Source organism: Marinomonas dokdonensis (assembly GCF_052747885.1).
Map to the genome: position 1 here is coordinate 1 of NZ_JBRAND010000002.1, position 230,686 is coordinate 230,686.

211 protein-coding genes, 1 rRNA gene and 3 riboswitches (1 of these 215 cut by a window edge) are annotated in these 230,686 nt (G+C 44.8%); of the genes, 145 read left to right on the plus strand and 67 right to left on the minus strand.

The genetic code is table 11. From position 1 onward, the window contains the following. Positions 1 to 75 (plus strand): 5S ribosomal RNA (gene rrf / locus ACUM5Y_RS04520); the annotation flags it as partial. 238 nt (positions 76 to 313) lie between these two features. Here rrf and ACUM5Y_RS04525 read toward each other — a convergent pair. The 4 genes from ACUM5Y_RS04525 to ACUM5Y_RS04540 all read right to left on the minus strand — a co-directional run bounded on the left by ACUM5Y_RS04525 (position 314) and on the right by ACUM5Y_RS04540 (position 4,049). After that, positions 314 to 526 carry a hypothetical protein gene (locus ACUM5Y_RS04525; protein WP_445975672.1) on the minus strand — a complete coding sequence of 71 codons (213 nt, stop codon included), beginning with the start codon at positions 524 to 526 and terminating at the stop codon, positions 314 to 316. 461 nt (positions 527 to 987) lie between these two features. After that, positions 988 to 2,310: a TRAP transporter large permease gene (locus tag ACUM5Y_RS04530; RefSeq protein ID WP_445975673.1), complete on the minus strand. Its 1,323-nt coding sequence runs from the start codon at positions 2,308 to 2,310 to the stop codon at positions 988 to 990. Between the two features lie 44 nt (positions 2,311 to 2,354). Next, positions 2,355 to 2,930, minus strand: a complete 576-nt coding sequence (locus ACUM5Y_RS04535; RefSeq protein ID WP_445975674.1) for a TRAP transporter small permease subunit — start codon at positions 2,928 to 2,930, stop codon at positions 2,355 to 2,357. A 60-nt stretch (positions 2,931 to 2,990) separates the two neighbouring features. Next, positions 2,991 to 4,049 carry a TRAP transporter substrate-binding protein gene (locus tag ACUM5Y_RS04540; RefSeq protein WP_445975675.1) on the minus strand — a complete coding sequence of 353 codons (1,059 nt, stop codon included), beginning with the start codon at positions 4,047 to 4,049 and terminating at the stop codon, positions 2,991 to 2,993. Between the two features lie 338 nt (positions 4,050 to 4,387). On the opposite strand from ACUM5Y_RS04540, the gene ACUM5Y_RS04545 reads away from it, so the two are divergent. Then, positions 4,388 to 5,278, plus strand: a complete 891-nt coding sequence (locus ACUM5Y_RS04545) for a LysR family transcriptional regulator (RefSeq protein WP_445975676.1) — start codon at positions 4,388 to 4,390, stop codon at positions 5,276 to 5,278. A gap of 71 nt (positions 5,279 to 5,349) precedes the next feature. On the opposite strand, the gene ACUM5Y_RS04550 is transcribed toward ACUM5Y_RS04545, so the two are convergent. Continuing rightward, positions 5,350 to 6,285 carry a LysR substrate-binding domain-containing protein gene (locus ACUM5Y_RS04550; RefSeq protein WP_445975677.1) on the minus strand — a complete coding sequence of 312 codons (936 nt, stop codon included), beginning with the start codon at positions 6,283 to 6,285 and terminating at the stop codon, positions 5,350 to 5,352. Between the two features lie 106 nt (positions 6,286 to 6,391). On the opposite strand from ACUM5Y_RS04550, the gene ACUM5Y_RS04555 reads away from it, so the two are divergent. Further along, entirely contained in the window at positions 6,392 to 7,288 is an 897-nt protein-coding gene (locus ACUM5Y_RS04555) for a DMT family transporter (RefSeq protein WP_445975678.1), read from the plus strand. A gap of 4 nt (positions 7,289 to 7,292) precedes the next feature. Here the strand turns inward: ACUM5Y_RS04555 and ACUM5Y_RS04560 are convergent, their stop codons facing one another. Continuing rightward, complete coding sequence (locus ACUM5Y_RS04560) at positions 7,293 to 7,892, minus strand: TetR/AcrR family transcriptional regulator (RefSeq protein ID WP_445975679.1); 600 nt, start codon at positions 7,890 to 7,892, stop codon at positions 7,293 to 7,295. A gap of 122 nt (positions 7,893 to 8,014) precedes the next feature. Here ACUM5Y_RS04560 and ACUM5Y_RS04565 point away from each other — a divergent pair, with 122 nt between their 5' ends. Beyond that, positions 8,015 to 10,036 carry an oxidoreductase gene (locus ACUM5Y_RS04565; protein ID WP_445975680.1) on the plus strand — a complete coding sequence of 674 codons (2,022 nt, stop codon included), beginning with the start codon at positions 8,015 to 8,017 and terminating at the stop codon, positions 10,034 to 10,036. A gap of 7 nt (positions 10,037 to 10,043) precedes the next feature. Here ACUM5Y_RS04565 and ACUM5Y_RS04570 read toward each other — a convergent pair whose 3' ends face one another. After that, positions 10,044 to 10,565, minus strand: a complete 522-nt coding sequence (locus ACUM5Y_RS04570; RefSeq protein ID WP_445975681.1) for a hypothetical protein — start codon at positions 10,563 to 10,565, stop codon at positions 10,044 to 10,046. A 228-nt stretch (positions 10,566 to 10,793) separates the two neighbouring features. Here ACUM5Y_RS04570 and iscR point away from each other — a divergent pair, with 228 nt between their 5' ends. The 21 genes from iscR to ACUM5Y_RS04675 all read left to right on the plus strand — a co-directional run bounded on the left by iscR (position 10,794) and on the right by ACUM5Y_RS04675 (position 30,903). Next, positions 10,794 to 11,282, plus strand: coding sequence for a Fe-S cluster assembly transcriptional regulator IscR (gene iscR, locus ACUM5Y_RS04575; protein WP_445975682.1), 489 nt, complete (start codon positions 10,794 to 10,796; stop codon positions 11,280 to 11,282). Positions 11,283 to 11,381: 99 nt separating this feature from the next. Next, on the plus strand, positions 11,382 to 12,818 hold the full coding sequence (gene sufB / locus ACUM5Y_RS04580) for a Fe-S cluster assembly protein SufB (RefSeq protein ID WP_445975683.1): 1,437 nt from the start codon (positions 11,382 to 11,384) through the stop codon (positions 12,816 to 12,818). Between the two features lie 13 nt (positions 12,819 to 12,831). Then, complete coding sequence (gene sufC / locus ACUM5Y_RS04585) at positions 12,832 to 13,617, plus strand: Fe-S cluster assembly ATPase SufC (RefSeq protein ID WP_445975684.1); 786 nt, start codon at positions 12,832 to 12,834, stop codon at positions 13,615 to 13,617. Between the two features lie 3 nt (positions 13,618 to 13,620). Further along, positions 13,621 to 14,880 carry a Fe-S cluster assembly protein SufD gene (gene sufD / locus ACUM5Y_RS04590; RefSeq protein ID WP_445975685.1) on the plus strand — a complete coding sequence of 420 codons (1,260 nt, stop codon included), beginning with the start codon at positions 13,621 to 13,623 and terminating at the stop codon, positions 14,878 to 14,880. 11 nt (positions 14,881 to 14,891) lie between these two features. Next, entirely contained in the window at positions 14,892 to 16,109 is a 1,218-nt protein-coding gene (locus ACUM5Y_RS04595; protein ID WP_445975686.1) for an aminotransferase class V-fold PLP-dependent enzyme, read from the plus strand. A 9-nt stretch (positions 16,110 to 16,118) separates the two neighbouring features. After that, a complete protein-coding gene (locus tag ACUM5Y_RS04600) occupies positions 16,119 to 16,472 on the plus strand; it encodes a HesB/IscA family protein (protein ID WP_445975687.1) in 354 nt (117 codons plus the stop codon). Positions 16,473 to 16,475: 3 nt separating this feature from the next. After that, on the plus strand, positions 16,476 to 17,006 hold the full coding sequence (gene sufT / locus ACUM5Y_RS04605) for a putative Fe-S cluster assembly protein SufT (protein ID WP_445975688.1): 531 nt from the start codon (positions 16,476 to 16,478) through the stop codon (positions 17,004 to 17,006). Positions 17,007 to 17,122: 116 nt separating this feature from the next. Continuing rightward, on the plus strand, positions 17,123 to 17,548 hold the full coding sequence (locus ACUM5Y_RS04610) for a SufE family protein (RefSeq protein WP_445975689.1): 426 nt from the start codon (positions 17,123 to 17,125) through the stop codon (positions 17,546 to 17,548). A 28-nt stretch (positions 17,549 to 17,576) separates the two neighbouring features. Continuing rightward, positions 17,577 to 18,731, plus strand: coding sequence for an IscS subfamily cysteine desulfurase (locus ACUM5Y_RS04615; RefSeq protein ID WP_445975690.1), 1,155 nt, complete (start codon positions 17,577 to 17,579; stop codon positions 18,729 to 18,731). Positions 18,732 to 18,885: 154 nt separating this feature from the next. Then, positions 18,886 to 19,293 (plus strand): nucleoside-diphosphate kinase, encoded by a 408-nt coding sequence (gene ndk, locus ACUM5Y_RS04620; protein WP_445975691.1) that lies wholly within the window; start codon positions 18,886 to 18,888, stop codon positions 19,291 to 19,293. A 143-nt stretch (positions 19,294 to 19,436) separates the two neighbouring features. After that, complete coding sequence (rlmN, locus tag ACUM5Y_RS04625; protein ID WP_445975692.1) at positions 19,437 to 20,552, plus strand: dual-specificity RNA methyltransferase RlmN; 1,116 nt, start codon at positions 19,437 to 19,439, stop codon at positions 20,550 to 20,552. 47 nt (positions 20,553 to 20,599) lie between these two features. Then, positions 20,600 to 21,328 (plus strand): hypothetical protein, encoded by a 729-nt coding sequence (locus tag ACUM5Y_RS04630; RefSeq protein ID WP_445975693.1) that lies wholly within the window; start codon positions 20,600 to 20,602, stop codon positions 21,326 to 21,328. Between the two features lies 1 nt (position 21,329). Continuing rightward, entirely contained in the window at positions 21,330 to 22,304 is a 975-nt protein-coding gene (locus ACUM5Y_RS04635) for a RodZ domain-containing protein (RefSeq protein WP_445975694.1), read from the plus strand. Positions 22,305 to 22,312: 8 nt separating this feature from the next. Then, a complete protein-coding gene (gene ispG / locus ACUM5Y_RS04640; protein ID WP_445975695.1) occupies positions 22,313 to 23,425 on the plus strand; it encodes a flavodoxin-dependent (E)-4-hydroxy-3-methylbut-2-enyl-diphosphate synthase in 1,113 nt (370 codons plus the stop codon). Between the two features lie 9 nt (positions 23,426 to 23,434). Continuing rightward, the gene (gene hisS, locus ACUM5Y_RS04645) at positions 23,435 to 24,712 is read left to right on the plus strand and encodes a histidine--tRNA ligase (RefSeq protein WP_445975696.1); all 1,278 of its coding nucleotides are present in this window, start codon (positions 23,435 to 23,437) and stop codon (positions 24,710 to 24,712) included. Between the two features lie 52 nt (positions 24,713 to 24,764). Further along, the gene (locus tag ACUM5Y_RS04650; RefSeq protein WP_445975697.1) at positions 24,765 to 25,406 is read left to right on the plus strand and encodes a YfgM family protein; all 642 of its coding nucleotides are present in this window, start codon (positions 24,765 to 24,767) and stop codon (positions 25,404 to 25,406) included. A gap of 2 nt (positions 25,407 to 25,408) precedes the next feature. Continuing rightward, complete coding sequence (gene bamB / locus ACUM5Y_RS04655) at positions 25,409 to 26,542, plus strand: outer membrane protein assembly factor BamB (protein WP_445975698.1); 1,134 nt, start codon at positions 25,409 to 25,411, stop codon at positions 26,540 to 26,542. 82 nt (positions 26,543 to 26,624) lie between these two features. Then, the gene (gene der / locus ACUM5Y_RS04660) at positions 26,625 to 27,962 is read left to right on the plus strand and encodes a ribosome biogenesis GTPase Der (RefSeq protein ID WP_445975699.1); all 1,338 of its coding nucleotides are present in this window, start codon (positions 26,625 to 26,627) and stop codon (positions 27,960 to 27,962) included. Positions 27,963 to 28,145: 183 nt separating this feature from the next. Continuing rightward, complete coding sequence (rimK, locus tag ACUM5Y_RS04665) at positions 28,146 to 29,051, plus strand: 30S ribosomal protein S6--L-glutamate ligase (RefSeq protein WP_445975700.1); 906 nt, start codon at positions 28,146 to 28,148, stop codon at positions 29,049 to 29,051. Continuing rightward, complete coding sequence (locus ACUM5Y_RS04670; RefSeq protein ID WP_445975701.1) at positions 29,051 to 30,097, plus strand: succinylglutamate desuccinylase/aspartoacylase family protein; 1,047 nt, start codon at positions 29,051 to 29,053, stop codon at positions 30,095 to 30,097. The genes rimK and ACUM5Y_RS04670 overlap by 1 nt, the downstream gene beginning before the upstream one ends. Positions 30,098 to 30,252: 155 nt before the next feature. Then, a complete protein-coding gene (locus tag ACUM5Y_RS04675) occupies positions 30,253 to 30,903 on the plus strand; it encodes a hypothetical protein (protein ID WP_445975702.1) in 651 nt (216 codons plus the stop codon). A gap of 83 nt (positions 30,904 to 30,986) precedes the next feature. Here ACUM5Y_RS04675 and ACUM5Y_RS04680 read toward each other — a convergent pair whose 3' ends face one another. Beyond that, complete coding sequence (locus ACUM5Y_RS04680) at positions 30,987 to 33,257, minus strand: YgiQ family radical SAM protein (RefSeq protein ID WP_445975703.1); 2,271 nt, start codon at positions 33,255 to 33,257, stop codon at positions 30,987 to 30,989. Between the two features lie 132 nt (positions 33,258 to 33,389). Then, positions 33,390 to 34,040, minus strand: a complete 651-nt coding sequence (locus ACUM5Y_RS04685) for a class I SAM-dependent methyltransferase (protein WP_445975704.1) — start codon at positions 34,038 to 34,040, stop codon at positions 33,390 to 33,392. 172 nt (positions 34,041 to 34,212) lie between these two features. On the opposite strand from ACUM5Y_RS04685, the gene ACUM5Y_RS04690 reads away from it, so the two are divergent. After that, positions 34,213 to 34,368, plus strand: a complete 156-nt coding sequence (locus tag ACUM5Y_RS04690; protein ID WP_445975705.1) for a YbaM family protein — start codon at positions 34,213 to 34,215, stop codon at positions 34,366 to 34,368. Between the two features lie 40 nt (positions 34,369 to 34,408). Here the strand turns inward: ACUM5Y_RS04690 and ACUM5Y_RS04695 are convergent, their stop codons facing one another. Further along, positions 34,409 to 35,905, minus strand: coding sequence for a methyl-accepting chemotaxis protein (locus ACUM5Y_RS04695; RefSeq protein WP_445975706.1), 1,497 nt, complete (start codon positions 35,903 to 35,905; stop codon positions 34,409 to 34,411). A 268-nt stretch (positions 35,906 to 36,173) separates the two neighbouring features. On the opposite strand from ACUM5Y_RS04695, the gene ACUM5Y_RS04700 reads away from it, so the two are divergent. Continuing rightward, a complete protein-coding gene (locus ACUM5Y_RS04700; protein WP_445975707.1) occupies positions 36,174 to 37,415 on the plus strand; it encodes a leucine-rich repeat domain-containing protein in 1,242 nt (413 codons plus the stop codon). Between the two features lie 70 nt (positions 37,416 to 37,485). Here ACUM5Y_RS04700 and ACUM5Y_RS04705 read toward each other — a convergent pair whose 3' ends face one another. Next, the gene (locus tag ACUM5Y_RS04705) at positions 37,486 to 37,965 is read right to left on the minus strand and encodes a 6,7-dimethyl-8-ribityllumazine synthase (protein WP_445975708.1); all 480 of its coding nucleotides are present in this window, start codon (positions 37,963 to 37,965) and stop codon (positions 37,486 to 37,488) included. A 122-nt stretch (positions 37,966 to 38,087) separates the two neighbouring features. Further along, a riboswitch (FMN riboswitch) is annotated at positions 38,088 to 38,240 on the minus strand. Positions 38,241 to 38,473: 233 nt separating this feature from the next. Between ACUM5Y_RS04705 and cobJ the strand changes: the two genes are divergently transcribed. The 5 genes from cobJ to ACUM5Y_RS04730 all read left to right on the plus strand — a co-directional run bounded on the left by cobJ (position 38,474) and on the right by ACUM5Y_RS04730 (position 46,300). Beyond that, positions 38,474 to 39,250, plus strand: coding sequence for a precorrin-3B C(17)-methyltransferase (gene cobJ, locus ACUM5Y_RS04710; RefSeq protein WP_445975709.1), 777 nt, complete (start codon positions 38,474 to 38,476; stop codon positions 39,248 to 39,250). Positions 39,251 to 39,258: 8 nt separating this feature from the next. Beyond that, a complete protein-coding gene (cobM, locus tag ACUM5Y_RS04715; RefSeq protein WP_445975710.1) occupies positions 39,259 to 40,044 on the plus strand; it encodes a precorrin-4 C(11)-methyltransferase in 786 nt (261 codons plus the stop codon). Further along, complete coding sequence (gene cobW / locus ACUM5Y_RS04720; RefSeq protein WP_445975711.1) at positions 40,035 to 41,114, plus strand: cobalamin biosynthesis protein CobW; 1,080 nt, start codon at positions 40,035 to 40,037, stop codon at positions 41,112 to 41,114. Before cobM ends, cobW begins: the two co-directional genes overlap by 10 nt. A 24-nt stretch (positions 41,115 to 41,138) precedes the next feature. Beyond that, positions 41,139 to 45,005 carry a cobaltochelatase subunit CobN gene (gene cobN, locus ACUM5Y_RS04725; protein ID WP_445975712.1) on the plus strand — a complete coding sequence of 1,289 codons (3,867 nt, stop codon included), beginning with the start codon at positions 41,139 to 41,141 and terminating at the stop codon, positions 45,003 to 45,005. Positions 45,006 to 45,085: 80 nt separating this feature from the next. After that, positions 45,086 to 46,300: a sirohydrochlorin chelatase gene (locus ACUM5Y_RS04730; RefSeq protein WP_445975713.1), complete on the plus strand. Its 1,215-nt coding sequence runs from the start codon at positions 45,086 to 45,088 to the stop codon at positions 46,298 to 46,300. Between the two features lie 541 nt (positions 46,301 to 46,841). Here the strand turns inward: ACUM5Y_RS04730 and ACUM5Y_RS04735 are convergent. Genes ACUM5Y_RS04735 through ACUM5Y_RS04760 form a run of 6 tightly spaced genes read right to left on the minus strand, consistent with a single transcriptional unit; the run spans position 46,842 to position 54,040 of the window. After that, the gene (locus tag ACUM5Y_RS04735; protein WP_445975714.1) at positions 46,842 to 48,467 is read right to left on the minus strand and encodes a gamma-glutamyltransferase family protein; all 1,626 of its coding nucleotides are present in this window, start codon (positions 48,465 to 48,467) and stop codon (positions 46,842 to 46,844) included. 13 nt (positions 48,468 to 48,480) lie between these two features. Continuing rightward, a complete protein-coding gene (locus ACUM5Y_RS04740; RefSeq protein WP_445975715.1) occupies positions 48,481 to 49,359 on the minus strand; it encodes an ABC transporter permease in 879 nt (292 codons plus the stop codon). Continuing rightward, the gene (locus ACUM5Y_RS04745) at positions 49,359 to 50,312 is read right to left on the minus strand and encodes an ABC transporter permease (RefSeq protein ID WP_445975716.1); all 954 of its coding nucleotides are present in this window, start codon (positions 50,310 to 50,312) and stop codon (positions 49,359 to 49,361) included. Before ACUM5Y_RS04745 ends, ACUM5Y_RS04740 begins: the two co-directional genes overlap by 1 nt. Before the next feature lie 49 nt (positions 50,313 to 50,361). Continuing rightward, positions 50,362 to 51,861 (minus strand): ABC transporter substrate-binding protein, encoded by a 1,500-nt coding sequence (locus tag ACUM5Y_RS04750; RefSeq protein ID WP_445975717.1) that lies wholly within the window; start codon positions 51,859 to 51,861, stop codon positions 50,362 to 50,364. Between the two features lie 39 nt (positions 51,862 to 51,900). Further along, entirely contained in the window at positions 51,901 to 52,986 is a 1,086-nt protein-coding gene (locus tag ACUM5Y_RS04755; protein WP_445975718.1) for an ABC transporter ATP-binding protein, read from the minus strand. Then, the gene (locus ACUM5Y_RS04760; protein WP_445975719.1) at positions 52,976 to 54,040 is read right to left on the minus strand and encodes an ABC transporter ATP-binding protein; all 1,065 of its coding nucleotides are present in this window, start codon (positions 54,038 to 54,040) and stop codon (positions 52,976 to 52,978) included. Before ACUM5Y_RS04760 ends, ACUM5Y_RS04755 begins: the two co-directional genes overlap by 11 nt. 209 nt (positions 54,041 to 54,249) lie before the next feature. Here ACUM5Y_RS04760 and ACUM5Y_RS04765 point away from each other — a divergent pair, with 209 nt between their 5' ends. The 3 genes from ACUM5Y_RS04765 to ACUM5Y_RS04775 are packed head-to-tail and all read left to right on the plus strand — an operon-like array spanning position 54,250 to position 56,001. Then, positions 54,250 to 54,912, plus strand: coding sequence for a GntR family transcriptional regulator (locus tag ACUM5Y_RS04765; RefSeq protein WP_445975720.1), 663 nt, complete (start codon positions 54,250 to 54,252; stop codon positions 54,910 to 54,912). Positions 54,913 to 54,929: 17 nt separating this feature from the next. Further along, positions 54,930 to 55,472, plus strand: a complete 543-nt coding sequence (locus ACUM5Y_RS04770; RefSeq protein WP_445975721.1) for a chromate transporter — start codon at positions 54,930 to 54,932, stop codon at positions 55,470 to 55,472. Between the two features lies 1 nt (position 55,473). Further along, positions 55,474 to 56,001 (plus strand): chromate transporter, encoded by a 528-nt coding sequence (locus tag ACUM5Y_RS04775; protein WP_445975722.1) that lies wholly within the window; start codon positions 55,474 to 55,476, stop codon positions 55,999 to 56,001. Positions 56,002 to 56,093: 92 nt separating this feature from the next. Here the strand turns inward: ACUM5Y_RS04775 and ACUM5Y_RS04780 are convergent, their stop codons facing one another. Then, on the minus strand, positions 56,094 to 57,980 hold the full coding sequence (locus ACUM5Y_RS04780; protein WP_445975723.1) for a methyl-accepting chemotaxis protein: 1,887 nt from the start codon (positions 57,978 to 57,980) through the stop codon (positions 56,094 to 56,096). Between the two features lie 168 nt (positions 57,981 to 58,148). Between ACUM5Y_RS04780 and ACUM5Y_RS04785 the strand changes: the two genes are divergently transcribed. Beyond that, positions 58,149 to 58,691, plus strand: coding sequence for a hypothetical protein (locus tag ACUM5Y_RS04785; protein WP_445975724.1), 543 nt, complete (start codon positions 58,149 to 58,151; stop codon positions 58,689 to 58,691). Between the two features lie 222 nt (positions 58,692 to 58,913). Here ACUM5Y_RS04785 and ACUM5Y_RS04790 read toward each other — a convergent pair whose 3' ends face one another. Both ACUM5Y_RS04790 and ACUM5Y_RS04795 read right to left on the minus strand, forming a co-directional pair. Then, positions 58,914 to 60,347, minus strand: a complete 1,434-nt coding sequence (locus ACUM5Y_RS04790; protein ID WP_445975725.1) for a sulfatase family protein — start codon at positions 60,345 to 60,347, stop codon at positions 58,914 to 58,916. 64 nt (positions 60,348 to 60,411) lie between these two features. Next, positions 60,412 to 61,242, minus strand: a complete 831-nt coding sequence (locus tag ACUM5Y_RS04795; protein WP_445975726.1) for a helix-turn-helix domain-containing protein — start codon at positions 61,240 to 61,242, stop codon at positions 60,412 to 60,414. Positions 61,243 to 61,725: 483 nt separating this feature from the next. Between ACUM5Y_RS04795 and ACUM5Y_RS04800 the strand changes: the two genes are divergently transcribed. From ACUM5Y_RS04800 to ACUM5Y_RS04855, 12 genes are all read left to right on the plus strand, one after another. After that, positions 61,726 to 62,184, plus strand: coding sequence for a tripartite tricarboxylate transporter TctB family protein (locus ACUM5Y_RS04800; RefSeq protein ID WP_445975727.1), 459 nt, complete (start codon positions 61,726 to 61,728; stop codon positions 62,182 to 62,184). A 12-nt stretch (positions 62,185 to 62,196) separates the two neighbouring features. Then, the gene (locus tag ACUM5Y_RS04805) at positions 62,197 to 63,675 is read left to right on the plus strand and encodes a tripartite tricarboxylate transporter permease (RefSeq protein ID WP_445975728.1); all 1,479 of its coding nucleotides are present in this window, start codon (positions 62,197 to 62,199) and stop codon (positions 63,673 to 63,675) included. Positions 63,676 to 63,736: 61 nt separating this feature from the next. Then, positions 63,737 to 64,714: a Bug family tripartite tricarboxylate transporter substrate binding protein gene (locus ACUM5Y_RS04810; protein WP_445975729.1), complete on the plus strand. Its 978-nt coding sequence runs from the start codon at positions 63,737 to 63,739 to the stop codon at positions 64,712 to 64,714. A 68-nt stretch (positions 64,715 to 64,782) separates the two neighbouring features. After that, on the plus strand, positions 64,783 to 66,201 hold the full coding sequence (locus ACUM5Y_RS04815; protein WP_445975730.1) for a sulfatase family protein: 1,419 nt from the start codon (positions 64,783 to 64,785) through the stop codon (positions 66,199 to 66,201). Positions 66,202 to 66,340: 139 nt separating this feature from the next. Further along, a complete protein-coding gene (locus ACUM5Y_RS04820; RefSeq protein ID WP_445975731.1) occupies positions 66,341 to 68,011 on the plus strand; it encodes a SulP family inorganic anion transporter in 1,671 nt (556 codons plus the stop codon). Positions 68,012 to 68,560: 549 nt separating this feature from the next. Then, the gene (locus ACUM5Y_RS04825) at positions 68,561 to 69,400 is read left to right on the plus strand and encodes a DUF3100 domain-containing protein (RefSeq protein ID WP_445975732.1); all 840 of its coding nucleotides are present in this window, start codon (positions 68,561 to 68,563) and stop codon (positions 69,398 to 69,400) included. A 1-nt stretch (position 69,401) separates the two neighbouring features. Beyond that, positions 69,402 to 69,884 carry a hypothetical protein gene (locus ACUM5Y_RS04830; RefSeq protein ID WP_445975733.1) on the plus strand — a complete coding sequence of 161 codons (483 nt, stop codon included), beginning with the start codon at positions 69,402 to 69,404 and terminating at the stop codon, positions 69,882 to 69,884. Positions 69,885 to 69,914: 30 nt separating this feature from the next. After that, positions 69,915 to 70,850 (plus strand): NAD(P)-dependent oxidoreductase, encoded by a 936-nt coding sequence (locus ACUM5Y_RS04835; protein WP_445976298.1) that lies wholly within the window; start codon positions 69,915 to 69,917, stop codon positions 70,848 to 70,850. Positions 70,851 to 70,862: 12 nt separating this feature from the next. Next, complete coding sequence (locus ACUM5Y_RS04840; RefSeq protein WP_445975734.1) at positions 70,863 to 72,377, plus strand: aldehyde dehydrogenase family protein; 1,515 nt, start codon at positions 70,863 to 70,865, stop codon at positions 72,375 to 72,377. A 2-nt stretch (positions 72,378 to 72,379) separates the two neighbouring features. After that, entirely contained in the window at positions 72,380 to 73,531 is a 1,152-nt protein-coding gene (locus tag ACUM5Y_RS04845; RefSeq protein WP_445975735.1) for a M20 aminoacylase family protein, read from the plus strand. An 89-nt stretch (positions 73,532 to 73,620) separates the two neighbouring features. Further along, a complete protein-coding gene (locus ACUM5Y_RS04850; RefSeq protein ID WP_445975736.1) occupies positions 73,621 to 74,541 on the plus strand; it encodes a LysR family transcriptional regulator in 921 nt (306 codons plus the stop codon). Positions 74,542 to 74,561: 20 nt separating this feature from the next. Continuing rightward, positions 74,562 to 75,944 (plus strand): L-serine ammonia-lyase, encoded by a 1,383-nt coding sequence (locus ACUM5Y_RS04855; RefSeq protein WP_445975737.1) that lies wholly within the window; start codon positions 74,562 to 74,564, stop codon positions 75,942 to 75,944. Between the two features lie 89 nt (positions 75,945 to 76,033). Here the strand turns inward: ACUM5Y_RS04855 and ACUM5Y_RS04860 are convergent, their stop codons facing one another. The 3 genes from ACUM5Y_RS04860 to ACUM5Y_RS04870 are packed head-to-tail and all read right to left on the minus strand — an operon-like array spanning position 76,034 to position 76,993. Continuing rightward, positions 76,034 to 76,315 (minus strand): hypothetical protein, encoded by a 282-nt coding sequence (locus tag ACUM5Y_RS04860; RefSeq protein WP_445975738.1) that lies wholly within the window; start codon positions 76,313 to 76,315, stop codon positions 76,034 to 76,036. 57 nt (positions 76,316 to 76,372) lie between these two features. Further along, complete coding sequence (locus ACUM5Y_RS04865) at positions 76,373 to 76,654, minus strand: hypothetical protein (RefSeq protein WP_445975739.1); 282 nt, start codon at positions 76,652 to 76,654, stop codon at positions 76,373 to 76,375. Positions 76,655 to 76,711: 57 nt separating this feature from the next. Continuing rightward, positions 76,712 to 76,993 carry a hypothetical protein gene (locus tag ACUM5Y_RS04870; protein WP_445975739.1) on the minus strand — a complete coding sequence of 94 codons (282 nt, stop codon included), beginning with the start codon at positions 76,991 to 76,993 and terminating at the stop codon, positions 76,712 to 76,714. A 460-nt stretch (positions 76,994 to 77,453) separates the two neighbouring features. Here ACUM5Y_RS04870 and ACUM5Y_RS04875 point away from each other — a divergent pair, with 460 nt between their 5' ends. Then, on the plus strand, positions 77,454 to 77,975 hold the full coding sequence (locus ACUM5Y_RS04875) for a DUF2867 domain-containing protein (protein WP_445975740.1): 522 nt from the start codon (positions 77,454 to 77,456) through the stop codon (positions 77,973 to 77,975). Between the two features lie 120 nt (positions 77,976 to 78,095). Here ACUM5Y_RS04875 and ACUM5Y_RS04880 read toward each other — a convergent pair whose 3' ends face one another. The 7 genes from ACUM5Y_RS04880 to nspC form a co-directional block, all read right to left on the minus strand. Next, complete coding sequence (locus tag ACUM5Y_RS04880) at positions 78,096 to 78,377, minus strand: hypothetical protein (RefSeq protein ID WP_445975741.1); 282 nt, start codon at positions 78,375 to 78,377, stop codon at positions 78,096 to 78,098. A gap of 57 nt (positions 78,378 to 78,434) precedes the next feature. Then, positions 78,435 to 78,716, minus strand: coding sequence for a hypothetical protein (locus tag ACUM5Y_RS04885; protein WP_445975742.1), 282 nt, complete (start codon positions 78,714 to 78,716; stop codon positions 78,435 to 78,437). A gap of 520 nt (positions 78,717 to 79,236) precedes the next feature. After that, on the minus strand, positions 79,237 to 80,019 hold the full coding sequence (locus tag ACUM5Y_RS04890; RefSeq protein WP_445975743.1) for an SHOCT domain-containing protein: 783 nt from the start codon (positions 80,017 to 80,019) through the stop codon (positions 79,237 to 79,239). Between the two features lie 234 nt (positions 80,020 to 80,253). Next, complete coding sequence (mdoH, locus tag ACUM5Y_RS04895; RefSeq protein ID WP_445975744.1) at positions 80,254 to 82,371, minus strand: glucans biosynthesis glucosyltransferase MdoH; 2,118 nt, start codon at positions 82,369 to 82,371, stop codon at positions 80,254 to 80,256. Then, positions 82,371 to 83,909, minus strand: coding sequence for a glucan biosynthesis protein G (locus ACUM5Y_RS04900; RefSeq protein WP_445975745.1), 1,539 nt, complete (start codon positions 83,907 to 83,909; stop codon positions 82,371 to 82,373). The genes mdoH and ACUM5Y_RS04900 overlap by 1 nt, the downstream gene beginning before the upstream one ends. A gap of 418 nt (positions 83,910 to 84,327) precedes the next feature. Continuing rightward, positions 84,328 to 85,566, minus strand: a complete 1,239-nt coding sequence (locus ACUM5Y_RS04905) for a saccharopine dehydrogenase family protein (protein ID WP_445975746.1) — start codon at positions 85,564 to 85,566, stop codon at positions 84,328 to 84,330. Positions 85,567 to 85,620: 54 nt separating this feature from the next. Further along, positions 85,621 to 86,718 (minus strand): carboxynorspermidine decarboxylase, encoded by a 1,098-nt coding sequence (gene nspC / locus ACUM5Y_RS04910; protein WP_445975747.1) that lies wholly within the window; start codon positions 86,716 to 86,718, stop codon positions 85,621 to 85,623. A 213-nt stretch (positions 86,719 to 86,931) separates the two neighbouring features. Between nspC and ACUM5Y_RS04915 the strand changes: the two genes are divergently transcribed. The 12 genes from ACUM5Y_RS04915 (at position 86,932) to ACUM5Y_RS04970 (ending at position 100,212) form a co-directional block, all read left to right on the plus strand. After that, complete coding sequence (locus ACUM5Y_RS04915; RefSeq protein WP_445975748.1) at positions 86,932 to 87,516, plus strand: NnrU family protein; 585 nt, start codon at positions 86,932 to 86,934, stop codon at positions 87,514 to 87,516. A 186-nt stretch (positions 87,517 to 87,702) separates the two neighbouring features. Continuing rightward, on the plus strand, positions 87,703 to 89,082 hold the full coding sequence (gene yegD / locus ACUM5Y_RS04920) for a molecular chaperone (RefSeq protein ID WP_445975749.1): 1,380 nt from the start codon (positions 87,703 to 87,705) through the stop codon (positions 89,080 to 89,082). 286 nt (positions 89,083 to 89,368) lie between these two features. Continuing rightward, positions 89,369 to 90,160, plus strand: coding sequence for a transporter substrate-binding domain-containing protein (locus tag ACUM5Y_RS04925; protein ID WP_445975750.1), 792 nt, complete (start codon positions 89,369 to 89,371; stop codon positions 90,158 to 90,160). Between the two features lie 32 nt (positions 90,161 to 90,192). Continuing rightward, positions 90,193 to 90,861 (plus strand): amino acid ABC transporter permease, encoded by a 669-nt coding sequence (locus ACUM5Y_RS04930; protein WP_445975751.1) that lies wholly within the window; start codon positions 90,193 to 90,195, stop codon positions 90,859 to 90,861. Between the two features lie 10 nt (positions 90,862 to 90,871). Further along, positions 90,872 to 91,522, plus strand: a complete 651-nt coding sequence (locus ACUM5Y_RS04935; RefSeq protein ID WP_445975752.1) for an amino acid ABC transporter permease — start codon at positions 90,872 to 90,874, stop codon at positions 91,520 to 91,522. Next, on the plus strand, positions 91,509 to 92,237 hold the full coding sequence (locus tag ACUM5Y_RS04940; RefSeq protein WP_445975753.1) for an amino acid ABC transporter ATP-binding protein: 729 nt from the start codon (positions 91,509 to 91,511) through the stop codon (positions 92,235 to 92,237). The genes ACUM5Y_RS04935 and ACUM5Y_RS04940 overlap by 14 nt, the downstream gene beginning before the upstream one ends. A gap of 42 nt (positions 92,238 to 92,279) precedes the next feature. Further along, entirely contained in the window at positions 92,280 to 93,098 is an 819-nt protein-coding gene (locus tag ACUM5Y_RS04945; RefSeq protein ID WP_445975754.1) for a MurR/RpiR family transcriptional regulator, read from the plus strand. Between the two features lie 20 nt (positions 93,099 to 93,118). Then, the gene (locus ACUM5Y_RS04950; protein WP_445975755.1) at positions 93,119 to 94,102 is read left to right on the plus strand and encodes a bile acid:sodium symporter family protein; all 984 of its coding nucleotides are present in this window, start codon (positions 93,119 to 93,121) and stop codon (positions 94,100 to 94,102) included. 17 nt (positions 94,103 to 94,119) lie between these two features. Continuing rightward, on the plus strand, positions 94,120 to 95,322 hold the full coding sequence (locus ACUM5Y_RS04955) for an amidase (protein WP_445975756.1): 1,203 nt from the start codon (positions 94,120 to 94,122) through the stop codon (positions 95,320 to 95,322). Next, the gene (locus ACUM5Y_RS04960) at positions 95,319 to 96,893 is read left to right on the plus strand and encodes a gamma-glutamyltransferase family protein (RefSeq protein WP_445975757.1); all 1,575 of its coding nucleotides are present in this window, start codon (positions 95,319 to 95,321) and stop codon (positions 96,891 to 96,893) included. The genes ACUM5Y_RS04955 and ACUM5Y_RS04960 overlap by 4 nt, the downstream gene beginning before the upstream one ends. Continuing rightward, positions 96,890 to 98,122 carry a (S)-ureidoglycine--glyoxylate transaminase gene (gene pucG, locus ACUM5Y_RS04965; RefSeq protein ID WP_445975758.1) on the plus strand — a complete coding sequence of 411 codons (1,233 nt, stop codon included), beginning with the start codon at positions 96,890 to 96,892 and terminating at the stop codon, positions 98,120 to 98,122. The genes ACUM5Y_RS04960 and pucG overlap by 4 nt, the downstream gene beginning before the upstream one ends. Before the next feature lie 14 nt (positions 98,123 to 98,136). Further along, positions 98,137 to 100,212 (plus strand): allantoate amidohydrolase, encoded by a 2,076-nt coding sequence (locus tag ACUM5Y_RS04970; RefSeq protein WP_445975759.1) that lies wholly within the window; start codon positions 98,137 to 98,139, stop codon positions 100,210 to 100,212. Positions 100,213 to 100,936: 724 nt separating this feature from the next. Here the strand turns inward: ACUM5Y_RS04970 and ACUM5Y_RS04975 are convergent. Continuing rightward, positions 100,937 to 102,193 (minus strand): hypothetical protein, encoded by a 1,257-nt coding sequence (locus ACUM5Y_RS04975; protein WP_445975760.1) that lies wholly within the window; start codon positions 102,191 to 102,193, stop codon positions 100,937 to 100,939. A gap of 211 nt (positions 102,194 to 102,404) precedes the next feature. Further along, positions 102,405 to 102,553, plus strand: a riboswitch (cobalamin riboswitch). A gap of 61 nt (positions 102,554 to 102,614) precedes the next feature. Between ACUM5Y_RS04975 and ACUM5Y_RS04980 the strand changes: the two genes are divergently transcribed. Beyond that, positions 102,615 to 103,286: an energy-coupling factor ABC transporter permease gene (locus tag ACUM5Y_RS04980; protein ID WP_445975761.1), complete on the plus strand. Its 672-nt coding sequence runs from the start codon at positions 102,615 to 102,617 to the stop codon at positions 103,284 to 103,286. Between the two features lie 79 nt (positions 103,287 to 103,365). Here ACUM5Y_RS04980 and ACUM5Y_RS04985 read toward each other — a convergent pair whose 3' ends face one another. After that, positions 103,366 to 104,241, minus strand: coding sequence for a LysR family transcriptional regulator (locus tag ACUM5Y_RS04985; protein ID WP_445975762.1), 876 nt, complete (start codon positions 104,239 to 104,241; stop codon positions 103,366 to 103,368). A 107-nt stretch (positions 104,242 to 104,348) separates the two neighbouring features. Here ACUM5Y_RS04985 and ACUM5Y_RS04990 point away from each other — a divergent pair, with 107 nt between their 5' ends. The 7 genes from ACUM5Y_RS04990 to ACUM5Y_RS05020 all read left to right on the plus strand — a co-directional run bounded on the left by ACUM5Y_RS04990 (position 104,349) and on the right by ACUM5Y_RS05020 (position 110,297). Further along, positions 104,349 to 105,551 (plus strand): MFS transporter, encoded by a 1,203-nt coding sequence (locus tag ACUM5Y_RS04990; protein WP_445975763.1) that lies wholly within the window; start codon positions 104,349 to 104,351, stop codon positions 105,549 to 105,551. Between the two features lie 76 nt (positions 105,552 to 105,627). Next, positions 105,628 to 105,810, plus strand: coding sequence for a DUF6435 family protein (locus ACUM5Y_RS04995; protein WP_445975764.1), 183 nt, complete (start codon positions 105,628 to 105,630; stop codon positions 105,808 to 105,810). Positions 105,811 to 105,856: 46 nt separating this feature from the next. Next, a riboswitch (TPP riboswitch) is annotated at positions 105,857 to 105,958 on the plus strand. Between the two features lie 72 nt (positions 105,959 to 106,030). Next, the gene (gene thiD / locus ACUM5Y_RS05000) at positions 106,031 to 106,879 is read left to right on the plus strand and encodes a bifunctional hydroxymethylpyrimidine kinase/phosphomethylpyrimidine kinase (RefSeq protein ID WP_445975765.1); all 849 of its coding nucleotides are present in this window, start codon (positions 106,031 to 106,033) and stop codon (positions 106,877 to 106,879) included. 2 nt (positions 106,880 to 106,881) lie between these two features. After that, a complete protein-coding gene (locus ACUM5Y_RS05005; RefSeq protein ID WP_445975766.1) occupies positions 106,882 to 107,682 on the plus strand; it encodes an ABC transporter ATP-binding protein in 801 nt (266 codons plus the stop codon). After that, positions 107,679 to 108,482 carry an ABC transporter permease gene (locus tag ACUM5Y_RS05010; protein WP_445975767.1) on the plus strand — a complete coding sequence of 268 codons (804 nt, stop codon included), beginning with the start codon at positions 107,679 to 107,681 and terminating at the stop codon, positions 108,480 to 108,482. The genes ACUM5Y_RS05005 and ACUM5Y_RS05010 overlap by 4 nt, the downstream gene beginning before the upstream one ends. A 55-nt stretch (positions 108,483 to 108,537) precedes the next feature. Beyond that, positions 108,538 to 109,491: an ABC transporter substrate-binding protein gene (locus tag ACUM5Y_RS05015; RefSeq protein ID WP_445975768.1), complete on the plus strand. Its 954-nt coding sequence runs from the start codon at positions 108,538 to 108,540 to the stop codon at positions 109,489 to 109,491. A gap of 158 nt (positions 109,492 to 109,649) precedes the next feature. Further along, positions 109,650 to 110,297 carry a peroxiredoxin-like family protein gene (locus ACUM5Y_RS05020; protein WP_445975769.1) on the plus strand — a complete coding sequence of 216 codons (648 nt, stop codon included), beginning with the start codon at positions 109,650 to 109,652 and terminating at the stop codon, positions 110,295 to 110,297. Positions 110,298 to 110,342: 45 nt separating this feature from the next. On the opposite strand, the gene ACUM5Y_RS05025 is transcribed toward ACUM5Y_RS05020, so the two are convergent. Continuing rightward, on the minus strand, positions 110,343 to 110,915 hold the full coding sequence (locus ACUM5Y_RS05025) for a TetR/AcrR family transcriptional regulator (protein ID WP_445975770.1): 573 nt from the start codon (positions 110,913 to 110,915) through the stop codon (positions 110,343 to 110,345). A 172-nt stretch (positions 110,916 to 111,087) separates the two neighbouring features. Between ACUM5Y_RS05025 and ACUM5Y_RS05030 the strand changes: the two genes are divergently transcribed. Next, positions 111,088 to 111,732 carry a peroxiredoxin-like family protein gene (locus ACUM5Y_RS05030; protein WP_445975771.1) on the plus strand — a complete coding sequence of 215 codons (645 nt, stop codon included), beginning with the start codon at positions 111,088 to 111,090 and terminating at the stop codon, positions 111,730 to 111,732. Between the two features lie 177 nt (positions 111,733 to 111,909). Next, the gene (locus tag ACUM5Y_RS05035) at positions 111,910 to 112,329 is read left to right on the plus strand and encodes a tetratricopeptide repeat protein (RefSeq protein WP_445975772.1); all 420 of its coding nucleotides are present in this window, start codon (positions 111,910 to 111,912) and stop codon (positions 112,327 to 112,329) included. Here the strand turns inward: ACUM5Y_RS05035 and ACUM5Y_RS05040 are convergent. After that, positions 112,326 to 113,237: a LysR family transcriptional regulator gene (locus tag ACUM5Y_RS05040; RefSeq protein WP_445975773.1), complete on the minus strand. Its 912-nt coding sequence runs from the start codon at positions 113,235 to 113,237 to the stop codon at positions 112,326 to 112,328. The genes ACUM5Y_RS05035 and ACUM5Y_RS05040 overlap by 4 nt on opposite strands. A gap of 125 nt (positions 113,238 to 113,362) precedes the next feature. On the opposite strand from ACUM5Y_RS05040, the gene ACUM5Y_RS05045 reads away from it, so the two are divergent. After that, positions 113,363 to 114,253: a DMT family transporter gene (locus tag ACUM5Y_RS05045; protein ID WP_445975774.1), complete on the plus strand. Its 891-nt coding sequence runs from the start codon at positions 113,363 to 113,365 to the stop codon at positions 114,251 to 114,253. 116 nt (positions 114,254 to 114,369) lie between these two features. Further along, positions 114,370 to 114,951, plus strand: coding sequence for a 3'-5' exonuclease (locus tag ACUM5Y_RS05050; RefSeq protein WP_445975775.1), 582 nt, complete (start codon positions 114,370 to 114,372; stop codon positions 114,949 to 114,951). A 213-nt stretch (positions 114,952 to 115,164) separates the two neighbouring features. On the opposite strand, the gene ppsA is transcribed toward ACUM5Y_RS05050, so the two are convergent. Beyond that, complete coding sequence (gene ppsA / locus ACUM5Y_RS05055) at positions 115,165 to 117,564, minus strand: phosphoenolpyruvate synthase (protein ID WP_445975776.1); 2,400 nt, start codon at positions 117,562 to 117,564, stop codon at positions 115,165 to 115,167. 261 nt (positions 117,565 to 117,825) lie between these two features. Here ppsA and ACUM5Y_RS05060 point away from each other — a divergent pair, with 261 nt between their 5' ends. From ACUM5Y_RS05060 to ACUM5Y_RS05145, 18 genes are all read left to right on the plus strand, one after another. Continuing rightward, complete coding sequence (locus tag ACUM5Y_RS05060) at positions 117,826 to 118,629, plus strand: pyruvate, water dikinase regulatory protein (RefSeq protein ID WP_445975777.1); 804 nt, start codon at positions 117,826 to 117,828, stop codon at positions 118,627 to 118,629. A 467-nt stretch (positions 118,630 to 119,096) separates the two neighbouring features. Continuing rightward, on the plus strand, positions 119,097 to 121,676 hold the full coding sequence (gene rnr, locus ACUM5Y_RS05065) for a ribonuclease R (protein WP_445975778.1): 2,580 nt from the start codon (positions 119,097 to 119,099) through the stop codon (positions 121,674 to 121,676). A 68-nt stretch (positions 121,677 to 121,744) separates the two neighbouring features. Then, on the plus strand, positions 121,745 to 122,506 hold the full coding sequence (gene rlmB, locus ACUM5Y_RS05070) for a 23S rRNA (guanosine(2251)-2'-O)-methyltransferase RlmB (RefSeq protein ID WP_445975779.1): 762 nt from the start codon (positions 121,745 to 121,747) through the stop codon (positions 122,504 to 122,506). Positions 122,507 to 122,519: 13 nt separating this feature from the next. Further along, on the plus strand, positions 122,520 to 123,581 hold the full coding sequence (gene cobT / locus ACUM5Y_RS05075) for a nicotinate-nucleotide--dimethylbenzimidazole phosphoribosyltransferase (protein WP_445975780.1): 1,062 nt from the start codon (positions 122,520 to 122,522) through the stop codon (positions 123,579 to 123,581). A 2-nt stretch (positions 123,582 to 123,583) separates the two neighbouring features. Further along, positions 123,584 to 124,375, plus strand: coding sequence for an adenosylcobinamide-GDP ribazoletransferase (locus ACUM5Y_RS05080; protein WP_445975781.1), 792 nt, complete (start codon positions 123,584 to 123,586; stop codon positions 124,373 to 124,375). Then, positions 124,372 to 124,977, plus strand: coding sequence for a histidine phosphatase family protein (locus ACUM5Y_RS05085; RefSeq protein ID WP_445975782.1), 606 nt, complete (start codon positions 124,372 to 124,374; stop codon positions 124,975 to 124,977). The genes ACUM5Y_RS05080 and ACUM5Y_RS05085 overlap by 4 nt, the downstream gene beginning before the upstream one ends. A 60-nt stretch (positions 124,978 to 125,037) precedes the next feature. Beyond that, complete coding sequence (locus tag ACUM5Y_RS05090; RefSeq protein ID WP_445975783.1) at positions 125,038 to 125,652, plus strand: trimeric intracellular cation channel family protein; 615 nt, start codon at positions 125,038 to 125,040, stop codon at positions 125,650 to 125,652. A 3-nt stretch (positions 125,653 to 125,655) separates the two neighbouring features. Then, entirely contained in the window at positions 125,656 to 126,285 is a 630-nt protein-coding gene (cobO, locus tag ACUM5Y_RS05095; protein WP_445975784.1) for a cob(I)yrinic acid a,c-diamide adenosyltransferase, read from the plus strand. Continuing rightward, positions 126,279 to 127,301: an endonuclease/exonuclease/phosphatase family protein gene (locus ACUM5Y_RS05100; RefSeq protein ID WP_445975785.1), complete on the plus strand. Its 1,023-nt coding sequence runs from the start codon at positions 126,279 to 126,281 to the stop codon at positions 127,299 to 127,301. The genes cobO and ACUM5Y_RS05100 overlap by 7 nt, the downstream gene beginning before the upstream one ends. 41 nt (positions 127,302 to 127,342) lie before the next feature. Further along, entirely contained in the window at positions 127,343 to 128,248 is a 906-nt protein-coding gene (locus tag ACUM5Y_RS05105; protein ID WP_445975786.1) for a LysR substrate-binding domain-containing protein, read from the plus strand. Positions 128,249 to 128,649: 401 nt separating this feature from the next. Next, entirely contained in the window at positions 128,650 to 129,441 is a 792-nt protein-coding gene (locus tag ACUM5Y_RS05110) for a class II aldolase/adducin family protein (RefSeq protein ID WP_445975787.1), read from the plus strand. Between the two features lie 67 nt (positions 129,442 to 129,508). Further along, the gene (locus tag ACUM5Y_RS05115) at positions 129,509 to 131,059 is read left to right on the plus strand and encodes an ABC transporter substrate-binding protein (RefSeq protein ID WP_445975788.1); all 1,551 of its coding nucleotides are present in this window, start codon (positions 129,509 to 129,511) and stop codon (positions 131,057 to 131,059) included. Between the two features lie 53 nt (positions 131,060 to 131,112). Next, complete coding sequence (locus ACUM5Y_RS05120; protein WP_445975789.1) at positions 131,113 to 132,096, plus strand: ABC transporter permease; 984 nt, start codon at positions 131,113 to 131,115, stop codon at positions 132,094 to 132,096. Further along, positions 132,093 to 132,932: an ABC transporter permease gene (locus tag ACUM5Y_RS05125; protein ID WP_445975790.1), complete on the plus strand. Its 840-nt coding sequence runs from the start codon at positions 132,093 to 132,095 to the stop codon at positions 132,930 to 132,932. Before ACUM5Y_RS05120 ends, ACUM5Y_RS05125 begins: the two co-directional genes overlap by 4 nt. Before the next feature lies 1 nt (position 132,933). Continuing rightward, positions 132,934 to 134,586, plus strand: coding sequence for an ABC transporter ATP-binding protein (locus ACUM5Y_RS05130; protein WP_445975791.1), 1,653 nt, complete (start codon positions 132,934 to 132,936; stop codon positions 134,584 to 134,586). Beyond that, a complete protein-coding gene (locus ACUM5Y_RS05135; protein WP_445975792.1) occupies positions 134,586 to 135,524 on the plus strand; it encodes a 2-hydroxyacid dehydrogenase in 939 nt (312 codons plus the stop codon). The genes ACUM5Y_RS05130 and ACUM5Y_RS05135 overlap by 1 nt, the downstream gene beginning before the upstream one ends. Before the next feature lie 13 nt (positions 135,525 to 135,537). Beyond that, positions 135,538 to 136,794 (plus strand): M20 family metallo-hydrolase, encoded by a 1,257-nt coding sequence (locus ACUM5Y_RS05140; protein WP_445975793.1) that lies wholly within the window; start codon positions 135,538 to 135,540, stop codon positions 136,792 to 136,794. Positions 136,795 to 136,826: 32 nt separating this feature from the next. Next, positions 136,827 to 137,846, plus strand: a complete 1,020-nt coding sequence (locus ACUM5Y_RS05145) for a histone deacetylase family protein (RefSeq protein WP_445975794.1) — start codon at positions 136,827 to 136,829, stop codon at positions 137,844 to 137,846. A 59-nt stretch (positions 137,847 to 137,905) separates the two neighbouring features. Here ACUM5Y_RS05145 and ACUM5Y_RS05150 read toward each other — a convergent pair whose 3' ends face one another. Then, a complete protein-coding gene (locus ACUM5Y_RS05150) occupies positions 137,906 to 138,493 on the minus strand; it encodes a hypothetical protein (protein WP_445975795.1) in 588 nt (195 codons plus the stop codon). A 633-nt stretch (positions 138,494 to 139,126) separates the two neighbouring features. Here ACUM5Y_RS05150 and ACUM5Y_RS05155 point away from each other — a divergent pair. From ACUM5Y_RS05155 to ACUM5Y_RS05195, 9 genes are all read left to right on the plus strand, one after another. Then, positions 139,127 to 139,570, plus strand: coding sequence for a DUF2753 family protein (locus tag ACUM5Y_RS05155; protein ID WP_445975796.1), 444 nt, complete (start codon positions 139,127 to 139,129; stop codon positions 139,568 to 139,570). A 38-nt stretch (positions 139,571 to 139,608) separates the two neighbouring features. Continuing rightward, positions 139,609 to 139,812 carry a hypothetical protein gene (locus tag ACUM5Y_RS05160; protein WP_445975797.1) on the plus strand — a complete coding sequence of 68 codons (204 nt, stop codon included), beginning with the start codon at positions 139,609 to 139,611 and terminating at the stop codon, positions 139,810 to 139,812. 3 nt (positions 139,813 to 139,815) lie between these two features. Further along, positions 139,816 to 140,319: a superoxide dismutase, Ni gene (sodN, locus tag ACUM5Y_RS05165; RefSeq protein ID WP_445975798.1), complete on the plus strand. Its 504-nt coding sequence runs from the start codon at positions 139,816 to 139,818 to the stop codon at positions 140,317 to 140,319. 25 nt (positions 140,320 to 140,344) lie between these two features. Then, the gene (locus ACUM5Y_RS05170) at positions 140,345 to 140,653 is read left to right on the plus strand and encodes a S24/S26 family peptidase (RefSeq protein WP_445975799.1); all 309 of its coding nucleotides are present in this window, start codon (positions 140,345 to 140,347) and stop codon (positions 140,651 to 140,653) included. Between the two features lie 158 nt (positions 140,654 to 140,811). Further along, positions 140,812 to 141,432, plus strand: coding sequence for a YitT family protein (locus ACUM5Y_RS05175; protein WP_445975800.1), 621 nt, complete (start codon positions 140,812 to 140,814; stop codon positions 141,430 to 141,432). A gap of 154 nt (positions 141,433 to 141,586) precedes the next feature. After that, positions 141,587 to 142,117, plus strand: coding sequence for a GNAT family N-acetyltransferase (locus ACUM5Y_RS05180; RefSeq protein ID WP_445975801.1), 531 nt, complete (start codon positions 141,587 to 141,589; stop codon positions 142,115 to 142,117). Between the two features lie 24 nt (positions 142,118 to 142,141). Beyond that, on the plus strand, positions 142,142 to 142,831 hold the full coding sequence (locus ACUM5Y_RS05185; RefSeq protein WP_445975802.1) for a 16S rRNA pseudouridine(516) synthase: 690 nt from the start codon (positions 142,142 to 142,144) through the stop codon (positions 142,829 to 142,831). A gap of 41 nt (positions 142,832 to 142,872) precedes the next feature. Further along, entirely contained in the window at positions 142,873 to 143,241 is a 369-nt protein-coding gene (locus ACUM5Y_RS05190) for a DUF2750 domain-containing protein (RefSeq protein ID WP_445975803.1), read from the plus strand. Between the two features lie 70 nt (positions 143,242 to 143,311). Beyond that, entirely contained in the window at positions 143,312 to 143,935 is a 624-nt protein-coding gene (locus ACUM5Y_RS05195; protein WP_445975804.1) for a TetR/AcrR family transcriptional regulator, read from the plus strand. 70 nt (positions 143,936 to 144,005) lie between these two features. On the opposite strand, the gene ACUM5Y_RS05200 is transcribed toward ACUM5Y_RS05195, so the two are convergent. Then, positions 144,006 to 144,866, minus strand: a complete 861-nt coding sequence (locus ACUM5Y_RS05200) for an inositol monophosphatase family protein (RefSeq protein WP_445975805.1) — start codon at positions 144,864 to 144,866, stop codon at positions 144,006 to 144,008. A 136-nt stretch (positions 144,867 to 145,002) separates the two neighbouring features. Here ACUM5Y_RS05200 and ACUM5Y_RS05205 point away from each other — a divergent pair, with 136 nt between their 5' ends. Genes ACUM5Y_RS05205 through ACUM5Y_RS05230 form a run of 6 tightly spaced genes read left to right on the plus strand, consistent with a single transcriptional unit; the run spans position 145,003 to position 150,967 of the window. Continuing rightward, positions 145,003 to 146,640, plus strand: a complete 1,638-nt coding sequence (locus ACUM5Y_RS05205; RefSeq protein WP_445975806.1) for a phosphotransferase — start codon at positions 145,003 to 145,005, stop codon at positions 146,638 to 146,640. Beyond that, complete coding sequence (locus ACUM5Y_RS05210) at positions 146,633 to 147,565, plus strand: GAK system ATP-grasp enzyme (RefSeq protein ID WP_445975807.1); 933 nt, start codon at positions 146,633 to 146,635, stop codon at positions 147,563 to 147,565. The genes ACUM5Y_RS05205 and ACUM5Y_RS05210 overlap by 8 nt, the downstream gene beginning before the upstream one ends. Position 147,566: 1 nt before the next feature. Next, a complete protein-coding gene (locus ACUM5Y_RS05215) occupies positions 147,567 to 148,661 on the plus strand; it encodes an HprK-related kinase B (RefSeq protein ID WP_445975808.1) in 1,095 nt (364 codons plus the stop codon). Continuing rightward, a complete protein-coding gene (locus ACUM5Y_RS05220) occupies positions 148,658 to 149,344 on the plus strand; it encodes a histidine phosphatase family protein (protein ID WP_445975809.1) in 687 nt (228 codons plus the stop codon). Before ACUM5Y_RS05215 ends, ACUM5Y_RS05220 begins: the two co-directional genes overlap by 4 nt. A 25-nt stretch (positions 149,345 to 149,369) precedes the next feature. Beyond that, positions 149,370 to 150,695 (plus strand): metallophosphoesterase, encoded by a 1,326-nt coding sequence (locus ACUM5Y_RS05225; protein ID WP_445975810.1) that lies wholly within the window; start codon positions 149,370 to 149,372, stop codon positions 150,693 to 150,695. 5 nt (positions 150,696 to 150,700) lie between these two features. Then, the gene (locus tag ACUM5Y_RS05230; protein WP_445975811.1) at positions 150,701 to 150,967 is read left to right on the plus strand and encodes an amphi-Trp domain-containing protein; all 267 of its coding nucleotides are present in this window, start codon (positions 150,701 to 150,703) and stop codon (positions 150,965 to 150,967) included. Between the two features lie 41 nt (positions 150,968 to 151,008). On the opposite strand, the gene ACUM5Y_RS05235 is transcribed toward ACUM5Y_RS05230, so the two are convergent. Beyond that, entirely contained in the window at positions 151,009 to 152,001 is a 993-nt protein-coding gene (locus ACUM5Y_RS05235) for a 2-hydroxyacid dehydrogenase (RefSeq protein ID WP_445975812.1), read from the minus strand. A 429-nt stretch (positions 152,002 to 152,430) separates the two neighbouring features. Between ACUM5Y_RS05235 and ACUM5Y_RS05240 the strand changes: the two genes are divergently transcribed. Continuing rightward, the gene (locus tag ACUM5Y_RS05240; protein WP_445975813.1) at positions 152,431 to 153,750 is read left to right on the plus strand and encodes a methyl-accepting chemotaxis protein; all 1,320 of its coding nucleotides are present in this window, start codon (positions 152,431 to 152,433) and stop codon (positions 153,748 to 153,750) included. 49 nt (positions 153,751 to 153,799) lie between these two features. Here the strand turns inward: ACUM5Y_RS05240 and ACUM5Y_RS05245 are convergent, their stop codons facing one another. Both ACUM5Y_RS05245 and ACUM5Y_RS05250 read right to left on the minus strand, forming a co-directional pair. Further along, positions 153,800 to 154,114, minus strand: a complete 315-nt coding sequence (locus tag ACUM5Y_RS05245) for a hypothetical protein (RefSeq protein WP_445975814.1) — start codon at positions 154,112 to 154,114, stop codon at positions 153,800 to 153,802. 37 nt (positions 154,115 to 154,151) lie between these two features. Beyond that, positions 154,152 to 155,435, minus strand: coding sequence for an NAD(P)/FAD-dependent oxidoreductase (locus tag ACUM5Y_RS05250; protein WP_445975815.1), 1,284 nt, complete (start codon positions 155,433 to 155,435; stop codon positions 154,152 to 154,154). 221 nt (positions 155,436 to 155,656) lie between these two features. Here ACUM5Y_RS05250 and ACUM5Y_RS05255 point away from each other — a divergent pair, with 221 nt between their 5' ends. Then, on the plus strand, positions 155,657 to 156,997 hold the full coding sequence (locus tag ACUM5Y_RS05255; protein WP_445975816.1) for a glutamine synthetase family protein: 1,341 nt from the start codon (positions 155,657 to 155,659) through the stop codon (positions 156,995 to 156,997). A 63-nt stretch (positions 156,998 to 157,060) separates the two neighbouring features. Further along, a complete protein-coding gene (locus ACUM5Y_RS05260) occupies positions 157,061 to 158,182 on the plus strand; it encodes an extracellular solute-binding protein (RefSeq protein ID WP_445975817.1) in 1,122 nt (373 codons plus the stop codon). A 58-nt stretch (positions 158,183 to 158,240) separates the two neighbouring features. Here ACUM5Y_RS05260 and ACUM5Y_RS05265 read toward each other — a convergent pair whose 3' ends face one another. Beyond that, a complete protein-coding gene (locus ACUM5Y_RS05265) occupies positions 158,241 to 160,568 on the minus strand; it encodes an FdhF/YdeP family oxidoreductase (RefSeq protein WP_445975818.1) in 2,328 nt (775 codons plus the stop codon). Next, positions 160,565 to 161,398 carry a formate dehydrogenase accessory sulfurtransferase FdhD gene (fdhD, locus tag ACUM5Y_RS05270; protein WP_445975819.1) on the minus strand — a complete coding sequence of 278 codons (834 nt, stop codon included), beginning with the start codon at positions 161,396 to 161,398 and terminating at the stop codon, positions 160,565 to 160,567. The genes ACUM5Y_RS05265 and fdhD overlap by 4 nt, the downstream gene beginning before the upstream one ends. 302 nt (positions 161,399 to 161,700) lie before the next feature. Between fdhD and ACUM5Y_RS05275 the strand changes: the two genes are divergently transcribed. Further along, positions 161,701 to 163,074, plus strand: coding sequence for a peptidoglycan DD-metalloendopeptidase family protein (locus ACUM5Y_RS05275; RefSeq protein WP_445975820.1), 1,374 nt, complete (start codon positions 161,701 to 161,703; stop codon positions 163,072 to 163,074). Positions 163,075 to 163,147: 73 nt separating this feature from the next. Here ACUM5Y_RS05275 and ACUM5Y_RS05280 read toward each other — a convergent pair whose 3' ends face one another. Both ACUM5Y_RS05280 and ACUM5Y_RS05285 read right to left on the minus strand, forming a co-directional pair. Then, positions 163,148 to 165,283: a TRAP transporter permease gene (locus ACUM5Y_RS05280; protein ID WP_445975821.1), complete on the minus strand. Its 2,136-nt coding sequence runs from the start codon at positions 165,281 to 165,283 to the stop codon at positions 163,148 to 163,150. Between the two features lie 107 nt (positions 165,284 to 165,390). Beyond that, positions 165,391 to 166,419 carry a TAXI family TRAP transporter solute-binding subunit gene (locus ACUM5Y_RS05285; RefSeq protein ID WP_445975822.1) on the minus strand — a complete coding sequence of 343 codons (1,029 nt, stop codon included), beginning with the start codon at positions 166,417 to 166,419 and terminating at the stop codon, positions 165,391 to 165,393. 290 nt (positions 166,420 to 166,709) lie between these two features. On the opposite strand from ACUM5Y_RS05285, the gene ACUM5Y_RS05290 reads away from it, so the two are divergent. After that, positions 166,710 to 167,336: an HAD family hydrolase gene (locus tag ACUM5Y_RS05290; protein ID WP_445975823.1), complete on the plus strand. Its 627-nt coding sequence runs from the start codon at positions 166,710 to 166,712 to the stop codon at positions 167,334 to 167,336. 4 nt (positions 167,337 to 167,340) lie between these two features. Here the strand turns inward: ACUM5Y_RS05290 and ACUM5Y_RS05295 are convergent, their stop codons facing one another. From ACUM5Y_RS05295 to aguB, 5 genes are all read right to left on the minus strand, one after another. Next, a complete protein-coding gene (locus tag ACUM5Y_RS05295; protein WP_445975824.1) occupies positions 167,341 to 168,138 on the minus strand; it encodes a M48 family metallopeptidase in 798 nt (265 codons plus the stop codon). Between the two features lie 95 nt (positions 168,139 to 168,233). Next, on the minus strand, positions 168,234 to 169,112 hold the full coding sequence (locus ACUM5Y_RS05300; RefSeq protein ID WP_445975825.1) for an alpha/beta fold hydrolase: 879 nt from the start codon (positions 169,110 to 169,112) through the stop codon (positions 168,234 to 168,236). 74 nt (positions 169,113 to 169,186) lie between these two features. Beyond that, the gene (gene hemG, locus ACUM5Y_RS05305) at positions 169,187 to 169,717 is read right to left on the minus strand and encodes a menaquinone-dependent protoporphyrinogen IX dehydrogenase (protein ID WP_445975826.1); all 531 of its coding nucleotides are present in this window, start codon (positions 169,715 to 169,717) and stop codon (positions 169,187 to 169,189) included. Between the two features lie 132 nt (positions 169,718 to 169,849). Then, entirely contained in the window at positions 169,850 to 170,953 is a 1,104-nt protein-coding gene (gene aguA / locus ACUM5Y_RS05310) for an agmatine deiminase (protein ID WP_445975827.1), read from the minus strand. A 64-nt stretch (positions 170,954 to 171,017) separates the two neighbouring features. Then, positions 171,018 to 171,905, minus strand: a complete 888-nt coding sequence (aguB, locus tag ACUM5Y_RS05315) for an N-carbamoylputrescine amidase (protein WP_445975828.1) — start codon at positions 171,903 to 171,905, stop codon at positions 171,018 to 171,020. 111 nt (positions 171,906 to 172,016) lie between these two features. Between aguB and ACUM5Y_RS05320 the strand changes: the two genes are divergently transcribed. The 3 genes from ACUM5Y_RS05320 to ACUM5Y_RS05330 all read left to right on the plus strand — a co-directional run bounded on the left by ACUM5Y_RS05320 (position 172,017) and on the right by ACUM5Y_RS05330 (position 176,003). Next, positions 172,017 to 172,928: a LysR family transcriptional regulator gene (locus ACUM5Y_RS05320; protein ID WP_445975829.1), complete on the plus strand. Its 912-nt coding sequence runs from the start codon at positions 172,017 to 172,019 to the stop codon at positions 172,926 to 172,928. A gap of 101 nt (positions 172,929 to 173,029) precedes the next feature. Next, positions 173,030 to 174,517 (plus strand): aldehyde dehydrogenase, encoded by a 1,488-nt coding sequence (locus ACUM5Y_RS05325; RefSeq protein ID WP_445975830.1) that lies wholly within the window; start codon positions 173,030 to 173,032, stop codon positions 174,515 to 174,517. Between the two features lie 190 nt (positions 174,518 to 174,707). Continuing rightward, positions 174,708 to 176,003, plus strand: a complete 1,296-nt coding sequence (locus tag ACUM5Y_RS05330; protein ID WP_445975831.1) for an NAD(P)/FAD-dependent oxidoreductase — start codon at positions 174,708 to 174,710, stop codon at positions 176,001 to 176,003. A 67-nt stretch (positions 176,004 to 176,070) separates the two neighbouring features. On the opposite strand, the gene ACUM5Y_RS05335 is transcribed toward ACUM5Y_RS05330, so the two are convergent. Both ACUM5Y_RS05335 and ACUM5Y_RS05340 read right to left on the minus strand, forming a co-directional pair. Continuing rightward, a complete protein-coding gene (locus ACUM5Y_RS05335) occupies positions 176,071 to 176,889 on the minus strand; it encodes a LuxR C-terminal-related transcriptional regulator (RefSeq protein ID WP_445975832.1) in 819 nt (272 codons plus the stop codon). Positions 176,890 to 177,018: 129 nt separating this feature from the next. Further along, a complete protein-coding gene (locus tag ACUM5Y_RS05340; RefSeq protein WP_445975833.1) occupies positions 177,019 to 177,729 on the minus strand; it encodes a GntR family transcriptional regulator in 711 nt (236 codons plus the stop codon). Between the two features lie 211 nt (positions 177,730 to 177,940). On the opposite strand from ACUM5Y_RS05340, the gene ACUM5Y_RS05345 reads away from it, so the two are divergent. From ACUM5Y_RS05345 to ACUM5Y_RS05370, 6 genes are all read left to right on the plus strand, one after another. Next, on the plus strand, positions 177,941 to 179,275 hold the full coding sequence (locus ACUM5Y_RS05345) for a glutamine synthetase family protein (RefSeq protein WP_445975834.1): 1,335 nt from the start codon (positions 177,941 to 177,943) through the stop codon (positions 179,273 to 179,275). 44 nt (positions 179,276 to 179,319) lie between these two features. Continuing rightward, positions 179,320 to 180,411 carry a polyamine ABC transporter substrate-binding protein gene (locus ACUM5Y_RS05350; protein ID WP_445975835.1) on the plus strand — a complete coding sequence of 364 codons (1,092 nt, stop codon included), beginning with the start codon at positions 179,320 to 179,322 and terminating at the stop codon, positions 180,409 to 180,411. A 116-nt stretch (positions 180,412 to 180,527) separates the two neighbouring features. Then, complete coding sequence (locus ACUM5Y_RS05355; RefSeq protein WP_445975836.1) at positions 180,528 to 181,682, plus strand: ABC transporter ATP-binding protein; 1,155 nt, start codon at positions 180,528 to 180,530, stop codon at positions 181,680 to 181,682. Continuing rightward, positions 181,679 to 182,626 carry an ABC transporter permease subunit gene (locus ACUM5Y_RS05360; protein WP_445975837.1) on the plus strand — a complete coding sequence of 316 codons (948 nt, stop codon included), beginning with the start codon at positions 181,679 to 181,681 and terminating at the stop codon, positions 182,624 to 182,626. The genes ACUM5Y_RS05355 and ACUM5Y_RS05360 overlap by 4 nt, the downstream gene beginning before the upstream one ends. Next, on the plus strand, positions 182,626 to 183,435 hold the full coding sequence (locus ACUM5Y_RS05365) for an ABC transporter permease subunit (protein ID WP_445975838.1): 810 nt from the start codon (positions 182,626 to 182,628) through the stop codon (positions 183,433 to 183,435). Before ACUM5Y_RS05360 ends, ACUM5Y_RS05365 begins: the two co-directional genes overlap by 1 nt. An 80-nt stretch (positions 183,436 to 183,515) precedes the next feature. After that, positions 183,516 to 184,253 (plus strand): glutamine amidotransferase-related protein, encoded by a 738-nt coding sequence (locus ACUM5Y_RS05370; RefSeq protein ID WP_445975839.1) that lies wholly within the window; start codon positions 183,516 to 183,518, stop codon positions 184,251 to 184,253. A gap of 84 nt (positions 184,254 to 184,337) precedes the next feature. Here ACUM5Y_RS05370 and ACUM5Y_RS05375 read toward each other — a convergent pair whose 3' ends face one another. Continuing rightward, positions 184,338 to 185,147 (minus strand): hypothetical protein, encoded by an 810-nt coding sequence (locus ACUM5Y_RS05375; protein ID WP_445975840.1) that lies wholly within the window; start codon positions 185,145 to 185,147, stop codon positions 184,338 to 184,340. 131 nt (positions 185,148 to 185,278) lie between these two features. Continuing rightward, on the minus strand, positions 185,279 to 186,043 hold the full coding sequence (gene hisA, locus ACUM5Y_RS05380) for a phosphoribosylformimino-5-aminoimidazole carboxamide ribotide isomerase (RefSeq protein ID WP_445975841.1): 765 nt from the start codon (positions 186,041 to 186,043) through the stop codon (positions 185,279 to 185,281). Between the two features lie 161 nt (positions 186,044 to 186,204). Here hisA and ACUM5Y_RS05385 point away from each other — a divergent pair, with 161 nt between their 5' ends. The 12 genes from ACUM5Y_RS05385 (at position 186,205) to ACUM5Y_RS05440 (ending at position 198,729) form a co-directional block, all read left to right on the plus strand. Beyond that, the gene (locus ACUM5Y_RS05385; RefSeq protein ID WP_445975842.1) at positions 186,205 to 187,245 is read left to right on the plus strand and encodes a hypothetical protein; all 1,041 of its coding nucleotides are present in this window, start codon (positions 186,205 to 186,207) and stop codon (positions 187,243 to 187,245) included. Positions 187,246 to 187,311: 66 nt separating this feature from the next. Beyond that, on the plus strand, positions 187,312 to 187,725 hold the full coding sequence (arfB, locus tag ACUM5Y_RS05390; protein ID WP_445975843.1) for an alternative ribosome rescue aminoacyl-tRNA hydrolase ArfB: 414 nt from the start codon (positions 187,312 to 187,314) through the stop codon (positions 187,723 to 187,725). A 120-nt stretch (positions 187,726 to 187,845) separates the two neighbouring features. Then, entirely contained in the window at positions 187,846 to 188,817 is a 972-nt protein-coding gene (locus tag ACUM5Y_RS05395) for a transposase (RefSeq protein ID WP_445975844.1), read from the plus strand. Between the two features lie 585 nt (positions 188,818 to 189,402). Then, the gene (locus tag ACUM5Y_RS05400; protein ID WP_445976299.1) at positions 189,403 to 190,983 is read left to right on the plus strand and encodes a cytochrome ubiquinol oxidase subunit I; all 1,581 of its coding nucleotides are present in this window, start codon (positions 189,403 to 189,405) and stop codon (positions 190,981 to 190,983) included. A 1-nt stretch (position 190,984) separates the two neighbouring features. After that, complete coding sequence (gene cydB, locus ACUM5Y_RS05405) at positions 190,985 to 192,112, plus strand: cytochrome d ubiquinol oxidase subunit II (RefSeq protein WP_445975845.1); 1,128 nt, start codon at positions 190,985 to 190,987, stop codon at positions 192,110 to 192,112. Positions 192,113 to 192,165: 53 nt separating this feature from the next. Continuing rightward, on the plus strand, positions 192,166 to 192,276 hold the full coding sequence (gene cydX, locus ACUM5Y_RS05410) for a cytochrome bd-I oxidase subunit CydX (RefSeq protein WP_445975846.1): 111 nt from the start codon (positions 192,166 to 192,168) through the stop codon (positions 192,274 to 192,276). A gap of 24 nt (positions 192,277 to 192,300) precedes the next feature. After that, on the plus strand, positions 192,301 to 194,067 hold the full coding sequence (gene cydD, locus ACUM5Y_RS05415; protein WP_445975847.1) for a thiol reductant ABC exporter subunit CydD: 1,767 nt from the start codon (positions 192,301 to 192,303) through the stop codon (positions 194,065 to 194,067). Next, positions 194,039 to 195,688: an amino acid ABC transporter ATP-binding/permease protein gene (locus tag ACUM5Y_RS05420; protein ID WP_445975848.1), complete on the plus strand. Its 1,650-nt coding sequence runs from the start codon at positions 194,039 to 194,041 to the stop codon at positions 195,686 to 195,688. The genes cydD and ACUM5Y_RS05420 overlap by 29 nt, the downstream gene beginning before the upstream one ends. Positions 195,689 to 195,802: 114 nt before the next feature. Continuing rightward, a complete protein-coding gene (locus tag ACUM5Y_RS05425; RefSeq protein WP_445975849.1) occupies positions 195,803 to 196,096 on the plus strand; it encodes a hypothetical protein in 294 nt (97 codons plus the stop codon). A 16-nt stretch (positions 196,097 to 196,112) separates the two neighbouring features. Next, positions 196,113 to 196,772 (plus strand): NADPH-dependent FMN reductase, encoded by a 660-nt coding sequence (locus tag ACUM5Y_RS05430; protein WP_445975850.1) that lies wholly within the window; start codon positions 196,113 to 196,115, stop codon positions 196,770 to 196,772. A gap of 123 nt (positions 196,773 to 196,895) precedes the next feature. Beyond that, positions 196,896 to 197,777: an NAD(P)-dependent oxidoreductase gene (locus tag ACUM5Y_RS05435; protein WP_445975851.1), complete on the plus strand. Its 882-nt coding sequence runs from the start codon at positions 196,896 to 196,898 to the stop codon at positions 197,775 to 197,777. A gap of 451 nt (positions 197,778 to 198,228) precedes the next feature. Then, positions 198,229 to 198,729 (plus strand): dihydrofolate reductase, encoded by a 501-nt coding sequence (locus tag ACUM5Y_RS05440; RefSeq protein WP_445975852.1) that lies wholly within the window; start codon positions 198,229 to 198,231, stop codon positions 198,727 to 198,729. Positions 198,730 to 198,814: 85 nt separating this feature from the next. On the opposite strand, the gene ACUM5Y_RS05445 is transcribed toward ACUM5Y_RS05440, so the two are convergent. From ACUM5Y_RS05445 to rnt, 4 genes are all read right to left on the minus strand, one after another. Further along, the gene (locus ACUM5Y_RS05445) at positions 198,815 to 200,938 is read right to left on the minus strand and encodes a TonB-dependent siderophore receptor (protein ID WP_445975853.1); all 2,124 of its coding nucleotides are present in this window, start codon (positions 200,936 to 200,938) and stop codon (positions 198,815 to 198,817) included. Between the two features lie 133 nt (positions 200,939 to 201,071). After that, a complete protein-coding gene (locus tag ACUM5Y_RS05450) occupies positions 201,072 to 204,530 on the minus strand; it encodes a DUF748 domain-containing protein (RefSeq protein WP_445975854.1) in 3,459 nt (1,152 codons plus the stop codon). A gap of 42 nt (positions 204,531 to 204,572) precedes the next feature. Beyond that, positions 204,573 to 204,959 carry a YbaN family protein gene (locus ACUM5Y_RS05455; RefSeq protein ID WP_445975855.1) on the minus strand — a complete coding sequence of 129 codons (387 nt, stop codon included), beginning with the start codon at positions 204,957 to 204,959 and terminating at the stop codon, positions 204,573 to 204,575. 126 nt (positions 204,960 to 205,085) lie between these two features. Then, entirely contained in the window at positions 205,086 to 205,760 is a 675-nt protein-coding gene (rnt, locus tag ACUM5Y_RS05460; RefSeq protein WP_445975856.1) for a ribonuclease T, read from the minus strand. Positions 205,761 to 205,854: 94 nt separating this feature from the next. Between rnt and ACUM5Y_RS05465 the strand changes: the two genes are divergently transcribed. The 7 genes from ACUM5Y_RS05465 (at position 205,855) to ACUM5Y_RS05495 (ending at position 214,206) form a co-directional block, all read left to right on the plus strand. After that, the gene (locus ACUM5Y_RS05465; protein ID WP_445975857.1) at positions 205,855 to 206,730 is read left to right on the plus strand and encodes a flagellar protein MotY; all 876 of its coding nucleotides are present in this window, start codon (positions 205,855 to 205,857) and stop codon (positions 206,728 to 206,730) included. A gap of 216 nt (positions 206,731 to 206,946) precedes the next feature. Then, positions 206,947 to 208,179, plus strand: a complete 1,233-nt coding sequence (locus ACUM5Y_RS05470) for an argininosuccinate synthase (RefSeq protein ID WP_445975858.1) — start codon at positions 206,947 to 206,949, stop codon at positions 208,177 to 208,179. 780 nt (positions 208,180 to 208,959) lie between these two features. Then, positions 208,960 to 211,203, plus strand: a complete 2,244-nt coding sequence (locus ACUM5Y_RS05475) for an ankyrin repeat domain-containing protein (RefSeq protein ID WP_445975859.1) — start codon at positions 208,960 to 208,962, stop codon at positions 211,201 to 211,203. A gap of 500 nt (positions 211,204 to 211,703) precedes the next feature. Beyond that, entirely contained in the window at positions 211,704 to 212,594 is an 891-nt protein-coding gene (locus ACUM5Y_RS05480) for a ribokinase (RefSeq protein ID WP_445975860.1), read from the plus strand. 21 nt (positions 212,595 to 212,615) lie between these two features. Then, complete coding sequence (locus tag ACUM5Y_RS05485; protein ID WP_445975861.1) at positions 212,616 to 213,557, plus strand: nucleoside hydrolase; 942 nt, start codon at positions 212,616 to 212,618, stop codon at positions 213,555 to 213,557. A gap of 142 nt (positions 213,558 to 213,699) precedes the next feature. Continuing rightward, entirely contained in the window at positions 213,700 to 213,960 is a 261-nt protein-coding gene (locus tag ACUM5Y_RS05490) for an RNA recognition motif domain-containing protein (RefSeq protein ID WP_445975862.1), read from the plus strand. Positions 213,961 to 213,981: 21 nt separating this feature from the next. Beyond that, a complete protein-coding gene (locus tag ACUM5Y_RS05495) occupies positions 213,982 to 214,206 on the plus strand; it encodes a hypothetical protein (RefSeq protein WP_445975863.1) in 225 nt (74 codons plus the stop codon). On the opposite strand, the gene ACUM5Y_RS05500 is transcribed toward ACUM5Y_RS05495, so the two are convergent. The 10 genes from ACUM5Y_RS05500 to metG all read right to left on the minus strand — a co-directional run bounded on the left by ACUM5Y_RS05500 (position 214,203) and on the right by metG (position 225,916). Further along, a complete protein-coding gene (locus ACUM5Y_RS05500) occupies positions 214,203 to 214,529 on the minus strand; it encodes a hypothetical protein (protein ID WP_445975864.1) in 327 nt (108 codons plus the stop codon). The two genes, ACUM5Y_RS05495 and ACUM5Y_RS05500, sit on opposite strands and share 4 nt — an antisense overlap. A gap of 129 nt (positions 214,530 to 214,658) precedes the next feature. After that, positions 214,659 to 215,996 (minus strand): omega-aminotransferase AptA, encoded by a 1,338-nt coding sequence (gene aptA, locus ACUM5Y_RS05505; RefSeq protein WP_445975865.1) that lies wholly within the window; start codon positions 215,994 to 215,996, stop codon positions 214,659 to 214,661. 177 nt (positions 215,997 to 216,173) lie between these two features. Then, the gene (gene nth / locus ACUM5Y_RS05510) at positions 216,174 to 216,809 is read right to left on the minus strand and encodes an endonuclease III (RefSeq protein WP_445975866.1); all 636 of its coding nucleotides are present in this window, start codon (positions 216,807 to 216,809) and stop codon (positions 216,174 to 216,176) included. Positions 216,810 to 216,844: 35 nt separating this feature from the next. Then, positions 216,845 to 217,606, minus strand: coding sequence for an electron transport complex subunit E (locus ACUM5Y_RS05515; protein ID WP_445975867.1), 762 nt, complete (start codon positions 217,604 to 217,606; stop codon positions 216,845 to 216,847). Positions 217,607 to 217,615: 9 nt separating this feature from the next. Beyond that, positions 217,616 to 218,233, minus strand: a complete 618-nt coding sequence (gene rsxG / locus ACUM5Y_RS05520; RefSeq protein WP_445975868.1) for an electron transport complex subunit RsxG — start codon at positions 218,231 to 218,233, stop codon at positions 217,616 to 217,618. Beyond that, a complete protein-coding gene (gene rsxD / locus ACUM5Y_RS05525) occupies positions 218,233 to 219,291 on the minus strand; it encodes an electron transport complex subunit RsxD (protein ID WP_445975869.1) in 1,059 nt (352 codons plus the stop codon). The genes rsxG and rsxD overlap by 1 nt, the downstream gene beginning before the upstream one ends. After that, on the minus strand, positions 219,292 to 222,441 hold the full coding sequence (gene rsxC, locus ACUM5Y_RS05530; RefSeq protein ID WP_445975870.1) for an electron transport complex subunit RsxC: 3,150 nt from the start codon (positions 222,439 to 222,441) through the stop codon (positions 219,292 to 219,294). Next, complete coding sequence (rsxB, locus tag ACUM5Y_RS05535; protein ID WP_445975871.1) at positions 222,441 to 223,037, minus strand: electron transport complex subunit RsxB; 597 nt, start codon at positions 223,035 to 223,037, stop codon at positions 222,441 to 222,443. Before rsxB ends, rsxC begins: the two co-directional genes overlap by 1 nt. Before the next feature lie 8 nt (positions 223,038 to 223,045). Further along, a complete protein-coding gene (rsxA, locus tag ACUM5Y_RS05540) occupies positions 223,046 to 223,627 on the minus strand; it encodes an electron transport complex subunit RsxA (RefSeq protein ID WP_445975872.1) in 582 nt (193 codons plus the stop codon). Positions 223,628 to 223,864: 237 nt separating this feature from the next. Beyond that, positions 223,865 to 225,916, minus strand: coding sequence for a methionine--tRNA ligase (gene metG / locus ACUM5Y_RS05545; protein ID WP_445975873.1), 2,052 nt, complete (start codon positions 225,914 to 225,916; stop codon positions 223,865 to 223,867). A gap of 273 nt (positions 225,917 to 226,189) precedes the next feature. On the opposite strand from metG, the gene apbC reads away from it, so the two are divergent. The 6 genes from apbC to rluF form a co-directional block, all read left to right on the plus strand. Beyond that, on the plus strand, positions 226,190 to 227,260 hold the full coding sequence (gene apbC / locus ACUM5Y_RS05550) for an iron-sulfur cluster carrier protein ApbC (RefSeq protein ID WP_445975874.1): 1,071 nt from the start codon (positions 226,190 to 226,192) through the stop codon (positions 227,258 to 227,260). Between the two features lie 9 nt (positions 227,261 to 227,269). Further along, the gene (gene dcd / locus ACUM5Y_RS05555; protein WP_445975875.1) at positions 227,270 to 227,860 is read left to right on the plus strand and encodes a dCTP deaminase; all 591 of its coding nucleotides are present in this window, start codon (positions 227,270 to 227,272) and stop codon (positions 227,858 to 227,860) included. A gap of 222 nt (positions 227,861 to 228,082) precedes the next feature. Further along, positions 228,083 to 228,652, plus strand: coding sequence for a DJ-1/PfpI family protein (locus ACUM5Y_RS05560; protein WP_445975876.1), 570 nt, complete (start codon positions 228,083 to 228,085; stop codon positions 228,650 to 228,652). A gap of 166 nt (positions 228,653 to 228,818) precedes the next feature. Beyond that, positions 228,819 to 229,178 (plus strand): ribbon-helix-helix domain-containing protein, encoded by a 360-nt coding sequence (locus ACUM5Y_RS05565; RefSeq protein ID WP_445975877.1) that lies wholly within the window; start codon positions 228,819 to 228,821, stop codon positions 229,176 to 229,178. 113 nt (positions 229,179 to 229,291) lie between these two features. Further along, positions 229,292 to 229,669 (plus strand): MmcQ/YjbR family DNA-binding protein, encoded by a 378-nt coding sequence (locus tag ACUM5Y_RS05570; RefSeq protein ID WP_445975878.1) that lies wholly within the window; start codon positions 229,292 to 229,294, stop codon positions 229,667 to 229,669. Positions 229,670 to 229,726: 57 nt separating this feature from the next. Continuing rightward, positions 229,727 to 230,686, plus strand: partial view of a 23S rRNA pseudouridine(2604) synthase RluF gene (gene rluF / locus ACUM5Y_RS05575; protein ID WP_445975879.1) — the 5' portion only. Its footprint extends 78 nt past the window's final position; only the first 960 of its 1,038 coding nucleotides appear in the window; the start codon lies at positions 229,727 to 229,729; the stop codon falls past the right edge of the window.

Below are 230,686 nucleotides of genomic sequence, written 5' to 3' on the forward strand. Positions count from 1 at the left end.
CGAACTCAGAAGTGAAAAGCGCCATCGCCGATGGTAGTGTGGGAGATCCCATGTGAGAGTAGGTCGTCGTCAAGCTTTATAATCCAAGAAGCCCCACATAGCCAACGCTGTGTGGGGTTTTTTATTGTAGACACGCATGTGAGAGCAGGTGGTCTAGCTTATAATTAAGAGAAGCCCGTTCTGCTAATGCAGAGCGGGTTTTTTCGTTTCAGCCATACATAAGTAGGTACCGCTTTAGCGGGACGCGGAAAATCTCTTGAAGATAAATTGTGTTTTCCTGCGGGTTTTCGTTCCGAGCTGTAGTCAACGCAGGTTATGGCCTTCCATTTACTTGCGCCTGTCTCGTACCTCGACGCGTCAGCGTAAATGAAAACCCACAACCTTCCTTTAATTCACTCAATAAATCCTGATGACCTATCGTGGGTCGCGCTTCAGCAGGACGCGGAAAAGCTCTTGAAGATAAAGTGCGTTTTTCAGCGAGTTTTCGTTCCGAGCCGAGGTCAACGCAGGTTATGGTTTTTTCCATTTAATTGCGCCTGTCTCGTACCTCGACGCGTCAGCGTAAATGAAAATCCACAACCTTCCCTTTTAAACAACATCCCCAATAAATCCTGATGTCCAATCGTGGGTCGCGCTTCAGCGGGACGCGGAAAATCTCTTGAAAATAAAGTGAGTTTTCAGCGAGTTTTCGTTCCGAGTCGTGGTACTGCGTAGGTTATGGTCTTCCATTTACTTGCGCCTGTCTCGTACCTCGACGCGTCAGTGTAAATGCAAACCCACAACCTTCCTTTAATTCAAACAATACATCTAATTATTGCTGATGGCCAACTGCAGATAGTATCGTCAGCTATTCGCGATGATAATATGCTCTATCTCTAGTTTAAGCCTGTCTTGGTATGCTGATTTTAAGTAATTAGTGAAGTGGGGAATTATATCCATCCGAGGTTTAGCTCCTGCAGGGTAGGCAGGAGCTAAACTTCTAGTAAACTACCATAGCCGTGGAGCTTCTGGACTGATTCCATATAGCTCTGGGTAAAGTAACAAGGACACAACAACGGCAATTTGAATCAAGATAAATGGAATGACGCCTCTGTATATATCAAATGTATTAACCCCTGGTGGGGCAACACCTTTCAAATAAAACAGGGCGAAGCCAAAAGGCGGTGTTAAGAACGAAGTTTGTAGGTTCATCGCCACTAAAATTGCAAACCAGATGGGGTTAATATTTAGAGCTTCAACAACAACGTACACAAGAGGCAAGACAATATATGAGATTTCTATGTAGTCTAAGAAAAATCCTAACGCCATAATGAGTAACATGGTAAACACTAAGAATCCCCACTTCTCACCCGGTATATTCAGCAATAGATGTTCGACTTCCTCTTCTCCGCCTGTGTAGGCAAAGCCCATAGAGAAGATGGATGCACCAATAATTACCGCAAACACCATAGCGGTTATTTTTACTGTTTCATTTGCACTTTCAAGCAACATTGAAAGAGAAAATTTCCGATAGACAATAGCCAAAACAACAGCACCAATACAGCCTAAAGCAGACGATTCTGTGGCGGTTGCCACGCCATAAAAAATAGAGCCTAAAACAACTAGGATTAGTAGTAAGGGAGGAATAACAGCCATCAATGCGTCTAGAATAGCTTTTTTTCTTGATGTGTCATCGTCTTCTAGAGGAATAACAGGAGCTGAGTCTGGTTTAATAAGACAGAAGATGACGATGTATGCAATGTAGCAACCGACTAACACTAGCCCTGGTTTCACCGCAGCACGGAATAAATCACCTACAGGAATACTGAGCACATCCCCTAGAATGATAAGTACGATAGAAGGTGGGATTAATTGTCCTAATGTTCCGGCAGCACATATAGTGCCTGCAGATAATGCTTTGTTGTAGCCATAGCGCATCATAATTGGCATTGAGATCAAGCCCATTGCGACAACACTGGCACCAACCACACCTGTGGAAGCTGCTAATAATGTTCCCACTAGAACCGTTGAAATTGCTAAGCCACCCCTTACAGAGCCAAATAAACGCCCCATTGAAACGAGCAGTTGCTCTGCCAGTTTGGTGCGTTGCAAAATGAGTCCCATAAAGATGAAAAGTGGAATGGCCATTAAAACTGTGCCCCCACCGTTTTCGCCCATATTGGCATAGATACGATAAGGGATTTGTGCCAATTGACTTGGATCTGCAAACAAAACCACAAATAAAATACCAACACCAGCAAATGTAAAGGCAACAGGAAAGCCAAACAAAAGTAGGATTAGCGCTAAAATAAAAATGGAAATTCCGATCATATTAATACCTTGGATACTTAAAAATAGAGCCGGTAGAGCGTGTTTTAATTGGCTGCTTCATTTTGTCTGTTGAGTAAGGTTGAAACATTTTTTATAAGGAATGCGACGCTACTTAATATTAAGAAAAGAAAGGATAAAGGAATCATCCCTTTGATTAGAAACCTATTGAGCAAGCCACCTGGATCGGAGCTTTTTTCACCGATTCCTGTCGTGAATAGCTGTGTGATCCACTCTATTAAATTGTCTGGATGTTCACCCCATTGGTAAGCCTCTATCATAAATTGCCAACCGTAATAAACTGTGATCAAGCAAAGTGGAAATAGGAATACTAAGGACCCAATAGTATTGATGATCGCTTGTGTACGAGAAGATAAGCGTTCAAATACAATGTCGACCCTCACATGAGACTCGGTTTTTAGAGCGTAAGAAACACCCAGTAAGAAGAGAGAAGAATAGATATGCCAAGACAGTTCATCTAGGGCGATGGAAGAACGATTAAAAGCATAACGACCAATAACGTTATAGGAAATGATTAAGGTAAGAGCGATGAGTAAAAAACTCGATACATACCCTATCATATCCATAATTTTATTAATGATTTTTTCAATTTTTAGCAGCATGAAGGGATCCATTATTACAATAGAAAAAAGCCCTAATAAAGATTAGGGCTTTTTCTTAACTTAGTTATTCAAATAAGCTTTATCAGAGATACTTGTCCAGTTTCTTACTTTGCGTAGATACTCCCTTTGGGACTGAATAATTTCAGCAGTTAACCCTCCACGAGCTTCTAGGTCAGCAATCAACTCTTGATTTGCTGCTTTTAAAGCGTCCATGACCACAGGTGGGAAAGTTTTAATTTCAATATTAGGATACTCTTTTTTGATTTTCTCCCAGTTCTCAGAATGCTCATGAGTCATACGGGTCGAAATGGTGAACGCGGATTCTTTCATTGCTGTTTGTAAGATGTTTTGAAGGTCTTTAGGTAACTCGTTAAATGCTTTGTCGTTGACCATGTACTGCAAACCAGAACCTGGCTCATGCCAGCTTGTATAGTAGTAAGGTGCAATCTTATGGAAGCCCATGCGTAGATCCATAGCAGGTCCAACCCACTCTAATGAATCAATCGTGTTACGCTCTAGGGCCGTGTAAAGCTCCCCTGGTGGGATGTTGACGACCGTTGCTCCTACCTTGGCCATGACTTCGCCGGCAAAGCCAGGAATACGCATTTTGAGACTCTTTATGTCTTCTAAGTCATTGATCTCTTTCTTGAACCAGCCACCCATTTGGTTACCACCATTACCCCCAGGGTATTGAGTGATACCATATTGTCCGTAAACTTTTTTCGCTAATTCCGCGCCGCCACCGTAGTAATACCAAGCAAAGCGCTCAGCGGTAATCATGCCGAAAGGCATAGTTGTAAAGAATAAAGTGTTTACGTCTTTGCCCTTCCAGTAATAGGACGCTGAATGCCCCATTTCATATTGACCTGACTTTACGAAATCAAAAATGCCCAGGGGAGCTTTATGTTTGTTAGCTGAATCAATCGTGATAATCAGGCGACCGTCGGAAAGATCTTTTACTCTTTCTGCGAATTCGTGTGTACCTTCACTGTAGATTGGCAAGCCGGCAGGCCAAGTTTCAGCCATTTTCCATCTAATAGGTTTGTCTGCAGAAAAAGCAGGAAGTGACGCAGAGCCTAGTGTTATTGCGGAAAGAATGTAGACCAGTTTTTTCTTCATAATTACACCTTTTGGATTGATTCATTACTCACGTTGTTTGTAGGATGAATTAATTTTCAATTGCATTTTTTAGCGCCTTTATGAAGTTAATATTTCATTTTTACTTTAGCAAACGGTAAATTATGATCAAAGGTGATCAGTTTTTACGATGTTGATTTTGTGTTAAGGACGTGAAATAAAGGTAATATTTAATGGAGTTGGTAAGATTTTTGCTTTTTAAATGAATTGTAAATACGAGTAACCCACAATTAGCAATTGATGTGAATTTATATTGGGCGAAAAGACGGGCTTTTGACATACCGAGTTAATGGGGTATTTTCTTTTTACTGAGGCAAAAAATGAATATTAGGTTTGTTGAAGCGTTTGTTTGGGTAGCCCGATTGAAAAGCTTCCGGGCGGCAGCGCAAAAACTAAATGTCTCTCAGGCAACTATTTCAGGGCGGATATCCTCGATTGAGGCAGAGTTTGATTGCCGATTATTTGATCGAGCAAAGCATGATGTCGTACTGACTAATAAGGGTTTTTTGCTGTTAGACAAAGCCGAGAGGTTATTAAACTCCGAGCAGGATCTTTTAGAGTCTCTTAAGCACCATAACAGTATTGCAAGGAATATTCGTATTGGTGTTATTGAGTCCATTGTTCATACTTGGCTAGGCGATTTTTTAACACAATTGAAAACCCTCTATCCAAACATAGAATTTGAATTAACTGTAGAAACCACCACGCATCTGCAAACCCTTTTTGCAAAAGGTGCTTTAGATATCATCATTCAAACCGACCCTGTATTAGATAGCACAGTTGTTAACACTGTCCTAAGTCCATTAGAAATTTGTTGGGTATGCCGTAAAGAAAGCGAGTTAGCTCATAAGGAGGTGAGTTTTGATGATATTTCGAATCTAGAAATCATTACTTTTGCTAGGGATTCTCAGCCTCACTTGGCCGTATCATCAATGTTCGAGCAGAAAAATGTCAAACCAAGGCAAGTTCATTGCGTTGCCTCTATTTCGATAATTTGTCACCTAGTACAGCGGGGATTAGGTATAGCGACGCTCCCTCGCGATGCTATCATTAATGAAATTGAAAGGGGGGACTTTGTTGTGTTGGATGGGCTAGATGCTCCACCACTTTTAAGCCTTCATGCAAGTTGGCAAAAACACACAGATGGCAAAATGAAATGTGTCATTGTCGAGTTGGCAAAATCTGTTTCTGATAACTTTAAAAACGGATAATCAAAAAACCATTCACATTCTTCCCTTTCCTAAAAGCATACCTTGTAACAGGCTCCGAGATATCCAAGAAGCTAAATATTTAAGCCTCGGGCTTCCTCTATCAGCCATTTCTTTAAGTGTTGAATAGCCGTTTCGTTACGACGGCTTTCTTTGTAGGCAAGGTAAAATAAATCGCCTGTCTTATAGCCTGGGCAAGGCAGTCTAGCTAGGTTAGCTTCGTCTAGGTTGTCGTTCATCATATAGTCATTCACCAGAGCAATACCCAAGGAGTGTTTGGCAGCGCCGTAGGCCAGTGTTAAATGGCTGAAACGATGGAATTGTGTCTGTTCTGGCAACGTGGCTTTGCGACTTTTAAACCAGTGATTCCAATCTTCGATATGTTTTTCATGAGTGCTGGATGACGTGATAAGGGGGAATTGCCCTAAGAGCTCAGGTTGAGTGTTTAGTTTATCTGCCAACTCCTTTTGCGAAGAGACATTTAGCTGGCCTTTTAAAGTGTCTAAAAAGGCGTGGCTGCATACTGGGAATAACACTTCTTCATAGAAAAGCTCATAAACGAAGCCTCTTTTTTGCTTTTCTACCGTGATAAAGAAATCCGCCGTACGGTCTGATAGCTCTGGCGAGCCATGGCTCATTTCAATGCTGAGTTCTAAACTTGGGTGCAATCGCTTTAAATTAGGCAGTTTAGGAATCAGCCAATGTACGGCGAAAGAGCTGTAAACCGCCAAGCGAATTTGAGTTTTTTGCCTACCTTTAATTTGCTCCGTCGCTTGAGCGATTTGCTGTAAAGATTGGCTGATGACTTCTAAATAATGTCTGCCTTCTTTTGTTAATTCTAAGTGCCGTCCTTGTCGGTTAAAAAGTGTTTCGCCTAGGTGGTTTTCTAGTAATCGAATTTGATGAGAAATGGCACTTTGGCTCACGTTAAGTTCTTGAGCTGCAAGGGAGAAACTGTTCAGTCTGGCAACGGTTTCAAAAACAGGGAGAGCTTTTAAAGGCGGCAGCATTTTATTATCCAAAAAACTAATAGTTGTTCAAAATATATCATTTTATTAGTTGTTTTAAACCCTTTATCCTTCACTCGTTTTCTGTCCACATGGTAAGGAGTTTGAGATGTCAGGACGTACAGTTGGTAACGCAATTTCCATTTTAGTATTAGGTAGCTTATTCGCCACCTTGTGCGATGTCGTCATTAAAATGGCTGGCGCAGAAGTGGCGATCTTTCAGTTCACTTTTTTTCGTGCATTATTTATGTGTTTACTGTTGTTACCTGTGGTCACTTATATATACATTAAAAACCCAAAAGTACCATTGTTAACAGGTCTAAAGGTGCATGTGCTACGAGGACATTTGTGGGTGTTAGCGGCCATATTTTTGGTAGTGTCCTTGGCTGAACTTCCTTTAGCCACGGCTAATGCGGTGTTTTATACTGCGCCGATCTTTATCGTGCTTTTTGCTGGGCTGTTTTACCGCGAGCGTTTAGGGTTTGAGGCAATTGGTGCTGCGATTCTTGGCTTTGCTGGTGTGTTGCTAATTTTGCGTCCTACAGAAATCAGCTTAGGTATGGTGAGTGCCATCTTTTTTGCGATGGTTCTGGCCGCAAACAGTCTGCTAATTAAGAAAATTCCGAAGCAGCAAGGCATGTTTTATGGCTTGTTTATCACACAATTGTGCGCGCTGCCGCTTGCTGCGGGGTTAGCCATTTGGGAAGCCGCAGAGCTACAGGAAGAGGTGTGGCTGTATGCTGTTTTGTCTTCAATCTGTTCAATTATCTACAGTGTTGCCTGCTTAATCGGTTATCGACATGTAGATTCCAGTAAGGTGGCCAGCGCTGAATATTCTGGGCTTATTTTTGCGGTATTATTTGGTTGGTGGGTCTTTGGTGAAACACCAGATTTAGGACTGTTAATTGGCTCCTTGCTGATTATCCTACCGTTATTGTATATGAGCCGTCGTGAAGGCCGAAAACGCAGACAAGAGTCTGTCGTGAGCCCTTTAAATAACGTCTAAGTTTCTATTGGTGGGAGCAGAGATTATGGATCATCTGCTCTACCATTTCTGATTGACCAGTCTGGTCAGGATATACGCCATCTATCATCAATCTCGCCAAGCCATGCAAACTCGCCCAAGTAGTTTGCCCAATTCGCAATGACGTATTGTTTTGTGTGAGAACACCAGATTCTTGCCATAGACCAATCCAGTAAACCCAGGTTTTAAAGGTACTCTTCGCTGAATTTTGTAGCTCGGCGGTAGGTTCACCAGCTTTCCAAATCGTTCTCCCAAACATCAAATCGTATATTTCACTGTGATTTTGAGCATACGCCAAGTAGCGGTAAACATATTCGCTAAAAGCTTCTCGGGTAGCTCCCGAGTTATCCGCTAAGGCTTGCAGGTCCGCTTGTTGCTGTTTGAATCCAGCTTCGGCCAAACTACAGAGTAGGGCATTTTTATCTTTAAAATGATGATATGGAGCGGTGCGAGATACGCCCACTTGGTCGGCTAGCTTGCGCATGCTTAGGCCTTCTACGCCCTCATTGCGTAGAATTAAGCTTGCCGCATCTAATAGGGACTGGTTTAAGTCGCCGTGGTGATAGTGCTTCTTTGATGTCTTCATGGAGGAAGATTAAACACTTGAATCTTGACAGTGTCAAAATTAATGCTTATCTTGACGGTGTCAACATTGTTCGCGGGCAGCGGCGATGCTTATAAAAATAATAATCACAGAGAGTCAAACTCATGGCACATACCAACTATCCGCACTTATTTGAACCACTAGACTTAGGCTTCACTCAGCTTAAAAATCGTATATTAATGGGCTCCATGCATCTTGGCCTAGAAGAAATGAAAGGCGGATTTGAGCGTATGGCGGCCTTTTATGCCGAGCGGGCTAAAGGTGGTGTGGCACTGATCGTAACTGGTGGTATTGCTCCTAACAGTGAAGGGGCGGTACATGCGGGCGCAGCTACTATGACGACGGAAAAAGATGCCAACCATCATCGACTTATTACTGACGCCGTTCACGCTGAAGGCGGTAAAATTTGTATGCAAATTCTGCATACGGGACGATACGCTTACAATCCTAAAGCCATAGCTCCTTCTGCTATACAAGCCCCTATAAATCCCATTAAGCCAAGAGCCCTAGAAGCGACAGAGATTGAACCTCAGATTGCTGATTTTGTAAACGCGGCGAAACTAGCCCAATTGGCTGGGTATGACGGGGTGGAGATTATGGCCTCTGAAGGCTATTTCCTAAACCAGTTTATTGTTACCCGCACCAACCAGCGAGAAGATGAATGGGGCGGTGAATACGCTAATCGAATCCGATTGCCTGTTGAGGTTGTTCGAAGAGTTCGCGAAGCCGTGGGGGATGAATTTATTATTATCTATCGCCTTTCCATGTTGGACCTTGTGGAAGGGGGAAGCGCTTTAGAGGAGGTTGTTGAGCTTGGTCAGGCGATTGAAAAAGCGGGAGCCAGTATTATTAACACCGGCATTGGGTGGCATGAAGCACGTATTCCGACCATCGCTACCAAGGTACCAAGAGCCGCTTTTACTTGGGTCACTGCTAAGTTACGCAAGTCGTTACAAGTGCCGCTGATCACTTCAAATCGTATAAATATGCCGGAAACGGCGGAACAGGTATTGGCTAGAGGCGATGCGGATATGGTCTCCATGGCACGCCCCTTCTTAGCGGACCCTGATTTTGTGCAAAAAGCTCTGCAAAATCGCAGCGATGAAATCAATACCTGTATTGCTTGTAATCAAGCCTGCTTGGATCATGTGTTTGCCGGCAAGTTGACGTCTTGTTTGGTAAACCCTAGAGCATGTCACGAGACGGAATTGTTAATAACACCCGCGGAGCAGAAGAAGAAAATAGCAGTTATCGGCGCGGGACCAGCGGGCTTGGCGTTTGCCACGACAGCGGCAAAGCGAGGTCATGCAGTGATCTTATTTGATGGCGCGGCCGAAGTCGGTGGACAATTTAATATTGCCAAGCGTATTCCAGGAAAAGGTGAGTTCTATGAGACTCTGCGTTATTTCCAGCGCCAGATCGAATTAACCGGTGTGACCTTAAAGCTAAATACCTTTGTTGATGCATCCATGATAGAGCAGGGGCAGTTTGATGAAGTCGTGTTAGCCACAGGCATTGCACCCCGTACCCCAGCGATTGACGGTATCGAACATAGTAAAGTTTTAAGTTATCTAGACGTCATGAATGGTGCTCCAGTCGGGCAAAGTGTCGCGGTGATTGGTGCCGGAGGCATAGGTTTTGATATAAGCGAATACTTAATTCACAAGACTCATCAAGACGAGCCAAGCATTAATAGTTTTATGTCTCAATGGGGAGTGGACATGAGCTTGGCAAGCCGAGGCGGGGTGGAAGGTATGCAGGCGAATTTTGCCAAGGCGGAGCGTCAAATTTTCTTAATGCAGCGCAAGAAAAGTAAAGTGGGTGCTAAGCTTGGTAAAACCACCGGCTGGATTCATCGAACTGAACTGCAGAAAAAAGGGGTGGACTTTGTGGCGGACTGTGAGTATGTAAAAATTGATGATGAAGGTTTGCATGCGCTAGTAGCGGGTGTCGCTCAGTGCTTTGCTGTTGACAATGTAGTCATCTGTGCGGGACAGGAGCCGAATCGAAGTCTCGCTGAGCAGCTTAAGCAAGGCGTTCATTTGATTGGTGGTGCTGATGTCGCCTCTGAGCTGGATGCCAAGCGTGCGATCAAGCAGGGCACTGAGTTAGCTTGTCAGCTGTGAGTTAATCTTAAGGGGAGTTAGCTTTAGCTGGGTCCCCTGTTTTTAATAGCTTTAATAAATCCTCCCTTTCTAAACTGCCCTTAAGAGCCAGGTCTAGTTGGATTTGATATTCCTCGTTCCACTTTCGCGCTCTCGGCGTGATCTTGGCAAGGTCATCAATGGCTGATTTCATGACTTTCAAATAAGCCTGAATATTGACTTCTTGATCAATCATGATGTTCTTTAAAGACGTTGCACTGCTGTGTCTCAGGTAGGTCGACAACACCTTTCCTTGTTGCTCAAGGGCACTTAATTGCTGCTGCATCTGAGCCAAGTTCTGTTCGAGTTGTGAGATGAGTACATCTTGTTGCTCATCATTTTTATTTACCAGAGGCACTTTGTCTGGCTCAGGAATGAGCACCAAGTAGGTAATGGCTGAAGATGCAGACACACTCAGGACGAGGCAAAGGAAAAAAGCAATGGGGATCGCCCAGCTACGCTTTTTGGGTTGCGTTTCTGTTGTTTCGGCGGCGGCTTGCGGATTCGCCATAGATTCTCTCCCTGTCCATCTTCTTGTTTAAATTTCCCCTATTTATTTGCAAAGGGCAAGGAATAATCTTCTTGCACGGTTTAGTTTTTGTGCGACTCCACGTAAAATACGCGCACCAAATTTGGTTATATTAAATAACCTACTAAAATAGTCGGGTAAATACTTGATCAAAACACTAGGTTTTGTGTACTATTTGAGGCTAAAGAACCAGTCTTAATTGGATGGCTTATGCGTCTGACTACAAAAGGTCGATATGCAGTAACGGCAATGCTTGACCTGGCATTACATTCTGATCACGGCCCTGTGTCGTTGTCTGATATTTCTAATCGACAAGGAATCTCTTTATCGTATCTAGAGCAATTGTTCTCTAAGTTGCGTAAGCAAGCTTTGGTGAGCAGTGTTCGAGGTCCTGGTGGTGGTTATCGGCTTAGCCGCGCTAACGACGAAATCTTTGTCGCCCAAATTGTTGATGCGGTAAATGAGTCGGTAGATGCGACCGGATGTAAAGGTCGCAGCGACTGTCAGAGTGGCACAACCTGCCTAACCCATCATTTGTGGTGTGATTTGAGTGATCAAATACACGACTTTTTGAGCCAGATTAGCTTGGAGCAGTTAGTGCGTCGGGAAGATGTGCGTCAAGTTGCGATGCGACAAGACAGAGAGAGCCGTTCAGGGCATTTAGATTCTGACAAGATTAGCGCAGCCATCGTAGGTTAGTCCCGATTGGTTGAAACCTTGTTGGCTAAGTTAAAAGTAAATGAAAATGGTTGCATTGAATCAACAGTGCAGCGGTTTCGAAAATGAGTGAGTGTTATTATGACTGAGCAGATAGATAAGGCGCTGGCACGGGAATACGAAGCCGGTTTTGTCTCTGATGTGGAATCAGAAACATTTGAGCCTGGCTTAGATGAAAGTGTGATCCGACGTATTTCAGCAATGAAACACGAGCCAGAGTGGATGCTAGAATGGCGTTTAAATGCCTTTCGTGTCTGGTCTGAAATGGAAGAGCCTGATTGGGCCCACGTTCAGTATCCGAAAATCGACTTCCAAGCGATCTCTTATTACTCAGCACCAAAGAGTATGAAAGATAAGCCAAAGTCTTTGGATGAAGTGGATCCAGAGCTACTTCGTACCTACGAAAAACTGGGTATTCCTCTTATCGAACAGCAGATGTTGGCGGGTATCGCCGTTGATGCTGTGTTTGACTCTGTCTCCGTTGTAACCACCTTCCGCGACAAGCTTGAAGAAGCTGGGGTTATTTTTTGCCCGATTTCAGAGGCGATTCAAAAATACCCAGATCTTGTTAAAAAATATCTTGGTAGCGTCGTACCGACAAAAGATAACTATTACTCCGCACTTAACTGTGCAGTGTTCACTGACGGATCGTTTGTTTACATTCCAAAAGGCACTCGTTGCCCTATGGAGCTTTCAACCTATTTCCGTATCAACGAGCAGAATACGGGCCAGTTTGAACGCACGCTAATTATCGCCGACGAAGGCAGCCATGTCAGTTACCTTGAAGGTTGCACCGCGCCACAGCGTGATGAAAACCAACTGCATGCTGCGGTAGTTGAACTGGTTGCGCTGGATGAAGCGGAAATTAAATATTCGACCGTGCAAAACTGGTACCCAGGGGATGAAGAAGGTAAGGGCGGTATTTATAACTTCGTGACCAAGCGTGGTATTTGTCACACCAGTGCCAAAATTTCTTGGACTCAAGTTGAAACAGGCTCATCGGTTACTTGGAAATACCCAAGCTGTATCCTGAAAGGCGATAACAGTATTGGTGAATTTTATTCAGTTGCCCTAACGCGTGGTCGTCAGCAGGCGGACACGGGTACTAAGATGATTCACCTTGGTAAAAACACCAAGTCCACCATCATTTCTAAAGGTATTTCTGCAGGTAAGAGTAATAACAGCTACCGCGGCCTCGTTCGTATGAATCCAGGTGCGCAAGGTGCTCGTAACTTTACTCAGTGTGACTCTTTGTTGATCGGCGATCAATGTGGTGCCCATACTTTCCCTTATGTGGAAAGCCGTAACCCGTCTGCCATTATCGAGCATGAAGCGACCACTTCGAAAGTAAGTGATGAACAAATGTTTCTTTGCCAACAACGTGGTCTAGACCCTGAAAAAGCTGTTTCCATGATAGTAAATGGCTTCTGTAAGGAAGTGTTTAAAGAATTACCGATGGAATTTGCCGTAGAAGCGGGCAAGTTACTAGAAATTAGCCTTGAAGGCTCTGTAGGTTAAGGAATTAGAGAAAATGTCGAACACCAATAGTCTGTTGACGATAAAAGATTTGCACGCCAGCGTTGAAGAAAAAAACATTATTAAAGGCTTAAATCTAGACATTAAGCCTGGCGAAGTACATGCCATTATGGGCCCTAACGGTGCGGGTAAAAGTACCATGGGTTATGTTTTGTCAGGTCGTGACGGTTACTCAGTAGAGAGTGGTAGCGTTACCTTAGCAGGGGAAGACCTATTAGAAATGGAAACTGAAGAGCGTGCTCGCGCAGGCTTATTTTTGGCTTTCCAATACCCTGTTGAAATCCCTGGTGTTAGTAACCTTGAGTTTTTGAAAGCCGCGGTTGATGCTCAGCGTGAAGCTCGTGGTGAAGAAGCTGTTACTTCAGCGGACTTTTTGAAAGAAGCTAAGGCGGCTTGTAAACAAGTTAATTTGCCTATTTCTTTCCTAAAACGTGGCGTGAACGAAGGCTTCTCTGGCGGTGAGAAAAAGCGTAACGAATTGATGCAAATGCTGCTGTTGAAACCCAAGCTATGTATTCTGGATGAGACAGACTCAGGCCTAGATATTGACGCTATGCAAGTGGTTGCCGCAGGTGTGAATAGCCAGCGCACAGCGGATCGTAGCTTTATCGTTGTGACCCATTACCAGCGTTTGCTTGACTACATTAAACCTGATTTTGTTCACGTATTAGCAGATGGCAAGATTGTTAAAAGTGGCGATGCGTCTCTAGCGAAAGAATTGGAAGCACAGGGTTATGCTTGGTTACAAAGCGAGCCTGCTGAAGATGAGCTTGAGGGGTAAGGCATGAGCGAATGGTTATCGAATGCCATTGCTCGTGGGCAAGGGATCAGTGATTGGCTGACACCTAAACGAGCCGAAGCCGTTGCACAACTGGCGCAAACTCCTTGGCCAACGCGCAAGACAGAAGCTTGGCGTTATACTCCGCTAAGAAGCGTCGAGCGTTCAGCTGCTAAAGTGATGGCGCCAGACAGTGCTTTAACGCCTGTTAGTATTAATGATTTAAACGCAATTGAGTTGGTGTTTGTTAATGGTCAGTTTGATCGTCAACAATCGACTGCTCAACTACCTGCGGGCTTGTCTATTCATTTGGGTAGTGAACTCGCGCAAGCGGATCAAGGCCAAGCTTTAGTGCAGTTTTCAGCAATTAAACCTGCTCGTCACTTGTTTGGTTTAGTGAACGACGCTCTAGTAGAAGACGTTATTCTTATCCGGGTTGAGGCTGGTGCTAATATTGCTCAGCCAATCCGTATCAGCTCTTTGTTAAGTGCTGGGGCCGAGTCCCATACTCGTGTACTAGTGAGACTAGAGAATGAAGCGCGTGCGACCATAATCGAAGATGTACAGGCCCAAGGTGATAGCCTGAGCACAGCCTTTGTTGAATACGATATTGCCGATGAAGCTCACCTAGAGCATTACCGTTTTGCTTTGCAAACGGATACTAATGTGAGCCTGGGTGGTAGTCACTTTAAGCTGAATAACAAGTCGACCATGCACAGCACTATTGTCGGCTTTGGTTGTGATCTATCTCGCTTGGATACAGATATTATTCATGCGGGAGAACACGCAGACGCTAAGCTAAATGCCATGTACCTATTGGATGGTAAAGAGCTGTTTGATTTGCATGCCACAGTTGAGCATGCCATGCCCAACGGTACTACTGAAGAAAATGTGCGCGGCATAGTAGCTGACCGTGCACGTGCGGTTTTCAATGGACGCATTCATATTCACCGAGATGCACAAAAAACCTTGGCAGAGCTGAATAACCGCAATCTATTGATGTCCGACAAGGCTGAAATTAACACCAAGCCTGAATTGGAAATTTACGCTGATGATGTGCGCTGTGCCCATGGTGCAACCGTCGCTGAAATCGACAAACAGGCTTTGTATTACCTACAAACTCGTGGCGTCAGCCGTTCAAGAGCTCAGGTGATGCTGAACTTTGGTTTTATCAATGAGTTAATCGACCTAATGCCGAATGAAGCATTAGCCGAGTGGATTCGTCCTATTATCCGTGAGCGCTTTGCGCAAATGGAAGTGAAATAAGCGAGTAATTGATGAGTTTTGATGTAGCGGCAATACGCAAAGAGTTTCCCATCCTACAGCGTGAAATTGATGGGCATCCGTTGGTATATCTAGACAATGCGGCCACCACGCAGAAACCTCAATGTGTGATCGATGCCTTGGTTGAGTATTACACTACCAACAACTCCAATGTTCACCGAGGAGCTCACCGTCTTGCGGATGAAGCTACGCGAAACTTTGAAGCAGCTCGCGATATTGTAAAAGACTTTATTAATGCCCCTGCCAGAGAAGAAGTGATCTGGACAACCGGTACTACCGAAGGTATTAACCTAATCGCCAATGGTTTGGGGCAATTGCTCTCAACAGGCGACGAAGTGATAACGACTGGTATGGAGCATCATGCCAATATCGTGACTTGGCAACAGGCTTGTAAGCGCGCGGGTGCGACATTAAAAATCGTACCTGTAACGGATCAAGGAGATTTGGACCTTGAAATATACGCTGAGCTGTTAAATGAGCGTACGCGATTTGTCGCTTTTCCCCATGTGTCTAATGCTTTGGGTACGGTTAACCCTATTAAAGAAATGACGACAATGGCCAAGGCTGTTGATGCTTGGGTGTTGGTGGATGGTGCTCAAGGTGCGGCTCACGCTAAGGTTGACGTGCAAGATATTGGCTGTGATTTTTATGCTTTTTCGGGGCACAAAATTTATGCGCCAATGGGCATAGGTGTTTTGTGGGGACGTGCTGAGTTACTGGAAAATTGGCCTGTATGGCGAACCGGTGGCGAGATGATCTCTACGGTAACCTTGCACGATGCCACTTGGAATGTGCTACCTCATCGTTTTGAAGCGGGTACTCCTAATGTGGCGGATGCGATCGCCATGGGTGAAGCCATTCGTTGGTTGCAAAGTCTTGACCATGAAGCGGTTGTGGCCCATGAAAAAGCCTTATTAGACCATGCGACTAATCTGGCACAAGCTTTTGAAGGCTTAACCATTATTGGTCAAGCGAAACATAAAATTGGTGTCTTGAGCTTTGTGATGGACCAAGGGCACCCAGCCGATATTGGTTTTTTACTAGACCGACAAGGTATCGCTATTCGCACCGGTGATCACTGTGCTCAGCCTTTGATGGCGCGCTTTGGTGTACCGGGAACTGCTCGAGCTTCTTTCTCTATTTATAATACGTTGGAAGAAGTAGACGCTCTATTTGCTGCACTGAAAAAAGTGCGTAGCATGTTGGCTTAGGAGGTCGTGATGACAGCAACAACTTTTGATCCTATCTCAAGCGTGTCTTTGACCGCGGCGGCGGAGAAATATTTTGCCTCGAAGTTGGTGAAGCAACCAGGCAAGCTTATTCGCTTAAGCACCAAAGAGAGTGGTTGTACTGGGTTTGCTTATGTTTTGGATATTGTTGAGCAAGCCGAGCAAGAAGATACCGTATTAGCTTTTGGTGATGTCACGTTAGCGGTTGCGAAAGATTCTGCAACCATGTTAAAGGGCACAGAAATTGATTTGGTTCGCGAAGGAGTGAATCAGGTCGTGAAATTTAATAATCCTAACGTTGTGGCTGAGTGTGGCTGTGGCGAAAGCTTTAGTGTGAGCCAATAGTCCATGCAAAAAATGGTTGTAACCCAGCAAGCTTGCCCGGCACGAAGAGTGCCCAGTGGTGAGCCTGTGATGATTCCTGAAGGTCAATTTATTACCATTAATCAAAGTCTAGGCGGCAACTACACCGTTACTTGGCAAGGTAATATGTTGCGCATTGATGGTATGGACGCTCAAGCTATTGGTCAGCAAGCAGAAGTGTTGAGTTTTGATGACCTAGGCGGCGAGCAAATTCACGAAGAGCAAGTTTGGCAAGCGTTAGACAGTGTGTTTGATCCTGAGATTCCGATTAGCTTGGTATCATTAGGTTTGATTTACGGTGTGCAATTGGACCAAGACCAAAAGGCTGTTGCCATTCAGATGACACTTACTGCACCGGGTTGTGGTATGGGGCCTGTACTGGTTGGCGATGTGGAATACCGAGTGGCGAAAGTGCCAAATGTTCAGTCAGTAAAGGTTGAGTTGGTATTTGACCCGCCATGGTCACGAGAAATGATGAGTGAAGAAGCTCAGCTAGAGGCTGGATTGTTTTTCTAAGCGCTATAGAAGTTTATAATAGTGTCCCGTGACGACCTTAATGACGACTCTTAAGGTCGTTTTTGTTTATAACTGCCTAGCACTGGTTGGGCTGAATAATTGATTGAAGAGGGCTTATGTCTCTACCAAGCACTGAAGATATTGTTGAAGACATGGAGTTTTTTGATGACTGGGAAGACAAGTACAAGTACATCATAGACCTAGGTAAATCTTTGCCCGCATTTGATGAAGAGTGGCGCACGGCTGAGCGTTTAGTGAAAGGTTGTCAGAGCAATGTCTGGATTCAACCCGACAGTTATCAAGATGATGTGGCTGGAGAAGTGCTTAGCTTTGCTGTAGACAGTGATGCCATCATAGTGCGTGGTTTGTTGGGCTTGGTCATGGCCGCTTATGATAAGAAAACTCCAGAGCAGGTTCTAGCTTTTGACATCAACCAGTACTTCTCTGATTTAGATTTAGAACGTCACCTTAGCCCGACCCGTGGCAATGGTCTGCGTTCAATTGTTGCACGCATCCAATCTATCGCCCAAGCTGCCGCTTAAATCAATATAACCCGCTTTCGGAGTGAGAATGAACAACCCAGTATATCTTGATAACTCTGCCACCACGCCTGTTGACCCAAGGGTTGCTGAAAAAATGATGGCTTGCCTAACTCAAGACGGCAACTTCGGTAACCCTGCCTCACGCTCGCACCTTTTTGGTTGGCAAGCAGAAGAGGCGGTGGAAGAGGCCCGTATGCAAGTGGCGCAGCTTATCGGTGCAGATACAAGAGAGATTGTTTGGACATCCGGTGCGACGGAAGCGAATAACCTCGCTTTGAAAGGAGTTGCGCAAGCCTATCGTCAGAAAGGCCGTCATATCATCACTTCTATGATTGAGCACAAAGCCGTGCTGGACCCTTGTAAACAGTTGGAACTAGAAGGCTTTGAAGTTACCTATCTACAGCCTGATGAGCATGGCATGATATCGCCAGCTCAAGTGTCAGCAGCCTTAAGAGAAGACACAATTCTTGTATCTTTAATGCATGGCAATAATGAACTGGGCACATTGACAGATATTAGTGCTGTGGGAGAAATAACACGCAAAAACAATATTTTCCTTCATGTGGATGCCGCACAAACGACAGGCAAGGTTGCGATTGATGTTAAAGCGATGAAGGTGGATTTAATGTCACTTACCGCGCACAAGACTTATGGGCCGAAAGGGATTGGAGCCTTGTATGTCAGTCGTTCTCCCAAAGTGAAGCTGCTTGCGCAAATGCACGGTGGTGGTCATGAGCGAGGCATGCGCTCTGGTACCTTGCCAACTCACCAAATTGTTGGCATGGGGGCCGCCTTTAAGCTGGCTGGTGAAGATATGCAGGATGATTGCAGCAGAATTCAAGCACTGCGTGAGCGCTTGTGGTTGTCATTGAATGAAATTCCTGGCGTGCACTTAAACGGTGATTCTGTTTCTCGCGTCGCGGGCGTTATTAATGTGGGTTTTGATGATGTAGATGGTGAAGTCTTACTGATGTCCTTAGCGGATGTGGCTGTTTCATCTGGTTCCGCTTGTACTTCAGCAAGTTTAGAGCCGTCGTATGTGCTACGAGCTATCGGTTTATCTGAACAGTTAGCACACAGTTCGTTGCGTTTATCTGTTGGGCGCTTTACCCGTGCCGAAGACATAGATTTTGCAGCTCAGACCATTAAACACGCTGTGATCAGCCTAAGAGGTCAAGGTTAATTTTATAAAAAGCTATTTTAATCAAAAATTGCTTAATTTATGTTCATTTGAGCATACAATTTTAACCAATTGATGCGTATAATCCACGCCCTAATCTTTTATGTCCTGGGTGTTGATAATCAGCATCCATAAATTGTTAATTTGGAGTTATATCATGGCGTTAGAACGCACTCTATCTATCATCAAGCCTGATGCTGTTGCGAAAAACGTAATTGGCGAAATCTACACTCGTTTCGAGCGTGCTGGTTTTAAAATTGTTGAAGCAAAAATGATTCAACTAGACGACGAGTTGGCGGGTGGTTTCTACGCTGAGCATAAAGAGCGTCCTTTCTACAAAGATTTGGTTGCTTTCATGACTTCAGGTCCTGTTGTTGTTTCTGTTCTTGAAGGTGAAGGTGCTGTTCTACGTCACCGTGAGCTTATGGGCGCAACGAACCCTAAAGAAGCAGCAGCTGGCACTTTGCGTGCAGACTACGCAGCATCTATCGATGCCAATGCAGTACACGGTTCTGACTCTGCAGAATCTGCTGCTCGCGAAATCGCTTACTTCTTCGGTAAGTAATTATATTAAGAGCCAAGTTGCTCTTAATATTGTGAGAAACGGGCCTCGGCCCGTTTTTTTACAGAGGCTTCTGAAAAGACAAATCTTTTCAGAAGCTTTTTTCGTTTATAATTTATGCTAATTACAGCAAGTGATACAAGACTATGACTGACATCAAAAAAGTAAACCTATTGGGTTTATCCCCTGAGAAACTGATCGAGTTTTTCGAATCAATCGGTGAGAAAAAATTCCGTGCTACCCAGGTGTTGAAATGGATACACCAAAAAGGCGCGGAAAGTTTCGATGAAATGACCGATGTTAGTAAAGCATTGCGCGCTAAGCTGGAAACCATTTGTGAGATTCGTGCTCCTGAAGTAGTGTCGCAAAACATTTCTCAAGATGGCACGCGAAAGTGGATCATTCGCACGGAAGGTGGCAAAAATGACTGCGTAGAAACCGTGCTGATTCCTGATGGCGATCGCGCCACCTTGTGTGTTTCGTCGCAAGTAGGTTGTTCTCTTGATTGCAGTTTTTGTTCGACGGGTAAACAGGGCTTTAACCGCAACTTAACACCGGCTGAAATCATTGGTCAGGTTTGGATAGCGATTAAATCCTTTGGTCCTATGGATCCAAATGGTCCGCGCCGAGTGACTAACGTGGTGATGATGGGCATGGGTGAGCCCTTGATGAATTTTGAGCCTGTGGTGGATGCCATGATTCTTATGATGCATGACCATGCCTACGGTCTATCTAAGCGCCGTGTGACTTTGAGTACGTCTGGCGTTGTGCCAAAAATCTATGAATTGGTAAAGCGCACGGATGTGTCGTTAGCCATTTCATTGCATGCGCCTAATGATCCGCTGCGTAATGAGTTGGTGCCGATTAACAAAAAGTACCCAATTGCTGAATTGCTCGAAGCTTGTCAGCATTATTTAGAGAACTTGCCTGATAAACGTCATATCACCATAGAGTACACTCTGATGTCTGGAGTGAATGATAACGAAGAGCAAGCCGTTGAGCTGGCAGACTTATTGAAGGATTTAGAGTGTAAGATTAACTTGATTCCTTTTAACCCGTTCCCGCACTCTGGTTATGAGAAGCCTTCTAATAATCGCACTCGTCGTTTCCAGAAAATTCTAGCGGATGCTGGCTATACTGTTACCGTGCGAACCACAAGAGGAGATGATATCGATGCCGCTTGTGGTCAGCTGGTTGGCGATTTTCACGATAAAACTCGACGCAGCCAAAAGTATATCGAGTTACGCGAAGTGAAAAGCTAATCTAACAAAAAGTTAAACGTAAACAACGCTTTAGAGACAAGGATGTCATGATGCGCCATTTACCTTTGATGCTGAGCTGCAGTGTCTTACTTTGCTCCGCTTGTAGCTATCAACCCGTACCCACAGATCGACAGGCATTTAATCATGCTGAACGCCTAGCCTTAATTCAAACCCACCTTTTACTGGGTCAGTGGCCACAAGCCAAGAAACAATTGGAACTAATTCCCGAATCTGGGCGTCTACTTGAGTATTGGCGATTAAAAAGTCTTTACGTTTTGAGTGTGGAGGATTCAACCAGAGCGATGGCGATACACGAAGAGGGCTTATCGCACTTTTCTGAAGATGACTTTCTTCTAAATAATTATGGGGTGCTGCTTGGCCAAGTAGGAGCGTGGCAAGAAGCCTGTGAAGCGTTTCGAAAAGCCAGTAACGGTGGACTCTCGATACGTCAATCTGTGTGGATTAACCTCGCTCGATGTGGAATACGTCAATATGATGTAAACTTAGCGACTGTAGCTATAAAAGAAGCAAAAGAAATTGCGGATTTACCCCTGTTAGGTTTGATGACAGAGCTTAATCTTGTTTTAATACAAGACAATATAACAACTGCTCGCCTTATTTTAAAAAACATTCAGGCGGATAAAAAAATTGCCCGACATTCGGTGCATTTTGAAGAATACAACTGTCTGTCGCGGCAAGTAAACGCACGCGAGACTGACCTTACACTGTATTCATCTGCGAGCGCTTTTTCGTGCCTGAATAGCTCAAGGTATTAACATGACAACTGAACCACAAATAGATGCAGCTATCGATACGGCGGCGTCAACTGACATTAATATTGGCGCAACATTAACATCACAACGTATCGCTTTAGAATTAGACGAACGCCAAGTGGCAACAGCCCTTAAAATATCTATTGAGCAGGTTCGCGCTCTAGAGGCGAACCAGTTTGAGAAATTCCGCTCCACCACTTTTGCTCGTGGTTTCTTAAAAAGCTACTGCCGTTTAGTTAAACTGAATGAAGTGGCTATGATTGCCGCATTTGATAGCCTAAAAGCCTCACCTGAACCAAACATAAAGCCTGTTGATAAAGTCAATAAACAGACCCATTTGGGCGACCCCATTATTGTGCTGATCTCTGTCTTGATTGCGGCGGTTATTATCTTTCTAGCCTTTTGGTGGCCGACCTTATCTCAAGACAGTGGCGGGGTTGGCACTGCTCTGTCTGATGCACCGCAAGAATCCTTCACTGAACAACCGACTGCCCAGCCTAATTTGAGCGACGATGTTGTGACTGAAGAATTAGCCACCCTTCCAGAACAAACTAATGTAATTGATCCCATTGTTGATTTGTCTGCTGATGAGGAGGTTGTAACAGGTCTTTCAGCAGAGAAGCTTGCTTTACTTGAAGAGGCTGGGGTGAGTGAGGAAGTGGTTGTTGAAGCGACCAAACAAGCGACGGTTAAAGCGCCTATAACGACCACACCAGAACCAGAACCTGTAGCAAGTTATAAAGATGAGATAGTCATAGATTTTTCAGCTGATTGTTGGACCGAAGTACGCGATAATAGCGGCAGAATTTTGTATTCCGGTGTGAAATCTGCGGGCAGTCAGCTGACTTTGAACGGCCAAGGGCCTTACCGTGTGGTTTTAGGTTATGCACCGGGCGTTTCGTCTTTGGTATACAAGGGTGAACAATTCGACTTTTCATCATTTGTAGGGAAAGATTTGGCTCGCTTTGAGCTCAAGTAGAGAATTTTATGCATTTTGAATCTCCGATAAAACGTCGCCACTCTCGCCAAATTATGGTGGGAAATGTTCCTGTAGGCGGCGGAGCACCAATCAGCGTGCAAAGTATGACGAACACTGAAACCTGTGACGTGGAGGCAACGGTCGCACAGATTCGTGCTATTACTGAAGCTGGAGCAGATATTGTTCGTGTCTCTGTGCCTTCAATGGATGCTGCAGAAGCGTTTAAACTCATTCGCCAGCAAGTAGATGTGCCGTTAGTCGCTGATATCCATTTCGATTACAAAATCGCCTTAAAAGTTGCCGAATACGGTGTAGATTGTTTGCGTATCAACCCCGGTAATATCGGTAACAAAGACCGTGTTCGTGCCGTTGTTGATTGTGCCAGAGATAAAAACATACCGATTCGGATTGGTGTTAATGCAGGCTCTCTCGAAAAAGACTTACAGAAAAAATACGGTGAACCGACACCTGATGCACTAGTCGAATCAGCTTTTCGACAAATCCAGTATTTTGATGAACTTGATTTTCATGAATACAAATTAAGTTTGAAAGCTTCTGATGTCTTTATGACAGTCGAGGCGTATCGCAAAATTGCCAGCCAGATTGATAATCCTTTACACCTTGGTATTACTGAAGCTGGTGGCTTACGTTCAGGTACAGTGAAATCTTCCATTGGCTTAGGGTTGTTGCTAATGGATGGTATAGGTGACACGTTACGAGTGTCGTTAGCCGCTGACCCAGTGCAAGAAATCAAAGTGGGTTGGGATATGCTGCGCAGTTTGAAACTGCGTAATCGTGGTATCAACTTTATTGCTTGCCCAAGCTGTTCCCGTCAGAATTTCGATGTCATCAAAACCATGAACCAATTAGAAGAGCGCCTCGAAGATATCGTTGTGCCAATGGATGTGGCGGTGATTGGTTGTGTGGTGAATGGCCCAGGTGAAGCGAAAGAAGCGGATATTGGTCTTGCTGGTGGTTCTCCAAATAACTTGGTGTATCAAGACGGTAAGCCTAGCAGCAAAACTAAGAATGAAACTCTAGTAGACGATTTAGAAAAAATGATTCGCGAGAAGGCTGCTGTGAAAGAGCGCGAAAACGCGAATATTATTGCAAAAGATTAAGGAATGGGTGTGGCACGTAAAATTCAAGCGATTCGAGGAATGAATGACATTCTCCCTGGTCAATCCTCTGTATGGCAGTATCTAGAAAAGACAGTCGCTGATGTCGTGAAGTCTTATGGTTATCAGCAAATTCGTTTTCCGGTGGTTGAAAATACGGATTTGTTTAAGCGCGGTGTAGGGGAAGCGACCGACATCGTTGAAAAAGAAATGTACACCTTTGATGACCGCAACGGCGAATCGCTAACCCTTCGTCCTGAAGGTACTGCTAGCTGTGTTCGTGCTGCGGATCAAGCAGGCTTACTTTATAACCAAGTGCAAAGACTTTGGTACATAGGGCCAATGTTCCGTTACGAGCGCCCTCAGAAGGGTCGCTACCGTCAGTTCCACCAAATTGGTGTGGAATCCTTTGGTATGCCAAGTGCAGATGCAGATGCGGAGCTGATTATTTTGACTGCCCGTCTTTGGCAGCAACTAGGGCTAATTGAGCAGGTTGAATTACAGCTAAACACAATCGGTTTAGCCAGTGAGCGTGAAACCTACAAAGCCGCCTTAGTGGAATATTTAACCACGTATAAAGACGATTTGGATGAAGACAGCCAACGCCGCCTGACGACTAACCCTCTAAGAATTCTTGATTCAAAAGACACCAAAACCCAGCAAGTTCTAGAAGGTGCGCCAAATTTAGAAGACTTTATTGGTGAAGAGTCTCAAGCCCATTTTGATCGTTTGCAGGCCATGCTAACGGCAAATGGTATTGCATTTGTAATTAACCGTCGTCTAGTACGAGGTTTGGATTACTATGGAAAAACTGTATTTGAATGGGTAACCAGTCACCTAGGCTCACAAGCAACAATTTGTGCCGGTGGCCGTTATGATGGACTGGTTGAACAGTTGGGTGGCAAGTCCACGCCTGGGGTTGGCTTTGCCATGGGTGTTGAGCGTCTAGTGTTGCTGTTAGAAACACTAGATTTGATCCCTGGGGCAGCAAAAGAAAGAACAGATATTTTTATTGCCAGTTTCGGTGACGACGCTGAACTTACTTCCAGTGTATTGGCTGAAACCCTACGAAGTCATCAGCAAGATTGGGTTGTGCTACGCCATTGTGGTGGTGGTAATTTTAAGAATCAAATGAAGAAGGCCGACAAATCAGGGGCGCAATTTACGCTGATTCTTGGTCAAGAAGAAGTAGATAAAGGCCTTTGCCAAGTGAAAAATATGCTGACGGGCGAGCAGCAGAGCTGTGAATTGGCAGATGTCGCTGAATATTTAGAATCACAATTTAATTAATCCCAGTTGTCATACTCTTAATAGAGTCTTGAACCGGTATAAGGAATTAGAAATGTCTGAATTAAAGACAGAAGAAGAACAAATTGAAGCGTTTAAAACCTGGTGGAAGAAGAACGGCACGGCATTAGTGTTGGCGGTCGCTGTCGGTGTTGGTGGCTACTTTGGCTTCCAAGCTTGGCAAACCAGCAAGCTAAACCATACCAGTGAAGCGTCAGAGTTGTATCAAAATTTAGTGCAGGCTTCAGCCGATCTATCTGTTGAGGCTAACCAAAAAACGGTTACTTTTATCGCACAACAATTAAATGATGATTACAGTGATACAGGCTATGCCATGTTTGCCAAGCTTTTCAGTGCGCGAGTGAGTGCTGAAAACGGTGAGTATGATCAAGCTATATCGACCTTGGAAACAGCTCTTGCTAACACAGAAGATGCCTCCTTCATTGCGATTACGAACTTGCGTATTGCTCAATTACGTCTACAAACGAAAGATTTCGATGGTGCTTTGGCGCAATTGAATCAAGTCACGGCGGCAGAATTTATGGCGCAAAAGCATGAATTAAAAGGTGATGCTTTAATTATGCAAGGTAAGCGTGATGAAGCGCGTGTTGCCTATGAAGAAGCTGAAGCCTCTTTAGCAACTGGTGTTACCCACCCATTATTAGACATTAAACTTAAAGACTTAGTAAAAGGCTAACTATGAGTAAGTCACTTTTGGTCGGCATACTATCGGCATTCTTGGTATTGCAAGGGTGCTCTTCGGCACTCCCGAAGCCGCCACCGATAGATAGCGAGGTAGAACTGCAAACTGCTTGGCAAATCGGTGTTGATGCTAGGTATGGAAAGCCTGGAGCTAGATTAAATTTATTGGCGGACGAAGGTGACTTATTTTTCGTAACCGATAGAGGCACTGTATATCAGGTGGTACAGGATGATGGCCGCAAGAAAGTCTTTATTTACACAGACTATGAGCCAAGCACAGGGGTGACTCGCAACGGAGACACTCTCTATTACGGCACTTTTGATGCGAAGTTAGTTGCGGTTTCCATCAGCGAAGAAAAAGTTTTATGGGAAAAACCGCTAAGTTCAGAAATTTTATCTGAATCAGCTTATGCAGCTGGCAAACTTGCCGTGCAAACCGCTGACGGTTGGTTAAGTGTTCTGGATGCCAGCAACGGTGAAATATTGTGGCGAGTGAAGGAAGACTTACCCGCATTAACGATCCGCGGTACCAGTGTTCCAGTGATCTCTGAAGGCAAGCTTATTGTCGGTTTGGCGAATGGTGAGCTCAAAACGTATGACTTAAACTCAGGCGATTTACTTTGGTCTTACGAGGTTGGAAAACCAGAAGGCCGTTATGAAATTGAGCGCTTAAGCGATGTCGACGGAAGACTTGCGGTAAAAGATGGTATTGTGTACGCAGCGGCTTATAATGGCACGCTTGTGGCATTGTCCATATCGACTGGCCGCCCAGTTTGGCAACGTAGTGTGTCAAGCTCTGTAGGTGTCGCTATCTCAGGAGATGTCCTCTCTGTTGTCGACGTTGACAGTAAAGTTTTGGCTTTTAACGCCAAGAATGGCTCAGAGTTGTGGAGTAATGAAAGCCTAGCGGATCGTGACTTATTAGCCCCTGTATTCCTGAAGGACTATGTGGCTGTGCTCGATCGTGGTAGTTATGTCCACTTGCTCGATCTCGTAACGGGCGAAGTGAAAGGACGAAGAATAGTAGAAGCAGATGTTCCTTATGGTGGGCGTATGGTTTCAAATGGCGATAAGCTCTTTGTCATCACCGCGAAAGCCGGTATCACTGCATTCAGCTACAGAAATTATTAAGATTTCTTTATTAGCGATTTTTTAAGAGGCTGTCACTTCTTTGCGGAGTGACAGCCACTTTTGTATTTTTATAGGTAAAAAAATGATTCCAGTAATTGCATTGGTAGGTAGACCCAATGTTGGCAAATCGACTCTCTTCAACCGCTTAACACGATCCCGTGATGCCTTGGTTGCAGATTATCCAGGCTTAACTCGTGACCGTAAATACGGTGACGGAAAAGTCGGAGAGCATGAATTTATTGTTATTGATACTGGTGGTATCAGTGGTGATGAGCAGGGCATTGACGAGAAAATGGCTCGCCAATCCTTGTTGGCCATTGAAGAGGCTGATGCGGTTTTATTCTTAGTAGATGGTCGTCATGGGCTTAATCCTGCGGATGAAATGATTGCGAATCATTTGCGTCGTTCTAATAAGCCTGTCTCCCTTGTAGTCAACAAGACCGACGGTATTAATGAAGATATCGCATTGGCTGACTTTTACTCTCTGGGTCTTGGTGAGTTGCATCCTATCGCTGCGGCCCATGGTAAAGGGGTACATATCTTACTTGATAAGGTTATGTTGCCATTTGCTAAACAGGTTGAAGAAGCCAAGAGTCAAATCAGCTTGTCTTCTAAAGGCATTCGTATTGGTGTGGTTGGGCGTCCAAACGTTGGTAAGTCAACGCTCGTCAACCGTATGCTGGGTGAAGATCGAGTGGTGGTGTATGACATGCCGGGTACAACCCGTGATAGTGTTTATATTCCCTATGTGCGCCACGATAAAGAATACACTCTGATTGATACTGCCGGTGTGCGTCGTCGTAAGCATGTTAAAGAAGCGGTTGAAAAGTTCTCGATTGTGAAAACTCTACAAGCGATTCAAGACGCAAACGTAGTGATCGTGGTGATTGACGGTCACGAAGACTTAGTTGAGCAAGATCTACACATGATTGGCTATGTACTCGATGCTGGCCGTGGTGTAGTTATCGCGATCAACAAGTGGGATGGCTTGGCGAAAGATGAGCGTGAGCACATTAAGAAAGAGGTTGAGCGACGCTTAGGCTTCGTACCTTACGCTAAGGTTCACTATATATCAGCCTTGCATGGTACGGCGGTGGGGGATTTATACGATACCATCGAAAGTACTTATGAATCCTGTTATGCGAAATGGTCAACTAACCGCCTGACGCGTATTTTGGAAGATGCGGTCAGTGAGCACCAACCACCTATGGTGAATGGACGCCGCATTAAATTGCGTTATGCTCACCAAGGGGGCTCTAACCCCCCACGTATCGTGGTGCATGGTAATCAGACAAACTCTTTACCGGGGAGCTACAAACGCTACTTAGAGAATAAATTTAGGACCGTGCTGAATATCACTGGCACACCGATTTCCTTTGAATTTAACTCTTCAGAGAACCCATTCGCTCCGAAAAAGTAAGCGACTGTCCTTCTGATAAACTAATGCCCTTCTTTGCTTGCAAAGAGGGGCATTTTTTTAGCAAAAACACATAAAATTTCTTTCTAAAACCCACGTTATTGACTATTCTCGCGACATCGGATTCCTTCCTTTTTATAGCGCTTTATTTCGAAGTGCTGGCTATTTCTGTTCGAGGAAATATTTATGAAAATTGCCATTTTATCGCGTAACCCTAGGCTTTATTCCACCCGTCGTTTAGTCGAAGCGGGGGAGCAACTTGGTCACGAAGTTGATGTGATTGATACCATGCACTGCTACATGGACATCACCAGTAGCAACCCTTCGGTACGATATGATGGTAAGCCTTTACCTAAATACGATGCGGTGATTCCTCGTATTGGCGCATCGGTTACTTTCTACGGTACCGCGGTGGTGAGACAGTTTGAAATGATGGGAACCTACAGCATCAACGAGTCTGTCGCCATTAGCCGTTCTCGGGACAAACTGCGCTCTTTACAACTTATGTCTCGAAAAGGCCTAGGTTTACCGAAAACAGGTTTTGCTAACCACCCAGATAAAATCAGTGACTTATTGAAAAATGTCGGTGGTGCGCCAGTGGTGATCAAGCTACTTGAAGGGACCCAAGGTATAGGTGTGGTGTTGGCAGAGTCTAATAAAACCGCAGAATCGATAATCGAAGCTTTTATGGGCTTAAAAGCCAACATTTTGGTGCAAGAGTACATTAAAGAAGCGGGTGGTGCGGACATTCGTTGCTTGGTAGTGGGCGGTAAAGTTATTGCGGCCATGAAACGCCAAGGTGCTGAAGGGGAGTTTCGTTCTAATCTACACCGTGGTGGCACGGCTTCCTTGGTTAAGTTATCCCCAGAAGAGCGCCGTACCGCTGTAGAAGCCGCAAAAGCTATGGGCCTTAATATGTGTGGTGTGGATATCTTACGCTCTAATAATGGTCCTTTAATCATGGAGGTGAACTCTTCTCCTGGCCTAGAAGGCATTGAGACGGCAACCGGCAAAGATGTGGCAGCGATGATTATTCAGCACATTGAGAAAACCGCAGAGACAGGCACGACCAAAACCAAAGGTAAAGGCTAATGGCGAAAGACATTTTAACAATTGGTGGAACGGATGTTCCGTTAGGTGGTACGGCTCGTATTGAGTTGCCTATGGTGAAGCTTTACACCGATACCAATATGTCGATGCCTGTTTATGTGAAGCGGGGTAAACGCAGTGGCCCTACTTTGTTTATCAGTGCAGCCGTGCACGGTGATGAGCTCAATGGTATTGAGATCATTAGTCGTATTATTCAAAGCAAATATCTCGATAGTCTAAAAGGCACCTTGATTGCTGTGCCTTTTGTGAACGGCTATGGGGTATTGAGCCAAAGTCGTTATTTACCAGATAGACGGGATTTAAACCGCTCGTTTCCTGGTTCTAAGCGTGGTTCACTCGCTGGGCGTGTGGCGGATCGTTTCTTAAGCGAAATCGTGGCGAAAGCGGATTATGGTATCGATTTGCATACGGGGAGTTTGCATCGAAGTAACTTGCCGCAAGTACGTGCCAACTTAGACGACCCGGAAATTATGACTATCGCAAAAGCCTTTGGCGTGCCTGTGGTGTTGAACTCTAACTTACGGGACGGATCATTACGTGAATGTGCGGATGATGTGGGCACCAAAGTCATTTTGTACGAAGCGGGTGAGGCGCTACGCTTTGATGAACTGTCTATACGCGCTGGTGTGAAGGGCATTGTTGGGGTGATGCGACATTTAGGCATGCTCGCTAAATCGCGCAGTAAAAAGTCCTTGTCGGAGCCAAGGATTGCCCGCAGCAGTAGTTGGATTCGTGCCACAGACAGTGGTTTTACCACTCATATTAAAGAGCTGGGTGACCTAGTGGAAAGCGGTGATGTACTGGCTGAGATTAAAAGCCCTTACGGGGACGTTTTGGATCAAGTGCTGTGCAAAAATGGTGGCATAATCATTGGCAAGCAAAACATTCCTTTGGTGCAAGAAGGGGATGCCATGTATCACATTGCCCACTTTACCTCACCTGATGAAGTGGCAGGTCACGTGGAAAGTATGCAGGACGAGTTGATGGACAGTGACCGTATACCGCCAAGCTTTGTCGCCCAGTTGTAAGTGGATTTGATAAAAATGACACCTATTATGTCTAAATTTTCATAATAAACATGAATAAAGTAACAAAGATGTAATCATGGTGTCATTTAACTCTGGCCTATCGTAGCGGGTCGAGCTTTTCATTAGAATCGCAACTAAATCAAGTTGAGGTTCTTATGTTTATTATTCGCGCGTTTCTTTATCTTATTTTTGTGGCTGTGGTCGCTCAAATGGTCACCTTTGAAGGTTTCCAGCAACTTACTTTAGCGGAATACAGTGAACGTTCAATGGTCGAATATTTGCAAAGTGCATTATTGATCATCGCTTGTGGGATGTTTTATTTCTCATCTCGTTTGCATCAAGGTCTTAACATAGCGGCAAGATTAACCGCCGCTTTGCTGGCGATGATGTTCGTACGAGAGTCCGATGCTTTCCTAGATGCTTATGTGTTTGATGGCGCTTGGCAAATGCTGGTGTTGTCTATTATTGTGCTGACTTTATACTCCTTACGTGGTCACTTTCGTGACATTTATGCTTCGCTAAAAAGTTACTCAGAGCATCCAAGCTTTGGTATTTTCCTTGCTGGTTTTGTCACAGTGTTAGCTTTTTCACGATTAATGGGACGCGGAGTTTTCTGGCAGTCTTTGATGGGTGAAAGCTATATGCGCGTAGTCAAGAATGTGGTGGAAGAGGGGATTGAAACCCTTGGCTATGCATTAATTGTTATTGCCGCCTCTGAGCTATTAGTATTCTGCTGGTCATATCAGAAGAAGCATCAGCAGCAAGCATTAAAAAGACATGGCGTGCTAAAAGAGGCGTCGGTTTAAGGAGCAATACAGCACTAAGTTCATTTAAAAAATCCCAACTTTGAGTAATCAGAGTTGGGATTTTTTTATGGCTAAGTCATGGATTATTGGGCACGAGATTTAACTTTTCTGCGCTTTTTGACTGGGCTATGTGCGCTTGTTGGTGCCGCGCCATTGGGACGAACTGCTTGGCCAGTTTTGTGCTTCTTGCGAGCTTTTTCCGTTGCAATGTTTTTGGCATTGGTTGGACGGTTACTGGTATGAGAAGCGCCTGTCTGTTGACCCGGCTTGGCATTTTTAGGGCGTCTTGAAACTTGTCTGTCTTTATCTTCAGGGGGCACAAGCTTATTCGTGCCATGGCCAATCAGATCCGCCCGACCCATTTGTATTAGGGTGTTTCTTAAGTCTTTCCAATTGCTGGCATCGTGATAGCGTAAAAAGCCTTTTTGTACGGTACGCTGTTTGTAGTCTTTCGGGGTATAAACCTCTTCACTCTTATAGGTGACAGGTTTTAATGGGTTTTTACCTGAGTGGTACATGGCGGTCGCCAAAGACATAGGCGATGGGTAAAAGGTTTGTACCTGATCGGGTTTAAAGTCATTGGTTTTTAACCACAGTGCCAGATTCATCATGTCTTCATCTGAGCTACCTGGGTGGGCGGCAATGAAATAAGGAATCAAATGCTGCTTTTTGCCCGCTTCTTTAGAGTATTTATCGAACATGCGCTTGAAGCGTTCATAAGTTCCCATTCCAGGTTTCATCATCTTGGATAGGGTGTCTTTTTCAGAATGCTCTGGGGCAATCTTTAATAAGCCGCCAACGTGATGAGTCACCAGTTCTCGAACATATTCTGGGTCTTCTACTGCTAGGTCATAACGAAGACCAGAGGCGATAGAAACAGTGTGGATGCCTTCGACCGCTCGAGTCTTACGGTACAGCTGAGTGGTAGGGCTGTGATCTGTGTTTAGGTTTGAACAAATGGTCGGGTAGACACAGGACAGTTTACGACAAGAGGCCTGCACTTCATCGTCATTACAGTTCAAGGTGTACATGTTCGAGGTTGGGCCACCGAGATCGGAAATATGCCCAGTAAAGCCCGGTACTTTTGCCTTAATATCCTCGATCTCGCTTAAGATAGATTCGTGGGATCGGGACTGTATGACTCGGCCTTCATGTTCGGTGATGGAGCAAAAAGTACAACCACCAAAGCAGCCACGCATGATGTTGATCGATGTTTTTATCATGTCATAGGCTGGGATACGGGCCTTTTTGTATTTAGGGTGCGGCACACGAGCATAAGGTAAATCAAATACGCCATCCATTTCAGGTGTTTCTAATGGAATTGGTGGTGGATTTACCCAGATTTCTTTTTTACCGTGCTTCTGAATCAGCGCACGAGCGTTATGAGGGTTAGACTCAAGGTGCAAAATACGTGACGTATGAGCGTATAGCACAGGGTCTTTTGACACCTTTTCAAAAGAAGGTAGCCGAATGTAGGTTTTTTCCGGGTCGAGTTTCTCTCCACGCCGTAATGGCGCAGGAATGACTCGAATAGGCATGACGTCCGATTCTTCTTCGTTGTCTTTGGTTTGGCATTTGCCTTCAGGAATATACTCGTAAGGGCTGTAAATTTTATCAACCTTGCCAGGCCAGTCGACTCGTGTGGAATCTATTTCTGTATAGCCACCAGGCGGTGCATCGCGAACTATGGTGGTACCACGAATATCGGTTAGCTCATTCAAGGTTTTTCCCATAGCGAGCTGGTGAGTTACTTCAATCATCGCGCGCTCAGCATTCCCGTATAAAAGAATATCGGCGGTTGAATCAATGAGTACTGAGCGACGCACCTCGTCACTCCAGTAATCATACTGGGCAATACGACGCAGGCTGGCCTCGATACCACCTACCATGACAGGCACATCTTGGAAGGCTTCTTTACAACGCTGAGAGTAAACAATTACCGCGCGGTCTGGGCGTTTTCCGCCAATTCCATAAGGCGTGTAGGCATCGTCATTACGTACTTTTAAATCTGCCGTGTAGCGGTTGATCAAAGAATCCATGTTGCCAGCGGTAACGCCGAAATACAGGTTAGGACGACCTAAACGCTGAAAGTCATCGACGTTGCGCCAGTCTGGCTGGTCGATAATGCCAACGCGATAGCCTTGAGCCTCCAAAAGTCTGCCTAAAACCGCCATCCCAAAACTTGGGTGATCCACATAAGCATCACCAGTGACAATGATGACATCACAGCTGTCCCAGCCAAGTTGGTCCATTTCTTCACGAGTGGTGGGTAAAAAAGGTGAAACCCCATAGCACTCAGCCCAATAGGATGGGTAAGAAAATAATGGTTTAGCGGTCTTATGTCGTTTGATCATTGGCTACTCTTGCGATTTTGAAAGGGCTTTAGTCAAAATAGACTGGCCTAACAAAAAATGGATTTTATCAATAAATATTTACACGGCATTATCCCAGAAAACGACTCAGGTATATAGTAAAACTCGTATCACTCAAGAAGCACTTGGAGGCGTGATATGCCAAACACTTTCTTCAAAAAAGTCATAACCACGTTCTTTGTATTGAAGATTGGTTTCGACTAAGTTTTCGCTCACTATTTTTTTAATGTTGTTTCCCCAGCGATTGACGATAAAGTCATCGTTGACGGCAAAAGGAGGGGTGTCCGGTGTGCCGTCATGTTGTAGTGCGACCAACAACACAAAAGGATCTGCCTTGAGGCGGGCCTTGGTATGGTCAACATAAAGGTCGCGTTTACTCTCCGGCATGGCAATCATGGCTGCTCGGTCATAGCAGGCATCAAAACCCTGTTCTTGAAAGTGGAAATAATCCCCTTCAATAATGCGTAAGGGTAGACCCATGATAGTATGGATTTTTAGTTCCCCTTGTTGCTCGGTTTCGTAGGACAAGTCGTTGTCCCCTAAAAACTGTACGACAGCCAGAGGAGAAAGCTCTACACCTGTGACTTGATAACCTTGTTCGGCAAGCCAGATAAGGTCATGAGATTTTCCGCATAAGGGCACTAGAACTCGGCTGTTTTTGGGGAGTTGAGGCCAAAATTCTATCAAGCGAGGGTTTACACCCTCTTGATGAAAGCCGATCCGTCCGGTTTGCCAACGGTCTAGCCAAAAATCATTTGTTATCACAATAACCTCCAATAGAGCGGTTTTATAAGTTTGCCTTGCTGGCGGACAAAGCCAAATAACAGTAACGTAACGGCTTGCTCGCACTGGTAACTGAGAAGACTCAGACGATCATATTTTGCGTCTGATGAACAGTATTTTTACACAGCAATTACTGCAATTTAACGATGGAATTATGATGAATTTAGAAAATGCTCCTCAGCACATACAATTGGCCGTGGATCTGATTGAGTTATTAGAGACAAATCAGGTAGCAGATGACGTGGCAGTAGAGGCTTTACGAATAGTTTTGGCGGATTATGAAAGGAAATTGCTGGATAAGAATGACTAGCCCTTTGTCTTGTTTAATAAAGGGCTAGTCAGTAAGCTGCTTAAATTTTAAATAACGTCGCTTTGGTTTCGTACTCTTTTGTCACCTGGCTAATATTATGGCTGCTTTTTGAAAGCTCTTTCATTAGCTCGGCCAACTGGTCTATGGATTGCGCGTTCTTATCTACTTTTTCGTAGATGGTAGCAATTATGCGTTCTTGCTCTTGGGTGTCTTGCGCAATGTCATTACTTGCACTCGCCACCTGGTTTACATCTTTGGCGCGCTTAAGCAAGTCGTCAGAGATTTTTAGGGTGTGTTCAACACTAATAGCGGTACGTTCTTTACCAGACTCAATTGAGCGCACGGTTTTCTCTACACTGGTGTTTAGATTCGCCAGTACTTTTTCTATTTCGTCTGTGGATTCACTGGAGCGTTGCGCTAATGTTCTTACTTCGTCCGCCACTACGGCAAAACCACGACCCGTTTCTCCTGCACGAGCAGCCTCAATAGCCGCATTAAGGGCTAGTAGGTTCGTTTGTTCAGAAATGCCTCGAATAGAATCCAGCAAAGCGGTAATGGCATCAACATCCGTTGTTAGGTTTTGCAGTGAGGTCGATATTGCTGAGGTGTCTTTTGACAGCAATTCCATGTCTTGCATGATGGCCAACGCCTGCTGGCTGTCTTTAACGGTATCTTGCTCCAACACTTTGACAGTGTCCGCAGACTCAATACTGTTATTCGCCACCCGTTTCATAGATTGAGAGACCGCTTGGGCAGAGGTCGTCATGTCTTGAGATCTATTTAAGCTTTTATCAACACTCGCATGGGCTTTCTGGCTGATTTTATCAATCTGTTGACTGGTAGAAACCAAGCTGGTGGCAATTCCTCGATAGTCCGAAAACAGTTTTGCTAATTGATCTAGCAAATTATTTAGTGAAATTTCAGCACTTGAGGAAGGCTTATCGATACGAATCGACAGATCGTTACTCTTGGAAATTTTCTCAATAGCATTGGCAATTTTTATATTGGCGGAAGACTCTTTCGTCATTAAGAAAGCCATATAAATCAGTATGGCAGCCTCAGCGATGGCAAAAGCACAATGAACTATCATTACCCCCATGTGATGAGGACCTGCAAAAATCATGATTGGCATGTCGCCAATATGCACGCCAGCCATCTGCACAAACATAAAGCCAATATGGTAAACCGCCGTGGTTAATAGGGCGGCAATGATGGGTTGCCATTTTTGGTAAATGAGGAAGAGCACCATGGACGCAAAAATATGAAAGTGCATTTCAATCATGCCCAGTTGGCTTTGAATTAAAGAGGATGAGACCAGCATCATCAGTATGCCAGCCAGCACAGAAAAGGTTGTGCGCCCTTTAAATAGGCTGTAGGCCGCTTGCGTACAAATGAATAAAACAGCAGCGGCGACCAAAGTAAAGTCTAGTAGTTTGGCACCAATGAAGCCGCTAAGAATAAGGATAGGAATTTGAGCCAATAAAAAGCGGTATAGAAACACATCGTTTCTAAGGGTTTTGATAGAGGGTTCTGTCATGTCTTTGTCCAGTATGTTGCGTGGTTGCCTAAAATGATGAGTTCAATATGAAAATCAACTTACTTGTCCACTCACCATTCGTTTTTGCTAATCAATCCATACGTTGCATTATCCCATGTGGGTCATAAGTTTATAGGCTTTTACGAAATGTTTACAAAGCATTAAGGTTACTCATGTGTAACGTTTTGTTGGTTAAATTTTTAGGCATGAGTAGAGTCCTGGGTTTTAAACCGTATAATGGGGCTATTTAGAATTAAAGAGCGATATTTTGCATACATTAAAACAACTCAACAGCGGTGAATTAAAAGGCATTAAACGCCTACAAATTGCTGATAACCTTACCCAATTTCCTCCGGCTATTTACGAGCTTGCTGATAGCCTAGAGATCTTAGATTTATCGAACAATGCGCTAACTGATTTACCGGATGATCTGGACAGATTAACCAAGCTTCGCATTGTGTTTTGTTCGAATAACCAATTTACTGAGCTGCCTGAAGTGTTAGGCCGTTGTTCGAAGCTTGAAATGATTGGCTTTAAAAACAATCAGATCGAGCAGGTGTCAGAAAAAGCTTTGCCGGTTCAAACTCGTTGGTTAATTTTGACGGACAATCAGCTGACTCAATTACCTGACAGCATAGGTCGCCTAAAGCCCCTGCAAAAATTAGCGTTAGCTGGTAATCAATTGACGGTGTTGCCGGACAGTTTAGGCCAGTGTCAGAACCTAGAATTGATTCGTTTATCCGCGAACCAACTGCAAGCCTTTCCAGAAGTACTGCTCAAATTGCCAAAACTGGCTTGGTTAGCTTTTTCGGGCAATCCATTTTGTGCTCCTCGTGACCCTCATGATGACTTTAAAACCGTTGCGAGCCAAGATTTAACCCTACAAGAGGTGTTGGGGCAGGGCGCATCTGGCGTTATTTCCAAAGCAACATGGGTTCATAATGCTTTGAGTTTGCCTAATGAAGTAGCGGTGAAAGTATTTAAGGGAGAGGTCACCAGTGATGGTTACCCTGAGGATGAGTTGGATGCCTGCTTGGCGACTGGCAGCCATGACAATCTAGTCAAACCCTTGGCGAAAATTAGTGAGGCGGATCAGTCTGCTTTAGTGATGGAGTTGATCCCTGAGGTTTATACTAACCTTGGCCAACCGCCGAGTTTAGTCAGCTGTACTCGTGACACCTTTACCCAAGGGCAAGCATTCAGTATTGGACAGATTGAACAAATCGTTGAGCAAATGGCGTCTTTGCTTAAACATTTTGCCGAGCGCAAGATTAGCCATGGGGATTTATATGCACACAATGTGCTGATCAATAACGACACAGGTCATATTCTGTTTGGTGATTTTGGTGCGGCTTCCAAATATGGACACCTTAGGGAAGACATACAAGAGGGGATTGCAAACGTTGAATTGCGAGCTTTTCACTATTTTGTGGAAGATATGTTAAGTCTTTGTGTGGCGGAAGATCTCAACAGCAAGGCTTATCAAACTCTGAAAGCCAGTATTGCCTAACCTTGTTTTGGTTTCTCGCTAGGCACAAAAAAGCCGCTGATAAACAGCGGCATTTAAAACACACTGTACTTTAAAGTGCTTTAGCGGCGGCGGTTAAGCGAACGGCTTGGTCGCAAGCATTGGCAAGTTCTACACCTTTTTTCACGAAGTGGCGGCTAAAGTAGTCTTTATGCTCATCATGTTCATGGAAGTTGTGCGGTGTTAGAACGGCTGTAAGAACAGGGATTTCAGTTTCTAACTGAACCTGCATTAGGGCACTACAAACCGTTTGGGCAACGAAGTCATGGCGATAAATACCACCATCAACCACTAAGGCGCTGCCAGCGATAGCTGCGTATTGGCCGCTTTTTGCGAGCAGTTTAGCTTGTAGGGGAATTTCATAAGCACCCGGCACAGGGATAACATCAATTAAGGCTGCATCATAGCCGCGGGCAGTTAACTCTTTCTTAAATCCATCCAAACAATTCAACACAATATCTTCATGCCAAGAGGCGTGAAGAAAAGCAATGCGTTGTGTTGCAGGTGTAAAATTCGTTGAGCTCTGATTCATTGGTAAATCCTATATATAAAAGGTGAATCAGGGCGAACGGACAGGCAAATACACCATTTCAAAATGGCATACCTAGTAGACAAGGGGCACAAAAAAGCCAACCTTGTTTGAGGTTTTGTCTGACACGCTCTCTATCATCCGGACTATAACCGTCGGCTCTGGAGTCACACCAGATCTGCTGACCCTAACAAAACAGAAGTCTGTTAGGCGCTCGCGGGCTTAGAAATAAATTCTTTACCGCCGGTGGGGAATTTCACCCCGCCCCGAGAACGAAATCGGAATTTCCGATGGGGCAAATATACGTTGTTTGAGCGCTTGGTGTCAAAGTGTCAGCTGCATAAAAAGCATTTTGCACGATGAGTTCCATTTTATTTACCAATTTAATCAAAGCATTACTGGCTGAAGTTTCCTCAAGCATTATCCTAGTCTTTTCATGCCGTCAAAGTTGCAATCGGTGTACAATGGCGGCATTTGCAGTACTGCTGCCCACTTTAAATGTAGAGAGACAATGAGCAAGCTATTTGTAATGGGTATGGGCCCCGGTGATTTAGATTTAGTCGCGCCAAAAGCGACACAAGCCCTAGCGGCCTGCACTGATTGGGTTGCCTATGGGTATTATTTAGAATTACTGGGTGACTTAAGTCAGGGTAAGACCTTTCATGATTTACCTTTAGGGGAAGAAATAGGCCGTGCCCGCTTAGCGTTGGATTTGGCGGCACAAGGCAAAACCACCGCACTGATCTCTAGTGGTGATATTGGCATTTATGCCATGGCCACCTTGGTGTTTGAATTGCTGGATCTACAATTACAAGGCAAAGAGAACCATCCTGAGTGGTTAGACGTAGATATTGAAGTGATTCCGGGTATTTCCGCCATGCAAGCGGGAGCGAGTCGCGTAGGGGCCATATTGGGTCATGATTTTTGTACCATTTCCTTGTCGGATTTGCTGACCCCATGGGAAACCATAGATAAACGTCTACATGCCTGTGGCGCAGGGGATTTTGTGGTGTCGTTTTATAACCCAGTGTCCCGCAAGCGGGATTGGCAATTAAACCATGCCCGTGATGTCTTATTGCAGTATCGCCCGGCGAGTACTCCAGTAATGATTGGTCGTCAGCTAACGCGTCCAGAAGAACAGGTGCGTTTTATCACCCTAGGGGAATTAGACGCTAAAGATGTGGATATGTTCACCATGGTCAGTGTGGGGAATTCCGATACTAAGCACATAGTGAATGGCGACAAACAGTGGATATATACGCCACGGGGCTATTCGAAGAAACTCTAGGGGAAAGCATGACAGTTTATTTTATAGGCGCAGGTCCTGGTGACCCCGACTTGATGACAGTGAAAGCGGTGAAAACCATGGAACGCTGTCCGGTTGTTTTGTACGCCGGTTCGTTAATTCCGACCCAAGTGATCGACAGTGTGCGTGACAAGGCGGAAGCCATTCATGATACGGCGCAAATGAACCTTGAAGAAACCACTGCGGTGATCGCCAAGGCCCACCAAGAGGGTAAAGATGTTGCGCGCTTACAGTGCGGTGATCCTGCTTTATATGGCGCCATTGGCGAACAAATTCGTCGACTCGAAGCCTTGGATATTGACTATCAGGTGATACCCGGCGTGAGTGCGGTGGCGGCATCGGCGGCTATGTTGAAAAAAGAGCTGACCCTATCTGGTGTGTCGCAAACTGTGATCATGACGCGCTATGAAGGCAAAACCCCTTTTCCTGAACGTGAGCGTTTACCTGCGTTAGCACAAAGTGGTGCAACCTTAGCCATTCACCTTGGGGTGACTCGTATCCATAAAATTGTTGAGGAGCTGATTCCTCATTATGGTGAGGATTGTCCTGTGGCTGTGTGTTACCGCACAAGCTGGCCAGATCAAGATTATGTCACCGGCACATTGGCGGATATTGTTGCCAAAGTACGCGCTAAAAAATTCACCCGTACCAGCTTGATTCTAGTCGGCAAGGTGCTGGATACCGAAGAGTTTGCGGATTCCTATTTATACGATAAATCTCAGGCACACATTTTTCGCAAAATACATAAAACAAAAAAGGATTCCTCATGCAGTTAAATAAGATACCAACCACCATAGTGACGGGATTTTTAGGCAGTGGTAAAACCACCCTGTTATCCAATGTACTTAAGCAAGCGGCGGGTAAACGCATCGCGGTGATTGTTAATGAGTTTGGTGAACTTGATATCGATTCAGACCTTTTGCGTGCTTGCCCATTAGATTGTGAAGACGGACAAGAAGAAGCCACCCGTAGCGAGGAAGGCTTTTACGAACTTGCCAATGGTTGTATTTGCTGCACGGTGGAAGAAGAATTCCTACCTGTCATGGAGCAACTGGTGGCGCGCCGTGATGACATCGACCACATTCTGATTGAAACCAGTGGCTTGGCCTTGCCAAAACCTTTGGTGCAAGCATTCAACTGGCCGGGTATTAAAGAGCATTGTACGGTTGACGCTGTGATTACCGTGGTGGACGGCCCAGCCGTGGCAGCAGGGCGCTTTGCTCATAATGAAGAACAAGTTCAGCAGCAGCGTTTGGCCGATGACAGCCTAGATCATGACCCAAGTTTGCAAGAACTGCTTGATGATCAATTAAGTGCCGCGGACTTGGTTGTGGTCAGCAAGAATGACCTATTGAACGAAGCAGAGCGCGCTAGGGTCGAAGCTGTCATCAGTCATGAAGTGCCAAATACCGTAAAAACCGTCTACATAGAGAATGGTGAAGCGGCTCTAGACATGTTGCTAGGCATTGATGCGGCCACCGAAGAGCGCATTAGCCAGGTGCATAATCATCACGACCACCACCATGCCCATGGGGAACATCATGATCATGCCCATGACCATTTTGATTCTTTCGTGGTGAAACTTGGCGAAGTGCAATCGGAATTACTGCAACAGGCCCTAACTCAGCTGGTGGAGGAGCATAATATATACCGTGTAAAAGGTTTTGCGGCGGTTAATGGAAAGCCTATGCGCCAAGTGTTCCAAGTGGTCGGTAAGCGTCTTGATCGTTACTTTGACCGCTTGTGGCAGGCGGATGAGATCCGTCAAACTCAGCTAGTGTTTATTGGCAAGGGCATTAATCAAGCCATGATTGAAGATGCCTTGAACGATGCGTTAAGCGCCTAATAGGCAAGTTAGTGGAGAGTTGGTGTGCATTTACTGGCGGCTAAACCAGGTGGTTTTGTAGACGATGAAGGCATTGTCGATCTCGGGCAAGCGCCTGCAGATATTGTTGTTTTAGCCGCTGCCGATACTGTGTTGGGGGCCCTAGCCCATGGCTTAGACTTGGCGACGCAAGAGTGTCAGCACGCGGCTGAAGCTCTGCCGAGTGTACGCTTAGCCAACTGGATGCAGCTGCTTAAACCTGCCGCTTATGATCTTTATGAAGACAAGGTATTAGAGCGAAGCCAGCTGGTGGTGTTGTCTTTATTGGGCGGTGAGCACTACTGGTCTTATGGCTTCGCACGTTTACAAGCTTGGGTGCAGGCCAAGCCCGGTCGTCAATTGATCGTGGTGCCGGGAGATGATGCCCCAGCTCCAGAATTATTGGCGGCTTCTACTTGTGCCATGGAAGATGCCCACAGAGTGTGGCGTTATTTACGGGAAAGTGGCGAAGCCAACAGTAAGCAGTTTTTCTACTTTTTGGCCAGCTTAGGTTTCGCCCAGCAGCATGACTGGCAAGAGCCAAGCGTACTGCCCAGTGCCTTGATTTATCAGCAAGGGCAGGCGATCAGTCAAAGCCAATGGCAAGCCCATTATCAAGAGGCGTTAGCCGCCCAAGCTCCAGTCTGTTTAGTGGTGTTTTATCGCTCGCATATGCAAAGCGGCAATACCGCCATGTTTGATGACTTGCTGGAAACCTTAGTAGCTGAAGGGTTTGCGCCCTTGGCGGTGGCGGTCAGTTCGCTAAAAGATGACTTGTCAGTGGCGCTGATTGAAACGCTGGCTCAACAATACACTGCTCGTGTCATTTTAAACACCACTGGCTTTGCGGCCAACCGAGTTGGCAGCCCTGACCTTGCCGCACAACCGACCCACTTTCAGTCTGCCTTTGCGGTAGATGTTCCGGTTTTACAGTTGATTCTTTCCGCCAGTACTGAAGAGGACTGGCAAGCCCAATCACAAGGCTTGCGCAGCCGTGATGTGGCCATGCAAATCGTGTTGCCCGAAATGGATGGACGCATTATTACCCGCGCCATTAGTTTTAAGGCGTTGAGTTATTATCATGTCGCAGCGCAGATTGATCTGATTCGTTATCAATTGCAGCCCGAGCGAGCGACATTTACCGCGCAATTAGCCAAAAAATACGCGCAACTTGCCAGTAAGCCGAACGCTAAAAAACGCATTGCTTTTGTGCTGGCAAATTACCCCACTAAAGATGGTCGTATCGGTAATGGCGTAGGCCTAGATACTCCTGCCTCAACCGTGAATCTTCTTAAAGCACTCGAAGCTGCGGGCTATCCTATTAATGATATTCCAGAGGATGGTAACGGGTTGATCGAGAGTTTGTTGGGGGCGGTTACTAACAACCCTAACAGCTTGCATGAAAGAGACTGTTGGCAAAGTTTGGCCTTAGATGACTACCTACATTATTTTTACCAATTGCCTTTAGCTGCACAACAGGCGGTGTGGCAACGTTGGGGGCCACCAGAAGACGATCATAAGTGCCGTACTCAACAGGTGAATGGTCAGCTTGAAAGACGCATTATGTTGGCGGGGATTCGTTTAGGGGAAACCTTTGTCGGGGTGCAACCAGCTCGAGGCTTTAATCTAGACTTAGCGGCCAATTACCATGATCCGGACTTGGTGCCGCCCCATAGTTATCTGGCATTTTATTTCTGGCTGCGTCACGTTTATCAGGTGGATGCCTTTGTTCATGTGGGCAAACATGGCAACTTGGAATGGCTACCGGGTAAGGGGACGGCGTTATCAAATGTGTGTTGGCCGGATGTTATTTTGGGTCCAATGCCGAATTTTTACCCCTTTATTGTTAATGATCCTGGAGAAGGGGCGCAAGCCAAACGTCGAACCCAAGCGACTATTATTGATCATTTAATGCCGCCCATGACGCGTGCCGAAACCTATGGTGAGATGGCGGAGCTTGAGAACCTAGTGGATGAGTATTATCAAGCCATGGGCATGGATGTACGTCGCGAAACTTGGTTACGGGAGCAAATTCTTGAAAAAGTCACTTCTAGCCATTTATTAGAAGAATTAGTGGGTGTCCAAGAAGACGATGAAGACTCGGTGCTAGAGGGTCTAGATACCTACTTATGTGAAATCAAAGAAGCGCAAATACGTCATGGTTTACACCGTTTAGGGCAATTACCAGAAAACGGTAAATTGGCTGATACCTTGGTGGCTCTGTTGCGCTTGCCGAGAGGCAGTGACGCTAGCAGCCAAGGGTTATTGCATGCTTTGGCGGCGGACCTTGGTTTAATGACCGACAATGACTTTGACCCGCTCGTAAGTGTTGCTGCCCCTTGGCAAGGGCCACGCCCTGTCATGTTGGTGAATGTGTCAGCAGCGAGCTGGCGTACTCAAGCGGATACCAAGGAGCGTTTAGAACTACTGGCCGCGGGTCTCATTAAGACTTTTCTGTTGGCGGCGGAAGACATTCAAGAGTTGGCCAATGTGCTGCCGCAAACGGCGGCGGTATTAGTACACGCTAAACAACACTTGATGAGCGCTTTGGAGCAAAGTGCCACAGATGAAATTCAAGCCTTAATTGCAGGCCTCAATGGTGGCTTTATTCCGCCGGGACCAAGCGGAGCACCGACCCGTGGTCGTTTAGACACCTTGCCCACTGGTCGAAACTTTTTCTCGGTGGATAATCGCGCGATTCCTTCTCCTGCGGCGTGGGCAATTGGGCAAAAATCCGCTGAAGCCTTGATTGAAAGACACCTGCAAGAAGAAGGGGACTACCCTCGTGATCTGGGCTTATCCGTATGGGGGACCGCCACCATGCGCACAGGCGGGGATGATATTGCTCAAGCCTTTGCCTTGATGGGCGTGCGGCCTATTTGGGCGCCGGGCTCTAATCGGGTAACCGACTTTGAGGTGATTTCCTGCATGCAGTTGGGACGCCCGAGAGTGGATGTTACCTTGCGGGTATCAGGTTTTTTTCGTGATGCCTTTGCCAATGTGATGCGTTTGTATGATGCGGCAGTGCAAGCGATCGCAGATTATGAAGAGCCGGGCACGGGCAATGTCATTCGTGCCAATGTGCTAGCCCGCCAACAGGCGCTAATAGAGCAAGGTGTTTCTGCACAAACCGCCACTCGACAAGCATCTTATCGAGTATTTGGCTCAAAACCCGGCGCTTATGGAGCGGGTTTACAAGGCTTAATTGATGAGCGCTGTTGGGACATAAAAGCTGACTTGGCGGAAGCCTATGTAAACTGGGGCAGCTATGCTTACGATGGTGGCAAGCAGGATGGTGTGGCAGCACAAGACGCTTTTGTCGAGCGTTTGTCTAACTTAGATACCGTGGTGCAAAACCAAGATAATCGTGAGCATGATATTTTAGATTCAGACGATTATTACCAATTCCAAGGCGGCATGACCAATGCGGTGACAGAACTGGCCGGTCAAGCTCCGAGTGTTTATCATAGCGACCATTCTAATCCTAGCGCGCCAAAGGTACGTACTTTAAAAGAAGAGCTGAATCGTGTGGTGCGCTCCCGCGTGCTGAACCCTAAATGGATCAGCGCCATGCAAAGCCATGGTTATAAAGGGGCCTTTGAGATGACCGCCACGGTAGATTACTTGTTCGCCTACGATGCCACCACGGATTTAGTGGCGGACTATCAATATCAGCAAGTGACCGATCGCTTGCTGCTAGACCCTACTAATCAGGCCTTTATGCGAGAGAATAACCCCCACGCTCTAGAAGAGATGGGGGAGCGTTTGCTTGAAGCAATACAGCGCGACATGTGGCAAGACAGCGAAGGCTATCAAGAGAGAATCCAGTCCCTATTGCTTGATCTCGATCAGCAACAGGAGCAAAGCCAGTGATCTTGGGCAGAAGACCACTGAATATTAGTTAATTGGGCGCTACAATAGCGCCACAGCAATGAATCAAACAGAGAGAGATAATGAGTAACACAACTCAAAGCAAAAAAGGCATTATGATTTGCGGCCATGGTAGCCGCGATAAAGACGCAGAACGCGAATTCGGCCTAGTGGCCGAAGGCTTGAGGGCTCGTTATCCAGAGTTGCCCGTCGAATACGGTTTTTTAGAATTTTCAGCCCCAAACATTCATATGGGTTTGAACCGATTAGTAGAAAAAGGCGTTGAGGAAATCTACGCCGTGCCAGGCATGTTGTTTGCAGCGACTCATGCTAAAAATGATATCCCTTCCGTATTGACCACCTATGAAGAAAAACACCCGGGCTTGAAGGTCACTTACGGTCGAGAGCTTGGTTTGCAAGACGATATGATTGACGCCTTCCAAGCGCGTATTTACGAGTCTATGGGGCTGGATCCAGAAAACCCACCGGAAAATTTATACGACACCCTGCTGGTGGTGGTTGGCCGTGGTACGTCTGATACTTCAGCGAACGCAGAAGCAGCGAAACTGACCCGTATTGTTAACGAAAACATGGGCTTTGGTTGGGCTGATACAGTGTATTCTGGGGTGACTTATCCATCGGTTGGTGTCGGACTTGAGAAGCTGATGAAGCTAGGCTACAAGCGCATTGTGGTAGCGCCTTACTTCTTGTTCACTGGCCGCCTGATTAAGCGTATTCAGGGTTATGTGGATAAAGTAGCTGGGGAAAATCCAGGAATTGAGTTTATACAAACACCTTATTTGAATGACCATCCGAAAGTGATCGATGCCTTTCAGAACCGTGTAGAAGAGATTATGGAAGGAGAGTACGAATCGATCAGTGAGGAAACCCTGATGAACTCATTTAAACGTCGTTTGGCGGCAGGGGAGGTGGATGTGCATCACCACCACGCTGAGTTTGTTGATCCTCAAGATGATACCCAAGGCTTGTCACATGCTGATCACAGCCATGGGCATGATCACTCGCATCATCATGGACACAGCCACGATCACAGTCATAGCCATGATCATTCGCATGACCACGGACATGCCCATAGCCATGATCATTCACATGGACACAGTCACGGTCACTCCCATGGAGTTTACAAACACATAGGTCACCCTATGGGGCCAAGAACCATGATAGGCGAAGGTGTTTGTTGCTGCTTCATGGGCCAATTTACCGATGAGATCCTAGCGGAAGAAAAAGACAAAATCGACGCGGATTGCACCCAAACCGCTTTTGCTCACCGCAAATAGTCAGAGGGGGTTAGCCAACAGTTGCGTTGGCTAACCCTTGATTCGCTCAACTTCTAAGGTTTTAACCTTCTTGTTAACTTCCGGCTTTACTTCAAAGCTATCACGTCATTCCCTTGCGCCTGTCTCGTGCCTCGACGCGTCAGCGGGAATACTCGTGACAGCTTTTCTTTTATCTAGTACTAATTACTTTCTTCCTAACTAAGACAGGCACGTCTGTAAGCCTTTAAAAGCGGGCTTCTTTTGTTACGGGAAGTTTTGTTGATGTGTACTAATCAGTGCATGGTGGCGGATCACCTGAAAAGGCGTACATGAGGCAGCTGGCTGCTGTGATAGAGCTGATTTTTATATGAGTTGCCAGTTAAGTGGTTGATCGCCACAAACGACGATGTCAAAAGTACCTTTTTCAGCAGTTAGACTTGTTGAACATGAATAGCGATGGAGAAACTAGCAATTCACACGAGATTCATTCTTTTAAACTTGGTGACTATTAAAGAAAAATAAATAGAGGCTGAGAAGTTCACAGCCTCTATCGATAGTATAGCTAGTACCCAACAACAGCTCCATCTGTTCTATGTTCGGTACCTCCAACGAACAGGTTTTGTTTCTCAATCGTATCTTTGATAATAATTTGGCCCCGACCAAATGTCCCACCATCACGAGCAATTGAGATATTGTGCCCTCGTTCAATAAGAGATTGAATTATGTGAGATGGCATGGATTGCTCTACGGAAATATCATTCCCTTTAACCCACTGCCAACGCGGTGCGTCTAAAGCAGATTGAGGGTTTAAACCAAAGTCAATTAAGCTCATTATTACCTGCATATGTCCCTGTGGTTGCATAAAGCCGCCCATAACACCAAATGGCCCGATAGCTTGATTATTTTTAGTAATGAAGCCAGGAATAATAGTGTGGTATGTTTTTTTCTTTCCTTTCAAACAGTTAATATCTTTTGGATTAAGAGAAAAGGTTTGTCCTCTATTTTGCAAGGCTATTCCAGTGCCGGGCACCACAACACCGGAACCAAAGCCCATATAGTTACTTTGAATAAATGAGACCATGTTGCCATCATTATCTGCTGTTGCTAAGTAGACCGTGCCGCTTGATTTAGGGTCACCTGGGCAATGCTCTTGAGCTTCTTCTGTAATGCATTGCGCTCTTTTCTTTGCGTAGCCTTCATCCAATAACTCATCAACGCTGACAGTCATTTCATTTATATCTGTGATGTTGTGTAAACCATCAGCAAAAGCGAGCTTCATTGCTTCAATTTGCTTATGTATGTTCTCTGCATCGTTAACTTTTTTATAATTGAATTGCTTCATTATATTTAAAGCCATTAAAGCAACAGTACCTTGACCACTAGGTGGCATTTCCCAAATATCATAACCATTATAATTGACGCTAATAGGGTCAACCCATTCTACCTCATGCTCAATTAAGTCTGTGATTGATAGGAAAGCATTGTTATCTTTAGCAGCTTCATAAATTTTATTGGCTAATTCACCTTTATAAAAAGCGTCGCCATTAGTTTCACCAATAAGGCGCAGTGTTTTCGCATGAGCAGGAGATTTCCATATATCTCCTAAGGTAGGTGATTTACCATTTGGAGCAAAAACGTCTAACCATTCTTGATAAATTTCTCCATTATCTTTTTTTCTTAAAGCTGAAAATTTATCAAATGCGACTTTCCAAAACTTTGCTAGTGTAGGGCTGATTGGAAAGCCTTCAGTGGCATAATTTATAGCAGGTGTTAGACATTCTAATAATGATAAATTTCCCCAGCGCTTATTTAATGCTGACCAAGCTGATGGTACGCCGGGAACGGTAACAGGTGTCCATCCATAAGTTGGCATTTCAGATAAACCTTGAGCTTTTAATGCATCAATGGAAATAGAGGCTGGAGACATTCCATTTGCATTTAATCCGTGCAATTTATCTTTCATCCAAACTAATGCAAAGGCGTCACCCCCTATACCGTTAGACGTTGGCTCTACTACAGTTAAGGCCGCAGCCACAGCTATAGCGGCATCAATGGCGTTACCCCCTTTTTGGAGTATATTTAAACCAGCTTGCGCAGCTAAAGGTTGAGATGTGGCAACCATACCGTTAGTGCTGTAAACCGCATTTCTCTGCGAAGTAAATGGGTATGATGTTGAGTGAATATTCATAAATTATCCTTTTCTATTTTGGATCAAACGCATCGCGAAGGGCATCACCAAATAAGTTAAATGCTAATACGATTGTAAAAATGGACAGACCAGGCAAGATGGCCATCCACGGAGATTGGGTTAAAAATCCTTTAGCTGCATTTAGCATACTTCCCCAGCTAGGGTCAGGTGCTTGTTGACCTAGTCCTAAAAATGACAAGCTTGATTCAGCGATGATGGCACTCGCTAAAGATAAGGTCACTTGGATAAAAAGAGGAGCTAGGATATTAGGCAGGATATATTTAAACAGTATTCCCATATGTGATACGCCAATGGAATAAGCTGCTTCAACATATTCCATGTATTTTACGGATAAAACTTGGCCTCGAGTTAGGCGAACAAATAAGGGCACATTTGCAATACCGATCGCAATCATGGCATTGGTTAGATTAGCGCCAAGAACTGCAGCCAGTGAAATGGCTAAGATAAGTGATGGAATGGCCATTAAAGCTTCGGAACAGCGTGAAATGATACTATCTAGTTTTCCGCCAAAATAGCCAGCTATCATGCCTAAAGGCACTCCAATTATAAAGGCGATAACTACGGAGAAAAAACCTGCCATTAAGGAAGCCCGTGCACCATATAATAAACGGCTGTATATATCGCGACCTATCTCATCGGTTCCAAACCAATACTCTAAAGAAGGAGCTTGTCGGACGGCTAACCAATTTGTTTTAGTTGGATCATAATTTACTAGTAACGGTGCGAAAACTGCTAACAATACAAAAATAATTATAATACTTAATCCAAACCAGCCAACTGGATTCTTACTGAACTTCTTCCAAGCTCGATTATCTAGCCATCTGGAAAAAAACGTCCAACGAAATTGTTTTGTGTAAATGGAAGTAGACATTAGTTCACCTCTTTATTGCGTAGTTTCGGATCTAGGAGGTAATAAGCAATATCAGCTAAGATATTACTAATGATGAACATCAAGGCTGAGAACATAACTATCCCTTGCACGACAGGGAAATCACGATTGTAAACAGAGTCGACTATTAATTTACCTAGGCCTGGAATAGTAAAAACCTGCTCAGTTAATACAGCACCGCCTAGTAATTCACCGAACTGAATGGTCACCATAGTAACCACAGGGATTAAGGCATTACGTAACGCATGTTTTAAGTAAATGACCTTTCTTTTCACACCTTTTGCTCTTGCAGTTCGAATAAAGTCAGCACTCAATATTTCTAACATTGCACCTCTAGAGTGACGAAATATGGTGGCAGCTAACCCAGTACCTAATACAAAAGCTGGCATAATCATTGTTTGAATATTTTGAGATATACTTTCAAAAGGGCTGACATATCCTGATGCGGGTAATACCCCCCAGTAAACAGAAAATAGTAATATCATCATAAAACCTAGCCAGAAATTCGGAATAGACTGACCAACTAGAGCAAAGATACTTGATGATAAATCCCATTTTGAGTTTTTCTTAACCGCTGCGATCACACTCATCGGTATACCAATTAAAATAGCGAAAAGCATCGATAAAACACTAAGTTCGATAGTAACGGGAAGTTTCAGTAATAATAGTTCCATTACAGACTGATCACTTCGAATAGATGTACCTAAGTCGCCCTGTAGAACATCACTTAACCAATAAAGGTATTGCACTATAAAAGGTTCATTCAAATGGTAAGTTTCACGTATATAGTCCATCGCCTCAGGGCTACGATCTTCTCCCGCCAACATTAATGCAGGGTCACCAGGCATTAATTTTTGTAATCCAAAAATAAAAAAAGAAATCAATAATAACGTTGGAATCGCTACACATATTCGACGAATAATAAATTTGAACATTACCTATCCTTTCAGAATGATGAGAGGGTTTCCCCTCTCATATCGTTATTTATTTCACATCACGCAATCGAGGCATGCCATCAGCATAAGGTTTAAAACCTTCAATTTTATTCGAAACACCCCATTGCCATTTTGGGTGGTACAAATACAACTGAGGTCTCATTTCTAAAACCTGCTCCATTGCATTGGAGTAAAGAGCTTGACGCTTAGAAATGTCGGGTTCACTTCTTGCTTCAACAAGAAGGTTCTGAATACTCTCATCGTCAAAGCCATTTTCATTTAATGGCCCACCATCTCCATAAAAAGAATAAATATTGCTATCAGGGTCAACTCGACCGCTCCAACCTACGATAGTAGCTTCATATTCGCCTCTTGATTTTGCATCTAAAGCTGTTGCGTTATCCATTGTATTGAGTTCAATACGAATTCCAGCTTCACTGGCCATCGCTTGGACAACTTGTCCTATTTGAGTAGCCTCTGTTGTATTAGCAATAGTTAGCTCAATACTCACACCATTTTTATACCCAGCGGTTGCCAATATTTCTTTTGCTGTTTCAATGTTGCGTGCCGGCATGGTTAAGTGGTTTGCATAAAAAGTACTTCCAGGAGTTACCCATTGATTATCTGGTACATATTGCCCTGCAAAAACCACTTGATTTAATACATTTCGATCAATGGCGTATTCAAAAGCTTTTCGAACCAAAGGGTTTTTAATAGCCATATCTTTATTTTCATAGGCTCCAAATCCTAAGTTAAAAGTAATACCGTTATAACCAAGTCCTGCTGTTTCTAATACATGTAGATTGCTATCTGTTTTAATGCTTTCTATATCTGTAGGAAGAACTCGCTCTGCAATATCAATCTGCCCAGAGCGCAAGTTTGCTAACCGAATGGTGGCATCAGGTAATGGTAGGTAGGTAACTTTATCAAAGTGATAATGCTCAGCTTCCCAATAGCCACTAAATCTATCTAACACAATTCGATCTTGAGGAACTCGACTTTCGAATTTATACGGTCCTGTTCCGACTGGATTTTGCCCAAAGTTTTTGCCTAACTTTTTAGCTGCAACAGGTGAAACCATCATCCCTGATCGATCTGTAAGTGTTGCTAATAAAGGTACAAAAGCTTGTTTAAGGTGGATTTTAACTGTGTAGTTATCTAAAATCTCAACATGATCAACCATGGCTAATTCCGTTTTACGTCGAGAGCCTTCAAGAGTCATAGAGCGATTAATATTAAATTTCACAGCTTCAGCATTAAATGGAGTACCATCATGAAAAGAAACACCCTCTCGTAAAGTAAGAATTAATCCCTTGTTTTCATCTACCCATTTCCAACTAGTCGCGAGCATTGGAACGAGATTTAGCTCCTGGTCTATTTCAATTAACTTATCAAATAAAGACGTGAAGACTTCGCGCCCAGCCATTGTGCGACCTAAATCAGGGTCTAAGGCATCTGGGTCAGAATTCAATCCTATCGAAAAATCTTTCGCATAAGATAAGGGGGTTATTGTTAGCATAAGTAGCAGCGAGGCAGTTTTAAGTTTCATTATTAGGTTCCTTTAAGTGATTGAATTATTGCTATGATTTCATTCATTTTTTGAATGCATTTGATATAGTTTTCGACGAACTTGGTAGCCTTTTGACTTGTTCTCTTTAAACTTAAGAGGCACAAAGGCTGGTATATTTTTATGCATGAAACAGGCGACTTGGTGTGGCTCATTATCGTTTATTTGTTCGTCATTTAGGGACTGAACTAAGGTAGGCCTTTCTTGCTCACAACGAATACCTGCATGTTTGCAACGTGTTCTAAAGTAGCAACCTTCAGGGAGCTTTTTGGGGTTGGGTAACTCCCCAGATAGTAGGCTAAGTGCTTTGTTTGTAGGGACTGGATGTGGAATAGAGGATAATAAGGCTTGTGTGTATGGGTGTTTCGGATTTGTAAAGACATCCTCAGTTTTGCCCATCTCAACAATTTCTCCCAGATACATAACCACAACCCTATTAGACATATGTTTAATTACTGATAAATCATGAGATATGAGGATTAAAGTGAGTCCAAATTTTTCTTTCAAGTCATTAAGTAAGTTTATGATTTGTGCTTGTACCGATACATCTAAAGCAGAGACAGGCTCATCACCCACAATCAGTTTTGGCTTACTTGCTAAGGCTCTAGCAATGGCAATTCGTTGGCGTTGTCCTCCACTGAATTCTTGTGGGTAGCTATTTGCGTGTGTGGTAGATAACCCCACTAATTCCAAAAGCTCGAATACGGCATTTCGCAAATTCTCACCTTTAAGCTTTTGATGAATTTTTAATGATTCAGCCAGTGTTTTATACACTGTCATTCGGGGGTTCAAAGAAGCAAAAGGATCTTGGAAAATCATTTGCATTTCTTTGCGTAACGCTTTCATTTCAGCACTATTGACATTAAGAATACTATTACCTTCATAAGTAACGTCACCTGAAGTCGGCTCATGTAATCGTAATAGCATTCGGCCTAATGTTGATTTTCCGCAACCAGATTCTCCGACTATAGCCAATGTTTCACCAGCATAAACATCAAAGCTAACATCGTTAGTGGCATGGAGAACTGCCCCTCCACTAGAAAAGGTTTTGACTAAATGCTTGGCAGATAGAATTACTTTTTCCTTTATGAAAGTACTAGACGTCATGAGTATTACCTTCCATATAAATATTTTGGTCAGACTCTATATCCAGTTGAGATAGGTCTAAATTCTCTTCTAAAGGCGTTAACCAACAATAACTTTGGTGATTTAATTCATGTTGAATACTAGGTGGTTTATCATTGCACTTCTCATGAGAAAAAGGGCAGCGTGTTTGAAATCGACATCCTTTAGGCATTGAAATTACTGACGGAACCATGCCAGGTATAGTTTGCAAGCGCTTTTGTTTCTCATCGAAATTTGGGATTGAATTTAGTAGACCAATTAAATAAGGGTGTTGTGGGTCATTAAATACAGTTTCAACAGGACCACTTTCTACAACTTGTCCGCCATACATAACAATGACGTCATCAGCAATTTCAGCCACAACACCAAGGTCATGTGTAATAAACAGAATCGATGATTGGTGTTCTTTTTGGAGATCCTTTATAAGGCTTAAAATTTGTGCCTGAACTGTTACATCTAGAGCCGTTGTTGGCTCATCTGCAATTAATAACTTAGGTGAATTAATTAATGACATCGCAATCATAATGCGTTGTCTCATCCCACCAGATAGCTGAAAGGGGTATTCATCAAACCGTTCCTCTCCTGAAATATTAACCTTTTCAAGAGTTTGATTGACTCGCTCCCTGACTTTATCGCTGGAAAGATCCTCATTATGAGTTCGAACAGCCTCAGCAAGCTGCTCGCCAATAGTCAAGACAGGATTAAGTGAGGTCATCGGCTCCTGAAAAATCATTGCAACTTGGTCTCCGCGCAGTGATTCCATTTGCTTATCGCTTCTCAACAGTAAATTTTTCCCTTGGAAAAGGATCTCTCCACTTGCATTTATAGTATTATTTTTAGTGGCAACCAAAGGCCGCTGTAAGCCCATAATAGAAAGGGAAGTGATACTTTTTCCACAGCCACTCTCTCCTACTAGGCAAGTTACTTTACCTTCACGAAGACTGAAATTGATGCCATCCAAAATATCTGCTTGACCTTGATGTGTACTTACACTCAAGCGTAAATTCTTTACTTCTAATAGCGCCTTTCTATTCATGAAAACTCCCATGAGTATTTCTTTTGTATGGACATATCAATGCGTCATTAACCGATCTTTAAAATATCGAAATTATTTCAATATCACAAGATAATTAATTTATATATATAATTTTGCGTTTAGTCAACAAAGTTAAGGAAAAAATTTTTTTTGTATAATTTTATTTTTATGATAACTTTGTCAATCTTCATCTATACAGGTTTTTATTTATGAACAATGAAAGGAAGACGGCTTCTGAGACAATTTATCAGGGATTGAAAAGAGACATCATTCATGGTTTTTACCCCTGTGGCGAAAAGATTAAACTCGAAGAAGTAAAAGATAGGTACAACGTAAGCTACAGCCCTATACGTGAAGCACTATCAAGGTTAGCTGAGAGTCGTTTACTGACCAATTCAGGTCAGAAAGGATTTCGTGTATCTGATATGTCTCAAAAAGATTTTGAAGATATTACAGAGACAAGGATCAAGCTTGAATGTATCGCATTAGATGTATCACTAAAAAATGGTGATGCTGAATGGGAAAGCAATATGGTGGGTGCCTATCATAAGTTGAGCCTGCAAGAAAAATTGATACATGAGAAAAAAGAAGTAAACACCGAGAATATTGAACGATTAGATGACGCTCATGAAGCGTTTCATCAAGCGTTACTTGCGGGTTCAAACTCACCGTGGTTACTGTTTTTTGTCAAAAGTCTAAATGCACAATTTGATCGCTATCGACGATATAGCACTACATTTCAATTTAGCCAAAGTGTCAGCGTAGAATATCATCGTAAATTGAAAGACTTAGCATTAGAAAGAGATATTCCTCAAGCGTTAAAACTACTGGAAGAACATATCCGCTACTCTGCGGAAGCCATAATTAAATAACAACAAAGAATGAACTTATGCGAGTATTAATTGATATATTTTTAGCTTTTTTTAGAGTAGGAGTATTAGGTTTCGGTGGCGGACCGACTATGATCCCATTTATTCACAATGAGGTGGTAATACGCTACAAATGGATGAAAGAAGATGAATTTACCAATGTATTAGCGATAGGTAATACATTGCCCGGGCCAATAGCAACAAAGATGGCCGGCTATATTGGTTACAAAGTATCGAGTTATAGTGGTATGTTGATCGCTATCGTCGCTGTTACTGTTCCTATTGTTATTTTACTTATAAGTGGTCTGTCTGTATTAAATGAATATCGCTACGAGCCATGGGTCACGGGGATGATCAGTGGCATCATTCCTATTGTTGCCTGGATGCTAACAAAACTTACCTGGGACTTTTTTTCAAAAGGCTATAAGTCCATAGGATTAATATTTACACTGGTGATGTGCTTCGCTTCCTTTACCTTAATCTATCTTATCGGCATCCATCCTGCGTTTATCATTGTCACTATTTTAGTAGCGGCTTTTTTTAGACAAGAAAAGAAGAGCTAATATGATCTACTTTGATATTTTTTCAGCATTTTTTATACCAAACATTATTGGGTATGGTGGAGGTCCTGCGATTATTCCGTTGATTGAATCCCAGGTTGTTGGTCATTACGGATGGATGACGACTAATCAATTTTCTGAAATACTAGCTTTGAGTAATGCTCTACCAAGCCCTATAGCAACAAAAATGGCTGGCTACATTGGCTATGAGGTAGCTGGTGTTTTAGGTGCTGTTGTTGCACTTTTTGCTACAGTTGCGCCTACTTTATTTGTAATGATTTTTGCTTTGCGCCTACTGTATCAATATAGAGATTCACCACTTGTAAAGCAGATGGGAACATGGGTATTACCTGTTGTCACAGTGTTAATGGGGGTACTCACTTTCAAACTCACAAAGACTAGCCTAAACATTTTTCCATTGCATTTTATATTATTATTTTTAGCATCAGCATTGGCTTTAGATAAACTCAAAGTTCATCCAACTTTTGTTATCTGCACAGGATTAATCTATGGTGGCTTGTTTATCAGATAGTTGTGGGTGGAAAACTATATTTGGATTCAGGTTAATTTACTTATGCAAAGTATGCTAAAGGGAGGACTAGAGTTGTCCTCCCTTTATCGGTCTTAAAAAGAGAATTTATTTACTTCATTACTCAGAGATGTGGCGGACTTTTGTAGGCTACTGGCTACGTCAGTATTCTTCTGTGCATTATCAAAGGCTTGCTTCGCATTATCATTAATATGAATTAGGCTGCTCGAAATTTCGTCCGCTACGCTGCTTTGTTGTTCAGCGGCGGTGGCAATTTGAGTGTTCATATTTTGTATTTCTCCAACAGACTGCTTGATTGCTTCCAATGAGTGGTTGGCTGCATCGGTTTTCGCTGCGGTATCTTTGGCTCGAGATGCGTTGTCCTTCATCAGAGAAACGGATCTGGTGGCCTCAGTTTGCAGTTCACTGATAACTTTTTGTATCTCGTCTGTGCTTTCTTGTGTTCTCGTCGCTAGGTTGCGAACTTCGTCGGCGACTACTGCGAAGCCTCGACCTTGTTCACCTGCCCTTGCAGCCTCAATGGCCGCATTCAAAGCGAGTAGGTTAGTTTGTTCAGCAACGCCCTGAATAACATCAAGGATGCCGCCGATGTTGTTGGTTTGCGATGCTAGGTCATTGATGACATTTTGAACATCTTCAATTCCCATCACTAGAGTGTTTATATCTAAGTTCATCTGATTAACGAGTGTCATGCCCTGCGTGGTTTGCTCATTGGCATCATTGGCGGCGGTGGAGGCATTGAGTGCATTTTTGGCCACATCTGTAACAGATACAGACATTTCATGCATGGCAGAGGCTGTTTGCTCAAGTTGCTGCATCTGTTCTTCAGCATTTTTGGCTACACCTTCAGCAGTCATTTTCATTTGATCTGAAGACTGAGTCACATCTTTAGTGGTTAAGTTAATCTGGCTGATCATGTCTTTTAAATTATTGACCATAACATGTACTGCTTTATAAACACCTGTAATGTTATCTAGGTTACTTTCATTAAAAGATAAATCGCCATTTGATATTTTCTGAACAGCCGCTTCAATATTTTTTGGCTCACCACCAATAGGGCGGTAAATCAGTTTTGTTAAAATGGTATAAATCATTATTAATGCTGCAATAACGAAAAGACTGGCAACAGAAGCGGTAATGATTAAGTTCTTATTAGATGCTGAGTTTATAACGTTAATTTCGTCTAGGGCCCAAACGTTCCAACCCAAAGATTCTGTTCTGGCAGAAGCGACGAAGTAATCTTCTCCGTCTTGTTTATAGGTGTGACTGCTTGCTTCTTTATTTTGATAAGCTTGATAGCTTGGCTGGAGGTCGAAAATATTTTCTCCAATTAATTCAGCGGAAGGCGCCGCGAGTAGGTAACCATCTTCTCTTGATACAAAGATTCTTTGGTTACCCGATAGGCTGTTGATGAACTGAGTAAGAAGGTCTACACGCAAGTTAACAGCTAACAGAGCGACTTTCTTTCCGGATCGGAAAACTGGCACCGACATCGCAATAGCAAGATCACCTTCACCATTCTTGTAGACTTTTGTTAGAACTCTATCTTCGCCTTCAAATATTCTCACGTACCATTCGCGGCCTGTCTCTTTAGCGTTGACGCTTTTAACGAAGCCGCCTGCTAGGGAAGCATATATGTCACCGTTTTTCATGGAGATGTGGGAGCCCATAACATCAAAGTTATCAGCAATGGAGGTGATTGAAGCGAGTACCGCATCTTCATTTAATGTTTCGTCTTCATAGATTTCAAGTTCTGCAGCGACAGCATTGAGCACATCAAACATACGATTGATTTTCTGCTCAATGCTCTTGGAGATTAGAAATGATTGATTTTCTAAGCTTTTTGTATAACCTGAAACAGATTCGGATTTGAAATTCACATAGCTAATAATGGAAATTACCAATACAAGTAAAGATGTCATGCCACCCATTAGTAACATTATTTTTGTGCGAATAGACATTAAATACCCCAGAAAATTAGACGTTAGAGTGTGAAATTTAATTCATAATACAAATTAAAGATCTTATTTGAAAGAAAATAATCTCTATGAGTTTGACTCTATTATTTGAGGCTGATGAATGGGAATTATTTTTATTATTTTAGGGAACTAATATTTAGAGGTTATATTGTGCCAAGAGTTAGTGAGAGTGATAGCAAGCTTATTGAACAACTTCATAACATGGTTTTTCATGATTCCACCACCCAAGAGATTCTAGCCTCAGCCTTCCAAGAAGCATTGGCGATTTTTAAAGACCCTGAATATTCTCTTCCTTTTGCTTCCTACAACATACCTGTTACGCATTTTACTCAGGCTCTTAATGCTCCGGAGCAATCCATGATTGGCTTGTGTCGAGTCTTTATCTTGCGTGCCGGTTGCAAAATGCCTCGCCCTGAAATTCATAGAAACAGTATACAGCGCTTGGTGTCTTTTAAAGGGGAAGGCAGTATTTCTTCCGCTTCCCCTGGTGGTGTGGATATGACTTTTAAAGCGTGTGCCATTGTTAGTCCAGAGTTGGACAGTGCAGAAGACCTTATGAATTGCTGGGATGTGGTGCCTGAAAATACTTGGCATTTTCCTCAGGCAGATGCAGGCCAAGACTGGTTCACAGTAACCTTCCACAGTGCGACAGAGGACACTATAGTGGATGAATATTGGGAGCCACAGGATTAACCATTAAGAGCTAATTTTACCCCCTCTACATTTTGAATGGGAACGATTAAAGCCTCGGCAATTTTTTATTCTGAGTTAGAAGATAAATTTATTGATATAAGAGCTATGTGAATAGTGAAAGAGGCTGATCAATGGAGACCACAAGGGAGGATATTAAAGATAAAAAAACGGAATAGCATTAGAACACTATTCCGTTAAGGGGCAAGCCTTACGCCCTGAAAGTTACGCTCTTGAGTGGAAACCTTGTGTGTGCCTTGCACTCAGGGTTCGCCAAGTTAATATTTCATGCAATAAACGTTGCTTAATGGCTTGATGTTCTTCGTCATTCCACAAGTTGACCTTTTCTTGAGGGTCATTTTGTAGGTCAAATAATTGACCAGCTTCATGATCGACGAAATGAACCAATTTGTAGTTACCTTCTCGCACCATCGTCATATACATGGTGCCTTCGAGTATTGGGTCATCTGAATGTTCAGCAAAAACACGTTCACGTTTAGTTTGTTCTGTGTCTGTTAAATAACCATGTAAGGAAATTGCTTCCATCCAGTCTGGCTTGTTAGCCTTAGCTAAATCTAGAATCGTTGGCCCTAGGTCAAAGTGCGCCACTAGATCGCTTACTTTTTTGCCTGCTGCAACTTTCCCTGGAGCCCAGACGATTGCAGGTACATGAATGCTCTGTTCAAACATATTCCATTTTTGGCTTAGGCCATGGTCATTTAGACAGTCACCGTGATCTGTAGTGAAGATAATGATGGTATCGTCTAATACGCCACGTTTATCTAAGGCTTTCATCAGCTCACCAACCTGATCATCGATCATAGTAACGTTGGCATAATAATGCGCACGCTGGCGATGCGTTTGTTCCGGTGTTGGGTTTCTTAAGTGATAGACAGCATCATGATCGTCATTTATGTGGTTCTCACGAAGTTTTTTTAAAGGTTCTGGGTGACTGTCTAGGTCATAGTCTCGAATAGGCTTAGGTAAATCCTTTCCAATGTATTTGTCTAGGTAACGAGCGGTTGGGTCATATGGTGGATGCGGACCAGGGATACCAATTTCTAAGAAGAAAGGTTCATTACCATTGTATCTTTCTAACCACCAAACCGCTGTTTGTGGAACAAAAACATCTGGGTGTAAATCTTCATCAATCTCCCAAACGAAAGCACCTAAGCAGTCTTTATAGTCTTCACGTTTACGGTAGCTAACGCGGGAAGGTTTATCGACGCCTCTGGCTTTTAATGCTTTATCCCAATTATCCAAATAGAAAGGTAGGTTAGGGTGGTCACGATCTTTGTTTTCAACCACATGACGCTCATGAAAACCGAACGGGCCTTCGATAGGCATGGTGTGCATTTTCCCTACATTGACGCAACGATAGCCTGTATCGGCTAATTCCTGTACCCAACAATAATTCCAAGGCTCATCATTTCTAAAAATGCCGTTTGTATGTGGATACAGCCCACTGAATAACGAAGCTCTTGAAGGAGAGCAAGAAGGAGCGGTAACGTACATGTTCTCGAAAACCGTACCTTCGTTTGCTAGTCGATCAAGGTTTGGGGTTTCCATATGCGGGTAGCCCAATGCAGCGATGGTATCCAACCTCTGTTGGTCAGTTAGAATCAATACAATATTTGGACGTTTATTTTTATTTTCCATAATTACCTCGTCAGTCAAAAGTGAGTTTGGTTGCCTTGGGCTATTCAGCCTCTAGGCAACACGATTACTCGAAATTTATTGCAATAACTTTGTGTTTTTTAATCGCCTCTTGTAGCTGTTGTTTTACCTCGGCAAGCATTGATAAATAGGTTTTGGCTTTTTCTTCTTTATCTCGAACAGGAATAGCCGCTTCAGCAATACTGAATAGATGTAAGAAATTCCCATTTTCATCCTCGATAATGGTGGCAAATCTTCTGACACCTACGTGGTTACCTTCCATGTCATAAGCAAAAGAGTCATTGGCGGTGGTATTAAGTATGTCTTTTGCTTCATTTGCTGTGAGGCTTGCACGATCAACGCCTGCTCTGAAAAATCCATTTGGGTTGAATTTATAACTAATGGCATCCCAATCACTTCGGCTTAAATACAACCTTGAAAGTGCATCAAGTTCATATAAATTTCGTCGGAAACCAACGTGCGCTCGCAGTTTTACAGAAGCATCTGGCAGTTCTGTTTTTGAATGCCATAACAAGTCAAATCCACTCACGACAACAACTTCAGCTGAAACGCGATATTTATTAGTGGTTCGCTGCATGATTTCGTCGAGGGTTTTTAGATACTGCTCAGGCATAGGAACGTTGCGGGTTAAACGGAAGTTAACGACACAGCGTTTATCACTGGTGCGAAATAAATAGCCGCGATTCGATAGAGTTGTGACCATTCTGTTGACTGTCGCTGTAGACAGATTTAGGTCTCGGGCAATATCCACCTGTCTGACCGGCTTTTCTCCATGAGCCATTAAGTATTCCATTACCATGAGAAACCGAACGGTTGGGTTCGTGTTCTCTGTAGTGCTGATTTCATCAGCGGGATTAATGTTTATTTGTTGGCTCATAGCATTCCTTGAATGACACTTGACAATTTCAATAATGGAAGTCACTATATCAAATATGAAATTTGTGTCAACTCTACTAATTTACTAAAGCCGATAAAAATAAGAATGTTGGAGTAGGAAGTTATGACAGTGAATACAGGGAAATTAGTACCTAAAAGAGGCCTTACGGCCACAAGACAAACACATTGTATGGGGGCAAGTGTTGCCGCCTATTCCAAATGTTCCATGCCTTATCTGTCTGATAAGGCTTCACAGTGCCCGACGTCTAAAGTTGTGGCAAAAATATTGAACGAACTATTCGCCTGCTTGAACCGTAATCCAACGCAGGCTTTAAGTTGTTTAAATTTCCAATGTGCCTTGTTAGGCAAGCGCCCGTTATCTGATCTACTCATTTCCTTTAATGTCGGGAAACGAACGTTAGATTTTTAATTCGGTTTTAACTTAAAAGTAAGTATCAAACTAATAAATATAAAAAGGTACAGTATGAGCTGGAAAAAATGTAACAACCTAATATCCATTTTTTTGATTTTTATCGTCGGGATTTACGTGTATGACGTTAATTACAGTGCATCACAAGCCATTATTTTCAACTCTGGTGGGGTTGGTCCAACGTATTTCCCTAATGTTTTGGCAGGGATAACGATTTTCTTATGCCTTGTCGTTTTAATTAAAGATAATGTTAAAAGTAAAGAAAATAGTGTCTTTGAAATATTAAATTTAAAGCTGGTTCTACTAACGGTTATGTCGACGGTAGTGTTTCTATTAAGTTGGCAGTTCTTTGGTTATTTTTATTTCAGTGTGTTTGCTTTGGTCTTTACGTTACTGGTTTTTTATCGGGATAGCTCTTTCACTAATAGAATGATAGTTGCTTTTTTTACAGCGATATCTGTTTCTGTTTTTGTTTACCTGTTATTTGGAAAACTACTGTCTTTATCTTTGTAGGAGGGTTCTGATATGGAAATTTTTGGATACGATTTACTTAACCTGTTCACCTTAACAAATCTATTATGCATTTTAGTCGGAACCGTAGTCGGCATGATATTTGGCGCGCTACCTGGGCTTGGAACTGTAATTGCTGTGGCGTTGTTATTACCCGTAACCTTTACGCTGCCTCCTTTAGCTGGGATTTTGATGTTGCTAGCAACGTATCAAGCAGGTGAATACGGTGGGTCTATTTCTGCGATTCTATTGGGTGTGCCAGGTACACCTCAGGCCGCTGCGTCAGTATTAGACGGTAATGCTATGGCTGTGAATGATTCGCCGGGTAAAGCTTTATCTTACTCGTTAGTTTCTTCATCTATTGGCGGTATTTTTGGCGGATTGGTACTGATCTTTGTTTCGATACCGCTGGCGAATTTTGCTCTCAATTTTGGTAGCCCTGAGTATTTTTTGATAGGGGTCATTGGGCTGATGACGGTTGGGCTTCTTAGCGGGCAAGACAAAATCAAAAGCATGATTTCAATTCTGCTTGGCCTTATGGCGGGTACGGTGGGAATTGATACATTGACGGGCGTGAATAGGGCAACTTTCGATCAACCAGAATTGATGGACGGCATCAATCTAGTCGCCTTTCTGGTTGGGATGTTCGCGATCTCCGAGCTCTTTATTATGATCAGTAAAGGCTTGAATACGATTCATATATCTGATCAGAAAAAACTAAAAACCTCTTTAAGCCTTAAAGAATACAAAGGCATAGCTAAACCTACTTTTATTGGCTCAAGTATTGGTGCAATCACAGGTATTTTGCCTGGCATTGGTGGTGGGGCATCTTGCTGGTTTGCTTATGCACTAATGAGAAAAGTATCCAAAAAGCCCGAAACCTTTGGTCAAGGAAACCCAGAAGGGATTGCTGCGCCTGAGTCTTCTAACAATGCTTCTGCAGGGGGGGCTCTTGTACCATTCCTCGCGTTAGGAATACCAGGTTCAGCCGCCATAGCGATTATTATGGGGGCGTTTATTATGCATGGTATTCAGCCAGGACCTAACGTGTTTAAAACGGATGGTGAGCTGGTGAACGGTATATTTTATGGCTTTTTAATTACGACAGTAGCTATGTATATTATTGGTCGTCTATTAACACCACTATTCTCAAGAATCTTAATGGTACCAAATTCCTTTTTAGTCTCAATCGTCTTGGTTATGTGCTTAATTGGAGTTTATGCGTCTAAAAGTTCATTCTTTGACTTATGGTTGGCTTTGGCTATCGGAATAGTTTTTTATTTCTTAAAAAGATTCGATTATTCGATACCATCAGTAATTATTGCATATGTATTAGCGCCAATTATAGAAGAAAACTTTAGGAGATCTTTAAGTATCTCATCAGGTGATTATCAAATATTTGTGTCGAATGTTTATTCTGGTGTGCTTGTCTTTATAATTCTGTCAATTGTTTTTGGAGCATTATATGGGGCATATAAGAAGGGTAAGATATAAAATTAAATTTTATATTTTTCAGGGAAAGTAAAATAAAAATAGTAAAAAGGTGGAAAGTTATATGAATATTAAAAAAAGTCTAATAACAGGTGTGGTAGCTTTAAGTTCATTTGTGATGTCAAGTTACGTCTTAGCTGATACTGACAGTTACCCAGAGAAACCTATAACTTGGGTAATTCCTGATGGTGCGGGTGGAGGTCTAGATACTATTGTGCGGACTTTATACCCTTACGTGCAAAAGTATATGCCAAACAATGCTAACTTCGTTATGAAGAACTTGCCTGGCGCAACACAAACCATCGCGCTAACAAATGTATTTAACGCCAAGGCTGATGGCTACACAATTGGTCAGGCTTCTGTCGCTCCACTTACCATTATGCCGCATTTAGGCCGCACCCGATATTCTGGAGTCGAAGACTTTGAATTGATTGCCAATGTGTTCGATGCCGCGCACTTCTTAGTCGTTCCAGGGGATTCACCTTATAACACTTTTGAAGAGTTTATGGACTCTGCAAAAAGTAACCCTGGGAAAATAAAAGTTGGTATCGATGGTGTTTATAACGTTCAGCATTTGCCACTTATGGATCTACAAAACAGCTCGAACACAGATGTGAATGAGATAATTTATAAAAGCAGTGCTGCTACAAAGAAAGCGCTTTTAGGTCATGAAATCGAGTCTGGCATTCTACCTTCTCATACCTTTATAGCGGAATTCCAAGAGGGCAGCTTGAAGCCATTAGTTAACATTATGGAAGTAAAACCGAGTTATTTTGACTCAATTCCTTCTCTAAAAGATAAGGGTTTTACTCCGGGTCAGTTATTTGTCGGTGTTGTGGCTCCGAAAGGTACCCCTGCAGACAGGTTGGCAATCTTGAATAATGCAATCCAAAAAGCGTTGAGCGATCCTGAATTACTTGCAGCCTTTGAGAAAAGAAAATTATTGGTCAATTACAATGGATCAGACGAATACCGGTCGCGTCTAGAAACTTTGAATGTTAGCAATAAAAACATTCTTAAAGGTTTAGGTGTATTGAAATAGTCAATTAAACAGACCCGCATTCAACAAAGCTCTAACAGGCTCGCTGTTAGAGCTTAAAAGGAGGAATAATGAACAATAAGAAGCCCAATATTCTATGGATTTGTACTGATCAGCAGCGTTTTGACACCATTCGCAGTTTGGGTAATCAACATATCCATACACCACATTTAGATCGCTTGGTCGAACAAGGGGTTGCCTTCACAAACTCTTATTGCCAAAGCCCTGTGTGTACACCAAGTCGAGCGAGTTTCTTAACGGGCAGATATCCGAGAACCACAGGGGCGACTAGAAATGGTAATGACTATTTCCCTGAAGGGGAAGTTTTGATTCCTTACATGCTCTCACAAAATGGCTATACCTGTGGTTTAGTTGGAAAGCTTCATTTGTCTACTGCAGATGGGCGAGTGGAGACACGTTTACCCCATGATGGCTATAAAACATTCAAATGGAGTCATGGGCCTCGTGATGGTTGGGGGGAAGAAAACGCTTATCAGGCTTGGCTGAAAGCAAATGGTGTCTCTTGGGAAAAAGACTACCATGGTCGAAATGGCGGAATAAAATCTGAATATCATCAGACCACTTGGTGTATCAATGAAGCGATCGACTTTGTGGATGAAAATGCCGACAAACCTTGGTTATTGAGTATCAATATTTTTGATCCGCATCATCCTTTTGACCCTCCGGCAGAGTTTAAAAAGAAATACCCAGTTGACGATATGCCACTTCCGAAATGGAAAGATGGGGAGCTAGACAATAAAACTCTCACTCAGCAGCAAGATTATGAGTTTGGTGGGCAAGGTGGATTAGGCCCAAGTTGTAAAAAGCTCTCAGACTGGGAAAAGAAGAATTATGTGTCAGATTATTATGCCATGATCGATCAAATTGATGAGCAAGTCGGTCGGCTTATTGAGCATTTGGATAATACTGGGCAAAGAGAAAATACTGTCATTATTTTTCATAGTGACCACGGTGAATTGCTTGGTGATCATGGCTTGATCTTAAAGGGCGGCCATTTTTATGAAGGTTTGGTGCATGTTCCATTAATTTTTTCGTGTCCAGGATCCTTGCAGCAGGACCTTAAAAGCGAGGCGCTGGTAGAATTAGTTGATGTGGCACCAACCATCTTAAATCTTGCTGGTGTTGATATCCCACAAAGGGTTCAAGGGAAAAGCCTAATCGATATTTTGACTGGTCGAGTCGATTCAGATTTCCACAAAGACTCTGTTTATTGTGAATATTACAACTCACTACCAGGGGTTCATGAAGATGTTCATGCCACCATGTATTTTGATGGGCGATACAAATTGGTTGTTTATCATGGTTCTGAGATTGGTGAGCTGTACGATTTACACACCGATCCATCAGAGTTTGATAACCGATGGTTCGATACAGAATATGCTGCGATCAAAAATAGACTGATGTTGGCCAGTTTCGATAAAAGTATTATGACTGTTGATCCTGTTCCTGAGTGTGTCGGTAACTTCTAAACTTACTGGTGAGAACCGCGTAAGTAGAGGACAAATCTCTACTTACTGCGGTGTGACCGCCGATCAAGCTTCGAAAATTCATCTTATTACATCCTTTTCTTCAAAAGCTTTTCTTATGGTTTAACGCAAAGGCCCTAATATGATTACTAGGTTTTTCCCTTTCTTAATTTGGTTCAGAACGCTTACGGTTGCTGATATAAAGGCTGATTTCATGGCGGGGATCACAGGGGCTGTGATTGTGTTACCTCAAGGAGTTGCCTTCGCGACGATTGCAGGACTTCCTCCTCAATATGGCTTATATACGGCGATGGTTACGCCAGTTATAGCCGCTTTATTTGGGTCATCCAGACATTTGATTTCAGGTCCAACAACCGCAATTTCGATAGTAGTCTTTTCTTCTGTCAGTGGTTACTCAGAACCAGGCAGTGCTGAGTTTATATCCATGGCTCTAACCCTTACTTTTATGGCTGGGGTGTATCAGCTTGCTTTTGGTCTGGTTAAACTCGGCAAAATGGTTGATTTTGTAAGTCATACAGTTGTTATTGGCTTTACAGCAGGTGCGGCTATCCTGATAGCTACCAGCCAAATTAAACATATGACCGGACTCTCTATAGAGCGAGGTGCCTCATTTATAGAGACTTGGAGTGTCAGTGTTCAAAACATACATGAATTGAATTTAGCCATCCTAAGTGTGGCGCTTTGCACATTGCTAATCGCGATCTTCTTTAAGGTGAAGTACCCCGCACTCCCTGGCTTGTTAATCGCTATGGTTATTGGAAGCCTAGTTGCTATGTTTGCTGGTGAGGACAAAGGAATTGAGTTGGTCGGTGAGATCCCTGGAAGCTTGCCTCCTTTGAGTCTACCAGACTTTTCCATCAAGACTCTTCACCAGTTACTTCCAGAAGCCTTGGCAGTTGCCATTCTAGGGCTAATTGAAGCTGTGTCGATCGGTCGTGCTATTGGAGTTAAATCTCAACAGAGGATAGACCCCAACCAAGAATTTATTGGCCAGGGTTTGTCTAATATATTTGGCAGTTTTTTTTCGTGTTATGCAGGCTCTGGCTCTTTTACACGTTCTGGTGTGAATTATACCGCTGGTGCTAAGTCTGGCTTGTCTGCTGTTTTTGCTGCCATTCTACTGATGTTTCTGGTGGTGTTAGTTGCGCCATTAACAGCCTACTTACCTGTGTCAGCAATGGCGGGGGTAATTATACTTGTTGCCTACAACCTAGTTGATTTTTCTCACATTAAGAAAATTTTGATAACCAGCCGATCTGAGTCTCTCGTCTTGCTAGTGACATTGTTATCAACTTTATTCTTTGAACTAGAGTATGCAATTTATTTTGGTGTGTTTGTCTCGTTAATCTTATTTCTCCTAAAAACCTCTGTTCCAGAAGTGACAGAAATGACGCTAGATGCAAGTAATTTCTTATTTACAGAGATCGATTCAGAAGATTCCAAAGATAAAGAGGTTCAGTTTTTAAGAATTGATATGTCTATTTACTTTGGTTCAGTGGGGCACATACAAAGTAAGCTGGAGGCTGTTACGGCTTTACCTAAAACAAAGCGAATCATTATTTTGTGTGGTGGCATTAACTCAATAGATTTAAGTGGTATTGAGTTGTTAGCAAGTATAAATCATAAGCTGATGACAAAGGGTGGTGGTTTGTATTTTTTTGGTATGAAGCCTTTAGTGAAAAACCAAGCTTTAAAATTAGGTGTGAAAGAACATTTAGGGGAGCACAGTATTCTTAATTGTCGGCAAGAATTACTTAATGTTCTTTCAATTGAGAAGCAAGACCTTCCGTGAAAATCACGTCAACTTGCTACGATCAAAACTGTCTTAGGCAAAGACTGCTTTTGATAGAAAAGATCTGAACCTTCTTAAAATACGGCTTATTAGGATGATTTAGTGGAAATTCCTGTAAGTCTTAACAGTCAAATGTTTCATTTGACTGATCAATGCTTGGGCTCTGTTTTTATTTTTAGATCTATTGGTAATATTAGATTACGTTTTTAGAGTAAAAGTAATGAAGGTGGACGAGTTTCAACCTAGCATTTATCTTCCTTTAATCCCTGTCAATAAATGGCTCTGCTTTATAAAAGGGCATAATCATCTTTAATGAAAGTCAGATAACCTGCTACAAAACTACACTAACACCCCAATTTAATGCATGAATGCATCTAGACAGTGCGAAAAATGCGTTGGCTGATTTTTATGTAAACAATTCTCATTTATTTAATATGTTTTCTTTGTTGCTGTTTGGGCAACATAGCGATAATTCTAAAGCAACATGGAAAGGCGTTTTATAAAAAGGCCACATTATTGAGCGCATCTACTAAATAAATGGAGTCTTGAATGAATAACACATCTAGCTTAACGAGCTTACTGCTGAATTGGCGGCTGCATTTAGTTGTCGTCATCGTGTCTGTTTTATCTGAATTGATAGGGATTCAAAGTATCCCTGTTGCTAATGCAAAATTGTTGTTTTTACCTTTGTTTTACGCTTTTGCTATTTGCCTGTTCATGAACCCAAATATCACAAAGTTCTCTCAAAAGGTTTTAACAAAGAAAAGTGCGTCCATTGCCGCACCGTTAATCGTAATCGGCATCCTGCCATTCATTGCTAAATTTGGAACTTTGATCGGGCCTGCTTTACCGAAAATCGCTGAAGCAGGCGGTGCCATGATACTGCAGGAGATTGGTAATTTAGGCACCATGCTGATCGCCATGCCAATCGCTGTACTGGTATTCAAGATGGGTCGTGAAGCCATTGGTGCAACCCACTCTATCGCCCGAGAGCCAAACATCGCATTAATCTCTGACCGCTACGGACTAAAGAGTAAAGAGGGCATTGGTGTGATGGGAGTTTATGTGATGGGGACCATGTTTGGCACCATCTACTTCTCGTTAATGGCTGGCTTTTTGGCAACAACCGATTGGTTTGACCCAAGAGCCCTTGCAATGGCTTGTGGTGTCGGAAGTGGCAGTATGACGGCCGCTTGTTCTGGCACTTTAGCCTCTGCCCATCCTGAAATGAAAGACGAGTTATTGGCTTTTGCTGGTGCAAGTAACTTATTAACTAATGCCACAGGCTTGTATGTTGCCATCTTTATTGCCCTGCCTTTCTCGGAATGGTTCTACAAAAAATTATCCGGTGAAAGTTCTGCCGATCTTGTTACAAAAGAGGTGAAATAAAATGAGCTCTAGTATTGAAAACACTGTAGAAGAAAACATCACTGAGACAAAGCTAACCCTTAAAGAAAACTTACTTGCCCTAGCGGTTATTTCCTTAGTGAGTTTGATTAGTAACTGGGCAGGCACAGGCATTAACCCAATTGTAACACTACCGGCCATGATCATTATTTATGCCATGGTGGTGATTGGTGTATTACTAGCCAAATTTATTCCGATCGGTTTTCCAGCAGTGGCTTGGGTGTCATTAGTGAGTGTTGCCTTAACCATTCCAATGTCACCGGTTTCTGCGGTTATCTTGGCAGAGCTTAAAAACATTAGTTTTCTAGCCATGGTTACCCCCATTCTGGCTTATGCGGCCATTGCCATCACCAAGATGGAAGTTGAGTTGTTTAAGCGATCTGGAGTTAAGATCGCCATCATCTCAATTTTGGTGTTCACAGGGACGTATGTAGGCTCTGTTATTGTTGCCGACGCTTTACTGTAAGTTCAATTCGCCAGTCATATTTATACGTTAATTAAGCTTTATAGCTATGACTGGCGCTTTAAATCCATTTTAAGGATGAATGTCATGAGTCTAAATATAGGTGTTATTGGACTGGGCAATATGGGCCGTAATATGGCCGCGACGTTAGTGGGTAAAGGCTTCACGGTTTCTGGCTTCGATTTATCCAAAGAGACACGTCAAGCTGCTCAAGAATGCGGTGTATCCTGTGTTGATGATCTAAAAGCTCTGACCAGTTCAAGCGCTATTGTTATTTTATCTCTGCCAAAAGCAGAGCATGTTGAGGCTGTTTGCTTAGGGCCTGAGGGCTTAATACATTTATTGCCATCCGACAGTATCATTATTGACACAACGACATCGGTACCAGAAACCAGCCGCCTTGTTGGGGAAAAACTCTCTAAAAAGGGTATCGCATTTCTTGATGCTCCTGTTTCAGGTGGGCCAGCAGGAGCCGCATCCGGCACCATGAGTATGGTTATTGGTGGTGATGAGTCTGTTTATCAGTCAGTGCTTCCGGTGCTGGAAGCAATGAGCAGGGTGCGTGTACACGTTGGAGGAATCGGCGCCGGTAATATCGCCAAAATTGCCAACAACATGTTGGCGGCAGCTCATTTAGTTACCACAGCAGAAGCTCTTACTCTCGCTGAAAAGGCTGGGGTCGATCCTGAAAAAGTGCTTCAAGCCATTAATGCAGGCTCTGGTCGCAGTGGCGCAAGTGAAGCCATGTTCCCAACTTGGGTTATGAACAAAGCCTATAACTCAGGTTTCACTATGGGCTTGATGCGTAAAGACATCGGCTTAGCCAAAGATCTAGCAGAGAGTCTGGGATTAAATTTACCTATGACCTTACAGACTGAGCAGCTATGGCAAGCTAGCGCCACGACGATTTCGGATGATAAAGACTTTTGTTGCATTGCCCAATACACCAATGCGGACTTATTTGGCTAAGGAAGACGATTCATGAAAGCAGATTACCAACGCATTATTCAGAGTTACTGGGATAACACAACGAGTATCCCAAGTTTTGTTAATGGCCAGTTTGTTTATGGTACTGGTGAAGAGGTTGTTATCCATGATGCCCATACGGGGTTGGAACGCTTGAGCTATCCTGATGCCGACGAAGCTATCATTGCCACGGCAGACGCTGCCAGCGCTGAAGCAGGAAAAGCTTGGTGGAGCCTGACGGCACAAGTTCGTGGGCAAATCATGCAACGAATTGGTGCTAAGATTCGAGAAAATCTAGAGGATCTTGCTTTGGTAGAATGCTATTCCGCCAACAAACCTATTCGTGACGCGAAAGTTGAAGTGTTAAAAGTCGCTGAGATGTTCGAATACTATGCCGGCTGGACGGATAAACTTCATGGTGAAGTTATCCCTGTGCCGACCAGCCATCTTAATTATGTGAAGTACGAGCCACTGGGCACTGTTTTACAAATTACCCCTTGGAACGCTCCCATCTTTACTTGTGGGTGGCAGTTAGCCCCTGCCATTGCCGCAGGTAATGCGGTGATTCTTAAACCTTCTGAGCTAACACCCGTCTCGTCACTTTTGGTGGCCGTCTTAGCCGATGAAGCTGGCGTTCCAAAAGGCTTGATCAATGTGATTGCAGGTTATGGACATACAGCAGGTCAAATGGCGATTAAGCAAGCCAAGATACGTAAAATTGTCTTTGTTGGTTCTCCTGCCACGGGTAAACGAATTGCCGTTTCTGCCGCGGAGCAGGGCATCCCATGTGTACTAGAGCTTGGCGGCAAGTCAGCCAATATTGTCTTTGATGATGCAGATTTAGAGTTAGCAGCGAAAGGCGCGCAAGCAGCGATTTTTTCCGGTGCTGGGCAAAGCTGTGTGTCTGGCTCTCGATTATTGGTGCAAGAAAGCATTTATGATCGTTTTTGTGAAGCCGTCGCTCAGGCGTCAAAACAATTTATTATCGGGGATCCAAGCGATGCCCAGACTCAAATCGGCCCCATCCACAACTTAAAACAATATCAGCATGTGAACCACATGCTAACGGTCGCACAGCAAGAAGGTGCGGTCTTACTTGAAAACGGCCATCCAGGTGTGGATAAAAGCGAAGGCTATTATGTCGCCCCAAGTCTTTTAAAAGGGGCAAATAATATGGCCTGTGCTCAGGAAGAAATATTTGGTCCTGTGGTGGTCGCTATCCCATTTAAAGATGAAGATGACGCTATTGCCATTGCCAACGACAGTAAGTTTGGTCTAGCGGGTGCGGTTTGGACTAAGGATGTGGGTCGTGCTCACCGGGTGGCAGATCAAGTAAAAGCTGGAACTTTTTGGATCAATAGCTATAAAACGATTCATGTTTCCTCTCCTTTTGGTGGCTATGGAGAGAGTGGTTACGGACGATCTTCAGGGTTAGAAGCTTTACGAGAGTACAGTGAAGTAAAAAGTGTTTGGGTGGAAACCGCACGAACACCTGCTGCAAATTTTGGATATAGCGCGAATTTGGAATGATTATGATAGATATGAAGCAACTGGTTGCCGATGCAACAAAATGGCGAAGAAGTTTTCATCAGCACCCAGAGCTGGGCTTTAATGAGCATCAAACCTCACAAAAGGTGGCTGAGTTATTAACCAGTTTTGGGCTTGAAGTGCAGACCGAAATCGGTGTAACCGGTGTTGTCGGAGTCCTTAAAAATGGCGATGGCCCTACCATTGGGTTACGAGCAGATATGGACGCCTTGCCCATTCAGGAATTGGGTTGTGCCGATCATAAATCTCAACACAAAGGCTGTATGCATGCCTGTGGCCATGATGGACATACGGCAATGTTGCTAGGGGCTGCATGTTATTTGGCCGCTGAAAAGCCTTTCCAAGGCACGGTATATTTTATCTTCCAGCCAGCAGAAGAGAATCTTGGTGGCGCACAGAAAATGATCGAGGATGGTCTTTTTGAACGCTTCCCAGTGGATGCCGTATACGGTTTGCATAATTGGCCTGGTTTACCGGCGGGGGATATTGCCGTAAATGATGGGGCTATGATGGCGTCATTAGATACCTTTGAAATCAAGGTGACAGGTAAAGGCTGTCATGCGGCGATGCCTCATATGGGTGTTGACCCGATCGTGGCCGCTTCAGATTTGGTGCTGCGCTTGCAAACCATAGTCTCTCGACACGTTTCTCCTCTCGAGTCTGCCGTTCTTAGTGTCACCATGTTTAATAGTGGCGAAGCCATAAACGTATTGCCAGAGTCTGCTACGCTGCAAGGTACGGTGCGTTGTTTGAACTCTCAGGTACGTAAACAAGTTGAGCAAGTGATGACAGAATACGTTGCCAGTTATGACATGTCTCCCGGCTTACAAGTCTCGTTAACCTTTAACCGAGGTTACCCTGTTACCACTAACCATCCTGAAAATGCAGCCATTATCTATGAGGTTGCCAAAGGCCTATGTGGTCAGGATAAAGCTCATCATAACCTGCAGCCCTCCATGGCTTCGGAAGATTTCGCTTTCATGCTAGAAACGTGTCCAGGCGCGTACTTTTGGTTAGGGGTTGATGAAGACGAATCCATTGCGCTTCATAACCCATATTACGATTTCAACGATAAAGTGATCGAAGTTGCGATTAAATTTTGGTACGAGTTAGTGAAACAGCAATTGCCCAAGTGATAGTAAAGGCTGTGTAGTATGATCTTTGGGGTGGCCTGTGGATTGGCCACCTCTTCTATACCTCAAGACTGCTGCCTAAGGCTGTGAAAATGAAAGATATTAATGCTAAGCGTTTAGCCTATTTTTATGAAGCGGTTTCATTAGGGACGATTCGCTCAGCCGCAGATAAATTAAGTATTGCCCCCTCGGCGATTAGCCGCCAAATTGCCCAATTAGAAGAAGAGCTGAACTGTATTCTCATTGAGCGACACCGCAAGGGTATCTGCCCGACGGAAGCGGGTGAATTGCTATTGAAGTATTACCGAGAAGCGTCGGCGAATGAAGAAAGCTGCTTGTCTGAACTTCGAGCCCTTAAAGGACTGAAAACCGGCCATATATCCTTGGCGATTGGCGAAGGGTTTATTGGCGAAATTATGTCGAAGGTGCTTCCTGAGTTTCAAGCACAGTACCCAGATTTAACCCTCTCTGTGCATGTGGCCGGTTCCAATGAACTAATCCGACAGTTAGAAGAAGATGAGGCCCACATAGGGGTGTTATTCCATCCTCCCCATCATCATAAATTACGCTCACATGAGGTTTCTTTGCATCCTTTATGCGCCATTGTGCCACCAAACCATCCTCTGGAAAGTCTTGGTAGACCTGTGCACTTGGAAGATGTCATGCCTTACCCATTAGTTCTGCAAGAAAAGGAGTTTGGCGTTCGACAATTAATAGGCGTGGCAGAGTTTAAGCACAGGGTGCGGTTAGCTCCAGTGATGACGGTAAACTCGTTCGCCCTGTTAAAAGAGTTCGTGCGCTCCAATATGGGCGTCACTATTTTGCCAGAGTTTGTTGTGCGTCGGGAGCTGGATGATCAAACGGTGGTTTCATTACCCATTGAGGATCCAATCTTATCCTCTGGCGAGGTGCATATTGCCACACGGTTAGGTCGTCAATTAACTGAGGCGCCCTTAGCTTTATTAAAACATTTGCAATTATGGTTACGAGATTTTCATGCCAATGAGCACTAAGCAAATGACAGAGGGAAACCATGGCGATTAGTTTGTTTGACCTATTCAAGATAGGTGTTGGCCCATCCAGCTCCCATACCGTTGGGCCTATGATTGCGGCCAACCAGTTTGCGCATCAAATTGAAACTCTAGGCCTAATGCCCCAATTAGAACGTTTGAAGATTGATCTGTATGGCTCTCTCGGAGCAACAGGAAAAGGGCATGGTACAGGTACAGCGGTATTAATGGGCCTAGAAGGTGAAATGCCGGAAAGCATAGATACACTCATGGTAAATGAGCGAGTGGCTGCCATCGAAAAAAATGCTCAAATACAGCTGTTAGGCCATAAAAAAATTCCCATGCAGGTTGAAAATGATCTGATTTATCACCGCATCGACCGATTAGATTTTCATGCCAATGGCATGACTCTTATTGCCTACGATAAACACTTGCAAGTCTTGCATAAGGCCACTTTCTACTCGGTTGGAGGCGGCTTCATTGTTGAGGAAGATGACCAAGGTAAGGTCTGTTTGGTTGAGGATACTACCCAGCTTCCCCATGAATTTCATGATGCGAAAACCCTACTCAAACTCTGTCAGCAAGAAGGCAAAAGCATTGCTGAGCTGATGATGGAAAATGAGAAAGTTTGGCGCTCTGAAGATTCTATTCAAGAAGGAATTTTGCGTATCTGGTCTGTCATGCAAGCTTGTGTCTCTTTAGGGACTGAGCGTGAAGGTATTTTGCCCGGAGGCTTAAAAGTTAAGCGTCGTGCCCCAAGTCTTTATCGAGATCTCAACTCAAAAAGCAAAATGGAACTTATAACCCCTTCATTAGAAGCGATGGATTGGGTAAACCTTTATGCTTTAGCGGTTAATGAAGAAAACGCCGCAGGTGGGCGCGTGGTTACAGCCCCTACGAATGGTGCAGCAGGAATTATTCCAGCAGTACTGCATTATTATTGGCAGTTTGGGTCGAACCCTAACCATCAGGGAATTTTTGACTTTTTCCTCACCGCAACTGCAATTGGCGTTTTGTTTAAAGAGAATGCTTCTATCTCAGGGGCCGAAGTCGGTTGCCAAGGAGAGGTTGGTTCAGCATGCGCTATGGCAGCGGCAGGCTTAGCTGCGGTAATGGGCGGAACACCAGAGCAAATAGAAAATGCTGCGGAAATTGCCATGGAGCATAATCTTGGACTGACGTGTGATCCTATTGGTGGTTTGGTTCAAGTGCCTTGTATTGAGCGAAATGCCATGGCAGCAATGAAGGCGATCAACTCTGCTTCAATGGCTTTGCGTGGCAATGGCAATCATTATGTATCCCTCGATAAAGTGATTGCGACCATGCGAGCTACGGGCATGGATATGAATGAGAAGTATAAAGAAACCTCACGAGGAGGGTTAGCCGTCAATATCATCGAGTGTTAACGGTGACGGACCCATTTGCATAACAAAAGGCCAGAATAAAATTCTGGCCTTTTAGTTGAGGATGAGGTTATCAGCACTCATAGTGGAAACTATGAGTTTTGCTGATGAATCGCATCGAATTGTGCTTGCAGCTCAGAATATTTCGCTTGGTAAACCGCTTCTTTCTGTGCGTAAGTACGAGCACCGTCTAAGTTAACTTTGGTATCAACAGCAACACCTTCATTTTTTAGAGTCGTTGCTAGAGCTTCAACGCCAGCTTTAGCGGTACGTACTTGCTCAATTGGGCTGTCTTCAGAGCTGATTGCAAAAGCACTTGTGCTTAGTAGTGCGGCAGTGATAACGGCTAGCGTAGATTTAGTAAAAGTTTTCATAATATTCTTCCTTTCAAATTCTGTTTAATAATTTAAATCGTGATGGCTGTTTAGCGATTAAGAGTTTTGTTGGTTCAAAGCATCGAATTGTGCTTGCAGCTCAGAATATTTCGCTTGGTAAACCGCTTCTTTCTGTGCGTAAGTACGAGCACCGTCTAAGTTAACTTTGGTATCAACGGCAACACCTTCATTTTTTAGAGTTGTTGCTAGAGCTTCAACGCCAGCTTTAGCAGTACGTACTTGCTCAATTGGGCTGTCGTCAGAGCTGATTGCAAAAGCACTAGTGCTTAGTAGTGCGGCAGTGATAACGGCTAGCGTAGATTTTGTAAAAGTTTTCATAAAATTCTTCCTTTCAAATTCTGTTTAATAATTTAAATCGTGATGGCTATTTAGCGATTAAGAGTTTTGTTGGTTCAAAGCATCGAACTGTGCTTGAAGCTCAGAATATTTCGCTTGGTAAACCGCTTCTTTTTGTGCGTAAGTACGAGCACCGTCTAAGTTAACTTTGGTATCAACAGCAACACCTTCATTTTTTAGAGTCGTTGCTAGAGCCTCAACACCAGCTTTAGCAGTACGTACTTGCTCAATTGGGCTGTCGTCAGAGCTGATTGCAAAAGCACTTGTGCTTAGTAGTGCAGCAGTGATAACGGCTAGCGTAGATTTAGTAAATGTTTTCATAATGATTCTCCAATATATATTTAAAAAGTTTTTAACTGTTTAATTAATTTTTTTGCTTTCGATGGAATATATAATAGCTCTTTTAATTTAAATAAAAAGAGCTCGGAGGGTGCTTCCATTTTTGATTCGTATAGAGAAAAAATAGAATGAAAACCATCTTTTTCACAAGAAATAATTACTTATTAGTTGAATGCGTAGAAAGTGTTTATAAAATTAATAAGAAATGTGCAGTTAGGTGTGGATACTCGTAACAATGAGAAGGCTAAGGTGTTAATTGGTAAGAAAACACCTCAAAAGTGCACGATGTCGTCTTATTTTTTATTTTAAAAAGCTTGAAAAACTTTCTTAAATCGTTGATTTAAGCTTTTTAACAGGCAGTCATCATGGCAATGTATGTCTTCAAGCGCATAATAGACTCAAACTTACCCATGAAGGGGTATCGGATATAGGTGGTTAAGATATGAATGTAGCCGTAAAAACTTCCCCGCCAACGCAGAGCTGTGTGCAATCCAGGATTGCAGGTGCCTATTTTTATGATGCTTGGCAGGTGAACGCTGCGTATCCAGAATTGGAGCCGTTAGAGCAGTATATTCGTGTAATGCAAGATACACCTAAATGGTTAGACGGTTTAATGAGGCTACGTAACCTTATTGGAGGCATTGTAGGCCTTAAGGATTTAGGTGTATTTTCAGCGATTGAGCCGAATAAAGCTGGTGCAAGTTACTCAATCGGTGATCGAGTGGGTATTTTCACTTTGCTGGAAAGGCATGCTCATGAAGTTTTATTGGGAGATGAAGATAAGCATCTTAGTGTAGTGGTTGCGGTTTATATGGAGGAGGACAGTGTATCCGGTGTAACTAAAGTGACCATTACCACATGTGTACATATTAAAAACTGTTTAGGGAAGTTATATATGCTGCCTGTAACACCAGTGCATCATCAGGTTGCTAGGCGAATTACTCAGGCAATAGGACAAGTATAGAAACGGGCTAAATAGATGAGTGTGTCAGGATTGTTAGTTATTGATTTTAAATAAAAAAGGCCAGAATAATAATTCTGGCCTTTTAATGGGTAGTGCTGTCTAGCGCACTCATAGATTGGACTATGAGTTTTGCTGATGAATCGCGTTGAATTGTGCTTGCAGCTCAGAGTATTTCGCTTGGTAGGCTGCTTGTTTCTGTGCGTAAGTGCGAGCACCGTCTAAGTTAACTTTGGTATCAACAGCAACACCTTCATTTTTTAGAGTCGTTGCTAGAGCTTCAACGCCAGCTTTAGCGGTACGTACTTGTTCAATTGGGCTGTCGTCAGAGCTGATTGCAAAAGCACTTGTGCTTAGTAGTGCGGCAGTGATAACGGCTAGAGTAGATTTAGTAAAAGTTTTCATAATATTCTTCCTTTCAAATTATGTTTAATAATTTAAATCGTGATGGCTATTTAGCGATTAAGAGTTTTGCTGGTTCAAAGCATCGAATTGCGCTTGAAGCTCAGAGTATTTCGCTTGGTAAACTGCTTCTTTCTGTGCGTAAGTACGAGCACCGTCTAAGTTAACTTTGGTATCAACAGCAACACCTTCATTTTTTAGAGTCGTTGCTAGAGCCTCAACACCAGCTTTAGCGGTACGTACTTGCTCAATTGGGCTGTCGTCAGAGCTGTTTGCAAAAGCACTTGTGCTTAGTAGTGCGGCAGTGATAACGGCTAGAGTAGATTTAGTAAATGTTTTCATGATTATTCTCCAATATGTTTAAAAAGTTTTTAACTGTTTAATTAATTTGTTTGCTTTCGATGGAATATATAATAGCTCTTTTAATTTAAATAAAAAGAGCTCGGAGGGTGCTTCCATTTTTGATTCGTATAGATAAGAAATGGATAGGAAATGGTCGTTTTCGCATCAATAGTTCAATTTAAATATAGAGTTAGTAATTAATGTTTATTAAATAAACAAGAATTGTGCACAAAACGAGTCGTTGAATAGGCTTATGTTCGTTTGTGTGTTAATGAGCAAGTAAAGCCGTTAAATATGCATAATTACTACACTGTTTAACGCCATATTATGGAATGGAAGTTTAAATTTTTAGTGCTGCGATGTTGACAGGTCTTTTGGCAGGGAGGAATTACTAGACTTTGGTTGCTAATTTCATTGACACAGATTAGAAAGATTACGCCCTTATCGGCTAAAACCGGGTAAAAGGTCCCGATGAAGCACAGGCGTAATCGATTGGACTAACTTAATACTCTAGTTTTTACTAGATGCGAGTCAGCAGCTCGGCTTTTTTTGTGTTGTAGTCTTGTTCAGAGATAGCGCCGATCTCTTTTAATCTGGCAAGCTTTTCAATCAACTGAATGACATCATCAACACTAGAAGTGGTCATCATAGGCGTTTGAGGCGTTTGAGGCGTTTGAGGCGTTTGAGGCGTTTGAGGCGTTTGAAGTTCTGGTTCAGGTGTATAACTAGGTTGAGCAAAATTCGTGGAAGGTAGCGGTGGATTACCTGAAACGATAGGTAGTGAGTTTACGCTTAGAGTGCCGTATTGGCTGCTAAAAGTAAGGGAGTTATCACTACCTTGTTGTTGGCTAACACCACCAATGTTGTTGTCTAGAGTGTCATAGACGGTCACTTGTCCATTTAACTCAACAGCCAATCGGTTAGGAAAGACCGCATAGCGTAGGTTGTTCTGTGCACCGCTGCTGAAAGGTTGACCAAGATCACCCGGCCACCACATTGAACTACCAGGCATACCCTGAGGAATCTCAGCAAATACTAACTGATTAGACAAACCGTTCGCTAAGTCATTACAAAGATTGTCCACCGTCATTTTTAGTCCATGATTAAACATATCACCGACCATTGTCATGCCACCACGCATCCATTGTCCACCGCCCCCGAGTTCAGGGCAGTTAAATTGTGCCATAGAGCCAGCGCCATTATTCACACTGATCAACATATGCATGACAGCATCATAGCTAAGGTTATATTTTGCACTCAGGTTATTGACCAGTTGTTGGCCATAATTGGTAAGGTTTTGCATAATTTTTTGCTCTCTTAAAAGTCATAAAGACACAGAGCTGTACTCATTTATACATTATGAATATGTATAAGAGAGGAGATCAGCATCATGCTGATGGCAGGTTCCGTGGGGGTGCAGTCTAACACAGCTAAGAAGAACTAAATGTGACTGAATTGATTATTTTTAGACCAATCGGGTTGAGCAATCCCCCTTGGCCGTTATTCACAAAGTAATAACGCCAAGGAGGGTGAATACCTAGTGATGAGACGGTAAATATTTACTCATCAATACCAGCAAGTCATAGTGCTGCAAGATACTTAAACGCTCGTCTTCTTGTAAGCTACTGAGTAAGTGATCCAATGTTGGGCTGTTTTGAATTTGCCACTCAGCACATATCTTTGATCGCAAAATGCTTCCAACTTCCGCATTACTCGCAGCTCTTGGTAGTTGAGCAAGGTGCCAGTAATACAGCTTTGGGTTGTCGACTAAGCGCGAAAGTGCTGTGCTAGCGGGCAATTCTTCCAGTTGCTCAGTTTGGCGTTGCAAAGATTGCACTATGTTATGGCTGCGTTTTTCTTCTGGGGCTCTTAATAAACCTAGGTAACGAATGAGATTACCTCTATTTTTACCACCACTTAGCCAAGACAGAGGAATGGACAGCATTAGGCCGAAAGAGATGGGGAGCGACCAGTAAAAAAGCTCTTCACTTAGAAAGAAGGCACCACCAGCTAATGCGAAGCCTAGCAATGTATGGCTGCAATGAGCACGGCCAGCGGCTTGCCAAGAGTTGGCACCATCATCCCGGGACTGAGGCTTCCAACCACTGTCTCGGCCACGCAAAATATCACACACCACTTGAAACTGAGAGAGCATCAAAATCGGCGCATAAAGGGCAGATAATAAAGTCTCTGCCAGAGTGCTGAGCGTCAGTAAAATGGGCCCACCGAACGCTAAGCAACGGCGAATGTTCAGCAAGGCTGCCAGCCAGCCATAGAGCTTGGGCGCCAATACCAAAAACATGGACAGCATAAAAAGGGAGCGAGCTTTTTCGAAATCAAAGACCGGCCAAGTTGGAAACAAGGACGGATTAGCGAAATATTCTGGTCGCACAAAATAGGCCTGAACGGCCAGTGCGAAACCCACCGCGATCAGCAAGAACCAAAACACCGCACTTAAATAAGACATGATGCCTGAGACCAGATGCACACGGCTGGCAAAATGGAAGCCATTGGCGAACACAAAGGCCTTGTGTTGAAGGTTTCCTTGGCACCAACGACGGTCACGGACAATCACATCGATTAACGATGGAGGGGCTTCCTCATAGGAGGCTTGAAGGTCGGTATCAAAACGTACCTCCCAACCTGCGCGTCTTAACAATGCCGCTTCCATGAAATCATGGCTCATGACATGGCCCCCAAAAGGCGCCTTGCCTTCTAAGATAGGTAAACCACAGGCTTGGGCAAATGCTTTGGTACGAATAATGGCGTTATGCCCCCAAAAATTTGAAGCATTACCGTGCCATGCCGCCAAACCTGCAGCATAGATAGGGCCAAAACAATGATTAGCAAATTGCTGAATGCGACCATATAAAGTGTTGGCGCGTATCAGGGTGGGTAAGGTTTGAATTAAGCCAAGACCAGGCTCGGCCTGCATTCTTCGGCGCAAAGAAACTAAGCAATCAGCGCTCATTAAGCTGTCCGCATCAAGCACTATCATGCATTCATAGGCACCGCCAAAACGGCTCACCCAATCGGCAATGTTGCCAGCTTTACGTTCCTTGTTGTTATGTCGACGGCGATAATAAACCGGACAAGTCGATGAGTCTTGATTCAATAAAGGCAGAAAACTTTCTTCTTCTTTAATCCAAGCATCCGCTTGATTGGTATCGCTGAGAATAAAGAAAGCAAATTTACCCGGAGCCTGTTTTAGTAGGTCTTCACGCATGGCTTGAAGACTTGCCCGAATGCGCATGGGGTCTTCATTGTAGACCGGCAGTAGGATAGCGGTTACCGCATCGCTCTCGAGCTCTTTGGGCTTGGGTTTGAAGGGCCAGAGCTGATAAAACAAGCCTAAAGTAGCCTGAGAAAATGCGAAGGCGATCCAGCTAAAGTTAATGCAAAATAAGACCAGAAATAGCCACTGCAACCCCGCGATACCATTAGTGCTCAGCACCAAATACATTTCGCTGGCACCATAATAAGCAAGGCCTAATGACAGAGTGATCACAAACAGTCGCGAAAACAAGGTGAACGCTAGGCGATAGCTGGTGCTCGACTTTAGTGCTTGGCGCGACTCATTTACCTCGTGACGAGGCATAGCAATCGCGCTTTCTCTCGGCAATGAAAGCAAGGTGTTTTTTGGGTTACGAGACATTATTGCTCCTTCAACCATCGGTACAACCAGGTCGGAGCAATAGGTTCATCGTTCTGCTTCAATGCTACTCGCAGTTCAGAGACATCCGCATTTTTAGGGTCGAAAGTGACATAAACGCGAACCCCTTTGTTATGAGGATGTTTAACCACCAAGGCTTCTAAAATTTCCCCTTGGCTGATGTTAGCGTCTACGGTAATAGTGTTGGGGTCTACATCCCCCATTTTATTGTAATCAATGACCACTTCAGGGTGCTGGCCAAACAGCTTGGTGCCTTTAGCACTACGAACCACTCTTGGTTGATCCATCATAACCGGGGTGTCGTTGGACCAAGTCATCAGATATTGATAGGTGTATGACTCTCCTTGTTTGAAGCCACCTTTAGGTTGCCAATAAGCCACGATATTGTCATTCGACTCGGCATCCGATGGAATCTCTACCAACTCCACATGACCTTCACCCCAATCGTTTAAGGGCTTAATCCATGCGGATGGTCGAGACTCATAGGTGGCTTCTAAATCTTGATAATCATAGAAACTGCGTCGGCGTTGGATCAGACCAAAACCTTTAGGCGACTGGTCTGAAAAGGCGCTGACTTCCAGAGACTTAGGGTTATTCAGTGGTCGCCACAACATTTCGCCTTTCCCTGTGAGGATCTGCAAGCCTTCCGAGTCATGCACGGCTGGACGATAATCCGGAATGTCTGAGGCGTCTAACGAGTTGTTGTGCATAAACATTGAAGTGAGCGGAGCGACCCCAACATGTTTTAAATTCACACGAGGGAAGAGTGTTGCTTTTACATCCACTCGGGTGGGTTTACCGGGATAAATACCAAAACGATACGCCCCCGTCACACTCTTACTGTCCAATAGGGCGTGAACCACAATGGCATCTTGGCTTGAAGAAGGGCGTTCAATCCAAAACTGCGTAAACATTGGAAACTCTTCGCCCTTGGGTTGAGCCACATCCACGGCTAGGCCGCGAGCAGACAAGCCGTAGCTTTGACCTTTTGACACCGCACGGAAATAGCTCGCCCCTTGGAAGACAATAAATTCGTCGTTGTAATCTTCGCGGTTAATAGGGTAGTGCAATCGCAACCCCGCGTATTTACCCACTTGCGAGATAAGTTGGTTGATCTCATCGTTCGGTGTTGAGAAAGAGTCAGGAGACATGGTCAATGGAAAGGCTTTGCCATTCTCTACCACGTTAATGGACACCAAATCCTTAAACAGAAAGCCTGGCGCAAAAAGTTGTACAGAAAATTTCGTTGGGGTGTTTCCCCATACGGCTTGGTTCTGCTGAAAGTTAATTTGTCGGTAGGTGCTGTAATCCATATCCGTTAGCGCTTTAGGCGCCTTGGCTACGGGTTGCATGGGCACGTCCGCGAGCGATTTAGCAAGGTCGATCACACTCTGATGAGAAAAAGCATAACCTTGCGATGTGGCTTTTTCAGTTTGTTGTGTGGCTTGGCCTTGCTGAACAGGCGCTTCTTTTTCTTCCGGTTGAGCATGAAGCGCAGCGCTGAACAGGATGGATGCCATGGTTGAAACCGTGGATGCCAACATGCTTGCTGATGGGGCTTTAGTCGATAAAAAATTTGTTAATCTCAAAGAACAACTCTCTTTATTTATGTGACTGGCTATGGACGATCACTGTCCATGTCATGATTTATTGCTGTCTTAGTATCTTATAATAAAGTTTCGTAGATGTAGGGCTGAGGGGATCAGTAGAGTCAAAAGAATGAGCAGATAATATGTCAATATTGTCAGTAGAACCACCACAAAAAGTAGGGCTTTTTAGACGTTTTATTTGAAATTAGTGAGATTAAATTCACTATTCGTTATAAGGCTATCAGCGCTTTTCTGGTGGTTCAAAAACCTTAGCGGTAAAAATAAGAAACCCGCTTTATGCTAGCCATAAAGCGGGTTTGTAAAGGCTATTAAATGAGCAAACTAGCACTTAAAGGGTAAAAGGGCGGTCGCCATCTTCATCTTTAATACGTGTTGGTAAGCCCATATCGTTCAATAAACCGAGGAAAGGTTTTGGGTCTAGTTGTTCAACATTGCGCATTTCTTTCGCATCCCAAGTACCATTTGCTACAAGAATGGCTGCCGCAACAGGTGGCACCCCTGCCGTGTAAGAAATGCCTTGGCTACCTACTTCATTGTAAGCATCTTTGTGGTCGGCCACGTTGTAAATAAAGACTTCTTTTTCTTTGCCATCTTTAATGCCTTTTACCACATCACCAATACAAGTCTTACCTGTGTAATCCGGTGCAAGTGAAGATGGATCTGGCAGTACTGCTTTCACAACTTTTAAAGGAACCACTTCTAGACCTTCTGCGGTTTTAACAGGCTGCTCAGAAAGCAAGCCTAGGCTTTTTAGTACGGTAAAGACATTAATGTAATGCTCACCGAAGCCCATCCAGAAGCGTACGTTTGGTACGTCTAGATTTTGTGAAATAGAGTGCACTTCATCGTGACCTGTCATGTAAGCGGTTTGCTTACCTACAACAGGTAGATCGTCGGTACGGCTAATTTCAAACATTTTGTTTTCTTGCCAAGCACGGTTTTGCCAAGAGTAAACACGACCGGTAAATTCACGGAAGTTAATTTCTGGGTCAAAGTTAGTGGCGAAGTATTTGCCGTGGCTACCAGCGTTGATATCAATAATATCGATGTCGCTAACAGAGTCGAAATAATCATTGTAAGCCAAGGCTGCGTAGGCGTTTACGACACCTGGATCAAAGCCAACGCCTAAAATAGCGGTAATGCCTTTGTCTTTACAAAGGTCGCGGCGTTTCCATTCATAGTTGGCGTACCATGGTGGTGTTTCACAGATTTTCGCTGGGTCTTCATGAATGGCAGTGTCTAGGTAAGCTGCACCAGTTTCAATACAAGCTTCAAGTACCGACATATTAATGAAAGCAGAACCCACATTAATAACAATTTCAGATTGCGTGTCATTAATCAGTTTAACGGTTGCGGCAACATCTAATGCGTCTAGGGCGTATGCCTGAATGCGGCCCTCAACTTTCATACTGCCTTTGTCTAGGACACTGGATACAATATCGTCGCATTTCGCAACGCTGCGCGAGGCAATTGCGATATTGCCCAGTGTGTCATTGTGTTGGGCGCATTTGTGAGCCACTACGCGCGCCACACCTCCACCACCAATAATAAGGACATTTTTTTTCATAGTGTTTGTCTCTCCAAATACATAAATAGTCGTTAAACAGTGTGTATAAAGTTCTTAAGATAAGTTGTTCATAAAGTCATTGTAGTCAAATTCTCTTACTAACTCGATGCTGCCGTCCAGTTGGCGGATGGCGATAGATGGCATTTTCACACCATTGAACCAATTCTTTTTCACCATGGTATAGCCTGCAGCATCTTGAAAAGAAAGTCGATCGCCTACCTGTAGAGGCTTTTCAAACATGAACTCTCCAAAAATATCCCCTGCTAAGCAAGACTTACCGCATACCATATAAGCATGGCTGCCATCGTTAGGTGCCATCTTGGCATTTTCACGATAAATCAGCAGGTCTAGCATGTGCGCTTCGATGGAGCTGTCTACCACGGCGAGGTCTTTGCCGTTATAAAGTGTGTCGAGCACGGTTACTTCAAGGGTTGTGCTGTTAGTAATAGCGGCTTCGCCTGGTTCTAGGTAAACCTGAATCTGGTAGTTATCTGCAAAGGCTTTTAGGCGTTGGCAGAATCTATCGAGAGGGTAGCCTTCACCGGTAAAGTGAATACCGCCACCTAGGCTGACCCATTCAACTTGCTTAATAAGATGACCGAAACGGCTCTCGATGAGCGTTAACATTTCATCAAAGCGATCAAAATCACCGTTTTCACAGTTGTTGTGGAACATAAAGCCAGAAACTTGGTCCATAACCGTGGCGATTTTCTCTGGGTCCCATTCCCCTAAGCGGCTGAATGGGCGGGCAGGGTCAGCGATTAAAAATTCGGACGTACTGACCTGCGGGTTAACACGAAGACCGCGTGTTTTATCAGAGCTAACCTCATTAAAACGCTCTAGTTGGCCGATGGAGTTGAAAATGATTTTGTCAGAGTGCTCTAGCACTTCAGCAATTTCATTATCAGCATAGGCAACGCTGTAGGCGTGGGTTTCCCCTTGGAACTTTTGCTTGCCAAGTTTTACTTCGTATAAAGAAGAAGAGGTGGTGCCATCCATGTAGTCTTGCATTAGGTCAAATACCGACCAAGTTGCAAAGCATTTTAGCGCCAATAAAGACTTGGCACCGGACTGTTGGCGCACGTAGGCGATCTTCTCAAGGTTGTTAAGAAGGCTTGCTTTATCAATGAGGTAATAAGGTGTTTGAATCATGGCAACCTGTCCGAATTTTAAAGGCGTGTATTCTAGAGCAAAGCTGGCTAGTTTTTCTAGCGTTAAACATCATTCTAGCGCGCTTTTTATGACACTTTTACGGGGATAAAAGCCCAGTTCAAGATTTGTACTTGAGATATAAAGAGGGATGTCTACAATGCGGCATCCATCACAGTCTCGCACTCTTCATACATATATAAGGACCCCATACACATGCTGACGTTACTTTTAGGGCTAGTGTTGTTTTTTGCATTACATTCCATTGGCCTGTTAGCGCCAAATTGGCGTCAAGCCTCTATGGCACGTCATGGCGTGATTCGCTGGCGTGTACGCTATAGCATGGCCTCGTTACTGGCTATTGCGTTTATTATTATGGGGTTTCAAGAAGCACGACTTGCGCCGACATGGGTTTGGTTTCCGCCTCAGTGGACGCGTCATGCTTCGGCACTTCTCATGCTGCTGGCACTGTTTTGTGTCGGTTCAAGCTTTAGCCCTAACTCCACATTAAAATCCAAAATGGGCTATCCGCTACTGTTAGCGGTAAAACTATGGGCGTTTGCTCACTTACTAAGTAATGGTGCTTTAGCAGAGATTCTGACCTTTGGTAGCTTCCTCATCTGGTCTATCGTCAGCTTTGCTGTGTATCGTCGTCGTGATCGTCTAGCGGGTGTAACCTATAAAACCACGGGCTCTTCTCTGGTGCCGAACTTTTTCTCCTTGTCTTTTGCCATGATCTCTTGGTTTGTAATTGCCTCTTATCTTCACGAGATGGTGTTAGGCGTTTCCCCTCTATTTTAGAGAAATTGAGACATTTTCATTCTAAATAAGCCTCACTTTAAAAAAAGAGTGGGGCTTTTTTGATGGCTTTTAATGGACTTTCTTGAGAGCCATTAAGCATTTATTACCATCAGCTGACAGAGCGAAATCAGTGTGTTATCTTGCGCGCCCTCTTTTGAAAACCCATCTATAAAGGTTAATAGACACATGAATTGCGGCTTTGACTACGGAACATCTAATTGTGCATTAGGGGTAACTGACCCAACAGCAACACAGACAGGGTCGGTTCGTCTTGTGCCATTAGAAAGCCAGCATACGTTTTTACCTTCAACAGTATATGCCCTAGATCGAGATTTTATAACCGAATATGTCGCTCACTCTATGGGGCAGGGAGAGGCGCGACAAAGCTTCGTGGAGGCTCGTCGTCCTGCGTTGATGCGCGCTCAGAGAGCACGTCGCGAAGAAGACCTAGAGGATTCGGATCAAACGCTATTTTTTGGCCGCGCTGCCTTCGATGAATATTACCAATGGCCAGAGGACGGCTATTTTGTAAAATCGCCGAAATCCTTTTTAGGGGGTACTGGCTTACGCAACGAGCATATTGCTTTCTTTGAAGACCTTGTCGCAGCCATGATGCTAAACATTAAGCGCAAAGCAGAAGCTCACTTAGGCCAAACTCTTACTCATACTGTGATTGGTCGGCCGGTAAACTTTCAAGGAGTCGACGCAGAGGCCAGCAACCAACAGGCCCTCGAAATTCTGACAGCAGCAGCGAAGCGAGTTGGCTACAAGGAAGTTGAATTTCTCTATGAGCCCATCGCCGCCGGACTAGATTTCGAAGCAAAACTGACCGACAACAAAACTGTGCTAGTCGTGGATATTGGGGGTGGTACTACGGACTGTGCCATGGTGCGCATGGGGCCGGACTATGCCAATAAGATCGATCGCCGTGATGACTTTCTTAGCCATACCGGTGAGCGAATTGGTGGTAACGATTTGGATATTCGTATTGCTGGCAAACATTTAATGCCTTTATTTGGTATGGATTCCCAATTAAAAACGGGTCTGCCTATGCCGACACAGATGTTCTGGAATGCAGTCACCACCAATGATGTATCCGCCATTGCCACCTTCAACAGTAAAGAAACCAAAAACCAAATAGATCAGCTTCGCCTTGATGCGGCCAACCCTAAGTTAATTGAGCGTTTCCTTCGCCTGCGAGCGGAAAAACATAATTATCACCTAGTGCGCAACGCCGAGCAGGCAAAAATTTCCTTGTCTGAGACTTTGGATCACACCCTAGCCTTGGACTACATTGAAGCAGAGCTTGCAGCTTCTATGACCCGTGAGCAGATAGCGCATTCGATACAGCCACCTTTAGACCGCATGTTGCAACTAATGAATGATGCCATCGCTCAAGCAGGCGAACAGCCAGACCTTATTTATATCACCGGTGGTTCAGCCAAATCTCCCATCATTCGACAAGCCATACAACAGCAAATTGGTGATATCCCGGTATTAGATGGCGACCACTTTGGTAGCGTCGCGGCGGGATTAACCGTTTGGTCCTCGCGTATTTTTAAATAACCTCTAAGCGCAACTTCCCTTCACGGAATAAAAATTGGATCTCACTTTTGAGGTCCATTTTTTTTGCTTAAAAACTGTCAATTTTAGGGCGTCTTAGCGTTATTGCCTTGCTATGGTGCGCAGTCAAAATTCTCCTTACCTTATTTTTCATGAACTGGTTAGGTTGTAACTTGTTGTTTTATATAAATTTTTAAAAAACATTTACAAATCGTTAAAATTGGTTCAATTGTTGCTAAATGTAATTTCGTGGGTTCAATTGTTTCACTAATTAAGGGTGCGAAGAGTTATGAAAATCAATTTGAAAAAAGCGTTTGGTGGTTTGGTTGTTGTGTGCTCATCAATATTCACAGCAGGAGTAGCACAAGCTAACCAGCTTGAAAGTATTATGGATGCAGGAGTGTTAAAAGTGGCAGTTCCACAAGATTTCCCTCCATTTGGTTCAGTAGGTACTGATTTTAAGCCGCAAGGCTATGATATCGATATGGCCAAATATTTAGCTAAAGAGCTAGATGTTAAGCTTGAGTTGGTTCCTGTAACCAGTGCAAACCGTATTCCATATTTACAAACACGCAAAGTTGATTTGGTTATTTCAAGCTTGGGCAAAAACCCAACACGAGAAAAGGCCATTGATTTCAGTGATGCCTACGCTCCCTTCTTCCTAGGTGTGTTTGGTTCGAAATCAGAATCAGTTGATTCAGTGGAAGCCCTTAGCGGTAAAACTGTTGCAGTGACTCGTGGTTCCGTCGAGGATCTTGAGTTGAGTAAGCTAGCACCAACTGATGCTGTTATTCAGCGTTACGAAGACAATAACGCAACCTTGTCTGCTTTCTTGTCATCTCAAGTTAGCTTGATTGCTACAGGTAACCTTGTTGTAACCGAGATAGCGACACGTTTTCCAGCCAAAGCGCCAGAAACTAAGTTCTTGCTTAAAAACTCTCCTTGCTACATTGGTGTGATGAAAGGCGACACAGAGTTATTGGCGAAGGTAAACAGCCTGATTGCTAAAGCAAAAACGGCTGGTGTACTTGAAGGTCTTTCTCAGCAATGGTTTAAAGCGCCATTTCCACAAGACCTTTAATACGGCTTAAGACTTAGAGTAGGGATATTAATATGAGCTATAGTCTTGATTTTGCTGGACTGCTTCCATACCTACCTGAGTTCATTAAGGGCTTGAAGATGACGGTTACACTAACCGTCATCTCTACCTTTTTGGGTTTAGTGTTAGGTACTTATTGTGCTATTGGCCGTATGGCTAAATCAAAACTGATACAAGGGATCTGTGCCATTTATATTGAAGTGGTGCGTAATACCCCCTTCATTATTCAGCTGTTTTTTATATTTTTTGGTCTCCCTATTCTTGGTTTGAAATTTACAGCTTGGCAAGCAGGTTTGATTGCTTTGGTGTTGAATCTAGGGGCCTATAGTGCAGAAATTATCCGAGCAGGGATTGATGCAACACCCAAAGGTCAATGGGAAGCGGGCAAAACCCTAGGCTTCAGTCGCTGGCAAATTTACCACTATATTATTTTACCCCCAGCTTACTTACGAATTTATCCAGCTTTGGTCAGTCAGTGCATTATCGTAATGCTAGGGTCGGCTGTGGTATCGCAGATCTCTGTCGAAGAGCTGACTTTTGCAGCAAACTTTGTTCAATCTCGAAGCTTCTTAAGTTTTGAATCTTATATGTTAACGGCCTTAGTTTATCTGTTATTGGCCATTTTGATGCGCAAAGTGTTTATGTTGCTGAAGCGCGTGTTATTTAAATCAAGCGTGGCCTAGGAGAAGGTTAATGGCTTATTTTTCAGATTGGGACATTTTTAGAAACCTGCTTCTTGCTGCACGCTGGACATTATTACTTTCACTCTGTGCTTTTATTGGAGGAGGCTTGGTTGGTCTCTTATTGACTCTACTTAGAAGCATGAAGATTAGTTTAATGAATAAATTGGTGGCTCTTTATGTAGAGCTTTTCCAAGGAATCCCGTTATTAATGCAGTTATTTTTGACCTTCTTTGGCCTGTCGCTAATAGGCTTTGAGGTCGATGCTTGGACCGCGGCCATCTTATCCTTGACCCTATTCAGTAGTGCATTTTTACATGAAATTTGGCGTGGTTGTATCGACTCTCTACCTAAGGGGCAGTGGGAAGCATGTCGAACATTAGGTTTCACTTATATGCAAACAATGAAGGAAGTGATCATTCCTCAGGCCGTAAAAATTGCGATTGCGCCAACTGTTGGTTTTTCGGTGCAGATCATCAAGGGGACGGCTCTTGCTTCTATTATCGGCTTTGTCGAACTGACTAAAGCTGGAACCATGTTGAACAATGCTACGTTTCAACCTTTTAAAGTCTTTGCGCTTGTCGCTCTTTTATATTTCTTAATGTGCTTCCCACTTTCGGTCATGGCACGTCATTTGGAGAGAAAAAACAATGTCAGTCGTTAGTGTTGATCAAGTTCACAAATATTATGGTGATAACCATGTACTTAAAGGCATTGACTTAAAAGTTGAGGCCGGTGAAGTGGTTTCAATTATTGGCCGCAGTGGTTCTGGTAAAAGTACCTTGTTACGTTGCATTAATGGGTTGGAAGTGTTCCAAGAAGGTGCGATTGTTGTTGATGAGCAAGCCGTTGAAGATGACGAGTATAAGTTACGATTACTCAGCCAGAGCGTTGGAATGGTGTTCCAAAACTTTAATCTTTTTCCCCACAAAACGGTGGGCGAGAATGTAATGTTAGCGCCAAAACTGGTATTGAAAAAAAGTGCTGAAGAATGCCGTAAAATAGCCAAAGAGTTGCTTAAAAAAGTTGGCTTGGCGGATAAATTTGATGCTTATCCGGGTAACCTTTCTGGTGGTCAACAACAACGTGTAGCGATTGCAAGATCCTTAGCTATGTCACCAAAGGTCTTGTTATGTGATGAAATTACCTCAGCTCTAGACCCTGAGCTAGTAGAAGAGGTGCTGAAAGTGCTAGAGCAATTAAAAGAAGAAGGAATGACCCTGATTCTAGTTACTCATGAAATGAACTTTGCCCGTAACGTTGGCGATAGGGTGATTTTCATGAATCAAGGGAAGATTTGGGAGAGTGGCCCAAGTGACAAAATATTTGCAAACCCACAGACGGCAGAACTGCAGAGCTTTTTAGCTGCAGTAATATGACTTTTTTCAGTATTATCTGGGGAGTCTAATGGAGAAAATTCAATGCAAAACAACAATAACCCATTAAGTGCTCGTATTACTCAGCATTATTCAAAACTTACGGAAGGTAATCGTAGGTTGGCTGATTATTTGCAGCTTAATCCAGATAAAGTACTGATCTTATCGACCAATGAAATTGCCGAAGCTTGCTCTGTGTCGAAAACCAGTGTGAGCCGTTTTATTCGTAAGTTGGGCTATGACGATCATCTAGCTCTTCGTAACGAGTTGATCGCCGCGAGAGATCAAGGGCGACCAATGCTTATTTCACCGGCGGAAGCGTCGGAGTTTCAAAGTGAGTTAAGTTCCTTAGAACAGCTTTGGTCTCAATTGAGTGAAACGGATTTAGAACCTTTATTAGAGAAAATTGCTCACGCCAAGCGTATCAAAATTATTGGCTATCGAAACAGCTACCCTTTGGCCATGCATTTTCGCCAGCAGCTAATGCAGTGTCGCGGCAGGGTTGATCTACTGCCATTGCCAGGGCAGAGCATAGGGGAAGATTTAGCCTCAATCGATGAAGAGGATTTTGTCATTGTTATTGGAATACGCCGTCGGGTGAGTCAATTCTCGAAGATGATAGATAAATTAAAAAACAATGAGTGTTTTTTGATTACAGACCAATCCGGTCAAAAATACCTAGATAAAGTAAAGCATGTCTTGGTATGTCATATGAACAACAGTCGACCCCTAGATAGCTATGCCGTACCCATGAGTCTGATCGGCTATTTAGTGAATCAGGTCTATTTGAAATTAGGCAAAGAGGCTTCCTCTTTGAGCGACGATATCATTGCGAACTATGCCGCTTTGAATGAAATTGAATAAGCAAGGATAAAGAGAACAACATGAATCTAGTCAGTAAGATAAAAAAAGAGTGGTTTATAGTGGGTATGGTTCTCGCTATTGTCTTGGCGACCTTTACCTCAGAGCTTGGCCGCTCGGGGGGATGGCTTAACCTGCAAGTGATTGTCAGTGTAGGTGTGGGTATTGTGTTCTTCTTACATGGCTTAGGCTTATCGCCCAAGGACATTAAAGCAGGCGTCAAAAACTGGCGTTTGCATATCTTTATTCAGCTGGCGACCTTTGCTTTTTACCCGCTAATTTGGCTGCTGTTCGACGATGTGTTCTTGTCATTAATGCCTAGCGCCTTAGCCTTTGGTTTTTGTTACTTGTTTGTTTTACCCAGTACCATTTCCTCTTCTGTGACCATGACAGGGGTTGCTAAGGGTAATGTTCCTGGTGCCATCTTTAATGCCTCTTTATCAAGCATCTTAGGGGTATTCATTACACCATTCTTGATCCAGATCTTCATGAAGTTTGAAGGGGTGGAGTTGGACTACATGTCTTCGGTTAAGTCTATTCTGCTGTTGCTTATTCTGCCTATGGTGGCCGGTCAATTAGCCCGTCCTTTCTTATCCGCTTTCGCTAAAAAGCATAAGGCTGTGATTGGTAAGATAGATAAATACGTGATTATTTTGATTGTCTACAACGCTTTTTGTGATTCGATCTTTAACCGTATTTGGAGTGATTTCTCCATTCAAACTTTGGCACTGTCTATCGCTATTTGTGTCGTAGTGCTGTTGTTTGTGGTGCACAGTATTCAGTGGCTGGCGAGCCGCTCGAAATTCTCTCTTGCAGACGAAGCTGCGGTAGTTTTCTGTGGTACGAAGAAAACCCTAGCAGCTGGGATTCCCATGGCCAAGTTGATTTTCGTCGCCGATCCGAACCTTGGCATGATCTTGTTGCCAATTATGTTGTATCACCCAATCCAAATTTTCTACTGTGCAATTTTGGCCAATAAATACGCGGCCAAAGCGACAGCGGCCTAACCACAAGGAGAGTTCCATTGAGCCAAGCAAAAGAGAATGATATCAGTGTGTTTTGCGCCCAAGGACCTTCACATATACCGCCTCAAGCGTCTGGGGCGTTATCTGGGTTGAGTTTTGTTTTCAAAGACCTTTTTGATGTGGAAGGCTTTACGACTGGGGCAGGTAACCCTAAGTGGCTGGCCAGTCATGGAGCGGCAACTCACACGTCACCCATTATTACTCGTTTGTTAGCCTCTGGCGCAGAATGTAAGGGGCGAGTGCAAACCGATGAGCTGGCTTACAGTTTAAATGGCCAAAATATACATTATGGCACACCGGTTAACCCTAAAGCACCAGACTGCTTGCCGGGAGGCTCCTCCAGCGGCAGTGTGGTTTGTGTTGCGAATGAATTTGTAGATTTTTCGATCGGCACCGATACCGGTGGTTCCGTGCGAGTGCCCGCCAGTTATTGTGGTATTTATGGCTTACGACCAACCCTTGGTAAAATTGACTTAAGTCATTCTTTTACCCTGTCTGAAAGTTTTGATACGGCAGGAATCTTTGCCCGAGACTTGAAGATACTCGGCGAGGTATTCGAGCTGCTTCAATCTTCTGCCAACGATGAGGCATCGACAGCGGCCAAGGCTTTGTATCTAGAGTCAAGTTTGGCGAAATTTATGAGCCCAGAACGGCTCGAGCAATTCGTACAAAGCTGTGAGCAGGCAAATATTCCGTTATATAAAACGGACTTCTTAGCTGCCAATGGATTTACTTTTGAACATCTCAGTCTGTTATTCCGAACCATCCAAGGATATGAGTTGGTCACCACTCATAAAGACTGGCTGGCAGCTTATGGTGACAGCCTAGACCCCTCCATACTGGTACGGGTTGAATGGTCGCAAGGTATCAGCCATGAGGAATATCAAGAAGCGAAACAACAGCAAGCGCAATTTACTCAGTGCTTAGCAGAACATATTACAGAGATGTCTGGCCTATTGGTGTTGCCTACTACACCAGCAGGGCCACCTAAACTTACCATGGCGGGTGAGGCGCTTGCAGCTTATCGCACTGAGCTGATGGGGCTTACCAGCCTAGCAGGGCTAAGTGGTTTTCCACAGTTACATATTCCTTTGCCTGGTTTGGCAGAAGGGCCTTGCGGGGTGTCTTTGTTAGGCCTAGCAGACAGCGAACTGAGTTTATTGGCAACAGCGCAACAACTGGATAATAAGGGCAACGAATGACGTATCAAACTTCTTTTACGGCGCCTCACTTCAAAGCTAGCCAAATAGGCCAACAGATTCTTGATGCGGGCGGTACGGCCAGTGAGGCGATGGTTGCAGCAGCGGCTATGATCGCTGTGCAATACCCACATATGAATGGCTTAGGTGGAGATGGCTTCTGGCTGGTTTGTAAAGCTGGGGAAAAACCTGTCGCCATTGATGCTTGTGGTGCTGCCAGTCACACCATTGATGTGCCTTATTATCAAAACAAATATGAAGAGCTACCTGCCTGTGGCGGAGAGTCTGCGATAACCATGGCGGGTACAGTATCAGGTTGGCAGCAAGCCTTGGCATTAAATGGCGGCGATTTATCCTTACAAACCTTGCTGCAACCTGCGGCCGATGCGGCTCGTCATGGTATTGAAGTGACGCAAAGTCTAGTCAATGCCAGTGAAAAAACCTTTGATCGCTTAGCGCAATCAGCCGCATTTGCGAAAACTTTTTTGCCTGAGGGTAACACCCTAAAATGCCATGATGTGGTTAAGAACCCAGCGCTCGCCGAGACGTTAGAGCGTTTGGCTAAGGTGGGCTTAGATGACTTTTATCGCGGGGAAACCGCTGCCAGTATGGCAAAAGAGCTGGCAGAGGCTGGTAGTCCAATTACCCTTGATGACTTTCATCGTCATACAGCGAAAGTCATGGATCCTTTAACGGCGAATATTTCGACTGGCCAGTTATACAACTTTGGCGCGCCTACTCAAGGGGTGGCCTCGCTGCTCATTTTGGCCATTTATGATCAGCTGGTGGCTAAGGCTGACAGTGAATTAGATCACATGCATTTGTTGGTCGAAGCCACCAAACAAGCCTTTATTTTACGGGACAAAGTCGTCACCGATGAGGCGAATTTGGCGGCGCCGCTACAAAGCTATTTGAATGAAGAATGGATTAAAGACGCTGCGGCTCGTATTGATATGACCCAAGCTCAGCCTTGGCCCCATAAGGGTAAGCCTGGCGATACCATCTGGATGGGCGCCTGTGACCAGTATGGCACTATGGTGAGCTTTATCCAGAGTGTTTACTGGGAATTTGGCTCGGGCGTCATGTTGCCATCTACTGGCGTGCTGTGGAACATTCGCGGCAAAAGCTTCTCGTTAGACAGTCATTATCACAATGTTTTGGCACCGGGTAAAAAGCCATTTCATACTTTAAACCCAGCTTATGCCGAACTCGCGGATGGCCGTCGTATGGTTTATGGCACCATGGGTGGGGAAGGGCAACCACAAACTCAAGCCTGTCTCTTTAGTCGTTATATTTATCAGCAGTCATCGTTAACGGATGCCGTAGCGAAGCCCCGTTGGCTATTAGGCCGAACGTGGGGCGACAGCACGGACAGCCTGCAAATAGAAGGCGAATTATTTGATCGTGTTAGCCCTGCTCTTAGTGCTATGGGCCATGAAGTGACACGAGTTGCCGAAAACAATGAGTTGATGGGCCATGCCGGCGCCATTGTACTCAACACGGATCACACTACCTCTGCTACCACGGACCCACGCAGTGATGGGCTAGCAACGAATGGAGAAAATTTATCATGAGCAAACATAATACTTTTGAAACCTTGAATCCTCCGGCTCGTTTATTGATGGGGCCGGGGCCAATTAATGCTTATCCCCGTGTCCATCAGGCTATTTCTGCGGCGTTGATTGGTCAATACGATCCGGCCATGACGGAATATATGAATCAGGTGCAGAGCCTATACCGTGGTGTGTTTGAAACAGAAAATACTCATACCATGTTGGTGGATGGTACGGCTCGTTCGGGTATTGAAGCTGTATTTGTTTCGCTTTTACAGCCTGGGGATAAGGTACTGATTCCCGTAATTGGCCGTTTTGGCCATTTGCTTTGTGAGATCGCTACTCGAGTGGGCGCTAAGGTAAAAGCCATTGATATTGAGTGGGGTGAGGTATGTCCTGCTGAGCGTATAGAAGAGGAAATCAAAGCCTTTAACCCTAAACTCGTTGCCAGTGTTCAAGGGGATACTTCCACTACTATGAATCAGCCATTGGCTGAGATTGGTGAAATTTGTCAGCGTCATGGGGTGTTGTTCTATTGTGATGCCACCGCTTCCATTGCGGGGAATATCCTTAAAGTTGATGAATGGCATTTGGATGCGGTTTCTGCAGGCTTACAAAAATGTCTGGGTGGGCCATCTGGTAGTTCTCCGGTGACCTTAAGTGATCGATGTGCCGAGCTGATTAACCAACGTAAGCACATAGAAGCCGGTATTAAATCCGACCATCATACGGCGGGCGAAGGCCGAATGATTCAATCGAATTATTTTGATCTTGCCATGATCATGGATTACTGGGGCGCTGAGCGTCTTAATCACCACACAGAAGCCACCAGCATGCTGTATGCCGCCCGTGAATGTGCGCGCATTTTCCTAGAGGAAGGTATCGAAGAGACTGTGTCACGTCACAAGCAAGCGGGTGATGCTATGGCGGCGGGTTTGCAAGCCATGGGGCTGACTTTGTTTGGTAACCAAGCTTATAAGATGAACAATGTGGTGGGTATTTACATTCCAGAAGGCGTCAATGGTGATCTGGTTCGTGCGGAATTGCTCAGCTGCTTTGGCATCGAAATCGGCACTTCTTTCGGGCCTCTACATGGTCAGGTTTGGCGTATTGGCACCATGGGCTTCAATGCTCGCCAAGAGTGTGTACTCAGCACTTTGGCGGCCCTAGAAGCCATTTTATTGAAACACAAAGCTAAAGTAGCGTTAGGACAAGCGGTTCCGGCGGCGATGGCTTATTACAGCAAATAATGGGATGTGAGCAGATGAAAGACACAAGTCGTGCCGCAAAAGTCATGGAACAAGCCGAGGTTTTGGCGACCTTCACCGACATAGATTATGGCCTAAGTCGCTCCTATTTAACCCCTGAGCACAAAGCGGCGAATGGGCAAATTGCTACTTGGATGCAGCAGGCTGGATTGGAAATTTGGCAGGACAGTGTTGGCAACCAATGGGGACGCAAGGTCGCAAAAGATCCAAGCCTTCCGACACTGTTATTAGGCTCCCACAGCGATACTGTCGTGAATGCCGGTAAATATGACGGCATGCTAGGTGTGTTGTTGGCTATTGAAGCTTTGGACGCTCTTAAAGAAGAGGAATTTCCTTTTCACATTGATGTGGTAGCCTTTGCTGACGAAGAAGGCACGCGTTTTAACACCACTTTAATTGGTTCAAGTGCGGTATCGGGGGACTTTGACCCTGCTTGGTTAGAGGTTGAAGATGCTAACGGTATTACCATGGCGCAAGCGATGGAAACCTTTGGCTTAGACCCAGCATTAGCAGGCAAGGATAACCGTACCCGTGAAGAAATTCTGGCTTACCTTGAGGTCCATATTGAGCAAGGGCCTGTATTGGAAAATGAAGACCTAGCCGTTGGTGTGGTCACGGGCATTGCCGGAGCTAAGCGTTATCAAGTATCCCTAACGGGTGTCGCCGGTCATGCGGGCACAGTGCCTATGTCGTTACGCCAAGATGCCTTGCCTTGTGCTGCACAAATGATGTTGGCTATTGAAAAATATGCCATGGAAAACGGTGTCGTAGCGACCGTTGGTAAATGCCAAGTTGAGCCCGGCGCGGTGAATGTGATTCCCGGTAAAGTGACCTTTACTATTGATATTCGTAGCCAGGTGCAAAGCCGATTGGAAAACGCATGCAGTGATGTATTGGCGTTTTTAGAGACCATCGCCCTTGAGCGAGCAATTGATTGTAAGGTTAATAAGCTTTACGAAGCCGAAGCTGTGCCTTGTGATGAAGGCTTACAACAACAATGGGCGAGGGTGGTTGAGCGTCATACTCAAAAAGCGGCTTTGTCTTTGTCGAGTGGTGCTGGGCACGATGCCATGATCATCGCCAATATTGCAGACATAGGCATGCTGTTTGTCCGTTGTGAAAAAGGCATTAGTCATAACCCACGAGAGAAGGTGGAAACACCAGATGTGGCGGTGGCGTTAGACTGTTTTGTCAGCATGATTAAAAGTGTCGGCGCACAATACAAGTCCACTGCCGAGCCTTTATTCGGTCTTGGTATTGGCGGTAATTCCGCAGGACATCTTGAGCAGACAGGGGAAATTAATGGCTTTGATTCGCCAGCGGAACAAGCTGGGCCTCAGGCAATATTTCCTTTCTATGTGCCCCAATGCCAGGAAGCCTATTTGGCCTGTAACCCTTATTCGAGCTCTTTGCTCAAACTGCCTCTTGGCGAAGAAGGAGTAGAGCCGAAAGTTCAAATTGAGCCAGAGTTAGCGCTTAAGGTTCGCTTGCAATACGCGGATGATAAGTCGGTCGTTGGCTTGTCTCCTTATGCTATGACGCTAGTGAATGATGTGTCGTTCCGTAATGCTAAGGTGACGAAGCTTGCCGAGAAAAAGAACTGGGGCGAGGCCAGTAAAGGCTTGGCTTCTCAAGAAATCGCGCTTGCTAATTTTAGTGAAGAGAGCAGTTTAGAGCACTACCGTATTTGTGGTTTTCTGCAACGTGATGGAAAGTGGATGCCATGCTCTGAAGACGTTTCGGTTGCTGCTTATAGCTATTTTTATGAGCCTTTATTGGACTGGGTGGTGGCGCGTTTTGCCCAGCAGAAAGGCGAAGGTATCTTGCATAATTTACAAGATCTGCTGGCTCAGGCGAGCTATCCAAGTGAGATTTTGTTGTCAGTAGGCGCTGCCAGATACAACGCTTTTGGAGAAGGTCATAATCTGCAAGTAGGGGATAAAACCCTTGTGGCACTTTATGATAGCTCTAAGCATTCTTATCAGGAGGTGTTTACTTTGATTAGCAGTAATCAAGATTTAGAGGCATTCTCGACCGAAGATGTGATGTTTTTGCAGCAAACGGTTGTTTAGCTCTTATCTCAGACTCGTGTTTAACATGGTAAGTTTTATCGGGTAAGTTTAGGCTTATTCACAAGAGCTCTCATTGACTGCACCGCGCTCCACGCGCAGGCGCGAACGGTCGCTTAGGCGCAGTCGATGAGAGCTTTTTTTGCAAAGTTTTCTGGGTTCAGAGTCTGGAATTTAGTAATTCACATTGGGTGCGCTTAGCTACATGTATAAGCATCGGCTTTTTCCTAAACCCCTTATTGACTGCACCGCGCTCCACGCGCAGGCGCGAACGGTCGCTTAGGCGCAGTCGATAAGAGCTTTTTGCAAAGTTTTCTGGGTTCAGAGTCTTGAATTTAGTAATTCACATTGGGTGCGCTTAGCTACATGTATAAGCATCGGCTTTTTCCTAAACCCCTTATCGACTGCACCACGCTCCACGCGCAGGCGCGAACGGTCGCTTAGGCGCAGTCGATAAGAGCTTTTCGCAAAGTTTTCTGGGTTCAGAGTCTGGAATTTAGTAATTCACATTGGGTGCGCTTAGCTACATGTATAAGCATCGGCTTTTTCCTAAACCCCTTATTGACTGCACCACGCTCCACGCTCCACGCGCAGGCGCGAACGGTCGCTTTGGTGCAGTCGATGAGAGCTTTTTGCAAGCCTTGTTAGGCTGGTATTACTCCCAGTCTAGAAAACTATCCAATGGCCATCCTTGGCCACTTTGTGCATAAGTTGGAAGTTAGAGTGCTTACTCTGCAGCCTCTTCTACTATCACTTCATCCGTTTCTTCAAGAGTGTCACTTTCAAGGTTTTCTTGAGGCGTTTGGGTGGCGGCATCTAGAGCTTGTTGTAGGCTTGCTTGTTTATTTTTTGCAGCCGTTAACTGGGCGTTAAGATCACCAAGTTGTACCCGTAGGTTATTGATTTGGCTGTCTTTCGCATCCAGTGCAAGTTGCTGATTCTCTAATGTAGTCTTGTCATCTTGTTGAGATTGTAAGGCGGTTTCAGCGTCTTCTAGGCTTTGCTTGATAAAGCTAACAATGGCTTTGCCTTGCTCGGTTAGTGCTTGGTCGCGGCCATCTTCAGCACCGAGAGCCTCGCTAATTTCCAACAAGATGTTTTCAAGATCAAGGATATAAGTCTCGTAGTCTTTTGCTGAAGTGCCTTTTAAGTGTTTAACCGCAGTAGCGACTTGCTCAGCATGATCAAGGAAGAAGTAAACCCCGTCTGATTTTGCAATGATTGCTTCAATTGCACGTGGGTCCGCTGCAATGAAGGCTTTGGCAGCGGTTAGGCTTGCGGAAGCTTGTGACAAGCTTTTTGGTGCATGATCTGCAATGTCAGCTTTAAGCAGCTTCTGTAGTTGCTCATCTGCGTCGCCTAGGTAAACCACGGTAGTTACTTTGATGATGAGGGTGTTTTGCTTACTTGTTAAGCTAGGCTGTTTCTCAATAGCTTCGTCTTTGTCACCCTCTGCCAAGCTATCCACTAAAGATTTAAGTTCTTTATTAAGCTCAGTCACGGTTTTAGGGAAGTAAAGGTTCGCATCCAGCTCTTCTAGATAATGACGGTTGTCGAATGCCGTAGCTAAGGTCGTCATGGCCTCAGTGCGTATATTTTGCGCTTGGTTGTAGTGTTGATTAAAGAGCGCAAGGCTTTCATTCGTCGCTTCTATGTAGGTTTTGGAGCTAAAAAAACCTGTACTGTCGCTGGCTTTACTCGGGTCGAACTCGAATTCACTGTAGCTCTCTTTGGCAGCATCGAGTGCTTCATTGGCGGCTTCCATTGAGTCTTTGGCGAACCAAGATAGCTCATCACGCTCCGCTTGATTAAGCTGCTCGATAGCTGTGTCTAAGTCAGCTTTTACTTGGGCAATTTGGCTGTTGGCTTCGGATTGAATCGCATCAGCTTGTAAGGCATCGCTAGAATCTGGATTCGATGCACAGCCAACCAGTGAAAGAGCGGCAAAAGTTGTAAGTGTCAGTAAGGTTTTGTTAGCTTTCATTAAGACTCCATGTCTAAAGGTGATTTTGGTGTTTTTTTGAAAAGTAATTTATTGTAAGCAATAACTGTTCCCAGTTGTATGTATTATTTTGTAGTAACCGACATTGGATGACTTTTATCAATTTTTCGAGGTTGGCGTTGAAGTTTTTAAGTTGCGGTCAAGTCAATTAGTACGTAGGCTTGCCAGTAATGCTGTTGATGGCTTTATGGTCAGTAGCAGAGAGGATGAAGGTGCCAGCGAGTACTGGTGAAACTGGGAAATAGGTATGTTTTTACTAAGCCTATGCTGCCCCCGCAACGGTGAATAAATTGCCAATGGTGATTTGTAAGTCCGGAGACCGGCCTTCATTTATTTAGGATGCTTAAAGGTATCCGCAAATTTGCTTCATACGGGTGGTATGAATCATTTTTAGGACATGAATATGCATATTGAACCTGGCGTCGTTGATGGCGCAAAAATGGCGTTAAGTTACGCCACTGCTTTGGCCGCTTTTGGCCTGTCTGCAAAAGCTTCTATTGATACGATCAAACAAAAAGGCTTGTTGTCCTTACTGGCTCGTAGTTCCCTGACCAGTTTATTGGTGTTCTTCTTCTTTGAAGTCATGCCCCATCATGGGGTGGGAGTATCTGAAGTTCACTTCATTTTAGGGTCAACGCTATTCTTAATGTTTGGCGCGGGTGCGGCTTCGATTGGTCTATTTATGGGACTTTTACTGCAAGGCCTATTGTTTGCGCCTTTTGATTTGCCCCAATATGGCATGAATGTCACCACCTTGTTATTGCCACTGTTTGCTATGGCCGCTGTATCTAAACGCGTGATTAGCAGTCAAACCGCTTATGTGGATATTTCTTATAAGCAGGCGTTGCAACTGTCTTTAACTTATCAAGGTGGCATTATCGCTTGGGTGGCATTTTGGGCGTTTTACGGACAAGGCTTTGGCGTTGAAAACCTAACCTCTGTGGCGACTTTTGGTCTCGCCTATTTGAGTGTCGTGTTGATCGAGCCTGTGTTGGATTTGGCTATTTTAGCCGGGGCTAAGCACTTGGATCGCATGAAAAATTCCAGTTTGTTTGAAACGCGTCTGTTTCGCTAACTCTTAAAGGGTCGTACTTTTAAACAGCTAAAAATACCCGTCAGTAGAGTAATTCCTCAACTGGCGGGTATTTTTTTGTCTATCTTTGGCCGTGTTGGGTGACAAAGTCTAGAAAGGCTTGGTTGGCTTTGGAAAGGTAGCTGTCTTTGCGCCAAGCAATGCTCAGATCGAGCCAAATAGGTGGCTCAAATGAGCGGGTAATCAGTTGGTCGTTTTTTTCGATTACCATGGCAAGTAGGGTAGAAATACCGAAGCCTTGTTGGGTAATGGATTTAATCAGCGGAATTAGGTTGGTTTCAAAGCTGATTTTAGGTGTCATGCCCGTACTTTGCGCTAGGGAATCGACAATGCGGCGGTGAAAGTACCCCTCCTTGAACATTACCAGTTCTTCTTCAAAAAACGTTTCTGGCGTCACGCTTTTAAGCTCGCTAAAGGCATGATCTGTGGCAACGGTTACCAGCATTTCCTCTCGTATTAAAGGTTGGATGGCGAGGTTATCGGGCAGGGATTCTGTGACGATCACGCTCAAATCCAGTTCCCCCTTCTCAAGCATTTTTTGCAGTTGCCAAGTGCCTCCTTCAATCACTTTTAAGGTGAGAGTAGGGTATTGATGACGAAACGCCATGAGTATCGGTGGGAAATAATATGAACCCATCATGCTGGGAATGCCGACCCTAACTTCTCCTTGGGCGAGTTCATTTAGCTCACTCATTTCCAATAGCGCTTCATCACAGGCTTGCACGATACGCCGAGCATGCTGTAGAAGCTTTTGGCCTTCATCGGTAAGGTTGATGTTTTTATCTCGGCGATGAATAAGCACTAGACCTAAATCATTTTCGAGCTTTTTAATTGCCATACTTACAGCCGGTTGAGCAACCCCGAGCAGCTTGGCTGCTTTGGTAAAGCTTCGTTGGTCAGCAATGGCGACTAGGTAACGCAGGGGCTTGGTATCCATCAACAACTCTTATGATTTTGATAATTTAGATATATTTTATTGATAAAAAGTCTAGGCGTATAGTGGCTTTCAAAGGATCACCATTAACTGAGAGTGAGGGGTTGGCAATGATAGAAGCAAATACTGGTAAGTTTTGGCAGGGCACGTTAGCGCTGGTACTAGGCTCCATCATGGTGTTCGCCAATGTTTATGTGACCCAGCCTTTGTTGCCTATGATTGCGAGTGAGTTCGCCATTAGCCCTTTACAAGCCAGTGCCAGTTTTACCATCACTACCTTAACCCTTGGTGTGTCGTTGTTGTTTTATGGCCCTATTTCCGATGCTCTCGGGCGCAAAGGAATAATGATGATGACTTTGGTAGGCGTCACAGTTACCACCTTTTGTTTGTCGCAAGTGAACAGTTACGAGTCCCTTTTGTTACTAAGAGCTGTGCAAGGCTTTTTCTTGGCAGGTCTCCCTGCCATTGCCGTGGCCTATTTGGGAGATGAGTACACACCAGAAGCCTTAGTCGTGGCAGTGGGTTTATACATTAGCGGAAACACGTTAGGGGGAATCGGTGGACGCTTGGTTGGAGGCTTTGTTGGCGAGTGGCTAGGATATTCGGCGGCTTTTTTTGTGATGTCTATAGTCAGTCTAAGTTGCTTACTAGCGTTTTATTGGCTGCTGCCAGCTTCTCAACACTTTACCCCTAAGCCATTAAAACTTGGTCATGTACTAACGAACATGGGTGGCCATTTAAGCAATCCGCGGTTACTGACTTGCTATTTTATCGGTGGTTTAAGTTTTCTCATCTTTATTAACCAATATAGCTATGTGACTTTTTTACTTGAAGCTGCGCCTTATCATTTAAGTGCTAAGTACGTGGGCTTGTTGTTTTTGACCTATTTAGCAGGAACGTTCGGCTCTGCGTTATCGGGTAAATTAGCCAAACGATGGGGGCAGGCACCGATTATGGTGCTTGGTAGTTGCATCTTTATGCTGGGCTCTTTGGTGACCTTAGGGGAAACATTGTGGTCGATTATTCTCGGTTTGTTGATAAACAGTTTTGGCTTTTTTCTATGTCACTCCACCACCAGTGGTATGGTGAGTCGCTTGGCGAAGCAAGCTAAAGCCAGTGCCTCGTCTCTGTATCTGCTGTTTTATTATGTGGGCGCCAGTGTCGGTGGCTTTTATTTAGACCCATTTTGGCAATTATGGGGTTGGAGTGGAGTGATCGCGGCATCTTGGCTGGTATTAGGTGTGGTGGTGTTGGCTGGGTTAAGTTTGATCTGGCGAAACAGCGTTTGCCATGAGAACTTGGTAAAGCTTTAGGATGAAAACTCATCCACTTTGGGATGGCTTGCGTATGATATATAAATACTTCAATTCACAACATTAAAGAGCCGATATGTTTTCTTTGTTTAAGTCCGACCCAAGCAAAAAACTCCACAAGAGCTATGCCGCGAAACTAGAGCAGGCCATGCAAGCGCAACGTAGTGGTGACATTCGTGGCTATGCAGAACTCACTGAGCAGGCAGAGCAAATCAAGGCGCAGCTGGATGCGCTGGAGGCTGAGAAAGGTACCCGCTAAGCCAGTGCTTGCTGGTTGCGCTTTAGAGAAAACTTGTTACTATGGTGGCATATAGTCGGGGGGCCAATTTGGCTGAGAGTGCATGTTATGCAGACCCGTTGAACCTGATTCAGTTAACACTGGCGTAGGGAACTATAGGTCGTTTCTGTCTCGGCAAGTGCCTGCTGCATTTGTTTATTCTATGGCTTGATATAGTTCCTGCGCTCGTTTTGGAGCCACTATGTCAAAGTTGTCCCCCATATCACTCACTGGTACTTTACCCCCAAAAGCAACGCCTATTGTGTTGACCATTGCTGGCTCAGATAGTGGCGGTGGAGCTGGTATTCAAGCGGATATCAAGGCTATTAGTGCCACCGGTGGTTATGCTTGTTCCGTGATCACAGCGATCACTGCACAAAACACTCTGGGTGTTGATGCCATTTTTGCAATTCCTTTAGAACACGTTGAAAAACAATTAGATGCTGTGTTCTCTGACCTGAATGTTCAAGCCGTTAAAATAGGCATGTTGGCGGACTGTAACATCATTAAGCTGGTGGCAAAAAAATTAGCAACGTATCGACCTGCTCACGTGGTAATTGATCCTGTGATGGTGGCCACCAGTGGTGATTTGCTGTTGCAGCAAGACGCTATCGCTACCCTCAAAACTGAACTCTTTTCTCTGGCTGATCTGATTACACCAAATTTACCTGAAGCGGTAGCATTAACAGGGGCGCCTTTACCTCAAGACACTAACGCCATGACAGACATGGTGAGTCAGCTTAGGCAGCTAGACTGCGGGGCGGTATTACTGAAAGGAGGACACCTAGAGCAAGAAGCAGACAGCACTGATTTATTAATCTTTGCTGATCGCATCGAGCACTTATCTGCTCCTCGTACTCAAACCCAAAATACCCATGGCACAGGCTGTACGCTTTCTTCGGCTATCGCGTGTTATCTGGCCCAAGGCCATGAATTATCCCAGGCGGTGGCATTAGGGAAAGAGTATATCAGCGAAGCCATTGCACATGCTGATGAGCTAAAAGTAGGGCAGGGCCACGGCCCTGTTCATCACTTTTTCCGGGGAGTGTAGCCTTGTCTCACTCATCCGATGCTCGCAAATGCCCACTTGGGATAATGCTTAGCAACCTTCAAATTACCTATTTGCAAGGTCATGAAGCGATTGTCGATAAGCTCTCTATGGATGTTCCCCCAGGGCAGTGGACCTGTTTGCTCGGCCCAAGTGGCGGAGGTAAATCCACTCTTTTGAAGTTCCTCGCGGGCTTATTGGATGATCAGGTACTCTGGTCCGGAGAGCTTAATATTTATCCAGATTCCGCAAGCTTAAAATCACAAGTGGCTTACATGGCTCAACAGGACTTGTTATTGCCTTGGCTGACTGTGCTGGACAATGTGCTGCTGAGCCGAAAATTTACGGATTCGGCTTCAGGTAAGGCAGAACAAGAGGGCGCTATAGAGCGAGCTAAAACACTGTTGGCGCAAGTAGGCTTGGCAGAACAAGAGCAACAATTCCCCCAGCAGTTATCCGGAGGTATGCGCCAACGAGTGGCGCTCGCTCGAACCTTGATGCAGGACAAAGGTGTCATTCTTATGGATGAGCCATTTTCTGCACTCGATGCGGTCACCCGTCACCGTTTACAGACTCTAGCTTATGAATTGTTGGCCGATAAAACCGTTATTTTAGTGACTCACGACCCCTTAGAGGCCATTCGTTTGGCTCACAATATGTATATTTTTAAGGGACGTCCAAGCCGAGTCGAAGCCTTATCTGTGCCCGTTAATTCCCCGCCTCGGGAATACGACGGCGAGTGTGCCGATCTTCAGCAAAGGATAATGAGCTTGCTGCAAAGTGATATAAAAGGGGGCTTACAGTGAGTGACTTTTCGCCACTAGACCCCGCATCTCATCGTGCAAATTTGGTAATGGCTCGCTCAACCGCACCCATATCCAAGTTTCTCACCGGACTTGGGTGTTTTCTTTTTATCTTGCTGCTGTGGCAGATATTGGTCAGTGCATTAGCCCTTCCTAGCTTTATATTGCCAGGGCCCATGGAGGTGCTGGAAAAGCTTTTTCAGCGCTATGAAGTATTGCTCCAGCATACTCTTGTCACCGGTCAAGAAATTATTTACGGCTTGATTCTTGGCCTCACCATGGGCTTGTTCTTTGCCTTGCAAATGCTGTTTTTTAAGCCGTTAAAACGTTGGTTGTTGCCCATACTAATTGTTAGCCAGGCGATTCCTGTGTTTGCTCTCGCGCCGATTTTGATGCTGTGGCTTGGTTACGGCATGGCCTCCAAGATTCTAATGGCCGCCATCATCATCTTTTTCCCTGTGACCACCTGTTGTTATGACGGTTTGCGTAACACCCCCCAAGGCTATTTGGACTTGGTGCAAACTATGGGGGCGAGCAAGTGGCAAAGACTTCGTTATGTGCAATGGCCTGCTTCGTTACCAACCTTAGCCTCCGGTGTTCGTATTGCTGTGGTCATTGCACCGATCGGTGCGATTGCTGGGGAGTGGGTGGGGTCTAGTGAAGGTCTGGGGTATCTCATGTTGCAGGCCAATGCACGCATGATGGTCGACGAAATGTTTGCCGCACTTTTTATCCTCTCGGGGCTATCCGTCACCCTGTATTTTGTCACCGATTACTTATTAAAACGCTACATCCATTGGTAAGGGCTCAGGCTGTGGCGGATGGTTATTCAAAGGTTTTTTAACAAAAGGAAAGATAATGAAAAATAACAAAGTTTTAAGTGCGATAGTGCTCAGTGCCAGTTTACTCTCGGCGCCTTTACAGGCGGCAGAAAAGTCACTGGACTTAATGTTGGATTGGTTTGTAAACCCAAATCATGGCCCCATTGTGATCGCGCAACAAAAGGGCTACTTTGCGGATAAAGGCTTAACGGTCAACATCCAAGAACCTGCGGATCCAAGTACACCCGCTAAGTTAGTGGCCGCTGGCAAGGTGGATCTAGCCGTGTCTTATCAGCCTAATTTAATTATGGATGTGGCCGCTGGCTTGCCGTTGATTCGTGCCGCGACTCTAGTCGCCACGCCTCTTAACACACTCACCGTGCTAGACAATGGTAAGATTAATAGCATTGCGGATTTGGCGGGTAAGAAAATAGGTATCTCGGTGGCGGGTAACGAAGAAGCGATTGTTGGCACCATGCTCAATGCTCATGGCGTGGATTATCAGGACGTGACCATAGTTAATGTTGGTTGGGCGCTGTCCTCGTCTTTAGCATCAGGTCAAGTCGATGCAACATGGGGCGGCTTTCGAAACTTTGAAACCAACCAATTAGCCTTAGAAGGTATTGCCGCCAAAGCGTTTTTCCCAGAAGAGCATCAAGTGCCAATTTACGATGAGCTGGTATTTGTCGCCAATGCTAATGACTACGATGCCGCTGCTTTACAGGCGTTTAATCAGGCCATTGAACAAGCCACAGTGTATATTCTTAATCATCCAGAAACGTCTTGGCAGGAGTTTGTTGCTTACTCGCCAGATACTTTGGACAACGAGTTGAATCGACTTGCTTGGTTAGCAACTTTGAGCCGCTTTGCGTTGCGCCCCGCCGCAGTTGATTTACCTCGCTATGATCATTATGCCCGTTTCATGTACGAGCAAAAAATTATTAGCCGTTTACCCGAAGCCAAAGATTACGTTCCCGTACTGTCTCGCTAAAAAACTCTAAGGCCGCTATATGCGGCCTTTTTTAATCCTAGTTCCTCATTCTTTACTTTTTTAACCACTGGTTGACACTTGGCTTAGGTATTAGTGTGGTAGCACGCTCAGTGCCGCCCTAGGCACAAATTATTTGATAGGAATAATGAAGGAATACAATGACCACATTAAAAGCACAAACCGATGCCAAAATTGAGCAATCTCGTAATGCTAATCCTGAATTTATGAAAAAAGTAGATGCGCTTATGGCGAAAGCTAAAGCGTTTGAGCAAGGCGATGAAGCGCTTAAAGTGGCACAAACAGCCCCAGACTTTGCACTGCCAAACCAAGAGGGTGAAGCCATTAATCTGTCTAAGCTTCTCGAAAAAGGCTCTGTTGTGGTGAGCTTTTATCGTGGCAGCTGGTGCCCATATTGCAACTTACAACTGCGCGCTTTGCAGGCTCATTTAGATGAAATTCATGCTCTTGGGGCTGAGCTCGTTGCCATCAGCCCACAAGTGCCAGATGGCAGTATGAGTAAAAATGATATCAGCAAAATGACTTTCCAAGTGCTGTCTGATCAAGGGGCTCAAGTTGCCGCTCAATATGGTGTGGCCTGGGAAGTACCTGAGTTCTTGTTGGAACATATGAAGGTTGACCGTCAGTTAGACTTAGAAAGTATTAACAACGGCAATGGCCAAATTTTACCAACCCCTGCAACCTTTGTGATCAATCAACAAGGTGAAGTTGTATGGCGCTTTGTGGATGTGGATTACCGCACACGTTCTGAGCCAGCTGATATTATTAAGGCGCTACAAGCCCTATAAGAGAGTAGCGAACCTCTATCACATTGATGCAAGTATTGGCTTGCATCAATGCAGTGATTGCCAAGTTAACCAAGGCAGTCCGACACGTACCGCTGCCATCAAGTCCGCTTTTGACCCTTCGTGATAACCGTATACACGTATCCCAAATATATGCAGCATCAGGCTTGCAGCCTTAGCTTTTGCTTCAGCCTCGGAGTTGGTCGTTAGCAATTTTTGGGCATAAATGTTTTCAATTTTACGTAAACACTCGGAAACGTAACTCTTTAATGAGGCATGTTCTGGGGTGAGCTCTAGTTGGCTTTTGACCAGAAAACAACTGCAATAGTCCGCTTGTTGGGATTCTTCGATAAAGCTCATGAGTATCCTTGGAAGAGCGTCCTCTGGTTTTTCGTATTGCGCTAAAAGAGATGTGAGCTGATCGATGGATTGTTGGACGTAATAGTCTAAAGAAGCTTTAAATAAACCTTCCTTGTTACCAAAGGCCAAATAAAGGCTACCCGGCTTTAGGCCTGTTTCCGCAACTAGGGTTTGCATGGACGTGGCGTGATAACCAAGCTGCCAAAAGGCCGACGTTGCTTTCTGCAAAACCTGCTGTTTGTCATATTGTGCTTTCGCCATGTGGAAGTCCCTGAATTTGAATTTATCCGAAATTGGTGCACTTTTAGCCATTATATCGATTCAATTATGAAGACTGCAATGAATTTGAGTAAATGCTCAATATGATGTTGAATGTTCGTTCAAATGCTGTTTGAATACCTGTTCAAGATAAATTTTATTGCTGAGGTTATTCATGTCTTTACAAGATCAGATTGCAGAATATAAAGCTGGCTTTGTACAAAAAGCGCCATTAAACGTTCAAGAGCTTATGAAGCTAGCCACTCAAAACTTGGCAGATTCTGGCATTGTGGATAAAGCCCCTAAAGTGGCAGACACACTGCCAGCATTCTCTTTACCTAACCAAAATGGTGACGAAGTGACATTGGCAGCGCTATTGGCGAAAGGACCTGTTGTGGTGACTTTCTACCGTGGCGGTTGGTGCCCATACTGTAATCTTGAGCTAAAAGCTTACCAAGATCAGCTAGCAAACATTAAAGCGCAAAATGCTACACTTGTTGCCATCACACCAGAATTGCCTGATGCGTCTTTGTCTACTGCAGAGAAAAATGCTCTAGAGTTTGAAGTACTATCCGATGTTAATTCTGCTTACGCTAAGAGCCTAGGCTTGGTGTTCTCTCTACCAGAAGAGCTGCGCCCAATTTACCTGTCTTTTGGCATCGATGTAGAAAAACACAATGGCGAAGGTCAATTTGATCTACCATTGGCGGCGACTTTTGTTATAGCACAAGATGGTACTGTTGCTAGCGCATTTGTTGATGCAGACTACACAGCTCGCCAAGAGCCTGCTGAAATTGTAGAGGCTCTTAAAGCTCTATAAGAGTGTTCTGATTGCGTTGCCTATGACGCAGCCTTAACAGCATTAGCCAGCTTATCGGGAACGATAAGCTGGCTTTTTGCATTTGGGTAAGGCAAATAGCCATTAAAGAGTGGTTTCATCATATAATTGCTCTACCATTAGTCACCCTCAATATTAGCGACGCAAGAGTAAGTACCCATGAACACAAGAGTGTATAAAGAAGTCCATCGATTGGCGAAGGCGTTAATGACGGCGGCTCAGAAAAAAGATCAAGCAAGCTTTGATGGGCATTATACGAAGCTTAAGCAGCTATGTGAGCTGCATGATGGCAGCGATAAAGATCATCCAGTGCAGTGGGAAACCCTTGGGGATTTTACCGATGATTTTGATTTAGCGATTAGTATTTATGAAAAGGCCCTGAGCAAAGCCAAGGCAAAAAATGCCCAAGAATATATGGCTTCCATTGGTTATTCTGTGGCGTTATTGAAGGTTGAGCTGGGTGACACTCAAGCTGCCTTAGTGAGTTTGCAACAAGCCAAAACCAATGCTCAGAATATTATCGATAAAGATTTAAAGACAGAGATTCAGCAGCTCATTAAAAAGCTGGAATCTGCTTAGGCTAGCTTGTCGTTTTGGTCGGCAAACCATTGAGCTAACAGGCTGGCGACCATTCGGGCGCCAGAATTTTCTGACTCAATTTGGCGGATTAATGCTGACCATTCTAACCCTAGGGCATGTTCTCCTAAACTCACGGCTTTTAATGTGTTGTTCTTTAAGCTGGCTTGTATCGCCCAGCGGGACAATATACTCACACCAAATCCTGCCGCCACTAATTCAAGTATCGCATCTGTTGCTTCAACAACGGTCACAAGGTGGGGAAGTACTCCAGAAGGTCGAATAAACCTTTCATATTCAAAGCCAGGTTGGGCGCTTTTACTGTAAGTTAAATAGTCTTCACTGGTTAAATCTGCGGCCTCTATAAAGGCCTTGCTTGCCAATTTATGGTAAGGGTGAGTGACTAAAACCAGTTCATCTTTGAAGACCTGATAAGCTTCGACGCCAGGTTGTGTTAGGTGGCCAGGCGCTAAGATCACATCCACATCCCCTTGTTGTAAGCTGGTCAAAGGGTTTTGGGTAGCAGAGGCAACTAATTCTAATTGCAGTCTAGGTTCTGTTTCTTTTAAAAACCTTAAGAAAGCGGGCAGCCAGTGATAGCAGGTGTAAGCGGCAATACCAAAGCGCACCACATACGCTTGTTTGTGGGCCAGTTGCTGAAAGTCAAATTCTGCTCGTTGCAGTATGGGAATAATTTGATTGGCTGTTTGCGTCATGGCACGTCCAGCCGGAGTTAAGCGCAGCCCTCGACCCTCTTTTTCAAATAGGCTACCACCTAAGCGTCGCTCAGCTTCCGCTAATCTATGGCTTAGGGCTGATTGGCTAATCGCCAAGGCTTGAGCCGCTTTCCTGAGGGTGCCAGCTTTATCTATGGCAGTCAGCATTTGCCAATGTTTGATGTCCAATTGCATAGCCAAATAGCCACTCGATAAATGAAATAGATGTAAATTATTAATCAATTGGAATAATTATTCATTATTTTGTTCATCTATTATGCCTTAGAGTGAGTTTTTATTTCACGGTGAATAAGGGTGCTATGCAAACTCAACAAGATAAAACTGGTCATTATTTGGTGCTCATGGCGGCTTGTTTTTATGGTTTAAATCCATTTTTCGCACAATTGTTGTTTCAACAAGGGCTTGGTGCCGAGGTAGTGAGCTTAAGTCGCTTTATTTTGCCGGCCTTATTATTTTCTGGATTTTTAAAGTGCCAGCGTGAAAATAGAGGGGAGGTGGCACGTAGTCTTGCTTTAGGGATGATGGGTGGGGTGGCCATTTTTGCTTACTTTTATGCGTTACAAATCATTCCCGCCGCTACAGCCATATTAATCTATTACAGTTATCCGTTATTTAGCGTGTTAATCGGTTGGTTTTGGTTCAAACGTGGGGTTTCGCAGAATACCCTTGTATCGGGTGCTTTAGTGGCCATCGCAGCCTCTTTAACCGTTCGTCCAGAAGGCTTGTCGAGTGAAGCCTATATGGCCATTATTGGCTGCTTTATGGCGCCATTGGCTGTGGCCACCCAAGTGCAGTATTTATCTAAACCTAAGCATTTTTTGCCCATTAAACAACGCATGGCATGGATCACTCTTGGTCATGTTGTGATCTTGTTGCCCCTTACGCTCTGGCAAGCTCCCGAGCAGTTACTTCCCGTTAGTATGGAAGGCTATTTTGCACTTGGGGGCATTGCACTGTTATCGGCAGCGTTACCTCAGGTGTTGTTTATGATGGGGGCAACCAAGTCCTCGGTGGACAAAAACACCATCGCAGGTTCACTTGAGCTGGTGGTCGCCTTAATGACAGGAGCTGTTTTATTGTCCCAACCACTAGATCGCTTAGACATCACCGCCATGTTGTTAATCTTCGCCGCATTACTTATTCGACAAGAAATGCGTCAGCAAAACTCAGGTTCTGTGGTATCTACTTAGTCCTAGAACGAATTATCCACGGTGTTTTTTGCTCACCTTGTTAAGGGGGAATCGGGTAAACTGATGGCAATCAGCTCGTTTAGTAGCTGTCTGAGAAGAAAGTGAAGTAAGTCAAAATGCAGCGTCCGAGCAAAGAAGAAATACGATTATTACCTCCCTACCAGGGACTGAGCCTTGAAAATATAAGTTTGGTGGAAACAGAGCAGGATGCTCAGCAAGCCTTAGCGATTCTGTCCGCTCAGGCGAGTGTTGGTTTCGATACAGAAAGTAAGCCCATGTTTCGTAAGGGGGAAGTGAGTCCTGGGCCTGTGCTGATACAACTCGCCACTGAGCATCAAGGTTTCCTTTTTTTTCGACGTTTTCCTGCGGCTATGGCTGCGGCGGCGCAGATTTTGGCGAATCCTGACATTCAAAAAATAGGTTTTGGATTAAAGGACGATAAAAAAGAACTGCGAAATAAATTGGCGATCGACATAGAAAACACCAAAGATTTATCGATCACCTTGAAGCATCTAGTCGGTGAAAAAAACAGTATCGGTGCCAGAGCGGGTGTGGCTATGGTGCTGAAAACCCGTCTGAGCAAAGGTGCTCAACGTTCGAACTGGGCCCGTTACCCTTTAAGAAAAGAGCAGGTACTCTATGCTGCTAACGATGCCCATTGTGCTATTTGTATCGAGTTAGCTTTACAAAACAACTAGTGATTTAGACGCATTTAGCAATGTATTTGTGCTGAAATAGCTGTGCCATAGGCAAAAAAAAGCCCCGCAAGCGAGGCTATAAAACTAGAGAGTAACGTTACAATTAAAGGAGTAACGTGCCGCCGCTAAGCGGCTATCTGAATCACTACAGATACCTGTAGAGAAAGCAGTCGTGATCCTTAAGGTCTTGTTAGTCGACCTATTCGGAAATTTCTAAACGGCACTTTGTTTAAGTGCTTTGTCTTCCAATACTTCTTTTAGGTGTAGCCAAGTTTCGATGACTGTGTCCGGGTTAAGGGACATACTCTCGATACCTTGCTCTACTAACCAGTCTGCAAAATCCGCGTGGTCAGAAGGGCCTTGGCCACAAATCCCCACATATTTTCCCTTAGCTCGACAAGCTTCAATGGCAAGTTTAAGCAGTTTTTTAACGGCTGGGTTACGCTCGTCAAACTTATCTGCGATCAAGCCAGAGTCTCGGTCTAACCCTAGGGTTAGCTGGGTCAAATCGTTAGAGCCAATGGAGAAGCCATCGAAGTATTCTAAGAAGTCTTCAGCCAGTAAGGCATTAGATGGCAGTTCGCACATCATGATGACTTTTAAGCCGTTTTCGCCTCTTGCTAAGCCTTGCTCCGCTAGCAGTTCGGTGACTTGCTGAGCTTCTTCTAGGGTGCGCACAAAGGGGATCATGATTTGCACATTGGTAAAGCCCATGTCGTTACGGACTCGGCGAATGGCTTCACACTCCAAGGCAAAGCAGTCGCGGAACGAGTCATCGATGTAGCGAGCAGCACCACGAAAACCGAGCATTGGGTTCTCTTCGTCCGGTTCAAACAAAGGCCCACCCACTAGGTTGTGGTACTCGTTTGATTTAAAGTCCGATAAACGCACGATGACAGGCTTATTGGAGAAAGAGCAGGCCAGCGTGGCAACCCCTTCTACTAGCTTGTCTACATAGAACTCAACTGGCCCTTGGTAACCCGCAATACGATGATCGATTTCCTCTTGTAGCTGAGGTGTCATTGTCTCGTAGTTCAGTAGCGCTTTCGGGTGAATACCAATCATACGGTTGATAATGAATTCTAAGCGCGCCAGACCGATACCAGCATTCGGTAGCATAGCGAAGTCGAAAGCACGGTTAGGATTACCCACGTTCATCATGATTTTCACTGGCAGCTCTGGCATATTGCCCACTTCCGAGGTGATCACATCAAGCGCCAGTTCCCCTTGGTAAACAAAGCCCATGTCACCTTGTGCACAAGACACAGTGACTTTTTGGCCATCCTGCAAGACTTGTGTGGCATCACCACAACCGACGACCGCAGGTATGCCTAGCTCACGAGCAATGATCGCCGCGTGACAAGTACGGCCGCCACGGTTAGTGACAATGGCAGAAGCCCGCTTCATGATAGGTTCCCAATCTGGGTCGGTAATGTCCGTGACCAGAATGTCCCCCGGCTGGATACGATCCATTTCCGTGATAGAAGATAAGACTTTCACCTCACCTGTGCCGATTTTGTGACCAATAGCACGACCGGTAATGATGACGGGCGCTGTTTCTTTTAGGCTAAAGCGCTCCATACTTTGCGCGCTGCCTTGGCTGCGGACAGTTTCTGGGCGAGCTTGAACTATGTAGATCTTGCCATCGACACCATCTTTGGCCCACTCAATGTCCATTGGACGTTGGTAATGTTCTTCAATGATGCAGGCTTGTCGTGCTAAGTCTTGAATCTCATCATCTGTTAGAGCAAAGCGGTTTTGGGCATCCAGTGTGACCGGTACAATTTTGACAAATTCATCGTCGCTACCGGCTTCAGCGTATTCCATTTTTTGCGCTTTGCTGCCCAAACTTTTGCGTACCACAGCAGGGCGTTTAGCGGCCAATGTTGGTTTATGAACATAGTATTCATCAGGATTGACCGTACCCTGTACGACCATTTCCCCAAGACCGTAAGCTGCCGTGATGAAGACCACTTCGTCAAACCCTGACTCAGTATCAAGGGTGAACAGCACACCAGAAGCACCGATGTCACTGCGTACCATTTTTTGGATACCAGCAGATAGGGCAACACCTTGGTGCTCAAAACCTTGGTGCACACGGTATGAGATAGCACGATCATTAAATAAAGAGGCAAACACTCGTTTAATGGAGGCTTTGATGTCGGCAAGCCCAACCACATTCAAGTAGGTTTCTTGTTGACCAGCAAAAGACGCATCTGGCAAGTCTTCTGCGGTGGCAGACGAGCGCACGGCAAAAGAGCTGTCTTCGGCATTGTCATCGCATAGGATGGCAAATGCGGCTTCAATTTCTTGGTTAAATTCGTCTGAAAAATTGGCTTCTTCCACCCATTGACGGATTTTTATACCCGCCTCAGCAAGGGCGTGTACATCGTCCACATCTAGGGCATCTAGAGTTTGATGAATTTTATTGTCGAGGCCACTTTCAGTTAGGAAGCTTTGATAAGCATAGGAAGTGGTCGCGAAACCATTTGGTACTTGGATACCAAGGTCTGTCAGGTTAGAAATCATTTCTCCTAAAGAGGCGTTTTTACCGCCAACTTCACCGACATCTTCTAAACGAAGATCTTTGAACCACTTTATAAACTTGCTCACTTGAGCCTCCAGATTACGTTAGTTGAATTTTATTTTTACTAACATGATTGTTATGTCGCGTTTTGAAAGAAGGTTTGAACCATGGGTTAAGTTCAGCCCCCTTTCCATGACACCAGTGACGAACAGCTACTTGTCAAAACACTAGGTCTGGAGTCATTGTATGTAGGAGCGAGCAGGGGAATAAAATCGATTATTCGATGTAGTTTTATTTCAATCGAAAAAATAAATGTCGTTACATAACAACAAAATAAGGAAAATTTCATGAAGGTGTACTTCGTATCTGATGGCACAGCTATTACGGCTGAGGTATTTGGTTCGGCAATGTTGTCGTTTTTTGATGTGGCAGTAGATACCCAGAGTGTGCCTTTTTTAACCACCAAGGATCAGGCTTATGGGTTGAAAAAGCAGGTCGACTTAGAGGTGGGAAATGGTGTGCCACCCCTGCTGTTTTATACCATTGCAGACCTTGCCATAAGAGAGATTATTCAGTCCTGTGACTGCCATTGTTATAACCTGTTTGGTGATTTGCTATCGCCCATTGAAAAAGCTTTGGGTGTGCCAGCTCAGCCCACGGCACAAAAAGCTCATGGTATGAAAGAAGGTGTCTATGATGGCCGTATAGACGCCATAAACTATGCCCTAGCGAACGATGATGGGGTGTCTGTAAAGAACTTTGATCAAGCGGATATTATTCTGTTGGGGGTTTCTCGATCGGGCAAAACCCCAACCAGTTTGTATCTCGCTATGCAGTACGGCATTAAGGCCGCCAACTATCCCATCACAGAGGACGATTTTGCTGCAGTGGGCTTGCCCCGAGTGCTAAAAGAGCACAAGAAAAAGCTTTTTGGTTTAACCATAGATGCCCAGCGACTGCATGAAATTCGCACAGGCCGAATGGCGGCCAGTAAGTACGCTTCGCCACGACAATGTCGCTATGAAATTGAAGAAGTGGAGTCCTTATATCGCCAAGAGCGGATTCCTTTTTTGAACTCTACTAAACTCTCTGTGGAAGAAATTTCCACCAAAGTGATGGCAGAGATGCAATTAGTGCGGCATAGACAGTGAGTGAAAACCCTAAAACTTATCGAATTATTCGATGTGTCAGCTTAAAACGCTCATAAAGTAGACGATTAGGTGATAAAAAAGTTTTTGATAGGTCAAAATGTCATCAAAATCAGCTAGTTTAATGATGAAATGATCGATGAAATATCCATTTTGTTGTGGAATTACCAAATTTCATAAAGGAAGTTGATTGAATCGGCGAACATATTCCGTTACTTAAAGAGTATTAAGGCAGAATGCTCTATAATAGCGGCTAATTGAACTGGTTAGCGACTTGGTTTAGAGAGAAACAGGGCGCTGCAAAGGTTCTAAACAGTAAGGTGTGTTAAAGGTTTCCAAAATACTGCCTACAGATGACACCTTATTTTGAGACTGATGCACTCAGTGCGTGGCAAACATAGCCACAGTAACGCCGAAAAGATGAACGGCACCTGAGTAAACGTCTCTTTTTAAACCAAGGATAATAAACATTGAGTAATAAAAATATTAACGACCCACATAAACAACGCGAAGCGTCTAAGTACGATAACCCTGTACCCAGCCGCGAGTTCATTCTTGAATTCCTCGCGAAGCAAAATAAAGCCTACGGGCATCTAGATTTATGTGGAGAGTTTGCCCTGCAAGGGGAAGATGAGATTGAGGCACTACGTCGTCGTCTTATCGCCATGTGTCGTGATCACCAGCTAAACAGCAACCGCAATGACGAATACACTCCTGTGCTCGAAAGTGAGCTGATTGAAGGTTACATCCAAGGCAATAAAGAAGGCCATGGTTTTCTATTGCGAGCTTCGGATGATGATATCTTTATCTCGGCGCGCCAAATGCAAAATGTGATGGACGGCGACAAGGTTAAAGCGCGTTTATCAGGGCGCAGTGTGAAAGGTCGCTTAGATGGCGTGATCGTTGAAGTTCTAGAGCGTAAACACACCCGTTTAGTGGGTCGCTACTACGAAGAAAGCCGCACCGCGTTTGTAACCCCAGAAAACCCTCGTATCGCCCAAGACATTCTGATCACTAAAGACTCTGGCTTAACACCAAAACACGGTCAGTACGTGGTGGTAGAAATTGTTGCCTATGCAGAGCGTGGTAAGCCATTCCAAGGTCTGGTGAAGCAAATTTTGGGAGACTTCATGGCACCGGGTCTTGAGATAGACGTGGCTATGCACCGCTTTGAAATCCCCCATGAATGGCCAAAAGCCGTTGCCCAGCAAACTCAGCATTTCACCACAGAAGTGGCCGAAGAAGACAAAGCCAATCGTGTTGATTTGCGTGATACACCCTTTGTTACCATCGATGGTGAAGATGCCAGAGACTTTGACGACGCGGTATATTGTGAAAAAACTCCGGGTGGCTGGAAACTATTTGTCGCCATTGCCGATGTTTCTCACTATGTGAAAAAAGGCACAGCACTGGACGAAGAAGCCATTGTGCGCGGGAACTCTGTGTACTTCCCGGGTCGTGTTATTCCTATGCTGCCAGAAGTACTATCAAACGGTTTATGTTCATTGAACCCTGATGTTGATCGTCTGGCCATGGTGGCGGAAATTTCCCTTACCTCTCGAGGTAAAATGCGTGGTTACAAGTTTTATGAAGGCTTGATTCGATCCCATGCACGTCTAACTTACACCAAAGTTGCGAAAATGATCGCTGAAGAGCCAGAAGAACAAGGGCTTGAATTGCGCGAGCGTTATGCCTCGATTGTCTCTCATATTGATGATCTGAATGGCTTGTACCATACCCTTAAAGGGGCTCGTGACGAACGTGGTGCGATGGAATTTGATACAGTAGAAACTCGCATGGTTTTTGATGAAAATTCAAAAATCGAGCATATCGTGCCTGTAGAAAGAAACGATGCGCACAAACTTATTGAAGAGTGCATGTTGTGTGCGAACGTAGCAACCGCAGAATTACTGCTAAAAGCGGATTTACCTGCCCTGTTCCGTGTCCATGAAGGGCCAAAAGAAGATCGCTTACTTAACCTGCGCACCTATCTTGGCCTATTAGGACTTGAGCTATCTGGTGGTTTGAAACCAACGCCAGATGATTACGCGCAACTGGCCGAGCAAATCAAAGACCGTGCCGATGCCCGTAGTATTCAAACTATGATGCTGCGTTCCATGTCTCAAGCGGTTTATCAAGCCGATAACATGGGACACTTTGGTCTAAATTACCCAGCTTATACTCACTTTACCTCTCCAATTCGTCGCTACCCTGACTTATTGGTACACCGTGCGATTCGTTACTTGATTCGTGGCGAAGGTCGCCCTGTGGTGCGTCAAGCACATCGTGTGGCAGGCAGCCCAACCCTAAAAGCCAATAAAATCTACGGTTATGACCATGCGGATATGGACGGCTTCGGCGATTCTTGTTCGCAAAGTGAACGTCGTGCCGATGAAGCTACCCGTGATGTAGAAGCTTGGCTGAAATGTCAGTATGTGGAGCAACATTTGGGCGAAGCCTTTGATGGTGTTGTGACAGCGGTTACTGGCTTTGGTTTATTCGTGGAACTGCAAGGCTTGTTTGTAGACGGTCTGATCCACATTTCTGGTTTGGGGCAAGATTACTTTGTTCACGATATGGAGCATCAAGCCATTATCGGTGAACGCACTGGTCGTGTCTTCCGTCTTGGCGACACACTTAAAGTACGTGTGGCCAGCGTCAACCTAGAGCAACGTAAGATTGATTTGAGCCTGGATAACAGCCAGCAACCGCGTCGTCCAAAAGTGGAACGTAGCGATTTGACTGAGCTGGAAATGCAGCTGGCACAATTACCGCCGATAGAGTTGGGTGGGCGTCCTCGCAAGCCTAAAGCTAAAGCCGAAGCGGCTGACGCTAGCAAAGAGAAAGACGCTGCTAAAGATGGCAAAGATACAAAAAGCAAAGCCAAAAAGCGCCGTAGTCCTTCTAAAGGTAAACGAGTTAGACAAAAGAAAACGGCTCAAGCTGCCGCCAAGGATAGCGCGGGTAAAAAGCCTGCTGCCAAAAAAGCCAAAGCGAAAAAGCCTAAAAAAGCGAAAAAGAACAATGCTAAGCCTCGTTCAGCCGACTAAGTTTCTGGCTGGGCGATGCATTAAATTGTGTTAAATAGCACACAAAAATTAAGAGTAATAACGTAAAAATGTCAGATTTAGAATGGATATACGGCATGCATGCCGTGGAAAACGCCTTATCTCAGCAACCTGAGCGTGTCAAAGAAGTGCGTTTTCAAGAAGGCCGCGACGATAAAAAAACTCAACGCCTAGTACAGTTATGTAAAAAGGCAAAAGTACGCTACAGCATTGTTCCCCGTCGTGATCTCGACCAGCTGTTTAGCAAAACAAAAGAACGCGTCGTCCACCAAGGCGTGGTGGCTTATACCACAATGACCAAAGCGGGTGATGAAGGCGAGCTGCATACTTATATTGCGGGTTTAGAAGAAAATCCCCTAATTATCATCCTAGATGGTGTGACGGACCCTCATAATCTAGGGGCTTGTTTGCGTAGCGCCGATGCAGCGGGTGCCCATGCTGTGGTGATGCCAAAAGACAAATCGGCACCGCTAAATGCCACGGTGAGTAAAGTCGCCTGTGGCGCGGCAGAAAGTATGCCTGTTTATGCGGTAACGAACCTTGCGCGCACCATGAAAAAACTGCAAGACCAAGGTGTGTGGATTTTCGGTACAGCGGGTGAAGCTACGCAAACCGTTTATGAACAAGACTTTACCATCCCCACTGCCATTGTTATGGGAGCTGAAGGGGAAGGCATGCGCCGCTTAACTCGAGAACAGTGCGACTACCTTGTGAAGCTGCCAATGGCGGGAGTGGTATCAAGCTTGAATGTCTCGGTTGCCACAGGAGTGTGCTTGTACGAAGTGGTACGCCAACGAGCAGCAAAGGCTTAAAGGATCTGTGACTGTGTTTGATCAATTTAATATTTTGCCAATTAGTGACGATTTCGTCTCCGAGTTACGCCACAAAATAGACACGAAAACCAAGCCTTTAGGGGCGCTAGGTGAACTAGAATCGATCGCCCTGAAATTGGGTCAGATACAGCAGAGCCTAACCCCGAAGGTCGATAACGCCAAAATGTTGGTGTTCGCAGCGGATCATGGTGTGGTCGATCAGGGTATTAGTGCGTTCCCGCAGGAAGTGACGCCGCAAATGGTGGTCAATTTTTTACAAGGCGGCGCTGCAGTCAGTGTGTTTTGCCAGCAGCATCAGGTGCCTTTACGCATTGTGGATGTGGGTGTTAAAGCGGACTTAGCGGACCATCCTTTATTAGCGCAACGAAAAGTTGCTTATGGGACGCAAGATATTAGTCTCCAAGCGGCCATGGATGACCAAGCGTTAGCGGCAGCGATTGCCGCCGGTGTGGCTGAAGTGGATTTAGCCCTGCAAGAGGGTGTCACCTTACTCATGTTTGGCGAGATGGGCATAGGGAACACAGGTGTTTCTTCTTGTATGCTGAGCGCCATGACTGGGGCCAGCAGTGAAGCGACCGCTGGGCGCGGTACGGGGCTTGATGACGCTGGTGTGTCTCATAAAGCTAAGGTAATCGCCAAGGCGCTTGCCCGTGCAGAACAAGAGACAGGTCAAGCTTCAAGCTCTTGGCCAGCAGCAACCTTGGCGAAGCAGGTGGGTGGTTTTGAAATTGTTGCGATGGCCAGTGCCATGCTACAAGCCGCTCAGCACAAAACCGCGTTTGTGGTGGATGGCTTTATTTGTTCAGTGGCCTTGATGTTAGCGCAAAAGGTGTCGGCGAATGTGCTGGATTACGCTATTTTTGCACACCAATCTAATGAGCAGGCCCACCAGCAAGTGCTGGCACAATTAGGCGCTGAGCCCATTTTGTCCCTAGATTTACGCCTTGGTGAAGGCTCCGGTGCAATATTGGCTTACCCATTAATCAAGAGTGCTTGTGTGTTTTTGAACAAGATGGCGAGTTTTGAGCATGCAGGCGTTAGCGAAGGCGAATAGTGGTGAAACATTATAAAGAGTTGGCGCAACCTCATTGGCAAGGCTTTAAACGTAGCCTTTCAACTTATACCCGACTGCCCATTAAAGTAGATTGGCAACAAGAGGTGAAGCATACTTCCCCTGTGGCTTTCCTGCCTTGGGTGGGCTTGATCGTTGCTGTGTTGAGTGCTTGGCCGCTATGGTTTGACTGGTCTACCTCTTTGCAAGCTTTGCTCATGTTACTCACCGCCGTGCTATTGACTGGCGGCTTCCATGAAGACGGTTTAATGGACGCTTGCGATGGTCTTGTGGGGGGCTGGGAGCCAGAGCAAAGGCTTAAAATAATGAAAGACTCACGGATTGGCAGTTATGCGGCCTTATCTGTGTGGTTTTCCTTGAGTTTAAAATGGCTGCTGCTCAGTGAGCTATTAAGTGTTATCAACCATTCCTTTCTTGGTCTAATACTGGCGTTATGCGCTTGGTGTGCGGTGCATATTATCGCCCGCTTTACCCCCTTAGTGATAATGAACAGCCTTGATTATGTCAGTGGAGGCCAGAGCAAGGCGAGAAGCATGATAGCGCAGCTTAACCTTATAGAATGGGGTGTTGCCTTGGTGCCCGTTGTTCTTATGTGGCTGTTGGCGTTTGATGGTAGTGATCTTATCAATATCCTGTTAATCGTGATCTTGTATCTTGCCGCCTTACGCTTTTACTTACAGAAAAAAATTTCTGGTTACAATGGCGACACTTTAGGGGCCTGTGAGCAGTTCGCTGAGGTATTAATTCTGTTCTGCCTGTTTGTTTCCTACACGTGAAGCTGTTCCTAATTCGACATCCTAAGCCTGAGGTAACAAAAGGCTTATGCTATGGGCAGCTTGATGTTCCCCTAATGGCCAATTGGCAGCAATCAGCGGAGCCTCTTAAGCAACAGCTTATTCAGTATGTTTCATCCTCTACCAAGGCTTCTCAGGCTAGGTGTGCCTATTACCATAGCCCGCTAAGCCGTGCGGCCTTGTTAGCGGAATATCTGAGTGATGGCTGCTCTCACAGTGTGGATGCGTTAAAAGAATTGGATTTTGGTAAATGGGAAGGTCGCTGCTGGGAGGATATTCCGAAAACAGAGATTGACCTGTGGATGCAAGACATAGTATCAACTGCGCCCTACGAAGGCGAGTCTCTGCAAGACCTTGCACAACGCTTATGGCAGTGGTGGTCGCAATTGGCTCATGATGAACTTGATGCTTGTGTCTTGGTGGCTCATGCGGGTGTGATTAAGGTATTGGTGAGCTTGCTTTGCCAGTGGCCATTAGCTCAATGTCATCGCATTGATGTTGGCTTTTGCAGTGTCACAGAGCTGCAAATAATGGGTGATTATATTCAGTTAAAGCGCCTTGGGGCAGGGGACTGGGTACTTTAACCTCTTAATTTTATTAGGCTTATCAGATAAGCCTTGTGTGTTCTTGGTGAGAAAAATCAAATGTTACTTTATATTCTGGGCATGATAGGTATTGCAGCCTTTGCCATTACCGGTGTTATTTCCTCTGGCAAAAAAGACATGGATCTATTTTCCTTGCTGTTTTTAGGCATGGTTACCTCACTAGGGGGAGGCACCATACGTGATGTAATTTTGTCGGTGGAAACTGTGTATTGGGTAAAAGATACGTCTTATCTCTGGGTGGCGTGTTTGTCGTCGGCCTTTGCGTTCTTTACCGTGCGTATCATTGAAAACCGTCAAACCCTGTTCCATTATGCGGACTCTTTTGGGCTAGCGCTTTTTACTGTAGTGGCGACTGAAAAAGTATTGCTGCTGGGTTTTTCCCCTTCAATCGCTATTACCATGGGTATCATCACTGGGGTAGCAGGGGGCATTATTCGCGATGTATTAAGCCATAGACCACCGTTAGTATTGGGCAAAGAGTTTTATGCCACGCCGGCGTTTTTGGGGGCAGCTTTGGTGGTGCTACTAGAAAAAAACATACCTTCACATGAATTTAACTCGATTTACGCAGTGGCCTTAATCTTTATACTAAGGGTGTTTGCTATACATAAAGGCTTGTATTACCCGAGCTGGCTACTCTACAAAAAGAGGTGATCGATGAGTGATTCAGGCAATACCTCTGCTCAAAAAGCAGAACAAGCAGCGAAAAATGAAGTCCGTTTATTAAAAAAGAAAGCGGTTGTTGACCAGCGTATCGCAGCAGCAACGGAGGAGCGTGGAGTCACCATTCTTCTTACCGGCACTGGTAAAGGTAAAAGCTCCAGCGCGTTTGGCACTATGGCCAGAGCCTTAGGGCACGGCCAATCTTGCGCGGTGATTCAGTTTATTAAAGGTCGTAAGGCTACGGGTGAGCAGCTGTTTTTTGGCGAACATCCTAAAGTTGAGTTTCACGTAATGGGACACGGCTTTACTTGGGAAACCCGTGACCCAGAACTTGAGCAGAAAGCTGCTGAACAGGCGTGGGAACTGGCTAAAAATGTGTTGGCTAACCCTGATATTGATTTTGTTTTGCTCGATGAAATCACCTACATGTACAAATATGGCTACTTAAACGAAGCCGATCTCGTTGCAGCTTTGGCAAATCGTCCCGCTCATCAAAATGTCATGATGACAGGTCGTACGGCACCAAGAGCACTGCTGGACAGTGTGGATACTCATAGTAAGGTGAATAACGAACGTCACGCCTTTGCTAACGGTGTAAAAGCCCAAGCCGGTATTGAATGGTAGTACGGGTTGCAAGCTATAACACGGCTCTTAGCCGTGATAGGGCAGGCGAGCTAAAACAAGCTATTATCAGTGGTTCAGACAAACAGGTACTGGCCACCGAGCGCCTGCTTGAACAGATCAATGCAGATATCATACTGCTTAACGAAGTGGATTATGATGCCATAGAGCCACTGGTTGAGCGTCTTGCCCTGCAACAAAACTATCCTTATGCCTTCTATTTGCCCGTCAATACTGGGCAAGCGTCAGGACGGGACTTCGACAAAGATGGCCTGTGCTCTGATGTGGGGGCCGATGCCCTAGGTTTCGGACACTTTCCCGGTCAATATGGCATGCTGCTACTGTCCCGCTTTGCCATTGACCATCAAGCGTCCCGAAGTTTCCAACATTTCTTATGGCGAGACATGCCCTCGGCAAAAATGCCTCAGCATCCAGATGGCCGAGCTTGGTTTAATGAGCAAGACCTCGATGTTTTGCCCTTATCCTCAAAATCCCATTGGGATGTGGTAATTGAAATAGGGGAGCGCAAGTTACACTGCTTGTGTTCTCATCCTACTCCACCAGTCTTTGATGGCCCTGAGCGACGCAATGCTTGCCGAAATCATGATGAAATACGCTTTTGGTCAGACTATTTGTCTACGAAAAACTACTTTTATGATGATCAAGGCCGACAAGGGGGCTTCAGTGGGGAAGATTTTGTCTTGCTGGGGGATTTAAACGCTTCCTCAAAAGAAGGTGACGCTTTTCAGGGCGCCATTGAACAGCTTTTAAACCATCCTAAAATGGGTCGATACCCTTTCCCTACAAGTGTTGGTGGTAAACAACATTCTCCTAGAGCCAATAATAGCCCTTACCACACAGCAGTTTGGCGCATGCAAGCAGATTACGTGCGTTTAAGTCAGGGCTTAAAACTCATCAATCAAGGGATATTCTGGCCTGCACCCCAAGACCCATTGGCCCAGCTACTCAAGCACACTTCCGATCATAGATTAGTATTTGCTGATCTTTCTCATATTTAAGTGTTACATTATTGATAAGTAAACAGAAAAAATAGGACACTATGAAGCGTTATCCATCGACTACCGCATTGCGAGCATTTGAAGCCATTGCTCGACTTGGCAGTGTCTCGGCTGCAGCTCAAGAGTTAAGCCTGACACGTAGTGCAGTGAGTCACCAGTTGAACTTATTAGAGGATTTACTGGGATTCCCACTGACTCAAAAAGATGGCAGAGGTTTGACGCTCACTTATCAAGGGAAGCACTATGCCGATGAGGCAAAGAAGGTCTTAACGATTTTGCTGGAAGCGTCGAGGGCTAATGATGGCGAGGAGGTAACGGGAGAATTGATGGTTAGTTGTGCACCTGGGCTTGCTAACTATTGGTTGTGCCATAAGCTTTCTGCTTTCACTCAAAAGTATCCCAAAGTTTCCCTGCATATTGTCTCACCAAGTTTTCCTGGAGACATCTCTAACGATGATGTGGATTTATTTATTACTTATGGCAATGGTAATTGGCCTGAAAAGTACGTTAAACAGCTGATGACCATCCGCTTATTTCCTGTCTGTAGCCCCCATTTTTTTCATCAGCAAGGCGGTTTGGGCCATCCTTCAAACCTGGTGAAAATGCCCTTACTTCATCTTATGGGGCAAACAGATTGGCGAGTATGGTTGGCCGCAAATGGCGTGAGTAATATTCAGCTGGAAGGTGGTGTGGTTTTCTCCGATGCTAATTTTGTTCAGTCAGCAGCGATTGCAGGCCAAGGTATTGCCATTGGTGACAATATGGTCAGTGGTGATGCGCTTGCTAAGGGGTTGCTAATACGACCTTTCGAGAAAAGTATAGAATCCCCAAGAGCCTATTATCTGGTTACCTCCCCAGAAAAAATCGAAAGAAAAGAAGTTTTTTCCTTTGTTGAGTGGTTAGAAAGTCTTCTATCTGACGCTCAATCCCGCTATGACAAGCAATAAAACCTAGGCTTTTGTCGAGCACTATATGTGTGCTCGTAAGCGTTTTATCCGCACCATATTAAACCTCACATATCCTTTTAGACGGAAAAAAGGTTCTTTATACGGCTGAAATATCGATTAATTGGCCTTTAGCCGATATCTGTAATCTCTAAATCGTAATCTTAAAATTCCTGATTTCGTGCATTTATATAGTGCAAATAATCCCCATAGTTAAATATTTCTTATCTTTAGTCTTTGTAATTTCATTAATTGTCAAATTTTATTGAACAATGGTGTCAATATTATTCGATTGTTATTGGTTTTTTTCTGATCAAGAATCGAATTAAGGCAGTGAATGGATGTAGATCACATCCTTAAAGCGGCCTATCAATTTACGCTTACAAGATATTAGAGGCAGTTGTATGAGTGTTGAGGCAGGAACCGATTTTGTAACCGATATATACCCTAATTTATCCGAAGAAGAACGAGTACGGGTTGATTTGGCAGCGGCATATCATTTGATTGAGCATTTTCAAATGAGCGACAGTATTTATACCCATATCTCTGCCCGTGTTCCTGGTGATAAAGAGTATTTTTTAATTAACCCTTATGGGACTCGCTTCAGCGAGGTAAAAGCCAGTCAGTTGGTCACCATTGATCTTGACGGCAATATCATAAATGACCCATGCAGCATGGGGGCAAACCCTGCCGGTTTCACCATTCACTCCGCTATTCATGAAGCGCGTCCAGATTTGAAGTGTGCTTTACATACTCACACGGTTGCTGGTGTGGGGGTAGCTTCAACTCAAACTGGAATCTTGCCTATTAATCAGTGGGCTCTGCAATTTTATTACGGCGTGTCGCGTCATGCGTATGAAGGCATCGCTTTGAACCTAGAAGAAAGGGAGCGATTGGTAAACGACCTTGGTGCCGAAAATAAGGTGATGATTTTAGATAACCATGGACTGATGACCATGGGGTCAAGTGTCGGTGAGGCCTTCACTTTAATGTTCAACCTAGAGCGTGTTTGTAAGGTGCAAATGTCTGTTTTGGCCAGTGGTCAGCCTGTTAATCAAATAGATTCATCGGTCTGTGATTTGACTTACCACCAATATAAACAATTTGCCGAAATGAGTATGAAAGACGGCTTTCATGTGGAGTGGTTGGCGTACCTGAGACTACTAGAAAGGGTGTCGCCTTCTTATAAAGAGTAATGATGTTGATAGTGGAACTGGCAGTTTGCCAACTTAAATTTAAATATTTTGAACCTAGGAGAGAAATATGAAAAAGCTAATGATGGGGGCGGTAATCGCTTGCTTACCTTTCACTGCAAATGTTTATGCCCAAGCGCAAGATGGAGGAACTATCAATGTGGTTGTTCAGCCTGAGCCACCAAGCTTAATGATTGGTATGTACTCTAATGCGACTACTCAACAAGTAGGCGGCAACATCTTTGAAGGTTTGATGCGTTACGACAAAGACTTGGTTCCTCACCCACTGTTGGCCACTTCTTGGGAAAACTCTGAAGATGGTAAAACATGGACTTTTCATTTAAAAGAAGGCGTTGTTTGGCATGATGGCAAGCCTTTTACATCCGCGGATGTTGTCTTCTCTATCGATAAATTATTGCGTGAAACAAATGCAAGACTACGCACATCATTAGAGTTTGTTGAAAGCATCACAGCGCCTGATGACTACACAGTGGTGTTTCAGTTAAAACAGCCGTTTGGCCCTTTCATTCGACTATTTGAAGTTGGCACCACGCCAATGTTGCCTAAGCATATTTACGAAGGCACAGATTACAAATTAAACCCAGCGAATCACCATCCTATTGGTACAGGGCCTTTTGTATTCAAAGAGTGGCAAAAAGGTTCCTTTATTCACCTAGCAAAAAATGAAAATTACCACGTTCAAGGCTTGCCTCATATTGATGAACTTTACTGGCATGTTATTCCAGATGCGGCTTCAAGATCGGTTGCTTTTGAAACTGGAAAAATTGATGTCTTGCCTGGTGGAACCGTGGAAAACTTTGATGTGCCACGCTTAAGTGGGCTAGACAATGTCTGTGTTACCACCGAGGGTTGGGAATTCTTCTCACCTCATGCTTGGCTATGGTTAAACAACCGTCAAGGCCCTACAGCGGATAAGCGTTTCCGTCAGGCTGTTATGTACGCCATGGACCGAGAGTTTGCCAAGTCTGTGCTTTGGAACGATTACGGGAAAATTGCCAAAGGCCCTGTCGGTTCAAAAACCACTTTCTTTGATGAAAGTATCCCGGATTATGAATACAACCCTAAGAAAGCTAAAGCGTTACTTAAAGAGATGGGCTATGACGGCACCCCTGTTCGTCTAATGGCAATGCCATACGGTGAAACTTGGCAACGTTGGACAGAAGTTGTTAAGCAAAACCTAGAAGAAGTGGGCATTAAAACTAAGATTGTTTCTACGGATGTTGCAGGTTGGAACCAGAAAATTGCTGACTGGGACTACGATATTTCCTTCACATATCTATACCAATATGGTGACCCTGCACTAGGCGTATCTCGTACTTACCTGTCAAGCAATATTGCCAAAGGTTCACCTTGGAATAACGCTGAAGGCTATGTAAATAAACAAGTAGATCAGTGGTTTAACGAAGCTGCAGTGGCTTTCCCTGATTCCAAACGTGAAGAATTGTACAGCAAAATTCAGCATCAATTGGTGGAAGATGTTCCTGTTGCTTGGCTGATGGAACTGGAATTTCCAACCATCTACAACTGTAAAGTACAAAACCTTGTTGACTCTGCCATCGGTATCAATGATGCCTTCGGTACAGCTTGGATTAAACAGTAATCTAATGGGAGCAAGCCTTTCGGCTTGCTCCCTCAATAAGAGTAATCTTTTCTATGAGTGTTCAAACCCTAATTTATATTGCTGGTCGCTTGGTTAAAGGGGCAGTGGTGTTGTTGGTTATTGCTATCTTTAACTTCTTCTTGATTCGTATGGCACCGGGTGATCCCGCTCAGGTGATGGCGGGTGAAGCGGGTGCAACGGATGAAATATTCCTTCAGCAACTAAGAGAGCAGTTTGGCCTAGATCAGCCTTTGTATTATCAGTTGTGGATCTATGTCAGCAACTTATTGCAATTTGATATGGGGATTACCTATCGACAACAAATGCCGGTTTTCGATCTGATTATGGATCGCATGCCAGCCACCTTGCTATTAACCGGTGCAGCATTTGCCTTGTCTTTACTGCTTGGTGTGCTTGCTGGAGTGGTTGCCGCCGCAAAACACCATAAATTTATGGATTCTGTCATTACAGTCGCGGCATTGATTTTTTATGCTACACCGCTTTTTTGGCTGGCAATGATGGCCGCACTTTTCTTCTCTGTGTATTTAAATTGGCTGCCAAGTTTTGGTATGCAAACAGTCGGTGAGAACCTGACTGGCTGGGAAAAAGTGAAAGATATTGGTCTGCATCTAATTCTGCCAGCGACAACTCTAGGGCTTTTCTTTACCGCGGTATATGCCCGTATGACTCGTACTTCGATGATTGAAACGAGCCGTTTGGATTTTGTCAAAACAGCCAAGGCCAAGGGCATGAAGCCTTCTCGTGTCACGACTCACCATGTACTGCGTAATGCTTTGCTACCTGTGGTTACACTGGCTGGTTTGCAAGCAGGACAATTAATTGGCGGGGCAGTGCTCACCGAGACTGTATTTGCCTGGCCTGGAATCGGTCGATTGATGTTTGAAGCACTGTTCCAGCGAGACTACAACTTGCTACTAGGTGTTTTCTTTATCTCATCCGCCATGGTTGTTCTCTTCAATTTGGTCACAGATGTTATTTATTGCATCGTTGACCCACGAATCGAGCTCTCAAAATGAATGTCATAAAATCTTTAACACATAACAAAGTGGCTATGGTTGGCTTTGCTATTCTTTCAATGTTTATTCTCATTGCGGTATTTGGTCCTTATCTATATGACGGTAATCCTTGGAGAATGGTGCAAAGGCCGTTCATTCCACCCTTTCAAAACAACCAATATATTTTGGGCACAGACACCCTAGGTCGAGATGTGTTGGCAGGATTGATTCATGGTGCTCGCATATCCTTGCTAGTGGGTCTGGTGTCGACGACCATCGCCTTACTTATCGGTATTCCTTTAGGGGCTTATGCTGGCTACTACGGTGGCTGGGTCGATGAAGTCTTGATGCGCTTCACCGAAATTTTCCAGACCGTTCCAAGTTTTGCGTTAGCGATTGTCTTGGTGGCTATATTTGAACCTTCTGTTTACTCCATAACCGGTGCTATTGCGATTGTGAGTTGGCCGCCTGTTGCACGCCTCGTACGTGGTGAGTTTCTATCTTTGCGCAGCCAAGAATACGTGCTGGCGGCGAAACTGAATGGCCAGACAAATCGCAATATTATCCTGCGTGAAATTCTGCCAAATAGCTTATCTCCCATCATAGTGCTGGCTTCTTTAATGGTAGCAAGCGCAATTTTGCTGGAATCGTCCTTATCCTTCCTTGGCCTAGGAGACCCAGAAATTATGTCTTGGGGCTATATGATCGGCGCGGCTAAGACGGTTTTACGACAAGCTTGGTGGTTAAGTTTTATCCCAGGCGTCGCTATAGCGGTAACCGTACTTTCTCTCAATCTGTTAGGCGAAGGCTTGAATGAAGCCTTGAACCCTAAACTATCTGGTAATCGGGAGAACTAATATGAAGCCTTTATTAAAAGTTGAGAAATTAAGCCTACGCTTACCCGAAGGTAGTGATCGAGAATTTGCTATTCGCGACATTAGCTATGACTTGATGCCAGGGGAATTACTCTGTGTTGTAGGGGAGTCAGGTTCCGGAAAATCTATGACAGCCAATGCCATCATGGGGCTATTGCCAAAAGTGATTGAAGTCGATCAAGGGGCCGTGACTTTTGACAGCTATGACTTAACGTCACTGGAAGAAAAGCGCGCTCGTGCGTTACGTGGCAACCGTATCAGTATGATCTTTCAAGAACCTATGACGGCACTCAATCCGTTAATGCGTGTTGAGGATCAAATCTCGGAAGTATTTTTAATACATACTCAAATGACACCAAAAGAGCGTTATGAGCGGACACTGGCATTACTTGAGGATGTGGGTCTACCTGATCCCAAGAAAATGTTGCGGGCTTATCCACACCAACTTTCTGGTGGCCAGCGACAACGTGTAATGATCGCCATGGCGTTAGCTCTTGAGCCTTCAATACTGATAGCCGATGAGCCGACCACAGCCTTAGATGTCACAACGCAAGCTCAGATACTAAAACTGATCAAAGAACTGCAGCGTAAGCATAATACCGCAGTGATGTTTATCACCCATGACTTTGGCGTGGTAGCGGAAATCGCAGATCGTGTTGTGGTAATGGAAAAAGGCGAGTTGGTCGAGATTGGTAAATGCGATGAGGTACTTAATCACCCTAAGCACCCGTATACCCAGAAATTGATCGCTGCTGTGCCACCCCTTGTTTCTCCACATCGAGAGGCCAAAGTCTATCAAGAACCCCCGATTCTATTAGTTAAAGACCTTTGCAAAACCTATTCGACCGGCGGTAGTTGGTTTAGCAAGGCTCGAATTGTGAAAGCTGCAGATAACGTAAATTTTGAGCTTCATCGAGGTGAGACACTGGGGCTTGTTGGAGAGTCGGGTTCTGGTAAATCCACAGTAAGCCGATGTGTTGTGCGTTTACTCGAAGCCGATAGTGGACAAATATTTTTAGCGGGAAATGAAATTCAATCCCTTGGAAGTAAGGCGCTTACCCCTTTTAGAAAACGCATCCAAATGGTGTTTCAAGACCCTTATGCGTCTCTTAATCCTCGTAAAACCATCGGACAAATTATTGCAGATGGCCCAATAGCTCAAGGTGTTGAGCCAAGTGTCGCGTATCAAAAAGCAGCGGATTTATTGGAATTAGTAGAACTGCCGAAAAGTGCTTTAAGTCGCTACCCTCATGAATTTTCTGGAGGCCAAAGACAAAGAGTCGGTATTGCCCGAGCCTTAGCTCATGACCCAGAAGTGCTGGTTGCCGATGAAGCTATTTCTGCTTTGGATGTGTCAGTACAGGCGCAAATTTTAGAACTGATTGAAAATCTAAAGAAACGTCTAAATCTAGCGGTTTTATTCGTTGTTCATGACCTTCGTGTGGCCGCGCAAGTGTGTGACCGAGTGATCGTCATGGAGAAGGGCAAAATTGTTGAAATGGGCGAAACCACGCACGTATTTGAATCGCCAAATCATGAATATACCAAGAGCTTAATTGCGTCGATACCCGGTGCGGGTTGGCGTTCAGGTGTGAGTGATGAAAACATTTCTCAGGGTGAAGGAGTGTGTGGTTAATGTTGTATGGAATTGCTCACAGCAGCTATTTAGATATGTCGACTTATGTCGCTTGCTTTGATCAATACTCAGATGAAATGACGTTGGTTAGTAGTGATCAAGTGGAAGATCCGTTAGCGATAACCTTCGCTTTGCTTTGGTTTCCAGAAGATGATTTTTTTGAACGTTATCCGAATGTACGTATAGTCGCTTCCATTGCCGCAGGGGTAGACAGCATCTTGGCCTGCCCAAGTTTACATGAAGGTGTCATGGTTTGTCGTAATCGTGACCCTCAGCAAGCGGCCATTATGAGTACCTTTGCAATATGGAATGTGATTAATCACCAACGTAATTTTGCTCAATATCGCCACCAGCAAGCGCAGAAAATCTGGCAACGCTTACCCATGAGAGCACCAGAAGAAATCAGTGTGGGCGTTCTTGGTTTAGGTTTTATGGGAGAGAAAATGGCCATAGACCTTCATAACCTAGGCTTTGATGTGGCGGGTTGGCGAAAAAGCAGTGCCCAAATTTCGGATTATGACATTGAGGTCTTTAGTGGTGAAAAGCAGCTAACCGATTTCTTGCAACGAACAGAGGTGCTGATCTGTGTGCTGCCTTTGACAGAGCAGACCCAAGGCATTTTATCAGCCCAGCTGTTTTCTCAATTAAAAGAAAATGCCTATCTAATTCATCTAGGACGAGGGGGACACTTGGTGTCTCAAGACCTTTTAGTGGCATTGGAAGAAGGGGCTTTGGCTGGCGCTTCAATCGATGTTTTTGACCAAGAACCATTGCCGCAAGATAGCCCACTCTGGCAACACCCCAAAATACTTGTGACACCACATGATGCAAGTGATGTTCGCCCACAGGCCGCAGTGATGAACTTGGTCCAAGAAGTTAGACGGCTAAACAAAGGCGAAATGCCGAACAATATCGTGGCAGCAACCCAAGGCTATTAAGTAGAGATATATTATGACAGTTGAAAAATGTAATCGTGAACGTCTATGGGACTCCATTATGGAGATCGGCCAAATTGGTCACGCGGAAGTGGCTGGTAGTAAAGTCGGTGGTTGCCACCGATTGGCCCTTACGGACAAAGATAAGCAAGCAAGAGATTTATTTGTTGGCTGGGCAAAAGACATTGGTTGCAGTCTAAGAGTGGACGCGATCGGTAACTTATTCCTAAGACGTGATGGTATTGATAATAGCCTAGCCCCCGTTATGACGGGCAGCCATCTTGATACGCAGCCCACAGGCGGTAAGTTTGATGGTGTCTATGGCTGTCTGGCTGGCCTTGAGTCACTTCGTTGTCTCTCTGAAAATAACATTCAGACATTACGTCCAATCGAAGTCGTGGTTTGGACAAATGAAGAGGGGGCTCGATTTAAGCCAGCAATGCTAGGTTCTGGTGTTTATGCCAATGTCTTTAAGCTCGAAGATATTTTAGCCACCAAAGACGCCCAAGGGATTAGTCTAGGTTCCGAGCTTGAGCGTCTAGGATATCAGGACCTAATGAGTAAAGAAGATCCTGGATGCCACCAATATTACGAGTTACATATTGAACAGGGACCTGTGTTAGAAGCTTTAGGAACTGACCTAGGGGTTGTTGCTGGGGTTTTGGGAATGCGTTGGTACAATGTGGAAGTTGTTGGTCGTTCCTGCCATGCAGGGCCAAGCCCAATGGAGCTGCGAAACGATGCCCTAGTCGGTGTCGCTGAAATGATTACCGAATTAACAAATATTGCTGGGCAACATAGTAAAGATAGTCGCTGCACTATTGGCGAATTAACCATTCCTAATTCCTCGACTAATGTTTCTCCAGGCAAAGTGTGTTTTTCTCTGGATCTTAGAGAAGGCAAGTTAGCTGAATTGGACGAACTTCAAACAAAAGCATTTGAGACCATTCATCGCATCGCATTTCATCATAATTTAGAGATTGATATTAAGGAAACTTGGTCTTTACCACCTTGTCCTTTTGATGAAGCCTGCCTTGCCAATATTAAACAAGCCTGCCAAACGAGCTATCCACAAGATAAGGCACATCAATTGATTAGTGGTGCAGGTCATGATGCGGTGTATGTGAGTCGCGTAGCACCGACGGCGATGATTTTTGTGCCATCCGAAGACGGTTTAAGCCATAACGAAAAAGAATACACCAGCCCAGAGCAGCTAGAAAAGGGCTGTAACGTGCTTCTTAATGCGCTGATCTTGTCGGCTAATTCTAAGTAGCTAATGGTCTAATTTCATAAGGAGAGTGTTTAATGAAAGCCTTCTATCATCAAGATCAGAGTCAGCATGATCCCAAGTTTTATATGAAAAATGGCAAGCCTATCCCTGCGCGGGAAACACCAGAGCGAGGGGATATTTTTCGTCAGGTTCTAACGGATCTGAATATATCTATCAACCCAGCGAAAGATTTTGGTTTGTCCTATATAAGTGAAGTACATTCGCCAGATTATGTGGATTTTCTTCGCTCTGTGTATGCCAAATGGAAGCAGTTGCCAGATGCGAGCGAAGAAATTATCCCGAAGAGTAACCCTGGTCGCTATGCGGCGACATACCCAAAAGATGTTATTGGTCAAGTCGGTTGGCACTTAATGGATACCTCTTGCCCCTTAGGTGAGGGGACTTGGAAAGGAGTGTATGCCTCTGCACAAACAGCGATTAGTGCCGCTGATGCACTGGCAAACAAGGAATGTACCTCTGCTTATGCTGTGTGTCGGCCACCGGGGCATCATGCCTTTAGTGATGGCGGCGCGGGATTTTGTTTTCTAAATAACTCCGCGATCGCAGCCCAGCGTTTATTGAAAGATTTTAATCGCGTGGCTATTTTGGATGTAGATTTGCATCATGGTAATGGAACACAGGCGATCTTCTGGCGTCGAAAAGATGTGATGACACTATCAATTCACGCCGATCCGGCTTATTGCTACCCACATTATTGGGGCTATGCCCATGAAAAAGGGGAAGGTGAAGGCTTCGGGTATAATGTAAATTTACCCATTTCAGAAGGTACGGGGGATGCTGAGTTTCTAGAAACGCTAGATATCGCACTTGAGCAACTGGATGCATATGCTCCGGATGCAGTGATTATTGCGCTAGGTCTGGACGCATCAGAACAAGATCCCTTCGCTGTGTTGAGCTTAACAACAGAGGGCTTTGGTGAGATTGGTAAGCGTGTAAAAGCTCTAAACAAACCGACGCTTTTTGTTCAAGAAGGTGGATATATTTCACCAATATTAGGTAGCAACCTTGCTGCTGTGTTAACCCCCTTTTCGTAATTGCTAGAATTGACTTTAACCCGTTAGAAAATTCTAACGGGTTAAGTGGTATTGATAAGCTAGAACTGATACCCAGCGTAAAATAAAGTGGCACCGGTATCTGATTCACCAGCGAGGTTTGACAGGTAAGTGAATCCTAAAGATAGTTGCTCTGTTGGCATAAATCCAGCCCCAAAATATGTTCCCGTACCTGTTTGGTTGATAGTCGCTGAGGTAACTGTATATCCAGATATGGCGCCAACTACAGTTGCTTCGATTTCGGAGCGATGTAAACCTACTTTCAAATAAAACTTATCTGAGGGCTTGTATCTCAACCCATAGTCAAATCCAGCTGCTTCAACGCCTACATCGATAGTTGCTGTTGTCCCCAAAGCTGTGAATGAAGCGTCAAGAGATGAGGCGTTAAAATAGCCAACTTCTAAATCTACTTTTTCTGATACTTCAAATGCTGCATAAAGGCGAATGAAAGAAGTTGCTTTCTCTTCTGTATATTTAATGGTTCGCCCCGTAGAATCAGCTAAAGTTTGGGCTAAATCTTCTGCGCCTAAATCTGAAGTTAAGACGCCTCCCTCAACACCAAAGTTAACGCCTTCCGCAAAGGTACTACCAGCACATAGACAAAGAGCGACCGCAATACTTTTTTTCATTTAATATCCTTATTTAATTAGACAATTTTTAACGCATGAAACAAGACCAGCACAAGCAAGAGTACTTTCTCGTTGTGTTAGTTAAGAGTGGTTTTATTGAATTCGAATTGGCGGAGTACATCTATCTGCTTAGAGCTCAGATGAACCATGTAATAAGCTGAGCAAAACTTAAGCAAAATGAGGAACGCTAGGTTTTGGTACATTTTTAACTAATAGACATATCAGCCAGATTTTCCATAAACCGCTGTATACGAAGAGGTTTTAGCCTTTACTGTCCCTAGTAAAAGAATACACTTTTTAACATCTAACGAACCATGGATTATTTTAACTACAGTCAGCATTAACCTGACATAAGCAATTCTCCGTCCAAAGCCGAATAAGAATACCTTTTATGGAAGGGTATGTTAAGTTTTGTGTCAATTTTACGAAAAAAAACAACGTTGAAAACAATTTAATTATGCGATACCTCAATTCAGTTATGACGGTCTAGCATTTTCCTCTTTTGCTTATATTCATCTTAGACAATTAGAAAGCCTGTTAATGAGATTTATTCTCAAATGTCTGGATATTTATTTTTTTATATATAATAATGGTTCTCATTACGTTTTCATGAACGATTGATGGGGGTACAGGATGCAACATTGGGAGCGCTTAACCAGACAGGCCAACCGAGCTTATTCGAACCATGCTTATCTAGAGGCGGTGGATTTGAATCGCCAAGCTTTATCGCAAGCCGAACTCTCTTTTACGGAGGATTTTCACAAGGACGCAGAGTCTGCTGTGGCAGCCGCTGTGGTGAGCTTCCTTAATATCGCTGAGTCATACACGGCTTTAGGAGATTTCATCTCTGCAAACAGCCAATATGAGTTAGCGGTGAACTTCCTGCAAACCATCATAGTTCGAACCGATGTTACCGAAGAGCAACGTGATCTAATTTCCCGAACGGGTACGCATATTCGTTTTGAATGGGAGTTGTTTACCCAGAGCCACGGTAAAGCGTTCTCTTCTCAAAGTAAGGCGTTGCTACAGGCGCTAACCCAAGCGGTGTCTTATTCTAATTCGGCAGTGCAGCATTAATTTGCTGACTTGGTTTTATTCAATTTAGAGGATTATTTATGAAAAAATTGCTTTCTAATCTCATGGTGTTAAGCCTTGCAGTTCTAACGAGCCAAGTGGCACTTGCTCACCCAGGTCATGACCATTCTCACTGGACCAGCAACCCAATTCATATCATCACTATGGTTGCCATTGGCACAGTGATCGTTGGTGGTTTGGTATACAAACAAACGTCTCGTATCCGTAATCGCAAGGAGAAATAAGACATGATGCATAGTGTGATTAAAACTCTAGATAAAGTAATTGGTTTTCAAACGGCGCAAGCTCATTGTGACATTCCTTGTAAAATCTACGATCCGTCTACTGCTCAACTGGCGGCTTTAAGCTGTGTTCGTCTGATTGATCTGATCGTAGAACTTGAAGCAAAAGAAGCGTTGGGTGTTGCCGATATCGCGCAAATTTCTCGTTTGGTTAGTGAAAAAGAAACAGCCAGCAGTGAAGTGAAAGAAGCCGTACGTATCATTTGGGGTGATTACTTCAAAGGGCCACAATTTGAGCAAGTACCAAATGCCCACGCTTTGACTCACAGCATCATGATGCAAGCGTCGAAATGCAAGCAAACGGTTGATAGAGAAGAAGCTGAAAAGCTGGTTGAACTGGTCAATGAGTTTGCTGAGGCATTTTGGTTAACCAAGGGCGTGGCGACTTATCGTAGTACTTGTCCTTACCCACCACTATTAGAGGTGGTTTACCCAGATCTAAAAGGTTAGTAAAGATCACTAACAGGGAGGTGCAATGCTGCGCTTAATTAAAGTTCAAGGTGAAAGTATGGCGCCGCGACTATTAGACGGGGATTTTGTACTAATCAGTCGTTGGTATCCTTCTTTAAAGGCAGGACAGCTGGTGGTGGTTGACCATGCACTGTACGGCGTTATCGTGAAGAAAGTTCTTCACATTGCGCCGGATGGACAACTTTGGTTGGGTGGTGAAAACAACCAAAGTTTATTATCGGAACGTATTGGTTGGGTATCACCACGACGTATTCTGGGTAAGGTCATCACCTGCATTTGTGCTTCTGCCCAACATAAGCTGGTAAAGGATTAGGCTCATGTTGGTCCTCTCCAGAAAGTGTCTAGATTTCTAGACACTTTCTATAATTTTCTAAAAATGACTCCCAGGCAGACAGTTGGCCTAAGCCGCCAGTTTCACTAAAATCTCGGCAAATTCACCCCATTCCTGTTATTTGCTTTCTGGAGTTTGAAATGTCGTCCGCTACGTTACCTCAGGCTAAAAAACACACGCGCTTAGAAGATGCTCAAGCCATGATTATTGGCACCATGATCATTGCCCTTGGTGTTAACCTCTTTACCCAAGCTGGCTTGCTAACAGGCGGTTCTGCTGGGTTGGCATTCTTAATTCAATATTCGACACCGCTCTCTTTTGGTCAGGCTTTTTTTCTGATCAATATTCCCTTTTATGCTTTAGCTATTTGGCACTTCGGCTGGGAATTCACCTTAAAAACCTTTTTGGCGGTCTTTTGCCTGTCAGTTTTTTCTGATGTGACACCTCTGCTTGTTAGCTTTGAGAATGTAGATCCTATCTATGCAAGTGTGGCCGGTGGCTTTTTAATGGGGGTTGGTTTTCTCATGCTGTTCCGCCATAACGCCAGCCTAGGTGGTGTGAATATCTTGGCGCGTTATCTGGCAGAAAAATATGGCATTTCTATGGGCAAGTTTCAAATGGCCATTGACTGCATGATAGTGCTGACATCTGTCTTTGTGATGGATGTAATGCTGATCGCCATTTCATTTATTGGTGCTGTGGCGCTGAACATGATCATTGCGGTCAATCACAAACCTGGCCGTTACATGGGCAATGTTTAACGCACAGATTTATCGATGTTCAATAGAAAGGCGGCAATTGAGCCGCTTTTTTGCGTATATTTTGGACAATATCGTTTTGCTCGGGCGAGTTGATTCCTTCAATGGCGCAGGTCGGGTATCATAGCGTTACTAAAGGCATAGAAGGAAAATCAGTTTGGAGCTGCTTAAAGTCGATAATCTTAATCCTTATCTAGAGGATTTAATTGAGCTGCTATGTGATGCCGTTGACTCCGGTGCCCCCATAGGTTTTTTACCCCCCATGAGCGAATCTGAAGCCAAGGCTTATTGGCTGTCTGTGAATGATGATTTGCAAGTAAATAGTCGCCAAGTACTCTTGGTTCGCGAAGACGATAAGGTGGTAGGCAGTGTACAGATTGCCATGTCTCCGAAAGCCAATGCCTTGCACCGTTGCGATGTTGAAAAGCTTATGGTGCATACTCAAGCACGAGAAAATGGCCTTGGCAGTGTCCTAATGCAAGGGGTCGAGCGCGTTGCCGCCGCCATGCAAAGACAGCTTCTCATCCTAGAAGTAAGAAGTGACGACATTGCCCATGATATGTATGTCAATATGGGCTACATCCCCTTTGGGGAAGTGCCGGGTTATATACGCAGTGCAAATGGCATGTTGTATAATTCGACCTTTTTTTACAAAGAAATTGAACCTACACACGAAGTGTTTACCTAATTTTAAATAGCCTAGGCGATTCTTTTGAGACTTGATTTTTATCTATCCCACGTGACCGATCTGGCACGTAAAGCAGCAAAAATAGCCGCGGCAAAAGGCCGTGTAACCGTCAATGGTGTGGAAGTGAAAAAAGCCAATCACACCATAGTGGAAGGGGATCAAGTGTGTCTTGATGGCGAGCTGCTCGCTTGGCCTTCTGAGGGTTACTATCTGATGCACAAACCAGCTGGCTATGTTTGTGCAAACACCGACGCGGAACATCCAACGGTGCTGGATTTACTGCCAAGCCATCTGGGTCAAGGGCTGAACATTGTTGGACGTCTCGATAAAGACACCACAGGTTTGTTGTTATTAACCACAGACGGACAATGGCTGCACCGAATTACCTCTCCCCGTAATGCTTGTCATAAACGTTATCGTATGATGTTGGCTGAGCCCATCAGTGATGAAGCACTACAGACGCTTGAAGAGGGCGTGATGCTCAACGGCGAAAGCCAAGCCACATTACCAGCAAAAGCTCAGCGTTTGGCGGAACAGGAAATTTACCTGACCATTCAAGAAGGTAAGTATCATCAGGTGAAACGTATGCTGGCGGCAGTGGGTAACAGAGTGGTTAATCTGCATCGAGATCAAATTGGTGAGCTGACACTGGATGCAGAACTACAAGCCGGTGAGTTTCGTGAACTCACGGAACAAGAAGTGGCCTACTTCTAAAATTTATTGCAAGGTTTAACTATTTTACTGGGAGTAATGCCATGAAAGAATTATCGATGGATGAAAGAGTGCAGCTGTTAGTGGCTCCAGATAGCGAACGTTTAGCTTATTTTGTTGAGCAAGCGAAAGCCACAGAAACCGTTTGGAGCTTGAGTAACGACGAAGGCTTTGTGATGGTGGAAACCGACGACGGCGATTGTGTCATGGTGTGGCCAGACGCAGAGTTTGCCAGCCAATGGGCAATCGAAGATTGGGAAGATTGCGAACCCGTTGCTGTCAGTTTAGACATTTTCAAAAGCCAATGGTTACCAAGTTTGGCGATGGATAAAATTACGGTTGCTGTGTTTCCTAACATAGAAGACGAAGGCAGTTTATCCAGTGCAGAAGAGTTGACCGAATTGTTTGCTTAACACTGTCATCGTCAGTGGAGGCTTGCTAGGTTAGATAATAATGGAATGACAAGAAAGGTATTGTTTGAGCATGAGTACTCGCAAAGCGAATCGTATTGAAACCTTGGCAAAGATACTAGATGCCGCAGAAATTGAGTTTGGCTTAAAGGGCTTTAGTGGTGCTAGTTTGCAGCATATTGCTGATCGAGCAGAGCTTCCGAAGGCAAATATCGTCTATTACTTTCAAAGCAAAGAAAAGCTTTATAAAGAAGTATTAAACAATATCCTAACGGGCTGGAACGATGTTTTTTCACGGGCAACCGTGAACGATGACCCTGCCCATGTTCTCGATGAATTTATTCGTACTAAACTCGCCTTTAGTGTCTCGAAAGGTCGTTCCTCACGTATCTTTGCCATGGAAGTCATTGGCGGCGCAAATCACATAGGGGATTACTTAAAAGATGAATTATCCCCTTGGTTTGAATCTCGCATAGCCCTAATCGAAGCTTGGATCGCAGCAGGCAAAATGCGCGCGATTGAGCCGGCCAGCTTGATCTATATGATCTGGGCGACAACGCAACACTACGCTGATTTCGAAGCGCAAATATTGGCTCTAGGTGGCGACGATGCTATGGATGAAGCTCATCTACAGCGTATTGGCGATACCGTAAGCTCCATTATTTTGCAAGGTTGTGGTTTAAGCCTAGAGGCTTGATTGTAAAGGTGTGAGCACAAAAAAGGGCTGCTCGTTGTAAGACGAGCAGCCCTTTTTTCATGAGGCTAAGTTAGCTTCTAAAGTGTTTGGCTAAGGCCTGCCATTGTTGTTCAGATTGTGCGGTTAACATTTCTCCATCCAGCATGCTGGGTGAATATTCTTCCCCTTGGAGTGTTCTGCAAACCCCACCCGCTTCAGTATAAATCAGCACGCCAGCAGCATGATCCCAAGGCATCATCTTGTAGGTCAGGCTAAAGTGAAAATGCCCCTGAGAAAGTTGTCGATACGCTGGGCAGGAGGGCAGGTTATTAATGCGAGCAAACTTGGTCGCTTTAAGGGCAAAGTCTTGTTTCTTCGCTCCTGTGTAGGAGTGAATCGACATAATACCGGCTAACTTGCTGAGGTCTTCTTCGGCGCTCACCTGTAAAGCCAAAGGTGCTTGTTCTAAGTCTTTGATGGCTGCCTTACCTTGCTCGTGCATTAGAGTGCGCTGATAAAACGCCCCTTCTCCTTGGTTGGCGTAGATCCAATCATCATTCACTGGATCATAAAGTAGACCAAAGCGAGTGGTGCCTTCGACGACCACAGCCAAAATAATGCCGAAGTCGGCAATGCCATGGGCAAAGTTCCAAGTGCCGTCTATAGGGTCAATGATGACACAGGTTTTGGCGCTGCTAATTAAGTCTGTCGTGTTTGGATCCGCGGCGACCGCTTCCTCGCCAACAATGGCCCAATCTGGGAAATACTTTTTAATTTCTGCGCTAATGAAGTCTTCACTGGCTTGATCCGCAATGGTCACTAAGTCGCTCACGCTGGTTTTGACCGCCACATCCCCATGATTGAGTTGTCGAAAGTTGGGCATGACGACCTGTTGTCCTGCACGACGTACGATATCTATGAGTTGATGCTGGCTGCTCTGCTCAAGATTCATTTGTGGTCACTCCTTAAAACACAAAGATAAAAGCGCAATTCGTTTTTTTAACTAAAAAGGTATAGTTTAACTGAATCGTAACCAATCAATGTTACGGTTCGGGTATAGTTATATGAAAACTTAGTGGAAGTTAATCATGCCAACATCTGCCTCGGCAGTCCAAGAGAACCTGCATTTTCTTTTAAATGAAATAGAAAATCATTGTCAGCTAGCAGAACTATTTTACAGCAGTCATTCGCCTGATTTACTGCTGCGTATGCGTTCGCGTCGCGGCTACGTGCAAACCCTGCGGGAAAAAATGGAAAAAGAATGTGCTCAGCTGATCGAACGAAGAAAACCGGGTACGGCTTTCTATATGCGGGTCGAGGCCTTTCGAAGCTTAGCTCACGTGCTGGATAGCATTTCTAATGACTTTCTAAACTGCCTAGAAGAAGCGACCTTACCACAAGCTTACCAAGCTCCAGCAAGCACGCTTTGCCATGAGCTAGTGCGCCGCATTCAACGTTCTATCCGTCTAGTAAAACTGGGTATGGAAAAGTCTCACCGCCGCACAGGGATCAAGCTTGGGCGTCGAGTGCAAAGTATGCTCAGTGCCTATGAGGAAATTCAACAAGTCACCTTGGCCGCTAAAAACACATTAAGCGATGAGCAGCTACGAGCGGCGTTACTCGCCAGTTACTGTTTGAAAAACATTATCTCGCGCTTAGCCATGGTGGGGGAGGCGCTGATCAAAGCCGATCTTGGCCAGGTGGTTTCCTTACAAAACTATGATCACCTGCGCGCTACGGCCTCTTCATTGAACTACAGTTTGAGCGACCTAAAAGTAAGGCGCTTAGCGCTAACCCGTTCGGGCAGTGCCATTGCCACTATTAGCCATAAAAAGAAACTGGATGGTGAAGTACTGGCGGTTTACAAAGAGGGTGATCAGGAAAAAATTGCCGAAGAAGTGCAGGGCGTAAAGCAGTGGCGTGATGTGGATCCAAAGTTGGCGCCGGATGTACTTTCTCACAGCCAACCGAGTAAGGATACTTCAGCATTATTAATTGAACATATGCCGGGTAAGACTTTAGAAGCCTTATTACTGGGTGAGAAAAACCGCAGTGTTGCCGCTGCCCTCAAGGCACTTTTTGATACCCTAAAGAACATTTGGGAAAAGACTCATACTAACGAGTCTTGTAATCCAAAATTCATGCGTCAGTTAGCAAAACGCTTGCCTGACAGCAGCAAGGTTCATCCTAAGTTTTTCACCGAGGAGCATAACTTATGTGGTTATGTATCCGCTTCTTTTGATGATTTAGTTGCGCAGGTGGAAAAGCTAGAAACCAGTTGGAAAGCACCGTTTTCAGTCTTGATTCACGGTGATTTTAACGTCGACAACCTGATCTATGACGATGCAGCCCAGCGTATCTATTTTATAGATTTACACCGTTCTAGCTACTTTGACTATGTGCAAGATATCTCAGTATTAATGGTGTCCATCTACCGCTTACAAGTGTTGAGTGGTTCTACCCGAGCACTGATGATGGATTCCGCCAAGGAGATTTATCTGTTTGCTCAACGCTTTGCAAAACGTCATGATGATAAATATTTTGAACTTAGATTGGCTGCTGGGCTGGCTCGATCCTTTGCCACGTCAACACGATTTATTTTTGATAAAAAGTTAGCGTCACGTATGCATTTAAGAGCGCGCTATTTGTTAGAACGTTTAGCCGCGCTGAGTCCAGACGAAGAACTAACATTTAAAATTCCCTTAAAGGAGCTGTATTTTGAGTAATCCCTCTGCGTTGCAAGAAAGTGTCGAGGCTAATGGTCGCAAGAAGCGTATAGGCGTCGTAGGGATACCGGGCAAATGGTCAACGGAAGTGCTGGCCGATCGTCTTGAGGCCAAAACTGGCTTTCGAGCAGTCATTGATATGAAAGATGTTGAGCTGCGTTTAGACACTAATCAGGTCATGTGGCAGGGACTAGATTTGTCCACTCTAGATGGCTTGATTGTGAAGAAAATCAGTGAAGTTTACTCCCCAAGCACTGAAGATCGTATCCACCTGCTTTCTCATTTAGAAAAGCTAGGAGTAAAGGTATTTAGCCCGACTCAAAGCATGGACAAGTTGATCAATCGCTTGAGCGGTACATTGGCTTTGCACCAAGGTGATATTCCTATGCCTAAGACTCGAGTAACCGAGTCTGCACAATTAGCTTTCGAGACGGTTCGTGAATACGGTTCAGCCATTTTAAAGCCCTTGTACTCAACCAAGGCTCGAGGCATGTTGATACTGGGTGAAAAAGATTCAGATGAAGTAGTCAAAGAACAGTTGGCTGAATATTTAGAACATAACTCTATTTACTACATACAAGAAGCTCTAGACCTGAATGGCCGTGATCTTGGCATGGTCTTCTTGGGCGGTGAATACTTGTGTACTTATGCACGAGTGGCGGGCGGTGATGCTTGGAACACAACCATTCATAGTGGCGGACGTTATGAAAAATATGAAGCAGACGAGGCGCTTATCGAGTTAGGTCGACGTGCGCAAGCGTGTTATGACATGAGCTTCACAACCGTTGATATTGCCTTAACTGATCAAGGGCCAGTGGTCTTTGAAGTATCTGCATTTGGTGGTTTTAAAGGCGCTAAAGAAGGTTGTGGTGTCGATGCGGCCGAAGCGTATGCCCAGTATGCACTGGCTCAGGTGGAGAAATAATATGCTGACAAACCCTCTTGATAATCATCAAATTAAATTGGCGATGGCAGACTGTCAGCATCAAGCGAGCTTGGTGTTTGGTGGCTTAAAAGTTGTGGTTCATACAAATGAAAAGTCGCTTTTGGATGAGTTAAAAGATTATTACAAAAGTTATCTGATCGTTGGCGAGACCACAAAAACCATCAATGTGTACGCTATACATCAGCCAGCAGTTGAGGACTCTCTGGATTGGTTAGATGTGCCGAGAGAAGCGGGAAAACAAGGTAAAAAAGAAGGCTATTTAGACAGCACGGCTGGTCGTTGGATCAAGAAATTTAAAACTGGCATGTTAATGCTACAGCGTCAGCGTGACCCCGTGGTAGTGGGCCCTTGTTTGGACAATCTTGCGCAGATTATCAACTTTGTGAACAACCAGTTTATCAATACCTATTTACGCCAAGACTGCTTACTTGGCCATGCTTCTGGTTATTGCATCGATGGTGATGTCACGGCCATTGCGGCAGGCTCTGGTGGCGGTAAATCGACCTTGATGCTGCGCTGCTTAGAAGACAGTCGTCGACAGTTTTTGACTAATGACAGATTATTGATGCAGGTGGCAGACCAGCAAGTCAATGCTATTGGTGTGGCGAAATTACCGCGAGTCAATCCGGGCACCTTATTGCATTCGCACCAAGAACGCTTAAAACATATTTTGCCAGATGACCAACAAGTAGCTGTGCAGGCACTTACTCAACAAGAGCTTTGGGTGTTAGAGCAGAAATACGATGTGCAAATTGAAGATGAGTATGGTCCAGGTCGCGTTACCTTAACCGGTAAGCTGAAAAATCTGATTATGCTTGATTGGACGTTAAATGAAGCTCAGCCGACTCAGTTGAACTTGGTTGATCTAAATCAAGAGCCTGATGCCATTGAAGGCCTTCGTAAACGTCCAGGGCCTTTTTATCAAGACGATGAAGGGGACTTTAAAGCCTTAACCGAATGCGATTCTGTCGAGAAATACTGTGCCGCCTTGCAGTCTGTGAAGGTATATCGTCTGTCAGGGCGTATCGATTTTGATAAAGCCTTTGAGCTTATCGCGGAGTTAGACAAGTCATGATGAAACGCTGCGCTTTAATACGCCATGGAGCCTATGAGCAACTTAAAAATGTGCCGAGTGCTTTGCAACCTTACCCTCTCACCGAAGCGGGTGAGGAGGAAGTGCGTCAACAAGCCAGAGAGTTTGCTCGCTGGCTAAAGGCTGATGGGGCGCAGCTTGATCCCATCATTGACTCTTCAACCTTGCTAAGGGCTTGGCAAACAGCCGACATTTATCGCCAAGAGCTCAGTGAGTTCTTTACCGAACCTGCCCAGATAAACAGCTATGCTGAATTATGTGAGCGCAGTGTCGGAGCGGTAGCGAATTTAGATATTGCAGAAATAGAGCGGATAATTGAGCTGGATCCTAGATACAGCACTCCGCCAGAAAACTGGAAATCCATGAGTACTTATAAGCTGCCTTTTGATGGCGCTGAGTCCTTATTGGACGCTGGTGAACGAGTGGCCAACCACCTTCGTCACTGGCATCAACAAGCGGGAAATAACATTAAATTGATCGTGGGACACGGGGCGTCGATTCGCCATGCCGCTTACCATCTAGATGTTATTTCCTTAAGTGATATTAAAAAGCTTAGCATGTTTTATGGGCATCCCGTTGTATTTGCGTTTGCCGATGACTTGTCTGCTAGTGGCCCAATTTATGGCCAATGGAAACAGCGTCAGGCCCAAGACGTACCTGATTAACAACGTATACACATAGGTTTAACCCATGCGAAGCCCATTACCCCAAATTAACGATAAACCCGAACACGCAGAGATTATTGCTCGCCTCCCTAATGAGTGGACGGCATGGCCCCAAGACAGTGGCTCAAGTAATGCCATGGCGAGAACTTCTGTAAACACGCCAGGCAAAACGCTCAAAAAGAGCAAGCTGGCATGGCCTAAACGTCCTGTGGTGTTTATTTCTGACCCTCATGCGGATGCTACAGCGTTTGAAGCTTCCCTTATCGCGGCTGGTGTTGCTACCCAACGTAAAACTGGGCTGGGCAAACTCAAGCTCACCAAATCTGGCCGCAAAACGGAGATCATTATCGGTGGGGACTGTCTGGATAAAGGACCAAGTAACTTAGCGTTATTGCGCAGTGTAAAGCAGCTGTATCGTTTAAAAGCTCGAGTTACCTTGCTAGCAGGCAATCATGACCTACGTTTGATCATGGGCTTATTGGCTTTAGCGCGCAAAAAAGACATTGGTAACCAACATTTCTTCGTGCGCATGGGGAAAAAAGTAGTGCCATTATTTAAAGAAGTGTTTGAACAGTATTTGGCGGACACCAAGTGGGACAAAAAAATTCCAGATGAAGATACTTGTCGCGATATTTTGTTTCCCAATGATAAATGGTTCGAAGCTTTTCCTTACCATGCTGCAGGTCAATTGACGGCGGAAGGTATTGATCGGGAAGTGCGTAAAATGCGCTCTAAAGTACAAAGCTTTGAAAATCACTGCTTGGCTGCGGGCTTGTCCCTCAGACATGTGTATGCGGCTTCTCTCATGTGCCAAAAACTGTTTCTACATAAAAAAGGCGAGTTTGCTTGGTTCTTCCGCAAAATGAAGCTGGTGGAAAAACGCGGCTCCTTCTTGTTTTTACACGCGGGCTTGGACGATACCATGGGGGAATTATTGCTAAAAAGCGGCATCAAGTACGCGAATAAAGCCTTCCATCGAAACCTGAAACATCGTGATTTATTTGGTTTTTATTACAGCTCTATCGCCAATACCTTCCGTACCAAGTACCGAGATGCCGACTTGCCACTCACTGAACGTGGCGTCAAAGCCATCCATAAAGCTGGGATTCATGTGGTGGTACAGGGGCATGTGAACCGACAGCAGGGGCAAAGAGTCACAGTGAAGAAAGGTCTGATTCATGTGGAAGCGGACATCACCTTAGATGAACATTCCCGCCGCAGTGAAGGGCTAGACAGTTACGGCATAGGTGCTACCTTGATTAACAAGCGCCAAGGTTTAATCGGTATCAGTTGTGATTACCCCACGGCGAAAGTGATGAAACCTCAAGCATTACGCCAAATATACGGATAACAAAGATGAAGTCGAAAACAGAGTTCAAACACGAAGCCTTGCTCGACGCAGAAGATGTGCAAGAGTTGTTAAAGTCTCTTTCTAAAGGGCTTGGCAAGGGCAAGTTAGAGTTTAGTGATGATAAAGGCATGTTAAGTCTGCAGCCAGAAGGCTTGCTGTATCTGAAGGTCACAGCCGCAGAAGAAGATGATAGACAACAAGTGGACATTAAAATCCGTTGGGAAAAACAGCCCAAAAAGCTAAGTAAAGACTTGCCGAAAATCAGCAGTTAAAAATGACCCTAGGACATACTAATTTCCTAGGATCATTAGTGTTATGCCAGTCGATAACCAGTGCGATCCTTGTGCTCTTCTAAGCTGGTAATGTTCTCCAGTGTCGTTTGAGCAATATGAGCGAGCGCTTCTTCAGTAAAGTAGCCTTGATGTCCTGTCACCACCACGTTAGGGAAGGTAAGAAGAAGCTGGAAAACACTGTCTTGGATTATGTCTGAGGACATGTCTTCGAAAAACAGCGAGCCCTCATATTCGTAAACATCTAACCCGAGATAGCCAATTTTGCCACTGTATAACCCTTGGATAGCGTCTTGTGCATGGACAAGGGCACCTCGACTGGTATTGATCAGCATAACCCCATCACGCATTTTTTCGAGGGTTTGTTGGTTAATAAGGTGATGAGTAGAAGCATTCAGTGGGCAATGCAAACTGATGATTTGGCTGTTGGCAAAGAGGGTATCTAAATCCGTATATTCACAGCCTAAATCCATCAATTCTTGGTTAGGTTCTATGTCATAGCAAAGTACCTGACAGCCAAAGCCATTCATAATGCGACAAAACGCTTGCCCAATTCGGCCTGTCCCAATGCAACCAACGGTTTTCCCTTGTAAGTTAAAACCTAACAGTCCCTCAAGGGCAAAGTTGCCTTCTTTCACTCTATGGTAAGCACGGTGTGTCTTTCTATTGAGGGTCATGATTAGAGCTAGGGCATGTTCAGCGACGGAGGTTGGGCTGTAATCGGGCACATGATAAACCTCAATGCCGAGATTTTTAGCGCAATCAAGATCTACATTGTTATAGCCTGCACAGCGCAGTACAACCGCTTTAATACCTTGTTCTGATAGCTGATAAAGCACCTTAGAATTGATCACGTCGTTAACAAAGCAAGACACAGCGTCATAACCTTGTACCAAACTTGTGGTTTCTTCACAGAGCTTGCTTTCAAAAAACGACAGCTCGACTTCCAAACCTTTTGCTTGATTTGTAAGGGTTCGTATATCGTAAGGTTTACAGGAAAAAACAGCGACTCGCATGATGACTCCAGTTTCAATCTCAAGATGTACTAACTCTAATACGAATAGTATTTCATGGGTGGCTTAGTTGATTAAGTATTGACCCAAAGCAAGCTTTAAAATCTTTTAAACCAAGACGAATAGAGCGTTAAAGTGTTTAGCAATTAAATAAGGTGTAATACAGTGTGTCACTTTACTCATGGAATTAGGGGGTATTTTTTCCTTTCGGAAGACGAGCTCCGCTTAATCAAAAACACCCGCTATGGCTTATCTAAGCGTTAAATATAATGTAGCGTTATGTAAGAATATAATTATTTTTAATTGTAAAGCTGGAATTAAGGTCGTTAAGACAGGTAATATTAAGTTAATGGAAGTGGTTAAATAACTTACTATTAGTAAGTTTAATCGTTAAACGTGGGCTTTATTCGGTGAAGTATTTAGGGAAATGATATGTTCAATAAACATTTGCACGATGAGATAAAGAGTTTAAAAGAAGAGGTTCTTTCCTTTCAGCAAGTTACCGATAGCTTAGAGACAGAAATGCTGTCCTGCACCTTAGATGCGCATGGCAGAATCACTTCAATCAATGAAATTTGCTATCGTGCGATTGGTTATTCTGATGGCGCAAGCTTTATTGGTAGAGAGTTAGCCGATTTGGTCCGCATGAGCTCCCGTAATACTGCCCATTATCACGACTATCTTGAAGCGCTTAAATCCGCTAAGCATTGGTCTGGTGCCATGCAGGTTGAAAGAGCGGATGGCTATGAAGCCTGGTTACGTATTATTCTACAGCCTGTTTTTTGTGCTGAAGGCAAAGTAAAACACTTTAGCGTTTATGGTAATGATTTAACCCGCACTATCACGACTTCCCGTGAACATGAAAACCTCATTTCTGCTCTAAAACGTTCCACCGCGACCATTGAATTTGATCTTTCTGGTCATGTGCGCACTGCCAACGATTTATTCTTACAAAGTATGGGTTACTCCCTAGCGCAGATCCAAGGTAAGCATCACAAGATGTTTTGTGAAGAAAGCGAAGCCAATTCCGAGGAATATCGCCAATTTTGGGAAACGCTAAATGAGGGTAAGTTTATTGCGCAACGCTTTAAACGGGTAAACAGTGCCGGTGAGATCGTTTGGTTAGAGGCCTCTTATAATCCGATATCAGACATTGAAGGCAAGCTCTACAAAGTCGTTAAATTTGCAACGGTTATCACTGAGCAAGTGAAGCGTGAGCAAGCTATGTCGAATGCAGCTGACATTGCCTTTTCAACCTCCCAAGACACAGATGCCTGTGCCCGCAAAGGCAGTGCCGTGGTTAACGAGACAGTAGAAGTTATGCGTCAGCTTTCTGCTCAAATGGCAGAAGCGGCGGAAGGTATTGCTGAGTTGGATAAACAGTCTCAGCAGGTTGGTCAAATTATTCAGAGTATTCAAGGCATCGCCGATCAAACTAACTTGTTGGCACTAAATGCCGCCATTGAAGCGGCCCGTGCTGGGGAGCAAGGTCGTGGCTTTGCTGTGGTTGCAGATGAAGTTAGACAGTTGGCTTCCCGCACCAGTGCCGCCACAGAAGAAATTGTTGGTGTGGTCGAGAAAAACCAAGTCTTAGCAGAAAAAGCCGTGGCGTTAGTGAACACAGGTAAAGATCAAGCTGAGAAGGGCTTAAGCCTATCTAGCCAAGCCGGTGAAGTTATCATTGAAATTCAAGAAGGTGCTAAGAAGGTAGTTAATTGTGTTGAGGAGTTTGCTTCACAATTTAGTAAATAAGCAGATTTATAATGTCTCTTTATAAGCCTTTGCTTTCGCAAAGGCTTTTTTATTGGGCGCTGTTTAGGTGAATAGGCTGGAGTTGGGATTGGCAGCTGTCTGAGGTTTCTTTTTGCGTGGTCGTCAGGCTGTCAAGTAAGCCTCCTTGGAACCATAGGGTCAAATAAGTGCAATGCTGAAAATCAATGAAGCCTGTGTATTGCCAAACTTCGGTACTACCCATAAAAGAGCGTAACTCTGGAGCACCGACTATTTCCAAGGTTTCTTTTTTGGTGAGACCTGGGGAAAGGTGCATGGATTTATCTCTTAATGAACTGCATCCAGCCAGCCCAAGTGCCAGACACATAATCAATGATTTTTGCATGAGCTTAACTCCTTTTAAAAGCACGCTTGTGATTTAGTTAAGAGAGTTTATCTCTTAATTTATAATACAGCATACCGGAAACCAATCCAGGCCACCTTAGCAAAGTACCACCTGGGAAATTATGGTTGGGCACATTGGCGAAAACATCAAAGCGTTCTGCTGTGCCGCTCACCGCCTCTGCCATCAGCTTTCCCCCCAGTGTTGCCATCGCGACCCCATGACCGGAATAACCTTGGGCAACAAAGGTATTGCCTTCTTGTCGACCAAAATAGGGCATTCTGTTAAGCGTTATGGCTAAAGTGCCGCCCCAACTGTAATCAATTTTAAAAGCTTTTAATTGCGGATACACCTCTAGCATGTGCTTTTTTACAAAGCTGGCGATATCTTTTGGGAAGCGGGATGAATAGTTTTCGCCTCCTCCCCACAGCATGCGTTTATCAGCCGATAATCGAAAGTAGTTCACCACAAACTTGGAATCCGCAACCGCTAAATCATCTGGATTTATTGCATTGTAAATCGTCTCAGGCAGAGGTTCAGTAGCGAGGATAAAGTTATTAATCGGCATGATTTTTTTGGCGGCAATGGGATTGAGTTTGCCCAGGTAACCATTGCAGGCGAAGAGTAAGTAGTCGGCTTTGACAGTAGCTTTCGCACAATTCACTTGCGGCTTCTGGCCCCCCTGATAATCCATTACTGGGCTGTCTTGGAAAATCTTCACCCCAAGCTGCTGGGCCGCTTTTGCTAAGCCTAGTGCGTAATTATGAGGGTGTAGGTGGCCCCCTTCGGCGTAATATTCCGCCCCAAAGTATTTATTGGTACCAAGCTTTTGTGACAGATCTTGGGCGTTAATAAAGCTTGCTTGTGGGTAGTCTAGTTCCTTGTTGAGGTAATCGATTGTGTGTCGTGCGTCTTCTTCGTGGGAGGCTTTACTTGCCACATGTAATAGACCCGACTTCAGATCGCAATCAATCTTAAATTCTGCCACTAATTCTTTAACAAGGTCTACGGATTCCACCGACATTTGCCATAGGGCATCCGCATGGTCGCGGCCTAATTTTTCCGTCAGCTTGTCATGGGACATATTAAGCCCCTGGCAAATCTGGCCACCGTTTCGGCCAGAGGCACCTGTGCCGATTTTATGCGCTTCTAGCAAGCTGACGCGATAACCTTTTTTCGCCAGGTGTATGGCCGCTGAAAGCCCTGTATAACCAGCGCCAATAATGCAAACATCGGTTTCATGACTATCATTTAGCGTGTAAAAGGTTAGGTTTTGGTTGGCGCTATGGGCATAATAAGATTGCTCAAAACCTTGGTTTTTCATAATAAAGACCCAGCAAAAAATGAGCGAATAAGAGAAGTTATTTTCTCCATGTTAAGCGTTTTTTAGACCATAAAGAAGTTCTCGTTCTCAAGATAATGGCACTAAACTTGCTCAATTAAACTAAATAATGCATCGAAAGTAGCTACCCCTAAGTGGGTATATTTTCTCGCGACAGCAATGTGTTATTCATATAAGCCTCTTAACTAAACGAAAGGTGATTCATGGGTGTGTTAGAAGATTTTCTGAAAAAGCATTCAATTACAGAAATCGAGTCTACATTAGCGGATATGACAGGGAACGCTCGGGGGAAATTTTACCCGACTCGTAAGTTTTTAGCAGAAAATGGCGGACGACTACCCGAAACAGTTTTAGTACAAAGTGTGACAGGTGACTGGGCCTACAACCACTACGACATAGTGGATGCCAGAGACCGTGACATGATTCTGGTGCCTGATACCAACACCTTACGAATTGTGCCTTGGGCAGATGAGCCAACGGCCCAGTTGATCAACGATTGTTACGATACCCAAGGGAATCTACACCCACTTTCAAGCCGTACGATTTTACGTCGTGTCTTGGCGCTATTTGAAAAAGAAGGACTACGCCCAGTCATCGCCCCAGAGGTAGAGTTCTATCTGGTACAAAAAAATGATGATCCTGATTATGAATTAAAAGCGGCGACAGGCCGTTCAGGTCGCCGAGAAACCGCTCGACGTTCTTACAGTATTGATGCGGTAAATGAATTTAACCCTGTGATCGATACATTGTACGCCTATTGCGAAGCCCAAGACCTAGATGTGGATACCTTGATTCACGAGTCAGGTGCGGCGCAAATGGAGATCAACTTCCTCCATGGGGATGCTCTAGATCTTGCTGATCAGGTGTTTGTGTTTAAGCGCACCTTACGTGAAACCGCCTTAAAGCATGATGTCTATGCGACCTTCATGGCCAAACCAATGCAGCATGAGCCTGGCAGTGCCATGCATATTCACCAAAGTATCGTGGATATTAAAACGGGTAAAAATATCTTTACCGAAAATGGCGAGTTCAGTGATGCCTTCTATCACTACATGGGTGGGTTACAGAAATACACCCCTAGCGCCATTAGCTTCTTTGCGCCAAACGTGAATTCCTACCGTCGTTTTGCCCCAGAAATGGCAGCACCAGTGAATATGAAATGGGGCATAGATAACCGCACCACAGGCCTACGAGTGCCAGTGGCCAGTGCCGAAGGAACACGCATTGAAAACCGCTTCCCTGGGGCAGACTGTAACCCTTATTTAGCCATTGCTGCGAGTTTGGCTTGTGGTTATTTAGGGCTTAAAGAGAAGTTGCGTCCGACGGAACCAATTACAGGAGCGGCGGCCATGGACCACGATAACGTGGAGTTGTCCCGTACCCTAGAAGAAGCGTTAAGACTTTTAGAAGACTGCCCAGAGATTTGTGAAATCATGGGACAAAGCTTTGTCGATGCTTACATTGGCGTTAAGAAGTCAGAATTTGAAACCTTTAACATGGTCATCAGTTCGTGGGAAAGAGAGCATCTACTGCTGAATGTGTAAGGCGTGACAGAGTATTACTTGGAATGGACGTTTAATTTAACTTTGAATCAGAGGTAGGACAGTATGAAGAACACCGCTTTTCGTTTGTGTAAAACCATGATGCCCATCATTGCCAGTGCCGCCATTGTGGTACCGGCTGCAGGTCTAGCTCAAGAAGAACTTAAGTTCTATAACTGGTCGGACTATATTGGTGAAAATACCATCGCTGATTTTGAAGAGCGTACCGGTATTAAAGTCATTGCCGATGTCTTTGACAGTAACGAAGTGTTAGAAGCCAAGCTGTTAGCGGGTGGTTCTGGCTATGATCTTGTGGTGCCGACGGCGTCTTTTATGGGGCGTCAAATCCAAGCTGGGGTTTTTCAGACACTGGACAAAGATAAATTACCGAATGGCAAAAACATTGACCCTGAGTTGTTAGCTTATTTAGAAGCGGTAGACCCAGGTAATGCCCATGGTATGCCTTATTTATGGGGAACCACGGGTATTGGTTATAACCCTGCTATGGTCAAAGCGGTTTTAGGGGAAGATGCGCCAGTAAACAGCTGGGACTTGGTGTTTAAACCAGAGAATATGGCCAAGCTACAAGAGTGTGGCGTGATGTTCTTAGATTCACCAGATGAGCTTTACCCGCTGGCGCTTAATTACCTAGGTATGGACCCTAATAGTCGTAGTCCTAAAGACTATGCTCTGGACAGCGCACCGGCTCAACTGCTGAAAAGTGTGCGTCCTTACGTGACTCAGTTCCACTCATCCCAATATATCAGTGCGCTGGCTAATGGTGATATCTGTGTGGCCATTGGTTGGTCTGGCGATGTGATTCAAGCCCAAGACCGTGCGATTGAAGCGGAGAATGGGGTTGAGGTTGCTTACAGCATTCCGGATGAAGGCACACAAATCTGGTTTGATATGCTTGCCATTCCAAAAGGTGCTGAAAATGCGGATAACGCCCACACCTTTATTAACTACCTAATGGAGCCTGAAGTGATTGCTGAAATCACCAACTATGTGGCCTATGCTAACCCAAATATGTTGGCAACCGACCTACAGGATCAGGAAATTTCGACTAACCCAGGTATTTACCCATCAGCTCAAGTGAAAGAGCGCTTTTTCACACAGAAGCTTCGTGGGGCAAGAATCGAGAGACTGATGACGCGTTTTTGGACAAACCTAAAAACCGGCAAGTAACTCAGTAAATAAAATGCCCGCTGCCTTTACAGGGAGCGGGCATTTTTATGTCTGGCAGTTAGGAATTCTGCACGAGATTGAGCGAATTGTCAGCGTAATGGGCTTCAAGCTCTATGGCGATGCTTTTCGACGTTGGGGTATGGCTGAACTCACCATAACTGTCTAGCGGCACCAGTGGATTGGTTTCTGGGTAATAGGCAGCGATGTTGCCCGCTGGAATATTGTAGGGAACCAAAATAAAGCCTTCTACTTTACGTTCCACTTGATCATCCCATAAAGAACGTAAATTCACTCGCTGGCCTTCTTGAAAGCCCAATCGCTGAATGTCTGCAGGGTTAATAAAGACGACTTTGCGCTCCCCTTTAATGCCTCGATAGCGGTCGTCCATGCCATAGATGGTGGTGTTGTACTGATCGTGAGAGCGCAATGTCTGCATGATCAAGGTACGCTGGTTTCTAAGGGCTTGAGCACGCTTCGGTAAAATACTTTCTGGTAAAGAGTGGGTATGCAAAATAGCCTTCTTAGCAGGCGTATTCCATTGGCGCTGGCGGGCACTATTGCCCAAATAAAAACCGCCTTCTTGCAAAATGCGTTGGTTAAAATCTTTAAAACCCGGTATCACGGCCGCTATGTACTCACGTATCACATCGTAATCATCTACCGCTGCTTGCCAATCAATTGGAAAATTGCCTAGAGTGGCTTTGGCCATGCCAGCGATAACAGCAGGTTCAGACAATTGATCTGTACTCAAAGGGCTCAATACGCCACCTGATGCGTGCACCATACTGAAGGAGTCTTCCACTGTGACTTTCTGAGGACCTGCCTTTTGTTGGTCTAAATCGGTTCGCCCCAAACAAGGTAGGATGAGGGCTTGCTTGCCCGGAATAAGGTGCGAGCGATTAAGCTTGGTACTAATTTGTACGCTCAGATCGCATTGGCTCAAGGCTTGTTTGGTTGCCTGTGTGTCTGGGGTGGCGGCTGCAAAATTGCCTCCTAGGGCAATAAAGACTTTCACCTTGTTATCTGCCATGGCTTTAATGGTATCCACCACAGCCAAGCCAGGCTTTTGCGGAGGGGTGAAATTAAAGTGCTTTTCCATCGCGCTTAAAAAAGCTGGAGAAGGGCGCTCATTGATGCCCATGGTGCGATCCCCTTGTACATTACTGTGACCCCTTACTGGACAGGCTCCAGCACCGGGTTTGCCTAGATTGCCTCTTAAAGCCAGTAAATTCACAATCTCATGGATAGTGGGGACCGAGTGATGATGCTGCGTGATGCCCATGGCCCAAGTGCAGATAACGGATTTTGCATTGGCGTACACCTGAGCGCAGTAGCGGATTTGCTCTTCGGTGACACCGGATTGCTCCAGTATGTGCTCCCAAGGTGTGGCTTCAACTTGAGCAAGGTAGCTGTCCATACCTTGGGTGTGATTGATGATAAATTCGTGGTCAAAAACTGCTTTGCCTGCTTGTTGAGCAGTCGCTTCCAATTCGATCAAGACTTTAACTATGCCTCGAATCAGAGCCATGTCGCCGCCAATTTTAGGGCATAAATACGCGGTATTAGTGGGCTTAGAGCCATTGGTAAGCATTTCTATCGGCTTTTGAGGGTTTTGGAAACGCTCTAAGCCACGCTCTTGTAACGTGTTAAAACTAATAAGGTCGACACCACGGCTCACGGCTTCTCGTAAGGTTTCGAGCATGCGAGGGTGGTTAGTACCAGGGTTTTGACCGAACACAAAAATCGCATCGGCTTCTTCAAAGTCTTCAATGGAAACCGTTCCTTTGCCAATACCGATACTAGAGGTTAAGGCATAACCACTGGCTTCATGGCACATGTTGGAACAATCTGGAAAGTTATTTGTGCCATAGGCTCTGGCAAACAACTGATAGAGAAATGCCGCTTCGTTGCTGGCACGACCAGAAGTGTAAAAGGCAACCTGATCTGGATCGGATTGCTGTTTCAAGGTGGTCGCGATGAGCTCGTAAGCCTTATCCCAGCTGATGGCTTCATAGTGGTCAGTGTGGGGGTTGTAACGCATAGGTTCAGTGAGTCGTCCTTGGTATTCTAAGAAATAGTCACTTTGGCTGCGTAACCAAGACACACTGTGTTGTTCAAAAAAGGCTTTGTCTACCCGTCGAGAAGTGGCCTCCCAGTTCACCGCTTTGGCACCGTTCTCACAGAAACGGATTTTCGAAGGGTCGTGTTTTTCTCCCCAAGCACAGCCCGGGCAGTCAAAGCCGTGGGGCTGGTTAGTCTTGAGTAGGGTGTTAATGTTACGCACCGCATTATCACTTTTTAGCCAATGCTTGGTGGTACTTTGCAAAGCCCCCCAGCCGCCTGCAGGTCCTTTATAAGGGCTAAAAAAATCTAATTTTTTACTCATCGTGATGCGTCCTTGAATGGGTTAATGGGAGCGTATAAACGCGGGCTATCTTGCTTGGGTAAATGGATCAACACCAAACCATAATGTCGAGCCATGGTCACAGCTTGATGGCTCGGGGAGGCTAGGTGAATAAGCCTTGAAAGCTTTGCCTTGACGGCTTTTTGTACCAGCTCAGTACTGCAACGGCTAGACATAATAACACTGTGATCATGAAGTTGAAGGCCATTAGAAAGAGCATAACCTATGACTTTATCCAGTGCATTGTGACGGCCAATATCTTCCATGCAGACAATGACTTCACCCCGGGGAGAAAGTAGCAAGGCTGCGTGGATCGCCCCAGTTGTATGGGCTAGCTCTTGGTGCTGATTAAGCAATGATCTTGCTTGCGATAAATCGCTCGGTGCAATGTCAGTACAAGCGCTAAGGGCAGGTAATTTAGGAAAAGCTTGAGCTAAAGACTCAGTGCCGCACAGGCCGCAACCTGAAGCCCCCAGCCTTACTTGTTGGGATTGTTTAAACAGACGAAACATTCTCGGGCTGATGGTTAGCTCGATGGTCAGCTGTGAGACGAGAGCATCGCTATCTGGGAAGTGAATTTCAAGATCCCGAACATCTGTGGCGTGCTCGATAAAGCCTTCACTGAGAGCAAAGCCTAGGGCAAAAGGTTTGAGGTCATTTGGGCTGACCATCATCACAGCTGTGGCAATGCCATTAATGCTGATGGCGGCAGCGACTTCATCAACAAGCTCGATATTAACCGCTGGCGTGACTTGCCATGAACTCTTGTCACAGGCCAATGATTGATAAGAGTTTGTTTTGGAAGAGCTCATGCATTACCGCCAATAGAGGATGTTTGTTCAAGCTAACAGCTTGTAATTTCGTTCGAAAAACAGGGGGCTATGTTACTTGATTATCATCTTGGCAAACAAACCCGTTTGCCAAGTCTTGACGTTATTGTTTAACCCTTGGTCGTATCTGTCACTAAACAGCAAAGAAAACAGATTTACCTTTTATTCCGCTATTTCGCGTAGTCAGAACGAGATATTCCTGTAAAATTGCCAGCTTTTATTAAATGAGTAAAAGTCTAGAAAGCGCTAGTAAGGGCTAGACTTTTGCTTCGAGAGATTAGTGAATGCCAAGCAAGAAAAAACATAAGCCGCAAAAGCAAAAGCCACAAAAACAGTCGAGCCCTTTGATCGGCTGGGGCCTGATTCTAGCCACCTTCCTATTAATGATGGTGATTTATCAAGCCACAGTGCCATCAAGTGAGCCACCTGAGTCTTTCCATTTGCCGCAAGTGGATACGCTAGAGAACCAAAGCGCACCAGAGGAAGACAACATTCCTGTTTCTGAACTTGATCCCGCCAGTTTAGATGAGCAAGTGTTGGAAGATATTCCCTTAACCGCGCCTATTGAGTCGAGCCAAGAGCCTATCTCTCCAGAGGTTTCCGTTGTTGAGTACAAGATAAAATCTGGCGACACACTGGCCAAAATTTTCAAACAACAAGGCTTGACTCTAAACGTCATGTACCAAGTTCTAGAAGCCGACCAAGAATATTTAGCGCTGGAGCCTATCATCACAGGTAACTCTTTATTTTTCGTAATTGATGCCAATGGTGTGCTGCAAAAAATCTCCCGCCCAATTGATGCCAGTAAAACCATTTCTTATCAGCGACATGAAAGTGGTGGCTACAGTTATCAAGAAGATATTAAGCCCATTAGCTATTACCAAACCGCTTACCATACCCAGATAAAGGGAAGCTTTTATCTAACTGCGAAAAAAATTGGCCTATCGGATGCCAATATATTGTCGATTCACGGTTTATTGAAAGGCTACATCAATTTTAGTAAAGACCTACAAGCTGGGGATGCATTTGATGTGGTCATCCAGCAAGGGGAAGTGGATGGTGAAAAGGTTGGGAGCAGCCAAATAGAAGCTATTCAGATCACTGTGAAGGGTCATACCTATCAAGCTTTTCGACACACCGACGGACATTACTATGATAGCCAAGGGTTAGGTTTAACCCCTTCCTTGCGTCGCTGGCCAACGGCCAAACATTATCGGGTTAGCTCACCTTTTAATGGCAACAGATTACACCCAATAACAGGACGACCAGCACCCCATAACGGGGTGGATCTAGCAACGCCAATTGGTACGAAAATCTTAGCAACGGGTAATGGCGTGGTGACACGTGTGGCGGATCATAAGTATGCGGGTAAATATCTTGTGATAGACAATCCTGGGCCCTATAGCTCACGTTATTTGCACCTAGATAAAGTCTTAGTGAAGAAGGGGGACAAGGTTCAAAAAGGCCAAGTGATTGCTCTGTCTGGAAACACAGGAAGAACCACGGGGGCTCATTTACATTATGAGTTGCATATTAAGGGTAAGCCTGTGAACCCAATGACAGCCACCATTCCTACGTCTCAAAGTATTGAAGAAGATCAGCGCGAAGCCTTTAGTGAACAGGTTGCCAAATGGCATGAGATGCTAGAGGCCAGTTAGGGGAATGAGAGACAAAAAAAATGGCGCACCTTTAAGGTTGCGCCATTTTTGTTTGTGCTGAGATGTCGCTATTTCATGCTTGGCTCAATTCGCTCTTGTATGAACGGTTACCAATCATAAATTGTGCTAGGAACATGGCCAAACCAATGGCTTGTATCCATAGATCTAGCCCCGGCCATAGCATCAAGCCAGAAGCGATTAACATTGCCACACGAGACAGAATGTTTAGCTTATTCTCAAGGTAGCCTTCCATTGCAGCCACGAGAGCATACATACCGAAGATGGCAAAAATGGTTAGCCTTAGTAGGGTTTCTGCATCGCCACCGATCAGCGGTGTATAAGCCATAAGCAAGGGCACTATGTATAGACCTTTTGCTAGTTTCCACGCCATCATACCGGTTCTCATCGGTGGTGTTTTGGCAATGGCTGCGGCCGCAAACGCGGTTAAACACACAGGTGGTGTCACGTTACTGTCTTGAGATAACCAGAAAATGATCATGTGAGCTGTCACTAGGATCATAGCAACGCTTTGAGCACCTAAGGCTTGATCCATCAACATACCCTTAAAGTCTGCTGGCACTTGCGCTAACATTGCCGCGGCATCGGCGCTGGACATGCCTTGTGCTAAGGCACCTATGGCAGCAGGGTCAACCAGCATGAAGACCGCACTGGCCGCTTCAGGTAGATTGCCAGAAGCCATCATCTCGATCAGTTGGCTTTCTGCAATTAGGTTGAAAATTGCAGGTGCCGACAAGGTTCCCAAGACAATGTAGGAAGCGGTAACAGGCAAGCCCATACCCAATACTAAAGAGGCAATTGCTACCAAAATAATGGTGAAGAATAAGCTACCGCCAGCCCAATCTGTAATTAAAAGAGAGAAGGTGTTACCTACCCCTGTGGTACTAATAACATTGACCACCAAGCCGATACCGATCAAAAGTACCGCGGTGGTGGACATGTTTTTCGCCCCTTGCACCATGGCATCTAGGATCGCCAAAGGTCCCATACGATGACCTTTCGATAACCAAGAAGAGACAATAACCGCAATGATACTCAAGCCAGCAGCATAGGTCGGAGTGAAGCCTTGAATCAGTAAGGCCACTAATACCCCTAAAGGAATAATATGGTGCCAGCCCTCTTTGAACACCTGTGATACCGGCACAGAGTCGTCTTCTGTAGCGATTACTTTACTGCGCTTAGCTTCAACACGAACAAAGAAGCCAACAGATAGGAAGTACAACAAAGCTGGAATCGCTGCCACACTAATAATAGTGACGTACGAAACTTGCGTGTAGGAAGCCATGATGAAGGCACCAGCACCCATTACCGGAGGCATTAACTGACCACCTGTAGAAGCTGCGGCTTCAATACCCGCTGCAAAACGTGCAGGGAAGCCCGCTTTACGCATCAAAGGAATGGTAATTACCCCAGTAGATACCGTGTTGGCAACCGAAGAACCCGATACTGAACCCATTAGGCCAGAACCTAAAACAGCTACAAAGCCTGGGCCACCAATCATTTTGCTGGCTAGAGAGCGAGACAGGGCAATGATGAAATCACCCGCGCCAGATTTTACTAAGAAGGCGCCAAATAGAATGAACATGAAGACGAAGCTCCATGAAATTCGCGAAATGGAGCCAAACATACCATCAGTACTAAAGAAGCTACGGTAAAGTAAGGTTTCGACACTTAAGCCTGGGAAGGCGAATGCGCCTCCAAGCCAGCTGCCCCAAAGGACAACATACGTCAGCGCCACAACGATTAAGAAAGGAATAAACCAACCGCTGGTACGGCGGATCAGTTCTAAGGCTAGTAATACCGCCACGCTGGAGACTATCCAGTCACCGGTATTGAAAGTAACGCCTCGGGCATACAAGGCATCTTCAAAGAAGACAATGTACAGCACCATAGCAATTAAGGCGGCCACAATGACGCCATCCATGATGATAGCCAGCTTGCTATCACGCCATTTTGGGTGAGCAGGAATAAGGAGTGCACAGAGTGTACCGAAGCCTGCAAAGTGGAAAGCAGAGACCCATAACTCAGGCAATGTGCCTATAGTATTGATGTAAATATGGGCAACGGCCAAAAAGATAGAAATGGCAAAAACGATACGATTTAACAGAGTGCCAGAGCGATATTTGGTCTCAAATTCTTCAAGATTAATATCGTTGTCTTCAGCAGGCGTTGCTGGGGATGAAGCAGTCATAAAACAGCTACCTTACGTTGAACAGTAGAGAGTTATTACAAAATACAGACACCGTGAGATAACGGTGTCTGTATTGGTTAGTTCAAATGCAAAGAACTAGAGGGTTATTATTCTGCAATCAAGTGTGCAGGAATTTTCACACCTTGCTCACGGTAGTAACGAGCCGCACCTGGGTGCAATGGTACAGGTAAGCCTGCAATGGCTTTTTCCAAAGACATAACCGCTGTCGCTTTATGAATAGCGCTTAGGTAAGCAAGGTTTTCATAAATAGACTTAGTTAACTGGTAAACATCTTCTTCAGAAAGGTCTGCACGAGACGCTAGGAAGTTAGGCTGAGCAACTGTGTTGATCGGCTTAGTTTGACCTGGGTAAGTGTTCGCAGGAATTTCGTAGCGAGTCCATAGCTTGTAGTGGCCGTTAGCCGCTTTCATTTGCTCATCAGTGAAGTCCAGTACTTGTACTTTATCACCCATAGAAGCGTATAGACGCGTCACGGCACTTACAGGTACACCTGCTGGTGTGTTCATGCCATCAATGTTGCCGTTTTGCATGGCATCGGCGCTGGCACCATAGCCCATGTAAGCGAGAGCAAAGTCATCGGTTTGTACGCCAAGACCTTCAAGCAACTGACGACCTGAGCCTTCAGTACCAGAGTTCTTTTTACCGATAGAGAACTTGTGGTTAGTGCCTTCAATGTCTTTTAAATCTGCCACTGTGCCGGTTTTAGCCAGGTCAGTTTTTAACACGAAGTGCTCAACGTTTTGCCAAAGCATAGAGATAGAGCGCAGTTCTGTTTGCTTACCAGAACTTTCTAGAGGACCTTCGCCGTTCCATGCCCAAGCGCCGTATAGGCCTTGTAAAATAGCAAGTTGCGCTTGGTTTTCACGCAACAGTTTGATGTTTTCACCAGACCCTGCTGAGCTGATCGCTGACAGTGAAAGGCCAAATTTTGGCTCTAACTTCACTTTACTCAAAGTGGCGATGGCTACCCCTACTGGGTAATAAGTACCACCAGTAGAAGCTGTCGCTAGAATGTAGTTGCGGTTATCTGCTGCACTGGCTTGAGTGGCAGATAGTGCGATGGCTGCTGCGGTAGCAGTGGTAAGAATAGTTTTGCTAACAAATCCCAATTTCATATTATTTTTCTCCGTTAAAGGGTTTTTGATTCACAAGCCTATATAGCGAAAACTGTGCCAGAAATATAAGTTATTGATTTATAATTATTTTTTATAAAACCCAAAGATATTGCAAGAAATAAGCATGTCTATGGGCGGTTTATTGCTGATAGCAGGAAAAATGCTATCGGCAAAAAATGGCTCATGATGTAAGCTAGCAAATCTAGACCTCTATTGAGTTATTTAGGGGAGGGCGTTTTTTTAATGAGCAACAATTTGCCGATAGGGCGCTAAAGGACCAGAGGGAAACAATGCAAGTAGATTCGCAGATAAGTGTGGTGTTATTCGATTTAGGAAATGTGTTGGTGGACCTAGGTGGTATAGAAGAGATGCATGCCATGCTGAACACTCAAGGAGAAGAAGCAGAAGTTTGGCTTAAATGGCTGAATTCTCCTTCCGTGGCGGCATTTGATACCGGACGCATTTCTTTTGATGAATTTGCCCAGCGTTTACCCGCAGAAGCGGGCAGTCAGTCGGACAAGGAAACCTTTAAAAAAGCTTTCAAAGCTTGGCCTTTGGGGCTATTTGATGGCGCATTGGCATTAGTAGAGGCTATTAAGCCTCAATACCATAGAGCGATTTTGTCCAATACCAATGCTGCCCATTGGCCTCGCATCATGGGAGAAATGGGCTTAGCGGGTCACTTCCATAGCTATTTTGCTTCTCACTTGATTGGTGAGGTCAAGCCTGAGCCAGCAATTTATCAATATGTGTTAGACAAACTACAGGTAGCGCCAGAACGCATTGTTTTCATTGATGATAATCAGGTCAATGTGGATGCCGCCATAGCGCTTGGCATGAAGGCTCACAGGGTAAAAGGTGTGAGCCAAGCCAGAGAGGTATTAGAGGCTTATCAGGTGTTAGCTGATAAGCCTTAGTGGGTTAATAGCAGCGAGGTAGGCTATCGGCCTTGAGGCTTTGATAAACGGCCAAAGGTTGGGGCATATTTGCCCCTAATGACTCAATCCGTGTTTCGTTGGAAGGGTGAGTCGAAAGGAATTCTGGCGTATCTGAACTTCCCAGCTTGGCCATGTTTTGCCAAAGAGTAACGCTTTCACGAGGGTCAAAGCCCGCTTTAGCCATGAGCTCTAGGCCGATCTGGTCAGCCTCGGATTCATGGGTACGGCTGAAGGGTAAGATAATTCCCACCTGAACGCCTAGACCCAATCCCTGAAAAATAGCCGCTTTCTGAGGGCTGTCTTCGCCACTTAGCTGATAGCCTGCAGCGAGCGCTTGGCTGGTGGCTAGGGAAGTGGATACCCTCTCGTTACCATGACGGGCCAATACATGGCCGATTTCATGGCCCATCACAGCAGCCAGCTGGGATTGGTTTTCAGCCACTTCTAAAAGCCCCGTATAAACACCTATCTTATAGCCGGGCAAGGCAAAAGCGTTTACCTGTTGGTCATCAAATACCTGCACTTCCCAAGCCTGTTGACGATACTCATCGGGCAGCACGGCGATCAGTTTATCAGCCACACACTGGACATTCTGATTAGTATTGGCTTGTTGGTTTAATGGAATGCTGTCTTTCATTTCCTGAAAGGAAGCCACGCCCATTTCATCTAACTGGGAGTCAGGAAGCAAAATAAGTTGTTTGCGGCCAGTAGGAGATGTACTGCAAGCGGCGATAGATAGAATTACCAGTGCCATCAAAATGTATTTAGAAATGCTGAGCATGCTAAGGCCTTTGAATATGAAATACGTTGAATACACAATAAGTATAAATATCTAAGCGTTAGAAGGCTAAGTCAATTTTGTTTAGCTTGACACTTTCACTCAGCCTTTGCCGATAACGCCACAATTTTTTCAATGGCGTCTTTTACTTTGTTCATATGAGTCATGTGAATGATGTGCCCCGCCTCTTCTAACCATACGACTTCCGTATGATTATTCTTAAAGAGCGTCTGAGCTACCTCGGCATTGGCAGGCGTGACCAGAGTATCTTGTTTGCCTTGCAGTAGGATCAATGGGCTGCGCAATTGAGTGAACTTAGCGCCAATGTCTTTAAGGCTTGCAGAGAGTTGCAGTACTTCATCATTAGAGTTTTGCCACTTTTGCGGCACCAGTGCATTAGGTAACCAATCCAGCAAGGTATTATACCAACGAGGCGTGGCCAATTTAGGGCTAACATCCCCCGCTAACATTATGGTGCCAGCGACGATTTTAGCGTAATCCACTGCTAATAAGGGCACTAAAGAAGCTCCCAGCGAGTGACCAATCAAATAGATTTTTTGCTCACCGTTCTGACTCCAGATGTGCTTGATAAGCGGGCCAATTTCATTGGATTGCAGTTGCAAATGCGTAGGTAGAATTTGACCGCTGTAACCAGACTCACCCCAGCTTGGGCGATCAATAGAAATGAGACGATATTTTTTGTTGAGTTCTGGGTCTAAAAAGTAGCGAGAGAAAGAAGACCAACTGCCTGGGGTGCCATGAATAAATACCAGTACAGGGCGCGGCTCTGCTTGGCTTTTATTACTCACGTAATGCAGCTTATGGCTACCATCTAGGCCGTTTACATAATGATGTTCGATCAATTCTGGCGTATTGATCACATGTTCGGTAATGGCTATGTTTTGTTTGAGTTCATCTGGGCGGCCACAGGCGGACAAGACTAGGGCCAGAGCGCTCAGCAATAGCAACTTCATCATTAGAAAACGTCTCTATTTAAGGAATGCTTTTCTGACTGTTGCTGCTATGCAAAGTTCCCAGTTTTTTTGAGGCTTTACACAAGCTCGCGGATGGCATTGGCAAAGTTCTTAACACTTTGCCAATCGGTAAATTCAGTGTCGGATTTAAGATCGGTCGGGCCTTTCGTCATCCACATAATGAAACGTATCATGTGGCGATCAATCAAACCGTATTTAGGGTAATTTAAACGCCCTGCAAACACCCCTTGTAAGCTAGGTTGCCAAGCCAATTCCTGTAGGAATTTAATAATGTAAGGGTTGGTGTCCGGTTGGTTTTTCTCGCTTTTTCGAGCGACCAAGTTAACGGTATAGAAAGCTGTCTTTTTCGATTCCAACAAGGTTTTATTGGTCTTGATCAAATCTGCCACCACGGCCTGATGTTTACCATAGCGAATGCTGGCACCAATGACGATGCAATCAAACTCTTGCAGGGTGGCAGAGTTAACCTCTTCAACCGGCATTAGGGTCACATTTTGTAAGAATTGGGTTAGGTGATCAACCAAGGTTTGACTGATTTTTAGGGTATGACCGTCAGTGGTGGAATAGATAACAAGGGTGCGTGCCATACGGGTATCAGTAAAACTGCCTCATGATAGGGATGAAAAAAACAGCCCTGTTATAAACACTCAAAGGGAACATGTAAAGCTTACCTCACACATAGAAGCAGAGGCTTGTATGTGTGAGGTCGCTTGGCGGGATTAGGATTGGGAGATTTTTTGCGGAACTTGTTGGGTAATACAATGAATATTACCACCGCCCAGTAGTATGTTACGGGTCGGCACGCCAATCACTTTATGGTTCACAAATGCTTCTTGTAAAATGGCCAATGCTTGGGAATCTGTGCTTGAATCCAGCAAGGGGACAATCACACTCTGATTGGTTATTAAGAAGTTTGCATAGGAGGCCGCTAAACGTTCTCCAGCCTGTCGATCCATAAATTCACTGGCCTGCACACTTTGCGCTTCCTCTGGTTGTACAAAAAGCGGCCCGGGCATAGGTAATTTTATGATCTCAAGTTGACGGCCTTGGGCGTCCAGACTGTTTTGCAACACATCATAGGCCTGTTGGGAAATCTCATATTGTGGATCACTTGGGTCTTCACAATAGGTTAACGCCACCACACCGGGTCGAATCACATGCAGAATATTATCAATATGACCGTTGGTCTCATCGTTATATAAGCCGTTCTTCAGCCAGATAATAGTGCTGACATTCAAATATTCTTTGAGTAGGTCTTCTATCTGGGCTTTGCTAAGGCTCGGGTTGCGACTTGGGTGTAATAAGCATTCTTCTGTGGTGTACAGAGTACCTTCACCATCCACATGGATGGAACCACCTTCTAGGATAAGTGGTGCGTGATAGCAAGCATCTTCTGTGATATCGGCCATGTGGCTGGCCACTTCATTATCCAGCTCCCAGTTATCATAGAGACCATCAAGCTCTCCGCCCCAAGCATTAAACTGCCAACTCACCCCACGGCGTAGCCCCTTATCGTTGACCACATAGGTGGCGCCGATATCACGCATCCAACTATCGTTAGATGGAATCTCCAATACTCGGATGTGATCCGGTATCGCATGGCGAGCCTGCTTGATGTGTTCAGGGCCAACAATGAAGGTTACCGGTGTCGTTTGTGCGATGGCTTTTGCTACGGCGACAAACTCATTTTGCGCGGGAATGCCTTGTTCGCGCCAATTGTCTTCACGCACAGGCCAAGCCATCCACACCTGTTCTTGTGGCTCATGTTCACCGGGCATGCGAAAGGCATCACGTTTAGGGGTAGTGCTTAATTGGGTAGCCACACTGGAATCCTTTGTGAAAGCGTTGAAGTCATAAGATTAGCCCAGCATGACTGGGCTAATCATTTTATGAACGAGCTGGCGTTTTGCCGTCTAGGGTCATGATTGGATCATATAAGCTAGGACGACGATCACGGTATAAGCCCCAAGCCTGACGCTGGAAAGCGATGTCCGCTAGATCAAATTCATGCACTAACACGCCTTGGCTAGTACGATCTGCTTTTGCCACCAATTGACCTGTACTGTCTGCAATGAATGAGTTGCCGAAGAAGGTTAGGGACAAATCACGGAATTGCGCTTGTTCAGTACCAATACGGTTAGATGCAATCACTGGAATCTGGTTCGCCGCCGCATGGCCACGCATAACGGTTTCCCAATGAGGTTGGCTGTCCAACTCTGGCTGGCTTGGTTCACTACCAATAGCGGTTGGGAAGAACAACAACTCAGCGCCTTGTAAGGCCATGCTACGTGCCGTTTCTGGGAACCATTGGTCCCAACAAATGCCGACACCAATTTTCGCGTAACGAGTTTGGAAAACTTTGAAGCCTGTATCCCCTGGGCTGAAGTAGTATTTTTCTAAATAGCCGTCACTGTCTGGAATGTGGGTTTTACGATAAGTGCCCAACAAACTGCCGTCTGCATCAATAATAGCCACAGAGTTATAACGCACGTTGCCAGCTTTTTCGAACCAACTAAACGGCAATACCACCTCTAGTTCTTTTGCCAAGGCTGAGAAACGCTTAAAAGCGCCATTTTCTTCCAATGTGGTCGCCATTGCATGGTAAGACTCACTGATTTCGATACAGAAATATGGGGCTTCAAACAGTTCTTGCAACAAGATGATTTGCGCGCCTTGCTCAGCGGCTTGTCGAACAAGAGTTTCTGCCTTGTCTAGGTTTTCTTCTAGGTTCCAAGTGCAGGCCATTTGGGTCGCAGCAACGGTGACTTTTTTCACAGTAAAGGCCTCATTAAGGTCAATTTGTTGGTGATTTGCTAGTTGTAACGCGATTTAGGTTATTATGGAAATGTTAAATTCCGTTTTCAGTATGAGAAAAGCGAATAACCTATGGACATTGATATCAGTCAACTGCGATTACTGGTGGTTTTGGATAAAGAACGCAGTTTGTCTCGAGCAGCAAAATCTTTGCACATGAGTCAATCTGCCGCAAGCCATATCCTAGCGAAGCTAAGGTTAAGGTTTGATGACCCTTTGTTTGTCAAAACGAAAACCGGTATGGAGCCTACCCCCACAGCTCAAGCATTAGTGCCCGATTTACGCAAAGGTCTTAGCACTTTAGAAATGGCGTTTAATCGCATTAAGCCTTTTGATCCGAAAAAAGAAGCTAAAACCTTTTATATTGGCGCCATCGATTACTTTGAATTCTTCGCCTTACCCAAGTTGGCGGAGCGCTTTCAGCACGAGGCGCCGAATATCCGCATTGGTATTGAAATACTGCCGGAGAATCTGCGCATCGATAAAATTGAAGAAGGGCGCTTGGATCTTTTTGTAGGGGTAGATGACGTGCATTCCATTCCCCGCTATTACCAACGTCATCATTGGTTGACGGACAGTTATGTAGCCATAGTGCGCGAATCCAGCCCCTTGCCTGATAAATTAGATTTTCAGCGTTTTGTCAGCACCTCACAAATTCATTTGCCCTTGGCCAATTCGGGAGCGGATTTGATTGATGCTTGGTTGTTAGAGCGACATCAATCACGACAAATCGCCATGATAGTGCAGAGTTACGCCATCGGCGGCATGGTGACGGCGAAATCGGATTATCTCATGTGTGTGCCCCGTAATATCGCTGAAAAACTGGTGACCATGTTACCGGTTAAAATTTTGGCGCTGCCTGAGGGCTTTCCAGATTTATCACTGAGTTTATTTTCCCACCAACTGTACGATAGCCAAGAAAGTGTGCAATGGTTGATACAACAAATCCTGGATTGTCGCCCCGCTCATAAGGCCAGCGTTTAAGTGGCTACCCCTTAGGGGATATGGCTATTTCTATGGTTTTTTAATAGCGTGGCGGTCAGTTAGATAGAATTTAAAGATGGGCTAAGCCCAAGGGAGTTTCTATGAAAACCTACGATCAATGGCAGCAGCTCGCTGACACTGTGGCTATACCCGACAAAGCCTACATTAATGGACAATTTGTGCCCGCCTTGAGCGGTGAAACCTTCGATTGTGTGAACCCGACAACAGAGCAATGTTTGGCGAAAGTTGCCAGCACAGATGCGGCGGATGTAGACCTTGCGGTGAGCGCCGCGAAAAAAGCCTTTAAGTCTGGGGTTTGGTCGCAAATGGCTCCCCGTGACCGCAAAAACATCATGCTGAAATGGGCCGATTTAGTCAGCCAGCACCAAGATGAGTTTGCTGTTTTGGATACCTTAGATATGGGGAAATCCATTTCTGAAATGCTGGCCATTGATGTGCCAGATTCCATTGATTGTATGCGTTGGACAGCAGAGGGCATAGATAAGCTTTATGGCGAAATCGCCCCAACAGGCGGGCCAAATTTGGCCTTGATCAGCCACGAACCAATTGGTGTGGTGGCGGCCATTACCCCTTGGAATTACCCCCTAATGATGGCCTCTTGGAAAATTATGCCCGCTTTAGCGGCGGGTAACAGCGTGATTCTTAAGCCTTCGGAAAAGTCGCCTTTAAGTGTGTTGCGCCTAGCTGAGTTAGCGACCCAAGCGGGCATGCCTGATGGGGTGTTTAACGTCTTACCCGGATTTGGTCATACGGCAGGTAAAGCGTTAGCACTGCATAACGATGTGCAAGTGCTGGCGTTCACTGGCTCCACAAGGGTCGCTGGTATGCTGATGCAATACTCAGGACAATCCAACTTAAAACGAGTGTGGATCGAAGCCGGCGGTAAATCTCCTTGCTTAGTTTTTGATGACTATGAAGACATAGAAAAAGCGGCTCAAGGCGCGGCGGCGGCGATATTCACCAACCAAGGGGAAGTCTGCATTGCTTGTTCGCGTTTGTATGTGCAAAGCAGTATTAAAGACGTCTTCATGGCGGCGCTATTAAAAGCCGCTAAGAAATATGTGCCGGGCAATCCCTTGGATCCTAATACCAACATGGGACCATTGGTGGATAAAAACCAAATGGATACCATGACCCGCTTTGTAAACAGCGCCAAAGAAGAAGGTGCTCGTTTAGTGTTAGGAGGCGCGCCTAATTATCAGGCTGGCCAAGGCTTTTTTGTGGAACCGACTATTTTCGTCGATGCCGAGAATCGTATGGAGTTTGTCCGTGAGGAAATATTTGGTCCAGTACTTGCTGTATCTACCTTTGATACGGAAGAACAAGCCATCGCCTTAGCAAATGACTCCCAATATGGCCTAGGTGCTGCTATTTGGACCAGTAACTTGTCCCGTGCGCACCGAGTTAGCCGCCGTTTAGAAAGCGGCATGGTATGGGTGAACACTTGGGGGGATGGAGATACCACTGTGCCGTTTGGTGGAGTGAAAGCTTCTGGTAATGGTCGTGATAAATCTTTGCACGCCATGGAAAAGTACACAGAATTGAAGAACGTTTGGATACGTTTATAAAAACTGCCGAGTAACTGTTTGATAAAAATGCCGTTCTACCCCCTTAAGGGTATATCCCTTGATAGGGGGGAATTTTTAGAATGGCGCTCTGAATACAAAGTGGTGTTCGAAGTGCTGGGCAAACCCGAGGCTTGCCTTTTTTATTATGGCCACAAGCACCTTTCATTAGGTGTGATTGATGAGGTTGTTTATGTCAATTCCTACTCATACTAATTCCTATTATGCAGCGTCTGCAAACGACACTGTGCTGCGCCCTGAGCTAAGCGGTGAGCATAGCTGTGATGTTTGTATCGTAGGAGCAGGATTTACCGGCATTTCTTCTGCTTTACATCTGGCGGAAGCTGGCTACAAGGTCATTGTTGTTGAAGCAAGCCGTATTGGTTTTGGAGCTTCGGGTCGTAATGGTGGTCAGTTGGTAAACAGCTACAGCCGAGACATCGACTTCATTAAGCGTCACTATGGCGAACAAGTGGGTGAACAAATGGCGGCCATGGCCTTTGAGGGGCAAGCCGTGATTCGCCAGCAAGTGGCCAAATACCAAATCTCTTGTGACCTAAAGCAAGGCGGTATCTTTGCGGCTTGTAATGCCAAGCAATTCGAAGAGTTGAAAGCAAAAAAAGCCCTATGGGAAGCCCATGGCAACGACCAACTAGAGCTATTAAACGCAGATGAAATTCAAAAACACATAGGGACGGACCGTTATGTGGGTGGCCTATTAGACCGCTTAAGTGGCCATGTTCACCCGTTGAATTTGGTGTTGGGAGAAGCGGCTGCTTTTGAATCTTTAGGTGGCGTGATATACGAAGCCAGCCCAGTGACTAAGGTTCAAGAAGCTAAGGCTGAAGGCGAGCTTGCCACAGTAACCACCGCAAAAGGTTCCGTGAAAGCCAAGCATGTGATCGTGGCGGGCAATGCTTATATCACTGGCATTATTCCAGAGGTAGAGAAGAACTCCATGCCTTGTGGTACTCAGATCATTGCCACAGAGCCTTTAAGTGAAGAAATGCAGAAGGCTATTATGCCAAATGATGTCTGTGTGGAAGATTGTAACTACCTATTGGACTATTTCCGCTTATCGGGTGATGGTCGCTTATTGTATGGTGGCGGTACAACTTATGGTGCTCGTGAGCCTGAGAAAGTCGAAGCTTTGATTGTGCCAAAAATGCTTAAAACCTTCCCTATGCTAAAAGACGTAAAAATTGATCATGCGTGGACAGGCAACTTCCTGTTAACACTGATGCGTTTGCCGCAAGTGGGTCGAATTGGCACGAATGTGTATTACTCTCAAGGTTACAGTGGCCATGGGGTAACCAGTACCCACTTACTAGGTAAAGTATTGGCAGAAGCCATCCAAGGGGATACTAAGCGCTTTGATGTCTTTGCTGGTCTGCCCCAGTATCCATTCCCTGGTGGTCGCGCCTTGCGTGTGCCTTACACTGCTGTGGGAGCGGCTTACTACGCCCTTAGAGATAAACTGGGTATTTAATTGATCCCTTAGTTTTGCTCAGCCTAAAGCCGCTCTTCATATAGAGCGGCTTTTTTGTTGGTCTGGGTTAAGGTTTGCTTTGATCGAGAGATTCTAAGTGATCTAGAAACAGGGTGAAAATTTCCGACTGGGTAGAGGTGTCGAGGCGGGCATGGATGTTTTTTCTATGTACTTTCACTGTGCCTGCACTAATGCCCAGATCGTCGGCAATGGCTTTAGAAGAGTGACCCCGAAGGATCAAGCCAAGCACTTCTTGCTCTCTTTGCGTGAGTACGCCACTGGCAAAGGTTTTAAGGGCATGTTTGATTGGCCCCATAGAGGGTTGATAATCCAAATAGCCTCTAGATTGAGACAACCAAAACTGCTGGAACAAGGACTCTATTAGCGGGAAGACTTCCTTTAGCTTGTTCATTTCAACTCGCTTAATTGACCCCATCTGGCTCTTTCGACCCAATGAAATGGCGCAAGTGGTTTCATCGTCTAACGGGATGATTAGATTTATTTCATCCACCAAATCAAATTTTCGATAACAGGTTTGATAATACTCAGTGTCTTTAAACGAGTCTGGGGCAAGGTCAATGAGACGACTAATGCCACAGGTCATGCCTTGCTGAATGCTGTTAAATAAAGGGTCTAACAGATAGGCAGAGTTCAAATAGAGATTGAGAGTAGGGCTGTGAGCAGACTTGTCTTTAGGGTGAATAATGATGGGCTTAAAGGATTTTTTATAGGTCACTATGATGAGGGTATCGAAGTGACAAAGCCGCGCCAAAAAAGTCTCTAAAACCGTTGGAAAGCTCGGTACACGTAGGTGGTTCACCAGTACTGCCAGCTCCTTCAATGTGTCGGAAGAAATTCCGTCATGAGTGGGTTTGCTTGGCAACATGTGAACAGCCTCTTAAATGGTTATCAGTAAATTTCTACCATAAGGGATAATGAGGGAATAGTAAATATTGTGATCACAAAAATGAGTGGTTAATGACGTCTAAAAAATATTTTTTTATTTTTTTTGAAATTATTTTTGCGCAGATTGCTGAATAAATTCGTGTAGAAGTTCCGAAGTGCCAACAAAGGCAAAGCCTTCACGAATGTCTGCCGCGATGGCAATTTGCAGTGCGACAGCGTCCTGATTTTTTATCGCTTTTAGGGCTTCTTGGTGGCGATCAATGACGTAATGTTCCCGTACTTTTTCATTTGAAAGGCGTAAAAAAGGGCCAAGCTGTAACCATAAACTTTCAATTAAAGGCATACCAATTTGGTGCGGGTTAGCCGTATAGAGTAAGCGATGGAAGGCTTGGTTATAGGTAATGGTTGCTTCAAACTGCTGGAGTTTCATGGCCTGATCTATGTTTTTATCGAGGCATTCTAGCTGCTCCAAAATGGTGCTATTTATGTAGGGGAGTGCCCTGATAGCGGCATGAGACTCAAGCGCTATGCGTGTTTCACATAATTCTTGGAATTTCATGGCACTCATGGTCGGCACAATAATACGTCGATTCTCTTTCACTTCTAACGCCCGTTCTGCACACAATCTTTTGATGGCTTCACGAACCGGCATAGGGCTCACCCCTAAAATTTTTGCCAACTCCCGAAGCGTTAAACTGCGTCCCGGTAGGATCTGTCCACACATGACAGCGTGTCTTAAAACCTCATATACCCACTCGGTGATAGTTACACCGTCATTTCGGTCGGTTAATGTTATGTTTAAAGGAGCAGGCTTACTCAATTACTTATCCTTTTCGAGTTTTTTATTGTATAAAGATTCAATCTAATTCAATACAAAGTTCGGATCGGTTTACCAAAGATCGTAGTCTGATCATAGAGTGATATAAAAACATTACAACAATATAATTCTTTAAGTTGTGATCACAAAGTAAAGAATTATATTGTTCGTTTAACAACACAATAAAGCAATGCATATAAAGAGAGAGCAGGTTATGCCAGGACAGGTAATGGGTGACAAAGAGTTCGATCTGTTTATTACGGACTTGAATGGTAATCTGCGCGGTAAACGCATTCCCGCATCGGGACTTAAAGGCGTCATGCGCGATGGCGTTAAGCTTCCTCAATCAGTGATCGGTTTTGATCACTGGGGTGATGATGTTGTAGAAAATGGCTTGGTTTTTGAAACCGGTGACAGTGATGGTATCTGTATGCCCGTTCACACCACACCGATTCCTGTACCCTGGTCCGAAACCCCACGAGACCAAATCCTAGCCATGATGTACAACCCAGATGGCAGTGCTTTCTACCCAGACCCGCGCCAATTGTTGGCCAGTGTGGTGGAGCGCTTTAAAGCCCTAGGTTATACCCCTGTGGTGGCCACAGAGCTGGAATTTTATTTGTTAGATGGCGAGTCCGAAGCCAACCAGCGCCCACAAGAACCTTTAATGACAGAAGGTAATGGTCGTCGTTTAACCGATACCGACTGCTATTCCATTGAAGAAATGGACGGATTGTCTAACTTCTTTGCGGATGTGCGAGCAGCTTGTGAGGTTCAAGGCATCCCAGCAGACACCATTATTTCCGAATTAGGCCCAGGTCAGTTCGAAATCAACATGAAACATGTGGATGACGCTTTGTTAGCGGCAGACCACGCCAATATGTTTAAACGCTTGGTGAAAGGTGTGGCACGTAACTATGAATACGGCGCTACTTTCATGGCTAAACCTTATGCGCAAAAAAGTGGTAATGGCTTCCATGTGCATTTTAGTTTGCTAGATAAAGACGGTGTGAATGTGTTTGACGATGGTGGCGAAGAAGGTACGCCGTTATTGAAACACGCCGTGGCGGGTCTGCTCGACAACATGGCCGACAGCATGCTGATTTTTGCACCGCATCTTAATTCTTATCGTCGCTTCCAGAATGGTGCCCATGCACCGACTTTCGCAAGCTGGGGATATGAAAACCGTACCGTTGCGGTACGTATACCAGAAAGCCCGACTGTAGCTCGTCGTATCGAGCACAGGGTGGCGGGAGCAGATGCTAACCCTTATTTGGTGTTGGCGGCTGTTTTAGCGGCGGCATTAGATGGGATTGAACGTCAGCTTGAGCCGACAGCACCCATTGAAGGGGATGCGTACGCGGTGAGTGATGATTTCCCTATTTTGCCTAACCGTTGGGAATACGCCACTAAGGTGTTTAAGGAAAGTGCCTTTATGCAGGAGTATTTAGGTGAATCTTTTGTGCGTGTACTCAGTGCCGTCAAAGAGCAAGAACAAGAAAGGATTTACAGTCGTATTTCGGATGTAGAATACGAAGCCTATTTATAGGGTGTTTTGGTTATCTAAATGTTTATTTTTCTGGAGAATCGATAATGCAAATGAATAAAAAACTGCTGTCTGTAATGTGTTCTTTGTTGGTGTCTGGCGCTGCGGTGGCAGAAGACAAGGTGCTCAATATTTACAACTGGTCTGACTATGTGGCACCTGATGCCATCGCAAACTTTGAAAAAGAGACTGGCATCAAGGTTAACTATGATGTTTACGACAGCAACGAAGTACTTGAAGCCAAATTGATGGCGGGCGGTTCAGGTTATGACCTAGTTATGCCTTCCAACTCTTTCTTTGAGCGTCAGGTACAAGCGGGCATTTACCAAGAGATTGATAAATCTAAGCTAACCAATATTGCTAACCTAGATACGCAATTAGCAGATCAATTAGCGAAGCACGATGCGGGCAACAAACATAACATTCCATACGCTTGGGGTACGGTAGGCATTGGCTATAACGTAGACCTAGTAAAAGAGCGCTTGGGTGATGTGGAGATCGATTCTCTAGACATGCTGTTTAAGCCAGAAGTGGCCGCGAAATTGGCAGACTGTGGTATTGCGGTATTGGATTCACCTGCAGAAGTGATGGCGACGGTGAATAACTATTTGGGCGAAGATCCAAACTCAGAAAAAACCGATGTTCTGAATGCCAGTGCAAAAGTCTTGTCTGAAGCGCGTCCTTACTACAAGTACTTCCACTCTAGCCAGTATATTTCTGACTTAGCGAATGGGGAAATTTGTGTTGCATTAGGCTATAACGGCGACATTTTACAGGCTCAAGATCGTGCTGCAGAAGCAGGTCAGGGCGTAAATGTTGGCTATGTGATTCCTAAAGAAGGTGCTTTGGTGTGGTTTGATGTGATGGCAATTCCAAAGGATGCCCCACACGCAGATGCCGCTATGAAATACATAGATTACATCCTGCGTGCAGACATAGCAGCAGGCTTATCTAACTATGTTTTCTACGCAGTGCCAAATACCGCGGCTGAGCCTTTGCTTGATGCTGAGGTAGTTGAGAATAAAGGTATTTACCCAACTCAAGCGGTGAAGGATAAGCTCTTTATCCAGGTTGCTCACACCAAACGCTTTGACCGTTCGTTAACGCGCGCTTGGTCAAACATTAAAACGGGCCGTTAATCCCCAAGCCCTTTGGGAGCAATCCTAAAGGGCTATTTATTTACCCTTGGTTACTTCAAACCTTGTGAAAAGGTTTGAATCTATCGAATTAGAGCATATTGAATTAAAGGTAAAGCATGTCTATATCCTCAGAAACTGAAAAAACGAAACCACAAATCACTCAATCTTGGCGAGACACTAAGGCAAAGCCTTTCGTGCAGATCGAGCAGATTACCAAGAAATTTGGCGAATTTACTGCGGTGGATTCAGTTTCATTGGATATATATAAAAATGAGCTTTTCTGTCTTTTAGGTGGCTCAGGTTCAGGGAAAAGTACCTTGTTGCGTATGCTGGCTGGATTCGAAAAGCCTACGAGTGGACGCATCCTCATTGATGGTGTCGATATGGCAAATATCGAACCGTGGGAACGCCCTGTAAACATGATGTTTCAGTCCTATGCTTTGTTCCCTCATTTAAGCGTTGAAGCCAATGTAGCCTTTGGCTTGCGTCGCGAAGGGGTAAAGAGTCAAGAAGTGACTCAGCGTGTGCAGAAGATGCTAGACATGGTGCAATTGGGCCATCTAGCAAAACGTAAACCCCACATGCTATCCGGTGGTCAGCGCCAACGTGTGGCATTAGCCCGAGCCCTAATTAAACGCCCTAAGCTATTACTATTGGATGAGCCGTTAGGGGCGCTGGATAAAAAGCTACGGGAAGAAACCCAGTTCGAATTGATCAACCTGCAAGACGAGTTAGGCATCACCTTCGTGGTGGTAACCCATGACCAAGAAGAGGCCATGACGCTGGCGACTCGTATCGGGGTAATGGATCAGGGTAATATTGCTCAGATTGCGGAGCCTCATGAAATGTACGAATACCCAGCGAACCGTTTTGTTGCCCAGTTTATTGGTAACGTGAACCTGTTTGAAGGTTCAGTGATAACCAGCGAAAAGGACAGCGTGACCATACACTCTCCAGACATGGACCAACTAATAAAAGCCAACCATGGTATTAGCTGTGTGCCGAACCAGAGTGTTTCAGTGGCTATCCGTCCAGAAAAAATGCGCATTAGCCGTGAACGCCCTGATGCTGAGTTTAACAGTACGCCGGGAATCATCACAGATTACGCCTACATGGGCAGTCAGTCGGTCTTTAAAGTGCGTTTGGCCAGTGGTAAAGAAGTCCGCGTAACCTTGCCGAACAATGCACGAGATATGGGGGATAGATTGACTTGGGACGAGTCGGTTTATTTGTCTTGGGACATGCCTAGCAGCGTGGTATTAACGTCATGAATCTCGCTTCTTCCAATGTTGAGACGCAATCCTTTTTGCGTCGTCAATTAAGTCGATTGCTGGCGTTTAATATTGGTCGTTTGGCCGTTATATTGACGCCAACCCTGTGGTTAGCGGTGTTTTTCTTTATCCCATTTTTGGTGGTATTTAAAATATCCCTGGCGGAATCCATGATTGCTGTACCGCCGTATTCGCCATTGGTGGAATGGAACAGTGATGAAGCTTACGCCACTCTCAAAATTACCCTAGGTAATTATTTGTTTCTGTTTGAAAGCCGCTTTTATCTTGATGCTTACTTGAGCTCGATTCGTATTGCCGGCATCTCGACGTTTTTTACTTTATTGCTCGGTTTTCCGATTGCCTACTTGATTGCGAGAAGTAGCCCAACGCGACGTACTATCTTGTTGTCATTAGTGATTTTGCCATTTTGGACATCCTTTTTGTTACGTGTTTACGCTTGGATGGGATTGCTCAAGAAGAACGGAGTGGTCAATGAATTCCTCATGGGCTTAGGCATTATTGATGAGCCTTTGATCATGCTACAAACCGACTTTGCTGTGTACATAGGCATCGTATATACCTATTTACCCTTCATGATATTGCCACTTTATACGGCCCTGGAAAAAATGGATTTAACCTTACTCGAAGCCGCGAAAGATTTAGGCGCTAAGCCTTATCAAGCCTTCTTCCTTGTGACCATACCACAAGCCATGCCGGGTATTATTGCTGGCTGTTTGCTGGTGTTTATACCAGCTGTAGGGGAATTTATTATTCCTGCATTATTGGGTGGCTCAGACACTCTAATGATAGGTCGTGTCTTGTGGGACGAGTTCTTCTTGAACCGAGATTGGCCAATGGCTTCTGCCGTGGCTACCGTAATGCTGATCGTTCTGGTGGGACCTATTATGTTTATTCGTAGCCGTAGCAAGCAGGAGGAAGTGTAATGAAACGTGGATCTCTGTTTTTAAACGGCTCTGCTTTATTTGGTTTTGTGTTCTTATACGCGCCGATCATTTCTTTGATCATCTACAGCTTTAATGAATCCAAACTGGTGACAGTATGGAGTGGCTGGTCAATTAAGTGGTACATCGCGCTATTTCAAAACGAACAGATTATTGATGCGGCATTATTGAGCTTTAAAATCGCAGCCATCAGCGCCACCCTTGCGGCGGTGTTGGGAACCATGGCTGGGTTTGTGCTAAGTCGAATGGGACGCTTTCGTGGCAAGACGATTTTATCCGGTTGGGTAACGGCTCCCTTGGTAATGCCAGACGTTATTACTGGTTTGTCCCTGTTGCTGTTGTTTGTTGCCATGGAGTCAATGTTTGGTTGGCCAGCTGGTCGTGGTACTGGAACAATTGTTATCGCCCATACGACCTTTTGTTTGGCCTATGTGGCAGTTGTTGTACAGTCGCGCTTATCCTCCATGGACGAAACCTTGGAAGAAGCGGCAATGGATCTGGGCGCTAAGCCTTCTTCCTTGTTCTTCTTAGTGACCTTGCCCTTGATTGCACCAGCGATTATCTCAGGATGGCTGTTGTCTTTTACCCTATCTTTGGATGACTTAGTTATTGCCAGCTTTGTGTCTGGGCCGGGTAATAGTACGCTGCCTATGGTTATTTTTTCTAAGGTACGTTTAGGGGTGTCGCCTGAAGTCAACGCGTTGGCCAGCTTGATGATATTGGTGGTCGCTATTGCCGTCATCGCTGCCATTGTGATTATGCGTCGACAAGACAAGTACAAGATGCCCTAGCGAGTGATGTGATTATGTAGACAACATGGCCGCTTTCTATCAGAACAGTAGGAGCGGCCGATTTGAATAAGGTGAAATGAATGAAAGTTGGAATCTTAGCGGCGGGTATTACACCGGATAGCTTATTGCCAGAATTTGGTTCTTATGCAGGAATGTTTGTGACCTTGTTAGGACAACAAGCAGCAGATTTTGAATTTGAAATCTTCGATGTACGTGAGGATGTTTTTCCAGCCAATGCCAGTGTTTGTGATGCTTGGTTGATTACCGGGTCTCGGTCAAATGTGTATGAAGCTCTGCCTTGGATGCTAAAACTCAATGACCTGATTCGTGAAATCGACGCCAACAAACAACCCTTGGTGGGTATTTGTTTTGGTCATCAAATTATTGCCGATGCGCTTGGTGGTAAGGTCGCTAAGTTCGACGGTGGCTGGGGCGTCGGTATCCATCAATACGAGACAGTGCAGGGCATTGCTCCGGTAGCTGGATTAACGGAAAAGCTTGCTGAGTTTTCTATTTGTGCCATGCACCAAGACCAGGTGGTAGAGAAGCCAAGTCGAGCGACAAGGTTTGCCCAATCGAGCTTTTGTGAAAATGCAGGGCTGGTTTACGATCAGCATATTGTGACCTTACAAGGCCATCCAGAGTTTAGCAAAGCCTATGAATCGGTATTAATTGATACCCTTAAAGGGCAAAGTTTCTCTGCACAGATTGCTGAGCAAGGGGCTGAAAGTGTGGCAAGATGTGAGCTGGATTCGCCTGTGGTAATCGCTATGCTAGCTGACTTTATTAAAGCTGCGCATCAGGCTCGTATTGCATAGTTTTTGAAACTCTCGCGAACGCTGAACATAAAAATGCCCGCTAACTTTGAGGTTGCGGGCATTTTTGATAGTGCAGAGCAAAGTCTAAGGGGTAATGATTCGATAACCAAGCTTGCCAGTCACTTGACCTTGTTGATCCGCTGTTTTGATCGTAAAGCTGGCATCGTTTTTTTCTTGATTCGGGTTGATGGAGACAATCAATTGGCCATTGAGTAGGACCTGATAATCTTCGCTGAAGGTCACACTGAGTGTTTCCGACAAAGGTGGCTCGATAAGGAAGTTGTTATTTAAACGGATACTACGTTGCTCGCCACGTACCCATTGGCCAACTAAGGGTTGGGCATTGAAACCATTATCTGGGTGCTGAATGCTGATTTCTGAGAAGAAAATTTGTACATGATCGCCTTTCATCACGCTGCTTTTACGTTGCTTGGCTCGTTCGGCTTGTGAGGCTAAAGTGGCTTCAGCTTGTTGGTTATAGGCTTGTAATTCGAGTGTTTTCTGCTTCACCAAATTATCCGTTAGTTGTTCAGTGGTTAGGCTTCTAGGTAATTCTGGTGCTTTTTCTGGGCCCATGACATGAAGCAATGTTTGGTAGTTTTCTAGCGCAAGCTGATGTTCCGTGTTCATTTCACTGATGAGCTTTTTATCCACTAAAAGCGTTGGACTGGTGATTAAATTATCAGGATTTATTTGTGATGGTGTGGTGTGTTCGTGATCAGTTTCAGTTGTTGGCAACGCAAGCTCAGTGTCACCTCCATCGGTTTGAGTGTTCTCTGTTAGAGAGTCAGAAGTAGATTGGTCTGCTTGATTTGTAGACTGGTGCAGTGGCGATGTAGAACATGCACCCAGTAATAGAGTTAACAGCAAAAGGCCAAGACGATATGACAGCATGAAATAATCCTGAGATTAATAATAAATAATACAAACGCTAAGTATGAGGTATGCGCCTTGGCATGTCGAGGTACGACACGGGGAGATAGCCCTTATTTGTTGTAAAGCTTAGAACAAATAAGGGCTCAGAATTAAGCTTGCTGGGCTTGATTGAAAAGAATGCATTCGTCGAGGGTGACACCGGCACCACCAAAAATATCCAATGCACTACCTATGGTGAGATCCACTTTCCCTTGAGATAGAGTATGAACTCTTTTCAGATCTGAAAGTGAGCGAGCGCCCCCTGCGTAAGTAACTGGAACCGGGCAGTCTTGACCAAGTAGGCTGACAAGTTCTTCATCAATACCGGCTTGTAGGCCTTCTACGTCTGCGGCATGAATCAAAAACTCATCACAGTGGTTAGCCAGCTCAACTAAATTTTCTTGGTTGACTTGGGTAGAGGTAATGGTCTGCCAGCGGTCAGTTGCAATGTACCAACCATCTTGAGTACGTCGACAGCTTAGATCTAAAACAAGGCGGTCTACACCGGTTTCTCGTTTAATTTTGTCGAGTCTATCCCAAGAAAACTCACCGTCTTTAAATAGGTAGGAAGTCACAATAACATGGGAAGCACCTGCTTCTAAGTAACTTGCAGCATTATTGGCTTTTACACCGCCGCCAAATTGTAGACCGTTAGGGTAGGTGCGTAATGCGCTAATGGCTTCGTCTTGGTTGCCTTTGCCGAGGGCGATAACATGACCACCGGTCAAATTATGCTCGCGATACAAGGCTGCGTAATACGCCGCATCATAATCACTGATAAAATTCTCTTTGGCACCTTTATCATTAAGGCTACCACCTACAATCTGTTTTACCTTGCCTTGGTGAAGATCGATACAAGGGCGAAACTGAGTCACTTAAAGCTCCAAAACAATAGATGAATACAAGAGAGTCAGTGTAACCGATCCTAACGGCTTTAACGATATCTGTAAGGTGAGAAAAGTTTGTCTAAGGCGAGAATTACGCTTTGATAATTGTTATTATTTGAGAATTGATTCTATTAGCTTTGGTGAGACAAGTGCGAAAAATTCTACAAATAATGATGTTGATGGGTGTATTAGGAAATATTAACGTGAATGCTGAAACACAGAAAACAGCGGCTTCGATCGCTCAGCAAGTAAAGCCGGGAATGAGCGAAATATTCACCAAGCTTGAAGAGCACCAAGTAGTGGCCATCGGAGATGCGCACTTTTATCCTGAGGTAATGGGGTTTATAACTGGCCTAGTAACTCAGCCTGAATTTAGCCAACAGGTACGCCATATTATTGTCGAGTTTGGTAACTCTCAGCATCAAGCTCTGTTGGATCGCTATCTAATGGGGGGCGAGGTATCGGATCAAGAAATCAAACAAGTGTGGCAGGACGCTTTATATTTCACTGCTTGGACACCGAAAGTATACGGGGACTTTTTTAAGCACATTCGTGATTACAACTTACAGCAAGATAGCGACCAGAAAATCACCATAACCCTCGCTGAAGCCGCATTCGATTGGCAACAACTCTATTCAGGCCAGGCATGGCAGCAGCTCGCTAAAAACAAGGTCTCAGGCTATGTAAATCGAATCCGCAGCAGGTTAGCAAAAGACGAAAAAGCCCTCATGGTGTTTGGTGCATTTCATACATTAAGCTTGAGTGACGAGATTGCGACTAACCTTGCTGTTGCCCGAAGACCCTTGGTCAGTCAATTAGAGGAGTATGGCTACGATGTTTATGCGATTTGGCCGCTTATTCAGCCGACTTTAATGACAGAGCTCAGTTCACAAGGCGCAATAATCCCAGGTTTTATTGATATGCAAGAGAGCATGATCGGTGAGCGTGTATTTGTGGAAGATTTTGCTAAAGCAAAAGGAGCGTTACAGGCCATGCAAGCTCCGAATGCCCGTACTAAGGAGCTCTTTGATGGTTTGCTTTATCTTGGTGATATTCAGGCGGATTATGCATTGGATGAAAGTGTCCTTAACGATCAAGCATTTATCGATAAAGCAACAGAAAGGGTAAGAATGATTGGAGGGCGAGTGGAAGCCAAATTTATGGAATTGCTTGCACAGCCAAAGCCCTAAGGAAACAAAGCCCCGAGCCTTGGCATAATTTGTTATCATAAGGGCTGATTATTATTGGCAGCTCTTATGTTACAAATCTCTAACAACGTTTCCATCCCCGAGCATGAAATCGAACTGACGGCTATTCGAGCCCAGGGAGCAGGTGGTCAGAACGTTAATAAAGTTTCTTCAGCGATACATCTAAGGTTTAACGTTCATAACTCCAGCCTGCCTGTTTTCTATAAAGAGCGACTGTTATCGTTAAAAGATACCCGCCTCACCAAAGAAGGCGACATTGTTTTAAAAGCGCAACAGCATCGAACCCAAGAGCTCAATAGAGAAGATGCTTTGAATCGTTTAAAAGACTTGATCCTAGAAGCAACCAAAATACAAAAAGCTCGTCGTGCTACCCGGCCGACTAAATCTTCCCAGCGAAAGCGTATCGAAAAGAAAAAACAAAAAGGCCAAACCAAAAACCTACGCCAAAAAGTCAGTTACTAACTCTCTTATTTATCAGACAGGCATCATTCCAGACCAGGCATCATCAGCTCTCAAAACTTTCCCCTGATTATTTCCAAATCTTTTCTATACTTAATTGCTATTCCAAGGAAGGAGAGAGTCATGGCGGTTTCAAGGAGCAAGAAAATCTGTTTAGAAGATACTCCCTATTATCATTGTGTCTCTCGTTGTGTTCGACGAGCCTTTTTATGCGGGAAGGATTCTGCAACCGGAACGAGTTACGAACATCGGCGTGCTTGGGTCGAAAAGCGTTTATTGTTTCTAGCAGGCGTTTTTTCTATCGATGTTTGTGCTTACGCAGTAATGAGCAACCATTTGCATGTAGTTCTCCACGTAGACGAAGATTCAGTTAAGAATTGGTCCACACTAGAAGTACTTGACCGCTGGCATAGGTTACACAGAGGAACTTTCTTTACACAACAATATGTTAGAGGTGAGGCATTACCGGAACATACGCTTAAACTTGTTGAAAACCTTGCAGATACTTATCGAGCTCGTCTAATAAGTATTAGTTGGTTCATGAAAGAATTGAATGAGCCTATTGCTCGCAAAGCAAACAGTGAAGACAACTGCACTGGTCATTTTTGGGAAGGTCGATTCAAATCGCAAGCTTTGTTGGATGAGGCGGCCTTAATCTCCTGCATGGCTTATGTAGATTTAAATCCAATCCGTTCTGACATCTGCCAAACGCCAGAAGATTCGGATTATACCAGTGTTAAACAACGAGTAGCCTGTGCACAAAAGTGCTATCAGCCTAAAGCATTGTATCCTTTTGTGGGTAATCCTAGGCAAGACATACCCAGTGGTCTGCCTTTTAATTTAGTGGATTATCTAGAACTCCTAGATATGACGGGAAGAATAGTGAAATACGGAAAAGATGGAGTCATCAATGTTGAGCTCTTGCCTATTTTGAAGCGACTCAATATATCATCAGAAAACTGGCTGTCGATCGCCATAAAATTTGAAGAACGAACAGGGAGTGTGGTTGGCCAAGAACAATCAGTGAGTCATTATTGCCAATGTCATCATAAACGGCGAAAGGCTAGTCCAAAGAGCAGTCAATTGTTCGCTTAGCAAGCCAGAAAGCAACCTAAGTCCTTATAGGCATTCAATGTTAAATTGAGCCTTTGTTGCGCTTTCATTTTAGTAATTTCCTTATTTATTTTTCTTCTTCATACAAATAACTCAGCTTAACCCTTTCGCTCCATTAAACAGCTGCCTTCCTCCGCTGAAAAGGGTGTCTGCCTGATAGTTTGTGTAGAGATAAAGATGCCTGTCCCAGTTAGATGTTAGTCAGGTGAGGTGGGTATAAAGGTGTGTGTCCCAGTTAATTAGAGGGTGGTGTAAGGGGGCGTTTTTATTTGTAAACACTTTGTTTGATCTGGGTCAATAAATGGTGATCGGGGATGGTTTTTATTTAAGTTTATGATTTTTATGTATTTATTTTGTTTCTTTGTACACATACCTAGAGGCTCAATTTATCTTGATCTACAAAATTGACACAGGGCAATGTTCTGCTCGATGCCTTCACAGATAATCCACGCTCATAGTAGGCCTTAATGTTAAGGCTACGGTGAGGCGCTGTACAAAAAGAACATTGTATGAAAAAGATGTCTGAAGTCGCCTTTGTCTCAATCAAATGTATGGGTTGAAGTCATTATGATAAATGAAGCGGTCGTGGACCTCTCGCGGTTACAGTTTGCGTTAACGGTGATGTATCACTTTTTGTTTGTTCCCCTGACGCTAGGTATGGCGTTTTTGCTGGCGATTATAGAGTCTGTCTATGTAATCACTGGTAAGCAAGTTTACAAGGACATGGTGAAGTTCTGGGGCAAGTTGTTTGGTATTAACTTTGCACTCGGGGTGACCACAGGTCTTACCATGGAGTTTCAGTTTGGTATGAACTGGTCGTATTTCTCGCACTATGTGGGGGATATTTTCGGCGCGCCTTTGGCGATTGAAGGGTTAATGGCTTTCTTCCTTGAATCAACCCTAGTGGGTTTGTTCTTCTTTGGTTGGGACAGGCTTAGCAAGGTGAAGCACCTGATGGTGACTTGGGGGGTAGCGTTAGGCTCCAATTTGTCCGCTTTGTGGATCTTGATCGCCAATGGTTGGATGCAAAACCCTGTAGGCTCAGAGTTTAACTATGAAACCATGCGTATGGAGCTGGTGGATTTTGGCGCTTTGATATTGAACCCAGTGGCACAAGTTAAGTTTGTCCATACAGTCTCAGCCGGTTACACCACAGGGGCGATGTTTGTGCTGGTAGTGTCCAGCTATTATCTCCTTAAAGGCCGTGATCTAGCCTTCGCACGTCGCTCTTTCGCCATTGCTTCGGCGTTTGGTCTGGCGTCTGTGTTAAGTGTCATCATCTTGGGTGATGAGTCCGGTTACGAGTTGGGTGAAGTGCAAAAGGTTAAATTAGCTGCGGTCGAAGCTGAGTGGGAAACCCATGAAGCGCCAGCGCCTTTCACTATCATTGGTTTCCCTAACCAAGAGTTAGAAGAAACGGAATACGCGTTACGAGTGCCAGGGCTTATGGGCCTGATCGCCACCCGTTCTTTAACGGAAGAAGTAACCGGCCTGAAAGAGCTGAAAGAGCATAATCGCCAACGTATCATCAACGGCATTTATGCCAATCAATTGTTGGAAAAAATACGTTCAGGTGCAGCGGATGACTTAGTGATTGCCAACTTTGAAAAAGTAAAAGGTGATCTAGGTTATGGGCTACTGGTAACAGCTTACAATACAGATTTTAATCAAATCACAGCAGAGCAAATCGATCAGGCGGTAGATTATTCCATTCCGCAAGTCGCGCCTTTGTTCTTCTCATTCCGTGTCATGGTTGCTTGTGGCTTTATTATGCTAGTGGTATTTGCCGCCGCCTTTTATCAAAACGCTCGTCGTCGTATCGGTCAAAACCGTTTGTTTCTTAAAGCCATTATGCTGTGTTTGCCCCTGCCTTGGATCGCTTGTGAAACAGGCTGGTTCGTTGCGGAATACGGCCGTCAACCTTGGGCGATTGGTGAAATATTGCCAGTGCATGCGGCGGTTTCAAATCTAACTGCCGGTCAAATCTGGACCACCATGAGTATCATGACAGCACTTTACACCGTGTTCCTAATTGCCGAATTGTACCTAATGATACGTTTCTCTAAGCAAGGTCCATCAAGCTTGCATACGGGCCGCTACGCATTAGAAAAAGAAACCGCTCAGCTACACGCGAAGACAGAGGTGTAACATGGATTACGAATTTTTAAAGTTAATTTGGTGGGTGCTGGTTGGGGTATTACTGATTGGCTTTGCAGTGACCGATGGCTTCGACATGGGAGTTGGTAGCCTGTTGAAAGTGATAGGTCACACTGATTACGAACGTCGTATCATGATCAACTCGATAGCCCCTCACTGGGATGGTAATCAGGTCTGGTTTATTACCGCAGGTGGTGCCTTGTTTGCTGCTTGGCCTATGGTGTATGCCGCGTCTTTCTCTGGCTTTTATATGGCCATGATGCTGGTGTTGGCAGCGCTATTTTTCCGTCCCATTGGCTTTGACTACCGCTCAAAACTAGAAGGCAGTACTTGGCGTAACGCTTGGGATTGGGGCATTGTTTTTGGCTCTGCTGTACCGCCGATCGTGTTCGGTGTGGCCTTCGGTAATTTGCTGCAAGGAGTGCCATTTGAATTCGACAATTACCTACGCATGACTTACACAGGCTCTTTCTTTGCCCTGTTGAACCCGTTCGCAATCTTGTGTGGTTTGGTGAGTTTGCTAATGCTGGTGACTCAAGGGGGAGCGTGGCTGCAAATGAAAACCGAAGGGGACTTGCAACGTAAAGCTTCTAAGGCCACTTCCATTAGTGGTGGCTTAACTCTATTGCTGTTTATTGCGGCGGGTGTTTGGTTAGCAAAGGGTATCGATGGCTATGTTGTTACCAGTCAAATTGATGGTAATCAGGTGCTTAACCCTCTAATGAAGACAGCTGAAGCACAAGCGGGCGCTTGGCTAACCAATTACGATAAATATCCTCTGCTGATGTTAGCGCCGATCCTTGGGGTTTTAGGCATGCTGATGTCGGTGTTCGTGAAACAAGGTGTGTTGCCATTCTTAAGCTCTTCCATGGGGATTGCTGGCATTATCGTCACCGCTGGGGGCTCTATGTTCCCATTCTTGATGCCCTCATCTACTCACCCAAGTATGAGTTTAACCATGTGGGATGCCACTTCCAGTGAAAACACACTAACCATCATGTTCGTGGTGGCCTGTGTGTTTGTGCCGATTGTGTTGAGCTACACCCTGTGGAGTTATTTCGTGATGTATGGCCGCTTAAATAAAGCAGACATCGAAAATAACAAGCACTCACTTTATTAACCAATATGTATAGGACGCATGGTGGCGCATGGTCACCATGCAGGAGGAAAAATATGTGGTATTTCGCTTGGATTTTAGGCATTTTGTTGGCTTGCTCGTTCGGTATTATCAATGCCGTGTGGTTGGAGTTTAGTGGTTATGACGGGGAAGAAGAACAGTCCTAATTCATTCCAACAAAGGTTGTCACCATGCTAAGAAAGCAACGCAGCAAAGCAACTAAAGCACGTCGAGAAAAGTCTTTAGAGGGGCAGTTTTTGTCCTCATTAGCGCTTTCTCAACAACGTCGTTACCTTTGGGTGAAAGCCTTTGGGGTCCTGTTTACTTTGGCTCTTATTGTGCAGGCTTGGATGCTGGCTCAGGTATTTTCCGAACTTGCTTTGCAACAAAGCTTTAGCATGGTGTTTTTAGGCGTGGCTTTATTGGCCATGCTGGTGCGTGGCATGAGTAGTTTTGTCCGTGATGGTCTTAGCGCTGCCGCCAGCCGAGAGATCCGCTATGGGTTGCGGGCGAGACTGATAACAACACTTACTTCTCTTGGTCCTGCACGCTTAAACATTGATGAGGATGGTGGCTTATCTACTCGTATCTATGAGCAGATAGACGCCTTAGACGATTATTTCAGTCGTTATCTGCCCCAAGTGTTTATGGTGAGTTTTATTCCCTGTGCCATTCTACTCGCCGTGTTGCCTGTGTCTTGGGTCGCATTTGTCATCTTTATGGTGACAGCACCACTGGTCATTATCTTTATGATTTTTGTCGGTCATAAAGCGGCAAAAGCTAATCGAAAACAATTTTCGGTTTTGTCCATGTTGTCCAATCAATTTATGGACTTGAATCAAGGGCTGGCTGAGCTCAAACGCCTACAACAATGTGAACAAGCCAAGCAACGCTTGTCGACCAGTGCCAGCGCCTATCAGCGCACCACAATGAAGGTGCTGCGTTTAGCTTTTTTATCGACCGCCACGCTAGAGCTGTTTGCCTCCTTAGCGATCGCCATGGTGGCCCTGTATTTAGGGCTGGGCTTATTAGAAGCTTTGCCTTGGCAGTTAGGGGAGTCGCCAGTTACTCTCACCCAAGCCATGTTCTTGTTACTGCTTGCTCCTGAGTTTTACTTGCCCTTACGCCAATTAGGTAATGACTATCATGCCAAGCAAAAAGCCGAAGCCGCCGCGACGGATTTGATGGAAATTAGCCAATTCGCTGAAAAAACAACCCTAGAACAAGCCGTCTCTTGGGCAGAAAAATCTATGGTGTATAAGCAAGCAAACCAGCAAGGGGACGACAGCCTGATAAGTTTTGAGGGCTTTGCTTGGCAAGAGTCGGGTCGAACCCGCCTCGGCGACATAAACGCACAGTTAGGCAAAGGTGAAAGAGTCTGGCTAAGCGGTGAGTCTGGAGTAGGCAAGTCGAGCCTATTGCACGTGTTGCTAGGCTTTGAGAAGGGTTACAGCGGCCAGCTAATCGTTGCAGGAGAGGATTTTCGTCAGTTAGATATGAAGGCTTGGCGGCAGCGTCTGGCTTGGTTGCCTCAAAAACCTGAATGGGTGAATGGTAGTATTCGTCGTAACCTCCTTCTGGGTATAGAAGGGTCTTGCCAAGAGGATATAGAACAAGCTCTTAAAGACAGTCAATGCGCAGATTTTATTCAGGCTCTACCGGATGGTTTGGAAACCAAGCTAAATGAGATGGGGGGCGGCTTATCTGGCGGCCAAATGCAGCGTTTAGCCATAGTTCGAGCTTTGTTGTCCAAAGCTGATGTTTGGCTATTGGACGAGCCTTGTTCTGGTTTAGATGTGGACACCGCCAAGGCTGTTTTAGCCACCTTAGAGAAAGCATCAAAAGGCAAAACCATGTTGGTGATCAGTCATGATACCCACCCGATACCTTGGGCCGATCGCCATTGGCAGCTAAGTAAAGGAGGCCTGTATGAAGCAGAGCAAAAAGCTATCGCTTAAAAGCGTCATTTTGGCTCAGCCTATGAGCTTTATTGTGCCTGTCCTGCTTGGGGCCATTGCCAGTTTAGCGGCGGTGGTATTACTGGGCTTGTCTGGCTGGTTTATCAGCGCGGCAGGGCTGGCGACTGCGTTGGGGCTGGCTCTGGTGTTTAATTATTTAACCCCAGGGGCGATTGTCCGCCTTATGGCAATATTACGCACCGCTGGGCGTTATGGTGAGCAAGTCACGGCCCATAATCATCTTTTAGGCCTATTGCGAACGCTTAGATTATGGGTTTGGGAGCAAAGGGTTAAGCAAGCTTCGGCGGATCAAAGCCAGCAAGCAAAAGGGGATCTGCTACAGCGCCTAGTGGGTGACCTTGACCTGATTATTCGTTGGCCACTGGCGGTTTTCCTACCTTGGTTATACGCCAGCTTGGCCTACCTTGGAGTAATGGTATTTGCCCGTTTGATTGATCCAATCCTTATTTGGCCTTTGTTATGTGGGGCTTTTTGTCATTTGATTGCATTGCCTTATATTGCAGGGAGGCAGGCTCGTCGCGCTGTTCACATAGGGCAAATTTTAGGCACCCATAGACGCAGTCGTTTCATTAGCTTTTTTTCTGCTCTGGTAACTTTGACGATTCGCGGTCACTGGCAAGATTATGGCGCTCGCTTAAAAGTGCTCGATACGAGACAACAAAAAATGGAGGCGAGAATTCAGAAGGCCACCATTAGTGGAAGATTAGCTGCTTATATAGTGACCATAGGGCTTCTGTTTAGCTGCTTTTATCTGCTGTCTGTTTGGCAAGATGGGCGTTTCTATCTCAATGAAGGCGTTCAAGGGCCTTGGGTGGTCGGTTTTATTTTATCCATCCTTGCGGTCAACGAATTAGTCTTGCCACTTATCCAGTGCTTTGTGGCGCAGGGGCAATCTCAGGTGGGTATAAAACGTTTAAATCAATTGTGCCAAGATCATGAGCTAGAAGATCAACCCTTATCGTCAAAAGTTGAAACGATTGAGCTGCATCAGTGGCGAGGCTTTCATGGGGCGACAGGCTTGGGTAACGAACCCTTAACGATGCAGGTAAAAAGAGGCGATTGCTGGTGGCTAAAAGGGACGAGTGGTGCTGGGAAGTCGACGTTTTTAGCGGCTTTGGCAGGTGACTGTCTGTCTCAAGGTGAAGCTTTGTTAAATGGTCAGTCTATCGACTTTTATCAGCATCAGGGCGTTCGCCAAGTGATCAGCTATTTGCCCCAATCCCCCTACGTTTTCCAGCAAAGCATTGGGGCGAATTTATTACTGGGCAACTCTCAAGCGACAGAAGAGGAGCTGTGGGCAGTATTAGAAGCTGTGGCATTAGCTGATTGGGTAAAAACCTTACCCAATGGTTTGAATACCTTATTAGCGCCTCAAGGTAGGGATTTATCGGGTGGTCAATGCAGGCGTTTGGTGCTGGCGCGCTTGTTATTGAGAAAAGCCCCAGTGTTACTACTGGATGAGCCTTTTGATGGCTTGGATAAAGAAACTATTGCCCATTTAAGTCATCACCTAATGGGAGACTTTAAGCCAGATATCTTGTTACTCGTTAGCCATGTTTCGAGCCCTTTAGGGGAGCAGGCTAAGATCCTAACCTTATAAAGTGGCTTCTAGAGGGGCTGCCTAGGGCTGAGATACCTAAGTGGCCAAGTTTTGAAATACCTTTTGTCATATATTTTCTCTACAATACAGCCAGTTTGATTTTTAGGACATGGCATGGCTCACAAAGAAATTGTGTATGTGAAGGTAGCAAACCCTGGCAGTGCCGCGGGTGGTATAGCTTGTCTATTTGCTGTCTTAGGTATTTTTACTCTTGGGGTAGTGTTTGTGCCATTAGCGGCCGTTATTGCCTTAGTAGGCAGCGTGATGGCGATAATGCATCTGAATATTGCGGGTATGGCGATGAACGCATTAGCATGGTTTTTAGTCATTATTGGTATTCTTACCTCTCCAGTGCTGTTGGCTTTCTTCTTCGCCATACTCAGGGCCCTGCATATCCAATACACCTAATAGCAAAGGAGCTAACATGAAGTTTCTATTATTTTTAGGCAGTGTGCGTGACAGCACACCACCGCGACCAGCGCGATTAGGCTTAAGAGTTGCTCTGGCCTGTATGGCCGCTTTTAAACACTATTATCCTGACCACGAAATCGAACTTATTGATGCGCTGGATTTTCCTGTGGAACCTGTCTTCAAACCACACTTTGCTTACTCGAAAGATCGAGCCCCAGCCCAGCTCAACGAACTAGCCCAGAAAATTGCCGACAGTGATGGTTATTTGATGGTGAGTCCAGAATACAACCACACCATGAGCCCGGCTTTAGCGAACTTGCTGAATCATTTTGGCAGTTCCCTGTTTTCTTATAAACCAAGCGCGATCGTAAGTTACTCTGCGGGGCAGTGGGGTGGGATGCGTGCAGCCGTCACAATGCGAACTTTTCTGGCTGAGTTAGGTTGCTTGCCTGTTTCCGCCATGATCCATGTGCCAAAAGCTCAGCAAGTTTTTGATGAGCAAGGCGAGATGATGCCAGGAGAAGAACAAGCGGACTGGTATGAATATTTTGCCCGCACCATCCATCAGTTAGAATGGTGGGCACAGGCCACTCATGATCATAGGGAAGAGGTCGATCCGCTTTCAAAAACGGCCACTTTTAAGCAAAATCCAGCGCAACGTAACGCCCCTTAAGGGTGGGGTGAGGGCAAAATTGTTATTTTTGTCACTCAACGATTGCCATAAGATAAACAGATGTATATTCTGTACGCCTTGCTAATAATATAATAATACAATTACACCTTTTAGGAGTTAAATATGTCTAAACCAGTTATTGGTTTTATTGGCCTTGGCCTTATGGGCGGCAACATGGTTGAAAACCTGCAAAAGCGCGGTTTTCAAGTAAATGTTATGGACCTTAACAAAGACGCTGTTGCAGCTGTTATTGCTCGTGGTAACGCAACAGAAGCGTCATCTGCGAAAGAACTTGCTGAAAACAGCGACATCGTGATGTTGGCTCTTACGACATCTGCGGTTGTTGAAAAAGTTGTTTACGCAGAAGACGGCATCCTAGCTGGTATTAAAGAAGGTTCTGTTCTAATCGATTTCGGTACTTCTATCCCGGCTTCTACACGTAAAATTGGTGCTGATCTTGCTAAGAAAGGCGCGGGCATGATCGATGCTCCATTGGGCCGTACACCTGCTCATGCTAAAGATGGTCTACTAAACATCATGGCTGCTGGCGATCTTGAAACTTTCAACAAAGTTAAGCCAGTGTTGGATGAGCAAGGCGAAAACGTTTTCCACCTAGGCGCTCTAGGTGCTGGTCACACAACGAAATTGATCAACAACTTCATGGGTATGACAACCGTTACGGCTATGTCTCAAGCCTTTGCTGTTGCGGACAAAGCAGGCGTAGATCGTCAGCAATTGTTTGACATCATGTCTACTGGACCTTCTAACTCTCCATTCATGGGCTTTTGTAAAAACTACGCTGTAGATGGCGTAAGTGACCTAGGTTTCTCTATTGCAAACGCGAATAAAGACCTTGGCTACTTCCTAGAAATGGTTAACGATCTAGGTACAGAGTCTAAAATTGCTGAAGGTACTTCTGCAAACCTACAAGCTGCGGTTGCAGCGGATATGGGTAACGGCAACGTTCCAGAGATCTTTGATTACTTTCTTAAACTAGCTAAGTAATCTCACGCTCTGTAAATAAGGCCGGATGAAGCAAATCTCGCATCATCCGGCCTTATTACTTCACAATTCTTCCATTCTGTTCACCCTATAAAATCGTCTATATTCATGCTTTTTCAACATTCTCTTTTGCTTATCCGCTTTTTTTGATTTTTTCCGTCTAAAACCCCTTTAAACCCTGTTATTTGGCCACTTTTTACAGTTTTTTTAAGTTGTTTTCATTATCTGAATTTTACCAATTTGCTTGCACCTTTGACTCTAGAAGGATGTGGTCTTGGGCACTATCATAGCCCGCATACGATAGATAAGGCCTCCACTGGAGAGTAACGCATCGGGGCGTTAGAGAATTCAGCAAAGGAGTTGCCTGAGTCATCGATATGGCAAATCGACCAAGGTCTTTGTCAATATCAACTGCAGAGTATGCATGAGAGCATACCGGGAAATAGGTTTTAAAATGATTAGAATGATTTTTATGTGCGATGCAGAGCGAGTGATTGGTGCATCTGATGCCGCGACCAACGCAAAACGCTGTGATTTACTGCCCACTTCAATGATGGGGGAGATGTGTAAACTCTACCATACGCGCCATGCGGTACTAACCGATGAGCAGCACATGATGGGGCTGCATGCCCAAGGTTTCGTTGAGGCGACAAAGTATGTGGTGACTTATAAAGATAAATTTAACCAGCCCAAAGACTTAGCCAATGTAGTACCTGTGGCAGACCTTGCTAGTCTTGCGAAACAGTATCAAGAAAGTGGCGAGGAACTGTTAGTGATTGGTGGATTGGCAGTCTTTAAACAGCTTTTACCCTACACATCACAATTAGAGGTTCTAGAAACCGAAGATCTAGTGCCTGGTGATCTGATATTCAGTGAATGGGATAACGGTAATTTTGCGGTTAATGGTGAAGAGCGTTGGGAAGGGGGACGAACTCTACACCTAGTTCGTCATTAAGCTCACACCTACTGTTGGGCATAAAAAAAGCGGGTCACTTCACTTGAATGAAGTGCCCCGTTTTTTTGTGTCCGCTGAATGCGACTTAGAAGTCGTAGGCAGCGCTTAGGTAAACTCGACGAGGTTCACCCACGTAAGAGCCGATTGTTTCAGTGAAACCGCTGACAGCGTATTCCTTGTCAAATAGGTTTTTCACGTTAACTTGGAATTTCCAATCTTCCCAGTTAGTTTGCCAAGACAGATCGTAAACGGTGAAAGGCTTAACGATTTGATCATCACGGTTCTTCTGTTGGCTAACATAGTCTGCACCCAAAGCAATGGAGGATGAAATACTAGGGAAGTCGTAGCGTGTCCAGACACCTAGCTGGTGGTATGGAGAGTTAGCTAGGTTGCGGCCATCGTCACTGGTTTCACTAACTTTTAAGTCATTGTAAGCGTAGTTTACATTGGCAACCCAACGTGGCGTGATGTCCACTAAAGCATCAACCTCAAAACCTTTACTGCGAATTTCACCAATGGAGATTAGGTAATCTTCTTCGTCTTCATCTGGATCATCCGTCAGCATGTTGTTGCGAATGATGCGGTATAGGGCAAAGTTAAGGTTTAGACGGTTGTCGAACAAGTAGCTGCGTACACCCACTTCCACTTGCTGGCTTTTCTCTGGATCAAATAAGCTGCCATCGGCTGAGTATTGTTGATCTTCCGCACTTTGTGGAGTGAAGCCGGTAGAATAAGAAGCGTAAGGTTTCAGTTGCTTACTCAACTCATAGGTTGTCCCTAAACGGGTAGAATAGCCGATATCATTGTAAGACAAGTTGTTTGAGCTATCAGTGTTATCCGTGAAATCCTCGCTCATATAGTCCGCGCGACCACCAGCGACCAGGCTAAGTTTATCTGTCGCACGCCATTGATCTTGTAAGTAAACACCGCCGCGGTTCAGTATTGTACGATCATCACTGCGCAGTGCTAGATCGTAACTGCTAACATTGGTTTGTCCGTAAACTGGGTCAGTGAAACTCAGATTCGAAACTCCATTAGTTTCACCCTCGGCACGGTAATAAAGCATGTCGTTGACTTCATGGTATAGGTCAACTCCCGCTAGGATCGTGTGGTCATCCAGTTCCGCCACTAGACTGGAAGCCAGAGTCAGACCTTTAGTTTCTTCTTGACGGTCACGGTATTGGCGAACTGTTTCGTCATAGTTACCGTCGCCATCATTGTCGAGTAGCTCAGCGATTTCATGGTAGTTCTGGACTTCTTTGTTTTCGAAGTAACGCGCACTGAAGCGACTGTCTAACCAGCTGTTAATGTTGTGGTCGAGAGTTGCTTGGAAAACCTGAGCGTCCAGTTCTTGGAAGTCAGACTTTTCATTATTGTTCCATGAAATGTCTGTTAAGAAGTTGCCATCGTCATCGGTAGGGATACCGCGAATACGAGCACCGGTAATATATTGTTTTATGTCGGTGTATTGCAGGCTTAGAGTGTTTTTAGCGTCTAAATCCCAAGCATAGCCTAGGTCAATAATACGGTTTTCTTCTTCCACATTATTGCGGTAAGAGTCTTCGCCGCTTGAGTAAATGCCAACTCTATAGCGCTGGGAAGCGTCTTCGTTAGCAGGGCCTGAAGACTCAATGCTACCACTTAGGAAGTCTTCATTACCTGCGGTGACTTCAAGGCGGTTTTGCTGCTCATAACTAGGCTTCTTGGTAACATAGTTAATCACACCACCAGCATCACCTGCGCCATAAATGGCACCAGCAGGTCCTTTTAGGACTTGAATCTCACTGATGTTGAACAATTGAGGAATACTAAAGCCGCTAAATGGGTCGCCTTTTAGACCATCATAAAGGATGACGTCTTGTTCAAAGCCTCGCATGGTGACCACAGAGAAGTTGTTATAGGAAACGCCAGATATAGAGCGGTAAAGATCGCTTATTTGACGAGCGGCTTGGTCTTCAATCAAGGTCTCAGTAAGTACCTGAACAGACTGTGGTGTTTCATCAATTGGTGTCGCCGTTCCTGTGGCAACCGTGGTTTCATCTTCCTTGTAATACGATAATGCGCGACCTTCAACTTGAATGGCTTCAAGCTGAACATTGCTGTCATCTTGCGTGACACTAACCGACGTGTTGTCGTTAGCCAGTGCAGAGCCAGCAAACAATACGGCTCCGCAAGCAGGCGCTAATATGAGGGAAAACTTTACATTCATGATTACAATTTACACCGAACTGAGAATTAAGCGCGCACTGTAATAACATTGAGAATCACTATCAATTAAAATTCAAAAAATTTACATTAATTTACTAAGTTAGAGGGTATGACCCCGTCTTCTAGTGACTGTATTAAAAATTCAGCTCAACTCTTGGTTTGCCATCACGGCTTAGATCAAGTTCTGGTGAACATAATAGAACCCTAGAAGACTTAATTCCGGCGTTTACCAAGTACTCTTTTAAGGCGTCTGCTCTGAGCTCTGCAAGCTGTTTAAGCTGGCTGGTTTGCTCGTCAGTGATCGCTGCTTCAGATTGTGTGTCCAGCATTAGATCTTGATAGCTGGCGACCCCACAAGCTTTAAGCTGGCTGTCTTCTTTGCTCACCATTAAGTTGTATAACTCTTCGAGGAAAGTGTGCTGTTCTTCTACCAAGCCTTGTTGACCTGGAGCGAAGTTAAGAGGCTTCACGCGTATCCTCAGAATTTGCTCACTGGCCAACTGGGCAATGCTGATGACATTGGCATAAGGCACAAAGGTCTGCATTAGATAGCTACTCGAAGCGGAAAACAATGCTTTACGTAATGGCAGCATAAGCAGGCTGCGTAGACCGAATTCAGGGTTATCGACATTACCTGTTAAAGGAAAGTCCAGCTCAATATTGTCTTGGCTGTCTTTTAATGCCCCGACAGCAATATTAAGAGGGACGGCGCCAGCTTTGACGACAGAACTGCTTTCATGGCGTCCACCTAAGTTAAATTGGCGTAAGGTGATATGAGATTCACCATCCAGCTCGCCATTTAGAGAGTCTAAATCCAGATCCAGATCCAGTTGGCCAGAATCGATTTGATAACCAAGGGTGTCGGCGATATAAGCGGAATAAGGTGGTAGCTCCGCTTCGCGCACCTTGAGCTTACTTTGCATCGTAAGCTCATCTGCTAAAGGCCAAAGATTTACATCCGCTTCTAGGGTGGCATACTTGCCGTGTTTGGCTCGTAGGACAAGTTGGGTGGCTTGTTCTTTATCCTGAGTATTTACGTTGCGTACAGATAAATTGTTAATGTCCAAGTCACGATCCAAAGGAGGGGACTGGCTAAAGTCTTGTAAACGCACTTTTGAATCACCCAGCACATCAAAACTGTCTAAAACCAAATAATAGGGCGGTTTGAATTCTGCTTCTTCAACTGGCTGAATCTCATTGGCAGGGATTTCGGTCGCCTCGGGTATTGCTGGCTCTGTTGTCTCGGGCGCTGTGGATGAGGTTTCTTCAACAAAGACGAGGTTTTCTAACTGCTTATCTTTATTTAAAACTAAGTTTGCAATGAGGGAATTTACCTCAATTTGTTTGATGTTTGCCCCTTCTTGATCGGCCTTAACGTCTGTGATTTTCAATGATGCAATGTTAGCTAAAGCGGGCAGCGCTGTGTTAGCTGTAAGGTCTTCTGAAGCACGAATATCAAGAATTTCAAGGTTATCTAGTGAGGCGTTAAAGTCTTCACCTTGGTATTGTAAGTTAAGGTCTTCAAAGCCCCCTTGTTGCCATGCAAGAGCGCGTTTGTTGGCTGATAATCTAGCATCTAAACCTTGGCTGGTTAGGCTCAAAGTTTCGCCTTTAACAGCAAGAGGCTGCTGCTCACTTTGTGCTACCTCAAGTTGTGCCGCATTAAAAAGAAGCTGCTGAAGATCGAGCTGTTCACGCTCTCCTTGTGCGGCGGCAAGGCCATTAAGTTGGACGGATAAAGCCTTGTTCGTCAGCGTTAGGCCTTGGGAGTGTTGCTGCAAAGATAAGGTGTCTTGAATGGTTAGGTCTTGGTAATTTGCTTGCAAGTCTTCTTGTTGAGCAACAAGATTACGGCTATTAATTTGGCTAACTAGGTTAACATCCAGCGTGTCTGGGCTTTGCTTTGCACTAAGGTCCGTTAAGGTTATCTCAGTCGCGTCATTGGTTAAACTAAGTGCGTTGCTGAGAAGGTTTAACCCTTCAGTTTGAAGCGTTAGCCCACTACTAGCGAATGATAAATGCTCCGCGTCCTGTTCGAAGGCCAAGGGGCTATTTAAAGACAGTTTAGCTACCTCTACTTGCTGGTTTGATGGATCAGCTTGGGCGTCATTCACCGGTGCTTGAGTAAGAGCAAGTTGCTCAGCCGTCAGTTTGCTTAAAGGGCTGTCAATTTTAAGTAGCTCGGCATTTTGCTGAACTTCGATAGGCAGAGAAAGTTCTAGATTGCCAAGGTTTAAGCTGTGGTGAAGTGGCGTGGTTGACTCTTCTTGTGAAGGATTGGCTTGTGTTTCTGAGCTGTCCGATTCTTGTTGAACCTGTGATAGTGCCAGCCCCTGAAGGGCTAACTGCGTCTCTGGGGCAGATAACTGAGTAGCTTGTTCACTAAATGTTAAAGTAAAAGGCCAGTTGAGTTGTAAGCCTTCTAGCTGAATCTGTTGCTGAGCTTGAGTTTGCCCTTCAAGCATGGCCAGATCAAAACTGTTGCCCTTAGTACTAACCTTGAGTTCTCCTTGGCTTTGTTGAACATCAACTTGGGTTATCCATTGTAATCTATCCAAATCAAGCTGCTGTTGCGCATCTTGGTAATGGCTCGCCTCCAAAAGTACGTCAATCTGGCCTTGAGCGTTTGCCTCCTCGCTACTAATAAAGCCAAGTGTCGCATCCTTGATAACAAGTTTACTAAGGTCACTGCGAATTACTCTATTTGCGTCCAAGGTTAAATCTAGCCCATTGATGCGGGTTTCTAGGTTTAACTTGTTAAGCTGATAGCTGGCTTCTTCCCCTTGCATCTCAAGCCTTGCCTGAGTTTCGCCGCTAATCTGTATAGTGCCTTGTGCTAGGTTATATGGAGCGGGCAGGAAGTTACGTAAAGACGGCAACGGAAGATCAAACTGAGTAATTGTAATGTCAGCAGTGCTTTGCTGTGAGGCGTAATCAAATTGGCTATTAATGTCTAGCTGAGCGTCATTCAAGCCCGCGTTAATGGAAATCTGTCCTTGCCAATCTGTGCCTTGTCCTATTAATGACTCAACAACAAATTTGTTAATGGCGATAGTGTCCAGTTGCGGGGTGCTGTCGGCAGTGGCTTGGCGGCTAAGGTTTATCTGGCTGTTAGTGAAGCTGAACAAAGGCAATTTAATCCCCCAAGGTGAGGCTTGCTCTTCAGGGCTTGCTTCTGGCTCAGCGGATGTTTCACTCTCTGTGTCAGCTTGAGTGTATTGGTCAAGGTTAATGCCCGCTATGGTTAAGCTGTCATCTTGCTGGGAAACAGACAACTCAAGACCATCAATTTGGGCCTTAGAGATCCGTACTGTTTTTTGAAAAAGTGGCAGCCATTCTACTTCAAAATCGGCTTTGGTGAGCTTTAGCGTTTCTAGTTGTTCTTGACTGACCACTAACTGGTTAACTACCACTCGAGGAGGGAAGAAATCAATCCGAAGGGATTCTAGCTGAACCGTCTCACCTTGTTTTTGAAAGTAATCGTTTAAGTAATGCTTGGCCAGCATAGGGCTGACCAGCCAGAGGATAACGATAAGCCCAGCGATAACAATGGCAGGAAAAAATACCCAGTTACGAAAATGTCGACGTGTCATAATAAAACGCATCAAATCCTATTGAGCTAATGTTGCAGTGAATTAGTGGTTGTCCTCATTGCTTTCGCTACGCAGTGGCATGCGTAATAAATAAATGCTGACGCAAATGCCAATACATACTAGCCCAACCGTTGCCCAAAAACGACCGACCATTAAACTGGAAATAGCCATGCCTAACCACATGAAAATAATGGCGCGGTTACGAGATTTTCTAGGAATACCGTCGTTAGACTGCCAGTCACTGACAATGGGGCCAAAAAACTTATGGTTAATGAGCCAAGTATGAAAGCGTTCGGAAGATTTTGAAAAGCACCAAGCCGCCAGCAAGACCAAGGGCGTTGTGGGCAATAGGGGCAGGAAGATACCAATGATGCCTGTGATCAGAGAAAACCAGCCTAATAGTAAATAGAAAATTCGTTTTCCTTGCATAGGGCCGCTCTTATTCATGGTCTATGTTGCTATTCTAAGCCAGTGTGGCAGTGCAAGCTAGCCTCGAAAGTTTGAAGATTAAGAACTTGGCGTGCACTTTCGGGCTCGGCCAAGTTCTATTCGGCCTTAATGGGAAGCGTTAAACAAAGCTTCCATGGAATCTTCTCTATCATTATCCTCTTGGATAAGAGGCCAGCCGCCAAGTTGTTTCCAACGATTCACCATTTCACAAAATAGCTCTGCGGTTTTTTCCGTATCGTATTTTGCGGAGTGGGCTTCAGAATTACTGAATGGAATAGCTGCAGCTTCACAAGCTTTTGCCAAAACGGTTTGACCAAATACCAAGCCTGCAAGACTAGCCGTATCAAAGCTGGAAAACGGGTGAAAAGGGTTGCGCTTAATTTCTGCCCGTTCAATCGCCGCGTTCAAGAAACCATGGTCAAAAGCCGAGTTATGACCAACGAGTATGGCGCGTTTACAGCCTGTCGACTTGAGCTCTTTACGAACTTTTGCAAACATCTGGGTCAAAGCTTCTTGCTCTGGAATATCTTGACGCTCTGGGTCAAATGGGTCGATTCCAGTGAAGTCTAAGGCGGCTTTTTCAAGGTTCGCCCCTTCAAAGGGTTTGATTAAAAACTCCATGGTTTCATGGATATAGAAGTCACCATTGTCATCCATTCGAAGGATGCTGGCAGCCATTTCTAACAATGCATCGGTTTTTTGATTAAAGCCTGCGGTTTCTACGTCGATAACAATCGGTAGGAATCCTCGGAAACGATCTTTGATTTCATGGTTAGACAAAAGAAGGTCCTTAACTCTGCTTATTGCTAGAGGGTGAAGAAATTAATTGGGCCAAATGATAACATAATTGATAATACTAGAACGAGATGTCTCAATGGGAATTACCCGACAGAAAATAATTCGCAGCGCTTTTATTTTAATGGTCCTATCTGTCAATCAGGCCAGCGCACTTATTTATTACCAATCCAGCATTGCCAATTCTGAGTGGCTTTTATCTGGTGATATTTTTTCCTGTAGCTTAACACATCCTGTACCGAATTACGGCGAAGGGCACTTTATTAAAGAAGCCGGTGAGCCGATGAAATTCGTCTTGCAGCCGCAAAATGAAAAACTTGGCCCAGGGCAGGTGTACATTATTTCCCAAGCACCGGAATGGTCGCCGGGTTTGAAACCAGAAACCCTAGAAATTCTCCCTTACCCAGGCTACGGCTTAACCGTTGAAGTGGGTGGTCAGGTTGCTGAACGCATGTTGACCAGTTTGGACAAAGGCCGACACCCAATTGTTGCCGGTCGAGCTTGGGAGAATCAGCGAGAAACCGTAGAAGTGGGCTTGTCGAACATTAACTTTGCCCCAGCATATAACGAATTTCGTCGTTGTTTAGCAACCTTGCTACCCGTCAATTACGATCAAATTGCCAAAACAGCGGCCTTGTTTCCCACCAATGGGGTTGAGCTAACACCCAGTGTGAAAGCGCGCTTGGATCTTGTAGCCTTGTATGTGTCCTCTGACCCAAGTGTGGAATACATTTATATTGACGGTCACACGGATAACATCGGTCCGCGTCGTGATAACCGTCAGCTGTCGAAGACTCGCGCCGAAATTGTGACCGCCTATTTATTGGACAAAGGCGTGCCGGCCAACAAGATAGTGTCTCGTTATCATGGGGAACGTTACCCTGTCACCAATAACAATTCCTATACAGGCCGAGAGCGTAACCGACGGGTAACCATTCGTTTGGAAAAACAATAGCAGGCCGAACGGCTAGGCAATGAATTACAATTAATTGCTGGCGCGGATCGACTGTCATAAAGCCTCTGTTTTGGTGGAATTATCTACCAAGGCAGGGGCTTTTTACTTGCTAAGATTGGGGTGAAAACTTACACTTAGCGCTTCCCTTTTTTAATCATTTGCGCGGCCATTTAAAAATGGTGTGGGAGCGTAATCTCGTTGAGGAGAATAGAAAGAATGTCTGACGTGAAGAAGGTAGTGCTAGCCTATTCAGGTGGCCTTGATACTTCCGTAATCGTGAAGTGGCTTCAAGAAGAGTATAACTGTGAAGTGGTGACTTTTACCGCTGACTTGGGTCAGGGTGAAGAAGTTGAACCCGCTCGCGCAAAAGCTCAAGCGTTGGGTATTAAGGAAATCTTTATCGAAGATTTGCGTGAAGAGTTTGTGCGTGATTTCGTCTTCCCTATGTTCCGTGCTAACACCATTTACGAAGGCGAATACCTACTAGGTACGTCTATTGCGCGTCCTTTGATCGCTAAGCGTTTGATCGAAATTGCGAACCAAACAGGTGCCGATGCGATTTCTCACGGCGCGACAGGTAAAGGTAACGACCAAGTACGTTTCGAATTGGGCGCTTATGCTCTTAAACCAGGCGTTAAAGTAATCGCTCCTTGGCGTGAGTGGGATCTAACGTCCCGCGAAACTTTGATGGCTTACTGTGAAGAACACAAGATTCCAGTGGATTTCTCTACTAAGAAGAAGAAATCTCCTTACTCTATGGACGCCAACCTACTGCACATCTCTTATGAAGGTGATCAGCTAGAAGATCCTTGGACAGAAGCTGAAGAAGATATGTGGCGTTGGTCTGTATCTCCTGAAGAAGCGCCGAATGAGGCAACCTACATTGAAATCGGTTACGAAAAAGGTGACCCAGTTTCATTAAACGGCGAAGCCTTGTCTCCAGCAACTATGCTAGAAACTTTGAACAAAATTGGTGGTGCGAACGGTATTGGCCGTGTAGACATCGTTGAAAACCGTTTTGTTGGCATGAAAGCTCGTGGTTGTTACGAAACACCTGGTGGCACCATCATGATGAAAGCGCACCGTGCGATCGAGTCTATTACTCTAGACCGTGAAGCCATGCACTTAAAAGATGAAATGATGCCACGCTATGCCAAAATCATTTACAACGGCTTCTGGTGGTCAGAAGAACGTCGTATGATGCAAGCCTTGATCGACGCTTCACAAAAATACGTGAACGGTACGGTTCGCCTGAAACTGTACAAAGGCAACGTAAGTGTTGTTGGCCGTCAGTCAGAAAACAGCTTGTTTGATAGCTCTATTGCAACATTTGAAGACGATGCAGGTGCATACGATCAGAAAGATGCAGCAGGCTTTATTAAATTGAACGCTTTGCGCATGCGCATCGCTGCTCAAAAAGGCCGTGGTTTCCTAGACAGCGATAAGTAATTCTTCGCTGGTTCGAAAAACGCCCCATTCTTAAGGAATCGGGGCGTTTTTTTATACTCAAAAACTGTCGTTTATTCATAGATTTAGATACTAGAGTAATTATAAAAAGAGACATAAAAGAAGTCAGTTGTTGAAGTCTCTATATATCTTCCTGTTGACATGAAAGTAATGCTAACCCGCAAGATGAGTCGTTGACTGAAGTATAAAAAAAGAAGGGACACTTTATAGTTGCTTGAGACAAGGAAAAAAGCACAACGGGAAAGACCTGAGAGCGTAAACGGAAAAGGCTGGAAGTTAAGTATATATTGATGAACGATAGTTTTTAAAAAATAAAAATCTCTTTGCTAATTGATAAGTCAAGATGGTTTGAGGTGAAAAGAGAATAGTGAAAATTGTAACTCTATTAGGAATATATATTTTACCTGAAATAGTTATTTCAGCATCAGTGATAGAAATGGTTGAGAGTACTAAAGAGTTATTGATGTCTTTTAAGTGATATGTATAGGCGATTACAGGAAAAACGATTGCTAATTAGCTAGGTTTTTTGAAAGTTGGCATTGTTATAATTGCTATGTTTGTGTATATTTTGATCAGGTTTTTTTTGAAATAAAGAATTTAGTGTGAATGGAATGAGAATATAAAAGTAAATAAAATGCTTATGTAGTCTCCTTGATAAGAAAAATACTGTTTCCGTACTATAAAATTTTAGTCATATATTTGAACTGAGGTTGCAATTTTTGATACCTATCTGGGTTTAAATTAAGGAAGATTGAGAAGGCTATGTTAAGAAACCTTTTAAAAATCAATTTTATATTGATCGCTGTTGTAAGTATTGCTGGCTGTCAAAGTACATATAAAATGACACCCTTGGAAAGTGCAATACATTTAGCAGATGAAGAGCAGGTGAGACTTTTAGCCCCAGTCAGTGATGATGTTTTCTACTGTAGTGATACAAACCCTCTCTTTATTGCGGCTGAGAAAAATGCGGCGGCAGTCCCTATTGCACTCAGCTTAGGTTCAAACATTGGCTGCCAAACTTTAGATAAGAGAACTGCTTTACACATTGCGGCTTTTAACAATATTGATGTTGGTCCTTTTATCGAGGCAGGTGCGGATGTTAATCAAAAGGATAAGTATGGATACACTCCACTCCATTTAGTGGCATTAAATTCCTTGGATAACCCTGTTTATGCACCTGATTTTCCAAAGCTGTTAACGCTTGAAATTCCGCAGAATACAAATGAGATTAAAGAAGTTCGATATATAAGGGAAGAAAATGAAAAAATAAGCATTTCAAATATTGAAAAGTTAATAAAGGCTGGGGCAAATGTAAATAGTCAAGATTTAGGAGGTGATACACCTTTGCACAAAGCAGTCTATAAAGCGGTTCATTCTCCAAATTATGGTGAATCTTGGATATGGGGTTATGGAAAACTTAGAACGCTTGCTTTGATTAAAAATGGTGCGGATTCCACGATTGAAGATAATTCGGGATTCAATGCTCTCGACCTTTTCATTGAAGGTACAAGCTATTTGTTCGTAACAGAATCTTCAAAAAAATCTGCAAAACCCTCATCAATTAAATATCACCATCCAATTTCTCTATCAAAAGATCTCAAAAAAAGCTATCCAAATTTAGGTTATTATAAAGATCTATATGATGGAATGTCATTCGCGCTTTTTAAAGCAATAGAAAAGTCACCAGAAAAGGCTGGAAGAGTATCTTTTGATATGCCGCTTTGGAGGCTTTACACAGCGCTAAAGTTTAGTATCTATGGTTTCTACGATATCGATCAAGACGTTGATACTTTATTAGCATTTGAAAAGAAAAAGATATTCGAGTTTAAAGAACAAGAGAATCTAAAAAAATTACACTTAGCGGCAGAAAAAGAGCGAGAGAGACAGAGAGTTGAACGCGAAAGGCAGATAAAGAAAAAGATATTTAATGATAAGGTTGCTGTCATTAAAGAAGAAATTGGAAATAATAGCACTTTAAAAAATGCCTTTGAGCAGGCGGGTTACAATATGGCTTACTGTAATGCTTTTGGGGCTCAGGCAAGTAAAATAAATAATCAAATGTGCTCTTTTCAGAATAAGTATAGAGAGCATGATGAACACGAAGGCTGTTTAAGACTGGTTGAGCAAGTAAAAGATGTGTATAGAAAAAATAGACATGCAATTTGTGATGTACAGGCAAGTAATCAGTTGGTTTCATTATTTGGTAAAGAAAACAAAAAGGAAGTTGAAGCGGTAATTAAGCAGTACTCTAAAAATAAAAATGTTAACTCTCACACTATATTAGAAGATCATCCTTACTTAGAGTCTACGTCAATTGAACGTATGGTTGATGAACATAGAATATCAGTTAATAAAGAAATTGAATTACGTAATAGGCAGAGAGTTCAGAGTTTGATTGATTATGCCGGTAGCAGAAGTACTTCAGGTGCAGAATCAGTTAATCGAATATTTAACCAACACTTTAACGATATAAAAACCTATGCGGATAGTGTAAGGCAAAGTAGGTCTATGCCTAAGCCACTTACCAATATTAGGGCTAACTCAGTCGATAAAGCGACATTAAGTCGTCTTAAAGAAACAGAAAAGCAAACCACTTTGAGTCCATCTTCTGTTTCTACTAAAGAAAATAAGCCAGTATGTAGCCCAATTGATGAAAATGGTGTTGCTATCCCGACTGCTGGAATTCCTGAAAACATGTGGTGTTACCAGTATTCAAATAATCGTCAATTGCATTGGACAGAAAGTGATATTTCTAAACAGGGCTTATTTAATTATGAGTCGGGGTCACTAGATCGAGCCAAAAAACAAGTACAAACATCGCTTAAAGCTAAGGCGCGTAATGCCTGTAAAGCAGATGGCTATAGTGGTATTTATGATGCTCAGTATAAATTTGGGGGGCTGATCAACTGGACTGCTTTACAATGTAAAGAAAAAAATAGATTGGGCAGTACTTTCCATTATTGTTTAGGTGAAGCTGAATATCGTTGTGGTGTTAGGCAGAAATAAGCTCAGAGTATGAGTTTGCGGTTAAAGCAAGCTCCAGTTGCTCTCTATGCCCCATAGTTTAAATTTGGCATTGTTTTTTAAGGAGTGGATCTTAGAAACATCGATGATCAGAACTTGAAGTTTATTGAGAAGGGATTTACTGAACCGCCAAGAAGGTGTTTAAGTTTTGGGTCACCAGTTGTCATTTCCTGAACTTTGTAAGATGACCTATTTTAGGAGGTTCCCTACAAAGTCATGACTAGGCTATAGCAGAAAGCGTTTGGTTTTTTTGTTATCATGAACAAGTATCTTCAAAGGGTATGTAAAAACGCTCCATTCTTCAGAATGGAGCGTTTTTTATGGGTGTTGTTTTGCTAGTCTTTGAAGATAAATTTATATTTGTTCAATCGGTCAGAAATTTATACAATCGAAAGACGATATACATTCTTGCGCTATGTTGATGGCATGCTATTTAGCACAGTAGACGATAGGTTCACTTTTAAGTAAGCCCTGAGGGAAATATGACAATTTACAACTTCGGCTCGATTAATCTCGACCACCTTTATCAGCTTGACCATTTTGTTCGACCTGGTGAAACCATGGCTTCAGAAAGCTACCAGTGTTTACTGGGAGGAAAAGGGGCAAATCAGTCAGTGGCTTTAGCGCAAGCGGGTGGTGGGGTGAAACACGTCGGAGCTATCCACAGTGTCGATACCATGATCTTGAACCAGCTTGAAGAGTTTAAGGTTGATGTGTCCTTGATCGAAACCCTAGATACCCCTACAGGTCATGCCATTATCCAGCTTACCAAGGCGGCCGAAAATTCGATTATCCTCTACCCAGGGGCTAACCATTGCTTGAGCAAAGCAAGAGTTGATGAAATTCTATCGGCTGCCCAGCAGGGCGATTGGGTGTTACTGCAAAATGAAACCAATTTAGTGGATTACATTATTGAAAGTGCCCACGGTAAAGGTTTAAAAGTGGCTTTCAATCCTGCACCAATGGATGCTGAATTGACGAAAGCGGTATTGCCTTTTGTGCATTTATTAATCGTTAATGAAGTCGAAGCGATGGACTTGGTTGGCGTAGACACAATTGATGCCGCGGCGCAGTTGTTGCCTGAGCGTTACCCAGAATTGGCAGTGCTCATGACACTTGGAAAAGACGGTGTGCGTTACTTTGATGGGGAAGAAAACCTACATGTGCCTGCTTTTCGTGTCGACGCTGTGGATACCACGGCCGCTGGGGATACCTTTATTGGCTATACTTTATCGGCGATTTTATCTGGTACTCCCATCGCTGAGGCCATGCGTCGTGGTTGCGCCGCCTCCGCTATATGTGTGACACGTCTCGGGGCGATGGCTGCGATACCTTCTCAGCACGAAGTCGAACAATTTCTTTTAGAGAATTAAAAAATATTAAGGATGTCTTTCATGGCTCGTAAAATAATTATTGATACAGATCCGGGTATAGATGATGCAATGGCCATTTTCTTTGCCTTTCAAGCACCAGAAATCGAAGTGCTGGGGCTGACAACCACCTTTGGTAACGTTCCAGTAGCATTAGCCACCCAGAACGCAATCACCCTAACTGAAATTGCCAAGGTTGACGTACCTGTGGCTCAAGGGGTGGCAGTACCTTTTGAAATCGCACCACGCCCTCATCCTGACTTTGTTCACGGTGCAGATGGCTTTGGTAATATCAACTGGCCTGCACCAAAGGGCAAGGCGATCGATAAAGACGCCGCCCAGTTTATTGTCGACACGGTACGTGAATATCCAGGGGAAGTGACCATTATTGCCCTTGGACCATTAGGTAACTTAGCGAAAGCCCTAGAGCTAGACCCAGAAGTGGCAAGCCTAGTGGACGAAGTAGTCTTGATGGGTGGTACAGCCATTGAATATGGCAATGTGTCCCCAGTGGCTGAAGCCAACATAATGAATGACCCACATGCGGCGGATGCGGTGTTCACTGCCCCATGGCAGGTGACCATGATTGGTCTAGATGTAACTCATCAGGTGTTGCTAGACAATACTGTTTTGGATCGTATTCGTCAGAAGAATCCAGAGCAAGGTGGTTTCTTGTATGACTGCGCCCAGCATTACATTAATTTTTACAGCAGCCGTTTCGATATGGACGGTTGTTATTTCCACGATGCTTCCACCATAGCCTATGTCATGGACCCAAGTATCTTTGGCGTCGAACTAGGAGCGGTTCGAGTTGCCTGTGAAGGCATTGGTATTGGCCAAACCATTTTTGCGCCACAAGGCATGGAGTTTCCAACACCTTATTGGAACGATGTGCCTATGACTCAGGTGTGTATGGAAGTGGACAGTGAAAAATTGCTTAACCTATTCGAGACGACCTTGTCTTAATAATTACCCTAAGTAATAGGTTAAAACCACAAGGCATGAGAACATGTAGTTCTTGTGCCTTTTTTTATGGCGCAGGCTTTTAGTATGAGCCTGCGCCTTTATTCAATGTTTCTTAGAAGACATTGCCAAAGAGAAAAATGAAATGAAACTATTAGTAAGAAACCTTGCCCGCAATACCACCCAAGAAGAGCTTAAAGCGGCTTTTGCAAAGTTTGGAAGCATCCAATCCTGCACCCTAGTGATGGATAAAGAAACGGGCGAATCTAAAGGATTCGGCTTTGTTGAAATGCCAAAAGTGGGCGACGCTAAATTAGCGATTAAATCATTAAACGGCGCGGAAATTGATGGCGCGAAAATACGAGTGAAAAAAGCAGAAGAGGCGGGTGCTGCACCACAGGAATAGCGCCTAGCAAGGGGGAAAGCAATGATAGATGCGGTCAGCATTGAACAATTGGTGATTCTATTCGTGATAGCCGCGGTGTATCTGCTACCACTTTTCTTACTCTTGTTTTCCCGCCGAGTCGCAGGGCTGACTAAACTTGCTTGGCTGGTGGTGATATTTTTCACCAACTGGCTTGGTTATTTAGTCTTTCGCTGGCGAACTAAGCCCACGACAAGCTCAGCTCTTGGCAAGTCCAGCAAAGCTTAACTGTGATCGTGAATAAAGTGCTCAATAAATAACTTGTCTTGATCCGAAATGGTATGAAAACTTAATCGAATATAGTGCTTATCGTGCTCATTGATAATGTCTTCAAGTGGATCGCAAAGTATTTTTAATTGCTCATTGGCACCTTGATGGCTGGCATTCAGTTCCAGAAACACTAACTTGGAGCGATGAATATCACTAGGGGCTTCTATTTCTGTCATGGTTTTAGATATGTGGGTACAGCGGACAGGCAGGATGGTGCCGTCGATCAAATGTAATGCCCCAGGCCAGAAACAGCGAATATAAGGGTTAGAGGAAATCGTCACTTAGGCATCCTAACTCAACTCTATGATGGAAACCTGAGTATATCTTGCTTTAGTCTAAGCCTGTAGTGCCGTCGGAAATTATCAAAGCAGGCTGTCAATGACTAGCCTGCTTTGTGAGCTTATTTAGCCTTATGAAACTTCATTGATCGTTTCACCCAGGGCGTTTATTAAACTATCAATCTCCGACACTTCAGAAGTGAAAGGAGGGGCTAATTGAATGGTGTCAGCACCATATCTTACATAATAGCCCTTATCCCACATGGCCATGGCAATCTGGTAAGGACGTTTAGCGGGTTCTCCATTGATGGGGGCAATCGTTAACCCTGCAGCTAGGCCATAGTTACGAATATCGCTAATGTTGGCGCAGACATCTCTTAGTTGATGAACCTTATCTTCAAAAATAGGGCTCAAGCTCTGCACTTGGGCGATCATACCTTGTTGTTCTATCTCTGCAAGAGAGGCTAATGCCGCCGCGCAAGCGATTGGATGGGCTGAATAAGTATAGCCATGGGGCAGTTCCAACATGTATTCTGCACCACCATGTTCCATAAAGGTGTCATAAATTTCTTGTTTGAACGCCACGGCCCCCATAGGAATAACACCATTGGTGACCTGTTTTGCCATAGTGATGGCATCTGGCGTGACGCCAAAGGCTTCCGAACCTGTGCAAGCACCCATGCGGCCAAAAGCGGTAATTACTTCGTCAAATATCAGCAGAATATTGTGCTGATCACATATCTCTCTCAAACGCTTTAAGTAACCTTTTGGTGGCACAATTACACCACCAGAGCCGGACATAGGCTCTACAATAACGGCAGCAATGTTAGAGGCGTCATGTAGATTGATCAGATTTAATAAATCCTCTGCGCGCTCTTGGCCTTGCTCGGCCATCCCTTTGCTGAATTCCGTACCAGGAACTTGGGTGTGAGGTAGGTGATAGGACTCCAAGCCTTGTCCATAAAGGGTGCGGTTAGCCGGAATACCGCCCACACTGAAGCCTGAAATACCCGCTCCGTGATAGCCCTTAGCACGGCCAATAAATTTGGTTTTTGTACCTTGGCCTTTTTTGCGCCAATAAGCTCGTGCAATTTTAAGGGCGGTATCCACCGATTCAGAGCCTGAACCGGTAAAGAAAATACGGTTTAGACCTTCAGGCATAAACTCGCCAATTTTTTCCGCCAGAATGAAAGATTGTTCATGGCCAAATTGAAAAGCAGGTGAGTAGTCTAAGGTTTTCACCTGATTGGCCACCGCTTCATTGATGCTAGGTACGCTGTGACCCAAACCACAGGTCCATAGACCCGAAAGGCCATCAAAGATTTTTCGACCCTCAATGTCTGTGTAGTAATTGCCCTGTGCGGAGGCGATTAAGCGAGGGTCTTTTTTAAACTCACGGTTGCCTGAATAAGACATCCAATGGGCATCAAGCTGAGCTTGGGTAAGACGAGATTTAGAAATATGGCTCATGGCATCCTCTGCAATATAGTGAGTATTGAATAGGTCAAGAATGCCGAGCTTGAAAGGTTTAATAAATGTTATGTTATTTAAATTTAAGTTAGTGTTTAGTTAACTAACGGTGGGTAAGATTAGAAATCTAATAGTGTTGAACGGAGGTGGACAATTGGAAGCTTGAGGGCGTCTTGATCAGTCTGAGGTCTTTTCTTTAAATTCGCACAAATCTTCGATGATACAGGCGCCGCACTTTGGCTTGCGAGCCACACAGATATAGCGACCATGAAGTATCATCCAGTGGTGGGCATCCAATAAAAACTCCTTAGGTACAAACTTAAGCAGCTTCATTTCCACTTCCAGTACGTTTTTACCCGGTGCCACCTTAGTGCGATTACTAAAGCGAAAGATATGGGTGTCTACGGCCATGGCCACCTGACGAAATGCCGTGTTTAACACCACGTTGGCGGTTTTGCGGCCAACACCAGGTAAGGCTTCCAGTTCTTCTCGGGTTTGAGGGACAACACTGTTGTGCTGTTCCACCAAGATTTTGCAGGTCTTAATGGCGTTTTCCGCTTTGGCGTTAAAAAGCCCTATGGTTTTGATGTAGCTCTTGAGGCCTTCTACCCCTAAATCCAACATGCTTTGGGGGGTGTTGGCCACAGGGAATAATTTGCGCGTGGCCTTATTGACGCTCACGTCGGTGGCTTGTGCGGAAAAGAGTACGGCAATGAGCAGCTCGAAAGGAGAGCTGTACTCCAACTCCGTTACCGGATTGGGGTTTTCAGCTCGTAAGCGAGAGAAGATCTGATGACGCTTGTCTTTATTCACGTTACTTTTCCTATGCCGATTGCGCTCGTCTTGGATTAGCCTGCCTGACCGGTTACGCGGACACGCTTGGATGCGCTCGGGCCAGCTTTGGCTTTTTCTGCCGCAAGACGTTTTTTCTCACGCTCATCCAAATAGTTTTTACCCGCGATAAGTAAGCCAAGTCCAATGAAGGCACCAGGAGGCAATACAGCAAACAAAACGCTTTGGTAATCACTGAAGACCACCCATTTCCAGTGTACGGCAGACTCGCCAAACAACAGCTGCATATCGCTAAATAGAGTGCCTTGACCGATCAGTTCACGCATGGCGCCTAGTAACACTAGGATAAACATAAAGCCTAGCCCCATCATGAAACCATCGAGGGCAGAAGGCAGCACAGGGTTGCGGCTAGCAAAAGCATCTGCACGGCCTAGGATGGCACAGTTGGTTACGATCAAGGGAATGAAAATCCCTAGAATCTGGTACAGTTCGTAGGTATAAGCCTGCATGATCAATTCAATACAGGTGGTAAATGAGGCGATGATCATCACGAAAGCAGGCAAACGCACCGCGTCTGCTACATAGTTACGGATCAATGAAACCGCGATGTTAGAGCCTACTAGTACCACTAAAGTGGCTAATCCCAAGCCAATGGCGTTCACCACTGTGCTGGTTACCGCCAACATAGGACACAAGCCTAGCAGCTGTACCAGCGCTGGGTTGTTTTTCCAAATGCCATTGTAAATAATTTCGGCATAGTTAGCGCTAGGTTTGTCAGCAGGAGCTGTGTCTTCGACTAATGTATCGTCTGTACTCATCTTAGTATCCTATTGTGCTAGCAAGCTGGCTTTGTTTTGTTCAAAGTAGATAAGCGTGTTCTTAACCGCTCGCACCACGGCTCTTGGGGTAATGGTTGCCCCAGTAAATTGGTCAAATTGACCACCGTCTTTCTTCACGCCCCAGTCTTTCTCTAAAGGGTTGCTTAGGGACGTGTTAGCAAAGCTTAAAATCCAGTTAGACTTTTTCAAATCGACTTTATCACCTAAGCCAGGGGTTTCTTTGTGGCTGATGACACGGCTGCCTGTAACCGTGCCGTTTTTATCAATGGCCACCAATAAATACAGATTGCCGTTATAACCACTTGGCGCAATGGTCTCGAAAATAATGCCAGAGACGTCACCTTGCTTGCGAGCAATATGGATTTTTACCGGTTCTTTAGAGCCTAATAAATCATCTGGTTCTAGCAGAGCAGAATCTTGAGTTAGGTCGTTGTCGTACAGTTGCGCCGGTAAAATTTCATTAAAGGCCGCCACTTGTGCAGCAATAATATTGTTTTCAATGGTCTTTTTTGTATAGAGCTGAGTAAGGGCGATTAAGCCCGCAGTGAAGACAGCGAAAATACCCAAGCCAATACTGTTGCGACGGATAGATGAGAGCAATTCCATTAGTTATCCTCCCCAACTTTTAGGCCTTTTTTCGCCTTCTTATGGCCGTAGGTACGTGGTTGCGTGTAGTAATCAATAAGTGGTGCGGCGAAGTTCATGAGCAGTACGCCAAAGGCAATACCATCTGGGTAACCGCCCCAAGCTCGAATGATATATACCAGAATACCAATGCCCGCACCGTACACTAATTTGCCACGATTACTGGTACAAGAAGACACAGGGTCGGTAGCAATGAAGAAAGCGCCAAACATAGCGGCACCTGTTGTCAGGTGAAACAGAGGGCTTGCGGCATCCGCAGGGTTCAACAAGTAGAAGAAGCCCGCCATCACAAATAGAGCACCCAACAAAGCGGCTGGTGTGTGCCAAGTAATCACGCGAATATAGAGTAACCACAAACCGCCCAATAGGTAGGCAAGGTTTACCCACATCCAACTGTTAAGGCTGGCTGCTTGTAGGGCAGGTACGCTGGCAAAAGCCGCTTGGCTATCTAGGACATCTTTATTTTTAAAACCATCGAGAGGGGTGGCCATGGTGTAAGCATCAATGGCAGGCAGATGGCTAAAAATCGCTTGGGCACTTTGACTAAACGACAGGCTGTCGGCGGCCGCTACCAAATCCGCAGCGCCAAGCCATTGGCTCATTGGCACAGGGAAAGACACCAAGACAATGGCGTAACCCACCATAGCAGGGTTGAATGGGTTGTTACCCAAGCCACCATAAAGCTGTTTCGCAAAAATGATCGCAAAGCCTACTGCGGTGACGGTCACCCACCAAGGCACAGTCGGCGGTAGGGCAATACCCAGCAACACAGCCGTTAGTAGTGCACTGTAGTCCTTTAGGAAAAAGCTCACGTTGCGACGACGCACGGATAAAATTGCTGCTTCACAAACCAGAGCGGTAATACCTGCTACCGCAATATTCATCAAGGTGCCCCAGCCAAACAGCCAAGTTTGCAGCAATACCCCTGGCAGGGTAGCTAAAATGACCATCTGCATTACCCAAGAGGTGCGTTGTCCTGCACGTTGCGTATGGGGAGAAGTGATTCTTAATAATGCCATTTAACGACTCTCTTGAGCGTGTGTAAGTTGTTCGAGTTTAGCTTGTGCTTCTTGCAATTTTTGTGGCCATTCGGACTCTGCGATTTCGCTGTCGTCCTTACCTTGTTCTTTTAACAAAGCAATGTTTTTCTCGGCCTTTTTAATACCTGCTTTGGCAATGGCTAGGTCGATTTTAAGTTTTTTCTCAGCATCCGCATCCATCACAGGTGCGGCTTTAGCGGCTGGCGCTTTTTCTGCTATAGGAGCCTGTGCAGGTGCAGCATCGGCTTTTTCTAGCTGTGCTAATTTTTGCTGAGCTTCTTGTAGCTTTTGTGGCCATTCGGACGCTGCAATTTCGCTGTCGTCCTTGCCTTGCTCTTTTAATAGGGCAATGTTCTTCTCGGCCTTTTTAATGCCTGCTTTGGCAATGGCGAGATCGATTTTGCGTTTTTTCTCAGCATCCGCATCTACCACAGGTGCAGCTTTAGCAGCAGGCGCTGCTTCTGCTACAGGAGTCTGTGCAGGTGCGGCATCGGCGCTTTCCAGCTGTGCTAGCTTCTGCTGAGCTTCTTGTAGCTTTTGTGGCCATTCAGACGCTGCGATTTCGCTGTCGTCCTTGCCTTGCTCTTTTAATAGGGCAATGTTCTTCTCGGCCTTTTTAATGCCTGCTTTGGCAATGGCGAGATCGATTTTTCGCTTTTTCTCAGCATCTGCATCCAGTGCGGCTTTAGCGGCTGGTGCTTTTTCTGCTACAGGAGCTTGTGTAGGTGCGGCATCGGCGCTTTCCAGCTGTGCTAATTTTTGCTGAGCTTCTTGTAGCTTTTGTGGCCATTCAGACGCTGCAATTTCGCTGTCGTCCTTGCCTTGCTCTTTTAATAGGGCAATGTTCTTCTCGGCCTTTTTAATGCCTGCTTTGGCAATGGCGAGATCAACTTTACGCTTTTTCTGAGCATCGGCATCTGCACTGGTTGCCGCGCTCGGGGCAGGGGCAGCACTGGCGCTTGCTGTTGGGTTATTCAACGCCTGCTCTAGCTCATCGGCTCTTTGTTGAGCGTCTTTTAGTTGCTGGCGTAGGGTTTCAAGCCCTGGCGATTGAATTTCTTCGGCTTTCCTTAATGCCTTCTCGACTTTTTTAACCGCAGCCTTAGCAATGGCAGCGTCAATTTTTAGTTTCTTCGCTTCATCGGATAAGCCGGCTTTACTTGGCGCCGCTTCGACTGGCGCTGTGCTTACTTCGCTGGCAGAGAGTTTTGTCACTAAGGCTTGCGCGGCTTCAAGGTCACTGTTGAATCCCTTGATCTTATCTTGCAGTTCCGTGTTGTCCGGCTCGCTGTCGAGTTGTTTTTGCAGTTTCTTCAACTTAACGCCAATCAGTGCCACATCCACTTTTGCCTTTTTCAGTTCGTCGCTGACAGGGGCTTTGGCCGCAGGAGCAGGTTTGGCGGCCACCACAGGTGCCGGCGCAAGTTTAGCCAGCTCAGCTTCTTGTTTTGCCAGTGTTCCTTCAAGATCCGTGACCTGCAGTTGCAGGGCATTAATCTCTTCAAGGTGCTCACTTTCTTGGGCGGCAAGTAATTGTTTCTGCAATTTCTTCAGCTTGGTTTTACCAATGGCTACATCAATTTTTAGCTTCTTAGCATCGTCACTGATGGGGGCAGCTGGGCTGGCTGCTGCCTTACTTGGTGCTGCCGCTGTCGGAGCAGGTTTATCCGTTGTTTTCTTCGTGCTGGCTTGTTGACGAGCCAAACGTTTAGCTTCTTTCTCTGCAATCTCGGCTTCTTGGCGCGCTTTACGAGCTTCAAAGCGTTGCTTAGCAATGTCCGACTTAATCGCCGCTTCGCGATTTTCACGAATGGTGCTCTTACTATGGCGGTAATACTGCACCAGAGGAATACTGCTTGGGCACACATAAGAACAAGCACCACATTCGATACAGTCGAATAGGTTGTAATGTTCGGCTTTTTCTAATTCTTGGCTTTTACTAAACCACAATAATTGTTGCGGCAATAAGCTGGCTGGGCAGGCTTGCTCACACATACCACAACGTATGCAGGCTTGCTCTGGCTCAGGTGTTGGTAATTCTTGAGCAGTAGCGGCCAAAATACAGTTACTGGTTTTAACGATTGGCACTTCTGTGGCATTTAGGGTGAAACCCATCATAGGGCCGCCCATTACTAGGCGCTGAATACGCTTTTGGTCCGCTTGAGCGTAATCCAAAAGGTGCTCAATCGGCGTGCCAAGCAACACTTCTACGTTTTGCGGTGCGCCTAGGGCATCCCCGGTTAAGGTGGTGAAGCGTGAAATCAGCGGTTGACCAAGATAAATGGCATCATGAACGGCGACACAGGTACCGACGTTTTGACACAAAACGCCAATGTCGGCTGGGTATTGACCACTTGGTACTTCTTTACCAGTCAGCAATTGAATCAGCTGCTTTTCGCCACCCGACGGGTACTTAGTGGGCACAACCGCTACTTGAATCGCGCTATTTCGAGCTTGAATCGTCTGTTTTAGAGCAGCAATCGCAGTAGGCTTGTTATCCTCGATACCGATTAACATTTGTTCTGCTTGTACCAAGTGTTGAAGCACTTCAATACCTTGAATAAGTGCGTCGGTCTTTTCGCGGATCAGCATGTCGTCGGCTGTGATATAAGGCTCACACTCAGCCGCATTAATAATGAAATGCTTAATGGCATGCTTGTGGGCACCTTGCAATTTTACTTGCGTAGGAAAGCCCGCGCCGCCCATACCCACAATGCCCATTTCCCCTAAAAAGGTTAGGGTGTCTAGATGTGGAATGCTTTGCCAATCCAGCAAAGGGGTTCTGTCTTGCCAGGTGTCTTGTCCGTCTGGTGTCAGCACAATACACAAATCGCTTAAGCCAGAAGGGTGAGCAATTAAGCGTGGCTCAATCGCCTCTATGGTGCCAGAAGTCGGAGCGTGTAAAAAACTGCTCAGAAAACCATTGTTTATGGCAATAGGCTGACCTTTTAAAACCTTAGTGCCGACTTCCACGATAGGGCGAGAAGACTGACCTATATGCTGGCCCAGAGGCAAAATTAATTCAGCAGGCAGACTTGGGCGACCTAGCGGTAGTTGCAAGGATTGAGTTTTGTTTTCCGGTGGGTGTATGCCGCCGTGAAAAGAAAAAATATTAACCGCTGTTTGCATTAGTGAACTACCTCAGCCTGACGGTCTGTGGCAATAATTTTGCCAGCAACCGCTGTGATACCTTGGGGCTTATCCCATGACCAATTTTTCGAGGTAACACCCACTTCTACCATATCAATACAATCTACCGGACAAGGTTCAACACATAAATCACAGCCAGTACACTCGTCTGCAATGACGGTGTGCATTTGTTTGGCCGCACCCAAAATCGCATCAACAGGGCAGGCCTGTATGCACTTGGTACAACCAATACATTCGTCTTCACGGATCACTGCCACACGTTTGGCGGTTTCTGTGCCGTGGTCACCGTCTAGAGGAATCGCTTCCACATCAAGAAGGTCTGCAAGGGCTTGGATGGTGGCTTGACCACCCGGTGGGCAGTGGTTGATAGCCTCACCGTTAGCAATGGCTTCAGCATAAGGACGACAGCCCGGGTGACCACATTGACCACACTGAGTTTGCGGGAGTAACGCGTCGATCTGTTCAACAATCGGGTCGCCTTCCACATGGAAACGTACATTGGCGTAACCAAGAATGGCGCCAAAAATAAGCGAAAGAATGAGTAGGATCCCAATGGCAATAAATACAGTTAACATGGGAGCTCCTATATTTGCACTAGGGCAGTGAAGCCCATGAAGGCCAGTGCCATAAGGCCTGCGGTAATCATACCGATAGCGGAACCTTTAAATGCAACAGGAACGTCGGCCACATTGATTCGCTCACGCATGGCGGCAAATAGCACCAATACGAATGAGAAACCGACTGCCGCGCCAAAGCCATAAAGGATGGATTCGACAAAACCGTTTTGTTTGCTGATATTTTGTAAGGCCACACCCAATACAGCACAGTTGGTGGTGATCAAAGGCAGGAAGATACCCAGTACCCGGTAAAGTAGCGGGCTGGTTTTACGTACCACCATTTCGGTGAACTGCACCACAACGGCAATCACTAAGATGAAGGAGATGGTTTGTAGGTATTCCAAGCCGAAGGGCTGCAATATATAGGTAAACGTCAGATAGCTGCATAGGCTAGACAAGGTCAAAACAAAGGTGGTGGCCATGGCCATACCTATGGATGTTTCGAGCTTACCCGATACGCCCATGAAAGGGCATAGTCCTAAAAATTGTACCAATACAAAGTTATTAACCAAGATGGTGCTAACCAGTATAAGGAGATAATCAGTCATCTCACGTCCATAAAAATAGTCGAAAAAAATATGCTAATAAAATGCAAAACGATAGGTTTTTGTGCAGCGTAACTATAGCAAGTTGCTTATAACTAACAAGATCAAAACATGACCTTATTTAGTTTAATTTAGAATATATATAATAGGTTGAGATTATATAACCTCACATTATGTAATGATTAAGTACAACTGGCCTAGCTTATAAAGACCAGTTGTACCGACTCTCTAATGCTGTGCTTACATAACCCGTTGGCCAGGCTTAGCGCCTGAATGGGGCTCAAGTAGGTAAATCTCGTCACCACCTGGGCCTGCTGCCAATACCATGCCTTCCGACAAACCAAACTTCATTTTACGCGGCGCAAGGTTGGCCACCATAACGGTAAGCTTGCCTTCTAGATCTTCTGGCTTATAAGCGGATTTAATACCAGAGAAAACCGTGCGAGTTTCACCACCGATATCGAGGGTGAGTTTTAGTAGCTTGTTGGCTTTTTCCACATGCTCGGCTTTAGCGATCAAGGCGATGCGCAGATCCACCTTCGCAAAGTCGTCAAAATTGATTTCAGCTTCTAGAGGCTCTTTGCTCAACTCTGTAGCTTCTTGCTTAGGCTCAGATTCAGCTTTGGCGGCAGCATCGGCTTCAGCTTCCAAGCGGCCTTCTTCGATCATGGCATCGATCTGCTTCTGCTCAATACGACCCATTAGCGCTTTAAATTTGTTTACCTGCTTACCAAACAGCAATTCACTACGGTTGCTCCAAGTCAGCTCTTTGTTCAAGAAGGTTTCGGCATCAGCCACCAAATTTGGCATCACAGGTTTCAGGTAGGTAGCCAAGATGCTAAACAGATTCAATGCGACAGAACAAACCTCTTGTACTTTAGGTAAGGTGGCTTCATCTTTCGCCAATACCCAAGGGGCTTGGTCAGCAATGTAGGTGTTGGCCACATCCGCAAGACGCATGATCTCACGCACGGCCTTACCGTATTCACGTTTTTCAAAAGATTCCGCGATGCCCTCGCCTGCGTCGATGAAGCTTTGAATCATTTCCTGTTCGCTGACAGTGCTTGCCAGTTGACCATCGAACTTTTTATTAATGAAGCTTGCGGTACGGCTGGCGATGTTGACCACTTTACCGACCACATCCGAGTTCACACGCTGGATAAAGTCTTCTAAGTTCAAATCGATGTCATCAACACTGGCATTTAGCTTGGCAGCAAAGTAGTAGCGCAAGTACTGAGGGTCTAGGTGATTTAAGTAAGTGCGGGCTTTAATAAAGGTGCCACGAGACTTCGACATTTTAGTGCCGTTTACCGTTACATAGCCGTGGGCATTCACGCCTGTTGGCGTACGGTAACCTGCACAATCCAACATGGCAGGCCAGAACAAGGCGTGGAAGTTGATAATGTCTTTACCGATGAAGTGGTAAAGCTCAGCATCGGAATCCTTACCCCAGTAATCATCAAAGTTTAGCTCTGGTGTACGATCACATAGGTTTTTGAAGCTGGCCATGTAACCGATTGGGGCATCTAGCCACACGTAAAAATATTTGCCCGGAGCGTCTGGGATTTCGAAACCAAAGTAGGGGGCATCACGGCTGATGTCCCATTCTTGTAAACCAGAATCCAACCATTCCGCTAATTTATTGGCCACTTGATCTTGTAGGGTGCCACTGCGGGTCCATTTCGCTAGGAAATCTTGGAAGTCAGGCAATTTGAAGAAGTAGTGCTCGGACTCTTTTTCGATCGGTGTTGCGCCGGAGTAAACCGAGCGTGGATCGATCATTTCCATTGGCGTATAAGTCGCAGAACATACTTCACAGTTGTCGCCGTATTGGTCTTCGGCTTTACACTTAGGGCAGGTGCCTTTAATGAAACGATCCGCTAGGAACATTTCTTTTTCAGGATCGTAGGCTTGAACAATCGAACGCACAGCAATTTTGCCATTATCACGAAGGGCCGTGTAAATGCTGTTGGAAATTTCGCGGTTTTCTTCTGAGTGGGTAGAGTGGTAGTTATCATAACCAATCAAGAAGTCGTTGAAGTCACTCATGTGTTCTTGGCGCACGCCATCGATCAACTGCTCTGAGGTGATACCGTTTTGTGCCGCTTTGATCATAATGGCTGTACCGTGGGCATCATCGGCACACACGGCGGTACAAAGGTGACCACGCATTTTTTGGAAGCGAACCCAAATGTCTGTTTGGATATGCTCCAGCATGTGCCCTAAATGGATTGAGCCATTGGCATAGGGGAGGGCGCTGGTAACTAAAATTTTGCGTTGCGTTTGTGCCATTAGATATAAGCCTACTGGATGTTAAATAGTCGAATGTTGGTTTGAACACTAGGCGAATTGAATTCTGGTTTTCACCAAGCCTAAAATGAACGAAACATTTTGAAGGCGTAATTATAAGTCCCAGTAACTTGTGTGCAAGAGCTAGACTTGCTTTTCCGCAATTTGCCCTCACACTAGGCACATAAACTGAATTTATTTTGATAGATTTTGCGCAGCAAGGGCAAAGACCCAGATGAATCGCTGCAAATCGTCAATGCTGATGGAGAACCCACCATGTTAAGTGATGCCCAAATACAAGCACAACTAGAGCAGCTTATTGATCTCAATACTGCTCAAGCCTATGGGCCAGTATGGCAAGTGATCAGTGATGATCAGCGTATCCATGTCACCTTAAGCTTGGGTTACCCTGCGGAGCAAGAACAAGCCAGTTTGCGTGAACGTATTAGCGAGCAGCTTAAAGATCAACGCCAGCTAGTGTTAGACATTGAAGCCAGCATTCAGCGCCACAGTACACAGGGCAACATTGCAGGCTTAGAAGGGGTGAAAAACGTCATTGCTATTGCTTCCGGCAAGGGCGGTGTTGGTAAATCCACCACGACGGTTAACCTTGCCCTAGCCATGGCGAGGGAAGGCGCACGGGTAGGAATTCTGGATGCAGACATTTATGGCCCGAGCCAAGGCATGATGATGGGGTTTGCTGAAGATACTCGCCCACAAGTACGCGACGAGAAATTCTTTATTCCACCCAGCTCCCATGGTGTACAGGTGATGAGTATGGCTTTCTTAACCACTAAGGATACGCCAGTGGCTTGGCGTGGACCTATGGTGACAGGCGCCCTGATGCAGATTCTGACGCAAACCGATTGGGATGATTTGGATTACTTGTTTATTGATATGCCACCGGGTACAGGCGACATTCAATTGACCTTATCGCAAAAAGTGCCAGTAGCAGGTTCTGTAATAGTGACCACACCCCAAGACATTGCGCTATTAGATGCCCGTCGTGGCATCGAAATGTTTAATAAGGTGCAAATTTCGGTTTTGGGCGTGGTAGAAAATATGTCCACACACATTTGTTCCAATTGTGGTCACCATGAAGCCATTTTTGGTGACCAAGGTGGCGCGAGTCTAGCCGCGGAATATCAGGTCGATGTCTTGGGCAAGTTGCCTTTGAGTTTAGCTATTCGTGAGCGCAGTGATGCGGGGCGTCCTTTGGTGGTGAGCGAGCCAGAAAGTGAGGTGGCGAATATTTATCAGTCGATTGCTCGTAAACTTGGTGCTACCCTTGCTCACCGACAAGATCAGCAATTTGCCATGCCGACCATTGGCATGAGTGACGACTAAGGAAATACCATGCGTTTGTGTGACCGAGATATAATTAAAGCCCTAGATGATGGCGCGATCGTAATCGAGCCGCGCCCTGATAACAGCGTCATTAGTGGCGTATCGGTGGATTTACGCTTGGGGAATTCATTTCGTGTTTTTCAAGGGCATCCTGCCCCCTACCTAGATTTAAGCAGCTCTAAAGCCGACTTAAGCAAAGTGATCGAATCGGTCATGAGCGATGAAATACTGGTGAAAGATGGCGAACCTTTCTTTATTCACCCAGGTGAGTTGGTGTTGGGTGTGACCAAAGAATCCGTGACTGTCCCTGATTATTTAGTGGGTTGGTTAGATGGTCGTTCATCCTTGGCACGCTTGGGGCTAATGGTGCATGTTACGGCACACCGTATTGACCCGGGCTGGAGTGGCGGTATCGTACTGGAGTTTCTAAACGGGGGGAAATTACCAATCGCTCTAAGCCCTGGTATGACGATAGGGGCGATCAACTTTGAAACCCTATCTGGCCCTGCTGAACGTCCTTACAATAAGCGTGACAACGCCAAGTATAAAGACCAAAAGTCTGCCGTTGGCAGCCGCATCAGTGGCGATAAAAACGACTGATTTGGATTATTGGACAAAATCAATCCCTCTATCGATCAAGTAAGCTGGCAAGCTAAACGCTTGCCAGCTTACTGTCTCTTCAAGCGATAACCCTTTTAATACCTTTCTTATCCCTTGGCATCTACCTGTATCTTTAAACAATGTAATAACCCTTTAATACCTTTCTGATTGAACAAGCTGATACAACTAGCCTGCGAACTTTTTATTCTTAAGGAGCAGGTCATGTCTAATAAAAAAATACTAATGATTACTGGCGATTTCACTGAAGATTACGAAACCATGGTGCCGTTTCAGGCCTTGATGAGTGTTGGTCATACCGTTCATGCGGTTTGCCCTGATAAACAAGCAGGGGAATCCGTGGCGACGGCCATCCATGATTTTGAAGGTGACCAGACGTACACAGAAAAAGTAGGGCATCGCTTTGCTCTTAACGCCAGTTTTAATGACATCGATCCTGCCGATTACGATGCTTTAGTGATTCCCGGTGGCCGCGCTCCAGAGTATCTGCGACTCAATCCGCAAGTCATTGCCATGGTGAAGCACTTTTTTGCGGAAAATAAACCTGTGGCGGCAGTGTGTCATGGGGCTCAATTATTGGCCGCGGCGGGTGTTTTGGCGAATCGTAAATGTTCAGCTTATCCGGCTTGTCAGCCTGAAGTAGAGCTTGCTAAAGGTGTCTATGCAGACATACCAGTGGATCAAGCCATTACCGATGGAAATCTAGTGACAGCGCCAGCATGGCCGGCTCATCCCCAATGGTTAGCGCAATTTTATGCCTTGCTAAACGCCTAATTTATCTTATTAGCAGACTGAATATAGCGACAACGAAATAAGGAAGTTGCCTTGTTTAGTCTGCTTTGCCTCTAGAACTTGTCCGTTGATTTCGCTATTTTCTATGCTTGAAGATCATTGCAGTCCTAGTAAACAAAAATAATAAGTGCGACAAGGAATCCATGCTATGTGTAAGCTATTTGTGAATTCAGATCCTAGCCTATGGCAAAACGTTACCCGTTCATTACGTATTGATGGCATGGTAACCAGCATTCGTTTGGAAAGTTTTTTCTGGTTTACTCTCGAAGAAATTGCCCAGCGAGATAAATTAAGTTTGGCGCAGATGATCGCCAAGCTTAATCATGAAGCCCTCGATGCAGGCCATGATCTGGATAACTTCACTTCCTTCCTACGTGTCTGCGCCATGCGCTACTTACATCTTCAAACCCTTGGCATGCTGCCACACTCTAGTGACATCAGTATTGCGTCCCTAAACAGTGATCGCATACTCAAACAAGAAAAGTACTACTTAGACACCCACCAATAGGCTCTTCAGTCATAAAAGCAAAGTTTTCGGTCAGCCTTATAAAAGACTGACCGCTTTGCTGTATAATCTACTCAAACTATCGAGCGTTTAAAATGAGCGTTGGCTGAGGGCTTATGACCTACGATGAATTTAACCAGTTTTGTGCAGCACTACCTGCCGCTACTCATGTGGTTCAGTGGGGCAATTCACAAGTTTGGAAAGTGGGTGGCAAAGTGTTTGCCATTGGCGGTTGGGGAAAAGATAAACAACCCGCTTTTACCTTTAAAACCTCAGAATTAAACTATTTGTTTTTAAGTGAATGCCCAGGTTATCAACCGGCACCATACCTTGCTAGTCGAGGCCTTAAATGGATCCAACAGTACGATAACAACAATGTGAACTTGGATGAATTGCATTATTACCTTAGTGAATCCCATCGCATTGTCTCTTTAGGCTTAAGCAAGAAAAAACAAAAAGAACTGGGTTTAAACCAAAATACAGAGTCTGAATGACCTGTCACCAACCCCCTCGATAAGATATTCAAACAACCCTTTTTCAATTGGAAATTTATGTTTACAGCGTCCTCCACCCGACTAAATAAATACATCAGTGAAAGTGGTATCTGCTCGCGTCGTGATGCCGACCGATTTATTGATCAGGGTAATGTTTTTATTAATGGCAAGCGGGCGAAGGTCGGGGATCAAGTGAACCCTGGTGATACCGTTCGCGTAAATGGCCAGCTAATTGAGCCTCAAGACGCCGACGATTTTGTTTTTATCGTCCTTAATAAACCTGTGGGCATTGTAAGTACCACAGAAAGTTCAGAGCGTAATAACATTGTCGACTTTGTCAGTCATGGGGTACGAATCTTCCCCATAGGGCGCTTGGACAAAGACTCTCAAGGGCTGATCTTTCTGACCAATAACGGTGATTTGGTTAATAAGATATTGCGTGCTGGCAATGACCATGAAAAAGAATACTTGGTAACCGTTAACAAGCCCATTACAGAGTCTTTCATTGAGGGTATGGCGGGTGGCGTGCCTATTTTGGGCACTATGACCAAAAAGTGTCCGGTGAAAAAAATCTCTCCAACGGTATTTAATATCACCCTAGTGCAAGGTTTGAATCGACAGATTCGCCGTATGTGTGAACACTTTGGTTACGAGGTAATGAAGCTAGAACGAACTCGTATTATGAATGTCAGTTTGAAAGGGGTGCCAGTTGGGGAGTGGCGCGACCTCACTCAAAAAGAACTGAGTGTACTGTTAAAATCCGTGGAGGATTCTTCCTCGGAAGCGGCCCCTAACCATAAAAGCCAAGGTCGGAAAAACAAACCTTCCCAAGCGGCTAAAGGCCGTGCGCAGGCATCAAGAACAGATGGCAAACCGAAGCGCACGAATGGCTCAAAGAACAGCCCTAAAAATGTGCCAAAGGGCAATACTAAGCACCCTCAAGGGGAAGGGCGTGGTGGCAGATCCAAAGATAAGCGACCCTTTGGTGAAGGTAAGAATATCACGGGCAAAGGTCGC

Coding starts and splice junctions, on each gene's coding strand:
- ACUM5Y_RS04675 (WP_445975702.1), top strand. CDS start 30,253: ATGTTTATTATTCGCGCGTTTCTTTATCTTATTTTTGTGGCTGTGGTC.
- sufB (WP_445975683.1), top strand. CDS start 11,382: ATGACTGAGCAGATAGATAAGGCGCTGGCACGGGAATACGAAGCCGGT.
- ACUM5Y_RS05250 (WP_445975815.1), bottom strand. CDS start 155,435: ATGAAAAACCAAGGTTTTGAGCAATCTTATTATGCCCATAGCGCCAAC.
- ACUM5Y_RS05255 (WP_445975816.1), top strand. CDS start 155,657: ATGGGTGTGTTAGAAGATTTTCTGAAAAAGCATTCAATTACAGAAATC.
- ACUM5Y_RS05170 (WP_445975799.1), top strand. CDS start 140,345: ATGCTGCGCTTAATTAAAGTTCAAGGTGAAAGTATGGCGCCGCGACTA.
- ACUM5Y_RS04865 (WP_445975739.1), bottom strand. CDS start 76,654: ATGAAAACTTTTACAAAATCTACGCTAGCCGTTATCACTGCCGCACTA.
- mdoH (WP_445975744.1), bottom strand. CDS start 82,371: ATGTCTCGTAACCCAAAAAACACCTTGCTTTCATTGCCGAGAGAAAGC.
- ACUM5Y_RS04945 (WP_445975754.1), top strand. CDS start 92,280: ATGCAAAACAACAATAACCCATTAAGTGCTCGTATTACTCAGCATTAT.
- ACUM5Y_RS04650 (WP_445975697.1), top strand. CDS start 24,765: ATGTCTGAATTAAAGACAGAAGAAGAACAAATTGAAGCGTTTAAAACC.
- ACUM5Y_RS05465 (WP_445975857.1), top strand. CDS start 205,855: ATGGGAATTACCCGACAGAAAATAATTCGCAGCGCTTTTATTTTAATG.
- ACUM5Y_RS05420 (WP_445975848.1), top strand. CDS start 194,039: ATGAAGCAGAGCAAAAAGCTATCGCTTAAAAGCGTCATTTTGGCTCAG.
- ACUM5Y_RS05295 (WP_445975824.1), bottom strand. CDS start 168,138: ATGCTCAGCATTTCTAAATACATTTTGATGGCACTGGTAATTCTATCT.
- bamB (WP_445975698.1), top strand. CDS start 25,409: ATGAGTAAGTCACTTTTGGTCGGCATACTATCGGCATTCTTGGTATTG.
- ACUM5Y_RS05330 (WP_445975831.1), top strand. CDS start 174,708: ATGTCAATTCCTACTCATACTAATTCCTATTATGCAGCGTCTGCAAAC.
- rsxA (WP_445975872.1), bottom strand. CDS start 223,627: ATGACTGATTATCTCCTTATACTGGTTAGCACCATCTTGGTTAATAAC.
- ACUM5Y_RS04970 (WP_445975759.1), top strand. CDS start 98,137: ATGAAAGACACAAGTCGTGCCGCAAAAGTCATGGAACAAGCCGAGGTT.
- ACUM5Y_RS05200 (WP_445975805.1), bottom strand. CDS start 144,866: ATGAATCTTGAGCAGAGCAGCCAGCATCAACTCATAGATATCGTACGT.
- ACUM5Y_RS04800 (WP_445975727.1), top strand. CDS start 61,726: ATGAGCTGGAAAAAATGTAACAACCTAATATCCATTTTTTTGATTTTT.
- ACUM5Y_RS04670 (WP_445975701.1), top strand. CDS start 29,051: ATGGCGAAAGACATTTTAACAATTGGTGGAACGGATGTTCCGTTAGGT.
- ACUM5Y_RS04905 (WP_445975746.1), bottom strand. CDS start 85,566: ATGAAAAAAAATGTCCTTATTATTGGTGGTGGAGGTGTGGCGCGCGTA.
- yegD (WP_445975749.1), top strand. CDS start 87,703: ATGAATTGCGGCTTTGACTACGGAACATCTAATTGTGCATTAGGGGTA.
- ACUM5Y_RS05145 (WP_445975794.1), top strand. CDS start 136,827: ATGAAAGCCTTCTATCATCAAGATCAGAGTCAGCATGATCCCAAGTTT.
- ACUM5Y_RS04745 (WP_445975716.1), bottom strand. CDS start 50,312: ATGTTCAAATTTATTATTCGTCGAATATGTGTAGCGATTCCAACGTTA.
- ACUM5Y_RS05345 (WP_445975834.1), top strand. CDS start 177,941: ATGCCAGGACAGGTAATGGGTGACAAAGAGTTCGATCTGTTTATTACG.
- cydD (WP_445975847.1), top strand. CDS start 192,301: ATGCTAAGAAAGCAACGCAGCAAAGCAACTAAAGCACGTCGAGAAAAG.
- ACUM5Y_RS04820 (WP_445975731.1), top strand. CDS start 66,341: ATGATTACTAGGTTTTTCCCTTTCTTAATTTGGTTCAGAACGCTTACG.
- ACUM5Y_RS04530 (WP_445975673.1), bottom strand. CDS start 2,310: ATGATCGGAATTTCCATTTTTATTTTAGCGCTAATCCTACTTTTGTTT.
- ACUM5Y_RS05125 (WP_445975790.1), top strand. CDS start 132,093: ATGAATGTCATAAAATCTTTAACACATAACAAAGTGGCTATGGTTGGC.
- ACUM5Y_RS05150 (WP_445975795.1), bottom strand. CDS start 138,493: ATGAAAAAAAGTATTGCGGTCGCTCTTTGTCTATGTGCTGGTAGTACC.
- rsxG (WP_445975868.1), bottom strand. CDS start 218,233: ATGGAATTGCTCTCATCTATCCGTCGCAACAGTATTGGCTTGGGTATT.
- cydB (WP_445975845.1), top strand. CDS start 190,985: ATGGATTACGAATTTTTAAAGTTAATTTGGTGGGTGCTGGTTGGGGTA.
- ACUM5Y_RS05395 (WP_445975844.1), top strand. CDS start 187,846: ATGGCGGTTTCAAGGAGCAAGAAAATCTGTTTAGAAGATACTCCCTAT.
- ACUM5Y_RS04930 (WP_445975751.1), top strand. CDS start 90,193: ATGAGCTATAGTCTTGATTTTGCTGGACTGCTTCCATACCTACCTGAG.
- ispG (WP_445975695.1), top strand. CDS start 22,313: ATGCATTTTGAATCTCCGATAAAACGTCGCCACTCTCGCCAAATTATG.
- ACUM5Y_RS05215 (WP_445975808.1), top strand. CDS start 147,567: ATGCTGACAAACCCTCTTGATAATCATCAAATTAAATTGGCGATGGCA.
- ACUM5Y_RS04560 (WP_445975679.1), bottom strand. CDS start 7,892: ATGAAGACATCAAAGAAGCACTATCACCACGGCGACTTAAACCAGTCC.
- rsxD (WP_445975869.1), bottom strand. CDS start 219,291: ATGGCATTATTAAGAATCACTTCTCCCCATACGCAACGTGCAGGACAA.
- ACUM5Y_RS04975 (WP_445975760.1), bottom strand. CDS start 102,193: ATGAAAGCTAACAAAACCTTACTGACACTTACAACTTTTGCCGCTCTT.
- ACUM5Y_RS04680 (WP_445975703.1), bottom strand. CDS start 33,257: ATGATCAAACGACATAAGACCGCTAAACCATTATTTTCTTACCCATCC.
- ACUM5Y_RS04880 (WP_445975741.1), bottom strand. CDS start 78,377: ATGAAAACTTTTACTAAATCTACTCTAGCCGTTATCACTGCCGCACTA.
- ACUM5Y_RS05175 (WP_445975800.1), top strand. CDS start 140,812: ATGTCGTCCGCTACGTTACCTCAGGCTAAAAAACACACGCGCTTAGAA.
- ACUM5Y_RS05445 (WP_445975853.1), bottom strand. CDS start 200,938: ATGAATGTAAAGTTTTCCCTCATATTAGCGCCTGCTTGCGGAGCCGTA.
- ACUM5Y_RS05570 (WP_445975878.1), top strand. CDS start 229,292: ATGACCTACGATGAATTTAACCAGTTTTGTGCAGCACTACCTGCCGCT.
- ACUM5Y_RS05060 (WP_445975777.1), top strand. CDS start 117,826: ATGAAGGTGTACTTCGTATCTGATGGCACAGCTATTACGGCTGAGGTA.
- sufC (WP_445975684.1), top strand. CDS start 12,832: ATGTCGAACACCAATAGTCTGTTGACGATAAAAGATTTGCACGCCAGC.
- ACUM5Y_RS05430 (WP_445975850.1), top strand. CDS start 196,113: ATGAAGTTTCTATTATTTTTAGGCAGTGTGCGTGACAGCACACCACCG.
- ACUM5Y_RS04825 (WP_445975732.1), top strand. CDS start 68,561: ATGAATAACACATCTAGCTTAACGAGCTTACTGCTGAATTGGCGGCTG.
- ACUM5Y_RS05235 (WP_445975812.1), bottom strand. CDS start 152,001: ATGCGAGTCGCTGTTTTTTCCTGTAAACCTTACGATATACGAACCCTT.
- ACUM5Y_RS05455 (WP_445975855.1), bottom strand. CDS start 204,959: ATGCAAGGAAAACGAATTTTCTATTTACTATTAGGCTGGTTTTCTCTG.
- ACUM5Y_RS04730 (WP_445975713.1), top strand. CDS start 45,086: ATGAGTAACACAACTCAAAGCAAAAAAGGCATTATGATTTGCGGCCAT.
- aptA (WP_445975865.1), bottom strand. CDS start 215,996: ATGAGCCATATTTCTAAATCTCGTCTTACCCAAGCTCAGCTTGATGCC.
- ACUM5Y_RS05470 (WP_445975858.1), top strand. CDS start 206,947: ATGTCTGACGTGAAGAAGGTAGTGCTAGCCTATTCAGGTGGCCTTGAT.
- rlmN (WP_445975692.1), top strand. CDS start 19,437: ATGACTGACATCAAAAAAGTAAACCTATTGGGTTTATCCCCTGAGAAA.
- ACUM5Y_RS04985 (WP_445975762.1), bottom strand. CDS start 104,241: ATGGATACCAAGCCCCTGCGTTACCTAGTCGCCATTGCTGACCAACGA.
- ACUM5Y_RS04810 (WP_445975729.1), top strand. CDS start 63,737: ATGAATATTAAAAAAAGTCTAATAACAGGTGTGGTAGCTTTAAGTTCA.
- ACUM5Y_RS05110 (WP_445975787.1), top strand. CDS start 128,650: ATGAGTGTTGAGGCAGGAACCGATTTTGTAACCGATATATACCCTAAT.
- ACUM5Y_RS05135 (WP_445975792.1), top strand. CDS start 134,586: ATGTTGTATGGAATTGCTCACAGCAGCTATTTAGATATGTCGACTTAT.
- ACUM5Y_RS05100 (WP_445975785.1), top strand. CDS start 126,279: ATGGTAGTACGGGTTGCAAGCTATAACACGGCTCTTAGCCGTGATAGG.
- ACUM5Y_RS05565 (WP_445975877.1), top strand. CDS start 228,819: ATGTGTAAGCTATTTGTGAATTCAGATCCTAGCCTATGGCAAAACGTT.
- ACUM5Y_RS04635 (WP_445975694.1), top strand. CDS start 21,330: ATGACAACTGAACCACAAATAGATGCAGCTATCGATACGGCGGCGTCA.
- pucG (WP_445975758.1), top strand. CDS start 96,890: ATGAGCAAACATAATACTTTTGAAACCTTGAATCCTCCGGCTCGTTTA.
- thiD (WP_445975765.1), top strand. CDS start 106,031: ATGTCAAAGTTGTCCCCCATATCACTCACTGGTACTTTACCCCCAAAA.
- ACUM5Y_RS04855 (WP_445975737.1), top strand. CDS start 74,562: ATGGCGATTAGTTTGTTTGACCTATTCAAGATAGGTGTTGGCCCATCC.
- ACUM5Y_RS04755 (WP_445975718.1), bottom strand. CDS start 52,986: ATGACGTCTAGTACTTTCATAAAGGAAAAAGTAATTCTATCTGCCAAG.
- ACUM5Y_RS05325 (WP_445975830.1), top strand. CDS start 173,030: ATGAAAACCTACGATCAATGGCAGCAGCTCGCTGACACTGTGGCTATA.
- ACUM5Y_RS05335 (WP_445975832.1), bottom strand. CDS start 176,889: ATGTTGCCAAGCAAACCCACTCATGACGGAATTTCTTCCGACACATTG.
- ACUM5Y_RS04555 (WP_445975678.1), top strand. CDS start 6,392: ATGTCAGGACGTACAGTTGGTAACGCAATTTCCATTTTAGTATTAGGT.
- ACUM5Y_RS05370 (WP_445975839.1), top strand. CDS start 183,516: ATGAAAGTTGGAATCTTAGCGGCGGGTATTACACCGGATAGCTTATTG.
- ACUM5Y_RS04885 (WP_445975742.1), bottom strand. CDS start 78,716: ATGAAAACATTTACTAAATCTACTCTAGCCGTTATCACTGCCGCACTA.
- ACUM5Y_RS04925 (WP_445975750.1), top strand. CDS start 89,369: ATGAAAATCAATTTGAAAAAAGCGTTTGGTGGTTTGGTTGTTGTGTGC.
- ACUM5Y_RS05105 (WP_445975786.1), top strand. CDS start 127,343: ATGAAGCGTTATCCATCGACTACCGCATTGCGAGCATTTGAAGCCATT.
- ACUM5Y_RS05485 (WP_445975861.1), top strand. CDS start 212,616: ATGGCTCGTAAAATAATTATTGATACAGATCCGGGTATAGATGATGCA.
- ACUM5Y_RS05190 (WP_445975803.1), top strand. CDS start 142,873: ATGAAAGAATTATCGATGGATGAAAGAGTGCAGCTGTTAGTGGCTCCA.
- ACUM5Y_RS04840 (WP_445975734.1), top strand. CDS start 70,863: ATGAAAGCAGATTACCAACGCATTATTCAGAGTTACTGGGATAACACA.
- ACUM5Y_RS05435 (WP_445975851.1), top strand. CDS start 196,896: ATGTCTAAACCAGTTATTGGTTTTATTGGCCTTGGCCTTATGGGCGGC.
- ACUM5Y_RS05495 (WP_445975863.1), top strand. CDS start 213,982: ATGATAGATGCGGTCAGCATTGAACAATTGGTGATTCTATTCGTGATA.
- ACUM5Y_RS05515 (WP_445975867.1), bottom strand. CDS start 217,606: ATGAGTACAGACGATACATTAGTCGAAGACACAGCTCCTGCTGACAAA.
- ACUM5Y_RS04690 (WP_445975705.1), top strand. CDS start 34,213: ATGATGAATTTAGAAAATGCTCCTCAGCACATACAATTGGCCGTGGAT.
- ACUM5Y_RS05220 (WP_445975809.1), top strand. CDS start 148,658: ATGATGAAACGCTGCGCTTTAATACGCCATGGAGCCTATGAGCAACTT.
- ACUM5Y_RS04775 (WP_445975722.1), top strand. CDS start 55,474: ATGATCTACTTTGATATTTTTTCAGCATTTTTTATACCAAACATTATT.
- ACUM5Y_RS04780 (WP_445975723.1), bottom strand. CDS start 57,980: ATGTCTATTCGCACAAAAATAATGTTACTAATGGGTGGCATGACATCT.
- ACUM5Y_RS04750 (WP_445975717.1), bottom strand. CDS start 51,861: ATGAAACTTAAAACTGCCTCGCTGCTACTTATGCTAACAATAACCCCC.
- cydX (WP_445975846.1), top strand. CDS start 192,166: ATGTGGTATTTCGCTTGGATTTTAGGCATTTTGTTGGCTTGCTCGTTC.
- ACUM5Y_RS04615 (WP_445975690.1), top strand. CDS start 17,577: ATGAACAACCCAGTATATCTTGATAACTCTGCCACCACGCCTGTTGAC.
- ACUM5Y_RS05020 (WP_445975769.1), top strand. CDS start 109,650: ATGACCACATTAAAAGCACAAACCGATGCCAAAATTGAGCAATCTCGT.
- ACUM5Y_RS05030 (WP_445975771.1), top strand. CDS start 111,088: ATGTCTTTACAAGATCAGATTGCAGAATATAAAGCTGGCTTTGTACAA.
- ACUM5Y_RS04765 (WP_445975720.1), top strand. CDS start 54,250: ATGAACAATGAAAGGAAGACGGCTTCTGAGACAATTTATCAGGGATTG.
- sufT (WP_445975688.1), top strand. CDS start 16,476: ATGCAAAAAATGGTTGTAACCCAGCAAGCTTGCCCGGCACGAAGAGTG.
- ACUM5Y_RS05040 (WP_445975773.1), bottom strand. CDS start 113,237: ATGCAATTGGACATCAAACATTGGCAAATGCTGACTGCCATAGATAAA.
- dcd (WP_445975875.1), top strand. CDS start 227,270: ATGCGTTTGTGTGACCGAGATATAATTAAAGCCCTAGATGATGGCGCG.
- ACUM5Y_RS04740 (WP_445975715.1), bottom strand. CDS start 49,359: ATGTCTACTTCCATTTACACAAAACAATTTCGTTGGACGTTTTTTTCC.
- ACUM5Y_RS04760 (WP_445975719.1), bottom strand. CDS start 54,040: ATGAATAGAAAGGCGCTATTAGAAGTAAAGAATTTACGCTTGAGTGTA.
- ACUM5Y_RS05225 (WP_445975810.1), top strand. CDS start 149,370: ATGCGAAGCCCATTACCCCAAATTAACGATAAACCCGAACACGCAGAG.
- nspC (WP_445975747.1), bottom strand. CDS start 86,718: ATGATTCAAACACCTTATTACCTCATTGATAAAGCAAGCCTTCTTAAC.
- ACUM5Y_RS04875 (WP_445975740.1), top strand. CDS start 77,454: ATGAATGTAGCCGTAAAAACTTCCCCGCCAACGCAGAGCTGTGTGCAA.
- ndk (WP_445975691.1), top strand. CDS start 18,886: ATGGCGTTAGAACGCACTCTATCTATCATCAAGCCTGATGCTGTTGCG.
- ACUM5Y_RS04935 (WP_445975752.1), top strand. CDS start 90,872: ATGGCTTATTTTTCAGATTGGGACATTTTTAGAAACCTGCTTCTTGCT.
- ACUM5Y_RS04815 (WP_445975730.1), top strand. CDS start 64,783: ATGAACAATAAGAAGCCCAATATTCTATGGATTTGTACTGATCAGCAG.
- ACUM5Y_RS05320 (WP_445975829.1), top strand. CDS start 172,017: ATGGACATTGATATCAGTCAACTGCGATTACTGGTGGTTTTGGATAAA.
- ACUM5Y_RS04735 (WP_445975714.1), bottom strand. CDS start 48,467: ATGAATATTCACTCAACATCATACCCATTTACTTCGCAGAGAAATGCG.
- ACUM5Y_RS05015 (WP_445975768.1), top strand. CDS start 108,538: ATGAAAAATAACAAAGTTTTAAGTGCGATAGTGCTCAGTGCCAGTTTA.
- ACUM5Y_RS05280 (WP_445975821.1), bottom strand. CDS start 165,283: ATGACTGCTTCATCCCCAGCAACGCCTGCTGAAGACAACGATATTAAT.
- ACUM5Y_RS04995 (WP_445975764.1), top strand. CDS start 105,628: ATGTTTTCTTTGTTTAAGTCCGACCCAAGCAAAAAACTCCACAAGAGC.
- ACUM5Y_RS04795 (WP_445975726.1), bottom strand. CDS start 61,242: ATGAGCCAACAAATAAACATTAATCCCGCTGATGAAATCAGCACTACA.
- ACUM5Y_RS05195 (WP_445975804.1), top strand. CDS start 143,312: ATGAGTACTCGCAAAGCGAATCGTATTGAAACCTTGGCAAAGATACTA.
- ACUM5Y_RS04770 (WP_445975721.1), top strand. CDS start 54,930: ATGCGAGTATTAATTGATATATTTTTAGCTTTTTTTAGAGTAGGAGTA.
- ACUM5Y_RS04845 (WP_445975735.1), top strand. CDS start 72,380: ATGATAGATATGAAGCAACTGGTTGCCGATGCAACAAAATGGCGAAGA.
- ACUM5Y_RS05130 (WP_445975791.1), top strand. CDS start 132,934: ATGAAGCCTTTATTAAAAGTTGAGAAATTAAGCCTACGCTTACCCGAA.
- ACUM5Y_RS04805 (WP_445975728.1), top strand. CDS start 62,197: ATGGAAATTTTTGGATACGATTTACTTAACCTGTTCACCTTAACAAAT.
- ACUM5Y_RS05120 (WP_445975789.1), top strand. CDS start 131,113: ATGAGTGTTCAAACCCTAATTTATATTGCTGGTCGCTTGGTTAAAGGG.
- sodN (WP_445975798.1), top strand. CDS start 139,816: ATGATGCATAGTGTGATTAAAACTCTAGATAAAGTAATTGGTTTTCAA.
- hemG (WP_445975826.1), bottom strand. CDS start 169,717: ATGGCACGCACCCTTGTTATCTATTCCACCACTGACGGTCATACCCTA.
- rimK (WP_445975700.1), top strand. CDS start 28,146: ATGAAAATTGCCATTTTATCGCGTAACCCTAGGCTTTATTCCACCCGT.
- ACUM5Y_RS05230 (WP_445975811.1), top strand. CDS start 150,701: ATGAAGTCGAAAACAGAGTTCAAACACGAAGCCTTGCTCGACGCAGAA.
- arfB (WP_445975843.1), top strand. CDS start 187,312: ATGTTACAAATCTCTAACAACGTTTCCATCCCCGAGCATGAAATCGAA.
- cobW (WP_445975711.1), top strand. CDS start 40,035: ATGCAGTTAAATAAGATACCAACCACCATAGTGACGGGATTTTTAGGC.
- ACUM5Y_RS04980 (WP_445975761.1), top strand. CDS start 102,615: ATGCATATTGAACCTGGCGTCGTTGATGGCGCAAAAATGGCGTTAAGT.
- cobO (WP_445975784.1), top strand. CDS start 125,656: ATGAGTGATTCAGGCAATACCTCTGCTCAAAAAGCAGAACAAGCAGCG.
- ACUM5Y_RS05480 (WP_445975860.1), top strand. CDS start 211,704: ATGACAATTTACAACTTCGGCTCGATTAATCTCGACCACCTTTATCAG.
- apbC (WP_445975874.1), top strand. CDS start 226,190: ATGTTAAGTGATGCCCAAATACAAGCACAACTAGAGCAGCTTATTGAT.
- rsxB (WP_445975871.1), bottom strand. CDS start 223,037: ATGTTAACTGTATTTATTGCCATTGGGATCCTACTCATTCTTTCGCTT.
- cobJ (WP_445975709.1), top strand. CDS start 38,474: ATGAGCAAGCTATTTGTAATGGGTATGGGCCCCGGTGATTTAGATTTA.
- ACUM5Y_RS04990 (WP_445975763.1), top strand. CDS start 104,349: ATGATAGAAGCAAATACTGGTAAGTTTTGGCAGGGCACGTTAGCGCTG.
- ACUM5Y_RS05050 (WP_445975775.1), top strand. CDS start 114,370: ATGCAGCGTCCGAGCAAAGAAGAAATACGATTATTACCTCCCTACCAG.
- ACUM5Y_RS04890 (WP_445975743.1), bottom strand. CDS start 80,019: ATGCAAAACCTTACCAATTATGGCCAACAACTGGTCAATAACCTGAGT.
- ACUM5Y_RS04940 (WP_445975753.1), top strand. CDS start 91,509: ATGTCAGTCGTTAGTGTTGATCAAGTTCACAAATATTATGGTGATAAC.
- ACUM5Y_RS05240 (WP_445975813.1), top strand. CDS start 152,431: ATGTTCAATAAACATTTGCACGATGAGATAAAGAGTTTAAAAGAAGAG.
- ACUM5Y_RS05285 (WP_445975822.1), bottom strand. CDS start 166,419: ATGAAATTGGGATTTGTTAGCAAAACTATTCTTACCACTGCTACCGCA.
- ACUM5Y_RS05425 (WP_445975849.1), top strand. CDS start 195,803: ATGGCTCACAAAGAAATTGTGTATGTGAAGGTAGCAAACCCTGGCAGT.
- ACUM5Y_RS05160 (WP_445975797.1), top strand. CDS start 139,609: ATGAAAAAATTGCTTTCTAATCTCATGGTGTTAAGCCTTGCAGTTCTA.
- rsxC (WP_445975870.1), bottom strand. CDS start 222,441: ATGCAAACAGCGGTTAATATTTTTTCTTTTCACGGCGGCATACACCCA.
- metG (WP_445975873.1), bottom strand. CDS start 225,916: ATGGCACAAACGCAACGCAAAATTTTAGTTACCAGCGCCCTCCCCTAT.
- ACUM5Y_RS05115 (WP_445975788.1), top strand. CDS start 129,509: ATGAAAAAGCTAATGATGGGGGCGGTAATCGCTTGCTTACCTTTCACT.
- ACUM5Y_RS05290 (WP_445975823.1), top strand. CDS start 166,710: ATGCAAGTAGATTCGCAGATAAGTGTGGTGTTATTCGATTTAGGAAAT.
- ACUM5Y_RS05245 (WP_445975814.1), bottom strand. CDS start 154,114: ATGCAAAAATCATTGATTATGTGTCTGGCACTTGGGCTGGCTGGATGC.
- ACUM5Y_RS04610 (WP_445975689.1), top strand. CDS start 17,123: ATGTCTCTACCAAGCACTGAAGATATTGTTGAAGACATGGAGTTTTTT.
- ACUM5Y_RS05155 (WP_445975796.1), top strand. CDS start 139,127: ATGCAACATTGGGAGCGCTTAACCAGACAGGCCAACCGAGCTTATTCG.
- ACUM5Y_RS04540 (WP_445975675.1), bottom strand. CDS start 4,049: ATGAAGAAAAAACTGGTCTACATTCTTTCCGCAATAACACTAGGCTCT.
- ACUM5Y_RS05450 (WP_445975854.1), bottom strand. CDS start 204,530: ATGACACGTCGACATTTTCGTAACTGGGTATTTTTTCCTGCCATTGTT.
- der (WP_445975699.1), top strand. CDS start 26,625: ATGATTCCAGTAATTGCATTGGTAGGTAGACCCAATGTTGGCAAATCG.
- ACUM5Y_RS05205 (WP_445975806.1), top strand. CDS start 145,003: ATGCCAACATCTGCCTCGGCAGTCCAAGAGAACCTGCATTTTCTTTTA.
- ACUM5Y_RS05300 (WP_445975825.1), bottom strand. CDS start 169,112: ATGATGAAGTTGCTATTGCTGAGCGCTCTGGCCCTAGTCTTGTCCGCC.
- ACUM5Y_RS05025 (WP_445975770.1), bottom strand. CDS start 110,915: ATGGCGAAAGCACAATATGACAAACAGCAGGTTTTGCAGAAAGCAACG.
- cobM (WP_445975710.1), top strand. CDS start 39,259: ATGACAGTTTATTTTATAGGCGCAGGTCCTGGTGACCCCGACTTGATG.
- ACUM5Y_RS04860 (WP_445975738.1), bottom strand. CDS start 76,315: ATGAAAACTTTTACTAAATCTACGCTAGCCGTTATCACTGCCGCACTA.
- ACUM5Y_RS05475 (WP_445975859.1), top strand. CDS start 208,960: ATGTTAAGAAACCTTTTAAAAATCAATTTTATATTGATCGCTGTTGTA.
- ACUM5Y_RS05365 (WP_445975838.1), top strand. CDS start 182,626: ATGAAACGTGGATCTCTGTTTTTAAACGGCTCTGCTTTATTTGGTTTT.
- ACUM5Y_RS04550 (WP_445975677.1), bottom strand. CDS start 6,285: ATGCTGCCGCCTTTAAAAGCTCTCCCTGTTTTTGAAACCGTTGCCAGA.
- ACUM5Y_RS05375 (WP_445975840.1), bottom strand. CDS start 185,147: ATGCTGTCATATCGTCTTGGCCTTTTGCTGTTAACTCTATTACTGGGT.
- ACUM5Y_RS05350 (WP_445975835.1), top strand. CDS start 179,320: ATGCAAATGAATAAAAAACTGCTGTCTGTAATGTGTTCTTTGTTGGTG.
- ACUM5Y_RS04950 (WP_445975755.1), top strand. CDS start 93,119: ATGAATCTAGTCAGTAAGATAAAAAAAGAGTGGTTTATAGTGGGTATG.
- ACUM5Y_RS05260 (WP_445975817.1), top strand. CDS start 157,061: ATGAAGAACACCGCTTTTCGTTTGTGTAAAACCATGATGCCCATCATT.
- ACUM5Y_RS05490 (WP_445975862.1), top strand. CDS start 213,700: ATGAAACTATTAGTAAGAAACCTTGCCCGCAATACCACCCAAGAAGAG.
- ACUM5Y_RS05090 (WP_445975783.1), top strand. CDS start 125,038: ATGTTACTTTATATTCTGGGCATGATAGGTATTGCAGCCTTTGCCATT.
- ACUM5Y_RS04600 (WP_445975687.1), top strand. CDS start 16,119: ATGACAGCAACAACTTTTGATCCTATCTCAAGCGTGTCTTTGACCGCG.
- ACUM5Y_RS05045 (WP_445975774.1), top strand. CDS start 113,363: ATGCAAACTCAACAAGATAAAACTGGTCATTATTTGGTGCTCATGGCG.
- ACUM5Y_RS05440 (WP_445975852.1), top strand. CDS start 198,229: ATGATTAGAATGATTTTTATGTGCGATGCAGAGCGAGTGATTGGTGCA.
- ACUM5Y_RS04900 (WP_445975745.1), bottom strand. CDS start 83,909: ATGGCATCCATCCTGTTCAGCGCTGCGCTTCATGCTCAACCGGAAGAA.
- ACUM5Y_RS05275 (WP_445975820.1), top strand. CDS start 161,701: ATGCCAAGCAAGAAAAAACATAAGCCGCAAAAGCAAAAGCCACAAAAA.
- ACUM5Y_RS04850 (WP_445975736.1), top strand. CDS start 73,621: ATGAAAGATATTAATGCTAAGCGTTTAGCCTATTTTTATGAAGCGGTT.
- ACUM5Y_RS04870 (WP_445975739.1), bottom strand. CDS start 76,993: ATGAAAACATTTACTAAATCTACGCTAGCCGTTATCACTGCTGCACTA.
- ACUM5Y_RS05140 (WP_445975793.1), top strand. CDS start 135,538: ATGACAGTTGAAAAATGTAATCGTGAACGTCTATGGGACTCCATTATG.
- ACUM5Y_RS04630 (WP_445975693.1), top strand. CDS start 20,600: ATGATGCGCCATTTACCTTTGATGCTGAGCTGCAGTGTCTTACTTTGC.
- ACUM5Y_RS04570 (WP_445975681.1), bottom strand. CDS start 10,565: ATGGCGAATCCGCAAGCCGCCGCCGAAACAACAGAAACGCAACCCAAA.
- ACUM5Y_RS04705 (WP_445975708.1), bottom strand. CDS start 37,965: ATGAATCAGAGCTCAACGAATTTTACACCTGCAACACAACGCATTGCT.
- ACUM5Y_RS05265 (WP_445975818.1), bottom strand. CDS start 160,568: ATGAGTAAAAAATTAGATTTTTTTAGCCCTTATAAAGGACCTGCAGGC.
- ACUM5Y_RS05355 (WP_445975836.1), top strand. CDS start 180,528: ATGTCTATATCCTCAGAAACTGAAAAAACGAAACCACAAATCACTCAA.
- ACUM5Y_RS04565 (WP_445975680.1), top strand. CDS start 8,015: ATGGCACATACCAACTATCCGCACTTATTTGAACCACTAGACTTAGGC.
- ACUM5Y_RS05560 (WP_445975876.1), top strand. CDS start 228,083: ATGTCTAATAAAAAAATACTAATGATTACTGGCGATTTCACTGAAGAT.
- ACUM5Y_RS05360 (WP_445975837.1), top strand. CDS start 181,679: ATGAATCTCGCTTCTTCCAATGTTGAGACGCAATCCTTTTTGCGTCGT.
- sufD (WP_445975685.1), top strand. CDS start 13,621: ATGAGCGAATGGTTATCGAATGCCATTGCTCGTGGGCAAGGGATCAGT.
- ACUM5Y_RS04960 (WP_445975757.1), top strand. CDS start 95,319: ATGACGTATCAAACTTCTTTTACGGCGCCTCACTTCAAAGCTAGCCAA.
- ACUM5Y_RS04545 (WP_445975676.1), top strand. CDS start 4,388: ATGAATATTAGGTTTGTTGAAGCGTTTGTTTGGGTAGCCCGATTGAAA.
- fdhD (WP_445975819.1), bottom strand. CDS start 161,398: ATGAGCTCTTCCAAAACAAACTCTTATCAATCATTGGCCTGTGACAAG.
- ACUM5Y_RS04525 (WP_445975672.1), bottom strand. CDS start 526: ATGGAAAAAACCATAACCTGCGTTGACCTCGGCTCGGAACGAAAACTC.
- iscR (WP_445975682.1), top strand. CDS start 10,794: ATGCGTCTGACTACAAAAGGTCGATATGCAGTAACGGCAATGCTTGAC.
- rlmB (WP_445975779.1), top strand. CDS start 121,745: ATGTCAGATTTAGAATGGATATACGGCATGCATGCCGTGGAAAACGCC.
- ACUM5Y_RS04535 (WP_445975674.1), bottom strand. CDS start 2,930: ATGCTGCTAAAAATTGAAAAAATCATTAATAAAATTATGGATATGATA.
- ACUM5Y_RS05035 (WP_445975772.1), top strand. CDS start 111,910: ATGAACACAAGAGTGTATAAAGAAGTCCATCGATTGGCGAAGGCGTTA.
- ACUM5Y_RS04915 (WP_445975748.1), top strand. CDS start 86,932: ATGCTGACGTTACTTTTAGGGCTAGTGTTGTTTTTTGCATTACATTCC.
- ACUM5Y_RS04695 (WP_445975706.1), bottom strand. CDS start 35,905: ATGACAGAACCCTCTATCAAAACCCTTAGAAACGATGTGTTTCTATAC.
- ACUM5Y_RS04595 (WP_445975686.1), top strand. CDS start 14,892: ATGAGTTTTGATGTAGCGGCAATACGCAAAGAGTTTCCCATCCTACAG.
- ACUM5Y_RS05400 (WP_445976299.1), top strand. CDS start 189,403: ATGATAAATGAAGCGGTCGTGGACCTCTCGCGGTTACAGTTTGCGTTA.
- ACUM5Y_RS04830 (WP_445975733.1), top strand. CDS start 69,402: ATGAGCTCTAGTATTGAAAACACTGTAGAAGAAAACATCACTGAGACA.
- ACUM5Y_RS04790 (WP_445975725.1), bottom strand. CDS start 60,347: ATGGAAAATAAAAATAAACGTCCAAATATTGTATTGATTCTAACTGAC.